Annotated in this window: 212 protein-coding genes and 5 tRNA genes (1 of these 217 cut by a window edge); 107 read left to right on the top strand and 110 right to left on the bottom strand. The window is 54.9% G+C overall.

The genetic code is table 11. The features are described from left to right. Nucleotides 1–71, bottom strand: partial view of an O-antigen ligase family protein gene (locus TMES_RS11245; protein ID WP_143589629.1) — the beginning only. 1,168 nt of this gene lie to the left of the window's left edge; only the first 71 of its 1,239 coding nucleotides appear in the window; the start codon lies at nt 69–71; its stop codon lies off the left edge, out of view. Between the two features lie 558 nt (nt 72–629). Between TMES_RS11245 and TMES_RS11240 the strand changes: the two genes are divergently transcribed. Together TMES_RS11240 and TMES_RS11235 are read left to right on the top strand one after the other, a co-directional pair. Beyond that, on the top strand, nt 630–1,172 hold the full coding sequence (locus tag TMES_RS11240; protein WP_143589628.1) for a hypothetical protein: 543 nt from the start codon (nt 630–632) through the stop codon (nt 1,170–1,172). Between the two features lie 275 nt (nt 1,173–1,447). Continuing rightward, entirely contained in the window at nt 1,448–2,413 is a 966-nt protein-coding gene (locus TMES_RS11235; RefSeq protein WP_085582493.1) for a hypothetical protein, read from the top strand. A 276-nt stretch (nt 2,414–2,689) separates the two neighbouring features. On the opposite strand, the gene TMES_RS11230 is transcribed toward TMES_RS11235, so the two are convergent. From TMES_RS11230 to TMES_RS11220, 3 genes are read right to left on the bottom strand one after another with little or no spacing between them, the layout of a single operon-like run. After that, nucleotides 2,690–2,884: a carboxymuconolactone decarboxylase family protein gene (locus tag TMES_RS11230; RefSeq protein WP_143589627.1), complete on the bottom strand. Its 195-nt coding sequence runs from the start codon at nt 2,882–2,884 to the stop codon at nt 2,690–2,692. Between the two features lie 41 nt (nt 2,885–2,925). Next, entirely contained in the window at nt 2,926–4,023 is a 1,098-nt protein-coding gene (locus TMES_RS11225) for a lipid A deacylase LpxR family protein (protein ID WP_085582489.1), read from the bottom strand. Further along, a complete protein-coding gene (locus tag TMES_RS11220) occupies nt 4,007–4,927 on the bottom strand; it encodes a LysR family transcriptional regulator (protein ID WP_085582487.1) in 921 nt (306 codons plus the stop codon). The genes TMES_RS11225 and TMES_RS11220 overlap by 17 nt, the downstream gene beginning before the upstream one ends. 224 nt (nt 4,928–5,151) lie before the next feature. Between TMES_RS11220 and TMES_RS11215 the strand changes: the two genes are divergently transcribed. Beyond that, nucleotides 5,152–6,048, top strand: coding sequence for a DMT family transporter (locus tag TMES_RS11215; protein ID WP_158091227.1), 897 nt, complete (start codon nt 5,152–5,154; stop codon nt 6,046–6,048). On the opposite strand, the gene TMES_RS11210 is transcribed toward TMES_RS11215, so the two are convergent. From TMES_RS11210 to TMES_RS11200, 3 genes are all read right to left on the bottom strand, one after another. Next, nucleotides 6,028–6,924, bottom strand: coding sequence for an agmatinase (locus tag TMES_RS11210; RefSeq protein WP_211275908.1), 897 nt, complete (start codon nt 6,922–6,924; stop codon nt 6,028–6,030). The two genes, TMES_RS11215 and TMES_RS11210, sit on opposite strands and share 21 nt — an antisense overlap. A gap of 225 nt (nt 6,925–7,149) precedes the next feature. Beyond that, nucleotides 7,150–7,806, bottom strand: a complete 657-nt coding sequence (locus TMES_RS11205; protein ID WP_085582483.1) for an HAD-IA family hydrolase — start codon at nt 7,804–7,806, stop codon at nt 7,150–7,152. A gap of 86 nt (nt 7,807–7,892) precedes the next feature. Then, entirely contained in the window at nt 7,893–8,285 is a 393-nt protein-coding gene (locus TMES_RS11200; protein WP_211275907.1) for a winged helix-turn-helix transcriptional regulator, read from the bottom strand. A 100-nt stretch (nt 8,286–8,385) separates the two neighbouring features. On the opposite strand from TMES_RS11200, the gene TMES_RS11195 reads away from it, so the two are divergent. Both TMES_RS11195 and TMES_RS11190 read left to right on the top strand, forming a co-directional pair. After that, a complete protein-coding gene (locus tag TMES_RS11195) occupies nt 8,386–8,733 on the top strand; it encodes an SDR family NAD(P)-dependent oxidoreductase (RefSeq protein WP_085582479.1) in 348 nt (115 codons plus the stop codon). A gap of 107 nt (nt 8,734–8,840) precedes the next feature. After that, nucleotides 8,841–9,383: an SDR family oxidoreductase gene (locus tag TMES_RS11190; RefSeq protein ID WP_085582477.1), complete on the top strand. Its 543-nt coding sequence runs from the start codon at nt 8,841–8,843 to the stop codon at nt 9,381–9,383. A gap of 435 nt (nt 9,384–9,818) precedes the next feature. Here TMES_RS11190 and TMES_RS11185 read toward each other — a convergent pair whose 3' ends face one another. The 3 genes from TMES_RS11185 to TMES_RS11175 all read right to left on the bottom strand — a co-directional run bounded on the left by TMES_RS11185 (nt 9,819) and on the right by TMES_RS11175 (nt 11,378). Further along, complete coding sequence (locus TMES_RS11185; protein WP_085582474.1) at nt 9,819–10,070, bottom strand: Txe/YoeB family addiction module toxin; 252 nt, start codon at nt 10,068–10,070, stop codon at nt 9,819–9,821. Continuing rightward, complete coding sequence (locus tag TMES_RS11180; protein ID WP_085582473.1) at nt 10,067–10,321, bottom strand: type II toxin-antitoxin system Phd/YefM family antitoxin; 255 nt, start codon at nt 10,319–10,321, stop codon at nt 10,067–10,069. Before TMES_RS11180 ends, TMES_RS11185 begins: the two co-directional genes overlap by 4 nt. Before the next feature lie 169 nt (nt 10,322–10,490). Then, entirely contained in the window at nt 10,491–11,378 is an 888-nt protein-coding gene (locus TMES_RS11175; protein WP_085582471.1) for a DUF2189 domain-containing protein, read from the bottom strand. A gap of 331 nt (nt 11,379–11,709) precedes the next feature. Between TMES_RS11175 and TMES_RS11170 the strand changes: the two genes are divergently transcribed. The 10 genes from TMES_RS11170 (at nt 11,710) to queG (ending at nt 26,561) form a co-directional block, all read left to right on the top strand. Then, a complete protein-coding gene (locus TMES_RS11170; protein ID WP_085582469.1) occupies nt 11,710–15,294 on the top strand; it encodes an AsmA family protein in 3,585 nt (1,194 codons plus the stop codon). A 177-nt stretch (nt 15,295–15,471) separates the two neighbouring features. Continuing rightward, on the top strand, nt 15,472–17,001 hold the full coding sequence (locus TMES_RS11165) for an inorganic phosphate transporter (protein WP_085582467.1): 1,530 nt from the start codon (nt 15,472–15,474) through the stop codon (nt 16,999–17,001). 234 nt (nt 17,002–17,235) lie between these two features. Continuing rightward, nucleotides 17,236–17,796: a queuosine precursor transporter gene (locus tag TMES_RS11160; protein ID WP_085582465.1), complete on the top strand. Its 561-nt coding sequence runs from the start codon at nt 17,236–17,238 to the stop codon at nt 17,794–17,796. 59 nt (nt 17,797–17,855) lie between these two features. Then, complete coding sequence (gene queA, locus TMES_RS11155) at nt 17,856–18,914, top strand: tRNA preQ1(34) S-adenosylmethionine ribosyltransferase-isomerase QueA (protein WP_085582463.1); 1,059 nt, start codon at nt 17,856–17,858, stop codon at nt 18,912–18,914. Then, nucleotides 18,911–20,053, top strand: coding sequence for a tRNA guanosine(34) transglycosylase Tgt (gene tgt / locus TMES_RS11150; protein WP_085582461.1), 1,143 nt, complete (start codon nt 18,911–18,913; stop codon nt 20,051–20,053). The genes queA and tgt overlap by 4 nt, the downstream gene beginning before the upstream one ends. A gap of 17 nt (nt 20,054–20,070) precedes the next feature. Next, the gene (queF, locus tag TMES_RS11145; RefSeq protein ID WP_085582459.1) at nt 20,071–20,538 is read left to right on the top strand and encodes a preQ(1) synthase; all 468 of its coding nucleotides are present in this window, start codon (nt 20,071–20,073) and stop codon (nt 20,536–20,538) included. Between the two features lie 234 nt (nt 20,539–20,772). Beyond that, entirely contained in the window at nt 20,773–21,300 is a 528-nt protein-coding gene (locus TMES_RS11140; RefSeq protein WP_085582457.1) for an RNA polymerase sigma factor, read from the top strand. A 100-nt stretch (nt 21,301–21,400) separates the two neighbouring features. Next, nucleotides 21,401–22,579 (top strand): FecR family protein, encoded by a 1,179-nt coding sequence (locus tag TMES_RS11135; RefSeq protein WP_158091226.1) that lies wholly within the window; start codon nt 21,401–21,403, stop codon nt 22,577–22,579. A gap of 160 nt (nt 22,580–22,739) precedes the next feature. Then, nucleotides 22,740–25,256, top strand: a complete 2,517-nt coding sequence (locus TMES_RS11130) for a TonB-dependent siderophore receptor (RefSeq protein ID WP_143589626.1) — start codon at nt 22,740–22,742, stop codon at nt 25,254–25,256. 144 nt (nt 25,257–25,400) lie between these two features. Then, nucleotides 25,401–26,561, top strand: coding sequence for a tRNA epoxyqueuosine(34) reductase QueG (gene queG, locus TMES_RS11125; RefSeq protein ID WP_085582453.1), 1,161 nt, complete (start codon nt 25,401–25,403; stop codon nt 26,559–26,561). Here the strand turns inward: queG and TMES_RS11120 are convergent. After that, nucleotides 26,558–27,334 carry a phosphodiesterase gene (locus tag TMES_RS11120; protein WP_158091225.1) on the bottom strand — a complete coding sequence of 259 codons (777 nt, stop codon included), beginning with the start codon at nt 27,332–27,334 and terminating at the stop codon, nt 26,558–26,560. The two genes, queG and TMES_RS11120, sit on opposite strands and share 4 nt — an antisense overlap. A gap of 88 nt (nt 27,335–27,422) precedes the next feature. On the opposite strand from TMES_RS11120, the gene TMES_RS11115 reads away from it, so the two are divergent. The 3 genes from TMES_RS11115 to TMES_RS11105 are packed head-to-tail and all read left to right on the top strand — an operon-like array spanning nt 27,423 to nt 30,917. Further along, nucleotides 27,423–27,695, top strand: coding sequence for a ribbon-helix-helix domain-containing protein (locus tag TMES_RS11115; RefSeq protein ID WP_085582854.1), 273 nt, complete (start codon nt 27,423–27,425; stop codon nt 27,693–27,695). Continuing rightward, entirely contained in the window at nt 27,696–28,679 is a 984-nt protein-coding gene (locus TMES_RS11110; RefSeq protein WP_085582449.1) for a UDP-glucose 4-epimerase family protein, read from the top strand. 21 nt (nt 28,680–28,700) lie between these two features. Further along, nucleotides 28,701–30,917, top strand: coding sequence for an asparagine synthetase B family protein (locus TMES_RS11105; RefSeq protein WP_085582447.1), 2,217 nt, complete (start codon nt 28,701–28,703; stop codon nt 30,915–30,917). Nucleotides 30,918–30,970: 53 nt separating this feature from the next. On the opposite strand, the gene TMES_RS11100 is transcribed toward TMES_RS11105, so the two are convergent. After that, nucleotides 30,971–32,056 carry a response regulator gene (locus TMES_RS11100; RefSeq protein ID WP_085582445.1) on the bottom strand — a complete coding sequence of 362 codons (1,086 nt, stop codon included), beginning with the start codon at nt 32,054–32,056 and terminating at the stop codon, nt 30,971–30,973. Nucleotides 32,057–32,526: 470 nt separating this feature from the next. Between TMES_RS11100 and TMES_RS11090 the strand changes: the two genes are divergently transcribed. The 3 genes from TMES_RS11090 (at nt 32,527) to TMES_RS11080 (ending at nt 35,720) form a co-directional block, all read left to right on the top strand. Beyond that, nucleotides 32,527–33,567 carry a TAXI family TRAP transporter solute-binding subunit gene (locus TMES_RS11090; protein ID WP_085582441.1) on the top strand — a complete coding sequence of 347 codons (1,041 nt, stop codon included), beginning with the start codon at nt 32,527–32,529 and terminating at the stop codon, nt 33,565–33,567. 400 nt (nt 33,568–33,967) lie between these two features. Beyond that, entirely contained in the window at nt 33,968–34,855 is an 888-nt protein-coding gene (locus TMES_RS11085) for a formylglycine-generating enzyme family protein (protein WP_245835357.1), read from the top strand. A gap of 133 nt (nt 34,856–34,988) precedes the next feature. After that, nucleotides 34,989–35,720: a DUF6969 family protein gene (locus tag TMES_RS11080; protein WP_085582439.1), complete on the top strand. Its 732-nt coding sequence runs from the start codon at nt 34,989–34,991 to the stop codon at nt 35,718–35,720. 494 nt (nt 35,721–36,214) lie between these two features. Here TMES_RS11080 and TMES_RS11075 read toward each other — a convergent pair whose 3' ends face one another. Next, the gene (locus TMES_RS11075; protein WP_085582437.1) at nt 36,215–36,613 is read right to left on the bottom strand and encodes a c-type cytochrome; all 399 of its coding nucleotides are present in this window, start codon (nt 36,611–36,613) and stop codon (nt 36,215–36,217) included. Between the two features lie 259 nt (nt 36,614–36,872). On the opposite strand from TMES_RS11075, the gene spbR reads away from it, so the two are divergent. Further along, entirely contained in the window at nt 36,873–38,006 is a 1,134-nt protein-coding gene (gene spbR, locus TMES_RS11070; RefSeq protein ID WP_085582435.1) for a SpbR family protein, read from the top strand. Between the two features lie 251 nt (nt 38,007–38,257). Here the strand turns inward: spbR and TMES_RS11060 are convergent. The 3 genes from TMES_RS11060 to TMES_RS11050 all read right to left on the bottom strand — a co-directional run bounded on the left by TMES_RS11060 (nt 38,258) and on the right by TMES_RS11050 (nt 39,728). Next, nucleotides 38,258–38,334 (bottom strand) — tRNA-Pro (locus tag TMES_RS11060). A gap of 212 nt (nt 38,335–38,546) precedes the next feature. After that, nucleotides 38,547–38,623, bottom strand: a tRNA-Pro gene (locus TMES_RS11055). 88 nt (nt 38,624–38,711) lie between these two features. Further along, entirely contained in the window at nt 38,712–39,728 is a 1,017-nt protein-coding gene (locus TMES_RS11050) for a polyprenyl synthetase family protein (protein WP_085582431.1), read from the bottom strand. 196 nt (nt 39,729–39,924) lie between these two features. Here TMES_RS11050 and TMES_RS11045 point away from each other — a divergent pair, with 196 nt between their 5' ends. From TMES_RS11045 to TMES_RS11010, 8 genes are all read left to right on the top strand, one after another. Continuing rightward, nucleotides 39,925–40,206, top strand: coding sequence for a putative signal transducing protein (locus TMES_RS11045; RefSeq protein WP_085582429.1), 282 nt, complete (start codon nt 39,925–39,927; stop codon nt 40,204–40,206). Nucleotides 40,207–40,239: 33 nt separating this feature from the next. After that, on the top strand, nt 40,240–41,055 hold the full coding sequence (locus tag TMES_RS11040; protein ID WP_245835355.1) for a tRNA1(Val) (adenine(37)-N6)-methyltransferase: 816 nt from the start codon (nt 40,240–40,242) through the stop codon (nt 41,053–41,055). Nucleotides 41,056–41,136: 81 nt separating this feature from the next. Continuing rightward, a complete protein-coding gene (locus TMES_RS11035) occupies nt 41,137–41,382 on the top strand; it encodes a hypothetical protein (protein ID WP_085582427.1) in 246 nt (81 codons plus the stop codon). Nucleotides 41,383–41,621: 239 nt separating this feature from the next. Beyond that, nucleotides 41,622–42,512 carry a glycine--tRNA ligase subunit alpha gene (locus TMES_RS11030; RefSeq protein ID WP_085582425.1) on the top strand — a complete coding sequence of 297 codons (891 nt, stop codon included), beginning with the start codon at nt 41,622–41,624 and terminating at the stop codon, nt 42,510–42,512. Between the two features lie 3 nt (nt 42,513–42,515). Next, on the top strand, nt 42,516–44,585 hold the full coding sequence (gene glyS / locus TMES_RS11025; protein ID WP_085582423.1) for a glycine--tRNA ligase subunit beta: 2,070 nt from the start codon (nt 42,516–42,518) through the stop codon (nt 44,583–44,585). Nucleotides 44,586–44,632: 47 nt separating this feature from the next. Next, nucleotides 44,633–47,296, top strand: a complete 2,664-nt coding sequence (gene ppdK / locus TMES_RS11020; protein WP_085582421.1) for a pyruvate, phosphate dikinase — start codon at nt 44,633–44,635, stop codon at nt 47,294–47,296. A 40-nt stretch (nt 47,297–47,336) separates the two neighbouring features. Continuing rightward, entirely contained in the window at nt 47,337–47,720 is a 384-nt protein-coding gene (locus TMES_RS11015) for a hypothetical protein (protein ID WP_143589625.1), read from the top strand. Then, complete coding sequence (locus tag TMES_RS11010) at nt 47,704–48,228, top strand: hypothetical protein (protein WP_085582419.1); 525 nt, start codon at nt 47,704–47,706, stop codon at nt 48,226–48,228. The genes TMES_RS11015 and TMES_RS11010 overlap by 17 nt, the downstream gene beginning before the upstream one ends. Before the next feature lie 75 nt (nt 48,229–48,303). Here TMES_RS11010 and ygfZ read toward each other — a convergent pair whose 3' ends face one another. Next, on the bottom strand, nt 48,304–49,206 hold the full coding sequence (gene ygfZ, locus TMES_RS11005) for a CAF17-like 4Fe-4S cluster assembly/insertion protein YgfZ (RefSeq protein ID WP_085582417.1): 903 nt from the start codon (nt 49,204–49,206) through the stop codon (nt 48,304–48,306). A gap of 204 nt (nt 49,207–49,410) precedes the next feature. On the opposite strand from ygfZ, the gene TMES_RS11000 reads away from it, so the two are divergent. The 8 genes from TMES_RS11000 to TMES_RS10965 all read left to right on the top strand — a co-directional run bounded on the left by TMES_RS11000 (nt 49,411) and on the right by TMES_RS10965 (nt 57,539). Further along, nucleotides 49,411–50,445 carry a glycosyltransferase gene (locus TMES_RS11000; RefSeq protein WP_245835353.1) on the top strand — a complete coding sequence of 345 codons (1,035 nt, stop codon included), beginning with the start codon at nt 49,411–49,413 and terminating at the stop codon, nt 50,443–50,445. A 2-nt stretch (nt 50,446–50,447) separates the two neighbouring features. Then, the gene (locus tag TMES_RS10995; protein ID WP_085582413.1) at nt 50,448–51,398 is read left to right on the top strand and encodes a glycosyltransferase family 9 protein; all 951 of its coding nucleotides are present in this window, start codon (nt 50,448–50,450) and stop codon (nt 51,396–51,398) included. A gap of 4 nt (nt 51,399–51,402) precedes the next feature. Further along, a complete protein-coding gene (locus tag TMES_RS10990; RefSeq protein ID WP_085582411.1) occupies nt 51,403–52,197 on the top strand; it encodes a glycosyltransferase family 2 protein in 795 nt (264 codons plus the stop codon). A 4-nt stretch (nt 52,198–52,201) separates the two neighbouring features. Next, nucleotides 52,202–53,239: a glycosyltransferase family 4 protein gene (locus TMES_RS10985; protein ID WP_085582409.1), complete on the top strand. Its 1,038-nt coding sequence runs from the start codon at nt 52,202–52,204 to the stop codon at nt 53,237–53,239. 225 nt (nt 53,240–53,464) lie between these two features. After that, the gene (locus TMES_RS10980; RefSeq protein ID WP_143589624.1) at nt 53,465–53,743 is read left to right on the top strand and encodes a hypothetical protein; all 279 of its coding nucleotides are present in this window, start codon (nt 53,465–53,467) and stop codon (nt 53,741–53,743) included. 39 nt (nt 53,744–53,782) lie between these two features. Beyond that, nucleotides 53,783–54,028, top strand: a complete 246-nt coding sequence (locus TMES_RS10975) for a YkvA family protein (RefSeq protein ID WP_085582405.1) — start codon at nt 53,783–53,785, stop codon at nt 54,026–54,028. A gap of 143 nt (nt 54,029–54,171) precedes the next feature. Then, nucleotides 54,172–55,179: an acrylyl-CoA reductase (NADPH) gene (gene acuI / locus TMES_RS10970; RefSeq protein WP_085582403.1), complete on the top strand. Its 1,008-nt coding sequence runs from the start codon at nt 54,172–54,174 to the stop codon at nt 55,177–55,179. Between the two features lie 356 nt (nt 55,180–55,535). Further along, nucleotides 55,536–57,539, top strand: coding sequence for a response regulator (locus tag TMES_RS10965; RefSeq protein WP_143589623.1), 2,004 nt, complete (start codon nt 55,536–55,538; stop codon nt 57,537–57,539). 137 nt (nt 57,540–57,676) lie between these two features. Here TMES_RS10965 and TMES_RS10960 read toward each other — a convergent pair whose 3' ends face one another. Beyond that, on the bottom strand, nt 57,677–58,330 hold the full coding sequence (locus TMES_RS10960; RefSeq protein WP_085582846.1) for a response regulator: 654 nt from the start codon (nt 58,328–58,330) through the stop codon (nt 57,677–57,679). A gap of 310 nt (nt 58,331–58,640) precedes the next feature. After that, nucleotides 58,641–59,573 (bottom strand): putative metalloprotease CJM1_0395 family protein, encoded by a 933-nt coding sequence (locus TMES_RS10955; protein WP_085582399.1) that lies wholly within the window; start codon nt 59,571–59,573, stop codon nt 58,641–58,643. A gap of 260 nt (nt 59,574–59,833) precedes the next feature. Here TMES_RS10955 and TMES_RS10950 point away from each other — a divergent pair, with 260 nt between their 5' ends. Continuing rightward, nucleotides 59,834–60,865 carry an NAD-dependent epimerase gene (locus TMES_RS10950; RefSeq protein ID WP_085582397.1) on the top strand — a complete coding sequence of 344 codons (1,032 nt, stop codon included), beginning with the start codon at nt 59,834–59,836 and terminating at the stop codon, nt 60,863–60,865. Between the two features lie 84 nt (nt 60,866–60,949). On the opposite strand, the gene TMES_RS10945 is transcribed toward TMES_RS10950, so the two are convergent. The 3 genes from TMES_RS10945 to TMES_RS10935 all read right to left on the bottom strand — a co-directional run bounded on the left by TMES_RS10945 (nt 60,950) and on the right by TMES_RS10935 (nt 62,204). Then, entirely contained in the window at nt 60,950–61,792 is an 843-nt protein-coding gene (locus tag TMES_RS10945) for a hypothetical protein (protein WP_085582395.1), read from the bottom strand. A 237-nt stretch (nt 61,793–62,029) separates the two neighbouring features. After that, a tRNA-Thr gene (locus TMES_RS10940) sits at nt 62,030–62,104 on the bottom strand. A gap of 25 nt (nt 62,105–62,129) precedes the next feature. After that, nucleotides 62,130–62,204: transfer RNA gene (locus TMES_RS10935), tRNA-Thr, on the bottom strand. Between the two features lie 173 nt (nt 62,205–62,377). On the opposite strand from TMES_RS10935, the gene TMES_RS10930 reads away from it, so the two are divergent. The 7 genes from TMES_RS10930 (at nt 62,378) to TMES_RS10900 (ending at nt 67,725) form a co-directional block, all read left to right on the top strand. After that, entirely contained in the window at nt 62,378–62,596 is a 219-nt protein-coding gene (locus tag TMES_RS10930) for a hypothetical protein (protein WP_085582393.1), read from the top strand. Nucleotides 62,597–62,771: 175 nt separating this feature from the next. Further along, nucleotides 62,772–63,326 (top strand): dCTP deaminase, encoded by a 555-nt coding sequence (gene dcd / locus TMES_RS10925; RefSeq protein WP_085582391.1) that lies wholly within the window; start codon nt 62,772–62,774, stop codon nt 63,324–63,326. Nucleotides 63,327–63,396: 70 nt separating this feature from the next. Further along, on the top strand, nt 63,397–64,683 hold the full coding sequence (gene murA, locus TMES_RS10920) for a UDP-N-acetylglucosamine 1-carboxyvinyltransferase (RefSeq protein WP_085582389.1): 1,287 nt from the start codon (nt 63,397–63,399) through the stop codon (nt 64,681–64,683). Nucleotides 64,684–64,794: 111 nt separating this feature from the next. After that, entirely contained in the window at nt 64,795–65,457 is a 663-nt protein-coding gene (hisG, locus tag TMES_RS10915; RefSeq protein WP_085582387.1) for an ATP phosphoribosyltransferase, read from the top strand. Beyond that, complete coding sequence (gene hisD / locus TMES_RS10910; protein WP_085582385.1) at nt 65,447–66,742, top strand: histidinol dehydrogenase; 1,296 nt, start codon at nt 65,447–65,449, stop codon at nt 66,740–66,742. The genes hisG and hisD overlap by 11 nt, the downstream gene beginning before the upstream one ends. 44 nt (nt 66,743–66,786) lie before the next feature. Then, a complete protein-coding gene (locus TMES_RS10905) occupies nt 66,787–67,272 on the top strand; it encodes a UPF0262 family protein (RefSeq protein ID WP_085582383.1) in 486 nt (161 codons plus the stop codon). A 6-nt stretch (nt 67,273–67,278) separates the two neighbouring features. Further along, on the top strand, nt 67,279–67,725 hold the full coding sequence (locus tag TMES_RS10900; protein ID WP_143589622.1) for an arsenate reductase/protein-tyrosine-phosphatase family protein: 447 nt from the start codon (nt 67,279–67,281) through the stop codon (nt 67,723–67,725). Between the two features lie 30 nt (nt 67,726–67,755). Here the strand turns inward: TMES_RS10900 and TMES_RS10895 are convergent, their stop codons facing one another. After that, entirely contained in the window at nt 67,756–68,283 is a 528-nt protein-coding gene (locus TMES_RS10895; RefSeq protein WP_085582379.1) for a GNAT family N-acetyltransferase, read from the bottom strand. A gap of 202 nt (nt 68,284–68,485) precedes the next feature. On the opposite strand from TMES_RS10895, the gene infA reads away from it, so the two are divergent. The 6 genes from infA (at nt 68,486) to TMES_RS10860 (ending at nt 73,561) form a co-directional block, all read left to right on the top strand. Next, on the top strand, nt 68,486–68,704 hold the full coding sequence (gene infA, locus TMES_RS10890) for a translation initiation factor IF-1 (RefSeq protein ID WP_073955974.1): 219 nt from the start codon (nt 68,486–68,488) through the stop codon (nt 68,702–68,704). Nucleotides 68,705–69,122: 418 nt separating this feature from the next. After that, on the top strand, nt 69,123–69,719 hold the full coding sequence (locus tag TMES_RS10885) for a Maf family protein (RefSeq protein ID WP_085582377.1): 597 nt from the start codon (nt 69,123–69,125) through the stop codon (nt 69,717–69,719). Between the two features lie 2 nt (nt 69,720–69,721). After that, on the top strand, nt 69,722–71,143 hold the full coding sequence (locus TMES_RS10880; RefSeq protein ID WP_085582375.1) for a ribonuclease E/G: 1,422 nt from the start codon (nt 69,722–69,724) through the stop codon (nt 71,141–71,143). A gap of 15 nt (nt 71,144–71,158) precedes the next feature. Further along, nucleotides 71,159–71,365: a DNA gyrase inhibitor YacG gene (locus TMES_RS10875; RefSeq protein WP_085582844.1), complete on the top strand. Its 207-nt coding sequence runs from the start codon at nt 71,159–71,161 to the stop codon at nt 71,363–71,365. A 104-nt stretch (nt 71,366–71,469) separates the two neighbouring features. Further along, nucleotides 71,470–71,545, top strand: a tRNA-Phe gene (locus TMES_RS10870). Nucleotides 71,546–71,995: 450 nt separating this feature from the next. Continuing rightward, nucleotides 71,996–73,561: a CYTH and CHAD domain-containing protein gene (locus TMES_RS10860; RefSeq protein ID WP_085582842.1), complete on the top strand. Its 1,566-nt coding sequence runs from the start codon at nt 71,996–71,998 to the stop codon at nt 73,559–73,561. An 85-nt stretch (nt 73,562–73,646) separates the two neighbouring features. On the opposite strand, the gene TMES_RS10855 is transcribed toward TMES_RS10860, so the two are convergent. Next, on the bottom strand, nt 73,647–75,161 hold the full coding sequence (locus tag TMES_RS10855; RefSeq protein WP_085582371.1) for a cryptochrome/photolyase family protein: 1,515 nt from the start codon (nt 75,159–75,161) through the stop codon (nt 73,647–73,649). 101 nt (nt 75,162–75,262) lie between these two features. After that, nucleotides 75,263–76,831, bottom strand: coding sequence for a MocR-like pyridoxine biosynthesis transcription factor PdxR (pdxR, locus tag TMES_RS10850; RefSeq protein WP_085582369.1), 1,569 nt, complete (start codon nt 76,829–76,831; stop codon nt 75,263–75,265). Between the two features lie 117 nt (nt 76,832–76,948). Between pdxR and TMES_RS10845 the strand changes: the two genes are divergently transcribed. Then, nucleotides 76,949–77,593 carry a pyridoxamine 5'-phosphate oxidase family protein gene (locus tag TMES_RS10845; RefSeq protein WP_245835352.1) on the top strand — a complete coding sequence of 215 codons (645 nt, stop codon included), beginning with the start codon at nt 76,949–76,951 and terminating at the stop codon, nt 77,591–77,593. A gap of 116 nt (nt 77,594–77,709) precedes the next feature. Here the strand turns inward: TMES_RS10845 and TMES_RS10840 are convergent, their stop codons facing one another. From TMES_RS10840 to TMES_RS10805, 7 genes are all read right to left on the bottom strand, one after another. Then, nucleotides 77,710–78,618 carry a pseudouridine-5'-phosphate glycosidase gene (locus TMES_RS10840; RefSeq protein ID WP_085582367.1) on the bottom strand — a complete coding sequence of 303 codons (909 nt, stop codon included), beginning with the start codon at nt 78,616–78,618 and terminating at the stop codon, nt 77,710–77,712. 346 nt (nt 78,619–78,964) lie between these two features. After that, on the bottom strand, nt 78,965–79,984 hold the full coding sequence (ilvC, locus tag TMES_RS10835) for a ketol-acid reductoisomerase (protein WP_085582365.1): 1,020 nt from the start codon (nt 79,982–79,984) through the stop codon (nt 78,965–78,967). 109 nt (nt 79,985–80,093) lie between these two features. After that, entirely contained in the window at nt 80,094–80,642 is a 549-nt protein-coding gene (gene ilvN / locus TMES_RS10830; RefSeq protein WP_085582838.1) for an acetolactate synthase small subunit, read from the bottom strand. A gap of 69 nt (nt 80,643–80,711) precedes the next feature. Continuing rightward, the gene (locus TMES_RS10825) at nt 80,712–82,475 is read right to left on the bottom strand and encodes an acetolactate synthase 3 large subunit (RefSeq protein WP_085582363.1); all 1,764 of its coding nucleotides are present in this window, start codon (nt 82,473–82,475) and stop codon (nt 80,712–80,714) included. Nucleotides 82,476–82,627: 152 nt separating this feature from the next. Next, complete coding sequence (miaA, locus tag TMES_RS10820) at nt 82,628–83,656, bottom strand: tRNA (adenosine(37)-N6)-dimethylallyltransferase MiaA (RefSeq protein WP_085582361.1); 1,029 nt, start codon at nt 83,654–83,656, stop codon at nt 82,628–82,630. A 331-nt stretch (nt 83,657–83,987) separates the two neighbouring features. Further along, a complete protein-coding gene (locus TMES_RS10810; RefSeq protein WP_085582357.1) occupies nt 83,988–84,437 on the bottom strand; it encodes a type II toxin-antitoxin system VapC family toxin in 450 nt (149 codons plus the stop codon). Continuing rightward, nucleotides 84,437–84,691: a type II toxin-antitoxin system Phd/YefM family antitoxin gene (locus tag TMES_RS10805; RefSeq protein ID WP_085582355.1), complete on the bottom strand. Its 255-nt coding sequence runs from the start codon at nt 84,689–84,691 to the stop codon at nt 84,437–84,439. The genes TMES_RS10810 and TMES_RS10805 overlap by 1 nt, the downstream gene beginning before the upstream one ends. 183 nt (nt 84,692–84,874) lie before the next feature. On the opposite strand from TMES_RS10805, the gene serB reads away from it, so the two are divergent. After that, nucleotides 84,875–85,771: a phosphoserine phosphatase SerB gene (serB, locus tag TMES_RS10800; protein ID WP_085582353.1), complete on the top strand. Its 897-nt coding sequence runs from the start codon at nt 84,875–84,877 to the stop codon at nt 85,769–85,771. 106 nt (nt 85,772–85,877) lie between these two features. Here serB and TMES_RS10795 read toward each other — a convergent pair whose 3' ends face one another. From TMES_RS10795 to hflK, 4 genes are all read right to left on the bottom strand, one after another. After that, nucleotides 85,878–87,395, bottom strand: coding sequence for a DegQ family serine endoprotease (locus TMES_RS10795; RefSeq protein ID WP_085582351.1), 1,518 nt, complete (start codon nt 87,393–87,395; stop codon nt 85,878–85,880). A gap of 215 nt (nt 87,396–87,610) precedes the next feature. Next, nucleotides 87,611–87,805, bottom strand: coding sequence for a DUF2065 domain-containing protein (locus TMES_RS10790; RefSeq protein WP_085582349.1), 195 nt, complete (start codon nt 87,803–87,805; stop codon nt 87,611–87,613). Between the two features lie 78 nt (nt 87,806–87,883). After that, the gene (gene hflC, locus TMES_RS10785; RefSeq protein ID WP_085582347.1) at nt 87,884–88,756 is read right to left on the bottom strand and encodes a protease modulator HflC; all 873 of its coding nucleotides are present in this window, start codon (nt 88,754–88,756) and stop codon (nt 87,884–87,886) included. Next, nucleotides 88,756–89,892, bottom strand: coding sequence for an FtsH protease activity modulator HflK (hflK, locus tag TMES_RS10780; RefSeq protein WP_085582345.1), 1,137 nt, complete (start codon nt 89,890–89,892; stop codon nt 88,756–88,758). The genes hflC and hflK overlap by 1 nt, the downstream gene beginning before the upstream one ends. Nucleotides 89,893–90,040: 148 nt before the next feature. On the opposite strand from hflK, the gene TMES_RS10775 reads away from it, so the two are divergent. Next, nucleotides 90,041–91,270, top strand: coding sequence for an Mrp/NBP35 family ATP-binding protein (locus TMES_RS10775; protein WP_085582343.1), 1,230 nt, complete (start codon nt 90,041–90,043; stop codon nt 91,268–91,270). Between the two features lie 144 nt (nt 91,271–91,414). Here the strand turns inward: TMES_RS10775 and TMES_RS10770 are convergent, their stop codons facing one another. The 6 genes from TMES_RS10770 to TMES_RS10745 all read right to left on the bottom strand — a co-directional run bounded on the left by TMES_RS10770 (nt 91,415) and on the right by TMES_RS10745 (nt 97,370). Then, the gene (locus TMES_RS10770; RefSeq protein ID WP_158091224.1) at nt 91,415–92,149 is read right to left on the bottom strand and encodes a substrate-binding periplasmic protein; all 735 of its coding nucleotides are present in this window, start codon (nt 92,147–92,149) and stop codon (nt 91,415–91,417) included. Between the two features lie 224 nt (nt 92,150–92,373). After that, nucleotides 92,374–94,566, bottom strand: a complete 2,193-nt coding sequence (purL, locus tag TMES_RS10765) for a phosphoribosylformylglycinamidine synthase subunit PurL (RefSeq protein WP_085582339.1) — start codon at nt 94,564–94,566, stop codon at nt 92,374–92,376. Further along, entirely contained in the window at nt 94,563–95,252 is a 690-nt protein-coding gene (gene purQ, locus TMES_RS10760) for a phosphoribosylformylglycinamidine synthase subunit PurQ (RefSeq protein WP_085582337.1), read from the bottom strand. Before purQ ends, purL begins: the two co-directional genes overlap by 4 nt. A gap of 63 nt (nt 95,253–95,315) precedes the next feature. Next, a complete protein-coding gene (gene purS, locus TMES_RS10755; protein ID WP_085582335.1) occupies nt 95,316–95,558 on the bottom strand; it encodes a phosphoribosylformylglycinamidine synthase subunit PurS in 243 nt (80 codons plus the stop codon). A 120-nt stretch (nt 95,559–95,678) separates the two neighbouring features. Continuing rightward, nucleotides 95,679–96,443 carry a phosphoribosylaminoimidazolesuccinocarboxamide synthase gene (gene purC / locus TMES_RS10750; protein WP_085582837.1) on the bottom strand — a complete coding sequence of 255 codons (765 nt, stop codon included), beginning with the start codon at nt 96,441–96,443 and terminating at the stop codon, nt 95,679–95,681. Nucleotides 96,444–96,590: 147 nt separating this feature from the next. Beyond that, the gene (locus TMES_RS10745; RefSeq protein WP_085582333.1) at nt 96,591–97,370 is read right to left on the bottom strand and encodes an NRDE family protein; all 780 of its coding nucleotides are present in this window, start codon (nt 97,368–97,370) and stop codon (nt 96,591–96,593) included. Nucleotides 97,371–97,514: 144 nt separating this feature from the next. Between TMES_RS10745 and TMES_RS10740 the strand changes: the two genes are divergently transcribed. The 3 genes from TMES_RS10740 (at nt 97,515) to TMES_RS10730 (ending at nt 99,568) form a co-directional block, all read left to right on the top strand. Continuing rightward, nucleotides 97,515–97,829, top strand: a complete 315-nt coding sequence (locus TMES_RS10740; protein ID WP_085582331.1) for a DUF1476 domain-containing protein — start codon at nt 97,515–97,517, stop codon at nt 97,827–97,829. A gap of 218 nt (nt 97,830–98,047) precedes the next feature. Then, nucleotides 98,048–98,728 carry a response regulator transcription factor gene (locus tag TMES_RS10735; protein ID WP_085582329.1) on the top strand — a complete coding sequence of 227 codons (681 nt, stop codon included), beginning with the start codon at nt 98,048–98,050 and terminating at the stop codon, nt 98,726–98,728. A 129-nt stretch (nt 98,729–98,857) separates the two neighbouring features. Continuing rightward, nucleotides 98,858–99,568: a CTP synthase C-terminal region-related (seleno)protein gene (locus TMES_RS10730; RefSeq protein ID WP_085582327.1), complete on the top strand. Its 711-nt coding sequence runs from the start codon at nt 98,858–98,860 to the stop codon at nt 99,566–99,568. A gap of 116 nt (nt 99,569–99,684) precedes the next feature. Here the strand turns inward: TMES_RS10730 and TMES_RS10725 are convergent, their stop codons facing one another. After that, nucleotides 99,685–100,602: a DMT family transporter gene (locus TMES_RS10725; RefSeq protein ID WP_085582325.1), complete on the bottom strand. Its 918-nt coding sequence runs from the start codon at nt 100,600–100,602 to the stop codon at nt 99,685–99,687. 104 nt (nt 100,603–100,706) lie between these two features. Between TMES_RS10725 and TMES_RS10720 the strand changes: the two genes are divergently transcribed. Further along, complete coding sequence (locus TMES_RS10720) at nt 100,707–101,603, top strand: LysR substrate-binding domain-containing protein (RefSeq protein WP_085582323.1); 897 nt, start codon at nt 100,707–100,709, stop codon at nt 101,601–101,603. A 215-nt stretch (nt 101,604–101,818) separates the two neighbouring features. Here TMES_RS10720 and purB read toward each other — a convergent pair whose 3' ends face one another. Then, a complete protein-coding gene (gene purB / locus TMES_RS10715; RefSeq protein WP_085582321.1) occupies nt 101,819–103,129 on the bottom strand; it encodes an adenylosuccinate lyase in 1,311 nt (436 codons plus the stop codon). Between the two features lie 264 nt (nt 103,130–103,393). Between purB and TMES_RS10710 the strand changes: the two genes are divergently transcribed. Then, nucleotides 103,394–105,148, top strand: coding sequence for an HD domain-containing phosphohydrolase (locus TMES_RS10710; protein WP_085582319.1), 1,755 nt, complete (start codon nt 103,394–103,396; stop codon nt 105,146–105,148). 79 nt (nt 105,149–105,227) lie between these two features. Here TMES_RS10710 and TMES_RS10705 read toward each other — a convergent pair whose 3' ends face one another. From TMES_RS10705 to TMES_RS10595, 23 genes are all read right to left on the bottom strand, one after another. Continuing rightward, entirely contained in the window at nt 105,228–106,220 is a 993-nt protein-coding gene (locus TMES_RS10705; RefSeq protein ID WP_085582317.1) for an ABC transporter ATP-binding protein, read from the bottom strand. Next, nucleotides 106,217–107,227, bottom strand: coding sequence for an ABC transporter ATP-binding protein (locus TMES_RS10700; protein WP_085582315.1), 1,011 nt, complete (start codon nt 107,225–107,227; stop codon nt 106,217–106,219). The genes TMES_RS10705 and TMES_RS10700 overlap by 4 nt, the downstream gene beginning before the upstream one ends. A 14-nt stretch (nt 107,228–107,241) precedes the next feature. Then, nucleotides 107,242–108,159, bottom strand: coding sequence for an ABC transporter permease subunit (locus tag TMES_RS10695; protein ID WP_085582313.1), 918 nt, complete (start codon nt 108,157–108,159; stop codon nt 107,242–107,244). Continuing rightward, a complete protein-coding gene (gene oppB / locus TMES_RS10690; protein WP_085582311.1) occupies nt 108,159–109,079 on the bottom strand; it encodes an oligopeptide ABC transporter permease OppB in 921 nt (306 codons plus the stop codon). The genes TMES_RS10695 and oppB overlap by 1 nt, the downstream gene beginning before the upstream one ends. A gap of 77 nt (nt 109,080–109,156) precedes the next feature. Beyond that, entirely contained in the window at nt 109,157–110,719 is a 1,563-nt protein-coding gene (locus tag TMES_RS10685; protein WP_211275906.1) for a peptide ABC transporter substrate-binding protein, read from the bottom strand. 777 nt (nt 110,720–111,496) lie between these two features. Then, entirely contained in the window at nt 111,497–112,759 is a 1,263-nt protein-coding gene (locus TMES_RS10680; protein WP_085582307.1) for a beta-ketoacyl-ACP synthase, read from the bottom strand. Then, entirely contained in the window at nt 112,756–113,481 is a 726-nt protein-coding gene (gene fabG, locus TMES_RS10675; protein WP_085582305.1) for a 3-oxoacyl-ACP reductase FabG, read from the bottom strand. Before fabG ends, TMES_RS10680 begins: the two co-directional genes overlap by 4 nt. A 53-nt stretch (nt 113,482–113,534) precedes the next feature. Then, nucleotides 113,535–114,002, bottom strand: a complete 468-nt coding sequence (locus tag TMES_RS10670; protein ID WP_085582304.1) for a hotdog family protein — start codon at nt 114,000–114,002, stop codon at nt 113,535–113,537. 27 nt (nt 114,003–114,029) lie between these two features. Next, nucleotides 114,030–115,361 (bottom strand): beta-ketoacyl-[acyl-carrier-protein] synthase family protein, encoded by a 1,332-nt coding sequence (locus TMES_RS10665; RefSeq protein ID WP_085582302.1) that lies wholly within the window; start codon nt 115,359–115,361, stop codon nt 114,030–114,032. After that, nucleotides 115,358–116,089 (bottom strand): DUF3261 domain-containing protein, encoded by a 732-nt coding sequence (locus tag TMES_RS10660; RefSeq protein ID WP_158091223.1) that lies wholly within the window; start codon nt 116,087–116,089, stop codon nt 115,358–115,360. The genes TMES_RS10665 and TMES_RS10660 overlap by 4 nt, the downstream gene beginning before the upstream one ends. Continuing rightward, on the bottom strand, nt 116,086–117,324 hold the full coding sequence (locus TMES_RS10655) for an NAD(P)/FAD-dependent oxidoreductase (protein ID WP_211275905.1): 1,239 nt from the start codon (nt 117,322–117,324) through the stop codon (nt 116,086–116,088). The genes TMES_RS10660 and TMES_RS10655 overlap by 4 nt, the downstream gene beginning before the upstream one ends. Continuing rightward, the gene (locus tag TMES_RS10650) at nt 117,311–119,707 is read right to left on the bottom strand and encodes an MMPL family transporter (protein ID WP_143589621.1); all 2,397 of its coding nucleotides are present in this window, start codon (nt 119,705–119,707) and stop codon (nt 117,311–117,313) included. Before TMES_RS10650 ends, TMES_RS10655 begins: the two co-directional genes overlap by 14 nt. Further along, nucleotides 119,704–120,348 (bottom strand): LolA family protein, encoded by a 645-nt coding sequence (locus TMES_RS10645; protein ID WP_085582294.1) that lies wholly within the window; start codon nt 120,346–120,348, stop codon nt 119,704–119,706. Before TMES_RS10645 ends, TMES_RS10650 begins: the two co-directional genes overlap by 4 nt. After that, nucleotides 120,345–120,752: an acyl-CoA thioesterase gene (locus TMES_RS10640; protein WP_085582292.1), complete on the bottom strand. Its 408-nt coding sequence runs from the start codon at nt 120,750–120,752 to the stop codon at nt 120,345–120,347. Before TMES_RS10640 ends, TMES_RS10645 begins: the two co-directional genes overlap by 4 nt. Continuing rightward, nucleotides 120,749–122,335: an HAL/PAL/TAL family ammonia-lyase gene (locus tag TMES_RS10635; protein ID WP_085582290.1), complete on the bottom strand. Its 1,587-nt coding sequence runs from the start codon at nt 122,333–122,335 to the stop codon at nt 120,749–120,751. The genes TMES_RS10640 and TMES_RS10635 overlap by 4 nt, the downstream gene beginning before the upstream one ends. Further along, complete coding sequence (locus TMES_RS10630; RefSeq protein WP_085582288.1) at nt 122,325–124,058, bottom strand: glycosyltransferase family 2 protein; 1,734 nt, start codon at nt 124,056–124,058, stop codon at nt 122,325–122,327. Before TMES_RS10630 ends, TMES_RS10635 begins: the two co-directional genes overlap by 11 nt. Continuing rightward, the gene (locus tag TMES_RS10625) at nt 124,058–125,818 is read right to left on the bottom strand and encodes an ApeI family dehydratase (RefSeq protein WP_085582286.1); all 1,761 of its coding nucleotides are present in this window, start codon (nt 125,816–125,818) and stop codon (nt 124,058–124,060) included. The genes TMES_RS10630 and TMES_RS10625 overlap by 1 nt, the downstream gene beginning before the upstream one ends. Further along, entirely contained in the window at nt 125,815–126,402 is a 588-nt protein-coding gene (locus TMES_RS10620; protein WP_143589620.1) for a COG4648 family protein, read from the bottom strand. The genes TMES_RS10625 and TMES_RS10620 overlap by 4 nt, the downstream gene beginning before the upstream one ends. Next, a complete protein-coding gene (locus TMES_RS10615) occupies nt 126,383–126,646 on the bottom strand; it encodes an acyl carrier protein (protein ID WP_143589619.1) in 264 nt (87 codons plus the stop codon). The genes TMES_RS10620 and TMES_RS10615 overlap by 20 nt, the downstream gene beginning before the upstream one ends. Next, complete coding sequence (locus TMES_RS10610; protein WP_085582282.1) at nt 126,643–126,906, bottom strand: phosphopantetheine-binding protein; 264 nt, start codon at nt 126,904–126,906, stop codon at nt 126,643–126,645. The genes TMES_RS10615 and TMES_RS10610 overlap by 4 nt, the downstream gene beginning before the upstream one ends. After that, nucleotides 126,893–127,708, bottom strand: a complete 816-nt coding sequence (locus TMES_RS10605; protein WP_158091222.1) for a lysophospholipid acyltransferase family protein — start codon at nt 127,706–127,708, stop codon at nt 126,893–126,895. Before TMES_RS10605 ends, TMES_RS10610 begins: the two co-directional genes overlap by 14 nt. Next, nucleotides 127,701–128,507 (bottom strand): beta-ketoacyl synthase chain length factor, encoded by an 807-nt coding sequence (locus TMES_RS10600; protein ID WP_085582280.1) that lies wholly within the window; start codon nt 128,505–128,507, stop codon nt 127,701–127,703. The genes TMES_RS10605 and TMES_RS10600 overlap by 8 nt, the downstream gene beginning before the upstream one ends. A 15-nt stretch (nt 128,508–128,522) precedes the next feature. Continuing rightward, on the bottom strand, nt 128,523–128,924 hold the full coding sequence (locus TMES_RS10595; RefSeq protein WP_085582278.1) for a hypothetical protein: 402 nt from the start codon (nt 128,922–128,924) through the stop codon (nt 128,523–128,525). A gap of 175 nt (nt 128,925–129,099) precedes the next feature. Between TMES_RS10595 and TMES_RS10590 the strand changes: the two genes are divergently transcribed. Then, a complete protein-coding gene (locus tag TMES_RS10590; protein WP_085582275.1) occupies nt 129,100–129,663 on the top strand; it encodes a 4'-phosphopantetheinyl transferase family protein in 564 nt (187 codons plus the stop codon). Between the two features lie 201 nt (nt 129,664–129,864). Beyond that, nucleotides 129,865–130,845: an aldo/keto reductase gene (locus TMES_RS10585; protein ID WP_085582273.1), complete on the top strand. Its 981-nt coding sequence runs from the start codon at nt 129,865–129,867 to the stop codon at nt 130,843–130,845. A 279-nt stretch (nt 130,846–131,124) separates the two neighbouring features. On the opposite strand, the gene TMES_RS10580 is transcribed toward TMES_RS10585, so the two are convergent. From TMES_RS10580 to TMES_RS10560, 5 genes are read right to left on the bottom strand one after another with little or no spacing between them, the layout of a single operon-like run. Then, nucleotides 131,125–132,213, bottom strand: a complete 1,089-nt coding sequence (locus TMES_RS10580) for an ABC transporter ATP-binding protein (RefSeq protein ID WP_085582271.1) — start codon at nt 132,211–132,213, stop codon at nt 131,125–131,127. A gap of 1 nt (nt 132,214) precedes the next feature. Then, nucleotides 132,215–133,264 carry a carbohydrate kinase family protein gene (locus TMES_RS10575; RefSeq protein WP_158091221.1) on the bottom strand — a complete coding sequence of 350 codons (1,050 nt, stop codon included), beginning with the start codon at nt 133,262–133,264 and terminating at the stop codon, nt 132,215–132,217. Nucleotides 133,265–133,269: 5 nt separating this feature from the next. Beyond that, on the bottom strand, nt 133,270–134,118 hold the full coding sequence (locus TMES_RS10570; protein ID WP_085582267.1) for a carbohydrate ABC transporter permease: 849 nt from the start codon (nt 134,116–134,118) through the stop codon (nt 133,270–133,272). A 2-nt stretch (nt 134,119–134,120) separates the two neighbouring features. Continuing rightward, nucleotides 134,121–135,005, bottom strand: coding sequence for a carbohydrate ABC transporter permease (locus tag TMES_RS10565; RefSeq protein WP_085582265.1), 885 nt, complete (start codon nt 135,003–135,005; stop codon nt 134,121–134,123). A gap of 46 nt (nt 135,006–135,051) precedes the next feature. Continuing rightward, nucleotides 135,052–136,293 (bottom strand): extracellular solute-binding protein, encoded by a 1,242-nt coding sequence (locus tag TMES_RS10560; RefSeq protein ID WP_085582263.1) that lies wholly within the window; start codon nt 136,291–136,293, stop codon nt 135,052–135,054. Nucleotides 136,294–136,410: 117 nt separating this feature from the next. On the opposite strand from TMES_RS10560, the gene TMES_RS10555 reads away from it, so the two are divergent. Continuing rightward, a complete protein-coding gene (locus TMES_RS10555; RefSeq protein WP_085582261.1) occupies nt 136,411–137,631 on the top strand; it encodes an ROK family transcriptional regulator in 1,221 nt (406 codons plus the stop codon). 43 nt (nt 137,632–137,674) lie between these two features. Here TMES_RS10555 and radC read toward each other — a convergent pair whose 3' ends face one another. Further along, entirely contained in the window at nt 137,675–138,676 is a 1,002-nt protein-coding gene (gene radC / locus TMES_RS10550) for a RadC family protein (protein ID WP_342746309.1), read from the bottom strand. Nucleotides 138,677–138,828: 152 nt separating this feature from the next. Here radC and TMES_RS10545 point away from each other — a divergent pair, with 152 nt between their 5' ends. The 5 genes from TMES_RS10545 (at nt 138,829) to TMES_RS10520 (ending at nt 143,379) form a co-directional block, all read left to right on the top strand. Next, nucleotides 138,829–139,263 (top strand): MarR family winged helix-turn-helix transcriptional regulator, encoded by a 435-nt coding sequence (locus TMES_RS10545; RefSeq protein WP_085582259.1) that lies wholly within the window; start codon nt 138,829–138,831, stop codon nt 139,261–139,263. Between the two features lie 37 nt (nt 139,264–139,300). Then, entirely contained in the window at nt 139,301–140,566 is a 1,266-nt protein-coding gene (gene fabF, locus TMES_RS10540) for a beta-ketoacyl-ACP synthase II (protein ID WP_211275904.1), read from the top strand. Nucleotides 140,567–140,789: 223 nt separating this feature from the next. Beyond that, nucleotides 140,790–141,248, top strand: coding sequence for a MarR family winged helix-turn-helix transcriptional regulator (locus TMES_RS10530; RefSeq protein WP_085582255.1), 459 nt, complete (start codon nt 140,790–140,792; stop codon nt 141,246–141,248). A 201-nt stretch (nt 141,249–141,449) separates the two neighbouring features. Then, nucleotides 141,450–142,019, top strand: a complete 570-nt coding sequence (locus TMES_RS10525) for an isochorismatase family protein (protein ID WP_085582253.1) — start codon at nt 141,450–141,452, stop codon at nt 142,017–142,019. Between the two features lie 70 nt (nt 142,020–142,089). Then, a complete protein-coding gene (locus TMES_RS10520) occupies nt 142,090–143,379 on the top strand; it encodes an MFS transporter (RefSeq protein ID WP_245835350.1) in 1,290 nt (429 codons plus the stop codon). Between the two features lie 191 nt (nt 143,380–143,570). Here TMES_RS10520 and map read toward each other — a convergent pair whose 3' ends face one another. The 5 genes from map to TMES_RS10495 form a co-directional block, all read right to left on the bottom strand. Next, nucleotides 143,571–144,377, bottom strand: coding sequence for a type I methionyl aminopeptidase (gene map, locus TMES_RS10515; protein ID WP_085582251.1), 807 nt, complete (start codon nt 144,375–144,377; stop codon nt 143,571–143,573). Nucleotides 144,378–144,634: 257 nt separating this feature from the next. Then, nucleotides 144,635–145,351, bottom strand: a complete 717-nt coding sequence (sfsA, locus tag TMES_RS10510) for a DNA/RNA nuclease SfsA (protein ID WP_085582249.1) — start codon at nt 145,349–145,351, stop codon at nt 144,635–144,637. 20 nt (nt 145,352–145,371) lie between these two features. Further along, on the bottom strand, nt 145,372–146,274 hold the full coding sequence (locus tag TMES_RS10505) for a methyltransferase domain-containing protein (protein WP_085582247.1): 903 nt from the start codon (nt 146,272–146,274) through the stop codon (nt 145,372–145,374). 119 nt (nt 146,275–146,393) lie between these two features. Beyond that, a complete protein-coding gene (locus TMES_RS10500; protein ID WP_085582245.1) occupies nt 146,394–148,523 on the bottom strand; it encodes a 2Fe-2S iron-sulfur cluster-binding protein in 2,130 nt (709 codons plus the stop codon). Nucleotides 148,524–148,580: 57 nt separating this feature from the next. Continuing rightward, the gene (locus TMES_RS10495; protein WP_085582243.1) at nt 148,581–149,198 is read right to left on the bottom strand and encodes a glutathione S-transferase family protein; all 618 of its coding nucleotides are present in this window, start codon (nt 149,196–149,198) and stop codon (nt 148,581–148,583) included. A 152-nt stretch (nt 149,199–149,350) separates the two neighbouring features. On the opposite strand from TMES_RS10495, the gene TMES_RS10490 reads away from it, so the two are divergent. The 4 genes from TMES_RS10490 (at nt 149,351) to TMES_RS10475 (ending at nt 152,650) form a co-directional block, all read left to right on the top strand. Further along, the gene (locus TMES_RS10490; protein WP_085582241.1) at nt 149,351–150,256 is read left to right on the top strand and encodes a LysR family transcriptional regulator; all 906 of its coding nucleotides are present in this window, start codon (nt 149,351–149,353) and stop codon (nt 150,254–150,256) included. Nucleotides 150,257–150,499: 243 nt separating this feature from the next. Beyond that, nucleotides 150,500–151,336 (top strand): ComF family protein, encoded by an 837-nt coding sequence (locus tag TMES_RS10485; protein ID WP_085582239.1) that lies wholly within the window; start codon nt 150,500–150,502, stop codon nt 151,334–151,336. Between the two features lie 81 nt (nt 151,337–151,417). Beyond that, a complete protein-coding gene (gene grxC, locus TMES_RS10480) occupies nt 151,418–151,675 on the top strand; it encodes a glutaredoxin 3 (protein ID WP_085582237.1) in 258 nt (85 codons plus the stop codon). A gap of 150 nt (nt 151,676–151,825) precedes the next feature. Further along, nucleotides 151,826–152,650 (top strand): carbon-nitrogen hydrolase family protein, encoded by an 825-nt coding sequence (locus TMES_RS10475; RefSeq protein ID WP_085582235.1) that lies wholly within the window; start codon nt 151,826–151,828, stop codon nt 152,648–152,650. 76 nt (nt 152,651–152,726) lie between these two features. Here the strand turns inward: TMES_RS10475 and TMES_RS10470 are convergent, their stop codons facing one another. The 4 genes from TMES_RS10470 to TMES_RS10455 all read right to left on the bottom strand — a co-directional run bounded on the left by TMES_RS10470 (nt 152,727) and on the right by TMES_RS10455 (nt 156,803). Beyond that, a complete protein-coding gene (locus TMES_RS10470) occupies nt 152,727–154,076 on the bottom strand; it encodes an ABC transporter permease (RefSeq protein WP_085582233.1) in 1,350 nt (449 codons plus the stop codon). Beyond that, nucleotides 154,073–154,849 carry an ABC transporter ATP-binding protein gene (locus TMES_RS10465; protein ID WP_211275903.1) on the bottom strand — a complete coding sequence of 259 codons (777 nt, stop codon included), beginning with the start codon at nt 154,847–154,849 and terminating at the stop codon, nt 154,073–154,075. Before TMES_RS10465 ends, TMES_RS10470 begins: the two co-directional genes overlap by 4 nt. Further along, complete coding sequence (locus TMES_RS10460) at nt 154,803–155,243, bottom strand: hypothetical protein (protein WP_085582230.1); 441 nt, start codon at nt 155,241–155,243, stop codon at nt 154,803–154,805. The genes TMES_RS10465 and TMES_RS10460 overlap by 47 nt, the downstream gene beginning before the upstream one ends. Before the next feature lie 72 nt (nt 155,244–155,315). Then, nucleotides 155,316–156,803, bottom strand: coding sequence for an alkaline phosphatase family protein (locus TMES_RS10455; protein ID WP_085582228.1), 1,488 nt, complete (start codon nt 156,801–156,803; stop codon nt 155,316–155,318). A gap of 616 nt (nt 156,804–157,419) precedes the next feature. Between TMES_RS10455 and TMES_RS10450 the strand changes: the two genes are divergently transcribed. Beyond that, nucleotides 157,420–157,857, top strand: coding sequence for a DUF1178 family protein (locus TMES_RS10450; protein ID WP_085582226.1), 438 nt, complete (start codon nt 157,420–157,422; stop codon nt 157,855–157,857). A 78-nt stretch (nt 157,858–157,935) separates the two neighbouring features. Here TMES_RS10450 and TMES_RS10445 read toward each other — a convergent pair whose 3' ends face one another. The 4 genes from TMES_RS10445 to TMES_RS10430 all read right to left on the bottom strand — a co-directional run bounded on the left by TMES_RS10445 (nt 157,936) and on the right by TMES_RS10430 (nt 160,754). Continuing rightward, nucleotides 157,936–158,481, bottom strand: coding sequence for a GNAT family N-acetyltransferase (locus TMES_RS10445; protein WP_085582224.1), 546 nt, complete (start codon nt 158,479–158,481; stop codon nt 157,936–157,938). Between the two features lie 61 nt (nt 158,482–158,542). Beyond that, nucleotides 158,543–159,103, bottom strand: a complete 561-nt coding sequence (locus tag TMES_RS10440) for a GNAT family N-acetyltransferase (protein WP_085582222.1) — start codon at nt 159,101–159,103, stop codon at nt 158,543–158,545. Between the two features lie 12 nt (nt 159,104–159,115). Then, nucleotides 159,116–159,871 carry a bifunctional 2-polyprenyl-6-hydroxyphenol methylase/3-demethylubiquinol 3-O-methyltransferase UbiG gene (ubiG, locus tag TMES_RS10435; RefSeq protein ID WP_085582220.1) on the bottom strand — a complete coding sequence of 252 codons (756 nt, stop codon included), beginning with the start codon at nt 159,869–159,871 and terminating at the stop codon, nt 159,116–159,118. A gap of 142 nt (nt 159,872–160,013) precedes the next feature. Continuing rightward, a complete protein-coding gene (locus tag TMES_RS10430) occupies nt 160,014–160,754 on the bottom strand; it encodes an HAD family hydrolase (RefSeq protein ID WP_085582218.1) in 741 nt (246 codons plus the stop codon). A gap of 344 nt (nt 160,755–161,098) precedes the next feature. On the opposite strand from TMES_RS10430, the gene TMES_RS10425 reads away from it, so the two are divergent. The 11 genes from TMES_RS10425 (at nt 161,099) to TMES_RS10375 (ending at nt 177,208) form a co-directional block, all read left to right on the top strand. Continuing rightward, nucleotides 161,099–162,319 (top strand): aspartate kinase, encoded by a 1,221-nt coding sequence (locus tag TMES_RS10425; protein ID WP_085582216.1) that lies wholly within the window; start codon nt 161,099–161,101, stop codon nt 162,317–162,319. 169 nt (nt 162,320–162,488) lie between these two features. Continuing rightward, the gene (locus TMES_RS10420) at nt 162,489–163,517 is read left to right on the top strand and encodes an NAD(P)H-dependent flavin oxidoreductase (RefSeq protein ID WP_085582215.1); all 1,029 of its coding nucleotides are present in this window, start codon (nt 162,489–162,491) and stop codon (nt 163,515–163,517) included. A 5-nt stretch (nt 163,518–163,522) separates the two neighbouring features. Then, nucleotides 163,523–165,802, top strand: coding sequence for a phosphoenolpyruvate--protein phosphotransferase (gene ptsP, locus TMES_RS10415; protein ID WP_085582213.1), 2,280 nt, complete (start codon nt 163,523–163,525; stop codon nt 165,800–165,802). Nucleotides 165,803–165,964: 162 nt separating this feature from the next. After that, on the top strand, nt 165,965–167,263 hold the full coding sequence (locus tag TMES_RS10410; protein ID WP_085582211.1) for a helix-turn-helix domain-containing protein: 1,299 nt from the start codon (nt 165,965–165,967) through the stop codon (nt 167,261–167,263). A gap of 186 nt (nt 167,264–167,449) precedes the next feature. Then, the gene (gene ispG / locus TMES_RS10405) at nt 167,450–168,562 is read left to right on the top strand and encodes a flavodoxin-dependent (E)-4-hydroxy-3-methylbut-2-enyl-diphosphate synthase (RefSeq protein ID WP_085582209.1); all 1,113 of its coding nucleotides are present in this window, start codon (nt 167,450–167,452) and stop codon (nt 168,560–168,562) included. Between the two features lie 107 nt (nt 168,563–168,669). Then, nucleotides 168,670–169,911: a histidine--tRNA ligase gene (hisS, locus tag TMES_RS10400; RefSeq protein WP_085582208.1), complete on the top strand. Its 1,242-nt coding sequence runs from the start codon at nt 168,670–168,672 to the stop codon at nt 169,909–169,911. 7 nt (nt 169,912–169,918) lie between these two features. Further along, nucleotides 169,919–171,262 (top strand): glutamyl-tRNA reductase, encoded by a 1,344-nt coding sequence (gene hemA, locus TMES_RS10395; protein WP_085582206.1) that lies wholly within the window; start codon nt 169,919–169,921, stop codon nt 171,260–171,262. Further along, nucleotides 171,259–172,341 (top strand): peptide chain release factor 1, encoded by a 1,083-nt coding sequence (gene prfA, locus TMES_RS10390; RefSeq protein WP_085582204.1) that lies wholly within the window; start codon nt 171,259–171,261, stop codon nt 172,339–172,341. Before hemA ends, prfA begins: the two co-directional genes overlap by 4 nt. A 7-nt stretch (nt 172,342–172,348) precedes the next feature. Then, nucleotides 172,349–173,227, top strand: coding sequence for a peptide chain release factor N(5)-glutamine methyltransferase (prmC, locus tag TMES_RS10385; RefSeq protein WP_085582202.1), 879 nt, complete (start codon nt 172,349–172,351; stop codon nt 173,225–173,227). A gap of 417 nt (nt 173,228–173,644) precedes the next feature. After that, nucleotides 173,645–174,700 carry a DUF4167 domain-containing protein gene (locus TMES_RS10380; protein ID WP_143589618.1) on the top strand — a complete coding sequence of 352 codons (1,056 nt, stop codon included), beginning with the start codon at nt 173,645–173,647 and terminating at the stop codon, nt 174,698–174,700. Between the two features lie 912 nt (nt 174,701–175,612). Beyond that, a complete protein-coding gene (locus TMES_RS10375) occupies nt 175,613–177,208 on the top strand; it encodes a type IV secretory system conjugative DNA transfer family protein (RefSeq protein WP_085582200.1) in 1,596 nt (531 codons plus the stop codon). 364 nt (nt 177,209–177,572) lie between these two features. Here TMES_RS10375 and TMES_RS10365 read toward each other — a convergent pair whose 3' ends face one another. Beyond that, nucleotides 177,573–178,340: an MOSC domain-containing protein gene (locus TMES_RS10365; RefSeq protein WP_245835342.1), complete on the bottom strand. Its 768-nt coding sequence runs from the start codon at nt 178,338–178,340 to the stop codon at nt 177,573–177,575. Nucleotides 178,341–178,805: 465 nt separating this feature from the next. Between TMES_RS10365 and clpB the strand changes: the two genes are divergently transcribed. Both clpB and TMES_RS10355 read left to right on the top strand, forming a co-directional pair. Further along, the gene (gene clpB / locus TMES_RS10360) at nt 178,806–181,397 is read left to right on the top strand and encodes an ATP-dependent chaperone ClpB (protein ID WP_085582194.1); all 2,592 of its coding nucleotides are present in this window, start codon (nt 178,806–178,808) and stop codon (nt 181,395–181,397) included. Between the two features lie 135 nt (nt 181,398–181,532). Beyond that, complete coding sequence (locus tag TMES_RS10355) at nt 181,533–182,375, top strand: DUF4197 domain-containing protein (protein WP_085582192.1); 843 nt, start codon at nt 181,533–181,535, stop codon at nt 182,373–182,375. Between the two features lie 129 nt (nt 182,376–182,504). Here TMES_RS10355 and TMES_RS10350 read toward each other — a convergent pair whose 3' ends face one another. From TMES_RS10350 to TMES_RS10340, 3 genes are all read right to left on the bottom strand, one after another. After that, a complete protein-coding gene (locus TMES_RS10350) occupies nt 182,505–182,918 on the bottom strand; it encodes an ATP-binding protein (RefSeq protein ID WP_085582190.1) in 414 nt (137 codons plus the stop codon). Nucleotides 182,919–183,056: 138 nt separating this feature from the next. Beyond that, entirely contained in the window at nt 183,057–183,953 is an 897-nt protein-coding gene (locus TMES_RS10345; protein ID WP_085582188.1) for a substrate-binding periplasmic protein, read from the bottom strand. Nucleotides 183,954–184,122: 169 nt separating this feature from the next. After that, entirely contained in the window at nt 184,123–185,940 is a 1,818-nt protein-coding gene (locus TMES_RS10340; protein ID WP_085582186.1) for an AMP-dependent synthetase/ligase, read from the bottom strand. Nucleotides 185,941–186,107: 167 nt separating this feature from the next. On the opposite strand from TMES_RS10340, the gene TMES_RS10335 reads away from it, so the two are divergent. Both TMES_RS10335 and TMES_RS10330 read left to right on the top strand, forming a co-directional pair. Continuing rightward, nucleotides 186,108–187,883, top strand: coding sequence for a M3 family oligoendopeptidase (locus TMES_RS10335; protein ID WP_085582184.1), 1,776 nt, complete (start codon nt 186,108–186,110; stop codon nt 187,881–187,883). 1 nt (nt 187,884) lies between these two features. Beyond that, nucleotides 187,885–189,261: an ABC1 kinase family protein gene (locus tag TMES_RS10330; RefSeq protein ID WP_085582182.1), complete on the top strand. Its 1,377-nt coding sequence runs from the start codon at nt 187,885–187,887 to the stop codon at nt 189,259–189,261. Nucleotides 189,262–189,299: 38 nt separating this feature from the next. On the opposite strand, the gene TMES_RS10325 is transcribed toward TMES_RS10330, so the two are convergent. Then, nucleotides 189,300–189,773: a MarR family winged helix-turn-helix transcriptional regulator gene (locus tag TMES_RS10325; protein ID WP_211275902.1), complete on the bottom strand. Its 474-nt coding sequence runs from the start codon at nt 189,771–189,773 to the stop codon at nt 189,300–189,302. A gap of 112 nt (nt 189,774–189,885) precedes the next feature. Here TMES_RS10325 and TMES_RS10320 point away from each other — a divergent pair, with 112 nt between their 5' ends. The 6 genes from TMES_RS10320 (at nt 189,886) to TMES_RS10290 (ending at nt 196,933) form a co-directional block, all read left to right on the top strand. Then, a complete protein-coding gene (locus TMES_RS10320; RefSeq protein WP_085582178.1) occupies nt 189,886–190,404 on the top strand; it encodes a hypothetical protein in 519 nt (172 codons plus the stop codon). A 919-nt stretch (nt 190,405–191,323) separates the two neighbouring features. Next, nucleotides 191,324–192,499 carry a Re/Si-specific NAD(P)(+) transhydrogenase subunit alpha gene (locus TMES_RS10310; protein ID WP_085582174.1) on the top strand — a complete coding sequence of 392 codons (1,176 nt, stop codon included), beginning with the start codon at nt 191,324–191,326 and terminating at the stop codon, nt 192,497–192,499. Next, the gene (locus TMES_RS10305) at nt 192,492–192,935 is read left to right on the top strand and encodes an NAD(P) transhydrogenase subunit alpha part 2 (RefSeq protein WP_085582172.1); all 444 of its coding nucleotides are present in this window, start codon (nt 192,492–192,494) and stop codon (nt 192,933–192,935) included. Before TMES_RS10310 ends, TMES_RS10305 begins: the two co-directional genes overlap by 8 nt. A gap of 15 nt (nt 192,936–192,950) precedes the next feature. Further along, nucleotides 192,951–194,348, top strand: a complete 1,398-nt coding sequence (locus tag TMES_RS10300; RefSeq protein ID WP_085582170.1) for an NAD(P)(+) transhydrogenase (Re/Si-specific) subunit beta — start codon at nt 192,951–192,953, stop codon at nt 194,346–194,348. Nucleotides 194,349–194,466: 118 nt separating this feature from the next. Further along, nucleotides 194,467–195,663 carry a DUF3644 domain-containing protein gene (locus tag TMES_RS10295; protein ID WP_211275901.1) on the top strand — a complete coding sequence of 399 codons (1,197 nt, stop codon included), beginning with the start codon at nt 194,467–194,469 and terminating at the stop codon, nt 195,661–195,663. 682 nt (nt 195,664–196,345) lie between these two features. Then, nucleotides 196,346–196,933 carry a hypothetical protein gene (locus TMES_RS10290; protein ID WP_245835340.1) on the top strand — a complete coding sequence of 196 codons (588 nt, stop codon included), beginning with the start codon at nt 196,346–196,348 and terminating at the stop codon, nt 196,931–196,933. 23 nt (nt 196,934–196,956) lie between these two features. Here the strand turns inward: TMES_RS10290 and TMES_RS22625 are convergent, their stop codons facing one another. Together TMES_RS22625 and rpsU are read right to left on the bottom strand one after the other, a co-directional pair. Then, nucleotides 196,957–197,709: a hypothetical protein gene (locus TMES_RS22625; protein WP_143589617.1), complete on the bottom strand. Its 753-nt coding sequence runs from the start codon at nt 197,707–197,709 to the stop codon at nt 196,957–196,959. A 216-nt stretch (nt 197,710–197,925) separates the two neighbouring features. Next, nucleotides 197,926–198,129 carry a 30S ribosomal protein S21 gene (gene rpsU / locus TMES_RS10275; protein ID WP_007091098.1) on the bottom strand — a complete coding sequence of 68 codons (204 nt, stop codon included), beginning with the start codon at nt 198,127–198,129 and terminating at the stop codon, nt 197,926–197,928. Between the two features lie 224 nt (nt 198,130–198,353). Here rpsU and def point away from each other — a divergent pair, with 224 nt between their 5' ends. Together def and TMES_RS10265 are read left to right on the top strand one after the other, a co-directional pair. Then, entirely contained in the window at nt 198,354–198,947 is a 594-nt protein-coding gene (def, locus tag TMES_RS10270) for a peptide deformylase (protein ID WP_085582164.1), read from the top strand. 1 nt (nt 198,948) lies between these two features. Beyond that, nucleotides 198,949–199,650 carry a COQ9 family protein gene (locus TMES_RS10265; RefSeq protein ID WP_085582162.1) on the top strand — a complete coding sequence of 234 codons (702 nt, stop codon included), beginning with the start codon at nt 198,949–198,951 and terminating at the stop codon, nt 199,648–199,650. Between the two features lie 111 nt (nt 199,651–199,761). Here TMES_RS10265 and TMES_RS10260 read toward each other — a convergent pair whose 3' ends face one another. The 3 genes from TMES_RS10260 to purE all read right to left on the bottom strand — a co-directional run bounded on the left by TMES_RS10260 (nt 199,762) and on the right by purE (nt 202,512). After that, complete coding sequence (locus TMES_RS10260; protein ID WP_085582160.1) at nt 199,762–200,397, bottom strand: thermonuclease family protein; 636 nt, start codon at nt 200,395–200,397, stop codon at nt 199,762–199,764. Between the two features lie 344 nt (nt 200,398–200,741). Next, nucleotides 200,742–201,842 (bottom strand): 5-(carboxyamino)imidazole ribonucleotide synthase, encoded by a 1,101-nt coding sequence (locus tag TMES_RS10255; RefSeq protein ID WP_085582820.1) that lies wholly within the window; start codon nt 201,840–201,842, stop codon nt 200,742–200,744. Nucleotides 201,843–202,011: 169 nt separating this feature from the next. Beyond that, nucleotides 202,012–202,512 (bottom strand): 5-(carboxyamino)imidazole ribonucleotide mutase, encoded by a 501-nt coding sequence (purE, locus tag TMES_RS10250; protein WP_085582158.1) that lies wholly within the window; start codon nt 202,510–202,512, stop codon nt 202,012–202,014. Nucleotides 202,513–202,810: 298 nt separating this feature from the next. On the opposite strand from purE, the gene TMES_RS10245 reads away from it, so the two are divergent. Continuing rightward, nucleotides 202,811–203,761: a GGDEF domain-containing protein gene (locus TMES_RS10245; RefSeq protein ID WP_158091220.1), complete on the top strand. Its 951-nt coding sequence runs from the start codon at nt 202,811–202,813 to the stop codon at nt 203,759–203,761. Nucleotides 203,762–203,894: 133 nt separating this feature from the next. On the opposite strand, the gene TMES_RS10240 is transcribed toward TMES_RS10245, so the two are convergent. Further along, nucleotides 203,895–204,101, bottom strand: a complete 207-nt coding sequence (locus TMES_RS10240; protein ID WP_085582154.1) for a YdcH family protein — start codon at nt 204,099–204,101, stop codon at nt 203,895–203,897. Between the two features lie 135 nt (nt 204,102–204,236). Between TMES_RS10240 and TMES_RS10235 the strand changes: the two genes are divergently transcribed. From TMES_RS10235 to TMES_RS10220, 4 genes are all read left to right on the top strand, one after another. Next, nucleotides 204,237–205,343 carry an ATP-dependent 6-phosphofructokinase gene (locus tag TMES_RS10235; RefSeq protein ID WP_085582152.1) on the top strand — a complete coding sequence of 369 codons (1,107 nt, stop codon included), beginning with the start codon at nt 204,237–204,239 and terminating at the stop codon, nt 205,341–205,343. Next, the gene (locus TMES_RS10230; RefSeq protein WP_245835338.1) at nt 205,340–205,933 is read left to right on the top strand and encodes a TIGR02444 family protein; all 594 of its coding nucleotides are present in this window, start codon (nt 205,340–205,342) and stop codon (nt 205,931–205,933) included. Before TMES_RS10235 ends, TMES_RS10230 begins: the two co-directional genes overlap by 4 nt. Nucleotides 205,934–206,447: 514 nt before the next feature. Continuing rightward, nucleotides 206,448–206,627 carry a YdcH family protein gene (locus TMES_RS10225; protein WP_342746308.1) on the top strand — a complete coding sequence of 60 codons (180 nt, stop codon included), beginning with the start codon at nt 206,448–206,450 and terminating at the stop codon, nt 206,625–206,627. Between the two features lie 748 nt (nt 206,628–207,375). Continuing rightward, complete coding sequence (locus TMES_RS10220; protein ID WP_085582148.1) at nt 207,376–209,283, top strand: propionyl-CoA synthetase; 1,908 nt, start codon at nt 207,376–207,378, stop codon at nt 209,281–209,283. Nucleotides 209,284–209,417: 134 nt separating this feature from the next. Here the strand turns inward: TMES_RS10220 and TMES_RS10215 are convergent, their stop codons facing one another. After that, on the bottom strand, nt 209,418–210,647 hold the full coding sequence (locus TMES_RS10215) for an MFS transporter (protein ID WP_085582146.1): 1,230 nt from the start codon (nt 210,645–210,647) through the stop codon (nt 209,418–209,420). Next, complete coding sequence (locus TMES_RS10210) at nt 210,644–211,297, bottom strand: GNAT family N-acetyltransferase (protein ID WP_085582145.1); 654 nt, start codon at nt 211,295–211,297, stop codon at nt 210,644–210,646. The genes TMES_RS10215 and TMES_RS10210 overlap by 4 nt, the downstream gene beginning before the upstream one ends. A gap of 133 nt (nt 211,298–211,430) precedes the next feature. Between TMES_RS10210 and TMES_RS10205 the strand changes: the two genes are divergently transcribed. Continuing rightward, on the top strand, nt 211,431–212,369 hold the full coding sequence (locus tag TMES_RS10205) for a LysR family transcriptional regulator (protein ID WP_085582143.1): 939 nt from the start codon (nt 211,431–211,433) through the stop codon (nt 212,367–212,369). A gap of 37 nt (nt 212,370–212,406) precedes the next feature. Here the strand turns inward: TMES_RS10205 and TMES_RS10200 are convergent, their stop codons facing one another. The 3 genes from TMES_RS10200 to TMES_RS10190 form a co-directional block, all read right to left on the bottom strand. Continuing rightward, nucleotides 212,407–213,216 (bottom strand): DeoR/GlpR family DNA-binding transcription regulator, encoded by an 810-nt coding sequence (locus TMES_RS10200; RefSeq protein ID WP_085582141.1) that lies wholly within the window; start codon nt 213,214–213,216, stop codon nt 212,407–212,409. Between the two features lie 154 nt (nt 213,217–213,370). Further along, a complete protein-coding gene (locus TMES_RS10195; protein WP_085582139.1) occupies nt 213,371–214,060 on the bottom strand; it encodes a DUF1013 domain-containing protein in 690 nt (229 codons plus the stop codon). Between the two features lie 278 nt (nt 214,061–214,338). Continuing rightward, entirely contained in the window at nt 214,339–215,346 is a 1,008-nt protein-coding gene (locus TMES_RS10190; RefSeq protein ID WP_085582138.1) for an NAD(P)H-quinone oxidoreductase, read from the bottom strand. A gap of 177 nt (nt 215,347–215,523) precedes the next feature. Here TMES_RS10190 and TMES_RS10185 point away from each other — a divergent pair, with 177 nt between their 5' ends. Both TMES_RS10185 and TMES_RS10180 read left to right on the top strand, forming a co-directional pair. Continuing rightward, a complete protein-coding gene (locus TMES_RS10185; protein WP_085582136.1) occupies nt 215,524–215,718 on the top strand; it encodes a DUF1192 domain-containing protein in 195 nt (64 codons plus the stop codon). A 394-nt stretch (nt 215,719–216,112) separates the two neighbouring features. Continuing rightward, a complete protein-coding gene (locus TMES_RS10180) occupies nt 216,113–216,589 on the top strand; it encodes a DUF1465 family protein (protein ID WP_085582134.1) in 477 nt (158 codons plus the stop codon). 123 nt (nt 216,590–216,712) lie between these two features. Here TMES_RS10180 and TMES_RS10175 read toward each other — a convergent pair whose 3' ends face one another. Together TMES_RS10175 and rpmE are read right to left on the bottom strand one after the other, a co-directional pair. Beyond that, complete coding sequence (locus TMES_RS10175) at nt 216,713–218,554, bottom strand: adenylate/guanylate cyclase domain-containing protein (RefSeq protein WP_085582132.1); 1,842 nt, start codon at nt 218,552–218,554, stop codon at nt 216,713–216,715. A 228-nt stretch (nt 218,555–218,782) separates the two neighbouring features. Further along, nucleotides 218,783–219,010, bottom strand: a complete 228-nt coding sequence (rpmE, locus tag TMES_RS10170; RefSeq protein ID WP_085582130.1) for a 50S ribosomal protein L31 — start codon at nt 219,008–219,010, stop codon at nt 218,783–218,785. Nucleotides 219,011–219,234: 224 nt separating this feature from the next. Between rpmE and cyaY the strand changes: the two genes are divergently transcribed. Continuing rightward, nucleotides 219,235–219,567: an iron donor protein CyaY gene (gene cyaY, locus TMES_RS10165; protein WP_245835336.1), complete on the top strand. Its 333-nt coding sequence runs from the start codon at nt 219,235–219,237 to the stop codon at nt 219,565–219,567. A 50-nt stretch (nt 219,568–219,617) separates the two neighbouring features. Beyond that, the gene (locus TMES_RS10160; protein ID WP_085582126.1) at nt 219,618–221,414 is read left to right on the top strand and encodes an ABC transporter transmembrane domain-containing protein; all 1,797 of its coding nucleotides are present in this window, start codon (nt 219,618–219,620) and stop codon (nt 221,412–221,414) included. A gap of 114 nt (nt 221,415–221,528) precedes the next feature. Here TMES_RS10160 and TMES_RS10155 read toward each other — a convergent pair whose 3' ends face one another. The 5 genes from TMES_RS10155 to TMES_RS10135 form a co-directional block, all read right to left on the bottom strand. After that, complete coding sequence (locus TMES_RS10155) at nt 221,529–222,848, bottom strand: NAD(P)/FAD-dependent oxidoreductase (RefSeq protein ID WP_245835334.1); 1,320 nt, start codon at nt 222,846–222,848, stop codon at nt 221,529–221,531. 67 nt (nt 222,849–222,915) lie between these two features. After that, nucleotides 222,916–223,686 (bottom strand): amino acid ABC transporter ATP-binding protein, encoded by a 771-nt coding sequence (locus TMES_RS10150; RefSeq protein WP_085582124.1) that lies wholly within the window; start codon nt 223,684–223,686, stop codon nt 222,916–222,918. Beyond that, nucleotides 223,683–225,029, bottom strand: coding sequence for an amino acid ABC transporter permease (locus TMES_RS10145; RefSeq protein WP_085582122.1), 1,347 nt, complete (start codon nt 225,027–225,029; stop codon nt 223,683–223,685). The genes TMES_RS10150 and TMES_RS10145 overlap by 4 nt, the downstream gene beginning before the upstream one ends. Continuing rightward, nucleotides 225,030–226,262: an amino acid ABC transporter permease gene (locus TMES_RS10140; RefSeq protein WP_085582120.1), complete on the bottom strand. Its 1,233-nt coding sequence runs from the start codon at nt 226,260–226,262 to the stop codon at nt 225,030–225,032. A 90-nt stretch (nt 226,263–226,352) separates the two neighbouring features. Next, nucleotides 226,353–227,402, bottom strand: coding sequence for an amino acid ABC transporter substrate-binding protein (locus tag TMES_RS10135; protein ID WP_085582118.1), 1,050 nt, complete (start codon nt 227,400–227,402; stop codon nt 226,353–226,355). A 200-nt stretch (nt 227,403–227,602) separates the two neighbouring features. On the opposite strand from TMES_RS10135, the gene TMES_RS10130 reads away from it, so the two are divergent. Then, entirely contained in the window at nt 227,603–228,502 is a 900-nt protein-coding gene (locus TMES_RS10130) for a LysR family transcriptional regulator (protein WP_085582116.1), read from the top strand. Between the two features lie 93 nt (nt 228,503–228,595). Here TMES_RS10130 and TMES_RS10125 read toward each other — a convergent pair whose 3' ends face one another. Further along, nucleotides 228,596–229,960 (bottom strand): M23 family metallopeptidase, encoded by a 1,365-nt coding sequence (locus TMES_RS10125; protein ID WP_245835332.1) that lies wholly within the window; start codon nt 229,958–229,960, stop codon nt 228,596–228,598. Between the last annotated feature and the right edge of the window lie 726 nt (nt 229,961–230,686).

Genomic DNA, 230,686 nt, shown 5'->3' with positions numbered 1-230,686 from the left:
GGGCTTGCCTGAACAAGAATCCAGATAACAACCGGAATAAAAAGAATTGCCGGAATGGCAATGCGGCGCATAAACCGCCTTTCGCCCTGAACCGGGTCCGCAAATGCCACAATGGCATCAAGCAAGACGAGTATGCCCACCCAAAGCGAAAGTATCGACCACGCCCACGGCCGGTTTGAGCCATAAGGCAATGGCGCTAACGCGATCAGAGCCAGCAATCCGAAAAATACAAACCGGCGCACTGTTTTCACGTCCCCACCCTTTTCATAGCCGCGTGCTTACCTTGTGGTATATCCATGGTTACAAAGATCCATCAAGTCGCAATACCGGAAAATGTTAAATTCCCTATGGTCTTATCGGCACTGTGCGCACACAGATGAACGAAAAAAAGCATTCCAGATACGGCGATGATGACTATGGTTATGAGAAAACTCGTTATAATGATTACACTTCATAATGATTACACTTCGGGCAAGTAAGAAATGAAACGTATCATTTTGCGTCGGCTGCCTGCCCTGATCGGGTTTGCAGGCGCGGTTCTTCTGATCTGGCTTGCCGTTCCACGGACTTTCTCCTCGATATTGCTGGCAGTTTCAAAACCCGCTTACGCGCAAATTACAAACCCGGCAATGACAGATGAAGACATTCTGAAGCTAAGGGAAACCTTGCGTCGTGTCGCCAGTTGGGTGGACGAAAGAGAAGTCGAAACCCGTATCGGGAATGTCGAACTGGTTCTCGCTGCACGTTCCGCCGATGAAAGTGAAAAAGAAAACCACCTGTCTGCGGCCGAAAATGCATTTGAGAACGCCATTGCCTACTCGCCGATGGATCCGTTTTCCTGGGTGCGCCTGTGCCAGATCAGGTTAAAAACCAATGGGCAGCAGGACGGGACGGCAGCACAGGCATTGTCGATGTCGCTGATGACGGGGCCGTATGAAAGAGCGCTTGCCATTCAACAAATCGGGTTTGCAGCAATTCTTTGGGACCAACTTTCCGAAGACGACCAACGAACAGTCGCGGAAAAAGTGCGCTGGATCGAAACGCTTGAACGCCGCGACCTGGCCGCGTTGGCAAAGCGCGATCCTCGTGCTGCAACTCTTGTTATCAGGTCACTTGCTGGCGGCGACATGCACCGGTTTACCCGTTTCGTGGCGTTTTTAAATAAAAAATGAGCCGTTCCGGGTGCTTTTTCGTGTGTAATTATTCAAACCATGATGCGGGGCATTAAATATTGTCAGAACCAGAATATGGTATGGCGTTGATCAACAACCCCCGGCGTAAATATGTTATCGGGCGATAAATCTGACGGGGTTTTCGGATTTTGCGTTTTCCTGGACGATTGCATGTTTAATTGATTGCCGTTTTCGTATTTTCCGCTACTATTAAACAAGATTTTTTATCTTCTGTTATCGCGACTTATTTTTATTCTGATATGGGGACCCGACCAATGAAACGGTTGTTGAAATTTGCCGTGATTGCAGCACTTTCCGGAAGCCTTGTTGCCGTAAACACCTCACCTGTGTGGGCGCAGGCCGCTGGTAGTAGTATCGGTGCAGGTTTCGGTTCGACAGGTGGCGCTGCTGCTGCTGGTGCGGGTGCCGCAGGTGGTGCTGCTGCTGGCGGGTTGTCGGTCGGGGCACTTGCTGTCGGCATCGCGGCGGCCGCCGCAATTGGCGTTGCGGTCGCTGTTGCCAGCAATGACAACAATTCCGGTGCGACTGGCAGTGTGCTGACCAGTGACGAAATAGCGATCATTAATAATGCGGCAGACGATCCTGCTGCACTTGCTTTGGCTGTCCAGGAGATTATGCAAGCAAGACAAGGTAGCACAGGTGGTCTTAGCAAAGAAGCCGCTGCAGAAGCGACGTCGCGCGCCATAAAACGCAACCCCGCTGCCGCTGCAACGATCACGACGACAGCTGTTGCCGTTGCGACGGGCGGTAATGTTGTGGTCAATGACCAGACCGGGGAAATTGTGGTTACTGTCGTTGCTGCGGCAACGGCAACGGCTCCTGAGCAGGCGGGAAATATCACATCGGCAGCAGCAACCTCCGCTCCCGATATGCTTGCGGCAATCACGCAGTCTGCCGTAACCGCCGCCCCGACGCGTGCTGCCGATATTACGGCAGCAGCGGTTAGAACCAACCCGTCACAAGCTGCCGCCGTCGCCAAGGCCGCTGCAACGGCCGCTCCGACACAGGCTGCTGCAATTACCACGGCAGCGGTTGCGGCTGCACCGGCGCAAAGTGCGGCGATTGTTGCACAGGTTTCCACCGCAAATAACGTTAATACTGCGGAGGTTCAGACGGCTGCAAACCAGACAACCCAGGCCTCGGTGGACAACACCAATGATGGTCAGGATGAAAACGTCGAAGTTGTGATTAACGAGTCACAGAACGCCAGCCCTAACTAACTGATCTTTCCTTTATATTAGGTCGCTGTCGGTTTCACGTTCGATTATGCCATAATCCCTTCGGGTATCTTCCCGAAGGGATTATTTTTTGACCATGCTGTTTCTGCGTGTGAATCGCGTAGCCAGATGCATAGCACTATATTTAACAACGTCATTTGCCGGGATGGTGCCCGCATTAATGACAATAATGATCGGGCATTCTATGTTTTATCGGGCGCAGCATCGGATGTCGTATGGTGCTGTTCTGATCGGATGTTTTGTTCAAACCTTGTTTGCTTAAAAGTTTTCTTTTCTGGCGGTCATATCATGATCGGCAAAAACATCCTTTGCGGTAAACAGGCCATTCAAGGCGGCGGGAAACCCGGCATAAATCGCCATTTGTATCAGTATTTCAATTATTTCGTCGCGGGTTAGCCCGACATTAAGACCCGCTACGATATGGACCTTTAATTGCGGGGTGGCGGTGCCCATGGCGCTTAGAGCGCGCTTTAGGTCAAGCCGTTTGTTCGCAGTTAAAACCGCATGGAAACCGACAATGCGCCAAACTGATCCGAGCCGTTTTGGCCGTAAAATTCCTTGGTCCGGTACACATGGGTGTAGGTAATGCGGGCCTGACCAACAATCACGGCAAAGCCCACCTGCAAATCACCGACCAGCGGCTTTTTATCGACCGAATTACTATCGGCAAATGTGTTGCCATCCATTGTGATGTCGCGCGCCACGGCCCGACCCACCACACCGGCGAACAAATACCCGCTAAGCGGGATGCCATCGGTATCGGGTTTAAAAAAGTCCGATCCGGGCAGACTGGGGCGAATGCGCGGGGGGCCGTAATCGGCGGGTAAATCAAAGCCGACACGGGCCATTGCCCCAACTTCGGCATTGGTAAAGCCATTGCCGAGCGTAAAACCGGCACTTGGGGTTAAATCGGCTTCTACGCCCAATACTTCCTGTTTGGCCCAGCCGCGATATTTGCGTTCATAGGACAGCCCAATGATCGGTTCGTTCTTGATCTGGTTGTCCCAGCCTTTGGGTTCGGGGCTGTCGATCAGTTTATGGACAAATTTCTGGCTTTGCTCGGTTAAGGATGCCGGGCCAACAACGCCCAGTGTCAGTTCCAGCGTGTCAATCCGGGCGTAATCCTCGTGCCCTTCATAGCCAAGCCCGGTATCGGACAGCAAGCCAAGGCTGCCATATAAATACCCGGCCCAGGGGCGGTCATTGGGCTGGTTTTCGGCAATGGTGATGTCGCTGGGGGTATACATGCTTTGCCCCAGCGCATAGCTGGTGCGAATACGCCCGTTCGAGGCAAAAAACGGAATTTCCTTGGCAACATTTAAAAAATCAGCAGGCGCGCTGTCTTCCGGCGAAATAAAGGCCAGCCGCACGCCATTGGTAAAATGCCGGTCCTGATTGTTTTCGACAAACAGGTCGTTTTCAACCGATAACGAAACCCCCCATTTATCGTCCGGGGTGCGTTGGGACTGGGGGCCTTTGGCGGTGTTTTCCTGGGCCATCGCCGGAAGGGCAGTAACACCGCTAACAATGGCTGTGGCGCAAAAAAGGGTCGCCAGCGCGGATTGGGCACGCAAATTAGTTATTTGGAGCATGATCGCGGTTTTCCATACGAAGTTCATTTGCCAGAAAATCGGTAACGGTGCGAATTTTACGAAGTTTGTGCCGATGCGGCGCACTTAACGCAAAAAGATTAAGGCTGCGCGGCAAATATTCTGCCAGCAGGCAAACCAGATCTCCCCGCGCAATCAGGTCTTCGACCACCAGACGCGGTGTCAGGGTAATGCCACTACCTTCTACCAGCACATCGCGCATGGCAAGGCTGCTGTTGACCCGGTAGCGCCCGGAAACCTCGACGGCCAGCTCATCACCATCAACCGGATTGGTGAAATGCCACAACCCTGTCCGTTGGGCACTGCTAAAGATAATGCAGTCATGGGCCAAAAGGTCATGGGGGGTGGAAACGGGGCCGTTTTTTGCCAGATACGCCGGGCTTGCAACCAGCACCCGCGAATAGCTGCAAATGCGCCGCGCCATTAACGATGAATCGGCCAATGTCTCGCTGACGCGCAAGGCAATATCAAAACCTTCATCGATAATATCGCTAAAGCGGTCATCTAACACCAGATCAACCGACAGGTCGGGGTGGGCGTTTAGCAAACGGCCAATGACCGGGGCCAGTTTTAACACCCCGAAAGATGTGGGGGCGGCAATACGCACACAGCCACGCGGGCCATGGCCCAAATCGCGCACGGTTTCGTTGGCATCATCCATGTCATCTAAAATAGCCGCAATGCGCGAAAGGTAGGTTTCACCGGCCTCGGTCAGGCTCAGGCGCCGGGTGGTACGCGCAATAAGTTGCACGCCCAGCATGTCTTCCAGAGCATTGATTTGTTTGGTAATGGCACCCGGCGACATGTTTAAATCGCGCGCAGCAGCAGCAAAACTGCCACGTTCGGCAATTTTGCGAAAACATTCCAATCCGCGTAATCTGTCCATTTGGTCCCTAAAATCCCCGTTATTATTTCCATATTGGAAATAAATTGGGGCAAAAACACGGCACGATCCGCAAAAATCGCTGTGATAATCTGCCCGTTATCAAAAGGATCCTGACAGGCATTGGTTCCCGCAAAATCGTGCGAACAGTCGGAAAAATGTAAACCGACAGGATGCGCGCCTGTGGCACGGGGCAAAGGGCCAATGCCAGAACCGAAAGGCTGGTTATGAAGGCGTTATTATTGCTGTTGGGCGCAGGTGTTTTGGGTGGAACCTCCATCTTGCTTGCCAAGCTGGCGGTGGGGGCCGGGTTAACGCCTTTATCCTATCTGTTTTGGCAGTGCCTTGGCGCGGGTGGGGTTTTGCTGGGCATTTCGGCGCTGCGGCGCGATCTGCCATCGATGGCACCGCGTTATCTGCGTTATTATTTCGTTGCAGGCCTGGTCAGTCTGGCGGTGCCGATGGGTGTTGGCTATTTCATGGTGCCGCATATTGGTGCGGCATTGGCGGGCATTTTTACCGCAATGCCGCCCTTGATGACGTATTTGCTATCTATGTGTGTGGGGCTGGAACGTGCCCGGTTCGGACGGATGCTGGGCCTGATGGCCGGGTTTGTTGGCGTGCTGTTTCTATATCTGCCGCAACTGTCTGCCCCCGATAACACCCTGTTGGTGTATTTGCTGATTGCGGCAATTATTCCCGTTAGTCTGGCGATGGGCAATGTTTACCGCACGGCGGACTGGCCGGTTGGGGCCAACCCGATACCGCTGGCCGCGGGCATGATGCTGGCAAGTGCGGTTTATTGCCTAGGGTTCGAAATGATGCGCGACCGCCTGATGATACCGTCACCCGATCAGGGCTATATCTGGGGTATTATTGGCGTTCAAATCGTTGTCGCCGCGCTCATGTATATGTGCCATTTCGAACTGCAACGGGTGGCTGGCCCGGTTTATCTAAGCCAGATCGGCTATATTATGGCGCTAACCACCCTGATTGGCGGTGTCGCTCTGTTTAACGAGGCATTACGCCCCGAACTGCTGATCACGCTGGGCTGTGTTGTGCTGGGCACGTTTCTGGTACGACCGGGGCATAAAAAACCTGCATCAGGTGCTGCGGATGCGTGACGGTGTCATCGTGCTATCGGGTTTGATGGTGCCAATCATGTTGACCAGCAGGCGTGCTGCTGTCAGGGCTGAAATGCCGTCAATATCGGCGGGCGGGTACAGCTCGACAATGTCGCATCCCGCAATCTTTGCCCGCGCGCCAACACCCGCAATCAGGTCGATGACCTGTGTATAGCCAAGGCCGCCGGGTGTTCGGGCGGCTACACCTGGCATGATCGCGGGATCAAGGCCGTCACAGTCCAGCGTGATCACAACCTGTGCGCTTTTCGGGATATGGCGCAACGCGGCTTCGACACCTTGGCTATGTATCATTTGGGCGGTGACAAGTTGGCTGCCAAATCGCTGTGCAGCTTCAATTTCAGTTGTTCGTGCACTGCCTACACCGCGCAGGCCAACTTGCACCATCCCGGCAATGTGAGGCATTTCGCTGACCCGGCGCATTGGGCTTGAATAACCATAACGTTCGCCGTGCAATGCGTCGCGCCAGTCAATGTGGGCGTCGATTTGCAAAATCCAGACCGGCCCGTGACCGGCAAAGCCGCCAAGGAACGGAATGGGCAGGGAATCATCGCCACCCAGCAAAATTGGCACAGCCGACATCGCCAGAATTTCACGGGTTTTCGCCTCAATCTGGCGGCGGTTGTCCGCATTGTCATGCAGGGTGGTTGGAACGTTGCCAATATCAATGCAACAGCCCGGCTTGCCGTCAAACAGCGGACCACCCAGATCAAAATCCCAATGCTCGATCAGGGGCGCATCCTCCTGACTTGCCAGCCGGATGGCATCGGCGGCCAGGGCATAACCGCTGCTGTCCTTGCCCGGATAAGTGCTACCGTGACCGGCCCCAAAGATTACGGCACGGGGGGGTGCTGCCATCGCCCAAGCGGTCCGGAAAGCCAAGAAAGGAAAGTGCGGTGGAAATTTCCTGAGGGGCCGGATGTGCAGTCCCTGATTTGGCAGGGACGGTTTTATGATCGGATTTTGGCGGCATTGAAATTTCCTGTATCTGGAATTAGGGCGTTATCGCGATGACATGCGGCTGTGGGCAACCAACCGGAATTTGTTAAGTACAACAAACCGGCAAAAACGCGCCCCGTGTTTTTAGCGCCCGATCTGTTTGAGCATCAACGTCCCGTCGGGGCCGATTTTGCAGGCAAGGTTTTGATAATCAACAATGGTAGCGCCCGCATTGGTGGCAGGGTTGGCATGTGTTGCCGTTACAATCATGACGGTGGCCCCCGCGGCTTTGCCAGCGGCAATGCCTGCCGGGGCATCTTCCCATACCAGACAGTCGGAAATTTCAACCTCCAGCCTGTTTGCCGCCGCGATAAAACAATCGGGTGCCGGTTTGCCCGCAATAACATCCTCGGCGGTAATCAGAACCTTTGGCATTGGCAGACCGGCTGCGGTGATGCGTTGAAGGGCCAAACGGCGCGGCGATGACGTGACAATTGCCCAGCGGTCATGCGGCAGGGCGGTTAAAAACAACCGGGCCCCGGCAATGGCTTTGATTTTGTCAACGGCGGCAAATTCCGCGTCGGTCAGCAGGGCCACTTCATGGTCAATATCGGTTCCCGCCGGGGCAAACCGGGCGATGGTTTCGGCGGCGCGCACACCATGCATCGCCTGTGTGACTTCGTCGGCATCAAGACCATGCCGACAGGCCCATTTGCGCCACGCATCAATCGCGACTTCAATGCTGTTGATGATGGTGCCATCCATGTCAAACAGGAAGGCTGCAAAGCGGCGGTCATGCATGTTGTTACCTCGTGCTGGGGCTTGTTGGGTGTTGGGTGTTGGTATCGGGAACCGGTGCTTCATAGGGCAATGTCACCGGTTTTTCGCTACGCTTTGCTTTCGTCATAGGCGATTTGGGCATTTTTCAGCGTCGGACCATGGGTGAGTGCCCAGTCATAAAGGGCTTCGAACGGTGTTTTGAGCGACAGGCCCAGCGGGGTGATCGAATATTCAACCCCGATCGGCGTGGTTGGCAGAACCTGGCGTTGGACAAGGCCATTACGTTCAAGCCGTTTTAGGGCATCGGCCAATGCCTTGTGGGTAATGCCGTCCAGCCGCCGCATAAGCTGGTTAAATCGGGCTGGCTTGGGGCAAAGCACGGTCAGAATCAGGACCGACCATTTATTGGCAATTTGCTCCAGTACCGGGCGCGTCTGATGAACGTTAATCAGGCTGGTGTCGATGTCGATATCGTCTGCTTTATCTGCATCATCTGGCACGCCGGTATACTCCTCTATATCTACGCTATATCAAGTGCATTATTGACCGTAGATATACAATATATATCTTTCCGTCCATCATCACAAAAGGAGATTTCTGATGGACAGGTTGACCGGAAAAACAGCGTTGATCGTTGGCGGTGCCAGCGGCATTGGTTTAAAGATTGCCGAGCGTTTTGCCGTTGAAGGTGCCTCGGTGATTATCACCGGGCGTCGCCAAAACGAACTGGACGCGGCCGTCGCCAAACTTGGCACGGCGGGGCAAGGGGCGGTTGCCGATGCGGCCAATCCTGCCCAAATTTCAGCATTGGTTGCCAATATTGGAAAACAATTTGGCGTGCTTGATATTCTCGTGATCAATGCGGGAATGTCAGAATGTTCTGAACTTGAGACGATTACGGAAGATCATTTTGATCGTACCTTCGGGCTTAGAGCATGTTTCCTTTAAATAAGACCCATTTTGTTTAATTTTGACGTGCCGTTTGGCAAGGCACAGCGCGTCGCGCGATGCGGCGCATCGGGCAAGCGGTGTAACGCCGTCAAACGCCGTCAAAATTGAACCCTCCGGGCCTGCGCATTTTGCTGCTCGGCTACGTCGAAATCCTTGTCAGTAACCCCGTTACGCCCTGCCGACTTCTCCTTGCCGAGCAGCAAAATGCGCGGGCAGAATGGGTCTTATTAAAGGAAATATGCTCTAATGTTCGCGCGCCGATTTTCGCGGCACAAGCCGCCGTACCGCTGATGCCACAAGGGGGCTCGATTGTGCTGATCGGGTCGATTGCCGGTATGATTGGCACTGTTGGGTATGGCACCTATGGGGCCAGCAAGGCCGCCATACGCGCCTTCGCCCGGACCTGGGCCCATGAACTGGCCCCCAGGGGCATTCGGGTTAACGTCGTCAGCCCCGGGCCAATTGATACGGCGATGTTTGCTGCTGTTTCTAACGATGTTCGTCAGTCCCTGACCCGCCTGATCCCCGCCGGTCGCCTTGGCCGCCCGGAAGAAGTTGCCAGTGCCGCGCTATTCCTCGCAAGCGACGAGGCAAGCTTTATCGTTGGCGCAGAGTTATGTGTTGACGGCGGTATGGCGCAGGTCTGACCGGGGGCTGGCTGGCAATAAAACCCGCGGGGGAATTGCCCCGTCCAGATGAAAGCACGGAAGGCTACCCTTCGCCGGGTGGTCTTCTTTAATAATTTCGATGGATGTGTTTGGCTTAACCCGGTCCGCAGACCTTCGACCCGGTTAAACTGTTTGGTGTTGTTTGTGAGCAATGTAGCCTGCGGCGGCGTGCGTGCCCCGCGATCATAAGGTCATAGGGAGCAGTGACCTTGCTTGTGGCTTCCAGAACACAGCGAATTTCGCCGAAATGGCCAGCGGCGGGATCGCCTTTAGTCCCCTTTTAGCCCCCCTTTTAGTCCCCTGCGGAAATGCGACATCCTTTGGTAAACCTGTTGTCTGGGTTTTGGTGTTTTAAAAGACGGATGCCCGGGGCATTGCCGGAACTCCGAATATATATGCGGCAGAGCAGCGTTATTAATGATACCGCGTCTGGGCAATATAGATGGCGCTCTCTGTGTGTTTATAAACCAGCCTGTCGGTCAGGCTGATCCGGCGAGACCAGTATTCGGTCCAGTTGTGTCGCAAGGGCTCTGGTTTCCCGGTGCCTGTATACGGCGTGCGCTTGATTTCCCAGATCCGATCGTTGATCCGCGTGACCATTTTTTTGTCATTGCTCTGCCAGTACAGATAATCGTCCCAGGCATTTTCGCTCCAGATCAGTTTCATTCTTCAATCAGGGGGCGCTCAATGCCTTTGTCCGCTTCGAGTTCGGCAATTGCGGTGTTAAGGCGCTGTGCATTTTGGGGGCTGGAAAGCAAATGCATGGTTTCCAGCATGGAATCGAAATCGGCCTTGCTGATAATCACAACATCATCGCCAGATTTTTGGGTGATGTGAATCGGTGTGTGATCGGTATTGGCTGTTTTCATTAGATCGGCGAAATTCTGTCGCGCCCGACTGTATGTTAAAACGTGCATGATTTTCGTCCTTGTCTGATTGAAGGATAATGTACGTCATGTTGTACAAATCGTTAACCGGGCACATGACCAATTAACATTGGAACAGACAGGCAGGTTTTAACAAACAAGTAAGGCTGCCTGTTTGAGAGGCGGCCTTACTTGTGCGCGGAACGACGCCATTAACGGGTTATGGCACCACGCGGCGCAGGCGCGGGGCGTCGGCGTTTGTGGTGTCGATCAAACCGCGATAGGCGTGCCAGCTGGCGTGGCCCAAAAGAGGCATAACAACGGCCAGGCCAAGTAAAAACACCACCATGCCACAGGCGGCCAGAACCGCAAGGGCAGCGGCCCAGCCGATAAGGACGCGCCAGTTACGGCGAAAGGCGGTTACGCTAAGGGTAAGGGCGGTGATGACATCAATGTCGCGGTCAACCAGAAGCGGGATCGAAACCAGCGAGATGGCAAAGGCCATAATGGCAAAACCGCCGCCTATGATGGAACCCGTAATTAGAAACCCCATCGCATCGCGGCTGAAAAAGGTTTGCCAGATCAGGGTGTCAAGCGGCGGGACATCGCCATTGTAAAACAGCGCGAACAGCAACATTGCCACCCGTGACCACAACAAAAAAAACAGCATTAAAATAACGCCGATGGCCCCTAACTGGCCGGGATTGCGGCGAAATCCGTTCAAACTGTGCCACAGGGTAACATTTTCGCCCATTTCAAGGCGGCGGCTGGTTTCATAAAGGCCAACCGCCAAAAGCGGCGCAATCAGCATAAAGCCGGCACCTAGCGGCAAGGTCAGATAAGGCTGACCCGCCTGAAACAGGCTGAGCAAAATCACATAACCGGCGACAACACAAAACGCGCCATAGGCAAGGCCAATGGCCGGGGTGCGTTTGAAATCGCGCCAGCCTGCTTCAAGCCATTTGCCAGACTGGTCACTGGTAACATCCCGAATGGTAATGCCGCGCTGGGTGTTGTGGGCTGTTTTGGATGCATCGGGGGTGGCATGCGGGGTCGCGGGGGTCGGTGCATGCGGGGTTGCTGTGTGTGGAGCTGTTGTATCAGTCATTATAAATCCTCCCTGCGCCGAAGCGGTCATCGCAACAGCAGATACAACCCTGACTGTCCTGCCAAATCATCACGGGCGATGATCCGGGGGTGTTTTGTTTTTATTCTGTGCTTATATTAGCACCTATTGATGGTTTTTCCAGCATGGCGTTATAAACCGGTGATAGAGCTGCGCTGGCATCACCGGGGCAGGCTGGAAAATTTAACAACCAAAAGATTGCCATTTTCTGCTGCAATGCAAATCAGGGCCTGTATGATAATGGTTCTATGGGGAAATTTCTGTTGGGAGCTACCCGGCAGATCGCGCGCAAAAAGAAAGCGGAGCTGAAGCTTTGAAAAAGATACTCGCTGTCATTGGCGCCCTTGTGGTGGTGATCATTGTTGCCTTGCTGGTTATTCCGTCGCTGATCGACTGGAACAGCTATAAGTCCGAGGTGACAACAGCCGTAAACGAAGCCACAGGACGCAATCTTGAATTGCGCGGCGATTTGTCGCTTTCATTGCTGCCGTTTCCCGCGCTTTCGGTGGAAGACGCGGTTTTGGGCAATGTTGATGGTGCGACCGATGAAAACATGGTCACGGTCAAGGAAGTGCAGGTTTCCGTTGCCCTGATGCCGCTTCTGACCGGCAATATCCAGGTGACCGAGGTTCGTTTGATTGACCCGGTTGTTTCGATTGAAACCTTTGCCGATGGCAGCAACAACCTTGTTTTTGATCCCAAGGATGCCGAAGGCCACGGCCCGCAAGCCGGCACAATCAATAACCCCGAAGACCAGCCCGTTGCGCGGTCAGGCACCCCGCAGGATGCACCCGCACCCGCAGCCGATAACGGCGAAAGCTCGCTTGCCAGTTCGGTTCGGGTTGACAGCCTGTCGATTGAAAATGCCACGATTATTTACCGCGCCCCGGGCACCGAAGAGCGGATCGAGGGCCTGACCCTGAGCGTTGAAGCCGACAGCCTGAATGGCCCGGCCACCGGGGAAGGCTATGTTTTTTATCGCGGCATCCCGATGACCTTCAAACTTAATCTTGGCGAAATCAGCCAGAGCAAACCGTTCCCGGTTTCGGTTCGTTTGGGTATTGATGAAGTTGATGGCGGCATTGATGTTGGCGGGCAGATTGACCTTTCCGGCGCAGCCCCGGATTTTAACGGTGAAATTAACGGCAAGTTCGACGATTTGCGCAAGGCCGCCCAGCGCATTGCCGGTGACGATGCCGATATCCCCGATATTGCCGCCAAGGAATTTGACCTGTCGGGCAAACTGGCCGCCAATGCCAAGGCCGTAACGGTCAATGATCTGGCGGTGCGGTTTGGTGAAACCCGGGGTTCGGGTGCGCTTTCGGTTGCGACCGAACCCAAAATGAAGGCCGATTTGGCTCTGCGTTTTAACCAGCTTGACCTTGATGCAATTATGGCGCTGGCCAGTGCATCGGGCGGGCACAAGGATGCGGCAACGGGTGCTGCGGGTGAAAAACCGGCGGCTGATACTGCTGCCAATGTGCCCGATGCGGTTAAACCCAACGGGCAATCCATTCCCTCGCAGGGGCGCAAAAATGATGTCGCAAGTGCCAGCACGGCACCGCTTATTCCCGCTGATCTGACCGGATCGATTGATCTGGAAGTGGAAAGCCTGATTTATAATCAGACCCCAATCCACAATGCCCGGATCAATGCCGGTATCGCGAATAGTAAAATCACGCTTAACGAAGTTTCGGCGGGCTTGCCCGGCGGTACCGATTTGCAGGTCTTTGGCTCTATTTCCGGGGCGAAACCGCAGGTCAGTGCCGATTTGCGTTATGAAATTGCGTCGGAAAATATCCGGGCTGTTATGCGCTGGCTGGGTGTGGATGTGGAAGGTGTGCGCGCCGATCGCTTGCGCCGCTTCTCGCTGACCGGCGGGTTAAAAGGCACACCGGACCAGATCAGCATTAATAACGTCGATATGCGCCTGGACGACACCGCCGTTCGCGGGGCGATTGTTGCCAATCTCGATAGCGAAGGTTTGCCAGCCCTTGGTATTGGTTTGAAGCTCGATAAAATCAATCTTGATCAATATATCGGGGCAAGCTCGGCAGCGTCATCGGCGGCAAAACCGGCCGCCGCGGACGGTGCAAACGGAGGCACCGCCGCGGGTGCTTCTGGCGCGGACGTTGCCAGCACCGACAAAACAGCCAGGCAGGATCTGGTTAAAACCATTCACGATGCATTTGCACCGTTAAATGGCCTGGCCGCGAATTACCGTATTGGCGTGGATGAAGTTATTTCATCGGGCGTTGCCATTCGCGGCATTTCGGTTGAAGGCAGCCTGCGCGGTGGCAACATCACCCTTAAAAACCTTGCTGTCGCCGATGCGGCAGGCATGTCGCTTCAGGGTAGCGGGGCATTTCTGGGCGAAAAGGATGTGCCGGAATTTAAAAACCTGAAACTGGGTGTAACGGCAAAAGATTTGCGGCCGCTGGTAAAGCTGACCGGGATTACCTTACCGGCCCCGGCGGCGAATTATAAATCGATGAAGGTTGATGTGGCGCTGAACGGTGCCATTACCGGCCCTGATATTGATGCCAGCCTGTCAAATTCAACCCTGCAGGTGGCCCTGAAAGGCCAGTTGCAAGACCTGCTGGGCGATGCGCCGGGCCTTAAAGGCGATATCAGCGCACAGGCCGGCAGCCTGAACCGCGCCTTGCCGCTGGTGGCGCCAACCTACACGCCATCGGGCGACCTTGGCCGTTTGGCATTGCAGGGCACGGTGGATGGTAATGCCAAAAACGTTGCCATTAATATTGCCAAGCTGGCCGTCGGGTCGTTTCAAACCAGCGGCACGGTTAAAATGGATGCCGCAGGTGCGCGCACCAAACTTGATGTCAGCCTGAAAGGCGGCAAGCTAAAGGTTGATCCGTTTATACCGGCATCCAAACAGGCATCGCTTGATGTGCCGCGCACCGGGATGCGCCGGGCGGCTTTGCCAGCCTTTGATAATGCCTTGCTCACCCGTGTTGATGCCCGCGATGGCACGCCGTGGGATGACAACGTGATTGATGTTTCAGCCCTGCGTTTGATTGACGGCACCATTGCCATTACGCTGGACCAGCTTGATTACGATCATTTCTCGCTGATCAACCCGGACCTGTCGGTAAAGATGGATCAGGGGCTGGTGACGATTGATAAACTGACCGGCAAACTGGGCGATGGTCCGCTGGCGATTTCCGGCACGTTTGATGCCCGCAAGGACACCCCGAAGCTTGATTTGACCGGCACCCTTGATAATGCCGATGTGGCCAAAGTCTTCCCGATCCGCGTTGCCAATGATGATGTGACCGGCCGGGCAGGGACCAAATTTACGGTAACGGCAACCGGGAAATCGTCACGGGCGCTGGTCAAGGCTTTGAACGGCACGGCGAATTTCGCGCTTAAAGACATTCGCTTTAGCAATGCCGATAAACGGTCGGCTGATCCCAAGCTGGATTTGCAGGCATTGCTGCGTCAGGGACCCGCCGCGATGGTGGTCGAAGGTGTTGGCAATAACGACCTTTTGCGCACCCTGGATGCGGATTTGAAAATTACCAACGGGATTGTCAAAACCACGCGGGTTGATGCAACGTCGCGTGTGGGCACCGCCGATGCCGATGCGACGATTGATTTGCCCAAATGGATTATGGATACCGAGGCCGATTTTGATTTTTCCGAAAAAATCGAAGATCTGCCGCCATTCAGTGTTTATGCCAAAGGCAAAATCGATGATCCCGCGATTAGCGGGCGCATGGACAAGGTTGCGGTGAAAACGCTGGAAAACCTGCTGGGCAAGGCGTTGGGTGGTAAAAACTCCGACAGCAGCAGCGAAAGCCAGTCCAGTGGCGACAAGGCCAAGGATGCCGCCAAGGGGGTTCTCAAGGGGTTGTTGAACCAGTTTGGCCGGTAACTTTAACGCCTGAAGATGATTGTAAATGCAAAAACGGCTCCGGTTTCGGGGCCGTTTTTGTGTTTCGGGCAGGGGCGCATTACGGCCATGTTCATAAAACTGCAAAAAAACCTTAACAAATGGTGATTGCTTCGACATGATCCGCTCGTCGATTCCCCCGCAAAGGTTATGGTTGGTATGGTCGCGAAAAAGACGGCGCTCGATAAAGACCTGAAATGGCAACGCAGGATGGATGCCGGTATTGGCGAGACGGCCTCGCTCAGCGCAAAGCTGGGCCTGTCGCTTGTTTTCCTGCTGGCATGCAGCGCATTTGTTGCTTTTCACATGGGCGGGCTGCCGCGAAGTGGCTTTTTGATCGCAGCGGCGGTCATTGGCGGCTATATGGCGCTTAACATTGGTGCCAACGACGTTGCCAACAATGTTGGTCCCGCCGTGGGTTCGCGCGCGTTAACAATGCTGGGTGCGTTGCTGGTCGCCGCTGTGTTTGAGGCGGCCGGGGCCATTCTGGCCGGGGGCGAGGTGGTCAGTACCATTAAAAACGGTATCATCGACCCCGGGCAAATGCCCGATGCCCAAACCTTTATCTGGGTGATGATGGCGGCCCTGCTGGCTGCGGCCCTGTGGTTAAACCTTGCGACCTATCTTGGCGCGCCGGTATCAACCACCCATTCCATCGTTGGCGGGGTGATGGGGGCCGGTATGGCCGCTGTTGGTACCCATGCGGTAAACTGGTCCAATATGGGGGCAATTGCCGCAAGCTGGGTGATATCACCGGTGCTGGGCGGGGTGATTGCGGCCGGGTTCCTGGCCTTTATCAAATTCAAGATTTTATATGCGCCCGACCGGGTGGCCGCAGCACGAAAATGGGTGCCGCTTCTGGTCAGTATCATGGTGTCGGCTTTCACCATGTATCTGATGATGAAGGGCATTAAAAAGGTTTGGAAGGCCGATACCTTTACCATCATTCTGATTGGTATTGCCGCCTTCGTCCTTACATTATGGCCGGTGCGCAAGGCTGTTTTTCGCGCCTCGGCCAATATGACCGGGCGGCGCAAGGAAATTGCCTCGCTGTTTCGTCTGCCGTTAATTGTGTCGGCGGCTTTGCTGTCCTTTGCCCACGGCTCCAACGATGTGGCCAATGCCATTGGCCCGTTGGCCGCGATTGTGTCGGGCGTGGATCAGGGCCAAATCGTCACGTCCGCGCCAATCCCGATCTGGGTGATGGTGATTGGCGCACTGGGTATTTCGGCCGGTTTGATCCTGTTTGGGCCAAAACTGATTAAAACCGTTGGCAGCAAAATTACCAAGCTGGACCCGATCCGGGCCTATACCGTGGCGCTGTCGGCAGCATTAACCGTGATTGTGGCGTCGGCCTTTGGCCTGCCGGTCAGTTCTACCCATATTGCGGTCGGCGCGGTGTTTGGTGTGGGGTTCCTGCGTGAAACCTTAAGCCATCGTCGCCGCCTGCATGATGCGCCGATGCTGATTGGCGAAAACAGCGCGCTGAACGCGCAAAAGCAGGATATCGAAGCCCTGCGCCAGATGGACCCGACCCTGGCCGAACGGGCCGAACGCAAGCTGCAAAAACGCCTGTTGGTGCGCCGTCGATATGCCCTGACCATTGCAACGGCATGGATTGTAACCGTGCCTGCCGGGGCGTTTTTGGGCGCGCTTTTATTCTTTACCATCCGCGGCATGATGCTGTGAGGATGGCACCGGTTCGCAGCGTTTCTCCATAATTCCCGGAGTAATGCGCGATCTGCGGCAAGGGCCGGAACATTCTTTTGAGTGTTCCGGTCTTTGTTTTTTGCTTGACCCTGCACGGTGCGGGGCGTAAACAGCGCGCAATATTTTTGCGACCCATTTTGCGCATCGTCGTTCCGGATACCGGCACCGCGAGATTTGTTATGCCCGGGTTTTACCAAACAAGGTTCTGAAAACATGAAAGCCATCATTGCAGGCATTCTGGCAATGGCCGCCACGGTTGTTGCTTCGAACATTCTGGTCGAATATCCGTTGCCTGGCGTTCTGGCCGATTGGCTGACATTCGGGGCCTTTACCTATCCCGTCGCATTTCTGGTGACCGATTTGACCAACCGGGCACGCGGGGCGCGGGCCGCCCGGTTTGTGGTGTTATCGGGCTTTGCCATTGCCGTTGTGCTATCGCTGATTTTTGCCGATACCCGCATTGCCATTGCATCGGGCACGGCATTTTTAGTGGCGCAATTAATGGACGTTACCGTGTTTGACCGCCTGCGTCAGGCCAGTTGGTGGAAAGCGCCACTGGTATCCTCGACCATCGGGTCGATGCTCGATACCGCCCTGTTTTTTTCAATCGCATTTGTCGGCACCGGCCTTCCGTGGCATACATGGGCGCTGGGCGATTTTTCGGCCAAAATGATCATGGCGATGACGTGTCTGGCCCCGTTCCGCATATTGATGACGGTTATTCGCCCCACCAACCGGAATGATGCACCAGCCGCACAATCGGCCCGTGCCTGAGCTGTCTTTGATCCTGCCTTGTTATCGCGGTGTTGTGACACTGCCAAAATGGAAAAACAATGAAAGTCGATCTGTTCGATTTTGACCTGCCGCGCGAGTGCATTGCCGAACATCCGGCGGACCCGCGCGATTCCGCCCGGATGCTGGATTTGACCGGCGGGCAGATGAGCGACCGTATCGTGCGCGAACTGCCCGATATGTTACGCCCCGGCGATTTGCTGATTTCCAATGATACCCGCGTTATTCCTGCCCGCCTGTTTGGCAAACGCGGGGAAGCCAAAATTGAAGTCACCTTGCACAAGCAGGAAGGGCTGGGGCAGTGGCGTGCCTTTGCCAAACCGGCCAAAAAGCTGCGCATCGGCGAGATTTTCAAGGTCAACGAGGCTTTTGAAGCCGAAGTAATGGACAAAAAAGACGGTGGCGAAGTTTTGCTGCGTTTTAATGTTTCCGGTGCCGATTTGATTGCCGCGCTGGAAAAATACGGTGTGATGCCGTTGCCGCCCTATATCCGGCGCGATGCCGGGGGCGATGATCAGGACCGCCACGATTATCAAACCATTTTTGCCCGTCATGACGGCGCGGTGGCGGCCCCGACAGCGGGCCTGCATTTTACCCCGGAACTTCTGGCAAACCTGGATGCACGCGGCATTGCCCGGCGCACCATTACCCTGCATGTGGGGGCGGGTACGTTTTTGCCGGTTAAGGTCGATGACACCGATGATCATAAAATGCACGCCGAATGGGGCAGCATTTCGCCGGAAATTGCCGCGTTGATCAATGAAACCCGCGCCAGGGGCGGGCGGATTGTGGCGGTGGGCACCACGTCGTTGCGCTTGCTCGAAAGTGCGGCGCGCGAAGATGGCATTGTTGAACCGTTTGAAAACGAAACCAGCATTTTCATTACACCGGGCTATAAATTTCGCGGTGTTGATTTGTTGCTGACCAATTTTCATTTGCCGCGATCAACGTTGTTTATGCTGGTGTCGGCCTTTGCCGGGTATGACCGTATGAAGGCGGCCTATAACCACGCGATTGCGCAAAAATACCGTTTTTATTCCTATGGCGATTGCTCGTTGCTGGAATGCGCCAACCAAGTTGAAGCACTGAAAAAGTCATGACCGAATTTCGTTACGAACTGCTGGCAAAAGATGGCAAGGCACGGCGCGGGCGTATTCATACCGCACACGGCACCATTGAAACCCCGGCTTTCATGCCGGTGGGTACGGCTGCCACGGTAAAGGGCATGATGCCCGAAAGCGTCGCTGCCACCGGTGCCGAGATTTTGCTGGGTAATACCTATCATCTAATGTTGCGCCCCGGTGCCGAACGCATTGCGCGGCTGGGCGGTTTGCACAAATTTATGAACTGGGACAAACCGATCCTGACTGATAGCGGCGGGTATCAGGTGATGTCGTTGTCAAGCTTGCGCAAAATCACCGAAGAAGGTGTGACGTTTAAAAGCCATATCGACGGGCGTAAATTTTCGCTGTCGCCGGAACGCTCAATGGAAATTCAGCATTTGCTGGGTTCCACCATTACGATGGCGTTTGACGAATGCACACCTTTCCCCGCGACCGAGGACGTGGCAGCCGAAAGCATGCGCATGTCGATGCGCTGGGCCAAACGGTCGCGCGATGCGTTTGTAAATCGTGAAGGCTATGCCCTTTATGGCATTCAGCAGGGCAGTGTGTTTGAAAACCTGCGCCGCGAAAGTTCGGACAAACTGGCGGAGCTGGATTTGCCGGGCCATTCGGTGGGTGGCCTTGCCGTGGGCGAAGGCCAGCAGGTGATGTTTGATACGCTGGATTTTTGCGTTGATATGCTGCCCGCCAACAAACCCCGTTACCTGATGGGCGTTGGCAAGCCATCCGACCTGGTGGGTGCCGTTATGCGCGGGATTGACCAGTTTGACTGCGTGTTACCCACCCGGTCGGGCCGCAATGCGCAGGCATTTACCCACCGTGGCACGGTGAACCTTAAAAATGGCCGTCACCGCGATGATGACCGCCCGCTAGATGATCATTGTTCCTGCCCGGCCTGTTCGCAATATTCGCGCGCCTATTTGCACCATCTGATCAAGGCGAACGAAATTTTGGGGGCGATGCTGTTGACCTGGCATAATTTGCAATATTATCAGGACCTGATGAAGGGCATGCGCGACGCCATTGCAAACGGCCAGATGGACGCCTTTGCCAAGCAGTTTTATGCCGATCAGGAAGGCGGGGATATTGATCCTGTGCCGATGATCCAGGATTAAGGCGAAGGGATTTAACCATGTCAGACCAAAGCATTTACCAGAACCTGACCATGCTGGGCGGTGATACCAAACAGCCCGAAAGCCCCGAAGAAGCGGTGCTGGAAAAGGTGAAAAACCCGCAGGAAGGCACGGATTATTGCGTGCGGTTTGTGGCCCCGGAATTTACATCTCTGTGCCCGATTACCGGCCAGCCCGATTTTGCCCATATCGTGATTGATTACATCCCCGATGGCTGGCTGGTTGAAAGCAAGTCGCTGAAACTGTTTTTAACCTCGTTTCGCAATCACGGTGCCTTTCACGAAGATTGCACGGTCAGCATTGGCAAGCGCATTGCCGAAACCCTGAACCCGAAATGGTTGCGGATTGGCGGTTACTGGTATCCGCGCGGCGGGATTCCGATTGATGTGTTTTATCAAACCGGCCCGGCCCCGGAAGGCGTGTGGATCCCCGATCAGGGGGTTGCGCCGTATCGCGGGCGGGGCTGACAAGGCCGTTGCTGGCGCGGGATGAATTTAAAAACGTCCCGGCATGATATGTTTTGAAGCAGTTGCAGGCAGGGCATCCTTTTGGGTGCCCTGTTTTTTATGGCTCGGTTAATAATATTGATAATTATTCTCATTGCGAGGGTGAGGCGTTCTTGTTATGCAAGGGGTGTTGTGCGCTGCTGTTAGAAACGGCGGGTTTGTACGACAGATGTTTGCGCAAGATGGGCCATATAGATGCGTCGCGATACAGCGTCGATTTTAATCAGCAGTTTTCAGGAAAATTACGACCATCTGGTGCGGTTTTTAACCCGTCGTATGGGCGGGGATTCCCAACGGGCTGCCGATATTGCCCAGGACACCTATTTGCGCCTGGCATCGGCGCCGCCCGGCGATGTGCAAATTGATAATCCGCGTGCCTATATTTACCGGGTTGCCGGTAACCTGGCGATTGACTGGCTGCGCCGCGAAAAACGCCATAGCGGCAGTGGAACGGAAACTGCGCAGGATGCCTGCCTTGTTGCGGACCCAAAACCATCGCCCGAGGCAACGGCCATGGGCCGTGAACAGTTGGCCCTGCTGGACCGTGCATTGGACCGGTTGCCGGAAAACCCGCGCCGGGCCTTGTTGATGTTTCGGGTGGATGGCCTGCCCCATGCGGAAATTGCACGGCAATTGGGGGTTTCGGAAAGCATGGTTGCCAAATATATTGCGCGCGCATTGCAACAATGCCGCGATGAGCTTTGGCGGGCGGACCAAAAATAATGACATTTGAATTGCCGGTTTGGCCGTGCCTGAACGTCTATATATCAGGGGATGATTTTTCCCTGTGCGGAATGGATGGCCAAACAACAGGAATGCGCCGGTGAGCAAGCACACAAACGGGCAGGACCGCGACCAAGGCCGGGACAAAAAAGACATCAGCAATACCGCCATTGACTGGCTGGTAAAGCTGTCGTCCGGGCATGTTAGTGCCGATATGCAACAGCAATATCGCAATTGGCTGTCGCAATCGCGCGACCATGCTGTTGCCATGGAGGAAGCCCGGTTGTTGCTGCACGGCATTGGCCAAACCGGTGCGGCACAAAACTGGCAGGCTGATAACGAAGGCGCATATCGCAACATCGTATCGCCTCGCAACGCCGCATCGCCAGAGCCAGAAGCAACACCGCGCCAGAATATGCCAACGGCAACGCCCGGTTTTGGCCGGGATCGTCGTGGATCAGCGCCGTCTGATCACGATGTGCAAAAGCACCGAACCGCGCATCAGCATCCCGGCGCGGATGCGAAAATGCGCAAGCCGATATCGCGGATGGGGCGCGGGGCGGGGGCGTTGCTGGCGTCACTGGTCGTGCTGGTTTGTTTAACTGCCGGGGTGATTGTGCCGGGCATGGTTGGCCCGGTGGCCGGGCTGTTTGCCGATTACGCGACGGGCATTGGTGAACGTCGCACGGTTACATTGCCCGATGGTACAATTGTTCGTTTAAATACCGCGTCGGCTTTGTCGGTTAATTATTCCCCAAATCGCCGCGAAGTGCATTTGGCGGCGGGCGAGGCCCTGTTTGAAGTGGCCAAAAACCCGAACCGGCCCTTTGTTGTGATGGCCGCAAACGGGCAGGCCCGTGCCGTTGGCACCGTTTACGATGTGCAACTGGGTGATGATGGTGTGCATGTCGGGGTTCGCGAAGGCATTGTTGCCGTTTCAACCGGGCAAAGTGCGACCCGGCCGGTAAATGTGACGGCTGGGCAACGGGTTTCCTATGACGGGTCGGGGAAACTCTCGGGCGTTATATCGGACGGGGTGGATGCCCAAACCGCGTGGATGCGCGGCAAGCTGATTTTTAATCGTCAGCCTTTGTCGGCTGTGATTGCCGAAATTCAGCGCTATCGCCAAGGCCGGATCATTTTGGCAAACCCCGATCTGGCGGGGCTTAAAGTGAGTGGTGTTTTTGATTTGAACGATCTGGATGATCTGTTGAAATCGATTGATGACACCACCGACGCACATGTTTTTTCTACCATGGTCGCGACCGTAATCTATTGATTTAAAACCCTGAAATAGAACCCGGCAATAAAACAGCAAAAATTTTTGAAATTTCTGCTGCAAGTTTGCGTTGCGGGTTTCGTCATATGACCAACAGCAAGTGATAACGGTTATCAAAATCATTTGCATTGGGGTGACCAAACTTAAAGGGTTAAACAATATGACGCTGGGTTCCAACCGTGCCAAATGGCAGGCCGCACCCGTTTTTGCCGCTTTTTCACATCATGTTCCCGGTCGCGCTGCCGCGCGCTGGGCGGGTCGGCTGATGATGACGACCATGATCTCCGGCGCAACCGTGGCGGGCGTAATGATATTGGCAACACCATCATGGGCGCAAAGTGGCCCGGTTGCCGAGGACGCGGTGATTAATTTCAGCATTCCCGCCCGGAATATGGATAGCGCGCTAACCCGTTTTGCCGATCAGGCCAATGTGAAACTGTTTTTCCCCAGTGGTGGTGTTGCCAGTGTGAAATCGCCTGCGGTAATGGGCCGTTTTACCCGCGAACAGGCGTTGCAACGGCTGCTGGCCGGGTCGGGTTATAGCTGGCGCATGAGTAATGGCGACACCATTACGATTGAAAAAATCGCAACCACCGGTGCGGCCGAAGGCGATGTGGTGCTGGACCCGCTGCGGGTGGAAGCCGACAAGGAATTTGAACGCGCAGACGGCCCGGTACAGGGATATGTCGCCAAACGGTCGCTATCGGCGACCAAAACCGACACGCCGATTTTGGAAACACCGCAAAGCATTTCGGTGGTGACGTCGGACGAAATCGAAGATCAGGGATCGCAAACCGTGATGCAGGCGATGCGTTATACTCCCGGTGCCTTTACCGGGCAGGTGGGGGCATCAAACCGCTATGATTATGTGATTTTGCGCGGGTTGGTCGATCGCAGCATCGATAATATCTATCTCGATGGCATGAAAACCATGAGCGATGATTCAACCTATAGCTCGATGCAGATTGACCCGTATTTTGTTGACCGTATTGATACCGTTAAAGGCCCGGCATCGGTTTTATATGGCCGGTCGTCGCCGGGCGGGTTGATCGCACTTAGCAGTAAAAAACCCGAATTTGAACAAAAAGGCGAAGTCGAGGTTTCATATGGCACGCGCCAGCAACGCGGCGTTGCCTTTGATGTGACCGGCCCGGTGAGCGAAGGCGGCAAGCTGGCCTATCGGCTGGTCGGCAAGGCCGATGCATCGGACACCCAGTTTGATTACGCCAAGGAAGAACGCTATGTCATCGCACCGTCGTTAACCGCGAATTTTACCGATGACACCCGCCTGACCCTGATGGGATATTTTCAGCGCGACCCCGAAGGCGGCACCCACAACGGTGCCCCGGCCGACGGCACGCTTTATGCGCATAACGGGCGTTATATTTCGCGTAATTTCTTTGATGGCGACCCGTCACTGGAAAAGTTTGATCGCACGCAAAACATGGTTGGTTATCAGTTCGAACATGATTTTAACGACGATCTGACCTTCAAACAAAACTTCCGTTTTCTCGATTCCGATGTCGATATCGACCAGATTTACCAAACCGGCTGGGATGGCAATACCAACAATTTGAAGCGGTCCTATTATGGTGGCTATGAAAGTTTGCGCGCCTTTACGGTCGATAACCAGCTAAAGGGCAATTTTAGCACCGGTGATGTTGACCATACCATGATTGGCGGGCTGGATTACCAGCAACGCCGGTCGCGCACCAATTACTGGTATACGTCGGCGTCAACCATCAACCCGTGGAACCCGTCCTATGGCACTTCCGGTGTTACATTGGGCACGCCCTATGCGCTGGCAACCAAAACACTGGACCAAACCGGGGTGTATGTGCAGGACCAGCTTGCCTATGAAAACTGGCGTTTATCGCTAGGCGCGCGCGAAGACTGGGTTGAAACCGACAGCCTGAACCGCCTGACAGAAAAACGCACCGGCGAAGACCGCAGCAAACTTACGACCCGTGCCGGGGTGCTGTATTTGTTTGATAACGGGATTGCGCCTTATTTTAACTATTCCGAATCGTTTAACGCCAACCTGTATTCCGATGCCAATGGCGACCCGCTGGCCCCGACCGAAGGCACGCAATATGAAGCCGGGGTTAAATATCAGCCCAAAGGACGCGATATTTTGCTAACGGCATCGGTCTTTCATATCAAACAGGAAAATGTCGCCATTGCCGACCCGGTAACCTTTGTTTATGCGCCAGCCGGCACCATTAAATCGCAAGGGATCGAACTGGAAGCGCGGGCAAAACTGACCGATCATTTCAGCATGACAGCAGGTTATGCCTATACCGATGCCAGTTATGATGCGCCGGGCGATGTTAAAGATGGCAAAACACCGATGCAGGTGCCTGAACATACCGCGTCGCTGTGGGGCAAATACAGCTTTGATGCCGGGGTTTTGGCCGGGCTTGATGTGGGGGCCGGGGCGCGTTATGTGGGCGAAACCTGGGCCACGGCAGATAACACGCAGCGTGTGCCCGATTACACCATTGTGGATCTGTCGTTTGATTACGACCTGTCGCGCGTGGGTGTTGAAAATGCCGATATGCGCTTTAACATCAACAACCTGTTCGACAAGGACTATGTTGCGTCGTGTAATACCTTGTCGAATTGTTATTTCGGTGAAGAACGCACCATGCTGGCGACTTTGCGCTATCGTTTCTGATTTTCCCGTTAACCAGCCGTGATTGCGGCCGAAATGATACTATTTGTAAAAGGCCGCAGCCTCAAAAATGCTGCGGCCTTTTACCTTTGGCGGGCAGGGGGTATATAAGGCGCAGGATTGTTTTGCCCGAAGGACTGCCTGTTGATGCCTGGCCCCTGTGCACCTGCCATTCGTTTTGACGCCTTGCAGGCCAAAGCCCGCGAGATCGGTTTTGATGTGTGCGGCGTTGCCAAACCGGAAATTGACAGCCGCAACCAGCAGCGCCTTGATGAGTTTGTTGCGGGCGAGGAGTTTGGCAGCATGGCCTGGATGGCCGACCCTGAACGATTGCCGCGCCGCCGTGACCCCAAGGTTTTGTGGGGAGATGTGCAAAGCGTGATTGTGCTGGGCACCAATTATGGCCCGGCAGAAAACCCGTTGGCATTGCTGGACCATTCCGACCGGGCGATGATTTCGGTTTATGCCCAAAACCGCGATTATCACGACCTGATCAAAAAACGTTTGAAACAACTGGCGCGCTGGCTGGTGGAACAAACCGGCGGGGCCGAACAGGTTAAGGTGTTTGTCGATACAGCCCCGGTGTTGGAAAAGCCGCTGGCACAGGCCGGGGGCATTGGCTGGCAAGGCAAACATACCAATGTGGTGTCGCGCGATTATGGTTCGTGGTTGTTTTTAGGCGAGGTTTTCACCACCCTGCAATTCGATGATGCCCCGCAAAAACCCGAGATCGACCATTGTGGATCGTGCCGTAATTGCCTTGATGCCTGCCCGACCAATGCGTTTCCCGAGCCCTATAAACTTGATGCCAGGCGGTGCATTTCATACCTGACGATCGAGCATGACGGCGTTATTCCGCGTGAATTTCGCCGGGCGATCGGCAATCGCATTTATGGCTGCGATGATTGTTTGTCGGTGTGCCCGTGGAACAAATTTTCCAGCCGCACCGAAGAACTGGCCTTTATCGCGCGCGCCGAACTCACAGCCCCAAGGTTGGCCGATTTTTTGGCGATGGATGACGATGCCTTTCGCGCCTTTTTTGCCGGATCGCCGATCAAGCGCATTGGACGGGCAAAGTTTTTGCGCAACGTGCTGATTGCGATTGGCAATGACAAAAATGGTGGCGATGCCAGCACCATCGCGCAATTGCACAATTTACTGGCTGATCCATCGGCCCTTATTCGGGCCAGTACCGTGTGGGCGATGGCGCAATTAATGGACGACGCAGCGTTTCATGAAGTGCGCCAGCACCAGTTGGCGGCGGAAACCGACGCAACGGTTTTGGCCGAATGGCGAGATGCGGTTTAACGCACCGTTTCAAAATGATAGCGCACGGTTGCGTCATCGTCATGGATCAGGGCAATGCCATAGCCCGGTTCCAGCCACGGTTTATCGGGCAGGCCCATGCCCGGCTGCATGGCAAGCGGTTGCCCGGTAAAGCTGCTGGCACCGCCGGTAAAGGGAATGCCGCGCCACACCCCGTGGCAGGGCCGATGCACATGGCCAAAAAAGATGTGGCGAATGGCAGGGTGCGTTTGCAAAACTTCGCCAAATTCATCGGCATTTTGTAAACTGATGCTGTCCATAAACGGCAAACCCACGGCGACCGGCGGATGATGCATAAACACCAGGCAGGGCAGGTCGCGCGATTGCTGCAGTTCGTTTGCCAGCCATGCCAGACGGCGGGGGCATAAAATGCCGCTATCTTCGCCGTCCGATAAAGTATCCAATAATATGATCTTTATGCCGTTGTGTATAAAGGCATAATTGATGAAACCGTTTTCATCATGCGCGGTTTGGGGCAGGGCCGCCAATAAGGGTTCGCGCAGATCATGGTTGCCGGGAATGAGATGCACCGGCATTGGCAGGGCGGCGATGGTGGCGGCAAACAGGGCATATTGCGTGGGCGTGCCATCGTGGGTTAAATCGCCCGAAACAATGCAAAGCTCGGCATCATGATGCCACTGGCAAATATCGGCAATAATGTTTTGCAGGGTCTTTTGCGGGTGTGGTTTGCTGGCAGATAGTGCATCGGCGGCAGGGTCGGTGAAATGGCAATCGCTCAGGTGGATAAGTTTCATAATCGGCCCTGTTTGTCCCTGACTGTCAGCAGGCTTGCTGTTAAGACTATATCGTGTTGTTTTGTCTGTCTGTTCAATGGAATTTTTGATGACTACCGAAGTTCGCAAACGATCCATCACCATTGCCGGGCATCGCACCAGTTTTTCGCTGGAAGACGCGTTCTGGCAGGAATTACAGCGCATAGCCCTGCGCGAAGGGCACAGCATTGCCGAAATGGTGGTGTTGATTGACGCGGGGCGCGAGGGGAATTTATCCAGCGCGTTGCGACTGTATGTTTTGCACGATTTGCAACAGCGCCTGCATAGCGCGCAACCGCCTGAAACACCCGCCCTTAACCCCGACCAAAGCGAGCCTGCGTAAATGACTGACCAGAAAATAATGGCGATTACCGGCGCAAACGGTTTTGTCGGGCAAGCCGTGTGCAAGGCCGCCCTGGCCGATGGTTATGGGGTGCGCGCGCTGGTGCGCAATGATGCGGCCAAGGCGCAATTACCCGCAGAACTGGCGCAACATGCCCGCGTGGTTGGCGATATTGATGGCAACACCGACTGGGCCGATCATTTGCACGGGGTATATTGTGTGGTGCATCTGGCGGCGCGCGTACATGTGATGCGCGATGCGTCCGCCAACCCGTTGGCGGCCTTTCGCGCTGTGAATGTGGCGGGCAGTTTGCATCTGGCCCATGCGGCAGATGCCCAAAATGTAAAACGCATGGTTTTTGTAAGCTCGGTCAAGGTCAACGGCGAGGAAACACTGTTTTCCGCCTTTAACGAGCATAGCCCGGTGCATCCCCACGATCCCTATGGACAATCCAAGGCCGAGGCCGAAGATGCGCTGCGCCAGTTTTCGCAAGCATCGGGGCTGGGCCTGACGATTTTACGGCCGCCATTGGTATATGGGCCTGGGGTAAAGGCCAACTTTGCTGCTTTGGCAAAACTGGCATTACGCGGCATTCCCTTGCCATTCGGGGCCATTCGCAACCATCGCAGCCTGATCCATGTTGATAATCTGGCCGATGCCTGTGTGGTTGTCGCAAGGCACCCAAGTGCCTGTTACCAGACCTATATGGTGTCAGACGGGGAAGATTTTTCAATTGGTGAAATGATTGCACTTTTGGCGCAAGGCATGGGCAAAAAGGCGTTGTTGATCCCCGTGCCGGTGGCGGTTTTGGAATGGCTGGGCCGTCTGACGGGCAAAACGGCACAGGTCCAGCGCCTGACAAGCTCGCTGCAGGTGGACAGCCGCGCCATTCGGCGTGATCTGGGCTGGTTGCCGCCGGTCAGCGCCCGCGAGGGGCTGCGCGCCGTCGGCGCATGGTTTTCGCGGTCGGGAAAAGCAGGTTAAAAATTAAAGGACCGGCAAATTATGTGCGGGCTGATTGGTGCAACCACGCGGGCGGCGCGGTCATGGGGGCTTAACGCCGCGCGTGATCTGGCGCATCGCGGACCGGACGGCTGGGGGATATGGCCCGCCGGGGATGGTGAAAAAGCATTTTCGGGTCAGCACCCGGATACCGCCACAAACGATAAGGCGGGGCCGGTTTTATTGCATCGTCGCCTTGCCACAACAGATACCAGCCCGCAGGCCCGACAACCCGTTATCAGCCGCGACGGGCGGTTTGTGCTTATTTTTAACGGTTATATTGCCGGTTACAAGCGCATGCGCGCGCAGCTTGACCGTGCCGCGTTGCGCGCAGAGCAAGCAGCACATACAGCCCAGGTTGCCCGGACTGTAACGGGTGGCGCAGCGACAGCAACAGGGGCGGATCCTGTCGCTGTTAAGGATCACGATCAAAGCCGGTCTGATACCGATGTGCTGCTGGCCTTGCTGGGCCGGGTGGTGTCGGGATGTGACGAGAAATATGGCGATCGGGCAGGACCGGCATTGGCACAGATGCTGGCCGGGGTGGCGGGGGCTTATGCCTTTGCCTTGTGGGACAATCACCGGTCTGCCCTGTGGCTGGGGGTGGATGCGATGGGGCAAAAGCCGGTTTATTTTGCCCGGCGGGCCGACGGACACCTGTTTTTTGCATCTGAGCTGGCCCCCTTGTTAAGCGCACCAGGGCTTGATGTTGCCCCCGATGCGGGCGCGCGCGATATGGTGCGCAGGCACTTGTTTGTCCCCGCCCCGCAAACCCCTTGGCACGGTATTTCGCAATTACAGCCCGGCCACATCATGTGTTGGCAGCACGGAAACATTGCGCGTTATGGCCTGCCGACCGTGCGCGCCTGTGCGGGCGGGGTATCGCAGAGCGCACAGGTGCCCGCCGTCCGACAGCCCGGCACAGATAACGCGGCATCCGGGGGAGGTGACAGGCAACGCGAGACTGTGGTGCGTGCCAGTCTGGATGACGAAAATAGTCCGGCTGCGGATCGTGCCGTTTTAAACAGGCCATCGGATGTCGTGGGGCGATTGCGCCGCCATGTTTATCGTGCGGTGGCCGATGCCATGACATGCGACCGGCCTGTTGCCTGCCTGTTATCGGGCGGGATGGACAGCGCCGGGGTTGCCGCGATGGCCGCCCGGGTGGCGCGGCATCGGGCACGCCGGGCGGATATGCCGGTGGCGGCGGTGATGGGCTTTGCCGGGCAGCCAATGGACGAAACCATGCGGGCACGCCAACTGGCCAGCCATTTGCAAATGCCGTTAAAAATAATCCCGGCCCCGCATGACCCCGAAGATTTATTGACCCGGTTACGGGCCGGGCTAAAGGCCTTTGGCGGGCCGTTTGGCAACCCGGCAATGATCTTAACGCATTGTTTAAGCCAGTCGGTGGCCGACATTGCCCCGGTTTGCCTGACTGGCGACGGCGGGGACGAGGTTTTTGGCGGCTATCGGCGCTATCAAATGGCGCAACGGGCCGAAAAATGGCTGCGCGCCCCGGCTTTTATGCGCCGTTATGCCAGTTATGTTGCCAATGGCAGTGTTAGAACCTTGCCTGTGCAACCGGGGCAGCATTTGGCCGGGATTGCCAAGTTTCTGGCGGCCACCACCGGCGATCGCGGCGATGTTTTAAGGGCCTGGAACAATCGGTGCGTGATCACACGGACCCGCCCCGGACATGGGGAACTGGCCGGAATGCCAAGCTTTGACGCCATCCCGGATTTGGCGCGTGCGATGATGCAGTTTGATCTGGATGTAAATTTACCGGGCAATCAACTGGCAATGAGCGACCGCATGGGCATGGCATTTGGTGTGGAATATCGCCCGCCCTTGCTGGACCGCGCGGTGCGAAAGGCGGCGGCATCAATACCGGCGAAAGACCATTTGGCCGGGGCAGGCAAGGCGGTGTGGCGCCAGGCGGTAAGCCCGTTTGTACCGGCGGGGTATCTTGATGTTGCCAAGGCGGGTTTTAACCCCCCGGTCGGGCAATGGATGCACGATATTGCGGTGCTGTTGTGGGGGGATGAAAAAACGGCGCAAAACCGGATGTTTGAAGACATGCCGGTTCATGCGGCCACCCGGCAAAAATTATGGCAGCGCGCCCTTGGCAATGATTTCGATGCCGCGCTGACATTGTGGAATTTGCTGGTTTGGCAGGTATGGCAAATGTACGACGGTTCGTCCGCCCAAACCCCGTAAATCAATCGTTTTGGCAACGGTTAAAAGGGCGCTATTGGCGCAATCAGCCAGCATCAGGTTAGCGCCCACGACCGGCTGCGACGATAAAGGTTAAGGGCGGTAAGGGCGGTTGGGGCCAGTTGAACCACCCGGCGCGACAGTTTGACAAGGTGGTGTTCGTCAATATCGGTGCGATCGAGAAGATTATGGGCCGCATCGCACAAATCGGCCAGTTGGCGCAGCCCAAAGGTGCCCGATGTGCTTTTAAGAACATGGACCTCGTTGCGAACCGCGTGAAAATCAGACCGTGATAATGCTTCATCAATTTGCATCAGCCGCGATTCCGTTTCGCTGATAAACAAATCAATGCCGTTTGCCGCCCCGTCCATGCCGGCTTCGCGGTACAGTTCTTCAAGAATATCGACATCCAGAACCGGGCTTGCCGGAAGGTCGCTGGGCGGATTTTTAAGGGTGTGATTGATTTTTTTCATCCGCGCGGCGGGCGTGGTTGCGGCAAGCGAGCTTGCCGCGGTGCCGGGCAGGCTGTGGGCAAGGTTTTCGCTGATCACGCGTAACAGGCTGGCGCGCTGGATTGGTTTGCTGATGAAATCGTTTACACCTGATTGCCGGGCAATCATGTTCCAGTCGCGTGTGCGGTGCGCGGAAAAGGCAATGATGGGCAGGCGCGAAGACGGCCCGTCCATATGGCGGATGCGCCGGGTGGTGTGCAGCCCGTCCATATCGGGCATTTCAACATCCATCAAAATAATGTCAACGGGGATACCCCGGCGCAAAATATCCAGAACGGTTTGGCCGTCGCCCGCTTCCATCACGCTGAAACCCTCGGCCTGCAACATGCGGCGGGCCACCATGCGGTTTGAGGCGCTGTCATCGGCGACCAGAACCGTGCCGCGTTTTTTGTTTTCAACATCGGTAAGGCTATGGCGCAATTCGCGGGCATGGATATGCGGGCGGACCATGCAAACCGATAGCATGCCGCCATTATCCAGACTGGTTTCATCGAATATCAGATCGTCTTCGGCAATTCCGGTAATCAGTTGATTCCACGCCGGATTTGCAAAAATAAGACGTTCATTGGCGTCAAACAGAGCAATTCCCGCATTGGATTGCGAAATTGCATCTAAAATCTGTTTTTCCATAGGCCACCTTGTTAAACCGGCGCCCTTGTCCCGTAACCATAAGATTTTCTGTTTTTTGATGGTGGTATTTCGTGGTGCAGCTTCAACCATTTTTGCCGGTTTTTTTTAATAAGTCTATGATTTTGTTGTCTTGCGTGCGGGTGACGTCGTGTGGGGCACGGCATTATTCGTGTCAAAGGCACCCATAATGGCGTTTTGCAAATGTGATTTTGTTGCAGATGCACATATTTGGGCAGCATGCAGAAATGCGGTTTGGATTTTGCCCGCCTGATACAAGGTGGTAAAATTACAGCCTGTTCTTTTTAACGGCCCGCCATCGCGGGTTGCGGCGGTATTGATGTTATCGTGGGGGCAATAAAAAATATTATGGGCGAAACGGGGGGCTTCCGGAGCTTTTGCCGGTTGCAAGGGGCGCGCGATAAACAAGCCGCCACGACAAACAGCAAGCAGGGCAGCAAAGGCAAAAACCAATGAGCCGGCACGTTTTGGTGGTATGCGCGACCGTTTTCCTGATGGCGCAGGGGGCATTTTTTCGAACCGCGCAGGCCGATGAACAAAACCGTTTCATTACCATTGGCACGGGTGGCCCCACGGGGGTTTATTATCCGGTCGGTGGGGCAATTTGCCGTTTGATAAACCAGTCGCGCCGCTTGCACGGCATTCGTTGTACCGTCGAGTCGACGGCCGGGTCGCTTTATAATATCAAGGCCTTGCACGGTGGCGACTTTGACTTTGGCATTGCCCAGTCAGATATTCAGGCCGATGCCAGCCACGGAACAGGCCCTTTTGCGCAAACCGGGGCGGTTAAGGATTTGCGCGCGGTGTTTTCCCTGCATGTTGAAGCCTTTACCGTTTTGGCTCGCGCTGATGCCAAAATTATTGATTTTGACGATTTGAAAGGCAAGCGGGTTAATATTGGCAATCCCGGTTCTGGTGCGCGCGACGCGATGGAACGGGTAATGGCGGCCAAGGGCTGGACCCTGAATGATTTTGCCCAGGCATCGGAACTTGGCGCGGGCCAACAGGGCGATGCGCTGTGCCAGAACCAGATCGACGCGACGGTCTATAGTGTGGGGCACCCGGCAACCACAATTTCGGACACGGCAGGCGCCTGCGACACTGTTCTGGTCGATGTGGCCGGGCCGGCGATTGACCGGTTGCTGGCCGAAAATGATTTTTACAGCAAAACCGTGATCCCGGGCGGCCTGTATTATGGCAACCCCGACCCGGTCACGACAGTTTGCGTTGGATCCACCCTGATGGTTTCTGCCGCAACAGACCCCGAAATTGTTTATCAACTGGTGAAAACCGTGTTTGAAAATTTCAATGCTTTCAAACGCGCGCATCCGGCACTGGCGGCATTGAGCAAAGAGGACATGGTCCGTGGCCCCTTTCCGGTGGCCTTGCATGAAGGGGCACAACGCTATTACCGCGCAGCAGGATTGCTGGGGGATGGCGGGGGCCAGGGCCAGATACACAATCAGCGTCGCTCCGGGGAAGAGCGGCGCTGATATTGTGTTTGCGAGAAGGGGGAGACAACCCGCAGAAGAAGACGTTGTCTTTCCGGTGTCTTTCCGGTGTTGTCCGGGTGCTGGCCGGTCCGGCGTGTGTCGGGGGGAACGAACACCTTGCCGTTTAAACAACCCGGCACAGGTTGTTTTTGATCAGCCAACAAAATGATCATGACAAAAAACCGCCTTGCTGTGGTGTCACGTATTTTCACGCTTTCGTGAGGGTAAACCAGTTTGTTTTGCGCAGCCGGGAACTTTTGCATCTTTAAAAAGTTCGATGTGCTGTTGCTTGAAAAAGCAGCGGATCTTTTACAATTATGTCATGATTGTAAAAAGTGCAGCCAGAGGGAGAGGGCTGGCTGCAGAAAGCATATTTTCGATTGGGGATTTTAGTATCGCGATGATGATGTCAAACGGGCGCAATATGTGCCGGACCGCCATAGGGATAGCGACACTGGTGGTTTTCGGGTTTCATGCACCGGTATCGCAGGCCGCCAATATTGATGTCCCGGAGATAACCACGATCCCGGCGGGATGGTTCTGGCAGGGGTCTGACAGTATCGAGCGCGATTATGCCTACCGGATTGATGAACAGATTTATGGCCAGGATGTCGCACATCGTAATCGCTGGTATGATTCAGAAACCACCAAATGGCGTATTTATCTGCCCGAATTTGATATCTCGACAACTCCGGTCACCAACCGGCAATATGCTGCTTTTGTCAAAGACAGCGGTTATCCGGCCCCCGGTGTCACCAAGGAAATCTGGGATACTTACGGGCTTGTGCATGGCTATGAGGCCACCCGTCCTTTTGCCTGGAAAAAAGGCGCCCCGCAGCCGGGCCGTGAAGACCACCCGGTGGTGCTGGTATCGTGGCAGGACGCCGTGGCATATACCCATTGGCTTAGCCAGAAAACCGGTGAAACCTGGCGCCTGCCCAAGGAGGCCGAATGGGAAAAGGCCGTGCGTGGCCCCGACGGAACGTTTTATCCGTGGGGCAATATTTATGACCCGACCCTGTTAAACAGTGCGGATCGCGGGCCTTTTGATACGGTGCCGGTTAAATCCTATCCGCCGGGGCCATATGGTTTGTATGACGGGGCGGGGCAGGTTTTTGAATGGACCCAGACCCAGCGCCAGCCCGGCGCACGGATTGTGAAGGGGGGCTCGTGGGATGACCGGGGATGCGGCGTTTGCCGCCCGGCAGCCCGCCATAGTCGCCCCGAACATTTGCGCCATATCCTGATCGGATTTCGGGTTTTGCACCAGCCTTTGGCCCGTAAATAGGTATTTTCACTTGTAGTTTTCCCCCGCAGGCGTGACTGTGGGGGAACTGGCCTTCTGCCGGTGCGACATTTCCCTTTGGTTTTGCAGGCTAGGTCAGCAGCGGATCGTCGATAAATCAAGTGGTGATACAACCATGACGGAACTGGAAATTAACTGGTCGGAGTTGTCCACCAGCCAACTGAAAACCATGATGGCAGCCGGACGTGATGTGATGGAATGCCATCGCGTTTTGTCGGCAACAGGTGATAATATCGTTGGTGAACTGATCCGGACGACGGGGGCGTTTTACGAATGGACGCATTACCCGCAAGGCGATGTTTATGACCGGACCAGCCACGGCCAGTTTTATTACCATGCCCACCCCAAGGATGAGCAGCGCGACTGGGCCGAGCATGGCCATTTCCACAGTTTTATGCGGCCGCGCGGCATGCCGGAGTCGGCCCGGCCCTTGCCTATTCCCGGCGTTGAATTGCCCAAAGGTCCGAACGAAGCCCTGTCGCATCTGATTGCCATTTCCATGGACCAGTACGGGTTTGCTCAACGGCTGTTTACCACCAATCGCTGGGTAACCGGGGAAGTCTGGTATGATGCCGAAACGGTGATTTCGATGCTGGACAATTTTATTGTCGACCACGCCCAGCCCTCGTGGCCGGTAAATCGCTGGGTATCGGGGATGATTGCGTTTTATCGTCCCCAGATCGAAATACTGGTGCGCCAGCGCGACGAGGTCATTACCCGCTGGGTTCAAGACCACCCCGACGCCGATGTTTACGAAGACCGTGACCTTGAAGTGACATCGCAATGCCCCATCCGGGTGGAAGAGCAAATGCGCCATATTTCCACAGAACTGGCCAATCGCCGCTAACCTGCGACTTTGTTATCCGCCAGAACGTTTTTCCGCCAGCCCGGTAAACAGACTCGAAGGGATGGGCTGACAAGCACCACGCGCAACCAAATTAGAGCATATTTCCTTTAATAAGACCCATTCTGTTTGATTTTGACGTGCCGTTTGGCAAGGCACAGCGTGCCGCGCGATGCGGCGCATCGCGCAAGCGGTGTAACGCCGCCAAATGCCGTCAAAATTAAACCCTACGGGCCCGCCCATTCTTCTGCTCGGCTACGTCGAAATCCTTGTCCGTAACCCCGTTACGCCCTGCGGACTTCTCCTTGTCGAGCAGCAGAATGCGCGGGCAGAATGGGTCTTATTAAAGGAAACATGCTCTAATGCAGCGGCGTGCGGCGGTCGGGTATCAGGGCGGAACATTTCAGGACGAGACAAGGCATCAAAAAAGGCCAACCTTTTCAGGTCGGCCTTTCATGCTGAGCTGTATCAGGGCGCACAAGCACCCTTCATCACAATCAGTTTTGTTTCAGATATTCGGTAACGTCCTGAATGTCGTCTTCTTTTTTAAGTTTGAAGGTCATTTTGGAGCGTTCTTTGGTCTGCGCGATCGAGCTGATTTTGGCAGACGGGTCTTTCAGGTATTCATCGAGAAATGCTTCGTCGATGGTGAAGCCTTTTTCGCAGGCATCCTGATAGCCCTTGCTGTATTTGTAATCGGAAATCGTGCCACATTCGCGACCAATCACACCATGCAGCGACGGGCCAACCTTGTTTTTGCCTTCTTCAATTGAATGGCAGGCGGCACATTTTTTAAAAACTTTCTCGCCTTTTGCAGCATCGCCAGCGGCAAATGCAGCGGTGCTGAACATTGCGGTGGCGGAAATTGCAATAGCAAGCATTTTGATCGAATTCATTTACAAGGCCTCTCTCTTGGCATGTAGCGTGGGGCCCACGCCGAACGCAACGCGGAAACTTTTTGACAGTCCCCGGCGGGTAACGCAATCAAAGTCCGACAAATGGTGGAATCATTATAAGTCGGCGGGCAATGATCACGAACAGGTTATTCTACCCAAAGCGGCAGGTGAATAAATTGCGTTCAATCAATAGCCTCTTGCGTGTATAGTAAGAAGTGTAACGGCTGGTGGATATTCCAGCCGTAGCAGGAGAGGTTACGTGGCCCCGATTACTAAAAATGACGTCGCAAATCTTATCAACGATCCGTCGGGAAAGAACCGTGCTGAAGCTGCCGATAAAATCAGCCAGCAATTCAGTGATGATCAGCTGACCGATACCGAACGGGTTTTGGCCGAGGACATCTTTCGCATCATGATCCGTGATGCCGAAGTCAGGGTGCGCAAGGCGCTGGCGCGCAATTTGAAACAGACGCCGCTATTGCCGCACGATGTTGCACTGACAATGGCGCGCGATGTTGATGATGTTGCCCTGCCGATATTGCAGTTTTCCGAAATTCTCAGTGACAGCGATCTGGTCGATATTATTGGCGATGGTGCTGATAGTGTTGAAAAACAGCGCGCCATTGCCACACGCGGCACCGTGTCCGAGTCGGTCTCTGACGCGCTGGTGCAGGCCGGGCATGAGGATGTTCTGGTCGATCTGATTGGCAATCAGGGGGCTGAAATCAGCGAGCATTCCTTGCAAAAGGTGGTCGATGATTTTGGCCATAATGAACGTATTCAAAAACCGATGATTTCACGCAATCATTTGCCGATCACGATTGCGGAACGCATGGTTACCCTGGTTTCAGACCGGTTGCGCGGCGAGCTGGTATCACGCGGGCATCTGCCCGAGGGCATTGTTAATGCTGTGATGACCCAGTCGCAGGAAAGTGCCACCATTGGCCTTTTGGGCGATGACAGTGAAAGCCGCGATGTCGAAATTCTGGTTGAGCATCTTTACACCAATAACCGTCTGACCAGCGGTGTGATCCTGCGTGCCCTGTGCATGGGGGATATTTCATTTTTTGAAGCCGGGATTGCACGCCGGGCGGCCGTATCGCTGCTAAACAGCCGAATTCTTATTCACGACTCCGGTCTTTATGGCCTGCAGGCAATTTATAACAAGGCCGATATGCCCGCCAGTTTCTTCCCCGGTGTGCGGGCCGCCCTGGAGGTCGCCCATGAAACCGACCTTGATGGCCGCGAAAAAGACCGCGAACGGTATTCGCGCCGCATGATCGAACGCATCCTGACCCAGTATGGTGATCTGGGTGTTGAATTTGATTCCGATGATGTGGATTACCTGATGGGCCGGATGTTGCAACTGCCAAGCGAAAGCAGCCTGCATTAAGATATGGCCGTTTAGTATTGTTTCGCGCGCCAGCCTGCATTTGCCGGTTGGCGCGTTTTTGTTTGCGCAGGTGTCTTTGTTTTGCCGTCGCTACGGGCCGCATTGCACGGGCCTGACAGGGCGCGTTGAGGGCTGGCCGATGGTGGATTGGCGGGCTGGTGTTTTGCGGCCGAGGGCAGGGCGGTGGCGTGTTGATCGCAGATAAAAAGAAACCCTGTCGCCATGTTTCAGGCGCCAGGGTTTCTAACTGATGGTCGGAGCGAGAGGATTCGAACCTCCGACCCCTGCCTCCCGAAGACAGTGCTCTACCAGGCTGAGCTACGCTCCGTCAGTGTGCGCGATTATCTATCCTGTATGGTCGGGCAGTTCAAGCACAATTGCACCCTGTTACGGCATTTTCTGGTGTTTTGGCCATTGGGTTGAGAATGTCGTAAATTGATCGTGTTTTGGGTTTTTGCGATCGGGGCGGCCGTGACGTTTTATCGGGCCTGAAACGCAAAAGACCCCGAAATGCCAAAACATTTCAGGGCCTTTGAATGATGGTCGGAGCGAGAGGATTCGAACCTCCGACCCCTGCCTCCCGAAGACAGTGCTCTACCAGGCTGAGCTACGCTCCGTCATTCTGCGAGCCGGGTATTAATCGGTATTGAACCGGCACGCAAGGAATTTTTTCGCAAATGCCCGGCTTTGGGCCTTGCGGGTTGGTCAATAAGGCCGCGAAATACAAAACTCTACCGCTTCGATCATGGCATCCTTGATCGCGCCATCGGGGAAGGTGGCAAGGTCGTTAATGGCCAGTTCGCCATATTCGCGTGCCCGGTCCATGGTGGCTTCCAGCGTGTTATATTTGCGGATCAGCACTTGCGCCCGATCAAGATCACCATCCTCGAAATTCTGGTCTTCCATGCAGCGCCGCCAGAAGGCTTTTTCGTCCTCGTCACCTTTGGCATAGGCAATAATCACCGGCAGGGTCACCTTGCCATCGCGAAAATCATCGCCAACGGTTTTGCCCAAGGTGGCCTGATGGGCCGAATAATCCAGCACATCGTCAATCAGCTGAAACGCGGTGCCCAGATGCAGGCCGTAATCACGCAGGGCAAATTCATCGGCCTCGGGGCGTGCGGCAATGACTGCGCCAATATGCGATGCCGCGCCAAACAGGGCAGCGGTTTTTGCCATGATGACATCAAGATAGGCTTGCTCGGTGGTTGCCATGTCGTTGGCGGTGGCAAGCTGCATCACTTCGCCCTCGGCAATAACCGCCGATGCGCGTGCCAGAATATCGAGCACCTTAAGCGAACCGTTCTTGACCATCAGGACGAAGGATCGGGCAAACAGGAAATCGCCGACCAGCACGCTGGCCTCGTTGCCAAACATGGCATTGGCCGATTCCTGGCCCCGGCGAAGCAGGCTTTCATCGACCACATCGTCATGAAGCAGGGTGGCTGTGTGAATAAATTCAACACAGGCCGCCATATTGACAGCGGAATCGCCTTCTTCATAACCGCAAAGTCGGGCGGAGGCCAAAGTCAGCATCGGGCGCATGCGTTTGCCGCCCGCCGCAATCAGATGGCTGGCCAGTTGCGGGATCAGCGCAACGTCGCTGTGCATGTTCTCGATGATAACCTGGTTAACCCGCTTCATGTCGGCATCGACAAGGCTGACCAGGGAATCCAGGCTGGGCTGTATAGTGTGCTGCGGTGCAGTGTTGTTCACGCTCATTTCCGAAACAATTTTTGCGTCTTGACCTGTCACATATCGGCAGGTAACGCTGGTTTCATGACTAGGCCTCAACATAGAGACGCCAGGTGTTGACGGTCAAGTGGACAAATCAATACCGCTTTCTGCCGCATTGAACAATAATATGCTATAGTATGGTGTGTATGGCGCATGTGACAGCAAGGGGACGGCATCAGAAATGATTGAACTGATACGCAGCAATGATCCGGTCGAGCTGAGCTGGGTTCAGTCGGTGCTGGCCGACGAGGGGATTGACTGCCTGATATTTGATTTTCATGCATCGATCCTTGATGGCTCCATCGGGGCGTTGCCCCGGCGCTTGATGATAACGCCCGATGATGAAAGCCGGGCGCGTTATATCCTTGAAATTGCACGGCGTGAATTGCCGGGTAATGCCGAACTTGAGGCAGATGCAGACGAAGATGACGACATTGGCGCGTCTGCGCGTGATGATGTTTAGGCTGGTATCGCCCGCCATGTTGCATAACCACAAATGACCCGTACCGCGATGGCCCCAGAGCAAGATGGCGCAGTGTTAGCCGGTTTAACTGTGCCCGATTTTCCGCCAAACCGTATCAGCCATGATTTTTTGCAAGGCGGTGCCGTTACCTTGAAGCAGCCGGTCGATGGTTATCGCGTGGCTGTTGATGCAGTGTTGCTGGCGGCGTCGGTTACAGTGGCGGGAAATCGCGATTGCAAAATACTTGATGTTGGCGCGGCGGTGGGCTCTGCCGGGTTGTGCGTGGCACGGCGGATTGAAAATGCCGTTGTTACCGGGGTCGAATTGCAAGACGATTTATATGCCCTGTTTTGCCGCAATATTGTTGAAAACGGTTTTGTCGGCCGGGTAACGCCGCTTCATGGTGATATCAATAATCGCCAGTTGCCCTTGATCGCCAACAGCTTTGATCAGGTTATTTCCAACCCGCCTTATTATGCGGGCGGGACACGGCCAACGAATGAAAGCCGGGCGACTGCCCATCAGGAAGGCAGTGCCGATTTGGCGGCATGGATTGGCTTTTGCCTTAAAATGCTGCGGCAAAAAGGGCGGATCACGCTGATCCATCGGGCCGATCATTTGGACCGGCTGATTGGCCTGTTATATGGCAAGGCGGGCGATATGACGGTGTATCCGATCTGGAGCAAGGCCAGCGCCGAAGCCCCGCTTCGGGTGATTGTTTCGGCGCGCAAAGGGGTGTCATCGCCCCTTAAAATGCGCCGGGGGCTGGTGCTGCATGACGAGGCGGGGCAGTATTTGCCGCAAACAGACCAATTATTGCGCCAACCGGCATCATTGCCCGGTTTCTAAAATTTCAAATTTTGACTATAACACTGCCTGAAACCGGAACGGGATCGCCCGGACCGGCAATAAAGCATTTCGGGGACGTCCATGCTGAGTTTTTCACAAATCCTGTTTACGGCCCTGGTCATTGTTGTGGTGTGGCAGGCATCGCGGTTTTTGGGGCGCAAGGGTGCCAACCAGAACAATCGCGAAAATGTCCGTGCCCACTGGACAGAACGGATGAAACCGCGCCGCAAGGTTCAGCCGGAGCATCCGGCGGCACAGGATATGGAAAAATGCCCGCATTGCGGCGTTTACCATGCCGAAGGACTGGCCCATCGCTGCCAGGATTAAGCCGCGTGGCATTTGCGGCATCCCCGGCATTTTTACCTTCGTAAAACTGAGAAAAAGCGTCTTTGCCTTAAAACGGGCCGATTGTTGATGTTGCATTGCAATATGAAGCAGGGTAATCGAGACAAACTGTTGCAAACCTGCGATCTCAGGGCTTTTGCCTTCTTGACCGCACAGGGGTGTGACGTTAGCTTGCCGCAGTTTTAAAATTTGTTTCACCATTTGATCAGAGAGTACGCGCAATGGCGCTCGACGGGTCGCAACGTCCTCCTTCCTTTCAGGAAATCATTCTTCGACTGCAAAGCTATTGGGCTGACCAGGGATGTGTCATTCTTCAGCCCTATGACCTTGAAGTTGGCGCCGGTACATTTCATACCGCAACCACACTGCGCGCGCTGGGCCCGGAAAGCTGGAATGCTGCCTATGTGCAGCCTTCGCGCCGCCCGACCGATGGTCGCTATGGTGAAAACCCCAACCGTTTGCAGCATTATTACCAGTTTCAGGTTTTGATGAAGCCATCGCCGCCCAATGCACAGGATTTGTATCTGGGGTCTTTGTTGCATCTGGGCATTGACCCGATGCAACACGATATCCGCTTTGTTGAAGATGACTGGGAAAGCCCTACTTTGGGTGCCTGGGGCCTGGGCTGGGAAGTGTGGCTTGACGGCATGGAAGTCACCCAGTTTACCTATTTTCAGCAGGTTGGCGGGTTTGAATGTGACCCGATCCCGGTTGAGCTGACCTATGGTCTGGAACGGTTGGCGATGTATATTCAGGGTGTCGAAAATGTTTACGACCTTGATTATAACGGCAATGGCGTTTCTTACGGCGATGTGTTCCTGCAAAATGAAAAGGAACAGTCGACCTATAATTTCGAGGTCGCCAATACTGAAATGCTGTTCCGCCATTTCAAGGATGCGCAGGCTGAATGTTCGGTGAATATTGAACGCGGGCTCGCCCTTCCGGCCTATGAACAGGCGATGAAAGCCAGCCATATCTTTAACCTGCTTGATGCGCGCGGTGTTATTTCTGTCACCGAACGGGCTGCCTATATTGGCCGGGTGCGCGAGATGTCCAAATCGTGCTGCGAGGCGTGGCTTCGGTCGCGCGGACATCTGAAAGAGGGGGCATAAGACATGGCCGAATTGCTGCTTGAACTGTTTTCCGAAGAAATTCCGGCCCGGATGCAGGCGCGCGCCAGTGCCGACCTTCAAAAGCTGATCATCGATGGCTTAAAGGCCGCCGATCTTGGCTTTGACAAGGTTGAAAGCCTGGTCACACCGCGCCGCCTGACCCTGATTGTTGACAGCTTGCCGGAAAAACAGCCTGATTTGCGCGAAGAGCGCCGCGGCCCGCGTGCCGATGCCCCGGAAAAAGCAATTAACGGCTTTTTGGCGGGTAATGGCGTGACGCTGGAGCAATGCGAAAAGCGCGAAACGCCCAAGGGTGTTTTCCTGTTTGCTATTGTCGAACAAAAGGGCCGTGCGGCATCGGTGGTGCTTAAAGATATCATCGAAGATGCGATGAACAAGCTGCCCTGGCCGAAATCCATGCGCTGGGCGGATCATAAAGTGCGCTGGGTCCGCCAGCTTGATCGTATTTTATGCCTGTTTAACGGTGACGTGATCCCGGTAGTTTTTGGCGACGGTGTGGTTACGGCGGGTAATGTTACCAGCGGCCATCGCTTTTTGGCCCCGGCTGTGTTTACTGTTAACAATGCCAGCGAATACAAAGCCAAACTGAATTTTGCCAAGGTGATGCTGGACCGCGAAGCGCGCAAACGCGTGATCGCGGAAGGCTGCGAAAAACTGGCAAGTGATGCCGGGCTGAAACTGGTTGATGATCCGGGCTTGCTTGACGAAGTTTGCGGGCTGGTCGAATGGCCGGTGCCGGTCATGGGCAAAATTGACGACCAGTTTATGGATGTCCCGCGTGAGGTTTTGGAAACCTCGATGCGTGAACATCAGAAATATTTTGTTCTTGAAGAAAACAGCGGCAAGCTGGCGGCCCGGTTTATTACCATTTCCAATATGGTGACGATGGACCACAACGCGCAGATTATCGCGGGCAACGAACGCGTTTTGCGCGCCCGCCTGCATGATGCCAAATTTTTCTGGGATCAGGACCGCAAGGTTACGCTGGAATCCCGCCTGCCCAAACTTGAAACCATCGTTTTTCATGCCAAACTGGGCACCATTGCCGAACGCGTTTTGCGCATGCGGGGGCTGGCACGTGAAGTGTCGTCTTCCATCACCGGGTGCGATGTGAAACTGGCGGACCGCGCGGCAGAAATTGCCAAGGCCGATCTGGTGTCAAACATGGTGTTTGAATTTACCGAGCTTCAGGGCCTGATGGGCAAATATTACGCCCATAATGACGGCGAAGCCCCCGAAGTGGCGCAGGCCATTGCCGAGCATTACGCCCCGGCTGGCCCGTCTGACAGTTGCCCGACGGCACCTGTTTCGGTGGCAGTGGCCCTGGCCGAGAAACTCGATACTTTGGCGGGTTTCTTTACCGTCGATGAAAAACCCACCGGGTCGAAAGACCCGTTTGCGCTGCGTCGTGCGGCATTGGGCGTTATTCGCCTGGTGCTGGAAAACGGCCTGCGTTTGCCGCTGCGGCGTTTGTTTGCCTATGCGGTGTCCCAATACCCGGCTTCCATTCGCCGGGACGCGGCAGTTGAAGACCTTCTTGCCTTCTTTGCTGACCGTTTAAAAGTTCATCTGCGTGAACAGGGTGTGCGCCATGATCTGGTGTCTGCCGTGTTTGCACTGGATGGCGAAGACGATCTTGTCCGTCTGTTGGCCCGGGTTGAGGCGCTTGCCGATTTTGTATCGGGCGAAAGCGGCGTTAACCTTATGGCTGGCTATAAACGTGCTTCCAATATTTTGCGGATCGAAGAGAAAAAGGACGATACGTCCTATGACGCGACAGTTGATGTCGCGCTTTTATCGCAAGACGAGGAACGCCGTTTGTATGAGGCGCTCATCGACGTCCGGCATAAAGCTTTGCCCCTGATGCGGGCCGAGAATTATGCCGCGGCGATGGCCGGTTTTGCTGAACTGCGCGGACCGGTCGACGCATTCTTTGAAAAAGTAACGGTCAATAGCGACAATGCCGATGAACGGGCCAACCGTTTGAAGCTGCTTGCGCAGATTCGTGCGGCGATGCATGACATTGCGGATTTTTCAAAGATCGAATCGTGAATAAGGCTGCGGACTGAAATACCAATGCCAGATGAGGAACAGGCAAGATGACCAAATGGGTGTACGGCTTTGGTGGCGGTAGCGCCGAAGGACGTTCGGAAATGCGCGAACTGTTGGGCGGCAAAGGGGCAAACCTTGCCGAAATGTCCAATCTCGGGCTTCCGGTTCCACCAGGATTTACCATCACAACCGAGGTTTGCACGGCGTTTTATGACAATGACCGTAATTATCCGGCAGACCTGAATGATGAAGTTGAAACCGCGCTAAAGGCGGTGGAAAACCTGGTCGGGCGCAAATTTGGTAACGTCGCCGATCCCTTGCTGGTGTCTGTCCGCTCGGGCGCGCGCGCCTCGATGCCGGGCATGATGGATACGGTCCTGAATTTGGGTCTGAATGACGATACAGTTGAAGGTTTGGCGGCGGTCTCTGGGGATCGCCGTTTTGCGTATGACAGCTATCGTCGGTTTATTCAGATGTATGGCGACGTTGTTTTAGGCGTTGAACATTACAATTTCGAAGAAATCCTTGAAATCCACAAGGAAGACAAGGGCTATGTCCTTGATACTGAAATGTCTGCCGATGACTGGCAGGAAATTGTTGAAGGTTTTAAAGCCAAGGTCGCCGAAGAACTGGGTCGCCCGTTTCCGCAAGACCCGCGCGAACAGCTGTGGGGCGCCATTGGGGCGGTTTTTGGCAGCTGGATGAACGCGCGTGCCAATACCTATCGTCGTTTGCACAATATCCCGGCCAGTTGGGGCACGGCGGTAAATGTTCAGGCAATGGTCTTTGGCAATATGGGCAATGAATGTGCCACCGGTGTTTGTTTCTCGCGCAATCCATCGACCGGGGAAAACCGTTTTTACGGCGAATACCTGATCAATGCCCAGGGCGAAGACGTGGTTGCCGGTATTCGCACACCAGCGCCGCTGACCAAAATTGAACGTGAAGAATCGGGTTCAGACCTTTTGTCGATGGAAGAAGCCATGCCTGCGGTGTTTGCCGATCTGGTGGCGGTTCGCGACAAGCTCGAAGCGCATTATCGTGATATGCAGGACATGGAATTTACGGTCGAATCAAACCGTTTATACATGCTGCAAACCCGCTCGGGCAAACGCACCGCCAAGGCCGCTTTGCGCATTGCTGTTGAAATGTGCGATGACGGCGTGATCAGCCGCGACGATGCGCTGATGCGTGTTGACCCCGCCCAGCTGGACCAGATGTTGCACCCGACCCTGGACCCGGATGCCGAAAAACAGGTTATTGGCATGGGGCTTCCGGCATCGCCGGGGGCTGCGTCGGGCCAGATCGTTTTTTCTGCCGAGGTTGCCGAAGACTGGGCCCATAACAAGGGCCGCAAGGTTGTGCTGGTACGTATTGAAACCAGCCCCGAAGACATTGCCGGCATGCACGCCGCCGAAGGCATTTTAACCGCGCGTGGCGGCATGACCAGCCACGCCGCCGTGGTGGCGCGCGGCATGGGCAAGCCCTGTGTGTGTGGTGCCGGTGCCATTAAAATTGACTATCGCGGTGGCACCATGAATGCCGGTGGCGTGATGCTGAAAGAAGGCGACGTCATTACCATTGATGGCGGCACCGGCGAAGTGATGCTGGGCGAGGTTGCCACCCTGAAACCCGATCTGTCGGGCGATTTTTCGCAACTGATGGAATGGGCCGACGGGGTGCGGCGCCTTAAAGTGCGCACCAATGCCGAAACCCCGGAAGATGCCGAAACCGCGCGTGGTTTTGGTGCCGAAGGCATTGGCCTGTGCCGGACCGAACATATGTTCTTTGATCCGGCGCGGATCATTTCAATGCGTGAAATGATTTTGGCCGAAACCGAAGCCGGTCGCCGGGTTGCCCTGGCCAAGCTGCTGCCCTATCAGCGTCAGGACTTTATTGACCTGTTTCGCATCATGAAGGGCCTGCCGGTTACCATTCGGTTGCTGGACCCGCCTTTGCATGAATTTTTGCCGCATGGCGATAATGAAATTGCCGAGGTGGCGAAGGCCGCCGATGTTTCGGAAAGCATTGTCCGTCGTCGGTTGCTTGATCTGGCGGAATCAAACCCGATGCTGGGCCATCGTGGCTGCCGTCTGGGCATCAGCTATCCTGAAATCTATGAAATGCAGGCCCGTGCCATTTTTGAAGCCGCAATCGAGGTTTCAAAGGCGGGCGGGGATCAGGTTATTCCCGAAATCATGATTCCGCTGGTGGTTGGCAAAAAAGAACTCGAAATCCTGAAAGCCGCGATTGTCAAAGTGGCAAGTGAAGTTGAAGCCGAACAATCGGCCAAGCTGACCTATCTTGTCGGCACCATGATCGAACTGCCGCGTGCCGCCCTGCGTGCCGGTGACATCGCCGAAGAAGCCGAATTTTTCAGCTTTGGCACCAACGATCTGACCCAGACCACCTTTGGCCTGTCACGCGATGATGCCTCGCATTTCCTTGATACCTACATCGCCAAGGATATTTTCGCTGGCGACCCGTTTGTATCGCTTGATCAGGAAGGTGTGGGCGAATTAATCGCCCTTGCCGCCGAACGTGGCCGCAAAACCCGCCCGGATATCAAACTGGGCATTTGCGGCGAACATGGTGGTGATCCGTCATCAATCGCGTTCTGCGAAGCACAGGGCCTCGATTATGTTTCCTGCTCGCCTTACCGGGTGCCGATTGCCCGATTGGCCGCGGCTCAGGCGGCTTTGAAGAAATAACGACACGCTGCCTGGTTCGCCTTGAAGACGGTATTGATTGATGCCCGCCTTGATCCTTATAAGGGATCAGGGCGGGCATTTTTCGATTTCAGGTTTTATATTGATGTGGTTGTCGTTTGACAACTTGGTCAGCGGGGAGTATGAGTGTGAGCAGAAAACGACACCCCAAAAAGATGTTGAAAAGGTTCTGTCACATCTGGAATCCCTTGGTTGGGTTGTCGAGGTTCGCCATAGCAGTGGACATGCGTGGGGCCTTTTGCGATGCCCCAATAATGACCGAGACTGCCGGTGTGGTGAGTTTTGTCAGATGTCGATTTCTTCCACGCCGCAAAACCCTGCAAGCCATGCAGCGAAACTTGAAAACAAGGCGTTAAGCTGCATTTACCTGCGAGATGAAAAGGAAAAAGATGATGGAATTATTTGAATTTGATCTTGTTTTTTCCCTTCCCGAAGGCAGCACGCATGATGTTTTTGCCCTTGCTGATTGCATCTATGCCGCGGGCTTTGACGACGCCGTGATTGGAACAGGGCAGCCGGGACTTTTGGCGGCTTCGCTGGAATGCGAGGGCGAAGACGCCGAAACTGTCATTCGCCAGGCTGCGCGTGCGATATTGCCGCAACTGCCAGCAGGTTCATGGTTACGTGAAGTTCGCCCTGATCTGGTAAGCTTGGCCGATGTGGCCGGGCGGCTGCAAATTAAACGCCAGTCTTTACAAAAACGTCCTATGCCTCAGCCGGTAACGCACGGGCTTTATCGCGTCACGGAAATATTTGGTGTTCTTACCCAACAGCTAACGGAAAAACCCAGTGTGCGCTTCGATATCGATCATGCAAAGCCATGGTTCGCGGCGGGAAAAGGGGCGCAACGATTAAATGCCCGATTGGCACTTGGGGATTTGGATGCGGCCTCTCTTGATATCGCAGCGGCGTAAATTGTCGTTTTAAACGCAAAATCCCCCGAACATGTCATCCGGGGGATTAATCGTGCTTATGTATGTAAATAGTGGTTACTCAGTTGCAGGCAGTTGTACCCAATCGGGCACATTAACGGTGATGGTGGCATCACCGGCCTGTAATGCGCCCCCATCGGCAATGCGTTCGAGGCGGATCATCGCCAGCCCGGCCGTACCGTGGATGCTTTTGATGGTGCCAGCTTCGCGGTCCTCATTCATGATCACGCTGCCAATTTCGGGTGTCGGTCCGTCGATTTCGATGGGCAGCAGGCGTTTGCGCACCAGCCCGCGATATTTGGTGCGCGCGGTCAGCTCCTGGCCCATATAGCAGCCCTTTTTGAAATCAACGCCGTTCAGTTCCTCGAACCCGTTTTCCAGCAAGATCGCTTTGTCGACCTCAAGTTCCTCGCTGCCATTGGGCAGGCCAAGGCGGACGCGCAGCGCGTGATAGGCATCGGGCGTGCTTTGGCTTGCGCCAATGCCTGCCAGGGCAGGTTCTTCGCCGTGCGGGACCAATACCCGTGCGCCCATTGCGGCCAGACGCGGATCAACGGTTTTGATGCCATTGCCAAAGGGGGCCGTCGCGCCGGCCTGTTGCGGCAGGGCAAGCGAGGCTACCGCGTTATCGCCGAAAACGGCAAATACGTCGTATTCGGCGCTAATGTTTGTCAATTCGACCTTGGCGCGCAATTTATACATGCGCAGCTTTTTAAACAGGTTTTCAGCCCGTTCCCCGCCTTCGCAGTCGATCAGCAGGCTGTTGTCATCCTGCTGATACATGAAAAAATCAAACAGGAATTTGCCCTGCGGGGTTAGCAAGGCCCCGTAACCGGAATGCTCGGCGCTGATTTTTTCGACGTTGTTTGAGACAAGCCCTTGTAAAAAATCGATGCGGTCTGCGCCACTAACGCGAATAACAGCGCGGTTGGGCAGGGGGGTGTATAACGTTTCGCTCATTTCCAGGGTGGCTCCGTAATGTCGGAATTCATTGCCGAAATGTGGGGCAAGTGCGATGGTTTGGCAAGGTCCGAGGCGTGGTGCAGGCGTGGTATTCTGGCGGGGCTGCGACCCGGTTATGACATATCACCTTAAACCCTGCTTCTATAGAAAACCCTTCATTAACCCGAAACAACGCGATAAAACCCAGCTATGAAAATATTGATGCTTGATCGTTCTATCGGGTTTGAGCCCGACGATGTCACCGCCCGCCCGCTTGGCGCGCGCCAAAGGGGCTTTATTGCCCTGGCAGAAGCCTTTGTGGCGCGGGGCCATGATGTGGTTGCCCGGCGCAGCAGCGGCGCATATGTAACGCATAATGGTGTGCGCTGGGGCCTGCTTGATGATGGCGCGCCCGCCTTTGGCGATGCCTTGCCCGACCGGATTTTGGCATGGCGCGACCCGTTATTGCTCGATAACCGGCCCGTGGCCGAGGATGGGCTGCGCTGGTTGTGGTATGATGGCGATGTGTTGCGGTTAGACCAGAATGATGCGCGCATGGCGTTGCTCAGCAGCCTTGCACGGCTGGTTTTTACCGATCCGCGCCAGCGTGAGCATTATCATAATGATCTGGGTTTTATCCCGCGTATGATCGCGCCGGGTGCGTGCCCGGCCTTTGTTGCCGCAGGGAATAATCATATCGCGGTTGATACGCGTGAACCGGTGGCGATCAGTGTGGCGGGCTGGAAAGACGGCATCGATGCGTTGATCCGGGTGTGGTGCGACGAAATGCCTGTTAAACCGGCCAATGCGCGGTTTGAAATATATTCAGCCGCCCTGTCTAATGCGCTGGCTGGCCTTGATAGCCCGGTGCCCGATGTGCTGGTGAATCTGGTGCGCGATGCGATGTCTGACGGGGTGCGGATCTGCATGCCGCTGGCTGAAAATGAAATGGCCGAAAAAATCGCCACGGCGCGGGTATTTATGCATCACGGCACAACAAAAACCACGCGGGACCATGCAGGTACCTGGTTGTGCGATGCCTTGGCGGCGGGGACGCCGGTTGTGTCCTTTGGCGGGGTTGCCGAAGCGCGGGTTGATAATGGCCGCAATGGCTATATCGTGCCCGATGATGCGGCATATGGCAATTTAGTGGCGCAAATGCTGGGCGATGATGCCTTTTTCGCCGGTCAATCGGAAGCGGCGCGAAACGGGCGGCGCGAATGGTTAAATGTTGCCGCCGATCTGGAGAAGATCTAATCGTGCGTCTGCTGTTTATCACGTCAAACCGGCTGGGCGATGCGGTGTTATCAACATCGGTTTTGCGCCATTTTATCGAAACCCGCCCCGAATTGCGCATTACCGTGGCCTGCGGCCCGGTTGCCGCCCCGATATTTGAAGCCGTGCCCAACCTTGAACGCATTATCACAATGCCAAAGCAAAAACGCGGCGGGCACTGGTGGCATTTATGGAAATCGGTGGTGAGCACCTGGTGGGACGTGATTATAGATTTGCGGGGCAGTGCCACGGCATTTGTTCTGCCCGGCCGCAAACGCATAGTGCTTTCGGGGAATGACGACAGCCTTCATCGGGTTGAACAGTTAGGCCGCCTGATTGGGGTTTTGCCGCCGTTAATGCCGCATATCTGGGTGGGGCCGGACAATGTTGCCGAGGCAAACACCTTGTTACCAGCCGCACCCCGCCCGGTTCTTGCCATTGGGCCGACGGCGAATTGGCCGGGCAAGATGTGGCCGGTCGAGCGGTTTGTTGACCTGGTGAAACAATTGCGCGCCCCCGATGGGGTGTTGCCCAACGCACATGTGCTGATTGCCGGGGCGCCCAACGAACGCGATGCAGCCATGCCGGTGATTGAGTGCGTGGCGGAAACGGAAAGAACGGTTTTGTTTGGCGAACATTCGTTGTTAACCGTACAGGCCTGTTTGGCGCGCGCCAGTTTGTATGTTGGCAATGATTCCGGTTTGATGCATATGTCCGCCGCTGCAGCCGTCCCCACACTGGGTCTTTTTGGGCCGTCGCGGGTGGAAAATTATGGGCCGTTTGGCGAAATGACCGCTTATGTACGGACAGATCGCAATTACGACGAAATATGGTCAACGGCGAATTATCGGGCCCAGGATAGCGAAATGTACGACCTGGCTGTTGAAAAGGTTATTTCGGCGGCGTCCGAATTGCTGCGCCGGGAAGGGAATTGAGTTCATGGCACCGACCGAAGCTGTTAAAACCGGTATTTCCGCCCCAACGGTAAAATTATCCGCCGTTATTGTCGCCCATAACGAGGAAGACCGGCTGGCATCGTGTTTGGCACATGTGGCCTTTGTCGATGAAATTATTGTTGTCTGCGATAAATGCAATGACCAAACCGAACAGATTGCCATTGAAGCCGGGGCAAAAACATTTGCCGGAAGCTGGGATATCGAAGGCGAACGGCGCAATTTTGCCCTGGCCCAGGCCAGTGGCGACTGGATTTTGGAAGTGGATGCCGATGAACATGTCTCGGCTGAGCTGGCCGACGAAATTCGTCAGGTAATTGCCACCACCGACTATGATTATCATCAGTTGCTGGTGGATAATTATATCGGGGATCGTTTGGTGCGTTATGGCTGGGGCGCGTCTTTTGGCAAGCCGGGCTATGCCGGGTTGTTTCGCCGTGGTGCCAAACATTGGGGCCCGCAACGTGTTCACCCGGCCGTCAAATTTGTCGGTCGCAAAGGGTTCGAGCTTAAACACCGGGTGCGTCATTACGTTGATCGCAATATTTCCGATATGATCCGGCGGTTGGACAGCTATAGCACTGCCCGTGCTGCCGATTTGCGTGACAGTGGAAAAATTGGCAGTTTTTCAAACAATTTGCGCCGTATGTTTTCGCGGTTTTTCAAATGTTATGTCCGACGCAAAGGATACCGGGAAGGGGGAATGGGCTTTATGGTGGCGATTTGCGCCGCGCTGTTTCCCATGATTTCCTATCTTAAGGCCAGGTACGAGGACAAATAACAGCATGGCGAAAATTGTACTGGCCGATGACGGCATAAAATTCGACGCCTATACGCTGGATCAAAAGGCACTTGGCGGGGCAGAAACAGCGGTTATTTCGCTGGCCGAAAGCATGGCAGCCCTGGGCCATGATGTGACAATATGTAACCGGTGCGATGCGCCGCATCGTCGCAATGGCGTAAACTGGCAACCGCTGGACCATGATTTTCCGGCCGCGGCTGATTTGTATATCGCCAATCGTGGCGACAAGTTGATTACAAAAATGCCGCAGGCGCGTCGAACCATTTTCTGGATTCATAACCCGGCGGGTTTTTTGAAAAAATGGCGCTTTTTTCGTCGTCTTCTGGTTAAGCGCCCGGCAATTGTTTTTTCAGGCCAGCATCATTTGGCAACAATGCCCCGGTGGGTGCCGTCTGGCGAAAAAGTGATCATTCCCTGCGGCATAGAAAACCGGTTTCTAAATGCCGACGTAAATGACGATATACGCCCCAAACGGGCAATTTTTACTTCCAATCCGTTACGGTCGCTGGACTGGCTGGTCGATCTTTGGGCCGAAAAAATTCATCCATTGGCGCCCGATGCCCAACTGCACATATTTGCCGGTCCGCAAACATATGGTACGGCGGGGGATCGCAAGGCGCTGGTAATGAAAGGTATTCTTGATCATGCGGCACATCTGGCGGATCGGGGGGTTGTGTTGCGGGGGCCCGTTCCCAAGGCGCAGTTGCTTGACGAAATGCAGATGGCCCGGGTGATGCCCTATCGCGGGGATGTTGGCGAAACCTTCTGTCTTGCGCTGGGCGAAGCACAGGCAATGGGCATTCCCTGTGTTATTCAGGATGTTGGCTGCGTTGCCGAACGTATTGTCGATGGCAAAACCGGTTTCGTTGCCAATAGCGACGACGAATTTGCGGCGCGCACCGCAGAAATTTTAAATAATGATGATCTGTGGTTAACCCAGCACAAGGAAGCCGTGAGGTCGCAGCGCAATTGGGGCTGGCATGATGCCGCACAGGCCTTTGTAAACCTGATCCCGCAATAATCCCGGTTTTCAGCCAAGACATTCAAGGCCGGGTTTGGGTATAGGTTTTGCTATCCAAATCAGAAAAACCATCCATTAAGGTATAGTTACCTGGACAATGGTATCGTGATCCAAGGCGTTGTTTTTAAAATAAAACGTATATCGCATCTGTTTGGGAACCTTTGCAGGCCCTGAATGTTTAGAAAGGTAATGTTTTGTTAAAGAACGTGTCCGGAGGATACAATAATGTCGTGGATAGAGCACTTCGCCTTGGGCGGCATTCTGGTTTTTGCCGCAACGGTTTCCCTTCTGGCGGCGGGAAATATGTCACATGATCCGCAACACGGGCCGGTGATGGCGCGTGCCAGCGGGGTCAGCATGTATAACTTTGACAAATTGCACAGAACATCGACCCAGGCCTGTCTGTCGGGCTGCGAGATGATCGTTGTGCGGCGCGCGCAAAACGAGGGCGCGCAAACAGTTATGTCCGCAGATCTGGTAAAAGCGGATTTTCAGATTAAATAACGTCGGTGACTGATGGTCTGGCAATAACAGGTGACGGTTTTGGCGCGAAGCGGGCTGGCGATTGTTCCTAATCTGATCAAAGGGCTGGTGCGCCGGGATGTTCCGATGCGCAGCAAGGCCTTGTTGCTGGCGGGTTTGGTTTATCTGGTCAGCCCGGTCGACTTGATCCCCGATTTTATTATCGGTGCCGGTTGGGTGGATGATCTGGTGATTGTGCCCTTGCTGGGCTGGTTTTCGTGGCGGGTGTTGCCACCTGTTGTGCAACAAGACATGAAAAAAGACTGAATGGCAGCTTGCGTATTTGCGGCGCTGTGCCGTCTGCGCCGTTACGATATTGGCAACAAGTCGAATTGACGGTGTTGGCATTTGACAAAGTTTGGCCTTGCTCCCTACCTTGGAGAAACGAATAATTTTTCCGGGAGGTAAAAATGAGCGACGGTTTTCGGGCCTTGGTGCTAAACGCATCGGACGACGGTAAAAAAATCACCCCGGAATTTAAAACACTCACACCCGATGACCTGCCCGCAGGGGATGTTTTGGTACGCGTGTCGCACAGCACGTTAAATTACAAGGATGGCATGATTCTGAACGGGTTAGGTCGGCTTGTGCGGCATTATCCCCATGTGCCCGGCGTTGATTTTACCGGCGAAGTTGTATCTTCGTCAGATGATCGATACCGCGCGGGCGACCGGGTGATCCTGACCGGCTGGCGGGTCGGCGAAAGCCATTGGGGCGGTTATGCGCAAATGGCGCGGGTTAAGGCGGACTGGCTGGTGCCCTTGCCCGATGGCTTAACCCCCGCCCAGGCAATGGCGATTGGCACAGCGGGCTTCACATCGATGCTGGCGGTGATGGCACTGGAAGAACAAGGCGTTTCGCCGCAAGCAGACGGCGAAGTTCTGGTAACCGGGGCTGCGGGCGGCGTTGGGTCGGTGGCCGTTTCGATATTGTCGCATTTGGGATACCAGGTTGTGGCCTCTACCGGGCGGCCGGAAAACAGCGACTATTTAAAACATTTGGGCGCAAGCGGCATTGTTGATCGGGCCGAACTGGCCGCGGCCAGCACCCGCCCCTTGCTAAGCGAGCGCTGGCTGGGGGCGATTGACAGTGTTGGCAGCACCACCTTGGCCCATGTTCTAGCGGAAATGAAATATCACGGCGTGGTCGCGGCCTGCGGTTTGGCCGGTGGACCCGATTTGCCTGCAACGGTGCTGCCGTTTTTGTTGCGCGGGGTACGGTTGATCGGGATTGATTCGGTGATGTGCCCGTATGACTACCGGGTTAAGGCGTGGCAGCGGCTGGTGACAGATTTGCCCAAAACCCGTTTGGATGAGGCGATGGAGATTGTTGCCCTGCGTGATATTTTACCGTATGGCGAGAAAATCCTTAAGGGTGAGGTGCGCGGGCGGCTGGTGATTGATGTCGAAGCCTGCTAGAATTGCCACTGTGCTGTTATCGATCGACTGGCGGGGGCATTCCGGATTTTACGCAGATAGAACTTTTCGCAGATAGCCTTGATTTCAACCCTGAATTCAGATGTTTGGCATAAAGTTCTATCGCGAAATTCTGAAATGTCGCACCGGACGGGTGCTTGCATTTGACCACGGTTTGTTTTGCATTTTGGCAACCGATCGTTTGCCGGGGCGTTACCCGGTTTGGTTGAGTGTGCGGGCGTAATAAACAGTGCAAAATGATGACACCTGACCCTGAATAGCACGGCAGGTGGTTTTTATGTTTTGCGACAAAGGGACGATGCCGGGTTTGCAAAAGCGTTGATTGGATGCCAGGACAGATGAACGAAAACCGTTTTCGCATATTGCTGGTTGAAGATAACCCAGGCGATGCTTTTCTGGTTCAAACCCTGCTCGAAGAAGCCGGCGAAACCTTTGACATTGAACACCGCATAAATCTGGCGGGTGCGCTTGAACTGCTGTCACATCAAGGGGCGGATCAGCGCTTTGACGTGGTATTGCTGGATTTGACATTACCCGATTCATCGGGGGTTCAAACCATCAGCCGTATCCGCGATGCCGATGGCCGCGTGCCAATTGTGGTGTTAACGGGCCACAAGGACGAGGAACTGGCCTTTGATGCCTTGCAGCACGGGGCCGAAGATTACCTGACCAAGGAATTTCCCGATGGCCGCATGATCCGTCGTTCCATTCGTTATGCGATTGAACGTTCGCGTTCGGAGCAGGCGCTAAAGGAAAGCGAAGAACGCTATCGCAAGCTGGTCGAACTGGCCCCCGAACTGATCGCAGTTTTGACCGGAGATCGCATTTCCTATGTTAATCAGCAAGGGCTGAGCATTTTAGGGTTTGAAGATGCTGATACGGTAACCGGGATCAGCCTGTTTGATTTGTTGTTGCCTGACAGCCGCGAAATTGCCGAAGAGCATATTGCGCGGTATGCGCGGGGCTATAATGGCCGGGCCGATTTTGTGATTTTGTGCCGTCGCAGTGACGGGGTGAGCGTGGAGCTGGAAGTATCGGCCATGGCCTTCACCCATGAAGGCGACCCGGCGATGCTGATTGTGGCCGAAGATGTTACCGAAAAACGTAAAATCGAACGCCAACTGGTGCAGACATCGAAGCTGGCGACACTGGGTGAAATGGCGGCATCGGTCGCCCATGAAATGAACCAGCCGTTAAATGTTATTCGCATGGCGGCCGATACCTGCGCGTTGCAATATGACATGGACGGGGTTTCACCGGCCTTTCAGCGCGAAAAGCTGGACCTGATCAGTGGCCAGACCGAACGCATGGCGGAAATTATTCGCCATTTGCGGGTTTATAGCCGCCCCGACGAAGATGATTTTGAACTGTTTGAACCGATGCAGGCGGTTGAGCGGGCCGTGAATATGGTCGAGCATGATTGCCATTTGGCGGGAATTGCCGTCGATGTGGTGATATCGCCCATGCCCTGCCAGGTTTCGGGCCGGTTGGTGCAGCTTGAACAGGTTCTGGTCAATATGCTGACCAATTCACGCGATGCCATTGTTGAAAGCCACGAGGATTTTGGCAATGTCGGCGGTTTGATCCGGGTTACAGCCACGGTTGATGCCGAAAACCAGTTATTGCGTATTGCTGTGAATGATAATGGCGGGGGCATCCCCCAGGATGCCATTGACCTGATTTTCCATCCGTTTTTCACCACCAAGGATGTCGGCAAGGGCACCGGGCTTGGCCTGTCGGTTAGCTATGGCATTGTCGAAGGCATGGGCGGTGAAATTGAGGCCCGCAACGAAGGTGACGGGGCCTGTTTTGAAATTATCCTGCCTGCGGTTAATATCGGGATGAAAATCGAGGCACCCGCCCCGCCCGCCAGCGGCATGACCCCGCGGGAAAAATATCATAACGATGCCGCACAGGTTTTACGGCGCAGCAATATCCGCATTATGGTGGTCGATGACGAAATTGACGCCATGGAAATTATTTCGGCCTATCTTGAGGGGCAGGGATATGCGGTAAGTGCAGCGAATGACGGCGAAGATGCCCTGGCCATGGCCGGTGTGATGGCGCCTGATATCCTTATTACCGATATCCGCATGCCGCAAATGGACGGTAATCAGTTGATCCGGGCCATTCGGGAACGAAAACCCATGATACCGGTCATTGTGATGACCGGCCATCCCGGGGACGCGGAAATGCCGCTTGATACCGGCGAGGATGCACCGGTGATGGTGATGGCAAAGCCGCTTGATTTAAAAGAGCTTCTTGCCGTTATCGAGGAACTGGTAATTGCGCTTGATATCGGAGCCAGCGGTGACGGGGGGGACGCGCCGTTATTGGCGTAACGCCGGTCTGCACCTGCAGCGCGCCTGTAGGCACAAACAAACAGGCGCACTAAGGCGCCTGTCTAATCTGTAACAGCTTAACGCAGTTGGGCAACAAGGGGCGGGGCAGGAAGATATTGCAACGCTGCCCCGGTTTATCAGGCTTCCCAGCCCAGTTGCATGGCGATTTTCACGGCCTGGGTCCGGTTGGCGGCCCCCAGTTTTTTGAAAATACCGGTCAAATGCACCTTGACGGTGATTTCCCGCACGCTGAGCTGTTTCGCGATTTCCTTGTTCGACAAGCCTTTGGTCAGCAATGCCAGAACTTCGCGTTCGCGATTGGTCAGTTGACGCAGGGGGTTGTCCGGCTCCAGCCCGTCAAGATCGATCTCGCCGGGGCGGATGGTGCCGCCGTCATCTTCAAGCAAAGCGGACGGAATGTATTTTTCGCCCGACATAACCAGTCGCAACGCATTGATCAGGGATTTACCCGACAATGTTTTGGGCAGATAGCCCGATGCGCCATGTTCCAGTGCGTTCAAGACATCGCTGCGTTTAACCGACCCTGAAAGAATGACCACCGGAACATCGGGGTATTTCTGACGCATGACCGTCAGACCCGAAAGGCCGTTCATGCCGGGCATGTTCAAGTCAAGGATGGTCAAATCGATTGATCGTTCACCATTCACAATTGCCAGTGCTTCGGCGAAGTCTTTCGCCTGCGCAATTGTAACATCTGGTGCCGCAGTTTGCAGAAATGACGTAATGCCATCCCTGACAAGATCGTGGTCGTCTGCAAGCAGGATGTTCATGTTATTTGCCATATTCTTTCTTTGGCGTGCGAACATACATCACATTCACAAGCCTGGCACTGCCGCACCGGGAAAAGTGCATTGCAGTGCTATATTGTACATTTTCCCAAACCGCACTTTCATCAAGTGCAGCCGCAGAATTAAATAAAACTGAACCGCTGTCAAACGCATGCAGAACGCGGTGCAAGAATGATTATACCGACGGGTGACATGCAAACCTAAACAAAATGAAGTTCTTCAACATCAGCATAATGTATTGGTATAGGGGAGTCGCAGTTTGGAAACCTAAAATGCACCTTTATGGGGTATTTCACGCGCCGAGGTTGAAGAAGCTGCCGCGTTGATTCTCTGTTCCCATAAAAGGACTTGCATTTGAAGCTGACGGGGATTCGTTTTCATTCGCAGTAAGGTAGCGGTTTGCTGTTGCATAGGCATCCGCTGCATTTCGGGTTTGGTCGGTTGCGGGTATGTTTGCATCTGCTGTTGATGCGCTGCCCGAAAACTGCAAATCATGGTTGTCCTGTTTATTTGCAGACGTATTTTTGGCTGAATTTTCGGCCAGATCTGCGACCGGGCTGGCCTGTGTGTGTTTCTGGTTCGCAATTCCCATAAGCATGCTGGCCTGGCGAAAGGCGGCCATATCGGCACCGGACGGGGCATTGGGTGACAAGGCCGCACTTTGCAATGCCGATAGCGCCTGTTTGGTATCGCTGGCAGACCCGCCATGGGTTGATATCGCGACATCAACATGCCCGCCAACGGCATAAGCCTTGCCATCCGGGCCAATGGCATATTGATATTGCGGGGCCGAGGCATATTGCCCTGCCGCCGCCGCATGCCCTTTTTCTTCCTGTTTGACGGCCGAATCGCGGGCCTGCAGGCGGGAAACTTCGGCCCGTTCGGCATCATTCATTTCGGCCGGGCTTTTGGCGCTGTCATTAACACCGCCCGCGGAGTTTTGCGTCGCGGCGTCGCGGGCTTCCTGATATTGGGCTGTTGAAATACCCCCGTCACGCGCCTGTGCTGCCGTCAGGTTGCTGGCATCGACCAGCCGGGTTCGTTTGCCCTCGATCCCGCCATATGCGCCGGTTCCGCTACCGTTTCCACCCCGAGGCTGGATTTCGGTTGCTTCAAATTCGGTTAAAATGTCGCCATTGGCCGTGCGCGCGATCTCGCGGGCGTTAAGGACAATGCCCAAACTGCCTTTCGCTGCATTGGTAATGACACCACCAGGACCGGTCATGGCCGAGAAATAACCTTTATTTGCACCAGAATATATTGCGAGCACAAATCATAGCGCATTTTTGACCAAAAGTATTGTGACGGTGAACACAATGGCCAAAGACTTGCAACCGGGCGGGGCCGCTGCTAGATCATGGGCACATCTTGCCCGTTAAAAAGGCGGGATCGCAGGTTTGGATGCTGCGCAAAAGGGTGCGGCAGCGTATTTTGCAAGGTCGCGGCTGTGGGCGGCGATGGAACATTTAAAACAGGGCAACCCATATGACGTCGTTTGTTATTCCGGCCAATGAAAAGGTGCTGGTCACCGGGGCTGCGGGCTTTATCGGCTCGCACCTTAGCCAGAAATTGCTGGATCAGGGTGCGCAGGTTATTGGCCTGGACAATGTAAACGATTATTACGACGTCACGCTGAAAGAAGCCCGGCTGGCGCGGCTTGAGGGGCGCGACGGTTTCAAATTTGTGCGAATGAATTTGGAAGACCGCGACGGCATTGCCGATTTGTTTGCCACCGAAAAGCCGACCTATGTGGTCAACCTGGCCGCACAGGCCGGGGTGCGCTATTCGATAACCAACCCGCATGCCTATATTGATGCCAATCTGGTTGGTTTTACCAATATTCTTGAAGGCTGCCGTCATAATGGTGTGAAGCATCTGGTGTATGCGTCCAGCAGTTCGGTCTATGGCATGAATACCGAAATGCCGTTTTCGGTGCATCACAATGTTGATCACCCGATCAGCCTGTATGCCGCATCGAAAAAAGCCAACGAATTGATGGCACATACCTATAGCCATCTTTACCGGATGCCGACCACCGGGTTGCGGTTTTTTACCGTTTATGGCCCGTGGGGCCGCCCGGACATGGCGCTGTTTTTGTTTACCAAGGCCATTTTGGAAGGTCGGCCCATTGATGTCTTTAACGAAGGCAAAATGCGCCGCGACTTCACCTATATCGACGATATCGTCGAAGGCGTTTATCGCTGTATTTCCAGTGTGGCGCAGCCCAACCCCGACTGGAACCCGGCCCAGCCGGACCCGGCCAGCAGTTCGGCCCCGTACCGCGTGTTTAACATCGGCAATAACAACCCGGTCGAGCTGATGCACATGATTGAAACGCTGGAAGACAAACTGGGCCAGAAAGCGCAGAAAAACATGCTGCCAATGCAGCCCGGCGACGTTCCGGCAACCTATGCCGATGTCGATGCACTGATCGATGCGGTTGGTTTCAAACCTGAAACCTCGATCGAAACCGGCATTGGCAATTTTGTCGACTGGTATCGCGAATTTTACGGCTAGGGCCGTTACCCGCAATCATGGGGTAAATATCAAGGGCGCGGCAGGATGGTTTTCCGCCGCGCCCTTTTGGTGTCGCAATATGTGTCAGGCCGGGGATTGTTCCATCAAACCCAGCAGATAGCTTTCCATATCGCGCATATTGGACTGTACGCGGTCATGCGTTGCCTGTTGTTGTGATAAATGGTTGCGCGCTTCTGACAGGGCGGTGGCATAGTCCTGATCAATATCGTGGCCAGGATACCATGTTTGCGAAACTTCGCGCCGGGTCGGGGCGGTTTGGTTGGTATATTGGCTGACCTCAAGGTTGGGATATTGCCGTGACAGGGCCTTGCTGCCTTCGCGAAGGATGTAATCTGCGCGCGCCTGGCCTGTTAATCCCAGTTCATTGGCTTTGTTTGAAACGGCATGCAGGGCGCTTGCGCCACTATGGCTGGCGACACCGCCGTTTTTGTCGATATATCCTAAAATCTGGTTGCCGTTCGAAAAAACAACCCGGATATCGGATGGTGAATCGGGCGCGCGATTTTCAAGGGTTTCAACCGACTGTTTGGCATGTTCAAGCATTTGTGCGGACTGATCGTTAAAATCATATGCGGAAAGCTGTTGCTGCATTTCCAGCCATTTATCAAAGCTCGGGATCATTTTTTCATATTGATCGGGGCTTAATTCCTGCGCGGCAGTGCCATCTTTTGTTGTAATGGTTGCAGGCGGTTGTTCGCGCATTGCGGCGATACGGTCGCGCATCGGGGCATAGGATTTGTTGTAATATTGCTCCAGATACGGGCGCATCGCCGGGTCGGAATATATTTCTTCGCCAAATTCGAAATTCTTCGCCGTCATCGCAACGTTTGCGGACGCCGATGCGATCGCGCTTGACGAGGATGCGGTGGGTGTTGCGGCGATGGTGTTTGTGTTGATTGCGGACATCTGTGTGCCTCATCAGAACAAAATGAACTGACAGGGTGCAAGCAAGCAGTGTGCCGGGTTTTGATGTGGCATCGGGGCGTTGGGGCGCGGATGATATGCAAAAGGGGGAGGGGATATTTCCGCCTTTTCCAAAGGGATAGGAAAAAGCTGCCCGATGGCGGGCGCAGACGCGTTAATTTTGTGTGCGCCTTAAATAGCGTACATAATTGAACGTTTATTTTGTCGATATCTGGAAAATGGTGCTGCCGGAGAGATTTGAACTCTCGACCTCTCCCTTACCAAGGGAGTGCTCTACCCCTGAGCTACGGCAGCCTGTAACAGGCCGATTTCGGGCAAATGGTGCTGCCGGAGAGATTTGAACTCTCGACCTCTCCCTTACCAAGGGAGTGCTCTACCCCTGAGCTACGGCAGCAAGAACCCTTGCGGTGCGGGCGGGTTATAGGCTACTGCCTAGCGTCTGGTCAAGCCCGAAATATGCACCTTTTTAAACCGCGCGCCGATAGCCGTGATTTTGACACCTTCAAGTGTATGTTCCACGCGGATTGACCTGCTTGTTTCAGATGACGTCAAACACCAGAAGTGATCATGAGTGAAAAGAAAAAACAGGCCAAGCCGATTATATCGCCGCAGCGTTTGAAACGCGAGGCAGAAGCCCTGCGCGCCAATTTGGCCCGGCGCAAACAACAGCAACGCGGACGCCAGGATGATGAACCCGGCAATGAGCCCAACAATGAACCCGGGGATGCAACTGACATCGCTGGCGCTGACGAGACGATGGAAAACGGCGATAACGATGCGAAATGACGCGCAATGGTGCTGTCAAAACGCCTGATTAACGGGTTGCGTGGTATATGTCGGGCGTGATCGGCATAAAAATGCAGGCAAAGCCCGCTTTGTTGGCATCGTCTGGTTGATCTTGGATGGCCGGGGCGGGTAAAACCTTGGTAGTGACGTTAATGTTTTTGGCAAAGGTGGCGATATGTCGGTAAGGCCGGATCACTGGATACGCCATATGGCGCAAGAAAACGGCATGATTGAGCCATTTGTCGATGGTATCAAGCGTGATGGCGTCATTTCCTATGGTGTCAGCTCCTATGGCTATGATGCCCGTGTTGCCGATGAATTCAAGATTTTCACCAATGTCGATTCGGTAATTGTCGATCCCAAGGAATTTTCCGATCAGGGTTTTGTTAATCGCAAAACCGATGTTTGTGTGATTCCACCCAACAGTTTTGCCCTGGCGCGCACCGTGGAATATTTCCGCATTCCGCGCGACACGCTGGTGATTTGTCTGGGAAAATCGACCTATGCCCGGTGCGGCATCATCGTCAATGTCACACCGCTTGAACCCGAATGGGAAGGGCATGTGACGCTGGAATTTTCAAATACCACACCGCTTCCGGCACGAATTTATGCCAATGAAGGGGCGTGTCAGTTTATTTTTCTAAAAGCCGAGGCGGAATGTGACACGTCATATGCCGATCGCGCCGGGAAATATATGGGCCAAAAAGGTGTGACCCTGCCGCGTCTGTAAAGCCGGGCCGGAACGGGACATAACCCTGAAATATATATGCCGCGCCAAAGCGCGGTTTAACGAGGATTGAATGGACAAGATCAAGATTTCCGGCGGCCGTCGTTTGCAGGGCAAAATCGCCATTGGCGGGGCCAAAAATGCGGCCCTTCCGCTAATGGCGGCGGCCCTGTTAACCGATGAAACCCTGACCCTGAGCAATTTGCCCCATCTTGATGACATTACATCGATGACAAAATTGCTGAGCCAGCACGGGGTTGCCCTGCATTTGAACGGCAATGCCCCCAATGGCGGGCATACGGGCCGGGTGCTTGATATGCGGGCCAAAGAAATCGCTTCGACCACCGCACCTTATGATCTGGTGCGTAAAATGCGCGCATCGGTTCTGGTGCTGGGGCCGCTGGTGGCACGGTGCGGTATTGCCCGTGTGTCGTTGCCTGGTGGCTGTGCCATTGGCAACCGGCCTGTTGATTTGCACTTAAAGGCACTGGAAGCCATGGGGGCCGAAATTCACCTGACCGAAGGTTATATTGAGGCGCGTGCGCCCGATGGCCTTAAGGGCGGGCATATTTTGTTTCCCCAGGTTTCGGTTGGTGCGACCGAAAATGCCATTATGGCCGCGTCGCTTGCCGATGGGGTAACCACCATTGCCAATGCCGCGCGCGAGCCCGAAGTTGCCGATCTGGCCCATTGCCTGGTGGCGATGGGGGCCGAAATTGAAGGCATTGGCACCGATACCCTGAAAATCACCGGCAAACCGCGCCTGCACGGGGCGGAATATTCGGTGGTGCCTGATCGCATTGAAACCGGCACCTATGCCATTGCCGCCGCCATTACCGGTGGCGAAATTGAACTGGTGGGCACGCGGATTGCGCTGGTTAGCTCGCTGGTCGATGCGATGCGCGATGCCGGTATTGAAATTACCGAAACCGACGACGGCATGATCGTGCGCGGCAATCGCGCCACCCTGCGCGGGGTTGATGTGATGACCGAACCCTATCCCGGTTTTCCGACCGATATGCAGGCCCAGTTTATGGCGTTAATGGCGGTGGCCAATGGTGCGTCCATGATTACGGAAACCATTTTTGAAAACCGTTTCATGCATGTGCCCGAGCTAAGCCGTATGGGGGCTGATATTAACGTGCATGGCCGTTCGGCGATTGTGCGCGGCAGTGCCAAACTTTCGGGTGCCGAAGTGATGGCGACCGATCTTCGGGCGTCGGTTTCCATGGTGCTGGCTGGCTTGGCCGCCGAGGGCGAAACCGTGATCAATCGTGTTTATCACCTTGATCGCGGCTATGAACGGCTCGAAGAAAAACTGGCAGCCTGTGGTGCCCAAATTGAACGGGTAAGCGAATAATTCGCCCGTAAATGCAAACCCCGCCCTGCAAACCGGGGCGGGGAGAAAATGCGATTTCGCCCGGCCTGGCTCGGGATATGACAAGATAACAAAGCGCAAGGCGACTGATTGATGACTGACGACGCAAAGCTGGTGCTGGCCCTGCCCAAGGGACGCATTCTTGAAGAGGTAATGCCGCTGGTGCGGGCTGCAGGCATCGAGCCTGAAGCTGCCTTTGATGATCCCAAATCCCGTGCGTTGCGCTTTACCACCAACCATCCCAATATCGATATTATCCGGGTGCGCAGCTTTGACGTGGCAACCTTTGTTGCCTTTGGTGCTGCCCATATCGGCGTGTGTGGCAATGATGTGTTGATGGAATTTGATTATTCCGAAATCTATGCCCCGCTGGACCTTGGCATTGGCTATTGCCGCCTTGCCGTGGCCGAACCCGAAGAAATGATCGAGGGAGACGATCCTTCGCGCTGGTCGCATGTGCGGGTGGCCACCAAATACCCCAATGTCACGCGCAACCATTTTGCCGCGCGCGGGGTGCAGGCCGAATGCATTAAATTAAACGGCGCAATGGAACTGGCCCCGACACTGGGCCTGTGCCGCCGCATTGTGGATCTGGTGTCGACCGGCAACACGCTGGTGGCCAATGGCCTGCGCGAAATTGAACATATCGCCGATATTTCATCGCGCCTGATTGTCAATCGGGCTGCGCTTAAAACCCGCCCGACCGAAATTCAGCCCCTGATCGACCGTTTCTCCGAGGTGCGCAATGCCAATTAAACTGTCGATTACCGATGCCGGGTTTGAGGACGCATTCGTTAAACTTCTGGGGATGAAGCGCGAATCGGACGCCGATGTTGATGCCGTTGTCGCCGATATTATCGCCGATGTGCGGGCGCGTGGCGACGATGCGGTGGTGGAATACACCAACCGTTTTGACCGGTTGTCGATTGATGTGCAGGGCATGGCGGTAACGCCGGAAGAAGTTGATCTGGCATTGTCCGACATTGAGCCGGCATTGCTGGAGTCGTTAAAAACAGCGGCAGCGCGTATTCGCGCCTATCATGACCGGCAAATGCCCGCTGATGAACGCTATGTCGACGAAACCGGGGTTGAACTGGGCTGGCGCTGGCGTCCGGTCAGTGCCGCGGGGCTTTATGTGCCCGGCGGGTTGGCGTCTTACCCGTCGTCGGTATTGATGAACGCTATTCCGGCCAAGGTTGCCGGGGTTGAACGGCTGGTGATGGTGGTCCCCACACCGGACAATAAAATGAATCCGCTGGTTCTGGCGGCCGCCCGCATTGCCGGGGTCGATGAAATTTACCGCATTGGTGGCGCACAGGCCGTGGCAGCACTGGCCTATGGCACGCAAACCATTCGTCCGGTTGATAAAATTGTCGGGCCGGGCAATGCGTTTGTGGCGGCGGCAAAACGCCGGGTTTTTGGCCAGGTTGGCATTGATATGATTGCCGGACCGTCGGAAATTCTGGTGGTTGCCGATGGCAGCAATGACCCGTCGTGGGTGGCGGCTGATTTGCTGTCACAGGCCGAACATGACCCGGTGGCGCAGTCTATATTAATTACCGACGATGCTGGTTTTGCCGATGCGGTGCAAAAAGCCATAGATGTGCATCTGGAAACCCTGCCGCGTGCGGCAATTGCCGGGGCCAGCTGGCGCGATTTCGGGGCGATTATTGTGGTTGAAAACCTTGATCAGGCACCAGCCCTGGTCGACCGTTTGGCACCCGAGCATCTTGAGCTTGCGGTGGATGACCCGGACGCGCTGGCTGATAAAATTCATCATGCCGGGGCAATTTTCCTTGGCCGTTATACCCCCGAAGCCATTGGTGACTATGTTGCCGGGCCAAACCATGTGTTGCCAACGGCACGTTCGGCGCGGTTTTCATCGGGTTTGGGGGTGCTGGATTTTGTGAAACGGTCATCGCTGATTAAATGCACACCCGAAAGCCTGGCTAAAATTGGCCCGGCAGCAATTGCCTTGGCTAAAAGCGAAGGTTTGCACGCACACGGACTTTCAGTAGCGATCCGCTCCAACCGCATGTAAGGTTGTTGCACGACAGCATTACATCGGGGATAGGGGAAAAGATAATGGCAAACACCAAGAACAACCAGTGTATCGCCGGGATATATCTTGACCAGAAAACTACGATTCGTCGCCGCCCCGAGGTAGAGCACGAGCAGGCGGTGGCGATTTATGATTTGCTTGAAGAAAACCATTTTGCCCCGGCTGGCGATTTTACCGGCCCCTATTCGGTGCATATGCGCACCGAGGATAACCGCATCTATATGGATGTGCGGGGCGACAATGATGAAGAAAACCTGACAACCATTATTTTGCCGCTGACCCCGTTTCGCCGCATCGTGAAGGATTACTTCATGATTTGCGAAAGCTATTACGATGCGATCAAAAAGGCATCAGCAGCCCAGATCGAAACCATCGATATGGCGCGGCGGGGCCTGCATAATGAAGGGTCGGAACAATTGCGTGAAGTGCTGTCTGAAAAAGTTGTGATGGACGAAAACACAGCCCGGCGGCTGTTTACCCTGATTTGCGTTTTGCATATTCGGGGGTAAGGACAGGTGGCGCAGGATATGCCCGGTGCCGTGCTGTTTTCGTGTAGTTACAATGCCGTCCGCTCGATCATGGCGGCAACATTGATGCGGCATTTTCACGGCAGCCGGGTTTATGTTGAATGTTGCGGGCTGCGCGCGGGCGACCTTGACGGGTTTGCCGTGGCTGTCATGGATGAAATCGGCCTTGATATTTCGGCCTATAAACCCAAAACCTTTGACGAACTGGAAGACGGCTTTTTCGACTTGATCGTCACCCTGTCGCCCGAGGCCCAGCACCGGGCCATGGAAATGACGCGCACCATGGCCTGCGATGTCGAGTTCTGGAATACCTTTGATGCCACCATGGTCGAAGGGTCGCGCGAAACAAAGCTTGAAGCCTATCGCCAGGTGCGCGACCAGCTTCAAAAACGCATCCTTGAACGTTTTCCGCTGGCGCCGGCGCCCCGGTTTTAGCGCCTGCTTTGGCTTAATCAGCACCGGTTTTTACGGCTGGGTTAATAATTCTGCCTCGGCGGCCAGATTGCCCAGCGCATCGCCGTCAAGCACGTAAATCCGTTCATCAACCGCACCTTTCATACCGATTTTGCGGTAAAACTTTTGCCCGGTCATGTTTTCGGCATCCACCGACAGGCGAATGTAATGGCGGTTATTTTGCCGGGCATAGGCGGCAACATGGGCAAACAGGTAACGGGCAAAACCGCCGCCGCGCAGCGACGAATCCACATATAAATCCTGAATATAAATGCCAGCCTTGCCGCGAAAGGTGGAATAACTGTCGAAATACAGGCACATTGCCAGCGGCATTCCGGCGTCGGTTTCGCCGATCAGGGCGTGAAAGGCGGGGGTGCTGCCAAACCCGTCGCGAATTATATCATCGACGGTGCTGGTGAATTTATCCAGGCTGCCCGTCACCCGGGCAATTTCCTTTAGCATGGCGTGCATATGACCGGCATCTTTGGCCGTGGCGGGGCGAATTTTGGGGAATTGATCGGGGGTTAGAACCGTTTTCATCAAACATCCATCTGCTGGCAGGGGAAATAACGCATTGGGGGTGGCCCTGTTGGGGTATGCTACCTATATTGAATGAAACATGCACGTACCGCATTGCCGGGGCGCATTGTGCGACATGCGAAAGGGCTTGACCTTTTCGCGTGAACAGCGCAGTTTGCGCCAACCGGTCATTGTTGTTGCAGCACGAAAGTTTAGGAGTCTCATGGCTAAAGAAGACGTTATCGAGTTTCAGGGCACAGTCACAGAACTTTTGCCCAACGCGATGTTCCGCGTGAAGCTGGACAATGATCACGAAATTCTCGCCCATACTTCGGGTAAGATGCGGAAAAACCGTATTCGCGTTCTTGCTGGCGACCGAGTCAGCGTTGAAATGACGCCATATGATTTGACCAAAGGTCGGATCACTTTCCGCTTTAAATAATCCGCTGCAGATGTTCCGGTTTATCGCCGCCTTGCATACAAGGCGGATTGAGGTATGTGATATATCCCGTTAAACCCGGAACGGCCTTTATTCTGCGCGAACCGACGCAATGCCGCATGATCTTTGATCTGGCGGCATTTGTCTGTTTTAGGACCAGATATTTATGAGAATGACTCATGGAGATCTGTTTAGGCGCGACCGCGCCGCGCGGGCAGTGCTGCAAAAGGCTAGGGCTCAATAAGCCCGCCCGCCGATTGAGGGGCCCGTTGATCGGTTTTGATTAACGAGCTTTCGTATAAGTCCCTTTTTTCACAAACCGCATTTTGTTTGCGTTGGGGTCAACAGGGCCGGTTTTGTCAGGGCGGTTGTCCTGCTATGGTTCGGGTTGTGCCGTATTTTGCAAACCGGGAGCCATCATTTGTCCTCGCACGTTTCATCCAAACTTGTTCTGGCCTCGGCATCGCCAAGGCGTGTTGAATTGCTGGCCCAGATCGGCATTACGCCCGATGCGATTTCGCCCGCCGATATCGATGAAACGCCACGGCGTGATGAAAGCCCGCGTCGCCTGGCCCTGCGCCTGGCCGAAGAAAAGGCCCGTGCCGTGGCCCAGGCACACGAAGGGGCGTTTGTTTTGGCCGCCGACACCGTGGTGGCCTGCGGCCAGCGCGCCCTTGGCAAACCCGAAGACGCCGCCGAAGCGCGCAAGTTTTTGCACATGCTTTCGGGCCGACGTCACCGGGTGCATGGCGGCATTTGTGTGATTGCCCCGGATGGCACCTTGCGGTCGCGTGTGGTGGAAACCCAGGTTATTTTTCGTGGCCTGAATGAAGGCGACATCAACCGGTACCTTGCCAGTGACGAATGGCAGGGCAAAGCCGGTGCCTATGCCATTCAGGGGCAGGCCGCTGTTTTTATCCGTCATCTTTCCGGGTCCTATAGCAACGTGGTTGGCCTGTCGCTTTATGATGCCGACGCGCTGTTGCGCGGGCTGGGATATTACCCGGAGGCTGCATAACCATGCCCGATCAGGGGGATGCGCGCGACAGGCTGTTACTGATTGATGCGGTGGCCGACGAACGCCGGGTCGCCCTGATTGTGAATGATCGCGTACGGCGCATTTGGCTGGATCGCGGCGGACCGCGCCGGTTTGACATTCACATTGGCCGGATCTCTCGTGTTCTGCCCGAAATGGCCGCCGCGATGGTGGTGCTGGACGGCTGTGCTGATGGCTTATTGCCGCTGGACCGCATCGATGGCCCGTTGCACGAAGGGCAATGGGTGATAGTGCAGGTATCGCGGCTGGGGTTTGACGACAAAGGCCCCAAACTGACCGGGCGCATTGCCATTGAAGGTGGCGGTATGATTTTTCGCCCCGGCGGCAAAGTAATCGACATTCCACGCAAGGTAAATGACCCGGCCCGGCGTGCGCATTTGGCGGGTTTTCTAAAGTCTTTGGCACAGCAGGGCGAAAGCCTGACCTTGCGCAGCACGGCTGCCGACTGGGCCGATGATGTTTTAAAGGGTGAATTTTCCCGGCTTAAATCTGTTTGGCAACAAGCCGTTGCGGCGCAAAAAAATGCCGACCGCCCGTGTCTGGTTTTTCGTGCTTTGTCCGATGTTGACCAGGTGATTGAACGTCATATCATGGCCGGGAGTCCGTGCATTGTTGATGGCATGGCGGAATATATTCGTTTGCGGGGGCTTATGCGCGCGCAAGGGGCCGATGAAACGGCGCTAAGCGTGCATAAGGGCAATTCATTGCTGTTTGCCCATGAAGGCGTTGAAACGGCTTTGGACGAAGCCTTGCAGGTGCGGGTCGAATTGCCCGGTGGCGGCTGGATTGCGATTGAACAAACCACCGCTCTTTGTGCCATTGATGTGAATGCCGGTGGCGCGCAGGCATTAACCGGCCAAAATGCCGATCGGCGTAATCTTGATGTTAATCTGGCGGCGGCCTTTGAAATTGTGCATCAGATGATATTGCGCAATATCGGTGGTTTGGTGGTGATTGACCCGATCCGAATGCCGGGACGTGCGGCACGCGATGCGTTTGAAGCCGCCCTGCGCAAGGGATTTGGCACCGAGATGGACGGGGCCGTGCAAATTGGCGGTTTTACCCGCCTGGGGCTGTATGAATTAACGCGTCAGCGCAGCGGGTTGGAATTGGCATCGATGATGTTTGATAAAGGCGAATCGTGGGCGCAAACGGGCCTGTTGGGGCGCGAGGCGGCGAAAAATGCCGTATTGCGTGCCATTGCAGGCGCGCTTCGCCATCAGCCGGTGGGGCAGTGCCGTTTGCATTTGCATCCGGTTATGGCGCAGATGTTTGATGAACAGGAAAATTGTCAGCGTATTTTAACCGGCCTGTTTGGCGGTTTGCCCCAACGGGTGGCAGACGCGACATTAAGGCTGGATCAGTATGTGATTGAAAGGGCTTAGGAGATGGCGGGTAAAATGACAGCATCGGGGACCAGCAAGGCGCAATCGACCATCACGCAATGCACGATGTGTGGCGCGCCGGTGGTGGAAAAATACAAACCGTTCTGCTCCAAACGCTGTGCAGATCTCGATTTGGGCAAATGGCTGAATGCCAGCTATGCCGTGCCTGCGAGCGAACCGCCAGAGTATCTTGAAGACCTTGAAGATGAAGACGAATTTTAAGTTCAAAAAAAATGCGAAAACGGGCTGGACAAGGTGCAAACCAGCTTGTATAACCCCGCTCGTTCCGCAGGGAACGCTTCCGGAAACGGAAACGCTTCAAGGTTGCCCGGATAGCTCAGTTGGTAGAGCAGTGGACTGAAAATCCGCGTGTCGGTGGTTCGAATCCGCCTCCGGGCACCACTTGAAGACCAAAATGAACCCGGCTTTGGCCGGGTTTTTTTGTGCCTTTTTTCAAGATGGTCGCTTTGGTATATCTTCGCTGCGGACCGGCATTTTCCGCAAGGGCAAGAATCCGGCCGGCCCCGGCCAAACATCACGCTTCCGTCATCTGAAACGCTGTGTCATGTGGTGCAAAATGCGCGAAACCGGGCAGAGTCGTGACTGTATGAACATATCTTTGCGCGCCAGAACATTCAGATGAACATCTGTTTTCCCATTGTGCCGCTTTCCCCCAAAAACGCTTGCTTTTCCACGCTTTAATCTGATTTTTACAAGAATATGACGATGAAATGACACGCTTTTGCGCGATATCATTTCAAATTGCTGCAATATGTTTCACGATAGAACTATCCTTTCAGGAAATGCGTGTTGCGCCTGATGGGTACAAAGATTGGCATAGAAGGAACCGGGATGGCGGAGAAACAGATCGAGATCGAACTGAAGATGCGGATCGATCCGAAGCATGTGAATCGGCTGAAACAGGCCCCGGTTTTGCGTGAGGTCAAAGAAGGGCGGCGCTTGTCGACCACCCAGCTGGTGTCGATTTATTATGATACGCCCAAGCTGTCGTTATCGCGCAAGGGGCTGGCGATCCGGGTGCGCAAAAAAGGGGCTACGGGCTGGGAGCAGACCGTAAAGGCCTCAAATGGGTTGCGGGCGGCCTTGCCTGAACGTCAGGAATGGACGGTCGAGCTGGAAGACGGTGAACTGGATTTGGCGAAATTCACCGATACCGATGTTTTGGCGCTGCTCGACAAACTGACGAAAAACAAGAAAATCGACCGGATTTTTGAAACCGATCTGGCGCGCACCAGTGTTGATCTGGGCTATCGTGACGCGGTGATGGAACTGGCGATTGATCAGGGTGTGGTGCGGGCCGGAACCCGCGAAGCCCCGATTTCCGAAGTGGAGCTGGAATTAAAAGAAGGCCACCCGGCGACCCTGTTTGATCTGGCACTGGAATTACAGCGCACCGTGCCGCTATATTTAAGTTTGCGGTCCAAGGCGTCGCGCGGGCGCTCGCTTTATTTTGACGAACCGCCCACGTTCTATCGTGCCGATCCGGTCGGCCTGCAAGCCGATATGAGCGCGGAAGAAGCCTTTCGCGCCGTGATCGCCCAGGGCCTGTCGATGATTTTGGGCAATGAAGTTTGTGTGCGCCAGGATTTGCATCTTGAAGGCTGCCATCAGATGCGGGTTGGCATGCGCCGCCTGCGTGTTGCGTTCAGCCTGTTTCGCCACAACCTGCCAGCGGGCGAAGCGGTTTTGATCCGCCGGTTGCTGAAATCCTGCACCAAGGGGCTTGATGCCCTGCGCGACTGGGATGTGTTTTTGGGCGAAACCCTGCCTGCCATCGAACAACGTTTTCCCGATAAGGCGGAAACCGGCGAGCATGGGCCGAATGCCGAATTGCGCAAATCCGCCGAGGGGCAACGTGCCTTGGCGTTTAAGGCTGCAATTGCAATGCTGGAATCCTCTGATTATCAGCAATTGTGTTTGCTGCTGGGCGCCTGGTCGAGCTATTCGCGCTGGGCATCGGGGGCCAGTGCGGCGCAAATGCGCGCCATGTCGGCCCCGATTGGCGAATTGGCCGAACCGCTTTTGGAGCGGGCGCGCAAGCGCATGGCCAAGCGCGGCAACAAGGTTGGCGAACTGGGCATTGCCGGGTTGCATGCGTGGCGTTTGGATGTGAAGCAAATGCGCTATGCCTGCGATTTTTTCTATGAAATCTATGGCGGTAAAGCGGTTAAAAAATTCCGCAGCAGCTTGGCCGAATTACAAGACATTCTCGGCCAGTTAAATGATGCGGCCGTTGCCGAAACCCGGTTGTCGATTTTGCAATCGGCATTAAGCAAACAAGGGCTGATCGGGGTTGGGCGCATTGCCGGGTGGTATGGCGCACGGGCGGATTATCGTTTGCAGGGCATCGCAAGTGCATGGAAAGAATTTGATAAACAAAAGCCGTTCTGGCGTTAAGGCAAAAGCGCAAAGCCATCCTGCCCTGTAATGTTTTTCAGGGCAGGATGTATGGCGTTTTGGTGTAATCAGGATACCGCCCCGATTAACCGGGATTATCGCCGGTGCTGGCGGCCTTCATTTCGCGATAGGCGTTCATCGCCCGGTCGCGCCCACCTTTTAAATCCACAATCGGTTTGGGGTAGGTTTGCCCCAGTTTAACCCCGGCTCCTTGCAAGATCAGGGGCGGGGCCTCCCACGGTTTATGGATGTGCGCGGTGGGAAGGTCGCGCAGCTCGGGCACCCATTGGCGCACATAATCGCCGTTGGAATCAAACTTCTCACCCTGTAAAACCGGGTTGAAAATGCGAAAATACGGGGCGGCATCGGCCCCGCTGCCGCCAATCCATTGCCATGAAAACGGGTCGGCCGCCGGGCAGGCATCGACCAGGGTATCGTCAAACCATTCAAGGCCATGTTGCCAATGTTGCAACAAATGTTTGACCAGCAACGAGCCCACAATCATGCGGACCCGGTTATGCATATAGCCGGTGTGCCAAAGCTCGCGCATTCCGGCATCCACAATCGGGTATCCGGTTTGCCCGCGCTGCCATGCCTGCAGGTCAGTTTTGCTTTCGCGCCACGGGAACTGCGCAAATTGTGCTTGCAGGGGTTTGCGCCGTAAATCATCGGCGTGAAACAGCACATGATGGGCAAATTCGCGCCAGCCCAGTTCGGATAAAAACTTGGATGCGGTTTTGCCATGGCCCGGTTCGGCCTCGGCGTGGTGGGACAGGGCGTGCCAAATTTCACGCGGGCTGATTTCACCAAACCGCAAATGCGGCGATAGTTCCGATGTCACCCGATGGTCGGGTCGGTCGCGCAAATCGGCGTAATCAACAAGGCGGTCATCGATAAAATCATGTAACTGGTCGCGGGCTGCTTGCTCGCCGGGGGTAAACCGTTCGGCCAGCCCTTCGGCCCAGTCTACCGGCGTTGGCGACAGGGCAAGCTTGGCCAACGTAACCGCATTTTCCGGGGCGATAGCCGATAATGGCATGGTTTTGGGGGCGGGTTGGGGCCGGGCAGGCGGCGGCATTTTAAGGCAGGCACGCCAGAACGGCGAAAACACTTTGAACGAAGTTCCAGCCCCGGTTTTGACCTGCCACGGTTCAAACAGCAAATGGCTGTTAAAACTTTCACACGGCAGGTTCCAAACATCGCGGCACCGGTTTTTCAGGGCGCTATCGCGTTGGACCGATTGCGGGTCGTAACTGCGGTTCCAGAATATCGCCGCAATGTCGTGATCATCGCGCAGGCGGGAAATTACCTGTTGGGCATTATCGCGAAACAGATGCAGGGGGGTGGCAGACGGCTGGTTTTCCGTGGTGCTGTCTTTTGCCGCAATGGCCGTTGCAAGCGCACTCAGGCTTTGTTCCAGCCACCAGCGTGTGGCACCGCCTAATTGTTTTTCCATCACGTCATCAAGGATATAAATCGGCAGAACCGTGCCGTTATTGTCGCTGGCCCAGTTAAGGGCGGCGTGCAGGGCCGGGTTGTCGGTTAATCGCAAATCGTTGCGAAACCACATAACGGCGATGGGCGGGCGGGGTGTTTGCATCCGGGCCTCATGTTCAGCGATTTTTAAAGGCAGGCAGAGCGCGCCATTTTATAAATACCGGGGGAAGCATCTGGCGCGCTCTGTCTTTGGCTCGGGGTACATTAAGGTTTACGGCGTAAAATTGCGATCAGATCACTGAAACTTTGACCAAGCTGCTTTTTTTCCCAACCGGCAAATCCCAGAATAAGGCCCTGACGGGCCGGGTCGTTATCGCGGGGGCTTTTATTGTGAAAATAGGACGATAAAAACCGGCAATCAACCTGCTTGGCAATCAGGGCGTGCTCATAGGTGCGGTCAGCCTGCCCGTTGATCAGCCGGGCACAAACATGCAAACCGCCATCGGTGGGCACAACATCAAGCAAATCGGCGGTATGCTCGGCAATTTGCGATAAAAGATAGGTGCGCCGTTCGCCATAGAGCAGGCGCATCCGGCGGACATGGCTGCCAAAATGACCATCGGTAAAAAAAGCCGATAATGCCGCCTGTGCCGTAGGGGCCGGGACCCCGTCGGCAAAGCCGCGCAAGCCGCGAAAAACCGGCACCAGATCGGGCGGCAATACCAGATAGCCAAGGCGAATGCCGGGAAATAACACGCGCGAAAATGTGCCGACATAAATCACCCGGTTGTCGCGATCGAACCCTTGCAGGGATGATAAAGGCGGGCCGTCATAGCGATATTCGCTGTCGTAATCGTCTTCAATAATCCAGCCATCAACATCGCGCGCCCATTGCAACAGCGATAACCGCCGTGCCAGCGACAATGTGGTGCCCATCGGGTAGTTACGCGATGGCGTGGTCACAACCATGCGGGCCGGGGGCGATGTTTCGGCGGCAAGCACGCTGACCTGCAAGCCTTCGTGATCCACGGGGATGGGGCGAATAACCGCACCATTGGCGGCCAGAACCCCGCGAATACCTTCATATCCGGGGTCTTCAAGCGCGACCACATCGCCCGGGTCAATCAGGGCGCGGCCAATAAAATCAAGCGCCTGTTGCGCGCCTGAAACAATCATGATGCGGCTGGCATCGCAATTGACCCCGCGGGACTGGCGCAACCACGCGGCAATTTCACTGCGCAAACCGGGCAGGCCCATGCTGTCGGTCGGGGTGGTCAGGGCCAGTTTGGGCACGCGCCACGCCCGGCGCAATAACCGCGCCCATATTTCAAACGGAAATGCCGATAAATCCGGGGTGGCGGGGTTAAATGGCCGTGATGTGGGAAAATGCGGGTGGGGGCGGTTATAGGCAAGGCTGCGCGTGGCACTTTTGCTGATGCGAAGCGGGCGGGACGGGGGGCTGTTACTGTTCTGCCCGGCTTTTGGTTCTGCCGTGGTTTTACCGGCGCGCAACGGGGTGGCGTGGGGTGCCGACACGCCGATTGCCTCGCTTGTGTTAAACAAACGGTCAGGCAGGCTGGCGGCAACAAAGCTGCCTGCGCCCACGCGCCCCTCCAGATAGCCCTCAGACATCAGCAAATCGAACGCATTAACCACCGTATTGCGCGACATACGTAATTGTTGCGCCAGCTCGCGGGTGGCGGGCAGTTTTTCCCCCGGCTTTAACCGCCCGTCAAGAATGGCAGCACGAATGCCCAGATACAGCCGTCGATAGGCCGGTTGCCGGGCATCATCGGGGCTGCTGGCGAATATCCACGAAAAAATGGTGCTCATGCCGGGCTGCTTTGTAAAATTGGTTCTATCAATTTTCTTATATCGGTTCTTATGAAAAGTCCAATTTTGGCGATGATGCGGGCAAACACCCACGCACCGCCCGCCAAGGAGAGACCAGTGAGCGAGACCGATTACGACATTCAGCCTCAAACCAAAATGGTTCGTGGCCCCAAGCGTGCCAGCTATGACCGCGAAACGGTCCATCGCATTATTGATGAAGCGATCATTTGCCATGTCAGCACGGTTCTGGACGGTCGCCCGGTGATGATTCCGACAGCGCACTGGCGGGTAGGCGAGCAGTTTTATATTCACGGATCGTCAAAAAATCGCGTGCTGGGCGCAATTGCTGATGGGGCGGAAGCCTGCATTTGCATCACCCATCTGGACGGGTTGGTGATGGCGCGCTCTGCCTTTCATCATTCGGCCAATTACCGTTCTGTGGTGATTTATGGCAAAGCCCGTGTGATGGAAGATGACACCGCGAAAATGGAACAATCGGCCGTTTTTGTTGAAAAACTGGCTAAAGGGCGCTGGGACACCATCCGTCATCCCAACAAGCAGGAACTAAAGGCCACCATGTTTCTGGAATTCGATATGGAAGCGGTCTCGGCGAAAATTCGCACCGGCGACCCGGTTGATGATGAAGAAGATTACGCCTTGCCGGTTTGGGCCGGTGTTTTGCCCTGCCGCACCGTTTGGGATGCGCCGATAGACGACAGCCGACTGGACCGCAGCCTTCTGGCAGATGCCACCTCTGCCTAAGGGCTGCGAACTGGCGCAGGGTTGCTCTCAACCGGTTGGCCCTGCGCCAATTCCACATAAAAAATGCGGATCCGTGTGGCCCGCATTTTTTGTATCTGTGGTTTGGGGCTGTGGCGTTATTTCGCCATTGCCACGGCAATTTGTGCGCCCAGCCGGGCATTGTTGCGCACCAGCGCAATGTTGGCTTCCAGGCTTTTGCCTTTGGTATGCTGCGTTACACGTTGCAGCAAAAACGGGGTCACGTCGCGCCCGTGAATGTTCAAACCTTTGGCTTCGACCAGGGCCGAGTCAATTGCATGTTCAATTGCGTCAAGCGCCAGGGCCTTGTCAGCCGGCGGCGGGTTGCCAATCACGACACCGCCTTCGAGGCCAAATTCCCATTTCGATGCTAAAAATGCGGCAATTTCCTCGGGCGTATCAAGGCGCAGGGGGGCTTTTTGCCCGCTTTTTACCGTATAAAAAGCCGGGAATTCGTCGGTGCCATAGGCAATAACCGGCACGCCGAGTGTTTCAAGATGTTCCAGCGTCATTGGAATATCCAAAATCGCCTTGGCCCCGGCGCACACAACGGCAACGCTGGTTTTACCCAGTTCGGTTAAGTCGGCTGAAATATCAAAGCTGATGGCAAGTTCGCGGTGAACGCCGCCAATGCCGCCGGTGGCAAAAACCTTGATCCCGGCTTTTTCCGCCAAAATCATGGTGGCGGAAACCGTGGTCGCGCCATCGCATTTTTTGGCAATGGCATAGGGAATATCGCGGCGCGACAATTTTAAAATGTTGCTGCCCTTGGCAAAATATTCCAGCTCTGCCGGGGAAAGGCCGATTTTGCAGCGCCCGCCAATAACGGCGATGGTGGCGGGAACGGCCCCGTTATCGCGCACATCCTGTTCAACGGCCTGCGCGGTTTCCAGATTTTGCGGATAGGGCATGCCATGCGAAATGATGGTCGATTCCAGGGCAACAACCGGGGCGCCACTGGCAAAGGCTTCGGCAACTTCCGGGGCAAGGTCGATAAATTCGGACATTCATCTGCTCATGGTTGGGTTAAAGTTTTAAAGGTCAGGATTAAACACAATAGCCTCATATATCCAGCCTAAACCGGCAATATCGCCATTCTGTTTTGCAAGGCAGACCTGATTGCGGAAGATGCATTGATTTACCGGCTAATCGTCAATTTGGTTCCGAACCCGAAACGTCCAGAAAGTGACGAATGTGGGGCAATGGAACCCATTGGTTTTCAAGCCATTCAGTCCTGGACAGAATCAAAGTAATCAGCAAAAATGTGAGTGCGCAGGGGGGCCGTCAAATAAAAATGGCCGCCTTGCGAACAAGGCGACCATCGTTATTTTTAGCGACAGATCGAAAAGAAACTTAGTTCTTTTCTTTGTCGACCAGCTGGTTGGCAGCGATCCACGGCATCATGGCGCGCAGTTTGGTGCCAACTTCTTCGATTTCGTGTTCGGCGTTCAGGCGGCGGGTTGCCTTGAACATCGGCTGGCCGCAATGCATTTCCTGAACGAAGTCGCGCACGAACTTGCCTTCCTGAATGTCAGCGAGAACTGCTTTCATGCGTTCTTTAACCGATGCATCGATTACGCGCGGGCCGGTAACATAGTCACCATATTCCGCGGTGTTCGAGATCGAGTAACGCATGTTGGCCATGCCGCCTTCATACATCAGATCGACAATCAGCTTTACTTCGTGCAGGCATTCGAAATAGGCCATTTCCGGCGCATAGCCAGCTTCGGTCAGGGTTTCAAAGCCGTATTTGATCAGCTGGGTCAGACCGCCACACAAAACAGCCTGTTCGCCGAACAGGTCGGTTTCGCATTCTTCGCGGAAGCTGGTTTCGATAACGCCGGAACGACCGCCACCAATGGCCGATGCATAGGACAGGGCCAGTTCAAGGGCGTTGCCAGATGCGTTCTGTTCAACAGCAACCAGGCAAGGAACCCCGCCGCCACGGGCATATTCAGAACGAACCGTGTGGCCCGGGCCCTTCGGTGCAACCATCATCACGTCAAGGTCGGCACGCGGCTCGATCAGGCCGAAATGCACATTCAGGCCGTGGGCAAACATCAACGCGGCACCTTCTTTAAGGTTGTCGCGCAGTTCGTTGGCATAAATGGCAGCCTGGTTTTCGTCCGGCGTCAGGATCATGACGACATCGGCCCATGCAGCGGCTTCGGCCGGGGTCATGGTTTTCAGGCCGGCTTTTTCGGCTTTCTTGCGGGTTGCTGACCCTTCGCGCAGGCCAACAGCAACTTCGGCAACGCCGGAATCATGCAGGTTAAGCGCATGGGCGTGGCCCTGTGATCCGTAACCAATGATGGCAACTTTTTTGGTTTTGATCAGGTTAACATCTGCATCGCGGTCGTAATAAACACGCATCTTTCGATACCTCTGGACGTTGGGCCCCGCTTTTTTGTTATCTTGCGGGGGCGCTGGATTAAAAGGATTGAAATGTATTTGCCCCCGACCGGTGCCGGGACAGGCAAATTCACATCATCAGGGTGCCGCGCGAAATGGCGGCAACACCGGTACGGGAAATTTCCGCAAGACCAAGCGGCTCCATCAATTTATTGAAGGCATCAATCTTTTCAGGGCTGCCGATGATTTCGAAAATAAAGGAAGTGTTGGTTGCATCGACCGCGCGCGCCTTGAAAATATCGGCAATGCGCAGGGATTCAACACGTTTTTCACCGGTCGCAATGACCTTGACCAATGCCAGCTCGCGTTCGACGCTGGGACCGGCCAATGTCAGATCGCTGACCTTGTGGATCGGAACCAGACGCCCGAGCTGGGCCTTGATTTGTTCGATCACCATCGGCGTGCCCGAGGTAACAACGGTAATGCGCGACAGGCGCGAACCGGCGTCAACTTCGGCCACGGTCAGGCTTTCGATGTTATAGCCACGGCCCGAAAACAGGCCGATCACACGGGCCAGAACGCCCGCTTCGTTGTCCACCAGAACAGAAATGGTGTGTTTTGAAATTTCGGTTTCTTTCACGGTCTTGCTCCGCTGCGGTCGGGGCGGGCGATGAACCATCGCAACCAGCCCCACCTGTCAAAATGAAAATATCGGTTTTCCGGCGATGCTTTTGGGAAAGCAGGCCGGTCAGACCAGAACCATCCCTTCATCGGAATCAATGGCCTGGTCGCCACTTGTTTCATGGCCTAGCAACATTTCATTGTGCGGCTTGCCAGACGGGATCATCGGGAAGCAGTTTTCCTTGTCATCCACCGCGACATCAACAATGACCGGGCCGTCAATATCAAGCATCTTTTGCAAGGTGGCATCGAGATCGGCCGGGTCCTTGCAGGTCAGGCCGGTAAAGCCAAAGGCATCGGCAAGTTTGACAAAGTCGGGCAGGGTTTCGCTATAACTTTCGGAATAGCGCGATCCGTGCAGCAATTGCTGCCACTGGCGGACCATGCCCATATAGCGGTTATTAAGGATGATGGTTTTCACCGGCAGGCGATACTGGGTCAGCGTCGCGCATTCCTGAATGTTCATCATGATCGAGGCATCGCCGCTAAAACAAATGACCGTCGCATCAGGATGGGCAACCTGAACGCCCATGGCGGCCGGAAGGCCATAACCCATGGTACCAAGGCCCCCCGATGTCATCCATTCATTGGGATGTTCGAACCCGAAATGCTGGGCGGCCCACATCTGGTGCTGGCCAACATCGGTGGTGATGAATGTTTTACGATCCCGCGTTAATGCATGCATCCGGCGGATAACATGCTGCGGTTTGATCACGTCAGCGGGCTGAACATAGGACAGGCAGCGCTTTTCACGCCAGCCTTCAATTTCACCCCACCAGGCGTCAAGGGCGGCCTGATTAACGCTGTATTGTTTGGCTTTCCAGATTTTCATCATGTCTTCGATGACATGGCCAACATCACCAACAATACCAACATCAACAGCAACGTTTTTGTTGATCGAGCTTGGATCAATATCGATCTGGATTTTGGTTGATCCAGGCGAGAAGAAATCGACATTGCCCGTTACCCGGTCGTCAAACCGCGCGCCAATCGCAACCATAACATCGCAATCATGCATCGCCAGGTTGGCTTCATAGGTGCCGTGCATGCCCAGCATGCCCAGATATTGACGATCCGATGCCGGATAAGCGCCCAGCCCCATCAGGGTCAGGGTAATCGGTGCGCCGGTCAGGCGGGTAAATTCAGCCAGCAATTTGCAGGCCTGTGTGCCGGAATTGATAACCCCGCCGCCGCAATACAAAACCGGCTTTTTCGCGGAAGCCAGAATTTCAACCGCCTTTTCGATCTGGGAGCGATCCCCCTTCACGGGCGGGTTATAGGTGCGATGCTGAACCTGTGACGGGTCAATATAGGGGGCCGGTGCGACCAGAATATCCTTGGGCAGGTCAATTACGACCGGGCCGGGGCGACCATGGGTGGCAACGTGAAAGGCCTCGTGCATGGTGCGGGCCAGCTTGCTGCTTTCCTTGACCAGATAGTTATGCTTGGTGCAAGGGCGCGTGATGCCGGTGGTGTCGGCCTCCTGAAAGGCATCGTTGCCGATCAGGTGGGTGGGCACCTGGCCGGTCAGGCAGATGATCGGGATTGAATCAAGTAACGCGTCGGTCAGGCCGGTAACAGCATTGGTTGCCCCCGGGCCGCTGGTAACCAGTACGCAGCCAACCTTGCCGGTGGAGCGCGCATAGCCTTCAGCAGCGTGGACGGCAGCCTGTTCATGGCGGACAAGAACGTGACGAATGTGATTCTGTTTGAATATTTCGTCATATAGCGGAAGGACGGCGCCGCCGGGATAGCCAAATATGACTTCCACACCCTGATCTGTCAGGGCCTGCAACACTACTTCCGAACCATTCATAATACGTTCTGCCATGATTTTCCGAGCCTCTTGTTTAGCGACAACAACGTGTCGCGTGATAACCGCGTGATTGAAACATGATCGATCTACCCTGTGATTGGGGTTGAAAAAGCCGCCGAAACGGCGGTTTTCCGCCATTTCACTGGCGGAATGGCCAACCTATCGCCTCACTTTGGCGCGGTCAACAGAAATTGGTGAACAAGATTACGCAATTTGCCTTCCAGACTTTCCGAATATTGCGTGTCGATGGTCTCGCGGTCGGTCATTTGATGGCGAAACCATGTTAACTGGCGCTTGGCATAACGGCGGGTTTCGCGTTGTGCCAGCGCCTTTGCCTCGGCCAGCGACAGCTCACCTGCCAGATATGATGCAAGCTCGCGCACGCCAACCGCCTTCATTACCGGGGATTCGGGCGGAAGGGTTTGTGACAGCAGAAATTTAACCTCGTCAATCGCGCCCTGTTTAATCATCAGGTCAAAACGCTTGTTGCAGCGGTCATATAAAATGTCGCGCGGGGGCATGTAACAGAACTTTAGGAAAGCCATGCCATTTGGGGGGGGCAGCATTGCAGCACCGTGCCAATGGGCCAAACCGTGGCCGGTGGCCCGCAAAACCTCGGCGGCGCGAATCAGCCGCTGTGTATTGGCAGAATCCAGCGTGGCAGCCGTGGCGGGGTCGTCTTTTTGCAAGCGGGCAAAAAACGCGTCATGGCCAAGTGCTGCCAGTTCGGCGGTGATGATCTCACGGATTGATTTATCAATATCGGGGATCGGGGCAATGCCGTTGGTCAGGGCATTTAAATACATGCCGGTCCCCCCGGTAACGATGGGCAACTGTCCGGCCGCATGGCAGGCGGCAATTTCGGCCAAAGCCATCTCGCGCCATTTCCCGGCTGAGCAGGCCTGACGGCCCGATAGCACGCCATAGAGGCGGTGAGGGGCGCGCGATAGCTCGGCATCATCGGGGCGCGCACTAAGCACGCGAAGCTCGCGATATACCTGCATGCTGTCGGCATTGATGATGACGCCGTTAAATTCCCGGGCCAGATCCAGCGCCAATGCCGATTTGCCGCTGGCCGTTGGCCCGGCAACAATAATGACCGGCAAAAACGGCGCATCGGTGAGGGGGGGCGCTGCCGGGGTTGGGCGCGCATCAGCGGCAGGGGGATTTTTGCTGTCGGGTTCGCGATCGCTCATCAATGCAGTTCCGTTGTTGCCGGTCTCGGTTTGTGGCGGGGGATGCCGGTAATTTAAACCTGCATCACGCCGCGTTTGCCGGCTGGGATATAACAGGTGCAAGGCACCGTTATCCATAAACTGTTTGCATCGATATTGTAAGGCAGGTGGCGGTTCCGGGCAGTTGAAAACAAGATTGCCGGTTTTGGCATATGCCCGTGTGCCAGAACGTAACTGCGGAACGGCCGAAAAGGGGGCGTCAGCGCAGGCATGACAGGCGCGAGATTGTCCGGGGCCATGAGAGATGGCCCGGCAATATCACCGGAGGGATGTGGCGTCGGTTCTACCGGCTTTATCCTTCGGGGTTACACGGGGCATCTTCAGGGGCATCCCAGGGGTTGCACAAGGTAACACCGGTTGGTTTGAATTCATCGGTGTTGCGGGTGACCACGGTCAGGCCATGCACAAGGGCGGTCGCGGCCAGCAGAGTTGCACCTTCGGAATGCGAGCCACGGCTGTGAAACTGCGCGCATTTACGGGCAACCTTTTCATTGATTGGCAACACGCGCCCGTCAAATGCCGGGATCACATGTTCGTCCAGCCATTTGCGCATCAAGGGTCCACGTTCTTCGTCCTGCCATTCAAATTCCAGAACGGCGATCTCAAGTTCGAGAACCGTAATGGCGGATAAAAACGTTCCTGCCGTTGGCACAGAATTTGCCCATTTTACGACATTTTCGTTGGCTTTTTCGCTGCCTGCTTTGCGCAGTTCAACGACGACGTCACTATCAAGAAGATACATTATGGAAAATCCGTCAGGTCGGACATATTTTCTATGCGTTGGGGTTTCAGTTCAACATCGACAGTTTCCGGCATTGCCAGCAGGTCGACGATCGACGGCGCAAGGCCCAGAATTTTCTGGTATTGTTCAATCGACAATAAAACATGGGCCGGTTTCCCGCGGTCTGTGATGAAGACCGGGCCCTTGTGGCTCGCTTTTTTAGCTTTGCTGGTATCTTGATTAAACTCGCGGGCGGTAAATGTGCTGATCTCCATGACGGGCTTTCTTTTTGGGGATTATGGCAAAAATTATCGTCCAAGATAGCAGAGCTCCCTATTGTATCAATGTTTCTACTCCGGTGATGTTCCGCTTTTACCGAAACTTTTCTTGTCTTTGGTCCGCGCAGTCAGGATAAAGGCGGCGAACCCGCAAGCACAGCCAGCAAGGAGCCTGTATAAATGGATCTGGTGTTGACCCTGATCACCGCGCCAAATTCCGGTGCCCTGACCCCCGACATGATTGACAAGGCAACCACCACCTTAAAGGCGGCCGGGGCACACCTTGGTGATGTTGTCTGGCTGGCGCAAGATGAAGCCTGCGATATTGCCTTTAAGGGCATAACGCTTGGCCAGGCCGATCAGGCATTGGAAAAGTGTAATATTGATGCCGACAAGGTGGTGCAGGCGGCCACCGGGCGCGCCAAAAAACTGCTGATTGCCGATATGGACAGCACGATTGTAACCGGCGAAACCCTTGATGAACTTGCCGATTTTGCCGGTGTCAAAGACCGCGTCGCCGCGATCACCGCGCGCGCCATGAACGGTGAACTTGATTTTGAAGCCGCCATCGATGAACGCGTCGGATTGCTGGCCGGTATGGCAAGCGCGATGCTGAATGAAGCCTGGAAACGGGTTGAATATACCAGCGGCGCGCGCGAACTGGTCGCCACCATGCGGGCCAACGGGGCCTTTGCAGCACTGGTCTCGGGCGGGTTTGATTTTTTTACATCGGCCGTGCGTCGCGAACTTGGTTTTGACTTTGATCAGGCCAATGTCTTGCTGACTCATGCGGACAATACTCTGACCGGCAAGGTGCAAAAACCGGTACTGGATCGCCAGGCGAAGGTTGATGCGCTGGAAATGCTGGCCGCCCAAAACGGCATTACAGCCCAGGATGCCATTGCCGTTGGCGACGGGGCCAATGATTTGCAGATGATTTCGATTGCGGGAACCGGTGTGGCCTTTCATGCCAAGCCATCGGTACAAAAACAAGCCCGCATCCGCATTAATCATGGCGATCTGACGGCGTTGTTATATTTGCAAGGTTATGGGCGCGATCAGTTTGTGGGCGGTTGAACCCCAGCAGCGTTCGCCGTTCCGGTTTTATATATACCACAATGCAACAAGGGGCGGCCTGAACAGGCCGCCCCTTGTCGTTCAAGTTCGTTAATTTCCGAACGGCTTATTTGTCTTTTTTGTCTTGCTTGTCCAGGGTCAGACCAAAGTAACGCGGCCCGGCCGAGGTTTCGATCAACATCAGGATGGTACGTTTACCGTCATCCTGTGCCGATTTGACTGCTTTTTGTACTTCATCAACCGTGCTGACCGACTGGTGCGATGCTTCAAGAATGATATCGCCCGGACGAACACCTTTTTCAGCCGAGAAGCTGGCAGTGTCGACATCGGTGACAACAACGCCTTCGGTATCGGCCGTCAGGTTGAAGCGCTGCCGCAGGTCATCATCAACATTGGCAACCTTGAGGCCAAGGGCGTCAATGGTGGCTTCGCTGGATGTTTGTACCGGTGCCTGTTCTTGCTGGTCATCGGTGCTGTTATCTGCGGCGGCTTCTTCTTTCAGCTCGCCCAGATCGACGGTGATGTCTTTTTTCTCGCCATCACGCCACAGTTCAACATCAACCGATTTGCCAATTTTGGTTTCGGCAACGATACGCGGCAGACGACGCATGCTTTCGACTTTTTTACCGTCGAATTTCAAAATTACGTCACCCTGTTTGATGCCGGCCTTTTCAGCCGGACCATCTTTGGTAACACCTGCAACCATGGCGCCATAAGATTCTTTCAGGCCAACGGAATCGGCAATGTCGTCGGTGACGGTCTGGATGTGAACACCCAGCCAGCCGCGACGCGGACGGCCATATTCCTTGATCTGATCAACAACGGATTCGGCAATAGCCGACGGAATGGCAAAGCCAATGCCGACCGACCCGCCAGAAGGCGAATAAATGGCGCTGTTAATGCCGATAACGTCGCCGTCCATGTTGAACAGCGGGCCGCCGGAATTGCCCCGGTTGATCGAGGCATCGGTCTGAATGAAGTCATCATACGGACCCTGGTTGATGTCGCGGTTGCGCGCCGAAATAATACCGGCGGTAACCGTGCCACCCAGGCCGAACGGGTTGCCAATGGCCATGGCCCATTCACCGACGCGGGCTTTGTCCGAGTCGCCCCATTTGACAAAGGGCAGGTCTTTTTTCGTATCCACTTTGAGCAGAGCAACGTCGGTTTTTGCGTCCCGGCCAATCAGTTTTGCTGGCAGGGTTTCGTTGTCGTGCAGGGTGACCGAAATTTCGTCGGCACCGTCAATCACGTGGTTGTTGGTGACGATGTAACCATCCGCCGAAATGATAAAGCCTGAACCCAGAGCCGTTGCGCGGTGTTTTTTCGGCGCATTCTGCCCTTGTTCCTGGCCTTTACCCTGACCATTGCGTTCCATGAAATCACGGAAAAGGTCTTCAAAGGGGGATCCGGGAGGGAACTGGAAATCCGGGCCCTGGCGATCAGCGACAAGCTGGCTTGTGGAAATGTTGACAACCGTTGGCAGCAGTCGCTCTGCCATATCAGCAAAACTGTCGGGTGCGCCGCGGGCATACGCGCTTTGCGCGATGCTCGTCACACCGAATAACACAATCACGAGCGCCGCAGAGAGCTTGCGGGCCGGATTGTAAAATGCTTTTCGCATGGTTTCTGATCCTGTTTGTTGCCGCGTTCACGGAGATTTTTATGATTTATGCAGCAGGCGATGCAAGGGACTGCATCGCACCTCTCCCAAATTAGGGGCGAGTTTGGCGAAAAAAGGGCAAGTGTAAGGTGGAAGTCTGTTTTCTGTGGGGGATATTGTGTCAACCGGTCTGTCTGTGACCACGGGGCAGGTAATGACAGGTGGTTGAGGAGGGATTATTGCCAGAACTGGCGCATTGCCCAAATTGCAGCAACACATAAAACCGCTGCAACCAGACCGCCGATGCGCAACTGGGCTTCGGAAATTTCCTGCATCAGTTCCATGACCCGTTTCGCCCCGCGCGGAAACAGCGAATAAAACATTCCCTCCAGCGCGATTGCCAGAAGAATGGCTGTGGCGAGTTCTTTCATCGGCGCGGACGTTCCCGTTTATTATTTATGAATTAAAAAAGCGACCGGCAGAGTATGCCGGTCGCCTTATCAATTTGTCTAGCGGCTTGCGTCGGGTTCTGACTGATTAAAATATTTGAAGAATTCAGAACTCGGCGACAGGACCATGGTTGAACCGTTCGCAAACGCTTCACGGTAAGCCTGCAAGGAGCGATAAAATTCGAAGAATTTCGCATCCTTGTTATAGGCCGCCCCCAGGATCTTGTTGCGTTCCGCGTCGCCCTCACCGCGCAAGGTTTCGGACTGGCGGCGTGCTTCGGCCAAAAGAATGACCTTTTCACGTTCGGCATCGGCCTGGGTCTTGGACTTGATTTCCTCGCCTTCTGCACGAAGCTGGGAGGCCTCGGCAATACGGGCCGACTGCATACGGTTATAAACCGCCTGCGAGGTTTCCTTGGGAAGATCAGTTCGGCCGATACGGACATCGATCAGCTGAACACCAAAATCCTTGGCCGGTTCAATCAGGGCCGCCTGGATTTTCTCCATGATGCGGGCCCGGTTGTCGGTCAGAAGGGCGATTAGCGGTGATTGTGCCAATTCACCCCGGATAACCGAGTTCAGGCGCTGGCCGAAAATCTGGACAAACTGGTCCACATTCAGCGCACGTTTGCGGAACTGAAGCGGATCAACGATTTTCCAGCGGGCGAAGCTGTCAATATTGACGCGCTTCTGATCAGACAGCAAAACCTGCTGTACCGGCGGATCAAGGTCAAGAATACGGCGTTCGTAATACTCGACATTCTGGATCGGCAGTTTGAAATGCAGGCCCGGTTCGGAAATTGCATGAACCGGGTTACCAAACTGCAGCACCAGTGCCTGTTTGTCCTGGCGGACGGTGAACACGCACATCGAGCCAACAATCGCAACAACGACCAGGACGACGGCGGCGATAATAAGTTTTGGACTTGCCATTATTTGTCGCCTCCCGAATTCTGGCTGGCGGTGTTCTTCTGGATTTCAGGTAGCGGCAGGTAAGGCACGACGCCGTTGCCGCCGTCTTTCTGGTCCAGAATAACCTTGGTCGAGCTTTGCAGCACTTCCTGCATGGTTTCAAGATACAGGCGGCGCTTGGTCACGTCTTTGGCGGTCAGATAGGAATTGTAGACCGAGTCAAAACGCGATGCTTCACCTTGCGCATCCTTCACAACCCGATCCTTGTAGGCACGGGCTTCCATGATCATGCGCTCGGCATTACCCTTGGCGCGCGGGATGATGTCGTTACGATAGGCAAGGGCCTCGTTGCGCGAACGGTCACGGTCCTGACGGGCCCGCTGAACGTCGTTAAACGAGTCGATAACTTCTTTGGGCGGGTCTACCTTCTGCATTTTCACTTCGGAAATGAAAATCCCGGATTTGTAGCCATCCATAATGCTTTGCAGCAATGTCCGTGTCTGCTCTTCAACTTCAACACGGCCAACGGTTAATGCGGCTTCCAGATCGGTTTTACCAACCACTTCGCGAATGGCACTTTCAGATGCCAGCTTGATGGTGGTTTCCGGGTCACGAATATTGAAAAGATAAGCACCAGCGTCGCGGATGCGCCACTGAACCACATAATCAATATCAATAATGTTCTGGTCACCGGTCAGCATCAGGCTTTCTTCGGGAACGTCACGGGTGGAACTTTCCCCCATGCCGGATCCGCGATAGCCAACTTCGATCTGATTGGTGCGTTCTACGTTCGGAGTGATGACCTCGCCAATTGGCGCTGGCAGAAAATAATTCAAACCCGGTCCCGTTGTGCCGACCCATTTGCCAAACAACAGGGTAACACCCTGTTCACCTGGCTGAACGCGGTAAAACCCTGTCAGCAACCAAATGCCGACAATGGCCAGACCGATAAGGACAATGCCCTTAAAGCCGCCACCACCACCAGGAAACAGCCGTTTAAGGCGTTCCTGGCCCTTGCGAATCATTTCATCTAGATCGGGGGGCGTTCCGCCGCCGCCGTTCCCGCCTGAAGGACGTTTTCCCCATGGGTTCTGGCCGCCATTATTGCCGCCGCCATTACCCCAGGGGCCACCGCCCCCTTGCGAATTCCATGGCATCGAGTGTCTTCCCCTCCTTGCCGTTCGGTGTTTGTCTTTGATTACCTGGCTCTTCCGCCTTATATGACAGCTAGCCGCGCAAAACAACGATAGGCACCCATATGCCCTAACTGTTCAAGGACATAAGCCAAAAATCGGAGACCGCAACATGACTTCCCCCACTCGCGAAACAATACTTGCTGCCTTAAACGGTGTTACCGACCCGATCGATGGCAAAAGTATTGTTGATAAAAATATGATACAAGGCATTGATATAAATGGTGAAAATGTCACTGTTATGATTGGTGTCGATCCCGAACGCGGCCCGTCACTGGAAGATTTGCGCCAAACGGCCGAGCGCGCAGTAAATAGTGTGAACGGGGTCACAACAGCCCGTGTCGCCCTGACTGCCGAGCGCAGTGGCGGTGCAAAAGCACCACAGCAGCCCGCGTCGCAACCCGATAGCGGACATTCACATGGCCACTCACACGGCCATGACCATGCCCATAAGCCCGCATCCGCGGGTGTCGGCACGCGACCGGCAGCCACACCGGGGAGCGGGCAACGCCCGCTCGATCTGGGGGCGATCCGCTCCGTCATTACGGTGGCATCGGGCAAGGGCGGCGTTGGCAAATCGACAACCGCTGTTAACCTGGCCTTGTCGCTGGCCCGTCAGGGGCTGTCGGTCGGGTTGTTAGATGCCGATATTTATGGCCCGTCCCTGCCGCGCATGATGGGGCTTCGCACCGCCAAGCCGACCCATTCCAATAAGGAAGGCAAAATCACGCCGCCTTCGGCCTTTGGGGTGAAAATCATGTCGATCGGTTTCATGATTGACGAAGAACAGCCGGTAATCTGGCGCGGCCCAATGGCGATGGGCGCGCTTGAACAACTGCTGCGCGATACCGACTGGGGCGAGCTTGACGTTCTGGTGGTCGATATGCCGCCGGGCACCGGGGACATTCAGCTTTCCATGGCGCAACGTGTGCCCGTGACCGGGGCGGTGATTGTATCCACCCCGCAAGACATTGCCTTGCTTGATGCGCGCAAGGGCCTGAACATGTTTCGCAAGGTCAATGTGCCAATTTTCGGCCTGATCGAAAATATGAGCTATTATCAGTGCCCCAATTGCGGGCATGTCGACCATGTGTTTGACCATGGCGGCGCGCACAAGGCAGCCGATGAACTGGGCGTGCCATTTTTGGGTGAAATCCCGCTCGACCTTAAAATTCGCCTGGGGGCGGATGAAGGCAAGCCGATTATCGAAACCGACCCGGACGGGGCACATTCGCAAGCCTATGCCAATATTGCCCGCCAGATTGCGGCAGCCATTGATGAACGGGTTGGCCCGAAAGCCAAACCGAAAAAAAGCCTGTTTCCGAAAATCTCGTTTCGTTGAGATTTCGCGTCGTTTGACGCCGGGTACGCTATGTATAAGTGTCGGGCGAATACAAGGGCGATATTGCGATATGATGAAAAACAGAGCCGGTCAGTCACCCTGACCGGCTCTGTTTTGTCTGCTTCTGTCCCCGATCCGCATTTTTTAATCGGATTGAAGGACAGGGTGGTTCAGGGCTTCATTTACGATCCGTGTCCATGTGCCATCCTTGCGCATGTCGAGAATGGCCTGATTTAAAACCGGGATCAGGGTTGCTGTCGTGGCTTTGCGATTGACGGCAATAAAGGTGGGATAGGAAAACAGCGGCTGTTGTGATGCCTTGATCACGTCGTCAAGCCCAAGCCTGCGCAGGGTTTCATTGCCTGCTTCGCGAATGGCAATCACCATGTCGACCCGGCCCATTGCCAGCATTTGCATGTTTTGCCGGTCGCTTGCGGCCTCTGAAATGGCAAAACGGCCCTGTTTGCGATGCTGGTTAAACAACTGGCCATAATTCCAGCCGCGCACCGTGCCGATGGTATGGCCGTTTAAATCATCAATCGAGTTCAGGGAAACAGGATGGTCGAGCTTTTGATAGACCATCAGGTCTTCAACATAAATCAGATGGGTGAAGGCAAATGTGTCGCGCCGTGCCGGTGTTTGATACACCCCGGCAATGCTGTTCATGCCGTTGGCGGCATCATCCAGGGCGCGTTTCCAGGGAACGGCACTTACCGTGACCGGCAAATTGGCACGATGATATATTTCGCGCACCAGATCGGGATAAATCCCCAGTGCCCGCCCATGTTTGCCATACATGAAAGGCGGGTTGGCATCATCGACATAAACGGTTTCCGCCCCGGCGCGATCGGGCACCAGGCACAAAAAAAACGCAGCCATCAGCAAACACAACACGCTAGCTGGCCATGTGACACGCCTGGTACATGCACGCATAAACACAATTCCCCCACGCTTGTTTGTCATGTTGTGCGGGTCTTCATGCCCAGGACAAAAACAAGCAGCCGGAAATCATCATAAGCCATGAACGATAATTGGTCTCAATGAAAAACCCGCCGGGCGGTCATAAAACAACCCGGCGGGTTTTAGTTTGGTGTGTGCCGACCCTAGTTAAGCGGGGCCGCCATATAGTTGGGCATCCAGCCTTCGTGGGCTTTACGCAACTCGTCTAACTCCAGCGGGTCTTCGCCTTCGATGGTGATGGCGGTGCCCCCGGCATTGCCGATAATCACAGCGTGAACATTGGCATTGGCGGCTGCGTTGGTCACGCTGTCGGGGTCGCGGGTGGCGACAATGTAGCGGCCCTGGTCTTCGCCAAACAGCCACGCAATTTCACTGCCGCTTTCGGGCATGTGCAAATCGGCACCGATATTGCCCGCCAGGCACATTTCAGCAACGGCAACCAACAGGCCACCATCGGAAATATCGTGGCAGGTCCGCACAACATTGGCATTGATCAGGCCACGAACCAGCGTCCCAACCCGTTTTTCCGAATTCAGATCAACGGGGGGCGGTGCGCCTTCTTCGCGGCATTCGATGTTTTTAAGATATACCGACTGGCCCAGTTCACCCGTGGGCGAACCCAGCATGACCAGTACCGAATCCTTGCGTTTCAGCGCGATGGTGGCCATGCGGCCAACATCGGGAAGCATACCTACGCCGCCAATGGCAGGCGTTGGCAAAATGCCTTCGCCGTTGGTTTCGTTATAAAGCGACACATTGCCCGAAACCACCGGGAAATCCAGTGCGATGCAGGCTTCGGCAATGCCCTTACAGGCCCCGACAAACTGCCCCATAATGCGCGGGCGTTCCGGGTTGCCAAAGTTCATATTGTCGGTAATGGCAAGCGGGGTTGCGCCAACGGCGGTCAGGTTACGGTAGGCTTCGGCAACGGCCTGCATACCACCCTGAACCGGGTCTGCTTTAACATAGCGCGGGGTGCAGTCGGTGGTCACGGCCAGGCCCTTGCGGGTGTCGTGAACACGGACAACAGCGGCATCACCACCGGGGCGCACAACCGTATCGGCCATCACCATGTGGTCATACTGTTCCCAGATCCAGCGCCGCGACGACAAATCGGCCGACCCCATCAGGGTTTTCAGGGCTTCGCTGTGCGGCATCTTTTGTTCGATGCTGTCGGCTGAAATACGGTCCTGCTTGGGGGTTTCTTCCCACGGGCGGTCATATTCCGGCGAGGCTTCGGCCAGCGGATCAATCGGCAGGTCACCGGCAACATCGCCATGCCACATCAGGGTCATGCGTTTGCTGTCGGTCAGTTTGCCAATCACGGCAAAGTCGAGTTCCCACTTGTCGAAAATGGCCTTGGCGGCTTCTTCGCAACCGGGTTTAAGCACCATCAGCATGCGTTCCTGCGATTCTGACAACATCAGTTCGTAGGGGGTCATGCCTTCTTCGCGCATCGGGACTTTATCAAGCCACAGCTCGACACCAACACCGCCCTTGGACGCCATTTCAAACGAAGACGAGGTCAGACCAGCGGCCCCCATGTCCTGAATGGCGACGATCATGTCGGTTGCCATCAGTTCAAGGCAGGCTTCAAGCAACAGTTTTTCGGTAAACGGGTCGCCAACCTGAACGGTCGGGCGTTTATCGGCCGAGGCATCGTCAAATTCAGCCGAGGCCATGGTGGCCCCGTGAATGCCGTCGCGCCCGGTTTTCGAGCCGACATAAACCACCGGGTTGCCAATGCCCGCGGCAGCCGAATAGAAAATATTGTTGGTATCGGCCAGACCAACGGTCATGGCATTGACCAGAATATTGCCGTTATAGGACGGATGGAAGTTGGTTTCACCGCCCACGGTCGGCACACCCATGCAGTTGCCATAACCGCCAATGCCTTCGACCACGCCAGACAGAAGATGGCGGGTTTTGGGATGTTCGGGCGCACCAAAACGCAAGGCATTAAGGTTGGCAATCGGGCGGGCGCCCATGGTGAACACATCACGCATGATACCGCCAACACCGGTGGCTGCACCCTGGTAGGGTTCGATAAAGGACGGGTGGTTGTGGCTTTCCATTTTAAAAATGGCTGCCTGGCCGTCGCCAATGTCAATCACACCGGCATTTTCGCCGGGGCCCTGAATAACCCAGGGGGCCTTGGTCGGCAGGGTTTTAAGCCATTTTTTCGATGATTTGTACGAGCAATGCTCGGACCACATGACCGAGAATATGCCAAGTTCCGTCAGGTTCGGCTCGCGCCCCATGATGTCGAGAACAAGTTTGTATTCGTCATCGGTCAGACCGTGGCTTTTGATAACGTCCGGGGTGATCTCGCTCATGCCAGCGCCTCCATCAGCGAATCAAATATCATCGCACCATGCGTGCCGCGATGCAGCGGTTCAATGACACGTTCGGGGTGCGGCATCAGACCAAAAATACGGCGTTCTTCATTAATGATCCCGGCGATATTCGATGCCGACCCGTTGATATTGGCAACATCGGTGGTCTCGCCTTCGTTATCGCAATAGCGCAGGACAATCTGCCCTTCGCCTTTCAGGCGTTTAACGGTTTCATCATCGGCAAAATAATTGCCATCGTGATGGGCGACCGGAATTTTGATAATTTCACCGTTATTAAAGCGGTTGGTAAAGATGCTGTCGGTGGTTTCAACCCGCAAATGAACATCCTTGCAGATGAATTTCAGATTGCGATTGCGCATCAAGGCACCGGGCAGAAGCCCGGCCTCGATCAAAATCTGAAAGCCGTTGCAAATGCCTAAAACCGGGGTGCCTGCCTGTGCGGCGGCAATAACGGCGCGCATGATCGGGCTGTTGGCCGCCATGGCACCACAACGCAAATAGTCGCCATAGGAAAAACCGCCCGGCAGGACGATCAGATCGGTTTTGGGAAGGGTGGTTTCCCGATGCCACACCATATGCGGTGCGGTGCCCATCCGGTTTTGAAGGGCGACCTGGACATCCCGGTCACAATTCGAACCGGGGAATACGATAACTGCAGCTTTCACTGGCCAATCTCCCGTTTAGGCGGGCGGGCTTTGGGGCGTTTCACCGCCGGGCCCGCGTCCGGATCAAGCGACGATGTCGATGTCGTAGTTTTCGATCACCGTATTGGCGAGCAGCTTTTCGCACATTTCGGTAACGTCGTTGCGGGCTTTTTCCACATCGGTACCGTCAAGTTCAAGTTCAATGAATTTGCCCTGGCGGACATCTTCGACACCAGCAAATCCCAGACCTTGCAAGGCGTGATGAACTGCCTTGCCCTGCGGGTCGAGGACACCGTTCTTCAGGGTGACATGAACGCGTGCTTTCACGAGAAGCTCCTTGGTTGGTTCACAGTCGCCAGAGGCGATCGTCAATTAAAGCAGACAATGCCGGTCGTACCACCGAGCCGGCGCCAATATAAAAGGGCCGCGCAAGCGCGGCCCTGATTCTTAGGTCGTCGCGTCTTTGTTCAGCGACTCTATTTCGGCCGATTCAGGCAGGACACCAAGGCGGCGCGCCACTTCCTGATAGGCTTCCTCGACACCACCGAGATCGCGGCGGAAGCGATCCTTGTCCATCTTTTCGTTGGTGATGGCATCCCACAGGCGGCAATTGTCGGGGCTGAATTCGTCAGCCAGAACCAGCTGTGAAAACTCGTTGTCGAAAATCCGGCCAAATTCCAGTTTGAAATCAACCAGTTTAATGCCGATGCCGCGCATCAGACCACACAGATAGTCATTGATTCGCAGCGAATAACCGACAATTTCTTCGAGTTCTTCAGGGGTTGCCCAGCCCAGGGCAAGCACATGTTCGTCCGACACCATCGGGTCGCCGAGATCGTCGTCTTTATAATAAAATTCGACAATCGGACGGGGCAGTTTCATGCCTTCTTCAAGGCCCAGACGTTTGGCCATCGAACCGGCACAAATGTTGCGGACCACAACTTCAATCGGCACGATCTCGACTTTACGAACCAGCTGTTCGCGCATGTTAAGACGGCGCATGAAGTGCGTCGGAATCCCGATTTCGGCCAGACGAAGCATCACGAATTCGGTAATCATGTTGTTCAGAACGCCCTTGCCGGCAATGGTGCCGCGCTTCTGGGCATTGAACGCGGTGGCATCATCCTTGAAATACTGGATGATCGTGCCCGGTTCTGTGCCTTCGTACAAAACCTTGGCTTTACCTTCGTAAATCGGTCGTTTTCTCGACATCTGGCGGGATCTTTCACATTTTGGCAGTTGGGGCTGGCCCATGCACCCTGGAAACGCCCTTCCTATAGCAGTGCTGGCCCGGAAACTCAATTGTCGCGTAAGGTCTATTTACGCAGGTTTGATAATCGAATTCTGCAATGATCGCTTCTAGATTTCAACCGGCTGGAACGGCGTCTTGTCCGGCTGTCCATTGGCAAACAACCAGACCGGGCGCCGGGGCAGTTCATTTTCGCTTGTTGGAATGCCCGGCAAGCCGATCAGGGACGAACAAACTGTCTCGAAGCCGATATTACTGCGAACCAGCATGGCATCGCTACGAATATCGTGATGGTCGGGGTCGCGGGGCAAAATTCCGGTGTCGGCCATCAGGGCTTGCCATGCAAACCAGTCATCGGCTTCGGGGTTGGGCACGGGCGCGCTGATAAAACGTGGCAGGTTGCGCGCCACACGTTCGCTGTTTTTTTTATCATTAATGTCATGGGCGGTCAGTATGGAAAACCCTTCGGGGATTTCCTGAATATCGATTTTGCCATTGCCGCGGTTGGCCAGCCAATAGGCATCGCGGTTATCGGCAATCACCATGTTAAACGGGCGATAGGCATCACCATCAAGGGCGGCCAGCGACTGGGCGGCGATAATGGCATCGGCATGGTCGAGCGCTTCAAGCGGCAGCTCCCCGCGTGACCGTTTATCCTCGGCCGGGCCAAGGGTGCCGTATCGGTTTAAAACGGCGGCAACCACCCCGTCCTCGTTAATGCCAAGCCACGTGCCACCACCAAGTTCGTCCAGCCCGGCGGTCACATCGGGGCGGTCATCCCAGTGGCGGGCAGGGGGCAGCCAGGGCCTGCTTTTCATTTCATCGCGATTGGCGCCGATCAAAACCGGCCATTCATGGTCGGGACGGCGTAAAATAATGACTGTACACATGTTCCAGATCAAAGCCGTTCAGTGTGGTTTTTGTCAAATTGAAAAGAAAAAAAGACGTTCGGCGCGTGACAATGACTGTTACCGGACACAGATATATAGGCAAGGCAAAATATCTCGCCAGGCACAATGGAAAGGGAGGCTACCATGGGCAGGATGACAGACCGCGAACGCGGATTTGAAGCCAAATACAGCTTTGATCTGGAGCAGAATTTTCGGGTGGAAGCACATTTGTATAAATTGCTTGCGCAATGGGCCGCCCATGAAATGGGCATGGATGAGGCCAAATGTGCGCAATATGCAGACAAAATTGTGACCGCGGTGGTCACCAACCCGCGTGACAATGGTGTGGCCGCCCTGGTGCTGGCCGACTTCGCCCGCCACAATATAGATATCACGCTATCGCAATTAACCGCCCGACTGGAGGAACTGCGACCACAAGCACGGGCGGAAGTCTTGTGAAACGGGGTGCCAATATGATTTTGATGATGCGTTTTATTCATCTGATTGAATAAAACGCATCTGGTGAACCAGTTGGGATTTGCAAACTATTAGGGGCTCGCCTATTCTATTGGTCTGATCAACTTTGGTTGGAATTGTCATCGTATAACTGGCAATATATAAACATGTATACGGTTTGGGGCAAAATGCCTTGCATCCGCTAGAGAAAGGCGAGAGTTTTGCGTATCCTTCTTGCAGATGATCACGATCTGGTTCGTGAGGCGTTATCTCTTTTATTCCAGCAATATTTTGATGGTTGTGAAGTTATCGAAGCCGGTTCTCTTGAACCTGCGCTGGAAAAGATTGACCCGGAGAACCCTTTTGACCTGATCTTGCTTGATCTGCGCATGCCTGGAATGAACGGGCTGGACGGGTTGAAGCTGACACTTGAAAAAGTAGGGGAGGGGGTTCCTGTTGTGCTGCTTTCCGGCGCGTATAATGGCGAAGATGTTCGCCACGCGATCGAAAATGGCGCATATGGCTTTATTCCCAAAACCTTGCGCGGCGAAGCGCTGGCAAATGCGATCCGGCTGGTTCTGGCCGGGGAAAAATATTTGCCGTCCAGCATTCTCAGCAACTTCGTTGATGGTTTTGGCAATAAAAACGAATATAGCAGCAACCGGCATGCCGGGCAGTTTGGCCGCGAAGGCGACTTTGCCCGTTTGACCCCGCGTGAACGCGAAGTGCTGGCTTTGCTGTCAGAAGGGCGACCGAACAAGGATATCGCCCGTCACCTCGATTTGCGCGAAATCACGGTTAAATATCATCTTAAAAATGTCTATCGCAAACTGCATGTGTCCAACCGGGCGCAGGCGGTAAAAATTGCGCTGGAAGATATGGCGCGTTCGGGCACTTTGTAGTATTTCTGACAAAGGCAGCGGTGAAAACGCTTTGCATTCCGGCCCGTTTCGCGGGCCGGTTTTCTTTTGTGCGGGTCGCTGTATCCCTCGGTTTTTTAAGGGGGTCTTCCCCGATGAACGAGGTTAAACATGACAAATATTCGTATTGCCCTGATTGGCGATTTTAACGCCGCCGTCACCGCCCATCAGGCCATTCCTGTTGCGATCGGGCTTGCCGCTACGGCCAACGGTGTTGATGCCAGCATTGAATGGATACATACATCAACGCTTGTCACTGCCGTGCCGCAAACTGTGCTGGGCGGTTTTGATGCCATCTGGTGTGTCCCGGCCAGCCCTTATGCAAGTATGAGCGGCGCGCTTGGTGCCATTGGTTATGCGCGCGAAAACGGCATCCCATTTTTGGGCACCTGCGGCGGGTATCAGCATGCGGTGCTGGAATTTGCCCGTAATGTGCTGGGGCTGGCCGATGCCGATAATGCCGAGGTCAATCCAGGTGCGGCTTTGCCTTTGATCGCGCCGCTGGTGTGTGCCCTGATTGATCAGGGCGGCGATATTGAATTTGGCGACCAAAGCCGGATTGCCCAATATTATGGTCGGACGTCGGCCACCGAAACCTATCGGTGCAGTTACGGTTTTGCCCGGCAATATGTGCCGTTATTTGCCGATAGCGACATGGTTGTCAGTGCCTGGGATGGCGATGGCGACCCACGTGCGGTTGAACTGCGCAATCATCCGTTTTTTATCGGCACGGCGTTTCAGCCCGAACGTTCGGCGTTAAAAGGCGACACCCACCCGCTGATTTCGGCGTTTGTTACGGCGGCTGCCCAGCCGGAAAAATAACCATCGACTGCCCGATTGACCACAAAAAGAGCCCCCCGTTTGATGAGAAACGGGGGGCTTTGACGTTCCTGTGACATTGCCGCAGGAACCAGCCCCGCTGGTTGAGAGCGGGGCAATCAGACCGGGCATTTTTGCGGACTGGGCGTTTTGATATGGCGCTGGCGACCGGCCTGCATGGTGAAAACCCCGGCCAGAATGGCAATGGTCGCCGCCAGATCAAGAAGGTGCAGGGGCTCGCCTGCCAATGCACAGCCAATAAACAGGGCTACGACTGGCGGGATATAAGTCACGCTGGCGGCCGTAACGGCCCCCAGTTTTTGCACAATCAGATAATACAAAATATAGGCAACACCGGTGCCAACAGCACCCAGACCCAGAATCAGGCCGATGGCGGCTTTGGTATCATTAAAAATCGCGCTGGCACCACCAAGGTCGACCGTTAAGAGCAAGGCAATCGCCCCCAGCCCCATTTGATAGGTGCAAAGGGCCGCCGGGGCAATGCCGAGCGGGCTGATAAATTTGCGCGCATACACAAACGACGCCCCAAGGCTTAGCGATCCCAGCACAATATACAGCACCCCCATCGGGTCAACCGTGCCCAGCCCGGTTTCCCACGGGCGCGCAATCACCAGCACCCCGGCAAAACCCATCAGCATGCCGCCAATGGACTGTCGGCCCAGGGGTTCGCTTCGCAAAAACACCAATGCGCACAGGCAGGAAAATAGCGGAATCGCCCCGCTGAGCATTCCGGCAACGCTGGTCAGCAGCAAGATGGTGCCCTTGGCAAATGCCAGATAATAAAGCGCCGTTGCCAGGGCCGCCATGGCGAGAAAATGGTGGGCATGGCGCAAATGCCGCCATTTTAGCGCGCGGGTGGCGATGGCAAACAGCAAAACCGGAATGAAACCCGATATCACGCGCACCAGAACGATTTGCGCCGGAGTAATATAAACCGCCGCCCAATGGGTGAAAATAAACGGCGTGCCCCAAATCAGGCCAAGGATAACATAGGCGATATATCCGGAATTTTTCATGGCACATCCATTGCGCGAAAGGCTGTATTTGAGCGCGATTGTAGAAGGCCGCTATATCAGCTACAAATCATGTTATCTGATATATGGAATAGAAAATCTGTATTATGCCTGATGTTCCGCCGCTAAAAGCATTGCACGCGTTTGATTCTGCTATCCGGTTGAATAGTTTTTCTCTGGCAGCGGAAGAGCTGAACGTGACGCCCGGCGCCATCGGCCAGCAAATTCGCAAGCTGGAAGACTGGCTGGGCGTGTTGCTGTTTACCCGTCATGTGCGCCGCGTTGAACCAACCGCAGACGGATTGGCCTATGCGGCGCGCATTCGCCCGGCACTGGCGCAAATTACCGATGCCAGTTTGGCCTTGCGTCACCAATATGCGCAATCGGTTCGGGTGGTGATGCCACCCAGCTTTGCCGCCAAATGGTTTTCCAAACGGATGTCGCGGTTTTTAATCGCCCATCCCGGCACCGAACTGCATGTTGGTTCCTCGTCCGAGGTTGCCGATTTTGGCCGTGACCCGGTCGATATTGCCATTCGTTATTTCGGTGGTGATGCAGAAAACCTGCAATCAATATTGTTGCATCGCGGGCAGGCCGCCCTGTTTTGCGCGCCGGAATATCGCGATCGCATCGGCTTGAGCCAGCCCGCCGATATCGTGCGCGCCACCCTGTTGAACGATACATTGCATGCGTGGTGGCCGGAATGGCTTGGCACGTTTGCCGGGCTTGATAACAACCAGATCAAGGCCATTCGCAAGATTGATGTCGATTTAACATCTGTGGCCATTGAATCGGCGATTTACGGCCAGGGAATATTGATGGCGGTGCCATTACTGGCGCAAGAAGATGTGTTGCAAGGCAAGCTGGTGCCGCTTTTCCCGGACTGTGTTTTGGCCGTGCCGTTTGGCTATTATCTGGTGCATCCCAAAAATGCCGAATTGCGCGGGCAGGTAAAACTGTTTCGCGACTGGATTTTAAACGAAGCACAGGACATTTCGATTTAAAAATGCGGTCGCGGTCAAAGCAAAACACCCCCGCTTTCAAAGCAGGGGTGTCGGGCAATTTCGGGTGTCAGCGAACAGGATGATACCAGATTTTCATGAAATTGACTTATGGGGATCTGGTTAGGCGCGGCCAGTACCGCGAAAGGCAATGGTTCAATGAGCCCGCCCGCCGATTGAGGGGCTCGTTGATCGGTTTTGATCAACGAGCTTTAGGATCAGTCCGCAAAAACGCGGGCAAAAATCGTATCAACATGCTTGGTGTGATAACCCAGATCAAACAGAGCTTCGAGTTTGTCATTGGGGATACGGGCCGTCACGTCGGCATCGGTTTTCAAAAGCGACAGCAAATCGCCTTCGCGGTTCCAGACCTTCATCGCGTTGCGCTGAACGATGCGGTACGAATCTTCGCGTGAAACGCCATACTGGGTCAGGGTCAGCAACACGCGCTGCGAAAACACAAGGCCGCCCATCTGGTTAAGGATTTCGTCCATCCGTTCCGGATAAATCACCAGATTTTCAACAACATTGGTCAAACGCATCAGGGCGAAGTCCAGCGTTACCGTTGCATCGGGGCCGATATTACGTTCAACCGAGGAATGCGAAATATCGCGTTCATGCCACAGGGCAACGTTTTCCATTGCCGGAATTGCCATGGAGCGCACCATGCGGGCCAGCCCGGTCAGGTTTTCGGTCAGGACGGGGTTGCGTTTGTGCGGCATTGCCGACGAACCCTTTTGTCCCTTGGAGAAAAACTCTTCCACTTCGCGGACTTCGGTGCGCTGCAAATGGCGAATTTCGGTGGCCAGATGTTCGACCGAGGACGCAATAACGCCAAGGGCGGTGAAATAGGCGGCGTGGCGGTCACGCGGGATGACCTGGGTTGAAACCGGTTCGACGGCAAGGCCCAGTTTGACGGCAACATGTTCTTCAACGCTGGGGTCGATATTGGCAAATGTGCCAACCGCACCCGAAATGGCGCAGGTCGCAATTTCTTCGCGTGCGGCCAAAAGGCGTTTTTTGTTGCGGGCAAATTCGGCATAAAAAGTTGCCAGTTTCAGGCCAAAGGTTACCGGCTCGGCATGGATACCATGCGAACGGCCCATGCAGGCAACGTCCTTGGTTTCATAAGCGCGCTTTTTAAGGGCGGCCAGCAATTTGTCCATGTCTTCAAGCAGAATATCGGTTGCTTGCGCCAATTGAACGTTAAAGCAGGTATCAAGCACGTCGGAACTGGTCATGCCCTGATGAACGAAACGGGCTTCTTCGCCAACCTGTTCGGAAAGCTCGGTCAGGAACGCGATAACGTCGTGTTTGACTTCGGCTTCAATGCCGTCGATGCGGTCAATCCGGTCCTGGGTGTAGGGCTTGTTGCCCTTTTCCCAAACCAGTTTGGCGGCTTCTGCGGGGATCACACCGAGTTCCGCCAGTTTGTCTGCGGCGTGGGCCTCGATTTCAAACCAGATGCGAAACTTGTTCGCCGGTTCCCAGATGGCGGTCATCTGTTGGCGGGAATAACGGGGGATCATGCAGGGTCTCCGGGCAAGGGGGTTGTGCGGTGCGGGGCCCTCGCGGCACGTGATCCGCACGCTGTGTCGCTGCGATAGAGGATTTTGGCGATTTTATCAAGTCTGACGACATTGTGAGGACGGTTTTTTACCCGCCCCTACTGGAATCACGGGCTTGTTATTGCATATACTTAAGAACGGGTAGTAAACCTTATAGGTGGAATTACGTAAAACCGGATATGGCGGCAAAAACGACCGTCGTTTCGGGACAGGAATCAGTTTGATATGCAATTTGCGGAACACATCATACCCCGGCAGACCGTGTCGTCGCGGCCCAGGCAAAATATCGCAGCCGATCAGTTGTCAAAACTGGTCGATCTGGGGATTGCCCTGTCAGCCGAGCATGACCGCAGTGCCTTGCATCAGAAAATTCTGCAAGCCGCGCGCGATTTTACCAATGCCGATGGCGGATCGCTGTATCTGATTAATGAAAACGAGCGCGAACTGCATTTTCGCATCATGGTCAACGACACGTTGAACCGTTTTGTCGTTGCGGGCGATCAGCAGCAATATCCGTTTCCGCCCTTGCCGCTTTATTTGCCCGATGGCACGCCAAACCACCAGAACATTGCCAGTTACGTCGCATTAACCGGCGAGCCGATTAATATTGTCGATGCCTATGCCGCCGAAGGGTTTGATTTTTCCGGTACCCGGCGGTTTGACGCGGCTGCAGGATATCGCTCGCAATCATTTTTGACGGTGCCGCTTAAAAGTGCGCGCGGTCGGGTGATTGGCGTTTTGCAACTGATCAATGCCCGGCGCGATGATGGCAGCGTGATTGCGTTTGACCCCATGATCGAACCTTTGGTCATGGCGCTTGCCAGCCAGTCGGCGGTGGCCCTTGAAAACCGGCGCCTGTTACAGTCCCAGCGCGATTTGATTGACAGTTTTGTCCGTATTCTTGCCCAGGGCATCGATGCCAAATCGCCCCATACCGGCGCGCATTGCGAACGTGTGCCGGTGTTGGCCAAAATGCTGGCGCAGGCCGCCGTGGACCAGAAAAGCGGCCCGTTTGGCAGTTTCAGTTTAAGCGATCAGGAATGGTATGAGCTTGATCTGGCGGCATGGCTGCATGATATTGGCAAAATTGTTACGCCCGAACATGTGGTGGAAAAAGCCACCAAACTGGAAACCATCCATAACCGCATTCACGAAATTCGCACCCGGTTCGAAGTGATGTTGCGCGATGCCGAAATAGACATGCTGCGCCGACAGTTGGCGGGCGAGGACAAGGCGCGCTGTGAGGCCGATTTTGAAACCTGCCGCGCCGATTTACAACGCCAGTTCGGGCTGGTGGCGCAAAGCAATATTGGCACTGAAAACATCGATCTGACCACGGTGACAGTTATTCGCGAAATTGCCGGGCAAAGCTGGCAGCGTAATTTTGACCGCACTGCCGGCCTTTCCTGGGCCGAAAGCAGCCGCATCAGCCCCGAGGAAGCCGTGATATTGGCGCAGCCCGGCATTGAGCCCCTGTTATCAGACCGTCAGGATCAGGTTTATAACCATGCCAATAATGGCGAAATTTATAACCTGTCGATCCCGCGCGGCACGCTGACCCCGGAAGAACGCGCCATCATTAATGACCATGTGGTAATTACCCAGGACATGCTTGCCCAGTTGCCGTTTCCGGTGGGGTTGCACAATGTGCCTGCCATTGCGGGCAACCATCATGAAAAAATGGATGGGTCGGGCTATCCACGCGGTTTAACCGGCGACCAGATGGGGACGCTGGAAAAAATCATGGTAATTGCCGATATTTTCGAAGCCCTGACAGCGGTTGACCGACCCTATAAAAAGCCGAAAATGCTGTCGGAATGTATCGAAATTCTGGGCGCCATGCGTGATCAGGGTAAAATTGACAGCAACCTGTTTGAACTGTTTTTAACCAGTGGGGCCTATCGCGATTACGGCGATACCTATTTAAAGCCCGGCCAGTGTGATGCAGTGGATGTGAACCGCTATTTGCGGGCGGCATAAACCGGCGATTACACCGTTTTAAATGCCAACAGGGCAGCTTTTAAAACTGCCCTGTTGGCATTTCGGTTTGCGGCAAAAGCTACATTTCACGGTGAAAATGGCAGGCAACCTGATGTTTGGGGCCTAATACCTCGATCTTTGGCACATCGGTGGCGCATTTTTCGCGTGCATAGGGGCAACGTGTGCGAAACACGCAGCCCGAAGGCGGGTTGATCGGGCTGGGAAGCTCCCCGGTTAGCACAATGCGTTCCTTGTTGCGTTCCAGGATCGGGTCAGGAATGGGAACGGCCGAAATCAGCGCCTTGGTATAAGGGTGCTTGGGTGCGTTATAAATGGTGTCGCGGTCCGCAATCTCCATCACATTGCCCAGATACAGCACCAAAATACGGTGGCTGATATGGCGCACGACTGAAAGATCGTGGCTGATAAACAGCAAGGCCAGGCCAAATTCGCGCTGCAATTCCTGCAACAAATTAACGATTTGGGCCTGAATGGAAACATCAAGTGCCGAAACCGCCTCGTCACAGACAATCAGTTTCGGGCGCAAGATCATCGCCCGGGCAATGCCGATGCGCTGGCACTGCCCGCCGGAAAATTCATGGGCATAGCGGTTGATCATATCGGGCAAAAGCCCGACACGTTCCATGATTTCGCGCACTTCTTCGCGGACCTGTGCCTTGGTCAGTTCGGGCCGGTGCGTGATCAGCGGTTCGGAAATGATCTGGCCAATGGTCATGCGCGGGTCAAGGGAGGCCAGCGGGTCCTGAAATATGATCTGAAGATCAGCGCGCAGGGCCTGCATCTGTTTGTGATTGATCGACGCCAGATCGCGCCCCAGCCAGACGGCTTCGCCTGCTGTGGGTTCGATCAGGCGTAAAATGGCCCGCCCCAGCGTGGATTTACCACACCCGGACTCGCCCACCACACCCAGTGTTTCGCCAGATTTAATTTGAAAGCTGACGCCATCAACGGCTTTTAACGGCACCGTTTTTTTGAACAAAATACCGCCCGCAGGTACATCGAAATGCACCTTCAGGTCTTTGACATCGAGAAGAACAGGTTCAACAGTCATGCGGCGAGTCCCTTATGGTCTTCCAGATGGCAGGCTTTGACGTGGATGTCGTCTGGCGAATGATCCGGGCTGCGGGTTTCTGTTGGCCGGGGCATGGGCAGCTCTGCGATACAGCGATCAAACGCATGCGGGCAGCGCGGGGCAAAGCTGCACCCGGTGGGCAGGCGTTGCAGGTTGGGCGGCTGGCCGGGGATGGTGGTCAGCTTTTCCTCGCTATTGACAATATCAAGGCGCGGGGAGGATGCCAGTAACCCGGCGGTATAGGGATGTTGCGGGTTGGCAAACAGTTCGTTGACGGGAGCACTTTCAATAATGCGCCCGGCATACATTACTTGCACATGGTCGCAAATACCGGCGACAACGCCCAGATCATGGGTGATCATGACAATGGCGGTGTTAAAGTCGCGTTTCAAATCGCCCAGCAAATCCAGAATTTGTGCCTGTACTGTTACATCAAGTGCCGTTGTCGGTTCGTCGGCAATCAGAAGTTCCGGTTCACACAATAGCGCCATCGCGATCATGACACGCTGGCGCATCCCGCCCGAAAATTCGTGCGGATACATGTCAAACCGTTTGCGGGCCTCGGGGATGCGCACCCGGTCCAGCATTTCCAGCGCACTGGCACGGGCGTCTTTTTCGCTCATGCCCTTGTGATGCACCAGCACTTCGGAAAGCTGCTTGGAAATGCGCATATAGGGGTTAAGCGATGTCATCGGGTCTTGAAAAATCATCGACATGCGCAAGCCGCGCACCTTGTTAAGGTCGCGCGTGGGCAGGCCGATCAGTTCCTGTCCGGTCAGTTTGGCCGAACCGGTGGAATAGCCGTTGGTTGCCAACAGGCCCATGATCGATAGAAACGTCTGGCTTTTGCCCGATCCGCTTTCACCGACAATCCCCAGTGCTTCGCCTGCCTTGATGGAAAAGCTGACATCATTGACGGCTTTGACATCGCCATCATGGGTTTTAAAGACCGTTGTCAGGCCCTGAACGTCAAGAATATTGCTCATGGCGTCATGCTCCTTTAGCGGTCGCGCGGGTCAAGCGCATCACGCAGCCCATCACCAATGAAGTTAAAGCAAAACAGAATGGCAGCCAGGATTGTTGCCGGGAACAGCAGCGTCCAGGGCGCACTTTCCATTTGCTGCGCACCTTCGGAAATCAGCACGCCAAGGCTGGTCATTGGTTCCTGAACCCCCAGCCCCAAAAAGGACAGGAAGCTTTCGATCAGAATCACCTGTGGGATGGTCAGGGTGACATAAACAATCACCGGGCCCAGCGCATTGGGCACAATGTGGCGACGGATGATGTTGAAGTTTGAAACGCCCGATGCCCGTGCAGCCTCGACAAATTCCCGATTTTTGATCGACAGAGCCTGCCCGCGGACAATGCGCGCCATGGTTAGCCATTCGACCGCGCCCAGGGCGGCAAAAATCAGGAAAATATGGCGGCCAAACACCACCATCAGCATGATGACGAAAAACATGAACGGCATCGAATACATGATATCGACAATGCGCATCATGATGTTATCGGTACGCCCGCCCATATAGCCCGAAATCGCACCATAGGTTACACCAATCAGCAGCGAAACCGACGTGGCGACAATGCCCACCATCAGCGAAACCCGCACGCCATACATGGAACGGACAAAAAGGTCGCGGCCATTGGTGTCGGTGCCAAACAGGAAACCGGCCTGTATATCGGGCGGGGCCTGAATGTAATCCCAGTAAATTTCATCATAGGGATGGGGGTGCAACATCGGCACCAGAATGGCCGCCAGGGTAATGATAATCAGCAGGCTGACGCTAATGACGGCGGCCTTGTTGGCGCGCAGGCGACGAAAGGCATCCTCCCACAGCGAACGGCCTTTGACGTTTCCGCCAGCCAAAGCCAGATCAACGGCCTCGGTTGCGGAACCGGGGGTGGTTTTTGCAAACATTACTGCATCCTCACCTTCGGATCGAGCAGGCCATACACAAGGTCGACCAACAGATTGAACAGAATAATCAGCGAGCCATAAAAAATGACCACACCCATGACCAATGTGTAATCGCGGTTAAGCGCGCCCTGGACGAAATAACGCCCGATGCCGGGAATAGAGAAAATCTGTTCGATCACCACCGAGCCGGTAATAACCGCCGCACTTGCCGGGCCAAGATATGAAACCACTGGCAAAATACCGGCTTTAAGGGCGTGGCGGGTAATCATCACCCGTTCGGGCAGGCCCTTGGCGCGCGCGGTACGAACAAAGTTCGATCGCAAAACCTCGATCATGGAGCCACGGGTAAGACGCGCGATATAGGCGATTTGCGGCAGGGCAAGGGCAATAATTGGCAAAATAACCTGATCAAACCCCTGTTCCCAGCCACCGACCGGCAGCCAGCGCAAATACACCCCGAAAACAAGGGTTAGCAATGGCGCCATGACAAAGTTTGGAATGGTAATGCCGGTCATGGCGGTGGCCATGATGGCGTAATCCAGTTTGGAATTTTGTTTTAACGCGGCCAGCGTTCCCAGTGTTGTGCCGATCAGAAAAGCCAGAAAAATGGCCGATCCGCCCAATGTCAGCGACACGGGAAAACCGCGAAAGATCAGCTCTGTCACAGTAAAGTCGCGATACTGGAAAGACGGGCCAAAATCGCCCTGCACCACATCGCCCAGATAGCGGCCATATTGCATCCATAACGGCTCATCAAGGTGATAAACCGCGTTCAGGTTGGCAGCAACTTCGGGCGGAACAGAACGTTCCCTGTCAAACGGTCCGCCCGGTGCGGTCCGGATCAGAAAGAAAGACAGGGTGACAATGATAAAAAGCGTCGGGATCGCCCCGAGCAGTCGTTTCAATGTAAAGCCAAGCATATGGTTATCCCCAAAGCCTGTCCGCCGCGCAAGGTGGATGCGCGGCGGACAGCGAGTTCAGACCGTTAATCGAACGATTATTTGTCGATATACAGATACTGCGAACGAACATGGTCCATCACGTTGACATGACCTTTGCCATCGGCATCCCAGCCTTTGACATAGGATTTGATCATGTGTTTGGTCACATAGTGATAGATCGGGGCAACAGCGTTGGCTTTGAGGAAGATTTCCTCGGCATTGCGCAGCAGTTCCATCCGTTTTTCGGAGTTCTGCTCATTCGAGGCTTCTTTCATCAGCTTGTCAAATTCCGGGTCGGCAAAGCCGGTGTCATTCAGGCCGGAATCAGATTTCCACAGTTCAAGGAAGGTGTTCGGGTCGTTATAATCGCCGATCCAGCCTGCACGGAAAACCTGGGTTTTCTCTTTGGCTTTACGGGTTTCAAGGAAGACCTTGAATTCTTCGTTGACCAGGTTGACCTTGGCCCCAAAGACGCTTTTCCACATCGAGGCAATCGCAATGGCTATTTTCTTGTGGTTATCGTTGGTGTTGTAACGAATTTCGAGGGTAACAGGGTTATCCTTGGAATACCCGGCTTCCTGATACAGCTTGTAAGCTTTTTCGTTACGTTCCTTCTGGGTCATGTCCTTGAAATCGGCATAAACCGGGGTGTAACCGGTCATGCCCGGCACCACATAGGCATAAGCCGGGACTTCACCAGCGGTGACGATTTTGTCCATCAGGATGTCGCGGTTGATGGCCAGCGAGAAGGCTTCGCGCAGCTTGGCATTGTCAAACGGCGGCTTGGTCATGTTAAAGCCGTAGTAATAAACGCCGAGATAGTTCGAAACGACGAATTCGTCGTTCATATTATCGCGGATCCATTTGATCTGGTCGTTCGGGACTTCATAGGTCCAGTCCAGTTCACCAGCGCGGAAACGCTTCAACTCGGCGGTGGTGCTTTCGGTTGGGTAGTAAATGACCTTGTCAAGCTTGACGCTGTCGGCATTCCAGTAGCTGTCGTTTTTGCTTAGAACAATGCGCGATTGCGGGTTCCATTCTTCCAGTTTGAAGGCCCCGTTGGTGACCGAATTGCCCGGACGGGTCCACTGGTCGCCAAATTTCTCAACAGTGGCCTTGTTTACCGGATAGCTGATGGAATGGGTCAGCAGGCCAAGGAAATAGGGGGTTGGGCCAGCAAGGTCCACTTCAAGGGTTTTGTCGTCAATTGCCTTAACACCCAGTTCTTTCGGCTCCATTTTGCCCGATGTAATGTCATCGGCATTTTTGATCGGGGCCAGCAGGAACGAATATTCAGAACCGGTTTTCGGGTCAACTGCGCGCTGCCAGGCAAAAACAAAGTCACTGGCGGTCACAGGGTCGCCGTTGGTCCACTTGGCATCATCGCGGATTTTAAAGGTGTAGGTCAGGCCGTCTTCGCTGATTTTCCAGCTTTCGGCTTCGCCGGGTACAATTTTACCGCTGGCTTCTTCACCAACCAGACCTTCATACAGGTCGCGCAGAATGTGCGAGGAAGGAACATCTTCGGCAATTTGCGGATCAAGGCTGCCCGGCTCGGAGCCATTGCCACGGTTCAGCACCATTTCGGCCTGTGCTGCAACCGGCGCGAGTGCAGCCATGCTGCTTGCAAGAAGGCCAGTGCCAATAAGAAAAGCTCGTGACGAATTAAAGAAGCCGTGCACGAGACCCCCTTTGGTCTTCGTGATGAATGACATTCAGTATGTCTCCCTTGTTTTTGTTTGGTCGCCCTGTTGCGGGAAGCATCCCCACTAATGCGTACGCGAAAATACTGATGACAAACATTGTTTCCCGCAAGCGGCAATTCCATAAAACAGAAACAATTGAAAATTTTTTGTGCAAAGATGATTTAATTTTATGGGTTGTTGCGTTGAATCGGAAATGTAAGTTGTTTAATTGCGTTGCGGGCGGGCTGGCATATCACGGCCTGAATCCCTCAAACCGGTGCAGCATGAGAGCGGGTAAAGCAGGGCAGGGAACATGCCCTAAACCGCGCAGATGCTTGAGGAAGCTATGTATTTTATGACTATCTGGGTTGCGCCAATATCGGCAGGGCTTATCCGCCGCGTAGCGTTTTAGCGGAGGCTGACCCGGTTTGAACTGGAATAATTCTGACTAAGTAATTGAAAATATGTGATTAATTATGTTCTTTGCTCAAGGGGCGGTCGCCGGTGAGATTAGTCGATTTTCCCGGTTCGGAGTCTTGCGACTCGATGATTTCAAACAGCATTTTTAAATGCAGTGATTTTGTTCACATCACCAGAAAATACTGCCTTAAAAACAGGCAAATTGCCAAAATTTAAGGCGTAAATGACCCGCCAACTTGTTAGAAAATGGTCCGAAATGTGGTGCAACACGCCCCCGACGTTGAGGCAGGTTCAAAGCATTGCGTCAGCTGCGCGGAATATCAGCGATGTGTTGATGCCGCCAAAGGCGAAGTTATTGGACATGATGTGGTCGGTTTCAAGCAACCTTGCCGTGCCCATCACGTAATCGAGCTCGGCACAGTGCGGATCAACCTGTTCAAGGTTGGCGGTGGCGATAAACCTTCCTTCGCGCATCATTTCAATGCCCAGCCAGGCTTCGATGGCGCCACATGCCCCCAGGGAATGGCCAAAATGCCCCTTCAATGTGTGAATGGGCACGGCACGGTCAAACACCGCCCGGGTGGCGATGCTCTCGGCAAGGTCGCCGTGGCTGGTGGCGGTGCCATGGCCGTTGACAAGGCCTACATCTCTGGCCGACAGGCCCGCATCCGTCAGGGCATTTTGCAGGGCAATTTGCATTTTGTCAGCCGCAGGCTGGGTAATGTGCGCGCCGTCGGAATTGGTGGCAAAACCGACAATTTCGGCATAAATCGTTGCCCCCCGTGCCGTGGCGTGGCTGTATTCTTCTAAAATAAGCGTACCAGCCCCTTCGCCAATCACCAGCCCGTCGCGGCGTGCATCATAGGGGCGGGGGCTGTGGGCGGCATCGTCATTGGTGGTGCTGGTGGCAAATAATGTGTCAAACACGGCGACCATGGTGGGGCAAAGTTCCTCGGCCCCGCCTGCTATCATAACATCCTGCATGCCATATTTAATCGCTTCATAGGCATAGCCAATGCCCATGCTGCCCGATGTGCAGGCGGTGGATGTGGGGATGATGCGGCCACAAATACCATATAAAACGCCAATATTAACCGCGGCGGTATGGCTCATCATCTGGATATAGCTGGTTGCGGTAATGCCGTTGGATGACCCGGTTTCAAATAGCCGGGTAAAGCCCAGAACCGGCGGCGTGCTGCCAAAGGATGACCCATAGGCAATGCCTAGCCGCCCGCCGCGTAAAATGGCGGTTTCATCGCGCAAACCGGCATTTTCCAGCGCGCGGTCCGTGGCGGCCAGCGCCATTTGTGCCACCCGGCCCATGCTGCGCAATTGTTTGCGGTTAAACTGGCCTTTTAACGAAAAACCGTTAACCGGCCCGGCCAGCCGTGTGTGCAAATCATATTTATTGTCCCAGTCATCCATCCGGCAAATGCCGGTGTCGCCTGCATCCATGCGGGCGCGGATGGTAGGCCAGTCATTGCCAAGGGCGGTGACGCCCGACATGCCGGTCACAACCACCCGGCGTGGAAACGTATGTGAGGACTGGCTCATAACATGCCGCCATTCACGCTGATGACCTGGCGGGTGATATAGGCGGCATCGGGGCCACATAAAAACGAAATGGCCCCGGCAATTTCATCGGTTTTGCCAAAGCGGCGCAGCGGGATCATGGCGCGCAAATCGGCCTCGGGCAGATCGGCGGTCATTCGGGTTTCGATAATTCCCGGTGCCACGGCATTTACGGTGATATTGCGTTTCGCCAGTTCCAGTGCCAGCGATTTGACAGCCCCGATAATACCGGCCTTTGAGGCGGCATAATTAACCTGGCCGCGGTTGCCCGCCAGCCCGGCAATGGAAGTAAGGGCCACAATCCGCCCCGGTTTGCGCCGTTGCACCATCGGCATCACCAGTGGTTTGACCACATTATAAAAACCACCCAGATTGGTGTTGATCACAATGTCCCAATCGTCATCTTCCAGCGCGGGAAAGGCCCCGTCACGGGTCAGCCCGGCATTAAGAACCACACCATAAGGCGCGCCATATTGGGCAATATCCTGTTCGAGGGCGGTGCGGGTTTGGTCGCGATTGGCGATATCAAACTGTATCAAGCGGGCCTGTTGGCCACAGGCGGCAATATCATTACATATGGCCTGTGCGCCTGCTTGGTCAGAATGGTAATGAACAAGGATATCAAAGCCATCACGGGCAAGGCGGCGGGCCGTTGCCGCCCCTATTCCCTTGCTTGCGCCTGTTACCAGAATGGTTTCTGTCATGGGTTCTTACGATTTGTGGTCGGAATATACATGGAAGGACGGTTTATTAACTTTTACGTGTCTGGCTGATACACGTTTACACGCGCACTGACAATCACGCGTTGGTGGCAACGAATTGTGCCCTCGAACACACCCATTTCGCCGTCTTCAAAGATGTTTTCAACTAAAATTTCCAGCCGGTCGCCGGGTTTGAAAGCATCGACCGTCATTGTCATTTTGCGCGTTCCCAACAAATAGCCGATTTTGGGCTTTGCCTCGCGGTCTTCTGTCTTTGCTTTTTGTGCGCGCCAGCCGCTATAGGCCGAAACAGTTTGTGCAATATATTCGATACCAACATAGCCCGGCACACCATGGTTCTGGTCGCAAAACAGGCTGCCGGGCTGAATGGTAACCTCGGCTGTCATGTTGTTATCATCGGCATCAAGGATGCGGTCAATCAGCAACATCGGGGCGGCGTGGGGCACCAGGGATGCCACGGGCGGAAATGCCGGGTTTGTTGGTGTTGCGGGCGAAAAAGACATGGTTTTGGGCCTTGTGCAAGGCGGCGATCAAGTGCCGGTTTTGTTATATGGCTCAGGGTCTGTCGCATGATGCCAGCCGGTTGCCAGAATAACGGCGGCATTGCTGCCACCAAAGGCAAACGAATTGCTAAGCATCGCGCATTTTGCGGTGGGGGCAAGGTGGTTGTTATGATCCGTCACCAGATTAATGTCTGGCAGGCTGTCGTCACGGCCACCATCCCAGATATGGCGGGGCAGGCGGGGACCGTTATTTTGGGCATCATCAAGGGATAAATATAAAATGGCGGCTTCAATCGCCCCTGCCGCCCCCAAGGTGTGGCCGGTCATGGGTTTGGTGGAACTGACCGGCACATTGTCGCCAAACAGGTCGTGAATGGCCTTGGCTTCCATGCTGTCGTTAAGCGGGGTTGCGGTGCCGTGCATGTTTAAATATGCAATGTCAGATGGCATTAAACCGGCCTGATCAAGGGCCTGTTGCATGGCCGCGCGCGCGCCAATACCATCGGGATGAGGCGCGTTGGGGTGATGGGCATCCGATGTTTCACCAACGCCAAGCAGGGCAATATCGGCCTGATCGCGGCGCATCATGAAAACAGCGGCCCCTTCGCCAATATTAATGCCATCGCGGTTGATGCTCATGGGGTTGCAAAGCCCCGATGCAACCGATTGCAAGGCGGCAAAACCGGCAATGGTCAGGCTGCATAAACTGTCCACCCCGCCAATCAGCACGGCATCGCATATGCCCGCCCGGATCAATCGTTGCCCGGCGGAAAACACCTTGGCACTTGATGAACAGGCGGTGGAAATAACATAGGCCGGGCCGCCTAACCCCAGGGCTTCGCGCAAGAAATCCGCCGGGGCACCAATTTCCTGGCCCGCATAGCTGAAATTTTCCGGCAACGTGCCCTGTTGCAAATAGTGCCGGTAAGATTGTGTGCCTTCATCAATGCCCGATGTGCTGGTGCCCAAAATAATGCCGATCCTTCCGGCACCATAGCGGGCAATGGTTGCCGCAATGCAGTCGCTGATCTGGCAGGTGGCCGCCCAAAGCAGGCGATTGTTGCGGGTATCGTGATGGCGTAAATTTTCGGGCAGGGCAGGTGGTTCACTGGGCACCATGCCAACGGTGACGGTCCGGTCGGGCAAAAAATTATTGCTTGTTACCATGTTGGCGCGCCGGTCGCCAAACAGGGTATCGCGGGTTTCCTCGCCATTCATGCCAAGGGCGGAAACAATGCCCAAGGCATGAAGAAAACTGACCGGGTGGTGCTGACGGGTGCTTTGCCCGCCTGCGTTACCCGGTTTTGTGCCGGTATTTTCAGGCGTGGCGCTATCCCCCGAAAAGCGCCGCGCCGTCATTGCGTGCCGATCCGCGATGAACGGATGTGCAAGGCATAGCCATCGCGAATGTTGGAAAGGCTGGCATCGCCCTGCCAGCGATCCTGCGCGGGATAGGTGATGTCGGTATAAGCCGTGCTGTCGCCGTCTTCATCAAGTGCTGCGATCTGGCGGGTGTCGGGGTTGGAAACCAGCGTCATATGCGACGGCAGGGCATCGCGCAAAATTTCGGTCGGCCAATATACCATCATCAGATCCGCCAGCATCCGGGCCGGATCAAAGGCGGCAGGCATCCAGTCTGCGCGCTGAAAATCAAGATCGGTGCGGCTCCAGTTGATTTGCATGGCGCGGCGGCCCATCGGGTCGAGCATCACCATGCGCACATGGCCCGGTGCCAGGCTCAGGCGGGCTTCAAAATCGGCGGTTTGGCCGTTTTGCCAGGTTGCATGCACCTTTTGGGTGACATCAACTTTGTCGGCATCCAACGGCCACGGAATTTCGGGCAGGACAAACAGGGCGTTATTGTCACCATTGAGGGCAACGATGTGGTCTGGCTCGGCGGCGTTTAACGCGGCCTCATGTCGTTTTACATGCTGGGCCTGCATCGAATCTGACAGTGAGTCGGGTAGTAAACCTGTCAGGGAGTCTGGCATTTTGACCGTGCCAAGATCAAACGGCAGTTCCATTGGTTTTGCACAGGCTGTTGTTAGCAGCGCTGTGGCGATTATCAGGGCATGACCAATTTTCACAGGCATAACTCGTGTAACAGGTTCAAATAACGGTCTGTCTTGGCGACCAGCGGGTTATCCATATTCCAGGCGTATCCGGCCAAAATCGAAACCACCATGCGTTTTAACTGCAAGTCCCGTTCGGGCTGGTTAAAAATAATCTGTTGCAGGCGGCCATCATACCACGCCTCGACATAGGATTTGAACGTGGCGATGCCCGCCCCCAGCGGGGCGGCAAAGCTGTTTTCCCAGTCGGGATCATGGCCGTGATGACGGTTGATCAATGTTTTGGCAGCAAGTTCGGCAGAATACATTGCAATGGTAACGCCTGAGGAAAAGACAGGATCCAGAAAACCTGCCGAATTCCCCAATAAAACGTATCCATCGCCATAAAGCTGGTCGCTAGAGACGCTGTATCCGCCAATCGTGCCCATGGGCCGGGTTTTTTCGGCCCGGTTTAAAAGCGGCCCTAACCCGGTTTCACCGATCAGTCGGTCAAACAGGGCGGTGTCATCGGTTTGTTGATCGGTGGCGAGGGCATCTTGCGGATAAACCACACCAAGCGAGGATGTGCCATCGGCAAACGGGATCAGCCAATACCAAACGTCGTGGCGGGTCGGGTGAACCGTGATCAGGATTTTTTCGCGGTCGTATGTGGTATCGGTAATATTGTCGCGCACATGGGTATATAACGCCCGGCGTGGCAGCAGGGTGGCGGCGTTTGCCTGCCCCAGCAATTTGGGAATGACCCGGCCATATCCACTGGCATCTATCACAAAACCGGCATGGATTGTGCCGTGTTCGCCGGTGTCGTTTTCAAATTCAAGCTGGCAGTCGCCATCGGCAAGGCGGGCATTTATCACCCGGTGGCCAAACCGCACATCAACGCCAGCTTTTGCCACGGCATCGATCAGGATTTTGTCAAAGGCATCACGTTTGACCTGAAAGGTCGTGCCCCAGCCATCATTTTCAAAGCGGTCGCGAAAATCAATGCTGCAATGCTGATCCCCCCGGGCAAAGGCGGCACCATTTTTAAACTGGAATGCCGCCGATGGTGCATGATCGACCACGGTTTGCGCCAGCCCGCATTTTTCCAGCACATTCATACAAAAGGGCAGCAGGCTTTCGCCTATAACAAATCGCGGGAAATGCGTGGCCTCTAACACAATAACCGACAATCCGGCATCATGCAGGAATTTGGCGGCAACCGCCCCGGCCGGCCCGGCACCAATAATGGCAATATCAAATTTGGCCATTGTTTTCGCCATCCTTGCTTATCGGGGCGCTGTTGGCCGTATGGGGGGATTGTTTGGTGCTTTGGGGCAGGCTGTTTTCCATGCCAACCGGGTTGGCACTGCGCCGCCCGGCCATCACCGGGGCCAGCACCCATGCCGCAATCAGGCCAATAGCAATGACAATGCCAATTTCGCTGACCAGCGGCACCGAACTGGTTGCGAGCAGGCCAAAGGCCAGAACGCTGCTGATCAGCGATAATAACACCGCAAGGCTGGTATCCTGATCGTGGCTGCTATGGCGGCTTTCAGCCAGAAACAATACGTAATCGGCGCCAATGGCAAACACCAGAAACAGTGCCATGGTCGTGAAAAAATTATGCGGCACGCCCAGCGCAAAACTGCCGACAAGCGCACATAAAACCGCCCCGGCAGGGGCACCAAAAACGCAAATGCCATCGCGCAGGCCATAGCGGAAAATCGCTAGCAACAGGGCGGCAAACATGGCCACCCCTAATGCCAGATAGGCCCATTGCCGATATTGCCCGAACAGATGGGAAATAGCACTGGCCGGGTCAATTAACTGGGTGTTGTCCATGCCGTTAAGCGCGGTTTTTAACGCGGCCACATCCTGCACACCGCGCAGACGCACAAGGTCGCTTTTGCCGGATTGTAAATTGGCCAGTTCGGGCAAAACATGCAGGCTGGCGTCATCGGGCAGCAACAACGGTGTTGTGGCGGGTGACGGGGGCGTGACATTGATCGGTACAAGTGCCGCCAGTTTTTGCCCATAGGGGGCGTAAAGCCCGGTTTTGACCAGATCAATATTTTCCGTCTGGCGTTTTTGCGATGGAATAATATCGGCCAGCGTCACCATGCCATCGAGCGCGCCGTTTGCCAGCAAGGGGGTTAAACGCTTGCGCAGGGCTTCCTCGGTTTGCAAGCGGTCTTCGGCGGTGGGGCCATCAATGCGCAAAAACATCGGGCTGGCCCCCATACCCAGAATTTGGCGGATGGTGTTGGTTTGCGCAATCAGGGCGGTATTGCCACGGCCAAGATTGCGAATATTATCGTCGCCTTTAATGAAAAAGGTGCTGGCACCAAAGCCCGCCAGAATAACCACCACCAGCGATAACCGGCCCCAGGTGGGCGGGGTGATGCGGTATTGCGCATATTGTAAAATCGCAACACTGCGGCGGATCGGCAGGTAATTTCGCACCGGTTGTACGGGCAAAAACGGCAATAGAAAAATCACCGTCAGATAGGCACCAATCAGCCCGGCCACCGAATAAATCGCGATCTGGGTTAACAGGATCGTCGGGCTGATCGACAGGGCGGCAAACCCGACCACTGATGTCAGCAAGCCCAGTGTCAGCCCCGGTAAAATAAGGCGCAACCGTTGTTGCGCGCTGCCCCGTGCCGGGTCGATGCTGACATAGTGCAAGGCATAATCAACCGCGATGCCGATCAGGCTGGAGCCAAAAACCATCGCAATCGCATGGACGGTGCCAAAAATAATGGTAATGGCGGTAATGCCCGCCAAAATGCCACTTGCCAGCGTGATCAGGGCGGCCAAAAGCGGGCCCCACGAAAAAAACACCAGCCCGACCATAAAGACAATGCCAGTGGTTGCCAGAAGGGCAATGCGTTGTACATCGGCCTTGGCGTGGCTGGCTTCGGCGGCGGCAAAAAACACCTGCCCGGTGCGGGTAACGTTAATGTCGGTATTGCGGTTCAGGGTCGCCACGACTTCATTGGCATCGCTTACCCATTGGGCATCGCGGTCTGACCCGGCCAAACGTGGATCAAGGGAGGTCACCACCGGCACGTAATAGCGGCCATTTTGCGATACCACGCCGCCACCTTCGCCCATATAACCGGCCAGTGCGCCCAGATATTGCGGCAACAGCGAAAACGGGTCCTGTTGCAGGGACCGGGCATTGACCGTGCTGGCGGGCGAATACAGGTTTTGCACCGTGCGCTGGTAAATTTGTTCGCCGTTGCCTGCCATCAGGGTTTTGCGGTCCTGCGGCGATAAAAGGACGGGCGCATAGGGTTGCAAAAACGCCATTAATTCGGGCAGCCGCCCGGCGCGGTCATCCGGGGTGGTGACTTTTTCTGTGCCGTTAATCCACGATAAACGCCCGGCAAGGTCGGCAGCGGCATTGGTGGCGCGGTCGCGGTTGGGGGCGGAGACCATAAATATCGCCCGGCGGGAATCTTGTGCCAGAATATGGCGTACGGCGTTAATGTCGTTAAATTCGTCGGTGTCGCCGGGGTTTTCCTGCCCGATCAGCGAGATAAAATCGGCATCAATGCGGGTGTGCCCGCCACCAATTTGCCAGGCGCACCAGGCGGCGGCCATTACCAGACACAGGATCCAGATTGTAGCGTGGCGACCTGTCATTTAGGGTCTGCCTTTGGCAAAAGATCGGCCTTATCCTTGGGAAGGGGCAGGTTTGCGGTTTGTTGGGCGCTTAGGGTGATGTCGTCAAAATCGCCACCGGGTTTGTTGAGGCGCACCTGTTGAACAAAATCATCGCCGATGGCCACAATATCGGTGATTTGCCCGCCAATTGCACTTTCACCAAACGGGGTCAGTTTGACCTGCCAAATGTCAGTGTTATCGCCGGGCGGTGAAAATTCCACATGAAACCGGTTTTCAAGGGCGCTCCAGTTACCAGCCAGCACCGATGAAATCAGATCGACAAAAATGCCAAATTGCGCCGCCCCGGTACCCAGTTGGCTACGTTCACCATTGGCATCAATATTAACAATGCCGCCCGGCCCTAAAACCGTGGTGCCGGGGAAGGGGGTCTTGGTTTGCCAGATCAACCCGGTGGCGGGCACCAGCACAAATTCGCCTTGTGATTTTAAGCCGTCGCTAAATCCGTTTAGATGGCGGTTTAAGGTGAAATCACCATGCAAATACTGGTTCTTTTCCAGTGCCACAATACCGGGGCGGGCAAGGGCCGTTTCAGGTGCGCCCAGCGCACAGATAACCGACCCGGCCAACAGCAGGGAACGCACAAAACGGGCAAGGGTCAATTCATCGCCTCCAGCTTGTCGATCAGGAAATCGGGGCTGCGAAACAGCATTTCGCCGCTGGCCTTTTCAACCGCGACCTGAATGGTAAAACCCTTGGTCAGCTTTTCGCCGGTTTGGGCATCGGTGATCAGGTAACTGATTTTCATCCTGTTTTCATATTCGATCAATGTGGCGGTGGTTTGTATTTTTTGCCCAAATCGACACGGGCGCACATATTTTACCCGCATATCAACCACCGGCCAGACATAGCCCGACGCATCCATTTGCGGATAGTTGTAATCGATCAGATCCAGAAGCGCACAGCGCGCCTGTTCAAAGAACTGCACATAATTGCCATGCCAGACCACATTCATCGGATCAAGATGATAAAACTGAATGGTCTCGATGACGCTGGCGCTGATCATGATGCGGTACCATCGGTTGTGTTCGTTACATAAAGCGGCCAATGGCGGGCTTGTATGCGGTCAATCAAGGTGCGCAGGGTGCCTTCAAGGGGTCGGTCTTCGTCGATAAAGGCAATATCGTCGCCAAGGGCAGCCAGAAAGCCGGTGACGTCCTCGCCAAGCTGATCAGGCGAAATGCTGCCTTGGTGCAGGCGCAAAACTATGGCCTGTCGCACCGCAATCAGCAAGGCCGATGCCACCTGTTCGGTTAATTGCAAAACCCGCAAACAGTCGCGCGCGGCTATGGTGCCCATGCTGACCTTGTCCTGGTTGTGGCATTCGGTCGAACGCGAAAAAACGCTGGCGGGCATGGTGTTTTTAAGGGCCTCGGCCGTCCATGCGGACGCCCCGATTTGCACGGCCTTCAAGCCATGATTGATCGATGCGCGTTCTGGCGTTGAGCCCGACAGGTTGGATGGCAAACCATGATTGAATTTGGTATCAACCAGCAGGGCCAGTTGCCGGTCCATCAGATCGGCGAGATTGGCGATCAGGGTTTTCATGCCATCGGCAACAAAGGCTACATGCCCGCCGTAAAAATGCCCGCCATGCAAAATGGTTTCTTCGTCGATATCAATCAACGGGTTGTCATTCGCACTGTTAAGCTCGGTTTCCAGTGTGGTGCGAAAGGTTGGCATCATGTCGGCCAAAACGCCAATCACATGCGGTGCACAACGAATGGAATAGCGGTCCTGCAAACGGGCAGGTTGGTATGTTGCACCCAGATCGGCAAGGTCGCGCGCGATATTTGCCGCGACTTGCGCCTGTCCGGGGTGGGGTTTGGCGGCAAACAGGCGGGCATCAAAATGGGCCGGGTTGCCATGCAGGGCAAGGGTGGCAAGTGATGTGATGCGCGCGGTTAATTTGCATAAATAATCGGCACGGGCAAAAGCCTGGCACATCAGGGCGGTCATCACCGATGTGCCGTTCATAATCGCCAGGGCTTCTTTGGGGCGCAGGGTTAACGGTTTTAACCCTGCTTTTTCAAGGGCGATGGCCGATGACAGGCGTTCGCCGCGCATCATTACGTCGCGCTCGCCAACCAGGGCGGCGGCAATATAGGAAAGCGGGGTTAAATCGCCACTGGCCCCTACCGATCCTTCTTCGGGAATGATCGGGGTAATGTCATGATCAAAAAAGGCGGTTAACAGTTCCAGCAATTCGGGGCTAACCCCGGAATAGCCGCTGCACAGCGATGCCAGACGCACCGCCAAAACCGCCCGGCTGGCAGGTTGTGATAATTCATCGCCAAGGCCGCAACCGTGAAAACGGCTAAGGTGCAAGGGCAGTTCACCCACCAGTTCGGGCGGAACCCGGCGCAAAACGGAATCGCCATAACCCGTGGTCACCCCGTAAATATGGCCATGTTCGCGCAATTCCCGATCCAGAAAATCCACCCCTTTTTGAATGCGGGCACGAAAATCGGGGTCGGTGGAAAGAATGGCTTTTGCGCGCCCTTCGGCCAGATTGACAACATCTTCGATGGTCAGTTTCTGGCGGCCAAATTCCACATCAAGGATGCTATTATTGTTCTTATTGGTCATCTTTATCCTTTGGGCGGGCCCAGAAATCGAAAAAATTGTACCATTGCATCGGGTGAGCGCGCACGCGTGGTTCCAGCCACGCCATATATTGGCTGGCGTATTTTGTGATGGCTTCGACGCGTTTGCCGCGCGGTAAAACCATGCGGTCGGTCAGTTTTTCCCACGCCACTTCAAACTGATTATTATTGCGCCAGGCCGCCGCCATATAAACCGGGCAGCCTAGCAAATGGGCCAGAATGAACGGTCCTTGTGGCAGGGGGGCCGGGTCGCCCAGAAATGGCACCATCACGGTTTTATCGCGCGCACCAATGGCAACGCGGTCCGCCGCAATCACCACCCATTCGCCCTGTTCTACCTTCTGGCGCAGCATGATGGCGGTATCGGGGCCAATATCGCTGACCTCGATCAGGTTAACTTGCGATTCCGGGGCCAGTTTTTGCAAAACCTTGCCAAAGCGGGCGGCGTTTTTTTGGTGTAGCAACACATTGACGCGAAAGTTGCGTTCGCGACTGGCCAAGGCACGGATCATTTCGATATTGCCAAAATGCGACACCAGCAAAACAATCGCCTGGTCCTTTGGCAAATAGGAAAATACACCCTGTTGCCCGTCGGGAAAAAGGACATCGTCCATTTTTATTTCGCCCGACCATCCGGCAACTTTGTCCAGCGCTGCTTCGCCAAAACGCCAGAAATGGCGAAAGCTGTCGCGCCAACGCGGCGGGGCGGTGCCGTTCACCCGCGCCATTTTGCGCAAATATTTCCGCGATGCCTTGCGTGCGGTGTCGCCGGTAAGAAAGAAATAAACAATCACCGGCAACATCACACCCAGGCACAAATAACGGCCACCGGTTTTATAAACCCAGCCTAAAAACCGCATGCCCCAATACATGCCGCGTTCGTCAATATCGGCCCAATGCTGGCTGCGGCGGGTGTGGCTGATGTTGTCGGCTTCGGTGCCGTTGCGGGCCCCGGTGTTGGCCGTGTCGGGTTGCCATTTGCCCCCATGCAAAACAAAGCCGGGCAGGCGGACCAGCATGCCAAAAACCAGCCGGAAATGCATCAGCGTTATCAGAACATTATCGTCCCACAGCCGGAAATTGGAAATATTGCCGTCGGGGTAAATTACCCGGACCGGAATGCTGATCACGTCCGCCCCGCGCCAGAACATCCGCACCATGATTTCGGTGTCGAAATCCATTTTCGCGCCAATGCCTTCGCGTTTCCATACATCAAGCGAGGCCGCAACCGGATAAACGCGAAAGCCGCACATGCTGTCGCGAATGTTCAGCGACAGGGTTTCAACCCAAACCCAAACATGCGTTGCCCAGCGGCCCATTTTGCGCGCCGTTGGTACACTGTCATCGTAAACCGGTTTGCCGGTAATAATGGCGTTCGGGTGCTGGCGGGCGGCAGTTAACAGATCGGGAATACGGTCAAGGTCGTGCTGGCCATCGGCATCAACCTGAACAGCATGGGTAAACCCCCGGCGCCGGGCAATGGCAAAGCCGGTCATGACAGCAATACCCTTGCCGCCATTTTCATCAAGCCGATGAACGACGACATCGTTTTGCGGGGCATGAAGCGTGGCAATGGCATCGCGTGCCAGCGCATCGGAGCCATCATCAATGATAATGACCGGCAACCCGCAGGCGCGAACCGCTGCCACCACATTGGCCAGCGCCGTATGGTGGTTATGGGTCGGGATAACCGCGCAAATCTGCATCAGTCCGCCTTTGAATATTTGATGATACCACTGGAATAATCGGTGTCAGTGCCAGCATAGGTGAATTTAACCTGGCCTCGAATGCGGTCGCATTGCAACAAAAGGTGGATCTGGTCGGTCGGCGTAATGACCTTGCGGTATTTTAGCTGGGTTATCTCGTGCAGTGTGATCACAATGTCGAAAGCACCACGGGCATAATGAACAGCCCAATGTAATTGTACAACGCCGGGCAAGACCGGCGATCCGTCAAAGTGGCCTTTAAAATAAAGCAGGCCCGGTTCCATACGCATCTCAATCCGGGCCAGATCATTTTCCACCGACCGGGCAAGGATGGTCGGAAACAGGGCGGGCTCGGTTGGTGCGGCAGGTATTCTTGACGGAACTGGCATCGCGGCGGCTATTGTTTCCGGGGTTGCAGATTTGTCAAACAAGGCGCGAAGGTCATGAAGCGGCTTTTTACCCTGACTATCTGTCGGAATGGAGGCAACAAATCGCCAGCGACGCGGCAAGGCGGCATCATCTTCGTGACGGGTAATATGGGACCGCAACATTTGCCCGGTGCGAAAGGTGCCCAATTCGTTCAGCCGGGTTTGTCCTTGCGGGGTTAAAACCACAATGGCGGCCAACCTTTTGTCGGTTTCATCGGGCAGCAGGGCCACGGCATCATCAACCCAGTCGTGATTTTTTAAATGCGCTTCCACCCGGCTTAGCGATATGCGCTTGCCTTCAATTTTCACCACCCGGTCGGTACGCCCGCGCAGGCGAAACCGGTGGGAATTTTCTGTTGCGTCAAACACGGCACGGTCTTCGGTGTGGTGCCAGTTTGCGCCATCAATATGGCGGGCAGCCACCATCAGGCAGCCCAGGTCATTCAGGGCGGTTTTAACCTCGGGAAATGGCGCCCAGGGGGCATCGGTTGTGGTTTGCTGACGCCAGGCAATGCCGCCGGTTTCGGTGCTGCCCAGTATTTCTGTTGGCCAAATGCCAAAGGCAGCCTGGCTTTGCGCGGCCGAAGGCTGGTCAAGCGGCCCGCCAGAGCAAAAAAGGCGGGCCGGGCGCGGGGCGGTGGCCAAATCGGGATGCAGGCGTTGCAAATGGGCCGGGCTGGCAATGATGATGTCGCCGGTTTTAAGATCGGCGATGATGTCTTCCCAGAACCGGGCTTGTGTGGCGACAAAAACCCGCCCGGTCATGACCGGCCAGATCACGCGAAATAGTAACCCGTATATATGTTGATGCGATACCAGCCCCAAAATGCGGGCATCATCCTTCAGGCCGGTTTGCCATAACGGGGTTTGCATCGCCATTTCGGCTTCAAGCTGGCTCAGGGTTTTGGTAATCGCCTTTGGCGCCCCGGTGGAGCCTGATGTGTAAAACGTGGCATGGCAATTTTCCGATGCCGGTAAAACCGCGTTATCCCCCGATGATGCGGGGGTGTTGCATGCCAAAGTGTGATTAATTTTGCCATCATCAAGAAACAGGTCAAACTGGCTGGCAATTTCATCAAGATACCCTGCCTTGTCGCTGGCAGGTAAAACCGCATGGCAACCCGCCTGCCATATGGCGGCCAGACCGGTTAAAAACAGCCGGGCTGAATGACAATGCAGGGCAATGTAGGTTGCCCCGCTTTGGTTGATATAATGGGCAAGACGGTGAATATCAGCGCGAACCTGATCACGGCGAAAGCAGGTTTCGCCTTCGATGCAAAGGGGTGCATCCGGGATATTTTGCGTCATCAGGGCTGTTAAAAAGGCGGTCATTCACCCTGTTTCCTGTTGTCGTATCGCTGGCGCAGCCAGTGGCGCACCGGCCATTCGCCGATAAACAAAATGCCGATCAGCACATAGGAAACAATGCCGTTATAAATCGTCCATTGTTTTAACGTGCCCCACACAACTGTTGTGGTGGCAATGGCGGCATTGCAAACAAAAAATGCCACCCAAACCTTGGTCAAGGCGCGGGTATAGGCAACCCCGTAGGCATCAAGATCGGGGTGGCGCAGGCGGGCAAACCGTTCGATCATGGCGGGGGGATATTTAAGGGTCGCGGCAAATATTGCGGCCAGAGCCAGACTGATCAATACCGGGTAAAGCCGCAGGGCCGACAGTTGCGCGTAATAGCCGATAACGCCGATGATTGCGGCAATGACCAGCGCAATTATTGCCGGGCCGATCCGGGCGGAGGCCCAAAACAACGCCGCGCGGGCCAAAATTAATGCCAATAAAACCCACAGCAAATAACGGGCAGAAAAATGGGTCAGCCCGTAATAGGCCAGCACCGGATAGGCAATGCCAATCAGGGCCAGCACAATGGCAATAACCCGTTTAGGTATTGACCAGGGCATGGATTTTTTCGACCACGTCATCAACAGTGCGCACCGATTTAAATTCCATCGCCGGAATTTTCTTGCCGACCTTTTCCTGAAATTTGACGATCAGATCAACAGCATCAATGCTGTCAAGATCAAGGTCTTCCATTAAGCGGGCGTCGGGTGAAATGGCCTCGCTGGGCACTTCAAACAGGTCGACCAGATAATTGTGCAGTTGCTGGTAAACATCCTGACGCGATTGCAAGGTTGTCACTGTCATGGCTTGCCCCGCGACATTTCAATGAATTTCGCCAGGTTATGCACCGATGCAAAATGGTTTTTGACATCGTCACTTTTGGCATCGATCCGCACGTCATATTTCTTTTGCAAGGCAACGCCCAGTTCCAGGGCATCGATGGAATCAAGGCCCAACCCCTCTACAAACAGGGCCTCGTTGCTGTCGATATCCTCGATATTCAGATCCTCAAGGTTGAGAGTCTCGATAATGAAAGCTTTCAGTTCGGTCTCAAGCGTGGTCATGGCGTAGCCTGTCGCAGAAATAGTGTTTTATGACCGCCGTTAGTGCCCGGGCCCTTCGGGCGCGCACATCCGACGAATCAATCCCCCCCGTAGCGGATATGGTCGATCCGACACGAACATTATATCGTATTTTTGATGGTGGTATGCGGTACCACGGTGTCCCCTTTTTCAGGGTATCGTGATTACAATGCACAATCACAGGAATCAAGTCGGCAGGTGCAGTAATCGCAATATTTGCAACACCGCGTTGTAAAGGCCCAAGCTTTTCGCCGCTTGCTGTGCGCGTCCCTTCGGGGAAAATCATCACGCAATCGCCCTCGCGCAAATGTCGGGCGGCGTCGGCAACCAGTTTTTCGGGGTTATCATCATTGCGGATGAACCCGGCAGCACGCACCACCCCGGCCATAAACGGGTTGCGAAATAACTGATGTTTGACCACGCACTGGCAACGATCCATCTGGGCCAGAATAATCACGACATCTAGCAAGGTCGGGTGATTGGCGATAATCAGCTTGCCCTTTGCGGCCAGCAGTTTTTCGCGGCCTTCAATCTGAACCGATGCCACACCGGTAATATCAAGGATAAAACAAAACAGCCGAAACCCGCGGCAGATCACAAACTGGGCCGCATTGCGCCGTTTGGCCCGGTTTTGCAGCACCACCATCAGTAATGGAAACAACGTTAGGGCCAGTAAAACCGCCCCAATGCCAAAAATGCAAAAAGCCATGCCCGTGGCAAACAGCCGCCAAAGCTGGCGGACCTTGTAGGCCAGGCACGCGGGCGGGCGGTGCGCCTTATTCATTGCGGCCCACATGCCAGGCAAAACTGCGCCCGGCCAAAAGGCAAGATGACGGCGTATTTTTCGGCGCACTGCCCTTTAAAAAATCGGCCATCATCCATGCATGGGTCAGGGCAAATGTTTCGGGGCGGCTTGCCGCCTCGGCGGGTGATACCGCCAGCGGTTCAAATGAAAAGCGGGTTGTGTTGCCGGGGCTGTCAATGCCGTTCGGTGGCGCATCGGGCGATTGTATCAGCATGGCAAAGGCCGTGCCGGTCATGCCTGCAGGGTCGTTTTGGGCATAAACGCCGGGCAGGGTCAAATCGATATAAACAAGGGCCACCGGGCTTTGCGGGTCGTCGGCCAGTTGGGACAGGGCCTCGGTCAGGGCTGCGACAAGGCTGTCATTTCCAGCCGAAATAGCACTGTGCGATTGCGTGATTGCCCAGTTGATCGATGCTACCCCGACCAGCGCATTATGCACCGACATGCTGAAATCTGCTGGTGAGGGGATTTCTTCGCGGGCAATTTGGCCCAGCAGTTTTAAGGTGCGTTCGATATTGCCGTGGCGCGAGGCGAAAATCACCCGGGTCTGGCGGATTTGTTCTTGTGAAAGATCGGCCAGAATGCGGCCTAGAACCTCGGCACTGGCACGGCCAAACAGGTCCAGCCGTCGCCGCCATGCCGGGGCAATAAAACGGGCCAGGTCTTTATGGTCTATCCCGGTTGCGGTTCCACCACACTGTTGCGTTATCAGGGTGGGTTGGGCCGCATGATCGCACCACAGCGCCCATTTGGGGATAAAAACCGGGATAGACTGCATCTTGGAACGCTTTCCTTACGAAGACAGTGCCACCTTGGCGGCAACTTCGCGCTGGATATCAACTTTCAGATTGTTGACCCAGCGATTGTAATTTTTATGAATGGTGCCGCCATTATATTTCAGGTTGGTGCTATCGACATACAGAATTGAAAAATCGTGCTGGGTAAAATCAATTTCGACTTTGGCAACATGGTCGCGCGGGGCATATGTCGCGGTTAGTTTGCCGGTTGCCAGTTTGCTAACCGTCCATTCGCGCGCGGTTGCGGCCTTGATGATGGCGTCTTCAATCTGGTCCATGGTCAGGTTTTGGGCATCATCCGGGAACGGTTGACGTTCGACCTGGGCAATCGGGGCGGTGCAGGCAACCACCAGCATCGTTAACATCCCGAACAGAACAATTTTGATTGAACGCATCATGAAGTATGGCTCCTTGTTTGGAAACGGTTGAGCATTGGGTTAGAAGATATGCCTTTGTGCGGGTATGCCCGCATGTTTTCGATCATTTGATAGCTTGTTGTAGGGCATTGAAACAGAACAAGTAAACAGGGCAGTGGTGTGGTCTGTTAGACAATTTGACGTATGGGACGAAAAAATGCAGATCAAAACAGCCTTTAACGATAACGTCTTTTGGGCGTGGGAAAGGCTGGAAAATTTGCCGCAAGACCGACGTTTGCGCCGCAAGGTGACCTCTGATCAGGCGCGGGCGGCCTTGTGTGCGCTGGCGCAAACAGTCACCGGGGAGGCCGGTTTAACCTATATACGCGACGAAAACGGCAAACCAGCGCTTCACCGTGCCAGCGGGGCCGGGCATTATGGCGCAACCATCAGCCATAGCCGCGATTTGTTTGGTGTGGCTTTTTGTCTGGCGGGCCAGGTCGGCATTGATATTGAATATCGCGACCCGGACCGGAACATTGCCCGGCTGGAAAAATGGCTGTTTGGCAACCGGCGGGCTGACCCCAATCAGGCCGATGAAACCCGGATGCGCCACCTGAAAAATGATCCCCGACAGGCCGATTTTTATCAGCAATGGTGCGTTTACGAGGCCATTTTCAAATGCACTGCGATTAATGACCCGGCCTTAAGGCTGCCATCCGATACGGTTTATCTTGATCACTGGCGCGATTATGCCGGGGCATTGGTGTGGCAAAAATAACCGGTTCATTCAGCTTGATAATCACTGCATGTTAGCAAAAATAGTGACAACTGTTTTGATTTGCGATGATTTTGGCTATGATGGGCCATCTCATCAATTCGGCTGCGCTCCCTGTTTGTTCTTTCCCGCGATGCAATCGATATCATCATATCGGTCCCGCCAGATACGGGGTGCGCTGCCTTTCCTGACAGGAGACGGCAAATGGACTATGTTAAATTTGGTTCCACCGGTTTGGAAGTATCGCGCCTGTGTCTGGGCTGCATGACCTATGGCGAGCCCGATCGCGGCCCGCACCCCTGGACCCTGCCCGAAGAAGAAAGCCGCCCGATCATTCGCAAGGCGCTGGAAGCGGGAATTAATTTTCTGGATACCGCCAATATGTATTCGGCCGGGTCGTCGGAAGAAATTATTGGCCGGGCGATCAAGGATTTTACCCGTCGCGAAGATGTGGTTTTAGCAACCAAGGTGTTTAACCGCATGCGTCCCGGTCCCAACGGGGCGGGCTTGTCGCGCAAGGCGATTTTTGATGAAATTGATGGCAGCCTGAAACGGCTGGGTACCGATTATGTCGATATCTATCAAATTCACCGCTGGGATTATGGCACCCCGATTGAAGAAACGCTTGAGGCCCTTCATGACGTGGTCAAGGCTGGCAAGGCCCGTTACATTGGCGCATCGTCGATGCATTCATGGCAATTTGCCAAGGCCCTTTATGTGTCACGGGCCAATGGCTGGACCCGGTTTTCCAGCATGCAAAACCATTTGAATTTGCTGTACCGGGAAGAAGAACGCGAAATGCTGCCGTTATGTGCCGATCAGAAAATTGCCGTGATCCCGTGGAGCCCGATGGCACGCGGCAAACTGACCCGCGACTGGGATGAAAAAACCAACCGCGACGAAAAAGACGAAGTCAGCAAGCGGTTATATGAACATACCCGGGATGCCGACCACAAAGTGATTGATGCGGTGGGCGAGGTTGCCAAAAAACGCGGCGTTCCGCGCGCGCAGGTGGCTTTGGCGTGGCTTTTACAAAAAGACGGCGTTACCGCGCCCATTGTCGGTGCATCCAAACCACACCATCTTGATGATGCCATTGCGGCGATGTCGCTGGGGTTAAGTGACGACGAAATCGCCCGGCTTGAGGCACCCTATGTGCCGCATGCCGTGGCCGGTTTTAAATAAGCTTTACGGGTTTTATTGCACAAAAACGCCCGGTCATCATGGCCGGGCGTTTTTTATGGGTCGATGCGGGCTGCCATAAATCCCGTTTGGTGCCGGGCAAATCTTTGAGTACGGCAAGGCGGCGTTATATAAGCCCTGGTATCGTGAACGCATTATAATCGCCCGGCTGGCAATGATGTGATCATGCACATGGCCTGCCATGCTTGTTTCGTGTTTCAGATTTTGCGCCCCTCACGAAAACCAAGGCCACGAAAGGGCGACGTCTCGATAAAAACGATGTTATTTTTCGGTTTTAACCCGAAGACCTTCTTCATCGAAAACATGCCAGTTATCCATTGTTGCGACTGCCAGGCTAAGGTTGTCGCCGATGCGCACCGGAACGATCCCGGCAAGGCGGACATTGATTTCTGTTTGTACGCGGGTCGCAAAGCCACAATGGAGCTGGACAAAGGTATCTGATCCCAAATGTTCGACCGACAAAACCGTGCCGGTCAGTGCTGCCGCCCCATCATCGGGGGCAAGAACCAGATGTTCGGGGCGCACGCCAAGCGTAACGGCTTGTTGCGCGCCAAGCGGGCAGGGCAATGATAACGCCATGCCCGATGGCAGCGCCAGACGGCCGTTGTCATCGGTCTTTGCGGACCAGAAATTCATCCTTGGGGACCCGATGAAACCGGCAACAAACTGATTAACCGGTTTCAAGTAAAGTTCTAACGGCGATCCGATTTGTTCGACGGCCCCGTCGCGCAGCACCACAATGCGGTCGGCCATGGTCATGGCTTCAACCTGATCGTGGGTGACGTAAATCATTGTTGCTTTTAATTCGCGGTGCAGGCGGGCCAGTTCCATTCGCATATCAACGCGCAGGGCGGCATCAAGGTTCGATAACGGTTCGTCGAGCAGGATAATTTGCGGATCACGCGCCAGGGCACGGCCAATCGCCACGCGCTGGCGCTGCCCGCCCGACAATTGTTTTGGTGTTCTGTCAAACAGGTCCAGCAATTGCAGGGTCGTGCCGATTTCCCGGGTTTTTGCCGCGATGTCCACTTTTGATTTACCAGCCATTTTCAGCGGAAAACCAATGTTTTCGGCCACCGTCATATGGGGATAAAGGGCATAGGACTGAAACACCATCGCGATATCGCGGTTTGATGCCGATACCTGATCAACCCGCTTTTCCCCAAGATGGATTTGCCCGCCAGATATTTCCTCAAGCCCGGAAATCAGGCGCAATAACGTCGATTTTCCACATCCTGACGGCCCGACAAAAACAACAAGTTCGCCATCTTCGATCGACAGATTAACGCCTTTGATGATGTTTGTGTCGCCAAAAGCCTTGGTGACATTTGATAATGATATCGATGACATCTTAGCCGTTCTCCACTTGATCGAAGGTCTTGTGATTGGTTGTTGGTTGGGGGGCCGGTTGTAGCAATGCGCGAATGCGGGCATTCAAATCGGCAAGGGCAGGATAACGGCGCGGATGACTGGCAATGGCTTTGCCCGCTACTTCTATCCCGGCATGAAGACAATTAACCAGAGGTGCGCCATGCTGAAATGCCAGCAGGAAGCCTGCGTTAAAACAGTCGCCCGCGCCAACGGTATCAACCACATTTACCGGGCCATCGGGGGCCGCATGAAGGACATGGGTGCCTGTGCAGGCCGATGCGCCCAGGCTTCCACGTTTGACGACAACAATTGCACCCGGTGCCAGTTTCCGGCTGATGTCCGTTATGTGCAGATCAACATTGGCGGTGAAACTATCATTGTCGATGCCAAGAAAACCGGCGGCTTCGGCCTCGTTGATCAAAAGGATATCAACCAGCGGCAACCAGTTTTGCACATGGTCCTGAACGGCATTGGTCCAGCCCCCGGTTGGCCATGCGGTATCGAGCGCAACAATCGAACCTGCGTCGCGAAGTTCAGATAACAGGCTGGTGCATTCGGGGACCAGTCGAGGCATCAGGAAATTGCCGACCAGAAGGGTTGTTGATCCTTTTAGTTCGGCATGTTTCAGCATTTTTCGCGCCATATCGGCATTGAAAAGCGCGCTGTGCCCCTGATTGGACAAAAATGTCCGTTCCTTGTCGGAATGGGTCAGGCCGATGGTTACCGATGTGACGGCCTCGCTTTGGTGCCAGTGATCGGCAAGGGGGCCAAATTGGGCTTTAAGCCACTGTCCCATTTCGTCGTTGCCGATATTAACCACCATGCGCTGATTGGCACCAAGGGCCAGCAGGGCCGCGCCAAATATGCCGCCACCCCCGCCAACCCGCATTTCGTAATCGGGGTAAACGGTTTCGGTGCCGCGATTAGGCCAGTGATCAATCGGGCCTAGCAATTGGTCGATATTGATCGTCCCGATTGAAATGATGTCGCGGGCCGGATCGGGGTGGATGCCGTTTGGTGTTTTACGCATCACATTCATCCCTTGACGCTGCCGCTTGCCAGCCCTGAAACCAGGGTTTTCTGCATGAAAAAGGCCAAAATAACAGGCGGTACTGCCGCCAGTATTCCGGCGGCCGAAACCAGGCCATAATCGGCAACACGCCCGGCGGCCAGATCGGCAATGGCGACCGTGACGGTTTTGGCGCGAATGTCGTTTGTGAAAAGCAGGCCATAGAAAAACTCGTCCCATGCCAGCAATACCGACATCATGACAGCGGCCCCCAAAGCCGGGCGCGCAATTGGCAGGATCACATACCAGATAGCTTGCAACCGGTTGGCCCCGTCAATGATCGGGGCTTCGTCCAGGTCGCTTGGGATCGTGTCAAAATTGCTTTTTAAAAGCCATGTCGTAAACGGCAACAGGATCGAGCAATAAACAATGATCAGCGCGAAATGCGTATTGAGAAGCCCCAGCGCGCTCATCACCGTATAAAGCGGCAAAACGAGTGCGACCGGCGGCAACATAAAGATCGCGATTACGGCATAAAGCAGGTTTTTGCGGCGTGGGCCGGGCATGCGCGAAAAGCTGTATGCGGCGGGAATGGCTGCTGCAACCGATAACCCGGTTGCCGCAAGGGCAATAAAAATGCTGTTGCGGATAGCATACAGAAAACTTTGCGACGGGGTGTTTTCGGCATAGATCAGCAAGCTGCGGTAGTTTTCCAGGGTTGGGCTGTCAGGCCACCATTGCAGGGGCAGGGTCGTCAGGTGGGTTGACGAACTGATGCTCATGATAAACAGCCACAACACGGGCAGGGCAATGACCAGTGCCAGCAAGGCCGCGCCGAGATAGATGCATATTTTTTTGGCCAGCGATGTTTGCATGATCAGGCCTCTCCGTGCTTGCGGATCAGATACATGTAACCGGCAATCAGGCAGGCGCTGATCAGCACCACGATCAGGGCATAAGACGCCCCCGACCCGACCCGCATATAGGCGAATGCTTCCTGATAGACATAAAAACTGACGGTTTTCGTGCTGCTGGCCGGGCCACCCCGGGTCATGACATAGATAATGTCAAAAACCTTGAACGCCTCGATCGTGCGCAGTACCAGGGCCACGCTAAGCGGGCCGAGAATGGCAGGCAGCGTAATCCGCCAGAACCGGTTCCACATCCCTGCACCGTCAAGGGTTGCAGCCTCGTATAAATCCTTGGGGACGGTTTGCAGGGCGGCCAAAGCAATCAGGGCGACCAGTGGAAAGTTTTTCCAGACATCGGCGACAATCACCATGTCAAGCGCCGTTGCCGGGTCGCCCAGCCACGATCGATAGGCATCGAGCATGCCTAACTGCACCAGCAACGCATTAAGGGCACCGAAATCCGGGTTATAGATCAGCCGCCACATCATCGCATTGACCACAGTTGGCAATGCAAGGGGCAGGATCAGCATGGCGCGCAACAGGGTGCGGCCGACAAAGACTTCGTTTAGCAAGAGCGCGACCATCACGCCGATAATCATTTCCACGCCAACGGAAATTACAGCGAAATAGGTTGTGTGCCAGATGGCTTCGCGGAAATTAGATGAGGATAATGCCCGAATGTAATTGCCAAACCCTATCCAGGCATCGGTCAGGTCAGGCGCGATCAGTTTTGCCCCGGTCAGGCTGTAATAAACTGTTTTGATCAACGGGTATCCGCTGACCCCAAGGATGATGACAATCATCGGGGTCAGCAGTAGCCACGCCGTCACCGTTTTACGATAGGAAATCATAGCGGTGTTTCGGCTCCGGTTTGAGCAGGGATAATAACAGAAGCGATTACTGCAAATCGGCGATGGTTTTGGCCGCATTGTTTAAGGCATCGGTCGGCGTCGCCGTGCCGAGCATTGCGTTTTGAAGGGCTTCTTGCAAAACAGCGGATGCTTCCTGATAGGATGCCATGGTGGGGCGCGGTGCCATCACGGCAAAGCTGGTTTTGGCCGCATTGACAAACGGTTCCTGGCCCTTGATCACGTCGGGATTGCTATAGGATGCTTCCCAGACCGGCAGGCTAAGTTTGGCGTATTTGTTCTGCACTTTTTGCGAGGTCAGGAACTGGATGTATTTCCAGGCTTCTTCCTTGTGCGTGCTTTTGGTGGGAATACCAAGGCCCATTGACCCGTTGACGGCCGATGCCTTTGAAACGCCGGCTTCGCCGGGTGCCGGAACAATGCCAACATTGCCCGCAACCTGGCTTTCGGCCGGATCATTGGCAAGATTGTACATGTAGCCCCAATTAAGGGCAAAAGCGGCCTGTCCGCTTGAAAAGACGCGCCGGACATCTTCCTCGGCATATTCGCGCGAATTGGGGTTGGTCACACCATCATTGATGGTTCCGACCATGTATTGTAACGCCTTGAGGCCGCCGCCGGTATTGAAGGCCGGTTTGCCATCCGCATCCAGAAACTGGCCGCCCATACCCGAGAGGATAGTGGTGTAATCGCAAATTGCGGCTTCGGATTGTGACCACGACCAGACCAGCGGATAATCAACAATCCCCTTGTCCTTGATGGCCTTGGCCTGGGTTTCAAGTTCTTCCCATGTTGCCGGCGGATGATCAAACCCGGCCTTTTTCAACATGTCCTTGTTGTAAAAAAGGAACTTTGTATCGGCAATCCAGGGCATGCCATAATACTTGCCGTCATATTCCACCGTGGTCCAGGCACCGCTGAGAACCGCCTTGCGGGTTTTGTCATCAATGCGGTCTGTTACGTCGTCAAGCAGTTTGTATTGGGCAAATTCGGCAGGCCAGATCACGTCATAAAGAACAACGTCATAGCCATTGGCGCTTTGCGACAGGACGATTTTGTCGTGCAGGGCTTCGTAAGGAACCAGTTCGACATTTACATCGACGCCGGGATTGGCCGCCTTGAAGTCAGCGGTCATGTTGCGGATGTCATCTTCGCTATAGGCGGCTTGTGCCATGAACAGCGCATTGAGCGTCACATCTGCGGCGTGGGCGGCACCGGAAACGGCGAAGACACCGAAAACAGCCCCTTTTAGGATATTCTTGATCTTCATATTCTTATCTCCCTGATAAATGAGACAGGCAATGATCGAAACGTGATCTTTTTGATCACAGGCTTTATTATTAATTCAATTTGATGTAATTAATAATGGATAAAATTAGGGAGGGCAATGGTGATGATAAAAAAACAGTCTGAAAATGTAACCGGCACCAACCTTCTGCATGCCAAAAGCCATAACCGCCGCGCCATTCTCGATGCGGTTCGCCGCCGTGACGGCCTGTCGCGCGCCGATATTACCCGCATCACCAATTTGTCTGCCCAAGCGGTTTCAAACCTTGTAGCCGAGCTGGAAGACGCCGGGCTTTTGCTTGCCGGTGAACCGGTTCGTCAAAAACGGGGGCAGCCCGCCCGGCCCTATCGGCTTAATCCCGAGGGCGGTTTTGCCATTGGCTTTCAGTTAAATGGCACCGAAATTGATGCCGTCCTTGTGGATCTTCTGGGCGAGGAACGCTGTCGTTTTAGCCAGCAAATCAAACATCCCGATCCCCATCAGGCGGTTGACCTTCTGGTTGCCGCCAGTCACGCCATAATCTCGAAGTCCGGTCTGGACCCGGAGCGTAATATCGGGATCGGCATTGCCATGCCTGGCCCTGTCGGTATTGCCGGGCCAACCGGCATTGCGCCGGGATGGGAAAGTTTTGATCTGGCCAGTGCCATGCGGAAAAAGGCGGGCTGCCCGGTTTTTGTTGAAAATGATGCCGATGCTGCGGCCATTTCGGAAAAGCTTTACGGGACCGGGCGTGAGCTTGATAATTTTGTTTATATCTTCATCGGTGTCGGTCTGGGGGCGGGGCTGTTTCTTGATGGCCGGATCATTCGTGGTGCCAATGGGGCGGCTGGCGAAATTGGTCATATTCCGGTCCAGGTTAATGGTCGCCAATGCGGATGCGGGCGCAAGGGGTGCCTGGAACGGTATGTCTCGCTGTTGGCCTTGTACGAAGAATTTGATGCGGGCCATCGCGATGATCTGGTTCATGACCCCGCCTTGACCCGGCTTTCCGCCATGTCGCCTGACGACATTCCGGTCAGAAACTGGATTGATCAGGCCGCATTATATTTGACAACGACATTTCAGATTATCTCAAGCATGTTGAACCCACAGGCAATTATATTGGGCGGGTTACTGCCTGAGGCGATCCTGCACGCGCTTTGGCAGGAAGTCATACGTCTGCAAGAGGTCGATGGTCCGACACCAACCGGCGATCATTTGCCGGTTCTGATTGGCGATGCCAGCACTTATTCGGCGGCGCGCGGTGCGGCGGCTTTGCCGATTTATCAGGAAATGATCCCGGATTTTCAAAACATGCTGAAAGTCAGAGGGGATGCGTAGGTTTGCAGATCCTGATTTGGACTAACCACAATCGAAAACGACCCTACATGAGCCCCAGCGTTTTAAACGAATTATAACCCGCCCGGCTGACAATGATGTGGTCATGCACGTTGATTTCCATCGCCTTGGCAGCGTCGACAATTTTGCGGGTCATATCAATATCGCCGCGTGACGGGGTGGCATCGCCACTGGGGTGGTTATGGACCAAAATAAGGGCAGATGCGTGCAGTTCTAATGCCCGTTTAATCACTTCACGCGGGTAAACCGGGGTGTGGTCAACGGTGCCGGTCTGGTGGCATTCATCGGCGATCAGGCGGTTTTTACGATCTAAAAACAGCAAATGCAGTTCTTCGGTGTTGCGGTGGCCCAGCCGCACCCGGCAATAATCAATCAATTGTTCCCACGAGGCAATAACCGGCAATTCCATTGCCCGTTCGCGCGATAAAACCTGCGCGCTGGCTTCGGCAATTTTAATCGCGGCAATCGCGGCCTCGCCAATGCCCTTGCAACTTGCCAGGTCGGCTTGGCTGGCGGCCAATACCCCGGCAAGGTGGCCAAACCGGTCAATCAATGATTTTGCCAATGGCTTAACATCGCCGCGCGGGATCGCCATACACAGTAACAGTTCCAGCAATTCATATTCGGCCAGCGCGGTGCTGCCGCCCTTTAAAAACCGTTCGCGCAGGCGTTGGCGATGGCCAAAATAATGCGGTTTGGGTGCTTTCGCGGCAGGCTGCGACGGTGTGGTTTTTGCATCGGGGGCAGCAGGGGCATCCGCGATATCTGCCGCTGCGGTATTGGTGTTGCGGACCGTTTCATCGGTCGGCGGCGTTGGCGATGAGGCGGCCTTGCCTGCTTGTCGTGTTGGCGGTGTCGTTGTTGTCGCTGCAAGTGGCGGGGGTGCGGGCGGGGGTTGGGTGCTGCGCGCGCCGTGTGCCACGCCATGTGTCGCGTTATCGGCCATTTCCCCGGCAGGATCAAAATAGATCCGGCTGCCGTCATCAATTGTCGCATGGGCGGGTTTGCGGGGTTTTTCGGCTCTCACGGCGGGCTCCTGCGTTGATGCAATTTCGCGTTGCATCTGCAGTTTGCGTTGCCCTGTCTTCGCTGTCCAGTGGGCAGCGCAATCAGAGTGGATTTGGCGGGGGATTTATAAATTCAGTTGACTTGTGCATATACACAAGATAATCAACCGAAATGACAATACCATTGCCCGATGCCCTGATTGATGAATGTTTGGTGTTAAAAAGCCGCAAGGCGGCGCGTGCGATCACGCGACGTTATAACCTTGCGCTCAAACCCTATGACTTGCAATGCACACAGGCATCCTTGCTGTTTTGCATTGCCCGGGGCGGTTTTCAGTCAATCAGTAATCTTGCCCGTCAGATGGATCTGGAACGCAGTGCCTTGACCCGTAACCTTGCCGTATTGCAACGTGGGGGTATGATTGCGCCGGATCAAACAGGGCAGGGCAAAACGCAGATTTTTTCCCTCACCGCGCAAGGCGAGGAAAAGGTAAGGCAAATCGCACCGGTTTGGCAGGAAATACAGTCTCGCATCCATCGCGAGATCGGGACGGATAACTGGCATGCCACCCAGCAGGCATTGGCGTTAATCGCCGGGATCGGTTGAGAATTTTGATCAACATTTTTTATATGAAGACGAGGGTATGATGACACAGCGGATCGTGGTCACAGGAATGGGCCTTGTAACGCCACTGGGATGTGGACTTGATGCTGTGTGGCAACGGCTGATTTCCGGTCAGTCGGGCATTGTGACCCACGACCGGTTTGACACCAGCGATTTGCCGACCAAATTTGCCGGTCTGGTCCCCGATCATAACCACGACGCGGCGGGCCTGAACGAGGCCGAGGTGATTTCGAAAAAAGACCGTAAAAAAGTCGACCTGTTTACGATTTATGCCCTTTCCGCAGCAAAGCAAGCCCTGGCGCAGGCTGGATGGTCTGACCTTGATCAGGATGCCAAAGACCGTACCGCCACCGTGATTGGCACCGGAATTGGCGGCTTGCCGGTGATTACCCATGCCGAGGAAGTTTTGCTGGATCGCGGGCCATCGCGGATTTCGCCATTTGTTGTGCCGTCCTTTCTGGCCAATATGGCGGCGGGTAATGTGTCAATCCAGTATGGTTTTCGCGGGCCGATTGGCGCGCCGGTTACCGCCTGTGCCGCCGGGTTGCAAGCGATTGGCGATGGTGTGCGCATGATCAAATCGGGTGAAGCCGATGTTGTGCTGGCGGGTGGCACCGAAGGCTGTGTTGATCGCCTGTCGATTGGCGGTTTTTCGGCCGTGCGGGCCCTTTCCACCCGTAACGATGCCCCGACCGAGGCTTCGCGCCCGTTTGACCGCGACCGCGACGGATTTGTGATGGGCGAGGGGGCCGGTTTGATGGTGATTGAAACGCTGGAACATGCGCTGGCGCGCCGGGCAACGCCGCTGGTGGAAATTACCGGTTATGGCACCAGTGCCGATGCCTATCATTTAACAGCAGGCCCCGAAGACGGATCAGGCTGTGCCCTGGCAATTCAGGCGGCGTTGCGCATGGCGGGGCTGGCGGCGGCCGATATTGGCTATGTTAATGCCCATGCTACCTCAACCCCGGTGGGCGATCGCGCCGAAATTGCGGCGTTACGCCGGGTTTTTGGCGATCATCTGGCAAATATTCCGGTGTCTTCGACCAAATCGGCCATCGGGCATTTGTTGGGGGCCGCTGGCGGGGTCGAGGCGATTTTCACCGCCCTTGCCCTGCGCGAAGGCATGCTGCCACCGACCCTTAATTTGCATCAGGTGGATGAAGGCATGGAAGATCTGGATTTTGTGCCCAACCTTGCCCGCAAGGCCGATTTGAAACATGCGTTATGTAACGGCTTTGGCTTTGGCGGTGTTAACGCATCGCTTTTGTTAAGTGCGATCTGAATTTAACCGTTCCACCCGGTTTTTACTGTAACGGCCAGCTTTGCAGAAATGCAGGGCTGGCCGTTTTACGTGGCCAACCGGGCGATTGCGCCGCTGGGTGGCTTCCGGGTTTGGCGATTTAAAATTGTTTTCAGGTGCGCTTGACAATATTGGCACTTCGGCTATTTTCATCGATATAGAAAGGTAAACTTGGTAGATTGCCTTTGTATGTGAAAGCAACCAGATGACAGATCCAACCGAAATCCCGGTATCAGATTCCCCGTCGGCCCTTGCTCTGGCAACAGAATTGCACGCCATTCTTGGCCGGTTGCGGCGTAAATTGCGCGCGCAGGCGCATATGGGTGATTTGAAATGGACGCAAAAATCGGTTTTGCGCTATCTCGAAAAAGATGGCCCGGCGACGGTGACGGTTCTGGCCCGCGCCGAAGGAGTACGCCCGCAATCGATGGGCGCGCATATTACGGCATTGGTCAAGGCTGGTCTGGTTGAAGGCCACCCCGACCCAAGCGACGGACGGCAAACCCTGTTATCGTTAACGCAATCGTGCCGGGACTGGATGCAGGCCAGCCGTGCGGTGCGCGAAGACTGGCTTTATCACATGATTTTGGAAAACTTTTCAAACAAGGAGCAACAAACACTGTCCGATGCCACCGATCTTTTGCGCCGGATTGTCGACAGCTAGCGCCACTGGCTGCTGCGATGCGGACCGCGATATTGATGTGACTTCGCCTGAGTTCCGCCCCCAAAAGATCAACTTTTCCGGAAAATCCCCTTCTTTCGCACGCTCCCATTCCGTCTGGTGTGCCTTGTGTTCCTTACGCCGCACGTCACGGTCCCTATGCGCCCCGCCCCGCCCGCTTCGCCCCATAAAGGATTGCGCCCCATGCCTGTTACTGTGCTTGACCCCAAAACCGCCCTGATCGTGATTGATTTGCAAAAAGGTATTATGGCTTACCCGACAATCCATCCGATAGAGGATGTGCTGGCAAAATCGGTAAAGCTGGCGGACGCATTTCGGGCGCGCAATTTGCCGGTGGTGCTGGTTAATGTGGTGGGCATGGCACCGGGCCGCAACGAACAACCACCCCGAACCGCAACATTCCCGCCCGACTGGGCCGATCTGGCGCCTGAACTGGGTGCAAGTGCCAATGACCATGTGGTGACCAAACACACATGGGGCGCGTTTAGCAAAACCGGACTGGCCGATTATCTGGCACAGCAAGGTGTGACACAGGTTGTTATGTGTGGGGTTGCCACCAGCATTGGTGTTGAATCAACCGCGCGTCAGGCCCATGAACTGGGGTTGAATGTGACACTGGCGGTTGATGCCATGACCGACATGAACCAAGACGCCCATGTTAACAGCGTGACCCGCATTTTCCCGCGTTTGGGCGAAACCGGCACGGCGGACGATATTATTGCCTGCCTTGATCGCGAAAGCAGCGGGAAATGACAGCGCAAAAAAAATGGTCCCGAAAGTTTCGGGCCAATCACTATTCCGCCCGATTATGGGGGCGTATGTGATGAAAAACCCGATGAAAGGCACGTTTCGTTCGCTGGCGATTTATAATTACCGGGTCTGGGCCAGCGGGGCGATTATTTCCAATATTGGCACATGGATGCAGCGCACGGCCCAGGACTGGATTGTTCTAACCGAACTGACCGACCATAATTCAACCGCTGTTGGTGTTGTCATGGGCCTGCAATTTGGCCCGCAGTTATTATTGTTGCCCTTTACCGGTTTTGCCGCCGATTATTTCGACCGCCGCAAATTGCTGATGGTCACCCAGTCCCTGATGAGCCTGTTGGGGCTGGGATTGGGGATTTTAACGGTTAGCGGGCTGGTCACGTTATGGCACGTTTATATTTTCGCGTTTTTGCTGGGTTGTGTCGCGGCGTTTGATGCCCCGGCAAGGCAAACCTTTGTCTCCGACCTTGTCCCGGAAAAGGATTTGTCCAACGCTATTGCGCTTAATTCCACATCCTTTAATGCCGCGCGCATGATTGGCCCGGCGGTTGCGGGCCTTTTGATCGCGTTTGTTGGCACCGGATGGGTGTTTTTGATCAATTCGGGGTCGTTTATCGGCGTTTTATGGTCGCTTATGGCGCTGCGGGTGGCGGATTTGAATGTTTCGCGCCGTCCTTTGCGCGGGCAGGGGAATCTGGTTAGCGGTTTTCGCTATGTTCGTGCCCGGCCCGATTTGATGGCGATTTTGCTGATGCTGTTGCTGATCGGCACTTTTGGCCTGAACTTTCCCATTTTCATTTCCACCATGGCGGTAACGGTTTTTCATTCCGGGGCCGGGGAATACGGCATGCTGTCATCGCTAATGGCGGTGGGCACGGTGATGGGCGCATTGTTTGCCGCCCAGCGGGCAACGCCGCAAATTGGCCTGCTGTTTTATGGCGCGCTGTTTTTTGGCCTGGGCTGCATGGTGGCCGCCCTGATGCCCAGCTTCTGGCTGTTTGGGGCGTCGCTGGTGTTAATCGGCATTGCCGCCTTAACGTTTATGAGTTCAAGCAATGGCCTGATCCAGCTTTCAACCGACCCGATGATGCGGGGCCGGGTGATGGCGATCCGCATGGCGATTGCCATGGGCGGCACCCCGATTGGCGCACCGATTGTCGGTTGGATCGCCGATCAATACGGGCCGCGCTGGGCGATGGGGGCCGCGGCCCTGTCCGGCATTGCTGCCGCCATTGTCGGCTTGGTTTATCTGGTCAAATATCGCGAATTGCGCATTCGCCGGGTAGATGGCCGGTTGCGCATTCTGGTCAACGAGGTGCCAAAGGTGACAATGGCGGCGGAATAATATCAACGCTTGTTGATCAAAACCGATCAACAAGGCCCTCAATCGGCGGGCGGGCGTCGCAAAAGCCCCTGCCTTTCACGGCATAGGCCGCGCGGCGCCGTCGCGCCTAACTCGGTAAGTCGACTAAAAAAGGCAGGCCGGTTCAAAACCGGGCCTGCCTTTTGCGCATTTTATATCAACGGGTCGCCCGGTTATTCGGCGGCGTTGCTGATTTCGTAGGGTGGTTTTTCCAGCCCGGCGGGCGAGCGGGTAAATATTTCATAGCCGTCTTCGGTCACACCCAGCGAATGTTCAAACTGTGCGGTAAGCTTGCGGTCGCGGGTAACGGCTGTCCAGCCATCGGACAGGACCTTGCATTCGTAGGTACCCTGATTGATCATGGGTTCGATGGTGAAAATCATGCCCGGTTCCAAAACCAGCCCTTCGCCCGGCTTGCCATAATGCAAGATATTGGGCGCGTCGTGGAAGACCTGGCCCAGACCATGCCCGCAAAAATCACGCACGACTGAAAACCGTTCGGATTCGGCATAGGACTGAATCGCATGACCAATATCGCCCAGTGTCGCGCCGGGTTTTACCGCCCGAATACCGCGCCACAGCGATTCATACGTCACATCAACCAAACGCTGCGCCATTACCTTGGGGGTGCCGGCAATATACATGCGGCTGGTGTCGCCATACCAGCCATCAAGAATGACGGTGATGTCAATATTCAGGATGTCGCCATTTTGCAGCTTTTTCTCGCCGGGGATACCGTGGCAGACAACATGATTGATCGATATGCAGGTTGATTTGGGAAAACCGCGATAGCCAAGGCAGGCCGAAATGGCCCCGTGATCGCGAATAAACTGGTCGCACAAATCATCAAGCTTGCCCGTGGTCACGCCGGGCACGACATAGGGGGTAATGAAGTCCAGCACTTCCGCTGCCAGCCGTCCGGCGGCGCGCATGCCTTCAAATGCTTCGGGGCCGTGAATCTTTACTTTTCCGTTTGCCAACCGAATTCTCCTTGTGTTGGCGATTCTTATGGGGCGGACCCCATTCTCACCGATATTGCTTTGCAGCCTAATGAAATAATCGTTGTGCGCCCAAGAAGCAAGGACCGGGCGGCCAATAACGCGACGACAAAGGCGTAATATGCCCCGATCATTGTAAATCGTGCCTTGTTTTGGATCATATCGACCAAAATAAGGGCCGGTTGCGGTTGTTATGGCCTGTTTTGATTGCGCCAAGGGGTTGGTTTAACCAACCATCTTTATGGTGCCAGTATTATGGGCCGTTTTTGCCGCACCGTGACCGATGATGTATTGATCGCGCAATCATAGGCGATGGCTTCAACTCCGCTTGCGGTGGCGGCGCAAAAACGGGCGGCATAATGCGGGTCAATGTCATGGGCCAGGGTGAAGCTGTCGCAATCGGTGCGCTGGATCAGGTAAAACATTACCGCGCGGTGGCCTTGTGCGACCATGTCGGTCATTTCATCAAGGTGCTTTGCCCCGCGTTTTGTTACCGCATCGGGAAATTCGGCAAGGCCGGGGATGGCATCATCGCGTTTTAAATGCACGTTTTTGATTTCGACGTAACATAGCCCCTTGTCCGGGTCGGATAGCAAAATATCGATCCGCGAATTTTGCCCGTATTTCACTTCGCGTTTCAGGGTTTCATAGCCTGCAATTTCCGGGATTTCTCCCGCCCGAATGGCTTCTTCGACAATGGCGTTGGGGTGGGATGTGTTAATTCCCACCATCGCGTCCCCCACCTGGCACAATTCCCAGCTATGTTTCAGCTTGCGTTTGGGGTTATCCGATGTTGAAACCCACACCAAAAGCCCGGCGTCTTTTAACCCGGTCATCGCACCGGGATTGGCGCAATGCGCGGTGATAACATCGCCGTTTTCCAGTTCAATATCGGCCAGAAAACGCTTGTAACGCAGGATCAGGCGGCCACGCAAAAGCGGGTGGGGAAGGTCCATGAAGTTAACCCTGTTTTTGGTTATTGCTTTGGGGCGTCATCGCCCAAAAAATCCACCAGACTAACCTGGCCGCTGCCCCGGCGCAGCGGTTTTTGCTGGCTTTCATCAGGTGCCCAGGCGGTAAGGTAGACCACCTGAAAACAGGCATTTACCCTGCCATCGGGCCGGGCGTGGCGTTCGTGATAAATCGCGGCGGCGCGGGCAAGGGTGCCACGTTTGGTAAACTTCTTGCTGCGTTTTAAAATCAGGTTGCTTTCGCCCATCCCGGCAAGGTCGCGCATCAGTTTTAGGGCATCGGGGTAATCCACCGTGATTTCGTCAATATCAACCACCGGCAGGGCAAAGCCACTGCGTTGCAAAAGCGCGCCGGCATCGCGGACATCAATAAATGGCGAGATGCGCGGCGAGACCCCGCCTTCTTCTTCGGCCTCGGCGGTCATCAGGGCATCGCGCAAATCTTTTAGCGTTTCCCCGCCCAGCATCGATGCCAGAAAAAATCCGTCGGGTTTTAACGCCTGACGCGCCTGAAGCAACATGCCGGGCAAATCATTAACCCAGTGCAGCGACAGGTTCGACAGGATCAAATCCAGCGCGCCATGGGCAAAAGGCAAAAATTCCTCGTCCGCGACAAGGGTTGGGTGTTTAACCGCGCCATTTTGCGCATTACGGGCGTAGCCCTGCGAAATGTCAGATTGAAACAGGGTTTCAATGCCGCCGCGTTTGCCAATGATCTGGCCCAACTCGCCACTGTGACAACCCAGATCAAGGGCGGTGGGAAAGCTGCGCGTGGTGTCGTCCAGCCGGTCGGCCAGCCGTTCGGCGGTTTCGGCAAACAGGAAATTATAGTCCTGCGACCGGGCTGCTGCGCGGTCACGGCGCATTTTCAGGATACGGCGATCAAACACCGTAATCGGATCGCTCATCAGGGGCTCCACTGTGCGGGAATGGGCGCGGAAATTGCTATGTTGGCCCTTTAAATAGCCCGCACCGGGCGGGGGTGCAATGGATCATCGGTTTTGCGCGTCCTGATCGGGCAATGTCTTTAGATATCAAGCACCAGTTTGGTGTCGGGGCCTGTGGCAGGCATGGCGCAGCATAAAAGGGCACTATCGGCATCGCAACTTGCTGAGGGTTGGCTGGCATAGGCAACTTCGCCCTGCACGATCCTGACTGCGCAGCTTCCGCAATTTCCACTGCGACAGCCATATTGCGGGCGCAGGCCCGCTGCCTCGGCCAGGTCCAGCACGGTCTGATTTTTGTCGGGCTGCCAGTGGGCGGTTTTATCGCTTTGGGCGAAAGTGACCTCGACGGGCACATCCGAAATAGTCGCAGGGGGAGTATCGTCGGAAACAGCGTTTTGCGGGCTGGAATCAAGCATGCGGGTTAAGCTGGCGGGTCCGAAGGCCTCGGCATGGATGCGGGCATCGGCGATGTTTTTGCCCCGTAAGCCGTCATACATCGCCTGCATAAAGCCGCTAGGGCCGCACAGGTAAAAGTCGTAATCATCAAACGGCAGGCGGGATTGCAAAAGATCCATATCGATATGGCCGCTGGCATCGTAGTCCTGCTTTGGCAGGGCATTATCGGTGTCGCTTAAAACCCGGATAATTTTAAACATGCCCTGCGATGCCGTTTCCAGATCAGCCAGTTCGCGGTCAAAGGCGCGGTCTTCCTTGCTGCGGGCAGCATAAAACAACCAGCAGGGTTGAAACCGCCGGGCGCGACGGGCTTCGTAAAGCATGTGGTGCATCATCGCGATCATGGGGGTAATGCCAATGCCGCCCGCCATCATAACGACGGGCCGGTTTGACAGGGCATCAAGCCCGAAATTGCCCTGTGGTGCGCGGGTTTCGACGATGTCGCCAATTGCCATCGTATCGTGCAAATGGCGTGATACGCCGTTTTGGCGGGCGACACTGATGCGGTAATATGTGTCAGTCGGTGCGGATGACAGGGTATAGGTGCGAACAGGTGTACTGCCATCGGCCATCGTGATGCGGATGGGCAGAAACTGCCCTGCGTGTGGCGGAACAAGCCCGGCGGTATTGCTGGCGGTGGTTTTTTGCGGGGCAAGGTAAAATGACCGCACGGTACGGCTTTCATCGGCAAGGCGTACCACTTCAAGCGGTCGCCATTGATTGACCATCTGTGCCGCGCGCGCGCGCTGTGCTGCATCGTCCCAACTGCCGGTTAACAGGCTGTTGGGTGATTGGCCTGCATCGCGCGGGTGCCAGCGCAGGGATAGGGCATTTTCGCGGATGATGATTTTGGTGGGCATAAATCGCCACAGGCGTTCGGCCCCCTGAAAATGGGTCGTTTCGGGGCTGTTTAGCAGGATTTCGGCCCGGCCTGTCATTTGCACAACGGTGCCGGTTTCAAAATCGGCAAAAAGCAGCCCGGCCTGGCCGGTTTGCACAATATTGCCCAGCGTGTTGAAAAACAGGTTTCCGGCAAAGTCGGGAATGGTCAGCCCGCCATCATTATCAATCCGAACAAAGCCGGGGTTGCCGCCCCGATGTGAGACATCAACTTCGCGCCGCGTGTTCGGGGTGGATTGGGCTGTTGCAGGGCGCGCATCAACGGCGCGCTCAACATAGCTGGCGACAAAAAATGTGTCGGCGTTTTTAATCAGGGTTTGGCAAAACGCATCGATATGGTCCGTATGCCGGATGTTTTCATCACCCGGGTTTTCGGCAACGAAATAATGGTCGCGCAAGCGGATATATTGCGGGCAATTGCCAAAGCTGTGCTGGACAGAAACATTAAATCCGGCATCGCCAAAACTGGTGATGGTGCCGTTCATGCGGTTGCGACGCCGGGTTTCAAGTTCGATCCCCAAAAGACCGACGGGTTTGCCATTGGCAATGCCGTTTTGCGCCGGATCATTGCTGTTGAGCGGCAGGCTGATTTGTAAGGTGGTATCATTTTTGGCCCGCATAAAACCGGGGTGTCCGGTGCGAATTGTGGCCCAGACATCATCGTGATCATCGACTGCGCCCAAAACCACAAGCGGCAGTTGGGCAAAGAAGGTGCGGTGTTGTTCGATCATGTGGTCGCGAATGGCACGGTGGCCAATATCGGCCATTTTTTTGGTAATTCCCATGTGCTGATGAAGGGCAAGCTCCCCTTCATGCCATGTTGCAGATACGGGCGGCGAATAGGACATCGACATGGGAATTACCTTTGCTGAGATAAGGCAGGTATGTGCGGGGGATATGCCGGGGGCGGATTAGCTGGTTGCGCGTAAACCGGCTTTAGTCGTCGGGAAGGGGACAAAACCCGGCAAAGCCTCGATCTGGCGCAGCCATTTGCCGACGTTGTGATAGGGGCTGATATCGACATTGCCTTCGGGGGCCTGCACGATATAGCTGTAAAGTGCGATATCGGCGATGGTGGCGTGGCTGGTCACCAGCCAGTCACGATTGGCAAGTTCGGCATCGATCAGCGTTAAAATGCTGTGGGCGCGGGCAATGACTTCGGCGGTGTTAAATTTGGCCCCAAACACGGTGACAAGGCGCGCGGCACAGGGGCCATAGGCGATTTGCCCGGCAGCAACCGATAACCAGCGCTGGATTTGGGCCGTCTGTTGCGGGTCTTCGGGCAACCAGTCGATTTTGCCGTATTTTTTGGCGACATAAACCATGATGGCGATGGAATCGGGGATGATTACGCCGTCATCCTCAAGCACCGGCACCTGACCAAACGGGTTTAACGCCAAAAAGGGCGGATTTTTGTGTTCACCCTTGGCAAGGTCAACGGCGACCAGGTCATAATCGGCACCGACCAGTGATAAAAACAGATGGGCACGGTGGGAATGGCCGGAAAGCGGAAAATCATAAAGTTTCATAGCATTTTCCTTTGAAGGAGAGGCGGGAACGGCTGATGAAATGATTATGATTGTTTCGGTATGATTGATTAAGATAGAGTATTTGGAATTTACTGTTCCGTATTAAGGAATAATAAGGTGGTGCTTTCAGGCGCAAAATAGAAAGGCAAATAATGGACCGCTGGCAGGCAATGAAGGTTTTTATCCGCGTGGCCGATTGTGGCAGTTTTGCCCAGGCCGGGCGGGATTTGCGCATGAGCCCGCCCGCCGTTACCCGTGCCATTGCCTTTTTGGAAGAAATTACCGGTGCGCGGCTGTTAACCCGCACCACGCGCAGCGTAAAGCTGACCGAGGCCGGGGATCGCTACATGCGCGATTGCCGCCGTATTCTGGATGATCTGGCCGAGGCAGATGCCGCCGCCGGGGGCGCCTATGCCACGCCAACCGGCACCCTGACCATCACGGCCCCGGTGTTGTTTGGCAAAATGTTTGTCATGCCGATTTTAATGGCGTTTCTTGATGAAAACCCCGGCATGCGCGGGCAGGTGTTGTTGTTAGACCGGGTGGTAAATGTGATTGAGGAAGGCATGGACCTTGCCGTGCGCATTGGCCATTTGGCCGATTCCGGGTTAAGTGCGGTGCGGGTGGGGGCAGTTAAACAGCTGGTTTGTGCGGCACCATCCTATTTTGCCACGCATGGCAGGCCCGAAAAACCGACTGATTTGTCGGCCCATCGCATTATTGGCACCACCAACCCGCCAACCACCCATGAATGGCGGTTTGGCCTGACCGAAAAAATCGCCGTAGCAGTCTCGCCGAGTTTGTTAACCAATGCGACCGATGCGGCCTTGCAGGCAGCCCTTGATGGTTGGGGCCTTGCGCGGTTGTTGTCCTATCAGATCAGCCCGGCTTTGGCCGCGGGCCAGCTTGAAACGGTGCTCGATGATTATGCCAAAAACCCGGTGCCAATCCATCTGGTCCATCCCGAAGGGCGGCGCGCATCGGCCAAAGTGCGCGCCTTTATTGATTTTGCGGCCGAGCGTTTGCGGGCCAATCCTGCTGTTCGTAAGTACGAATAATACCAGTTCTCTATGAGGAAGACTCATGAGGGGCTGGTTAGGCGCGACGGTGCTGCGCGGCTTGTGAAGCGATTGGCAAGAGCTTCAAAGAAGCCCGCCCGCCGACTGAGGGCCTCATTGATCGGTTTCGATCAATGAGTTTGCTATAAGGGTGGAGCGTTATGCGGGTAGTTTAATACCGCGATTGCCAGACACGCATGAAAAGGCGATGGTTCGGGGCGGATAGGGGGGCCGCCGGGGTGAATGGATAATCTGGAACAACAAGTGGATGTGCCACGCAATCGCCCGTCCCTGAAGCGGGCGGGAACTGCTGTTTGGCGGGCAGTGTTGCGCGGGCTGTTGCCTGCGCGGTGCAGCGGTTGCGGCATGATCAGCGATGTGCCCCATGCCCTGTGTGCCGATTGCTGGTCGGCCTTGCGGTTTGTGTCGCCGCCTTTTTGTGCCTGTTGTGGCTACCCGTTTGAATTAATGCCGGTGGAAATGCTGGCCCCGGCAGAGGACGTGGCGGCACAGGGACGCAATTTTGCCGAGGGCGTTTTGTGCGGGCCGTGTTTGCGCCATATCCCGCCCTATGACCGCGCCCGGGCCGCCCTGATTTATGATGATGGCAGCCGGGATTATGTATTGCGCTACAAACATGGCGACCGGACCGATCTAACCCCGCTGTTAACCCGCTGGATGATGCAGGCCGGGCAGGATTTTTGGCCCGATGCCGCATTGCTGGTGCCAGTGCCTTTGCATCGCAGCCGGTTATTGATGCGTCGTTATAACCAGTCGGGCCTGTTGGCGGCGGCACTGGCGAAACAAACCGGCATTTTGTTCGCGCCCGATTTAATCACCCGCAAACGCAAAACCCGCAGCCTTGCCGGGTTGGGGCGATCCTCGCGCCTGCGCGAGGTGCAAGGGGCCTTTGCCATATCGGCCAAAATGGCGGCGAAATATGATGTGGCCGGGCGCAAAATTGTGCTGGTGGATGATGTTTTAACAACAGGGGCCACGGCGGCAGCCTGTGCACATGTGTTGAAAAAAGCCGGAGCTATGCAGGTAGACCTGATCACAATTGCGCGGGTGGTACGCTGACGAACGGGAAATTATCTGCTATATAACCCTTAACAAACGGATATTGCGGGTCAGGAGCCCGAAATAAAAGGAATTGAATTGATGGCGAAAATTGAAGTGTACGCAACTGACTGGTGCCCCTATTGCAAGCGGGCGCGCAAGTTGCTTGATGAAAAAAACGCTGATTACGACGTGATCGACGTGATGATGGAACCGCGCCGCAAGCGCGAAATGATGGACCGTGCCGGTGGCAAAACCAGTGTGCCGCAGATCTTTATCAATGATCAGCATATTGGCGGCTGCGACGAGCTGATGGCGTTAAACGCCAAGGGCGGTCTGGATAAAATGCTGTCGGCTTAATCGATACGAACTTTGCCACGAACGTTAAAAGGGCGGCTGCGCACAATGCGGGCCGTCCTTTTTTGTTTTTGGGCTTTCTCCTGCCGCTTTCACTGCCTATTGTTGAATAAAGCGATAATGACCGGCCCCGCCGGATAAGGAGAATGCACCATGACCCGTTTTACCGCAGCCTGTGTTCAGGTAAACAGCCGCGATGACATGCATGACAATCTGGCGCGCGCGGCGGTTTATGCGCGCGATGCCCATGCGGCCGGGGCGCGGTTCATTACCTTTCCCGAAAATGTATCGATGATGTCGTTTGGTGGCGACAAGGTGCGTGCGGCTGCCTTTGGCGAACAGGATCATCCGGCACTGGCGTTTTTCAGTGATCTGGCGCGCGAGCTTGAAAGCACACTGATTGTCGGCTCCTTGCACGTTAGCGTGCCGGGTGAAGACCGTGTTGCCAACCGCTGTTATGCGATTGGCCCGGATGGCACGGTTCTGACATCGTATGATAAAATCCACATGTTTGATGTGGACCTCGCCAATGGCGAGTCTTACCGCGAAAGCAAAACCTTTCGCCCCGGCGATGCCGCCCGGCTGGTTAAAACCGATCAGGCCAATATCGGTTTGGCGATTTGTTATGATGTGCGGTTTCCGCATTTGTTTCGCGGTTATGCCAAGGCGGGCGCAACGGTGTTAACCATACCCGCCGCCTTTACCCGCACTACCGGGCAGGCGCACTGGCACACATTGCTGCGCGCCCGCGCCATTGAAACCGGCTGTTTTGTCATTGCCGCCGCCCAGTGCGGCGACCACCCCGGCGACCGGCAAACATTTGGCCATTCATTGATTATCGACCCGTGGGGTGTTGTTTTGGCCGATGGCGGCACAGAACCGGGCTTTATCACCGCCGAAATTGATCTGGAACGGGTGAATGAAGTTCGCGCCATGGTGCCATCCTTGCGCAATGATCACGATTACAGCCCGGCCTGAGCGTGCTTTTAACAAAATAAAGGACCGGCTTTCGGGGCCGGTCCTTTGTGTTTTGCGCCGGATTAATGGTGTGCGGTTATGACCCGCGCAAGGCTTCGACCACCGGTTTGCGATAGAGCATAAAGGCCGGGACCAGGGCCAGGGCAAAGCCGATAATCACAAAACCAGCGGCAAGGCCTAGTTCCGGCCGGCCAATGGTGGCGGTCATCGCCATGCCGGTTTCGGCGGTGAAAACCTGTGATACGGCCTGCGCCATAGCCCAGCCCAGCGCCAGCCCGATGGCGGCACCAAAGACCACCAATATCGCCACATAAAGCCAGATCGAGCCGAAAATATAGCTGCGCGGCGCACCAAGAGCGCGCAAGACGGCAAACTGTTTGCGGTAAATTTGCATGAGGGCCAGCACCGCAGCCAAAATGGCGGCCACCACCAATGCCTGCGTGCCCAGCGCCATCCAGCGCATGACGGTGCCCGCATTGCCCAGCATCTGATACATCTCAATCAGGACTTCGGCGGGAAAAAACGCTGTGCTGTGGTCGGTGCGATAGCTTGACCTGATGCCATAGGCCCCGGCGATGGATTTGGGATGTACCACCATTGCCGGAACACCGGGCAGGTCAACCCCGTCAAAGGGCGGGCCAAGTTTTACGGTTTCATGGCCATGATCATGATCATGATCATGATCGTGATCGTCTTCATGTTCATGTGCGGTATCGCCATCATGGTCGTCATGAACGTCATGATCCGCATGGTCTTCGCTGCCAGTGGCCGCATGGTCATGGTCTTCATCATGATCGCTTTCTGCATGCCCGGCGGAAAGCGAATGAACCTCCCACACCTGTTCGACCGGCACAATAATGGCGCTGTCCCACGGGGTGCCCGTGGCGTGCATGCGCCCAACAACGGTGATGTTAACGCCGTGATGATGATGTTCTTCGGCTTCAAAACCGTGTCCGTGGGCGGGCTCAAACGTGTCGCCAATCTCAAGCGGGATGGCAGCGCCGATCACGGCTTCTTCGTGGTCGGCAAACATGGCACCATCGCGCAAGCCACCGGAAAGATAGTCGATAAATTGTGCGGTAGAGCCAATGATGCTGTGGTCCTGCCACGAATCGCCAAAGGCCAGCGGGGCGGCAAAATCGACCCGGTCGTCATTTAGCAGTTTTGACCATATCGGCCCTTCCAGCAGGTTCACCGCCGAGGGGCGCAGGAAAATGGTGTTCATGACAATGTCGGTATGGCTGCCCGGGGCAGCCACCAGAATGTCGAATTTGTCGGCGGCATGGGCGCTGCCCTGTCGCAGGGCGCGTTCCTGCGCGGTAATGCCCACACCAATGGCCACGGCCACGGCAATAAGGGCGATAAACAGGATATTCATCACCCAATGGCGGCGCAGGCTGGCGAAAACGATGGGAAACGGGTTCATGCGGCCTCTGTTTTGGTTAAAAGCCGGCCTTTGTCAAAATGAAGAACGCGCGCACAACGGTCGATCACGGTGTGATCGTGGCTGACAACAATCAGCGTGCGGTTATTTTCACGGGCATTGGCAAACAGGATGTCGGCGCAATTATCGGCGGCAACGGCATCAAGGCTGGCGGTGGGTTCGTCGGCCAGTAAAATGGGTGGATCGAACAAAAGCGCACGGGCAATGGCAACCCGTTGCTGTTCCCCGCGCGATAAATCGGCGACCGAGCCGCGATTGGTGGGCACCCCGACCAGATCAAGCAGGGTGGTTGCGCGCTTGCGTAAATCGGCAGGAATGCGCCAGCCGTGAAAACCGGCAGGCAGCAACACATTTTCCAGCGGGGCCAGTTCGCCGATCAGGTGGAAATCCTGAAAAATAAAACCGACATGCCGACGTCGCCAGCCATCACAGGCCCCTTCGGACAGCGAGGTTAAATCGGTATCGCCCCAATGAACCGAGCCTTTGGTGGGCCGCAAAAGACCGCTTAACAAATAAAGCAGCGATGATTTACCCGACCCCGACGGCCCGGCAACGCCCAACAACGTGCCCGGCGCAATTGCCAGATGGGGCAGCGACAGGATTGGCGCGGCCTGTTTGCCAAAGCCAAGCGACAAATCGATTATTTCAAGGGCCGGGCTTTTGCTTGTGCCCTTGCTTGTACCCTCGCCGGTCGATCCGGCGGCGGGCTCAGACGATTTCGAAACTGGCGTCGACAAGTCGGACGAGGCTGACAAATCCGGTCTCCTGATCTTTGGCAACGCCCAGTTCCAAAACACCCTTTGTGATGATGGGGCGGTTGAAGCGAACGGCATCGAGTTTTTCGCGCATGCGGACAAACACAATATCAATCGGCCAGTCGGCACTGGTTTCGCAAAACGGGCACACCGACATCGGGCGTTTGGTCAGGACAAAAAAATTGGCATCGGCCTTAAGCGGCGGGGCCATAAAGCCGGGAATTTCGATGCGTTTTCCGACAAGTTTTTTGGCGGTGGCGGAAAATTCGTCCTGGGTTTTGTAAATGTCGCGGATTTTAAGGCTTTCGGCGGCGCGGGCCATCGGAATGGACGCCATCAGGCCCAACAGGGCGGCACTGCCACCGGCCAAAAATGAACGACGATCACAAGTCATTTCCCAAACCTCCAAATGAGGAAACCGGCCGCACTGGTTGCGGCCGGTTTTGCAAGATCAAAATCGCCGGGCTTACTTTGCCAGTTGGCTTTCAACCTGGGCGGCGTAATCCATGACGTGATAGATGAAGTTCTGTTCAACAACACCGTGGAACAGATAGGCCGACGGGCCGGTTGCAAAAATGGCAACGTCGTCACCGGCGTGGGTTTCGCTGCTCATCGGCACCAGGGCCTGTTGCAGGAAGTCCGGGTCCTGGGTGTCAACATTGCTCAGATCGGCGCGCAACTCGTCTTTCAGCGCACCCGGGCCGTTCATGTAGCCAAGGGTGGTGTAGGGTTTGCCGTCGTCGCCTTTTTCTTCCGAAAGACCAAGGATCGGGTTGCCGCGCGATGCATAACCCGAAATGGTCATGGTGTGGCTGTGATCGGCAGTAACAATGATAAGGGTGTCGTCGGTTTTCACTTTCGACAGGGCCATTTTAACAGCATCGTTTAACGCCACGGTATCTTCGAGGGCGCGGAAAGCATTGCCTTCGTGATGGGCATGGTCGATACGACCGGCTTCAACCATCAGGAAGAAACCCTTGTCGTTTTGCGACAGCATGTCGATGGCTTTTTCGGTCATTTCGGCCAGGCTGGGTTCGCCACCGGCATCTTTGGCGCGGTCGGCTTCATATTCCATGTGCGAGCGGTCAAACAGGGCCAGAACGTGTTTGGTCTTGGCCGGGTCAATCGCCTTGAACTGTTCTTCGTTCCAGACAAATGCGCCGTCATTGCCATAACGTTTTACCCATTCGGCGGTCAAATCGCGGCCATCGGTACGCTGGCCGGTTTTGCCCTTGTCTTCCGGGTCTTCCATGGTTTTATCGAGGAACATGCGGCGACCGCCACCAAAGGCAACTTCAAAACCGTCACCCGGTGCCCATGCCACAAGCTGCGATGCGATATCGGGGCAGCCGTTCTTTTTGGCATCTTCCGACAGGTCAGCATCGCTTTCCCAGTCACGGTCTGCGGTGTGAACATAGGTGGCAGCCGGGGTGGCGTGGGTCAGCCGCGCGGTGGAAACCACACCGGTTGACATGCCCAGAAGTTCGGCGCGTTCTGCCAGAGAGACGGTCGGCATTTTAAGCTGTGCGGCACAGTCGCCCCGTTTGACATCGCCCGAAACACCGATGGTGCCGTTGTTTGATTTAACACCGCTCATCATGGCCGATGCGGTCGGTGCCGAGTCAGCGATCTGGGCATCATTGGTGTAGGTTTTTGACAGGGCCACATTGGGGAACTGACCAAATATCAGGCTGTTGGTTTCGCCTTCGACACCGCGCTGCTGGCCTTCAAAGATGCGCGCTGCGGTGACCGTCGGGATGCTCATGCCATCGCCAACAAACAGAATGATGTTTTTGGCTTTGTTGGTGTTCGGCTTGTCAGCAAGTTTCAACTGCAATTCCTGCTGAGCAGCCGTGTAATACGGATTTTCAGCCTGCGGCAATTTGTCGGCAGCGAAAGCTGCGGTAGAACACATGCTGCTTGCAAGTGCGGTAGCCCAAAGAACGCGTTTCATCAATTTTACCCCCTTGTGAAACAATAAAGGGGGAAATACCCCCTCGGTTCGCGACGGGATTATAGGAAGTCTGTGCAACAGTTCCGTGACAAAAAAGTTATCGCATGGTGACAATGGATTTCGGAATTATTCAAATGTTTAATATATTTAAAATGCTTAATTAATTTCGGATTTCGCGTTGATATGTGAACTGGTTCACACTCGTGCTGTTAAAAGGAATTATTCCATCTTTGGTTGTTTGTTGTAATCGACAATTCATCCAATAGATTGGAGCTAAAATGTGGATAATCGCGCGAAATTTCATATTGGCGTCGCGACGCCCGTGGCGCGAATATTCCGGCATCTGTTGTTGTGTATTTTTGCCGGTTTAACGCAGGGTTGCGGGCTGTGTTGGAGATGTTTGGCAGGGCAGCCCGCCGGACCAGTCTATTTTTCGGGTGAACTTGACGGACAATTCTGACCTGCAGGGGCCTGTATGCGGGCTATCGTTATGGACCGGTTGCGAAATCACGGGTCGTTTGCATGGTAGTGCTGGTCTTTTTCGATAAAATCGCCATATATCGGCAATGACCCTTTTTATTCACAGACCTTTAACACGACTTGACCAGACGCAATCATGATTCTGTTTCAATTAAAATGTAACCATGACCACGAATTTGAAGGCTGGTTTCGCGACAGTGCGACCTACGAGGTGCAATCGACAAGTGGCGAGCTTTCCTGCCCGATATGCGGGTCTGATCAGGTAAGCAAGGCCCTGATGGCACCGCGCCTGCGGACCTCGCGGCAAAAGGAAACAGCGGCGGAAAATCGCAAAAAAGTTGCCCTTGCCGAGGCGACCCACAAGGTTTTAACCGAACTGCGCCAGCAAGTTGAAAGCAACTGCGAAAATGTTGGCACCGGCTTTGCCGAGGAAGCCCGCAAGATCCATTACGGTGAAACCGAAAAACGCGGCATTTACGGCGAAGCCACCGTTAAGGAAGCCGTGGAACTGGTCGATGAAGGCATTGATGTGCATGCCTTGCCGTGGGCGGACGACAAAGCCAAAAAGAACTGACAGCTTGCTGTGCGATCAGTCCGTTCCGCAGACCCACGCCTTTAACACCAAAATGCTCCGCCGCAGGTCAAGGTGGTATCAGGTGGCTGGTGCCAGATTGGCGGTTTCGCCGGGCCAGTTTTCAATGTTCAGGCGGACCAACGGGGTGCCGGTGGCGTGATAGGCGGTTGTAGTGCCATCGTCGCGCAAGCCGCATTTGGTCAGAACATGGCGCGATGCGTCATTTTCGGCATCAAATGTTGCCACAATGCCGGGCAGTTTCAGGGTGCCAAACCCGTAATCGATCAGGCATCTGGCGATTTCGGTGGCATAACCTTTGCCCCAATGGGGCACCAACAGGCGATAACCGACCTCGACATCGCTGTCATCGGGCAGCGGGCGCAAAATGCCCAGACCGATGATCTGGCTGGTGTCGCGCAAACGGACCCCCCATACGCCTTGTTGGCCATCATCGCGGATCAGGATTTCGCGAATGCGGGCTTTGGCGGCTTCGTAATCGGGGCTGGGTGCGCGAATATAGCGCATTACCCGTGCATCCATATCGGCGCGCGCCAGGGCGGGCACATGGGCTTCGCCAAACGGTTCTAGCAGCAAGCGTTTGGTGGTCAAGGTTGGTTGGGTCATTTTCGGTTTTTCCTGATCCGTGTTGATTGTATCAGGCAAACGTTTTTGTTGGCCCGTTCTTTCAGTCGGTCGCGGTTATTCTCATAACCGGTTTGGCAGATCCGCCGTGGGTGTTTGTGGTGCCAGCATCGACCATGCCGCATTTTTCCAGAACCCTGCGCGAGGCCAGATTGGCCGGGTGATATACCCCGCAAATCGCGGGCAGTCTCAATGTTTCAAAACCATGCACAACAATTCTTTGCGCCAGTTCCGATGCATATCCCTTACCCCAGCATATCTTGTTTAACCGATAGCCAATTTCAACGCTGCTATCATCCGCCAGCCAGCGTAACAGGGCACGGCCAACAATGATGTTGCTTTCTTTTTCGCGCACACCCCAATTGCCGACAATGGCCGGGGTGCCGCCATCGGCCTGTGCCAGCCGGGCACGCGCATTGGCCATATCGGGGCTGGGCGGGCGAATGTGGCGCATGATATCGGCATCCATGTCCATTTCGCACCATGCCTTTATATGTTCTGGTAAACCAAACGGTTCAAGAACAAGGCGCGGCGTTTCAAGCCGGGCCGAGGGTGAGGGTGTGGGTGTGGATATGAGCGTGGTCATGGTAGTTGACGTTGTCATTCGTGCTTCAAATTAATCAAGCGGCGGTTTGGTGGCCATCGCCAGATAATTGATGTCGAGATCCTTGGGCGCGGGCAGCCATTTATCCTGAATTGGATTATAGGAAATGCCGGTAATGTCGGTCAGTTGCAGGCCGCAATCGCGAATATAGCGCGACAGTTCCGCCGGTTTGACAAATTTGCGCCAGTCGTGTGTGCCAGCCGGAACCCAGCGCAGCACATATTCCGCGCCAATTTTGGCCAGCGCCAGCGATTTAAGGGTGCGGTTCAAGGTGGCAATAAACATGATGCCGCCCGGCTTTAACAACGCTGCACAGGCCTGCATGAAAAAGGCCGGGTCATCAACATGTTCGATGACTTCCATGTTTAACACCACATCAAACTGGCGGCCTTCATCGACCAACGCCTCGGGCGTGCCAAGGCGATAATCAATCGTTAATCCGGCTTGCTCGGCATGAACGCGGGCGACATTGATGTTGTTTTCAGCCGCATCAAGGGCGGTCATGTTGGCACCTAACCGTGCCATCGGTTCAGACAGCAAACCCGCCCCGCACCCGACATCAATAATATCAAGCCCGGCAAACAGGTTGATATCGGTGGTGTCGCGGCCAAAATGGGCGGCGATGTGATCGCGCAGCAACTGCAACCGCACCGGGTTGAATTTATGCAGCGGTTTCATCACCCCTTCCGGGTTCCACCATTCATCCGCCATGGCGGAAAAACGTGAAATTTCGTCAGGATTGGCAGTGCGATTGGCTTGGGCTGACATTGCAGGGCTCCGGCGCAGCGTAACAGGGTGACGTTTTATGTCCTTTGCCCTGTTTACGCGGGCCGCCGCTTTGGCGCAACCATATGCTTGGCGTTGGCATGCAGTTTTGATTTGTGCCGGGCGCGATAAGGCGCTCAGCTGATCAGCCGGCGGGGATAGTGGTGTTGGCTAAAACGCCCGGCAATTCACAAAGCGAGCGAATGGCGCGAATGCCATCGGGAACGCCGTTTTCCTGCCACTGGGCAAAGGACCACGGTCCGCGCAACAGCCAGATGGCTTCCAACCCATGGTGCAGGGCCGGGTAAATGTCGTTATCCAGTCGGTCGCCAATATATATAATGTGGGCGGGGTCATGGCCGGTTTGATCAATGATGGCCTTGAAAAACGCCGGGTCCGGCTTTTTGCATTTCAACCGAGCCGAGCTTGATATCCAGTCAATATCGCAGGGTAAATCGTGCAACACCTGTTCGGACGATGCAGGTTGATTGCCGCAAATGCCGATTTTATGGCCGTTTTGGCGCAGGCCTTTCAGGGCAGGTAAAACGTCGTCATATAAATCATCGGCGGTGAAGGACAGCAAATCGGGGCGACGCCACGGTTCGCCCGCGATGGCCGAAAAATCGCCCAGCTGTTTTAAAATTGCCTCGAACCCGGTATTGCGGGCCAGCGCAATGCCCGCGGCGGCCGACACGGTAAAAGGCGGCAGGTCAAGATGGCGGGCAATGCGATGCCAGATTGCGGTTTCGCTGACCAGTGTTTCACCCACGTCAAACACCACCAGTTTTTGCCCCGGGCTAACATTGCTGCCCGTGGTTTGCCCGTGCCGTTTTTCGGGGGCTTGTTGCATCGCGGAGGGGGCGGGTGGAACGGGCGTGTCGGGCATCGGAGGGCTCCGGTTTGGGGCGGTGTGGGGCAATATGGCACCGAATGGGGGCGGGGTGGGGTGTTTTGCGGGTTAATACGCAGGTTAATTTGGCAATTGCGCCAGATTTATGCACAGATTATGCGGTATTTTAAGTTTTGCGAAAGATGAATGGTCAAAAATAGCGCCAAGGTGGTTTAACCGTGCCTTGGCGCTTGTTTCGTCGTCATTATGGCAGTATTGATATCGCCGCCCTGATCAGGGGGCTTGCAACCTCGCAGGTCCGTGACCCGGAAACTGGCGGAAACACAAGACCTGGCATTTCGGTTGGCGAGATGTACAGGCAAGCATAACGGGGATTTTTCATGGCCCGTATTGTCATGAAGTTCGGCGGCACATCTGTCGCCGATGTTGAAAAGATCAAGAACGTTGCCCGTCGCGTTAAACGCGAAGTGGATGCAGGTAACCAGGTTGCTGTTGTTGTTTCGGCCATGTCGGGCAAAACCAACGAGCTGGTTGGCTGGGCCGATACCATTTCGCCGCTTTATGATGCGCGCGAATATGACGTGATTGTCTCGTCGGGCGAGCAGGTAACCGTTGGTTTGATGGCGATGGCGCTGCAAAGCATGGATGTGCCTGCACGGTCGTGGCTGGGCTGGCAAATTCCGATCAAGACCGATGGCGCACACGCCAAGGCCCGGATCCAGTCGATTGACACAACCGAGCTTGACAAGCGCCTTGATGCTGGCGAAGTGGTTTGTGTGGCCGGTTTTCAGGGAATTGCACCTGATAACCGCATTACCACGCTGGGGCGTGGCGGGTCCGATACCTCGGCGGTGGCGCTGGCGGCAGCGCTGAAAGCGGACCGGTGCGATATTTATACCGATGTCGAGGGTGTTTACACCACCGACCCGCGGATCGTGCCCAAAGCGCGCAAGATTGAAAAAATTACCTACGAAGAAATGCTGGAACTGGCATCGCTTGGGGCCAAGGTTCTGCAAACCCGTTCTGTCGAGATGGCCATGAACCATCGCGTCCGGGTGCAGGTCCGGTCAACCTTTAGTGATGCAGAAGGTACACTTGTTGTAGACGAGGACGAAATCGTGGAACAGGAAGTCGTTAGCGGAATTGCCTATAGCCGGGACGAAGCCAAGATCACGCTGGTCAAGGTTGCCGACAAGCCGGGCACAGCGGCAACCATTTTTGGCCCGCTGGCCGAAGCCAACATCAATGTCGATATGATTGTTCAGAACATATCGGAAAACGGCAACAGCACGGACATGACCTTTACCGTGCCGCGCGGCGAGTTCAAGCGTGCTTTGCAGGTGATTGAGGGTAATCGTGAAAAGATTGCCTATCAGGAACTGCTGAGCACATCGGATGTGACCAAGGTTTCGATCATTGGGGTCGGCATGCGATCGCACGTTGGGGTGGCGCGCAAAATGTTTGAAACCCTTGCTGAAAAGGGCATCAACATTCAGGTCATTTCGACATCGGAAATCAAGGTAAGCGTCCTGATTTCTGAAGAATATACCGAGCTTGCCGTTCGTGCCCTGCATACGGCCTACGGGCTGGATGCCGACTAGGTCGCACGGGTAAGGTTCTGTGCACTGCCGGGTTGTTTTGTACAATTAAGGTGGTGTTAAAGGGCCGTTATTTAATACATATCTGGGCTGGAACATTTTGTTCCGACCATTATGATGAAATAGCAGGGACCATGCGGTACCCTGCATTTCTGCATTGGGGTACAACTATATGAACGATCCGAAATTTGCGGCAGCGCGCAACCGTCTGGAAAAATTGTGGGCGCCCGGCAAGGAATTCCTGGGCACTGAATACGCCATTTTGGCCGGTGCGATGTCGTGGGTTTCCGAACGTCACCTTGTTGCTGCTGTGTCAAATGCCGGGGGCTTTGGTGTCATTGCCTGCGGGTCGATGGGGCCGGAACTTTTGGCTGCCGAAATCGCCGCAACCAAAGAAATGACGCAAAAGCCGTTTGGCGTTAACCTGATCACCATGCACCCGCAGCTTGGAGAGCTGATTGCGGTGTGCCGCGACCAGAATGTCGGCCATGTTGTGCTGGCTGGCGGCCTTCCGTCATCCAATTCGATCAAGGCGGTCAAGGAATTTGCCAAGGTTATCTGTTTTGCCCCGGCACTGGTGCTGGCAAAAAAGCTGACCCGGTCGGGTGCTGATGCGCTGGTGATTGAAGGCAGCGAAGCCGGTGGCCATGTCGGCCCGGTATCGCTGACGGTGTTGGCACAGGAAATTTTGCCTGAAATTCGCAATGTCCCCATTTTCTGCGCCGGTGGCATTGGCCGCGGCGAAGCGATTTCATCGTTTCTTGAAATGGGCGCTGCGGGCGTTCAGGTTGGAACCCGGCTGGTTTGTGCCAGCGAATGTATTGCCCACCCGTCCTTTAAAAAGGCATTTATCCGCGCCAGCGCACGCGAAGCCGTCACCACCGTGCAGATTGACGACCGCTTTCCGGTTATTCCGGTTCGGGCGTTAAATAACAAGGGCACAGAAGCATTTATGAATGTTCAGCGCGAAGTTATTGAAAAGTTCCGCTCTGGTAAGTTAGAACAGGGTGCAGCGCAACTTGAAATCGAACATTTCTGGGCTGGTGCCTTGCGCCGCGCCGTGGTTGATGGCGACGTTGAAAACGGATCAGTCATGGCGGGGCAGTCGGTTGGTATGGTAAAGAAAGAACAGCCTGCTTCTGAAATTCTGGCCGAACTGGTCGATCAGGCCGTTCAGTCCCTCGTACAAAGAGACCTTTAAACCTGATGAGCATATCGCCCGCCGCAGTCACTGGTCCGCGTCGCCTGTTAAAACGGGTGCGCGACGTTATGGCCGGACCAGGGACCGCTGAAGAACGCCTGGGCAAGATTGTAACCATTATTGCAGCCGACATGGTTGCAGAAGTGTGTTCGGTCTATGTCATGCGGGCGGGCGAGGTGCTTGAACTTTTTGCCACATGCGGCCTGGCTGCCGAGGCGGTGCATCGCACGCGCCTGCGGACGGGCGAAGGCATTGTCGGCTATGTTGCCGCCCATGCGCGGCCCCTTAATTTGCGCGATGCACAATCGCACCCCAATTTCGCCTATCGCCCGGAAACCGGCGAAGAAATCTATCATTCCATGATCGGTGTGCCGGTTTTGCGTGGCGGCCGGATTATTGGCGTGCTTGCGGTTCAGAACCGCACCGAACGCCAATATACCGAGGACGAACAGGAAGCCCTTGAAAATGTTGCCATGGTGCTGGCCGAAATGGTCGCCGGTGGCGAGCTGGTTAACCGCGACGAATTAATCCTGGCCGATGGCATTGCCCTGTTGCCGTTGCGCCTGACCGGGGCACGCCTGGCACCGGGGATTGGCAAGGGGATTGCAGTTTTGCATGAACCGCGCATCGTGATTGACCGCATGGTGGCCGAAGACCCGGAAGAAGAATTAACCCGCCTGCGCGAAGCCATGCGGGTGTTGCAAAAACACCTGGACCGCATGGTCGAGGCGGTGGGCGAGTTTGATGTTGGCGGCGGCGATGACCCTGGCGACATCATTGATGCCTATCGCATGATTGCCAAGGATACCGGCTGGTTAAATCGCATTACCGAGGCTGTTAATACCGGCCTTACCGCCGAAGCCGCGGTGCAAAAGGTGCATGATGATACCCGTGCGCGCATGGCACAGGTAACCGACCCTTATTTGCGCGAACGCCTGCACGACCTTGAAGACCTTGCCAACCGGTTGTTGCAGCATTTGTCCGGCCAGTTTCAATCACCAGCCTTTGGCAATTTGCCAGACCATATTATTTTGGTGGCGCGCAATATTGGCCCGGCCGAACTGCTTGATTATGACCATACCCGCCTGCGCGGGCTGGCGTTGGAAGAAGGGTCGCATACATCGCATGTGGCGATTGTGGCGCGTGCCCTTGATATCCCGGTGCTGGGCGGCGTAAAGGGCGTTCTTGACAAGGTTGAGGGCGGCGACCCGCTTATTGTTGATGCCGATAATGCGCAGTTATTTGTGCGTCCCAGCGAGGATGTGCGCGCCGTTATTGACGGGGCGTTAAAGGCGCGGGCGGAACGCAAGGCGCTTTATGCGCAAATGCGCGATTTACCCGCCCACACCCGGGACGATATTAACATTTCGCTGAACATCAATGCCGGTTTGTTAATTGATGTGCCCCACGTCATTGAAAGCGGGGCCGATGGCATTGGCCTGTACCGGACGGAAATACCGTTCATGGTGCGATCCGCCATGCCCGACATCGAAGACCAGACCCGGCTTTACAACCGCATCTTCGAGCAGGCTGAAGGAAGACCGGTGGTTTTTCGCACCCTTGATGTTGGCGGTGACAAATTATTGCCCTATTGGCAGGATATGACAGAAGAGAATCCGGCGATGGGGTGGCGGTCGATCCGGATAACGCTGGATCGCCCGGCGGTTTTGGTGCACCAGTTGCGTGCCCTTATCCGCGCAGCCCATGACCGGGATTTGCATGTCATGTTTCCGATGATCGCAGAGGTGGCCGAATTCAAGGCGGCCAAAGAGCTGCTTGACCGGCAACTGGAGCGTGAAGCCTTGCGCGGGTTTGTGCCCCGCACGGTCAAGGTTGGGGCAATGCTGGAAGTTCCCGCGTTGATCTGGCAGGCCAACAGCCTGTTGGGTCTGGTGGATTTTCTTTCGGTCGGGACCAATGATTTGCTTCAGTTCATGTTTGCCGCAGATCGCGGGAATCCGCGCCTGGAAGGTCGGTATGATACCTTGTCGCCCAGTGTCTTTACCTTTTTAAGGCACCTGGTGAATTTGTGTGATGACCGGAATGTACGTTTGACCGTTTGTGGCGAAATGGCCGGGCGTCCGTTAGAGGCAATGGCTTTGATCGGGTTGGGGATCCGGCGTCTGTCAATGGCACCGGCATCGGTCGGGCCGGTCAAGGAAATGGTCCGAAGCGTGAATGCAAAAAGTGTTGAACAATATGTGCTGTCGCTCCTGGATAGCCCCGGGAAAAGTCTTAGGTCTCGTCTTAAGGCTTTCGCAATAGATCACGGTGTAAAACTTTAAAAAAAATCGCTTTTGGCTGGGGTATTTGCTAGTTTGTTGCTGGATCGTAACGTGGGGGTGCGGGAGTTGGCGATCGGAAAGCGAAAGGAAGATCATTTGGGAGTGCCACCGAAAGGGCGTCTGCGGTTCACACCGCTGCCCGGAAGTGAGCCGTCAAATGATATGAGTATGGAACCACAGGTTAATTTTAACGCTGAAGCGGTGAATGTCGGGCGGTTGTTACGCCATACCCGAACCACTCATGGTCAAACCATCGAGGGGGTTTCCCAGCTTTTGCGCATTCGGAAAGTTTATCTCGAAGCCATTGAAAATGGCCATTATGACGCGCTTCCGGGCGGGCCGTATGGCTTGGGCTTTGTTAAGGGCTATGCCGAACATCTGGGGTTGGACGGCAAGGAAATTGTCCGTCGTTTCAAGGAAGAAAGTAACGCGCCGGTTGTGCGCACGCAATTGACCTTCCCACGGCCCGTGCAGGAAAGCAGGGTGCCGGGCGGGGCGATGATGCTGATTGCTGCCGTGTTGGGTATTGTTGCCTATGGCGGCTGGTATTACATGTCGAGTCAGGGCAAAACCATTGCAGATCTGGTCGAGCCGTTGCCCGACCGTATGAAAGGCAATTTTGCGGGTAGCAATGACGGTGCTGGCAAGGCCACATCCGAGCGCACCCTGGAAAATGCCGCCGAAGCCCATGCGGCCGAAGTTGGGCCGAACGGGCAGCAGATGGGGGGGGCCCCCTCGGAGCAGGCATCGCAAAGCATGACCAGTGCGCCTGCCGGAACGGTGGAGGGGATGTTCGCCGAACCCGGTATTGATGCGGCATCGCAAGACAAGCAAGATACGGTTGCGGCCACCGGCAATGCCAACACAAATGCCAATGCAACTGCAACTGCAACTGCGGGTGCAGCGGCACCGGCTCCGAATGCGGCCAATGGTCGTGCCGCAACGGCAATGCCACCGGCCCCGAACGCAACGACGGCAAGCAGCTATGGCGCGACCGCGGCCAATGAAGCGGTAACAGGTGGTCAGTCTGTGGGGGTTATGCCCAGTCAGGGTAATATCCCGTTGCCGCCGCGTGCGCCTAATACCCCGCAAACCGCTGCCACACCGGAAGTGGCCGCAATTCCGGCAGCCCCGGAAGTTGGTGATGCGGGCGGCGGGCGTGTTTTTGGCGCGGTTAACGCCGACAGCCGTGTCACGATTTCCGCTAACGAAACCAGCTGGGTACGCATCCGCGAGGATGACGGCAATATTTTGCTGACCCGGATGTTAAGTGCCGGTGATGTGTATCGGGTGCCCAATCGTGACGGGTTGAAGCTTGAAGTGGGTAACGCCGGGGCATTGTCCATCAGTGTTGATGACAGCAAAAATGTTTCGGTTGGTTCTTATGGTCAGGTGATTTCGGATTATTCGCTTAATCCTGACGATATTCTGGCAAGTGCTACTGATAAAAAAACGCAATAACAGGACGTTAGGCTGTTATATATTTTTCAGGCGGCCTGACCCCGGGCCGCCTTTTTTGTGGCTGTTTTTTCCGCTGTCACAAAAACGCCGCGAAAAACCTGTGTGCGACGGTTTCTTCTGGGCCACTGATAAGCTATATACAGCGCTACAGTTCACTGTGTTGCAACAAAGGCTACGGATCCGCAAATGAGTGTCCGCCCCTATCGTGATATCGAGCGCCGCAAAAGCCGTAAAATTCGTGTAGGTTCCGTCGAGGTTGGCGGGGATGCACCTATTTCGGTGCAATCCATGACCAATACGCTGACCACGGATGTGGCCGGTACGGTCGCACAAATTCATCGCCTTGAAGAAGCCGGTGCCGATATTGTGCGTGTATCGTGCCCTGATCAGGAATCATCCCTGGCCCTGAAAGACATCATCAAACAGGTCAGTGTGCCAATCGTCGCCGATATCCATTTCCATTATAAACGCGCGATTGAAGCCGCGGAAAGCGGTGCCGCCTGCCTGCGGATTAACCCCGGCAATATCGGCTCGACCGAACGGGTGCGAGAAGTGGTCAAGGCGGCCAAGGACCATGGCTGTTCAATGCGCATTGGCGTTAATGCCGGGTCGCTGGAACGCGAATTGCTTGAAAAATACGGCGAACCTTGCCCCGAAGCGATGGTCGAAAGTGCCATGAACCATGCGCGGATCCTTGAAGATCAGGATTTCCGCGAGTTCAAAATATCGGTCAAGGCATCGGATGTGTTTTTGGCCGTGGCGGCCTATTATGGCCTTGCCGAGGCCTGCGATTATCCGCTGCATCTGGGCATTACCGAGGCTGGTGGCCTGCGCGGCGGGACGGTGAAATCGTCGATCGGGATGGGTAATTTGCTGTGGGCCGGTATTGGCGATACCGTGCGGGTGTCGCTGTCGGCGGATCCGGTCGAAGAAATCCATGTCGGTTATGACATGTTGAAATCACTGGGCCTTAGAACGCGCGGCGTGCAGATTATTTCCTGCCCGTCCTGTGCGCGTCAGGGCTTTAACGTGGTTGATACTGTGGCCGAACTGGAAAAACGGCTGGCCCATATTGCAACGCCGATTTCCCTGTCGATCATTGGCTGCATTGTCAATGGCCCCGGCGAAGCGCGCGAAACCGATATCGGCCTGACCGGTGGGGGCGGTGGCAACCACAAAATGTATATTTCGGGCAAGCCGGACCATAATATCAGCAGCGAAAAAATGGTCGATCATATCGTTGATCTGGTCGAAGAACGGGCTGCAAAAATCGAAGCCGCCAAGGCAGCGGCGCAATAGCGCGACATTTGCCGAATTAAGGCTTTCCGCCACCCCGGCGGAAGGCTATTTTCGTGCGTATATGACGATCCCTTTATCGAAAACAGCAAGAATATCGGAGACCAAACGTGGCATCGCTTCAACCCGTCCGTGGCACACATGACCTTTTGCCCGAAGAAAACCGGGTACAGGACCATATCGCGGAAACCGCCCGCGCCATTGGCGAGCTGTATGGTTATCATCGCATGACCACGCCGATCTTTGAATTCACCGACGTTTTTGCCCGCACCCTTGGCGATACATCCGATGTGGTGACCAAGGAAATGTATACGTTTGAGGATCGCGGGGGCGAAAAAATTACGCTGCGCCCCGAAAACACCGCCGGTATTGCACGCGCCTATATTTCCAACGGCATGCAGCAAATGTCGCCGGTGAAGGTGTGTTATTACGGCCCGATGTTTCGTTATGAACGCCCGCAAAAAGGCCGTCAGCGCCAGTTCCACCAGATCGGTGTTGAATTGTTGGGTGTTGAGCAGGTGGCAGGCGACATCGAAGTGATTGCCTATGGCGCGCATATCCTGAAATCATTGGGCTTGTGGGATAATATCACGCTGGAACTTAATACCCTTGGCGATCCAGAGAGCCGGGCAGCATACCGCAATGTACTGGTCGATTATTTCAAAGGCCATTTTGACAAATTGTCGGAAGACAGCCGCAACCGTCTGGATAAAAACCCGCTGCGCATTCTGGATTCCAAGGATGAAGGCGACCGCGAACTGGTGGCCAATGCGCCATTATTTGCCGAATATTTAAACGAACATTCACAGACGTTTTTTAAGCAACTGACCGACGGTTTGGGCGATATTGGTATTAATTATCAGCTGAACCCGCGTCTGGTGCGCGGGCTGGATTATTATTGCCATACCTGCTTTGAATTTGTGACCAGCACGCTGGGTGCACAGGGCACGGTCATGGCCGGTGGCCGCTATGACGGGCTGGTGTCAACAATGGGTGGCCCGCAAACCGCAGGTGTGGGCTGGGCTGCCGGTGTTGAACGTTTGGCGATGATGGTGGGCACAGGCCCCGCCGCCGTGCGCCCGGTTGCGTTGATTCCGATGGGCGATGCCGCCGAAAGCCGCTGCCGGTCACTGGCCCAGCAATTGCGCGAAGCTGGCATTGCGGTGGAGCTGGGCTATGCCGGTAATATGAAAAAACGCATGAAACGGGCGGACAAAGCCAATGCCAAAATGGCCGTCATCATTGGTGATGACGAACTGGCCAAGGGTGTGGCCATGGTGCGCGACCTTGATGCAGGCGAGCAGCGCGAAGTTGCCATCGACAGCCTGATCGGTGTGATTGGCGAAAGGTAATAACCGGGTGAGTGAGGCGGCGGGACGCGACGAAGCCGGAGACTGGCCGCTGGACCGATTGATGGTGGTTGGAACCAACCACCGGCGATCCAGTGACGAAACGCGCGACCGCCTTTTCATTGACGAAACCCGTTTGCCCCAGTTTTTGGGCGTGATTGATCAGGCCCGGCTGGGGCAGGCGGTGGTTGTTTCAACCTGCAACCGAACCGAAATTCATTTATTGGCGTTTGAGGCCGAGCGGGGCCGCGAACGTGTGATTGACCTGATGGCCCTGTGGGCTGATCTGGACCGCGACCAACTGGCGAGCGAGCTTTACATTCGTTCGGGCCGCGCAGCCTTGCGCCATGTTTTTGCTGTTGCCGCCTCGCTGGACAGCCTTGTGATTGGCGAGCCCGAGGTTTTTGGCCAGATCAAGGAAGCCCACAAAATTGCCCGGGCGCACGGGCTGGTGGGGCGCGAGCTTGAACAGGTTTATCAAACCGCCTATGCCATTTCCAAACGGGTGCGCAGCCAGACCGGGATTGGGCAGGGGGCGGTTTCCATTGCCGCGGCGGCACAATCGGTGGCGCGTGACCTGCATGGGGATATTGCCAATTGCACCCTACTTTTGGCCGGTGCGGGCGACATGGGCGAGTTAATTGCCGCATCGCTGGCCGAGCGCGGCATGGGCCGCATTATGGTGGTGGACCGTTTGGCGGCGCGCGCACGCCTGGTGGCCAAGCGGCTGGAATGCCATTGGTCCGATATGGGCGATCTTGACCGGGTGCTGGCCGAAGCCGACATTGTGCTGACAGCGGGCGGATCGCGGCGGTATCTGATCAATCATGAAATCGCCCTGGCCGCCGTTAAACGTCGCCGCTATCGCCCGGTTCTTATGATTGATACCGCCGTTCCCGGCGATATTGACCCGCAGGTTGACGAGATTTCCGAGGTGTTTTTTTATCGCCTGGAAGATTTGGAAAACATTGCCGCACAAGGGCGCGGTGGCCGCGAAGAAAAAGCCGACGAAGCCTGGGCGATGGTCGAGGCCGAAGTTGACCATTTTGTGCGCGTGCGTGCCGAACGCGCTGCCGTGCCAGCCTTGGCCGAATTGCGCCAGCATTTTGATGCGGTGCGCGCCGCGGCACTGGCCGAAAGCCACGGTGACGCCGAAAAGGCGACCCGGCTTTTGGTTAATCGCCTGTTGCATGCACCTACACAAGCCCTTAAAGACCTAGCAGCCACCACGGGTGGGGCCGGGACCATGGAATGGGTCAAGGCACAGAAATTGTTGGGGCGGTTGTTTCCGCTTCATCCCGGTGATGACAATAATTCAGAACCGACAGATACAGATCAGGAGAATAAAGAGTGAGTTTGGACCCAGGTAAACTGCATGGTGTTGTTCGCCGGTTTGACGAGCTTAAATCCCTGTTGTCGGGGGGGGCGGGTGACAATGACAGCTTTGTCAAACTGTCGCGCGAATATGCCGAATTATTGCCGCTTGTGGAAAAAGTTGAAGCCTTTCAACAGTTGCATGACGATATGGCCGGGGTGAAGGAGCTGCTGGCCGACCCTGAATCTGATCGTGAAATGCGCGAAATGGCCGAGGCAGAACGCCAGGAACTGGTCGAACAATTGGCCGAGGCCGAACACGCCGTAAAGCTGATGCTGTTGCCCAAGGATTCGGCGGATGAAAAGAACGCCATTTTGGAAATTCGCGCCGGGACCGGCGGCGAGGAAGCGGCCCTGTTTGCCGCTGATCTGTATCGGATGTATCAGCGCTATGCCGAAAACAAGGGCTGGCGGTTTGAGCTGATGGACGCCAACGAAAACGACCTTGGCGGGTTTAAGGAAGTTGTCGCCAGTGTTTCGGGTGCCGGGGTGTTTGCGCGGCTGAAATATGAAAGCGGCGTTCACCGCGTGCAGCGTGTGCCGGTTACCGAAACCGGCGGGCGTATTCATACATCTGCCGCCACCGTTGCCGTTTTGCCCGAGGCCGAGGAGGTTGATGTGCATATTGACCCCAAGGATTTGCGCATTGATACCTATCGATCCCAGGGGGCGGGGGGCCAGCACGTGAACACCACCGACAGTGCCGTGCGGGTGACCCATATTCCGTCCGGGGTGGTTGCCGCCTGTCAGGAAGAAAAGTCGCAGCATAAAAACAAGGCCAAGGCCATGAAGATGCTGATGACGCGTTTGTATGATCACGAACGCGAAACCAAGGATGCCGCCCGTGCGGCCGATCGCAAATCGCAGGTCGGGTCTGGCGACCGGTCCGAGCGCATTCGCACCTATAACTTCCCGCAAGGCCGGATATCGGATCATCGCATTAACCTGACCCTGTATCGGCTAGATGATTTTTTAACCGGCGGGCCTTCGGTGGATGAAATGATTGATGCGCTGATTTCGGAAGATCAGGCGCAAAAACTGGCTGAAATCGAAAGTTGAGCCGGGCATGACCCCGCAGGATCATCCCACGCTTGGTTCGTTAATGCTTGAGGCGACGGCACAGTTAAAACAGGCCGGGTGCGATACCGCCCGGCTTGATGCCCGTATTTTACTGTCATCGGCATGTGACGTTGACGCCAGCAAGATTATGGCATGGCCCGAAAACCCGGTTGAACCCGTCAGGGCCGCAGCCTTTCGCGAGATGATACGCCGCCGCGCCACGCGCGAACCGGTATCGCGTATTTTGGGACAGCGCGATTTTTGGCGCCATTCGTTCAAAATAACCCCCGCTACGCTGGACCCGCGCCCCGATAGTGAAACGCTGGTTGAATGGGCGATTGAGCGGGCCGGGGACTTTTCGCAGCCCCGGTTGATTGATTTTGGCACCGGAACCGGGTGTTTGTTGCTATCGGTTCTGGGCGACGTGGCTGACAGTTTTGGCATAGGTGTGGATATTAGCGCCGGTGCCGTGCAATGCGCGACCGGGAATGCGGTGGCACTTGGCCTTGATCAACGCAGCAGGTTTGTGGTTTCGGATTGGGATTGCGATCTTGATGCGCAGACAAAGGCCGCGCAATTTGATATCATGATTTCGAACCCGCCTTATATCGCACTGGGCGAAATGCCGGGACTGACCCCCGAAGTGCGCGACTTTGACCCGTTTTGCGCCCTCAGCGACGGGGCCGACGGGCTGGATGCTTATCGGATATTAACCGCGATTGCAGCGCGGCTTGTCCGTCCGTCCGGTTGGGTTCTTTTTGAAATTGGTCAGGGCCAGCAAGAAGCCGTTTCGGCTTTATTGGCACAACATGAATTTGGAATGATTCAAGAACGCTGTGACCTTGGCGGAATTGTCCGGTGTGTGGGCGGGCAAAAACGTTCGTAATTTGTATGATTGCGCCGAATTAATAAATATTTAGCCCGTTAATGCCCCGAAAAGCAGCAAAGTAAAGTGGCCGCGCAGCCAGTAAGCAGTTGTGTTTACTGGTAAAGGCATCTTATTGGCCTTTACCGGTAAAACAGATGTAAAAAAAACGAAAGAACGCAAAAAAACAGTTGGAATAAGCTGGCAAGCCATATAGTTTGTCCTGAGCAGGCCGGGTGCCTGACGCGCTTTCTTATTGCGCCGTGTTCCCCTGTAAACAGTAAAAAATCTCCGTTCCTTAAAATTGGTTATCGGTTGATTTCTGACGGTACCGTTTGACCGGTGCTGTTTTTCGGGAAATGTGTTTTTTCAGACGGATTGGTTCCGGGTCACGATCACGATGACCCCGGGTGTCCTCAACGCCAACAGTATGTTGATATGAGAAATAACAATAAACGTCCCCGTGGGCGGCCACAGCCTAATAAACGTCCTGTAAATCCGAAATTTCAAAATTTTGACAGTAACGGTCCGGACGGGCGCGTGCGCGGTAACGCCCAACAAGTTTACGAAAAATACGTTTCGCTTGCCAAAGACTGCACCGATGATCCTGTTCTGGCTGAAAATTATTATCAGTATGCCGAACATTATTACCGTATTTTGCAGTCTGCAGTCGAATGGGAAAACCAGCGCCGTGAAGCGCAGCCCCGGAACGACCGCAACGAGCAGCGCAATGATCGTAATAACAACGATCGCAACAACAATGATCGCACCAGTAACGATCAGCGTGGCAACCGTAACAATGGTAATGGCCGCGATGAGCGAAGCGATGATGCTTCGTCAAACGACGGTGTAAATTCCAGTAACGGTTCCCGTGACGATGTGGCGGCTTCGGCACAGCCTGTATCTGCGAATGCAGATAACGGTGATGGCGAACAGCGTTCTGATAGCGCATCAAACATGTCGACCCGACAGGATGATGTAAAACCGGCACGTGCCCCGCGCACACCCCGACCACGTACACCGCGCGCACCAAAGGCAGAAATGACTTCTGGCGATGATGTTGCTCCGGTGTCGGCAACCCGCAGTGATGATGCGCCGGTTCCTTCTGCTGCTGCTGCTGCGCCGGTGAATGCCAGCGCAGATGACAGTGAAGAAGCCGCGCCGAAACGTGCGCCACGGGCCCGTCGGACAACGACACCCCGTGCGCCCCGTAAAACGGCGGCCAGTGCCAAAAACGACGATGCGACCTCGGCTGATGACGCGGCACCTGTTGCCCGCCCTGAAGCTGTGGCCAGCGACGTTCCTGCGAACGCGGCTCCCGATGGCGATGAAGATGCAAGCGGGGATGATACAAAACTGCGCAAACGTGCATCTTCAACCACACGGACCCGGGGCCGTCATCCGACAGCCCGTCGTGGTCGTAGCCGGGTTGGCGCGCGCGAAGATGGCGAAGATGGCGGTAACGATGGTGAAACCGAAAAGGTTTCGGCCTGATTTTTTCGCCGGTTTGTCAGCTTGTCGCCTGATGATCCCGATATTTTAAGAAATCCCCGGTCGGGCAACTGACCGGGGATTTTTTGTGCCCGTTTTGCCCCGGATGATGCCGATTGATGCGGCCTTTCCCCTGTTTGGTCTGCTTTGTGCCTTGTGCCCGTTGGTGTCGTGCTGCCGGGGTTTGCGAAGTGCGTCCTGCCGTCGGCGCCAACCTTGGGCGGCTGGGGATGAGGGACCGGGGCGGGCGCAATCGCGCCGGTGTTGGGCGAATGTAAACATTGTTTGCATCGAGTTGTTTATAAAGGTTATGAAGTGTATTAGAGCATGTTTCCTTTAATAAGACCCATTTTGTTTAATTTTGACGTGCCGTTTGGCAAGGCACAGCGCGCCGCGCGATGCGGCGCATCGGGCAAGCGGTGTAACGCCGTCAAACGCCGTCAAAATTGAACCCTCCGGGCCCGCGCATTTTGCTGCTCGGCTACGTCGAAATCCTTGTCCGTAACCCCGTTACGCCCTGCGGACTTCTCCTTGCCGAGCAGCAAAATGCGCGGGCAGAATGGGTCTTATTAAAGGAAATATGCTCTAATACGAATGTATGGTGCGTGATGCCCGGACTGGTTGCGTATATTGTGCTTTCATAGATGGTTAGCGCAATCTGGTCGCAACGTGATCGCTGTAAAACGCGGTATGTTCCATCTTGTGCGGGGGCACGGGCGGGGCGTTTTTCGGCGGTGTGGGGCGGCTGTCGCACGGGATAAATCCGGGGAAATCGCGGACGCATCGGGGACGCATCCGGGCTGTGTCGGGGTTAATAACGAACAAAAGCATATGCCCCGTGGGGGTATGCGGTGACACAGGGCGTTAAGGCTTGCGACATAAGGCTCTGAAAACGGGGCCGCACGGGAGGTATCAATGGGGCCATCGGGCTTTCGGGTGATGTTGGTGTTAATGCTGGCACTGGGCGCGCTTGTCGTGACCATTGGCGTGATTGCGCGTGATGATGCCCTTATTCTTGTCGGCCTGGTCTGCGGTGTTATTCCGATGGTTGTGCGGTTGCTGATCGCAATTTTAGGGCCGGTTCTGGCCGGAGGGCGGCAAAATCCGGCACCGTTGCCCGTAGCCGAGACTGAAACCTACCCCGATCATAACGGTCCCGATACCCATTGGGCAGAAGAAGACGGCCTGGAACAGGCCAAAATGTTTGAGGATGACCAGCAGATTTATCTGGCCCGCTGGGGGCGCGAACATAAACTGACCGGTGTTTCTGCGGTGCGCCGGTTAATGACATTTTCCAATGCTTCGGATGATTTTTATCGCAGCAGCGCCATCCCCAATGCCCTGACAACGCGCGATAATGTATTGGTATTTGAAACCGCCGGGCTGGTGTGCAAGGCTGTGCGCGACCGGCGGAACCAACTGGGGCAAAAGGTTATTGTTCTAGACCCGTTCGGGCGTTCTGGCAGCGCGTCAGATTGTTTTAACCCGCTTGATTTCCTGCGTCCTGAAGGCGAAGGGTTGATAACCGATGCAGGCATGATGGCCGAACTGGTGCTGGTGCCACATTTGGCGAGCGATCTGGGCCCGCAAGATGCGCGGGTGGCGCGGGTTTTGCTGCAAGGGTTGATCATTCATACCTACCGCAATGGCCGCGAACGCGACCGTAACCTTGCCGGTGTTCATCGCAATATAACGCTTCCGGCGCACCGGTTTTATCCGTTATTGGGTGAGCTTGGCGATATTGATGCGACGGAGGGGCGCATTTCCGATATTGCCCTGTCGCTGCTGGATATGTCGGACGAGCGCAGCAGTGCAATTTTGGCGGTTTGTCGCAAGGCAACGGCGGTTTTTAATGTGTCAGAAATCGAAGATATTAGCGGCAGCACCAGTTTCGAGCTCGAAGATATTACCACGGCACGGGCATCGGTTTTTGTGATTGGTGACCCGCCTGACGGATATGACCAGCCCCTGACGGCATGGTGCCGGGTGGTTTTGGGATGTTTGCTGTCGTTAATTACCAACCGCGATTCCACGCGGCCAACGCCGCCTTGGCTGGTGATGCTGGACCGGATCGAAGCCCTGGGGCGGCTGGTGCAGCTGGAAAGGTTGCTGGGCGGTGGAACAGCAAGTGGTGGTTTGACCCTTTGGCCGTGTTTTAGCGGTGTAAGTGCCGTTATGGAAGTGTGCCATAACTGGGAAAATGTGGTTGGGCGCAGCGATGTTATTCAGATTTTCGGGCAGGATGGCGCCTTTGATCTTGATTGGTCGGCAGGACTGACAGCCATGTCGCGGTTTGTCGATACCGGGAGCCGCACTGGCAGCAATGATGCGCCGGTGCATTTGCGCGGCGGCGATAAACCCCCCATGTTAAAATCGGTGGAGGTCGCCCGGATGCCCGAAACCGAACAATTATTGTTTTACAAAGGTGTGCCGCCCCTGCGCGCAACCCGGTTACAATGGGAAGACGACGACGCCTTCAGGCTTTTAGCCACCCGCCCTCCGACATTTTAGGGCGTATGCCGGTCGACTGCCGCCGCGCCGGTTAGCACGGGCCAGAACGACCGATTTTTCGCATAAACCGGTCGCTTGCGTGATTTTGCCGGTTTCAGGTTAGAGCATGTTTCCTTTAATAAGACCCATTCTGCCCGCGCATTTTGCTGCTCGGCTACGTCGAAATCCTTGTCCGTAACCCCGTTACGCCCTGCGGACTTCTCCTTGCCGAGCAGCAAAATGCACGGGCCCGGAGGGTTCAATTTTGACGGCGTTTGGCGGCGTTACACCGCTTGCCCGATGCGCCGCATCGCGCGGCGCGCTGTGCCTTGCCAAACGGCACGTTAAAATTAAACAAAAAGGGTCTTATTAAAGGAAACATGCTCTAGCCAACTGTAATCTTGTCGCCTGCCTTTAATGTCCCCGTGCCGGTTGCTTCAAGGTAAACCCCCATAAACAGATGGTTCATGCCCTTGCGCAGCAATACTGGCACATTGATGTCGGATTGTGCGGTATCGGGGTTAATGGTGGTGGCTTTGCAGCGGGTAATGGGGTGGATCATGCGAAAAGGAACATCGCCTATGGTGATGGTCTGGTTTTCAGCCCATTCCAGTTCCGACCATGCAGGCAGGCCATCGACCAGAAAATTACCACGAAAACGCATCGGGTCGACATACTGGCTGGCAATGCGGTCGCCGAAATCCTTGATCGAATCACGATTAAGCAGCGAAATATAAGGTGGTTCTGAATCGCCAAAATGGGTGCCGGGCACCGACATGATTTTCGGGCTGCCCGCGACATCGTTTTTCAAAAAGGCGGTCAGGAAATCTTCGATCACGGTCCGGCCCATAGCGTCTTCAAGGTTGCCTTTGCAAATGGCGCGACCGTTGCGTGCAATGGTAAGGGTGGTGGTGGCATCGTCATAATCAATGCCCAGCTCAGCCAGCTTGGGCGTGTTGACCAGTTGCAGGAAATTACGTTTGCGTGCCCAGCCCGCCAGCCCGCCCTGGCCAAGCGATGCACTGGTTGCCAGAACATAGCGGCGGTCGTCAGACAGCATATTTTGGGCATCAACCGTGGCCGATGCCATTTCAACGCCACGAAGTCCCTTGACCGGATAGCGCATGATTGCGCCAAGTTCACCGTTAGCCATCGTCATTTGCCTGCTTTTTCTGTGATGTGCGCCCTCGTTCGGAACCTGCACATTCATCTTGTTTGAAGATCAGACGTTACTGATTGTGCCAACGAACGGCAAGTGCGCAATTGTCCTGATTTCGGGGGCCAGTTCACAGGTGCTGTGGGGGACAATTTTAGAATGCGAAGCTACAGACTGCCGAAATATCACCAGAAACAGCGGCGTTTGTGCTACGGTAAGTGGTTGTTTCAGGCAAATATGCAGGGCATTTGATGACCTTGTTCGCCCGCATGTCAAAGGAGGCTAAAAAATTTGCCGGGATTTTTTCCGGGCGACTTGCGGCCCGCAAAGCTTGAGACATATCAAGGATGTTCCCCTGCTGTTCCGCTATAGGTAAAGTAGGATGGATGCCCATCTATGGCGATGGATGCTTCAAAGAAGGTCCATCATGATTGACCCTGTTAGCTCAAGGAGTGACAGTTAATGGAATTTGAAAAATTTACCGATCGGTCCAAAGGTTTTTTGCAATCGGCCCAGTCGTTGGCCCTGCGTGAAAATCATCAGCAATTTGTGCCGATCCACCTGCTTAAAGTGCTGCTTGATGACGAGGAGGGCCTTGCGGCCAACCTGATCAAGGTGCAGGGCGGGGACCCTAAACTTGCCCTGCAGCGCACCGAACAGGAACTGGCAAAACTGCCAAAGGTTTCGGGTAGCAATAGCCAGGTTTACCTTTCCAGCGAATTTGCCCGTCTGGTGGACGAAGCGCAGAAAATTGCCAAAAAAGCCGGTGACAGCTATGTCACAGCAGAGCGGCTGTTGCTGGCTTTAACCCTTGATACCAAGGCGGTTGCGGGCAAGGTTTTGGCGGATGCCGGTGTCACGGCGCAAAACCTGAATGCCGCGATTAATGATTTGCGCAAAGGCCGCACGGCCGACAGTTCCGGTGCCGAAAGCCAGTATGATGCCCTTAAAAAATACGCCCGCGACCTGACAGAAGCGGCGCGTGATGGCAAACTTGACCCGGTAATTGGCCGTGACGAAGAAATTCGCCGCGCCATTCAGGTGCTGTCACGCCGGACCAAAAACAATCCGGTTCTGATCGGCGAACCCGGCGTTGGTAAAACCGCCATCGCCGAAGGCCTTGCCTTGCGCATTGTGAAGGGCGACGTTCCTGAAACCCTGAAAACCAAAAAGCTGTTGTCGCTTGATCTGGGCGCGCTGATTGCCGGTGCCAAGTTTCGCGGTGAATTTGAAGAACGCTTAAAAGCCGTTTTATCCGAAATTGAATCCGAAGCCGGACAGGTGATTTTGTTCATCGACGAATTGCATACCCTTGTCGGGGCGGGCAAATCGGAAGGGTCGATGGATGCATCGAACCTGTTAAAACCGATGCTGGCACGCGGTGAATTGCATTGCGTGGGGGCGACCACGCTGGATGAATATCGCAAATATATTGAAAAGGACGCGGCCCTTGCCCGGCGTTTTCAGCCGGTATTTGTCAGCGAGCCAACGGTGGAAGACACGGTTTCGATCCTGCGGGGCATTAAGGATAAATACGAACTTCATCATGGCGTGCGGATTGCCGATGCGGCTTTGGTTGCGGCGGCAACCCTGTCGAACCGGTATATTACCGATCGGTTTTTGCCTGACAAAGCCATCGATCTGATGGACGAGTCTGCATCGCGCCTGCGGATGGAGCTTGATTCCAAGCCCGAAGAAATCGACGAGCTTGATCGCCGGATCATTCAGCTGAAAATCGAACGCGAGGCCCTGAAAAAAGAGGAAGATCCCGCCTCGAAGGATCGGCTGGGTCGATTGGAAAAGGAATTGTCCGATCTGGAGGACAAGTCCGCCGAGCTGACGGCAAAATGGGAATCGCAGAAAAACGAACTCGCCGCCACGACCCATATCAAGGAACAGCTTGATCAGGCGCGCGGGGAACTTGAACGTGCCATGCGGGATGGTCTTCTAGAGCGGGCCGGGCAACTGCAATATCAGGAAATTCCGGCCCTTGAACGGTTGTTGGCCAAGGCCGAGGATGATCCTGCCCATGGTATGAAAGACGAGGCCGTCACCGAAAAGCATATCGCATCGGTGGTATCGCGCTGGACCGGTATTCCGGTTGATAAAATGCTGGAAGGCGAGCGCGAGAAGCTTTTGGATATGGAAAATGTTTTGCGCAAACGTGTGGTGGGGCAAGATGATGCCGTGCGCTCGATTGCCAATGCGGTGCGCCGTGCCCGTGCCGGGTTGCAAGACCCCGGCCGCCCGATTGGGTCGTTCCTGTTTTTAGGCCCGACGGGGGTGGGTAAAACCGAATTGACCAAGGCCCTGGCCCAATTCCTGTTTGATGATGAACAGGCAATGGTGCGTATTGATATGTCTGAATTCATGGAAAAACATGCGGTGGCCCGCCTGATTGGTGCGCCTCCGGGATATGTTGGCTATGAAGAAGGCGGGTCTTTGACCGAAGCTGTGCGGCGTCGCCCCTATCAGGTGGTGCTGTTTGACGAGGTCGAAAAAGCCCATCCCGATGTGTTTAACGTGCTGCTTCAGGTGCTTGACGAAGGGCGCTTAACCGACGGGCAGGGCCGCACGGTCGATTTCCGCAATACGCTGATTATTCTGACATCCAATCTTGGTTCCGACATTCTGGCCAATCAAAGCGAAGGTCATGATAGCGGCGAAGTGCGCAGCCAGGTGATGGAAGTGGTGCGGGCATCGTTCCGGCCTGAATTCCTTAACCGGCTGGATGAAGTTTTGTTGTTCCACCGTCTGGAACGCGCCCAGATGGACCATATTGTTGATATTCAGCTGGGCCGTTTGGACAAGCTGCTGGTTGATCGCAAGATCACGCTGGAGCTCGACGAGTTCGCCAAAAGCTGGCTGGCCGACAAGGGCTATGACCCGGTTTACGGGGCGCGGCCGCTAAAACGTGTGATCCAGCGGTATTTGCAAAACCCGCTGGCGATGCAAATTTTGGAAGGTGCCATTGCCGATGGCGCCACTGTGCCGGTCAGCGCAGAAGGCGGCATTCTGGTGCTGAATGGCAAAAAGATCGACATGGTCGATTAAGCTGTTTTGCCAATAGAAAAACGTTCTCATCCCCGGTGTCGCTTGATGCCGGGGATTTGTTTTACAAACATATTTTGGCCGTGATGGTTTATCATTTAAGATGGTTTTTTAATCGCACTGGCCCGGGAGCCCCCAATGACCCTGTCATCACGTAAGTTTATTTTCGCAGCCGTCGCTGCGACCGTCACGTTTGTGACCGGGAGTGTTGTTTTGACAGCTGTTCCCGCCCATGCGGAAAACTCGTTTTTCAGTTCCGCCAAAAAGGCGCTGGGCGATGCCATGAGCGGGTCATCCTCAAACGGGTCGTCATCATCAACAACCTCGTCCTCGTCGGCCACAAATGGCGGGCAGAGTTCGGCGTTGTCGTCATTGTCACAGGGCATGGCGGATGACGGGTTGCGTCAGGCCCTTGATAAAGGGATTGGTACGGTTACCGCCATGCTCGGCGCGACCGACGGGTTCAACGCCGACCCGGTGGCGCATATTCCGTTGCCAGATTCGGTTAAGCGGGCGCAAAGCCTGCTAAGCAAGGCCGGAATGGGCAGCTATGGCGATGAAATTGAACTGCGCATGAACCGGGCGGCCGAAAGTGCCATGACGAATGCCGGTGGTATTCTGGCCGATGCCGTCAGCAAAATGACCGTGACCGATGCCAAGGGTATTTTGCAGGGGCCTGACGATGCGGCGACCACCTATTTGCAAACCGTTTCGGGCAGCAAAATTGCCGACGAAATGCGCCCGGTGATGAATGATGCACTTTCCGATACCGGGGCGTTGCAGCTTTATGACCAGATGCTCGGTCAATATGACAGCTTGCCAATGATGCCCGATGTTAAAACATCACTAACGGACTATGCCACCGATGCCGCGATGAAGGGCCTGTTTCATTATCTGGCGGCACAGGAAGCCGAGATTCGCAATAATCCCGGCCAATGGACCACCGATGTTTTGAAAAAAGTGTTTTCAGCCGCACAATAACTTTCGCCTGTGTGCCTGACGACGGAACGTGAAACCAGCGAAGTCTCTTCGCTGGTTTTTTTCGTCTGGTCGGGGCAGGCGATGCTGCCATCGGTTTTGTCGAACAGGGGCTGGGGTGATAGGTCGATGCTATCGTTGCGGCAGATTTTCCCAGCGATTGCGCATGTTTTCGATGCTGCGCGCCGGCACATCATGGATGGATTTGAATTGCCCCTGGCATTCAATGATTTGCACGGGAATATCCGCCTCGCGCGCCATATCAAGATAAGGCTGCATTTCCCATATCTGACTGAATGTGTTTGAGACAATCACGCTGTTCCCGGCATCCAGATGTGTGCGGGTTTCCTGTTCGCAGCGGGCATGAATAGCGGGCAGTTTTTTAGGGTTAAACTGATAGCGCCCTTTGCTGTCGGTCATGAACATATCGGTTTCAAGGTGAATAGCCGCGTCTTTCTGACACAGCTTTTTTGCCAAAGTGGATTTTCCCGACCCCGGTAAACCGCGGATCAGCAACAGGCTTTGTGTCGGCACAGCGTCGTTCATGGCTATCCAGGTTACGTTTGGTTTGAAAAACACCCTGCCAATTTGTCAAATTGCCACCTGTTTCACCAGCAATATCATGGGGCAACGCTGTTGACGGTCTCCGTTTGGCACCACCATGCCAGGGGAAATGCCGTTTTATCAGTTGGCAAGATTATGCCTTGGGCCATTGCTGGCGGTATTGACCACAAGGGGCGATCCAACTGATTGCAGATATTGCACCAGAACGGTTGGCAATAAATGCTCGCTGTTTAGCTGGCGAAGGGTGCGATTAAATTCCTCCACCAGTCTGGAACAGGGGCTTCGCCGCGAAAACAGGGCATAAAGGCCTTCGCCGTTAACATCAAGCCGATCATAGGACAATTCAGGGTATTGGCGTTCGCGCAATACGTTGCGTGCAACGGCATCACTTGACAGCAAATAATCCGCGCGCCCGGCACTGACCATGCGCAACCCGGCTTCTATTTCCGGTACCGTTTCGATATTGATGGACTTGTTGGCAATGGCGCGGTCCACCGTGGGGCCGTGGCTGTCTCCGCGCCGCAACAAACCCTTGCGATAGCGCAGATCACGCAGGCTGGCGACATCGGCCTGAACGGTGCGGTCATGAATTACAACAACGCGTTCATACCCAATCGGGATGTCGGCATAGACCGCCCATGACCGGCGGGCATCGGTGCGATACGCCGCGGTTATCATGTCGACGGTGCCGCGCTCGGCTTCGGAAAGCAGGCGTGCCCATGGCATTTGCACGGTTGATACTTCAATATGCATTTTACGAAAGGCACGCTGCGCCACCTCGATCGAGGCCCCTGTTACGCCGCCATCATCGGTTTGATAGGAAAAAGGCGGATAGTTGCTATAGCCAACGGTGATTTTGTTGCAGGCCCCTTGCGCCGCAGCAAGGCGGGGCAGGGTTAAAGCAGCAATGCAAAGCAAGGAAACAGTAAGGGTTTTGGCAAAAACAGGCCCAAACCAAGTTGGAATGACGGCCTGAATTCGTAACCGAAAACCGGGGAAACTCCGTTTGTTTTTCATGCGTTCAGTATGGCCGATCTAAGGGGTTGGTGCAATCCCGGCGGTGGTTTGCCGGGGCCTGATGCCTTTCATATGAGTTAGATGGTACGTTAAATTGAATACTTCCAGATCATATCTGGCCGATATCGATGAAATTATGTCAAACAGGGATATCGGCCAGACATGGCAGTCAGCTTTGACGTTTGCGCTGATACAGCGAGATCAGGCGTTGTTCGTAAGCCGCGCGAATTTTGTGGCGGCGAATTTTCATCGACGGGGTCAGCATTTCGTTTTCGATGCTAAAGGCGCTATCGGCAAAGGTGAAACTGCGAACCTTTTCAATCGACGACAGGCGGGTATTGACCCGGTCCACCGCCTTGCGGATCAGTTTGCGGAAATCATCGTTTTCCGAGAGGATTTCGATATTGTTTTCCAGGTTATGGGCGCGGGCAAAATCGCGCATCACGTCATCTTCGGGCGATAAAATGGCAACCAGATAGGGCTGGTTATCGCCATAAATCATGGCCTGGGCAATTTCGGTTTCCAGGGTCAACAACCCTTCAATGCGCTGGGGCGAAATATTATCACCGCCGGAATTAACAATAATGTCCTTCTTGCGATCCGTGATCATCAGGCTGCCTTCATCGTCAAGCTGGCCGATATCGCCGGTATGCAGCCAGCCATCGATAATGGTTTGCGCGGTCGTTTCGGGCAGGTTCCAATAACCTTTCATGATGCTTTCCCCGCGCAGCAAAATTTCGCCGTCATCGGCAATTTTACATTCAACACCGACCATGGGCGGGCCAACCGTGCGCAGTTTGTTGTTTTCGGCCCGGTTGCACGACACAACGGGGCTAAATTCGGTTTGACCGTACCCCTGCAAAATCCGCAATCCGCACGATACAAACAAAACACCCAGTTCGTAATTTAACGGCCCGCCGCCCGATACCATGGCTTTCAGGCGACCGCCAAACCGCTGGCGCAATTTGCGGCGTAACAACAGCTCGCAAATCAGGTCCTGCACCCATTCAATCGGGTTCAGGCGCGTGCCTTCGTATTTTTTACGACCCAAACGCAATGTCAGTTGAAACAGCTTTAATTTAAAGCCGCCTTCCTTTTCCAGTGTGCGGCTCAGGCGTTGATACAGCATTTCATAAAGGCGCGGCACGGCTGTCATGATGGTCGGGCGGACTTCGGTCATGTTGGCGGCCAGTTTATCAAGGCTTTCGGCATAGTAAATTTGCGCGCCAAGGCTGATGGGGAAATACAGCCCGGCGGTGTGTTCGTACGAATGCGACAGCGGTAAAAACGACAGGAAAATTTCATCGGTAATGCCCAGCGCCTCGATAATGTCGAATGCACCGGCGCAATTGTTCAAAATTGCCCCGTGGCTAAGCATAACGCCCTTGGGGGCGCCCCCGGTGCCTGATGTGTAAATCAGGCAGGCGGTGTCGTCGCGTTTGATATTGGCAACCCAGGCGTCCACATCGTCTTCAAGGGCGCTGCCCTCGGCGATCATGTCATGCCAGCGCGAAATGGTAATGCCGCCAACAAAGCTTTGGCCCCAATCCTCTATCGTGATGGCGTGGCGGCACCGGCCGGAATCCAGTGCGCCATGCAAAAACGGCTGGGCCAGTTTTTTGGTCGATATAATCGCCAGGCTGGCACCGGAATCCTCGATAATATGCAAATGGTCGCGTTCGGTATTGGTCGAATAGGCCGGAGCAGTTAACGCGCCGACACACATGATCGCCAGGTCGGCGATGCCCCATTCGGTGCGGTTTTCCGACAGCAAAATAACCCGGTCGCCGGGGCGCACTCCCGATTTATACAGCGCCCGCGCCAGTGCGCGCACCTGATGGGCGGCCTCGCGCCAGCTGGTTGATACAAATTCACCCGTTTTTGACGATTTTGTCCACCAAAGCGGTGTGTCACCATGATGTTTTGCCAGATCAAAAAACATCATCGGCAAGTTCTGCCAATTGGCATAATCCTGCAATTTTGTCATGGCGTTTCCCTGTAATCGTTTTCTTATATATATGTTGTACGAAGCCCGCCGAAACGGTGATCAGATAAACTGTTTTTGATCTTTTTGCCGCGTTGTGCTGGCGATTAAAATATCTGTGTCTTATATCGCAGCAAAGCCTTTTATGTTCCGAATTATCTGGAGGACCAATGAACGCGATCAACAAGAACCTGCCGACGTGGGATCTAAGCGATCTTTATGCGGATGCCAAAGACCCCGCCATTCGCAAAGATCTTGACGATGCCAAACAGCGTTCGGAGGCGTTCCAGAAGGATTATCAAGGCAAACTGGCCGGTCTTTCCGGCGATGCCCTTGCGGCGGCCATTGTCGAATATGAAGGCATTTCCGAAATTTGCGGCAAGATCGGCTCGTTTGCCGGCCTTCTCCATGCGGGCGACGGCAGCGACCCGGCGATTGGCCAGTTTTACCAGGGGGTGCGCGAGCAACTGACCACCATTTCCAGCTTCACCCTGTTTTTCGGGCTGGAATTAAACCGCATCGAAGAAACCGCCCTTCAAGCCAAATACGACGAAAGCGACGCCCTGGCGCGCTATCGCCCGTGGCTTGATGAAAACCGGTCCTTCCGCCCGCATCAGCTTTCCGACGAAGTCGAACAGGTTTTGCATGAACGCGAAGTGGCCGGTTCGGGCGCATGGATCCGTTTGTTTGATCAAACCATGGCCGAACTGCGCTTTCCGATTAACGGCCAGGACCTGACCATGTCGGATGCGGCCAATATGCTGTCGTCAACCAAGGTTGAGGACCGCAAGGTTGCAGCAAAGTCGATTGGCGATGTGCTGGGCCAAAACATTAAATTGCTGGCCCACATCACCAATACCTTGGCCAAAGACAAGGAAATTGACGACCGTTTGCGCAGCTTCCCCACCCCGGTTAGTGCGCGCAACCTGTCAAATCAGGTTGAAGACGATGTTGTCGAAGCACTTAGCGAAGCGGTGACGTCTTCCTATGGTGATTTGTCGCACCGCTATTACAAGCTGAAAGCCAAATGGTTTGGCGTTGATCAGCTTGATTACTGGGATCGTAATGCGCCGCTGCCCGAAGATGACGACCGCCAGATTGACTGGGATTCAGCCCGCGAAACCGTGCTGAAGGCATATGGCGAGTTTTCGCCAAACCTGGCCGATATCGGCAAACGGTTTTTTGATAACCCGTGGATCGATGTGCCGCCGCGTGCGGGTAAATCATCGGGTGCATTTGCCCATCCGACCGTGCCGTCAGCACACCCGTATTTGCTGTTGAATTATCATGGTAAAACCCGCGATGTGATGACCCTTGCCCACGAACTGGGCCACGGTGTGCATCAGATTTTGGCGGGCGAGCAGGGCTATTTCCTGTCTGATACCCCGCTGACGCTGGCGGAAACGGCGTCTGTTTTTGGCGAAATGCTGACCTTCCAGTCAATGTTGCGGGCCGAAACCAACCCGAAAATGCGCCGCATTATGCTGGCAGGCAAGGTTGAGGATATGCTCAACACTGTGGTGCGCCAGATTGCGTTTTTTGAATTTGAAAAACGCGTGCATTCCAAACGTCGCGAAGCCGAACTGACGGTCGAGGAGATCTGCCAGATCTGGATAGACGTACAGAAGGAAAGTCTGGGCGATGCGGTGCGCTATGACGAGGAATACAAATATTACTGGTCCTATATTCCGCATTTCATCCATTCACCGTTTTATGTTTATGCCTATGCCTTTGGCGATTGCCTGGTGAATTCGCTCTATGATGTTTATCAAAATGCCGAAGACGGCTTTGCCGATAAATATTTCGACATGCTGAAAGCCGGTGGCACCAAACGCCATCAGGAATTGCTGGCCCCGTTCGGGCTTGATGCCTCCGACCCGGCATTTTGGCAGCGCGGCCTGAACATGATCAAACGCCTGATCGACGAGCTGGAGGAACTTTCCTGATATGAGCGATGATAACGACGACGATTTTCGCCAATCCGAAGATAATCGTTTTGGCGGGCGGGTGCGTCGTTATGCCCGCGTCGGCGCGTCTGCCGGGAAACTGGCGACGCGTCTGGCGGTGGGCAAGGTGTTTGGCACCGAAATTGATCATGGGCGCTATGCGGCTGATTTAACCGCCGCGCTTGGCGGGCTTAAAGGCCCGCTGATGAAGGTGGCGCAAATATTATCCACCATCCCCGATGCCCTGCCGCGTGACTATGCTGATGCGCTGGCAGGGTTGCAGGCCGATGCCCCGCCGATGGGCTGGCTGTTTGTCAAACGCCGGATGCGTACCGAACTGGGGGCGGGCTGGCAGGATAAATTTGCCGATTTTGGTAAGGACGCGGCAGCGGCAGCATCGCTGGGGCAGGTGCATAAGGCCACCTTGCCCGATGGCCGGGCTGTGGCCTGTAAGCTGCAATATCCTGATATGTCGGCAACCGTAGAGGCCGATTTAAAACAGCTGCGCGCTGCCTTTGCCATTTACCGGCGTTACGACAGCGCAATTGATGCCGAAAACATCCAGCTTGAACTGGCCGCCCGCCTGCGCGAAGAACTGGATTACGAACGCGAAGCCAAACAGATGGCGTTATACGGCCATATGTTGCGGGGCGAACCCCATGTGCATGTGCCCGAACCGGTACATGATCTTACCACCCGGCGTTTGCTGACCATGACCTGGCTTCAGGGCGGGAAATTGCAGGCATTTGTCGACAGTAACCCGTCGGAAGAAGAACGCAATCAGGTTGCGTTGAACATGTTTCGCGCCTGGTATGTGCCATTTTACAAATACGGCGTTATTCACGGCGACCCGCATTTGGGCAATTATTCCCTGCGCGACGATCTTAGCGTTAACTTGCTCGATTTTGGCTGTATCCGCGTGTTTCAGCCAAGCTTTGTCGGGGCGGTGATTTCGCTTTATCAGGCGCTGCGCGATGGTGACCGGGCAAAGGCGGTGGCAGCTTACGAAAGCTGGGGCTTTACCAACCTGTCAAACGAGATGATTGATGTTTTAAACATCTGGGCCGGGTTTGTGTATGGCCCGCTGCTTGATGACCGTGAACGCAAAATGGAAGAAAGCAATTCGGTTGCCTATGGCGCCGAAGTGGCGGGCAAGGTCCATGCCGAATTGCGCCGTTTGGGCGGAGTAAAGCCGCCCCGCGAATTTGTGCTGGTGGACCGTGCCGCTGTCGGGCTGGGATCGGTGTTTTTAAGGCTGGACGCCAAGGTCAACTGGTATCGTATTTTCCACGATCTGGTCGGCGACTTTAACGAAGCTGAGCTGACCCGCAATCAGGAGGCATCCTTGCAACAGGTGGGCCTGGTCCGGCCCGAATAATTCTGATCCCGGTGTGCTTATTACCTCTCTATCTGCGTTTATTGCGGGTCTTTGATGGCATCGGCGAATTTGCGGGTCAGGCGGACAAGTTCGCTAAGGTCGTGTTCATCCCATTGATCAAAAATGGCCTGTCCGATCCGTTCGCGGGCGCGGTCGATGGCGTCGGTCATTTTTTTGCCTGCCGGGGCAATCACGGCGTGATGAACGCGCTTGTCGGTGGGGGCAGGTTGGCGTGTGATCAGGCTCAGGTTTTCCAGTTTTGCGATTTGACGGCTGACGGTTGTATGATCGCGGCCAACCCGCTCTGCCAGGTCAACAATGCCAATCGGACCAATTTTTTCCACCAGCACCAGTAACGGAAACAGTGCGCGATCAAGGGTGATGCCAGCCTCGCGGATCATGGCGTCATCGCGTTGCGGGCGGTTCATCACGCTGATAATTTCGATCAGCGCACCGTGCAGGTTGCGCATTTGCGTGTTTATATGTGCATTTTGCACGCTTTTTGTTGACATCAATCCGGCCTCTGTTTATGTGCATATTACACATTGATACAGAATGGTTGCCGATATTGCCACGCTAAATTGAACAGATTTGCAAGTGGCCCGGCCAGAACAGGATTGATACATGACCAAAACCGCTTTCTTACGCAGCTGGGCGACCCAATTAACCATCGGTGCCTTTTTGCTGATGGCGGGGACCGGCCTGATGCTGTTTTTTGAATTTGAAGACGGGTTAACCGCGGTGGTGCATCAGTGGCTATCGTGGTTTTTCCTGATCGGGGCCGGGGCGCATATTTTTGTGAATTTCAAACCGTTTAAAAGCCGGTTGAAATCGCGCTGGGGTGTGGCCTTTACCACCATATTTGCAGCGGTTTTTGTTTTGTCGTGTTTTTCGTGGGGGATGATTACCGGCCCGCAACTCGAACGCCCGATTGAAGAAGCGCTGGTTTTTGCCCCGTTATCGGCCCTGGCGGCGGTTACCAAAAACCAGCCAGACGTGATTATCGCAAAACTGGCGGGGCAAGGCATTGTCGCGACGCCAGAACAATCGATTTATGATGTGGTCAAGAAAACCGGCATAGATGAAAACATCCTGTTGGGTATCATCTTTTTGCCCGGCGGCGAGACACTGGCGGCAAAGTAACCCTGAGCCAGCCAATATCTTCGCGTGTCGACGTGACCTTGCGACAGCCATAAAGTACAGAAAAAAGCCGGATTGCGAATTTATGCGGTCCGGCTTTTTGTCGTGCATGGTTAATGCACTATCGGTCGGGTTGTGGAAATTGCGATCATGAAGTCATCGCAGCTGGAGACTCGGGTTTGCGCAATTGCGCGATATTTAGGGGGTTTCGACCGCACAGCGGATAAATTTCTGTATTTGAAAGTAAAAATCTGCCGGGGATGATGCCGACGGCGATAAATTTTTTTGCTATCCCTGCTTGCGTTATGGCGGCTTTAGTGAAAACCTCCGGGTGTATTTATATGGGTGATTTAACCTTCCGCGCGGGTGAAAAATGGCAAAAACTGCCAAAAATCAAGGGATTGATTGCACTTCCCCCGAAATGGTACCTGTTCCATATCGATAAAGATATGTGTGGATTAACGCACATATACCATATGAGTATTTGTGAACCAAAAATAAGTTAAGTGTGATTTTTATGCCGGTTTGCTGTTGAGGTCTTGAGAAGAAAATCGCATCTTTCGGTCAACGCAGACAAAGCGGGGCGCTGGTGAATGTTTGTCCTGAGCATCATCGGCGGGTGGGACCCGGTTTGTCACCAAGGCTTTGCGGCCTTGGAACGCGTGGTGGGAAAGCGGGCGGTTTCTTCTGTTAATTCAGAAGAACCGCCTTTTTTCGTCCTGAACCGGATTTTCCGTCTTGCGGGAAACGGGGAAGGGGCCTTTGCTGCCAGGGGTGTAATGCCCTTACCCACAGAACGACCGGCACGCCGGACAAGGGTTTAACAAAACAATACCGAAGCCCCGCAAACAGGGGCGCTACAATAAACGAATGACCGACATACCAGACAGGATTGTTCAATTAGGGAAGGAGGTACGACGCGATGAAGCTGGCCGTTCCAAAAGAAATATGGCCCGGTGAAAAACGCGTTGCCATCACCCCTGATACCGTCAAGAAATTTACGGGATTGGGGTTCGAGGTGGTGATCGAAACCGGTGCAGGCGAAAATGCGTCGATAGCCGATGATCGTTACATCGACGCCGGTGCAACCATTGCCAAAACCGCCAGGGTCGCGACCGATAATGCCGATGTGGTGTTGAAGGTCCGCCCGCCCATGGTGGAAGGCAAAATCAACGAACTTGCGACCTATAAAAAAGGGGCCGCCGTTATCGGGTTGTTTGACCCCTATGACCGCGCCGAGCTGATCGGCAAAATGGCCGAGGCTGGCGTTACCAGCTTTGCCATGGAGCTGGTGCCGCGTATTTCGCGTGCGCAGTCGATGGATGTTTTATCCTCGCAATCAAACCTTGCCGGCTATCGTTCTGTGATTGACGCGGCCTATGAATTTGGCCGTATTTTTCCCATGATGATGACAGCGGCCGGCACCCTTGCCCCGACCCGTGTTGTTATTGTCGGTGCCGGTGTGGCCGGGTTGCAGGCAATTGCCACGGCCAAGCGCATGGGGGCTGTTGTGTCGGCATTTGACGTGCGCCCGGCGGTAAAGGAACAGGTCCAGTCACTGGGCGGTACCTTTATCGAGGTGGAGGATGACGAAGCCGAAACGGCGGAAACCGCAGGCGGCTATGCCCGGGAAATGTCGGATGACTATAAGAAAAAGCAGGCGGATAAGCTAAAAGACGTTTTGGCAAAAACCGATATCGTCATTACAACCGCCCTAATTCCCGGCCGTCCGGCCCCTGAAATTGTCACAGCCGATATGGTGGCAGGCATGAAGGATGGCTCGATCATTATTGATCTGGCGGCCGAACGCGGCGGCAATGTGGCCGGGGTCAAGCTTGGCGAAACCACGATCACGGCTAACGGGGTTAAAATTATCGGTCCGGCCAATATTGTAAGCTCGGTTCCGACCGATGCTACTGCGATGTATGCCAGAAACCTTTTGAATTTCGTTACCCTGATGGTGGATGGCGAAAAGAAGGAACTGGCCTTTAACCGCGAAGACCAGATCATTGCCGATACCATGTTGACCCATGACGGCAAGATCGTTCATCCGAAATTTGGTGGTGAAGCAATGTCGGAGGAAGCTTCCAATGGCTGATCAATCTCTCACCCAGTCTGCCAATGACATGCGCGATGCAGCCCTTGGTCTGGCCGAAAAGGCCGCCAAGCTTGCCGATCAGGTGGCGGCAGGGGCGCATGATATGGCAAATGGTGCGACCAATGCGGCATCCCACGTCGCGTCATCGGGCGGGGTTAGCCCCACTGTGATCGGCCTGACGGTTTTTGTGCTGGCCTGCTTTGTTGGCTATTACGTGGTGTGGAAAGTAACACCTGCCCTGCATTCGCCATTGATGGCGGTGACCAATGCCATTTCATCGGTAATTATTGTCGGCGCGCTTGTGGCGGCTGGCCCGGTGGACATGAACATCTCCAAGATTATGGGGTTTGTTGCTGTGGTGCTGGCGTCGATCAATATCTTTGGCGGTTTCATCGTCGCGCAGCGCATGCTGCAGATGTTCAAGAAAAAGAAGTAGGGAAGGGGAAACATCATGTCGGAAAACCTGTCGGCTTTCCTGTATCTGGTCGCCTCGGTCTGCTTTATTTTGTCCTTGCGCGGCCTGTCATCACCTGATTCCGCCCGTACCGGCAATATGCTGGGCATGGTCGGCATGGCGATTGCGATCTTCACCACCCTGGCATCGCCGGGGGTTTTGTCTTACACCGCCATCATTGTCGGCATTTTAATCGGCGGGGCGATTGGCACCATCATCGCCCTTAAAATTAAAATGACGGCCCTGCCGCAGCTTGTGGCGGCGTTTCACTCGCTTGTCGGGTTGGCCGCCGTGTTTGTCGCCGGGGCCGCACTTTATTCGCCCGGTGCCTATGGCATTGGTGCGGTGGGCGATATTCACCCCGCCAGCCTGATCGAAATGGGGCTTGGCGTTGTCATCGGTGCCATCACCTTTACCGGCTCGCTGGTGGCGTTTGGCAAGCTGCAAGGCTTTGTCTCGGGCACCCCGGTGCAGTTTAGCGGCCAGCATTTGCTTAATCTTGGCTTTGCAATCGCCATTGTTGTGGTCGGTATTGTTTTTGTCACCACCGAAAGCCACGTGGCGTTCTGGCTGGCGGTTATTCTGGCACTGGTATTGGGGATCACGCTGATCATTCCGATTGGCGGGGCCGATATGCCGGTTGTGGTTTCCATGCTCAATTCCTATTCGGGCTGGGCGGCGTGCGGCATTGGTTTTACCCTGCAAAACAACGCGCTGATCATTACCGGCGCGCTGGTTGGCGCCTCGGGTGCGATCCTGTCCTACATCATGTGCAAGGGTATGAACCGCTCGATCTTTAATGTTATTCTCGGCGGTTTCGGGGTCGACGCAAGTGGTGGCTCTGCCGCTGGCGGTGATGCCGACCGGGCTGTGAAATCGGGCTCGTCCGATGATGCGTCTTTCATCATGAAAAACGCCTCCAGCGTCATCATCGTGCCGGGCTATGGCATGGCGGTGGCACAGGCGCAGCATGCCTTGCGTGAAATGGCCGACCTTCTCAAAGCCGAAGGCGTTAAAGTACGCTATGCCATTCACCCGGTTGCCGGGCGGATGCCGGGCCACATGAACGTTTTGCTGGCCGAGGCTGGTGTGCCTTACGAAGACGTTGTCGAAATGGACGAAATCAACCGCGATTTTGGCACCGCCGACGTGGCCTTCGTGATCGGGGCGAACGACATTACCAACCCCGCCGCCAAAACCGACCCGTCATCGCCGATCTTTGGCATGCCGATACTCGATGTGGAAAAAGCCAAAACGGTGCTGTTTGTGAAACGCAGCATGTCGGCAGGCTATGCCGGTATCCAGAACGAACTGTTCTTCCGCGATAACACCATGATGCTGTTTGGCGATGCCAAAAAGATGTGCGAGGAAATCGTCGATCAGCTTGATGGGTGATTCGTTATTCTGACATTAGAGCGAAAGAGGCAGCCATTTGGGTTGCCTCTTTTTTTATGTATTTTTAATTGATTTTAGTTTTATCTGAATTTGAATTTATTTCATTTCGGAGAAGGTTATGGTTCGCCGCAATATGGGTAATCGCCTTACGAATTACGAAGTTTCTATGGTCAAAGCCATGGTCGAAGATACAGGACTGCAAGATCAGGATATACAGTCTTATTTCACTCGTCCTGCGAGAACGATAAATCATGCGAGAATTTCCGATATAAGGCATGGCAGAGCAAGAAACTCTGTTAATCGAGCCAGTCCGGAAGAATTACAGGGATTTTTCGACCAGTGGCCGGGATATGATCTTGAAACTGGCTTGTCAACAGATGGAGACGACTTGGTCGTAAAGGCGCGAGAGGCAATGATTGCGGCAGTGTATGTCTTTAACAGCGCTGGTTTGTATTTTAAGACTGAGCTGTTTATTGTAACTGCCATAATATCTTGGACTTATGCAATGCATGCTTGGTTTCGGAAGCATAGGATTGATTATAGGTATTCCGTTCGCGGCGAGGTCCAGCTAACAGCAAATGGAGCTGAGAAATATATAGAGCTTGGTGCTTGTTTGCGGCATGAGAGAAATCCGTTGTCCAACGGTGTGCGAAAAAATCTTGAATTCTTACTGGAAATTCGGCATGAAATCGAACACAGGTCGACGCAAAAAATAGATGAGGCCGTAGGTGCTAAATTGCAGGCATGCTGTTTGAATTTTAACAGTTTTATCAAAAGAGAGTTTGGACCGCAGTGTGGCTTGGATCGACGTCTTTCCCTAGCGTTGCAATTTTCGACGTTTGGAACAGATCAAAGAAATTACCTTAAAAAGGAATCGAATTTACCGAGACATATAGAAATGACGATTGATCATTTTGAGAATAATTTAACAGAAGATGAAATTTCTGATCCTGCTTATAGGTATAATGTTGTTTTTGTTCCAGTTATAAAACAGCGACGGTCAGCCGCTGACTCTGCTGTGGAATTCATTAAAGCAGAAACGCAGGAGGAGCGAGCGCGGGTAAGTCAGATTTTTCTTCGAGAAGTTGATCGCAAGCGATATACGGCGACCCAGGTTGTAGGTCTTATGAAGACTGCAGGATATCCGAACTTTTCTATCCGCAACCATACTGAGCTATGGCAAAAATTAGATGCCAAACGATCTGAGGCTGGATTGGGAAATCGTGGGGACTATCAAGGCTCTTGGGTCTGGTTCGAGTCTTGGGTACGCAGAGTACGGGCGCATTGTGAAGAGAACGCTGAAAAATATGCCTGATTTAATTGGTTGGATCGCAGAAACCCGGCAGTCAAAACTCCGGCGTGTGCGGATGGGCGGTGCCGAGGTGGTTTAGGCCTTAACTGTGCCAGAAATTTCACGATAGCCTAGCATCGTGGTCGCCTCCATTTAGGCCTTTGCGCGTATTGTATGCGAGCACGAGGTCGCTCAGGCAGCTCAAATGTTGCCTATGGCCACCGAGGAGCATGGGTGGCGACCGTGTTTGCTGGGTGTGTTAGTATTTTTCGCGATCCGTATGACCCCAAAAAGGCAGAGGGTTACTGTTGGGGGCGGACGCGCATGGCAAGGGATACTTGCGCGAAATTGGGTCGGTTGTTCTTGGAGCAGGCGCTGATTTGCTGGCTGTTAAGGTGATCAAGGCTGGCGCGCAGTTTGAAAACGTGGCGTCGTTTGGTGCTGGGGCATGTTACAGGCGGATGACCGTTGGCATTATGCATTGGCACGCGTACGGGACGCGTTCTGTCGTTACTTCCAGATCACCCGTGTCGACTTTGTAGGTTTAGCGATTAAACACGAGGATTGAGCCGAGGGATTTCAGGCCAGTTTGAAAATAACTCGTTTCCCCGCCATCAGGTCTTTCCGACTTGCCTGAAAAGCAGTGCCAGGTGACACTGCCACAGGTTTTTATCGCTGATATGGTGGATGTGTGGTGAAGCTTCGCGTGGTCAGAATTTCCCTCTTTGCCATCGTGCTGTTGTCGCTCGCACTGGCGTTATCGATTGCCGGAATTGTGCTGACGTATACGCGCCTGAGCGCCGAGACGCCGGTGGCGGAGGTAACCTTTGAACCGGTTGGAGCGGAGGAATTTAACGCCTATTTGCGACTGCCCGGCGAGGATATTCAGCGCAAATACACGATTTATGGCGATCAATGGCGCGTGGATGCGCAATTTGTGAAGTTAAAGCCGTGGGCCAATATTATTGGCATGGATGCGCGCTATCGCCTGGACCGGTTAGAAGGGCGTTATGCCGATATAGAGCAGCAAAATACCGGGCCGCACCGGGCTTATGATCTGGCGTCCCGGTATAGCGGCTCGGTTGGGGCATGGCTGTTGCCGTGGAATTTTCTGATTGATGCGCAATATGGCAGTTCGACCTATACCGACATTTCCACCAGCACCACTTTTACTGTTTATCGCGCGCAATCTGGTCTGTTGGTGCGTGAGCAACCCGTTAGGGCAATTCACAGCAATGCGGGCGGCATTGGTCGCCTGTTTCACTGGTTGCTGGGCGATCAGGTGCCGAAATAACCGGGTTTTGCGGCTTGAACCGGCTATTTCCCCGGTAGTGGGGCCGGGGTTTGGGCTGAGCCAGCGGGGTTTGTGCCGGGGGTGGCGGGTTTGCGGGCACCGGCGGCGGCAATATGTTCGACCTTGGCGATTTTGGGCGGTTTGGCCTGTTTATAGGCACGCGCATCATCGGCAAGGGTGGTTTTGGCCCAGCTTTCCATATCGTCGGACAAGGTTTTGTCGTCTGGCCCCATAATGGTCAGGGTGTAGTCATCCGCGCAGGTGTCGCCGCAGGAAAAATGCAGGATGGCGGCGGCTTTGATCGTGCCGTCATTGCCCAGCACGATCGCCCCTTTTTCCGGGCAGCTATGGGCGCGACACGCGCCGTAAAGCCACAAGTCATTCCCGATTTTCTGGCGCACTTGCGGTGGGCCGCCCAGCACGGCAATCACCTGATCGATCTTGCTGCCGTTTTTATAAAGCCAGTCGGCATTGCCCGCGCCAACAAAAGCGCCAACCGCATCGGCAAAGCCTTCGGACCAGATTAACTGGTTGGTGTCTTCGCACAAGGCAAGGTCGCGGGTGTTGCAACGTGGTGCAGGTGCAGGGGGCTGTGTGTCTTTGGGGGCGGGGGATGTTTGTGTTGTTTGGCCGGGAGGCGTGGCAGTGGAAGCCGGGGCGGATGTTTGGGCGCGGGCAGGCGACGCGGCCAGCGCTGCAATGGTTGTGCCGAGGACGATACAAACAGTTTTGATCGAAAAGCGGGGGCGGGGTTGGGCGTGCTGGGGATCGGTCAAACGGGATGCTCCTGCAACGGATGGACTATGGGAAATAGATAGTTATTTTGTGGTCCAAAACAACAGGGCGGTGGTGCGGGTTTGTTTTAAAAACACAAAACCCGCCAGGCTTGCGCCACGGCGGGTTTCGGCACGGGTCCGATTTTGAAAAATCAAAACTGATAAAGCAAAATCGACCGTACAGTCACGTTCGAGGAACCCCGAAAGTGAAAAAGACTAGAAGCCTTCGCGCTCGATGCGCTTGCGCTCCAGCTTGCGAGAACGACGGACTGCTTCCGCCCCTTCGCGAGCTTTCTTCTCCGACGGCTTTTCAAAGTGACGACGAAGCTTCATCTCACGAAAAATGCCCTCGCGCTGCATCTTTTTCTTAAGCGCCTTCAGAGCCTGATCGACATTGTTGTCGCGAACGATTACCTGCACGGAAACCACGCTCCTTTCAATAAAATACAATAAGCCGGAAGGCAGATATGCCAACCGGATGCTAAAGCGGCCAACATGGCCGTGGCGGTTATATAGTCCAAAGCGGATGAAAAGGGAAGAGGGCAGCGTCACAGATCGCGCTGAACGTTTGTCGCAAATTGTTCCGCCACATTTATATAAGATAGTTCTTGGCAGCAAACAGGGTTTGGTCGGATAATATAACCATGTCGATATTAAAAATTGCCCGGATGGGCCACCCGGTTTTGCGCAAGGTCGCGAAACGGGTTGAAAACCCGAACGACCCTGAAATCATTCGCTTAATTGCCGATATGATTGAAACGTTGAAGGATGCAGGCGGCGTTGGTCTGGCCGCCCCGCAGGTGTTTCAGTCTGTGGCGGTGATGATATTTTTTGTGCCGCCCAGCCGCACGACGGAGGATGACGCGGAGAGCGAAGTTCCGTTAACGGTGCTGATCAATCCCGAGATTGAACCGCTTGAGGACGACGAAAAGGTCGGTGGCTGGGAAGGGTGCCTGTCGATTCCCGGTTTTCAGGGCTTTGTGCCGCGCTGGGGAAAAATCCGCTATCGCGGCATTGATCAAAATGGCGACCGGGTGGAAAAAACCGCCAGCGGCTTTCACGCCCGCGTGGTCCAGCATGAATATGACCATCTGATCGGCGTTATGTATCCCGAACGTATGGAAGACATGACCCTGATGGGATTTACCGAAGAATTGCGCCGCGACCCGCCTGATGTTTCGTCTGATACATCAGATGCAGACCGGCGAGATGATGGCGACGCGCAACAGGAGGAATAACATGTCGGTTGAGGAAAGTTTTGCCCGTATCGCCCAACAGCGCGACGATTTGGTGCGCGCAGCCCTGGAACATGTGGCCTTTGACGGCTGGAGCAAGCTGACCTTGCGCACCGCAGCCGAGGATCTGGGCTGGTCACCGATGGAGGTGGACCGCCTGTTTCCCGGCGGTATTGGCCAGGTGATAGAGCATTATGTGGCATTGACCGACCGCGACATGATGGACCGGCTGGCCGCGATGGACATCAAATCGATGAAAATTCGCGCGCGTATTGGTGCGGCCATCCGGGTGCGGCTGGATTTGGCAGAAGCGCACAAGGATGCAGTTCGGGCCGCTGTGGCACATTTGTCGTTGCCGCAAAACCTGCCCAAAAGCCTGCGCATGACGGCCAAAACGGTTGATCTGATGTGGCAGGCGGCGGGTGATACCTCGACCGATCATAACTGGTACACAAAACGCGGCCTTTTGGCCGGGGTTTATGGATCAACCCTGATGTATTGGCTTGACGATACGTCAGACGGGCATCAGGCCACCTGGGAATTTATGGACCGTCGGATTGGCAATGTGATGATGATCCCCAAGGTCACGGCAAGCCTTGGCAAGGTCGGTAAGGTTGCAGGCACCGGGCTGCGCATGGGCCGCAAGGTGGCATCGTGCCTTCCAACACCGGGGCGGGTTGCCCGGCAATTTGGCAATATGCGTTAGGTCCCTCTGGTAGCTTGATTGAATAACAAAACCGTTGCCGTGCAACATGCAGGCAACGGTTTTTGTTTTTAAGCGCAGGGCAACGGCAACAGCAACAGGCAACCGGAATGATCAGGGCATTAAAAAGCTGACAAGGGTCCGGTCCGGTTCGCGCTGCGCTTTCATTTCGGCAGCAAGGTCGATATTGAAAATCGCATTGCGCATTGCGGCATTGGCACCGGGTCGGGTTTTGGTATCGGGTTTGCGGGTGGCGGCAAGCAGGGTTGCAGGCGGGGAACCCATCCACAGGCCTTTGTGATTGTCGCGGGCAAAATTCTGATCGGCGATATAGGTTTTGCAGCGCGGATAACCGTCGCACACATTCATATCTACCATCGCCCAGCCCGCACGCAAGATCAGCCGGTTAAGGTCGCTTTGGCCGATATGGCATTCGGTCAGCATCGGGAACAGCTGGCTGTCGGATACTTTTTCGCACGAAACAGCGTAATCCTGCACAATCCGGCGCACAGCCTGGGCTGCGGCATCGCCACATTGAAACGGAATGTCATCGACCCGGCAAACAGTGCCCGGTTGGGGCGCGCGAATACCAAACAGGTCCACCGCCATCGCGCCAAACAATAACTGGTCGCCCTTGATCACTTGGGGGAAACCCGCCGCGCCGGGGTTGTTAGGGCTGGCCTGTGTCGGGGCTATCTGTAAAAAAACAGTTGCCGTAAAAAGTGCCAGAATGCCGAAAAATTTTTGCATCGTCCGTTGCCTTCGTAATGACCTGCCGGGATATCAGCAAAAGCAATGCCAGTTTTGGCAGGCAGATTATGCCGCCCTGCCGTGCAACGGCGTGCAGCCCGCTATTTTTGCCAATATCGCCCAGTATGGCAGCGCCAGACGCGGCGAAATACCGGACAGACGGGGTATTGAAGGGCAAAAACGGGGGAGGAGGGCGGCAAGCGCAACGCTTCTATTTGCCCTGCCCTATAAGGGTTGCTGGCACAATGCGGGCAAAAAAATACCCCGCCAGCGTGATGCTGCGGGGTATTGGCGTGGTTGTTTATCTGGCGGCGGTAAGGGTTTATTTGCGCAAAGCCAGCGGGTTAGCGTTTGGTTTTGGTGGGGCGTAACCACGTCACATGGCCCATTTTGCGACCTTCCTTGGCTTCGGCCTTGCCATAAAGGTGCAGTTTGGCATCCGGGTCGGACAAAATTGCCTGCCAGGCATCAATATCGTCGCCCAGAAGGTTTTTCATTTCCGCATCCGAATGGTTGGCCGGATCGCCCAGTGGCAGGCCGCATACCGCGCGAATAAACTGTTCAAATTGGCTGGTAACACAGGCATCAATCGTCCAGTGGCCGGAATTGTGCGGGCGCGGCGCGACCTCGTTGACCAGCAATTTACCATCGCGGGTGACAAACAGTTCAACGGCCAAAAGCCCGATAAATTCCATTTTTTCGGCCAGGGTCTTGGCAATTTTTTCGGCTTCGGTGCGCAAGGTCTGGCGGATTTGGGCCGGGGCGATGGTGACATCAAGAATATGGTTGGCGTGGCGGTTTTCCACTGGGCAAAAACAGGCCATTTTGCCATCAATGCCCCGGGCCACTATCACCGAAAGCTCGCGTTCAAAATCAACAAAACCTTCGAGAATGGCTTCGTTTCCGCCCATATCAACCCAGGCCGATGCCAGGTTGGTGTCCTCGGTGATTTTAACCTGGCCTTTGCCGTCATAGCCCATTTCGGTGGTTTTCAAAACCGCAGGGCGGCCCAGTTTTTCAACGCTGGCTTCCAGATCGGCCAAAGACCGCACGGCGGCAAACGGGGCAGTGCCGATGCCATGCTCGTTGCAAAAGGTTTTTTCGCGCAAACGGTTTTGCGAAATATGCAGGCATTGCCAGCCCGGACGCACAGGCACCATGCCAGAGAGCAGCTTGACCGCGTCATAAGGGACGTTTTCAAATTCAAACGTCACCACATCCACGCTGGCCCCAAATTCCTTAAGGGCGGCAAAATCGGTATAATCGGCGACAGTGGCCTTGTGGCAAACCTGCTCGGTCGGGCTGTCTGCGCCGGGGCCAAAGACATGCACACGATAGCCCAGTTCAGCCGCCGACAGGGCGGCCATGCGGCCCAGCTGACCATTGCCCATGATGCCAATGGTGCCGCCAGGGGCGATAATGCGTTTGTCAAAATCAGGGGTCATCTGGGTCCTCGGATCGGAAGGGCGGGCACGAAGCGAAACAAAATTATCTTTAACCATCGCCAAAGCGGTTTATGCACATGATACCGCTTCACGCGCAATGGCAACATCTCTGGCACGATATAATGTCAGATGCCTGCAAGCGCATGGCCAAAATGGCGTATTATTCGGTTTATTCGGTCGGATCAACCGGGGCTTGGGCAACGGCGTCGGTCTGGCTTTGGCGCCAGGAATCAAGCCTTCCTGCCAAAGCATCGTCCATCAATGCCATGATGCCTGCTGCCAGCAATCCGGCATTTTTGGCACCCGCCGCCCCAATGGCCAATGTGCCAACCGGCACACCACCGGGCATTTGCACGATGGATAGCAAGCTGTCCATCCCCTTAAGCGCGCGGCTTTGCACCGGCACCCCAAGCACGGGAAGCGGCGTCATGGCAGCGGCCATGCCAGGCAAATGGGCCGCCCCGCCAGCACCGGCGATAATCACCTTCAACCCGCGGGATTTGGCAGTTTTGGCATAGTCAACCAGACGGTCCGGGGTGCGGTGGGCCGAAACGATTTTCGTTTCATAGGCGACGCCCAGCGTATCAAGAATATCGGCGGCATTTTTCATGGTTTCCCAGTCGGACTGGCTGCCCATGATAATGCCGATTGCCGGGCGGGGGTCGCTCATGATGAGGCTCCGTTTTGGTCGTATGCGTTGCGAAGGCCCGCATTATAGGGAGGTCGCATCGTCATGCAAGCGCAAGACCGGCCTCAGGCAGGTCCAAACCGGTAAAAATCGCCCTTTGCACGCCGAACCCGGCGAAATTGCCATAATTTTGCCGAACTACCCCTTAAGGGTGCTACAAGTTGAAAATCATTTGCTGCATTATGTCTTTAATGGATTTAGTTTTGATAATGTTCTAAGATAGAAAATGGAACCATGCCATGCAGGCTGTTCCAAAACGCAGGTAGCGCGAGAAGCCGACATGAAAGTCACAGAGGCGCGGATGGCATCGTCATCCTTTGGTGCCGGTTCTGAAGGACGGAACCCTGGCACCAACCACGCAGCACAGGCCACACAGGCATATGGTCGCGCCGCCCCTGGCGGGCGCGACGGTGGATATTTGCCCGAAGACGGCCACGGTCAGGGCCATCGCGATGCCAGGGATGGCAGTGCGGGGGGCAGGGGATCGTCATCGGGCCGGGGCGGGGCATCGGGCAAGGACACGGCGATTGACCCGGCCGATCTTTTGGGAATCCCTTCTGAACAAATTACGCCTGCGGTTGAACGTGCGCTGTCACGGCTGATGTCGCGGGTAGATACCCTTGTGACGCAGTTGGAAACGGTTCAGAAACACCAGCAGGAACTGGCCCGTCGCGCGTCGCATGACCCGTTTACCGGGTTATTGTCGCGCCCGGCTTTTATGCAAATTCTGGAAAACGAAATTTCGGCCAAGTCGGCGTCGGGAACCCCGCGTTGCCTGTTATTGTGCGAAATTGCCGATCTCGAAAGCCTGTCAAACACCTATGGACAGGCCTGCAAGGACGCCATGATTGCCCAGCTTGCCGAATTTCTGGCGGTTTACATTCAGCGGCCCAATCAGTTGGGCTATCTTGGTTGCAATGATTTTGCCGCATTGCTTTATAATGTCGATGCTGCCGAAGGCTGGCGTCGCTCGCAGGCCATAAGCCAGCAATTACAACGTGCGTCTTATTACTGGGACGGGCAAAAGGTGGATTACCGGCTGGTTTTTGGCATTTATCAGATCGGACCGGCCGAAACCCTGACCAGTGTTATGGGCGGGGTTGACCGTGAATTGCGGTCCTCGATTGCCCGGTTTCATCATCTTAACCACACCGATAGCGTAATGCCGCAAAACATGCCCCCCGCCGGACGGAAAAATCCGCCAGACGGTATGGGCGGCGCATCGTTATAACCCGATGGTCTGCACGCGATTGCCAAACGCGCGAATGCGTCGTTGGGCGGGCAAAAACGGCTGTGGGAAAAAGGTCTGCGGGGCGGCTTATGCCCCGTCTGGGCGCAATGTGGGGTTGATATCAGGCCATGATTTACGCAATGATATCGGGCAGTATTTGCGACTCGGCATAACGAATTTCGTCTTTAAGCGCCAGTTTCCGCTTTTTCAGTCTGACAAGGCGCAATTGGTCATGACGCGGGTTATGCGCCATTTCCGCGATGGCTATGTCCAGATCGCGGTGTTCCTCGCGCAGGGTGGCCAATTTTTTTTCAATCTCGATCTGATTGATATCGTCCATTTTTGATCCAGCTTATTTATCAACGCGAAGAGCCTGTCATACTATCAGAAACAGGGCACGTAACCCACATCAATAATCCGCAAGCGCGGATCATGTGCCCGGGAATGATGATGGCGTATAAAACGGGAGATGTTCATGCGGATCGGAATTTTGACCAGTGGTGGCGATTGTGCCGGGTTAAATGCAGTTATTCTGGCTGTGGTGCGCCGCGCGGTACTGGGATATGGCTGGGATGTGGTGGGGATCCGTCAGGGAACGCATGGCTTGTTGCAACGCCCGCCATCTGTAATGCCCCTGAATGATCAGGTTAATAATGACGGTATGTTACGCCTGGGCGGCACCATTTTAGGCACCATTAACAAAGGCAATCCGTTTAACTACCCAATGCCCGATGGCAGCTTTGCTGATCGCTCCGACGAGGTGATTGCAGGATATAAATCGCTGGGGCTTGATGCGCTTATTGGTATTGGCGGCGATGGCAGCATGGCCATTTTGCGCCAGTTGGCCCAGCAGGGCGACATTAACCTGGTGGGGATTCCCAAAACCATCGACAATGATCTGGCCCATACTGAATATTCGGTCGGCTTTACCACGGCGGTGAATGTTGCGGTTGAAGCCATGGACCGGCTGCAACCCACCGCCGCCTCGCATGACCGCATCATGATTTTGGAAGTCATGGGCCGCGATGCCGGGCATATCGCCCTTTTTGCCGGTATTGCCGGGGGGGCCGATGTTATTTTGATCCCGGAAATGGATTATGACCTTGAGGATTTAACCCGGCATTGCCTGAATATTCGCAAGCGGGGCCGCAACCATGCGCTGGTAATTGTGGCTGAGGCGGTGAAAACCGACAAGGGCGATAGTGTTACGGTTGGCAGTGACGGGCAAAAAGCCCGCTATGGCGGCATTGGCCATTGGCTGGCCGAGGAACTGGGCGAACGTACCGGCTGGGAAACCCGCGTGACCGTGCTGGGCCATGTGCAGCGCGGAGGAACACCTTCGCCGCGCGACCGCCTGGTGGCATCAACATTCGGGGTGCATGCGGTCGATTTAATCGCCCAAAACAAATTTGATCGCGTGGTGGCGTGGCAAAAACGCCGGGTGGTCGATGTGCCAATGGCCGATGTAATTAAAGGCCCCAGTCTGGTGGATACCGGCGACACCATGGTTTCAACAGCAATTGGCCTTGGCGCTTATATGGGAACCCCGCCCGAGCATAAAAGAACGGCAAAAATCGTTTGAAATACAACAATATCCGGGCCAATACAGGGGCAGGATATGCAGGTAAAAACACCAGGGCAGGCGTGCCGGTTTGGGCCGGTCAGGACCTGCCCGGTCATCAGACAGGGTTGCGCAAGATGGACGCCAAAGCGTTATGGAAATTTACGGTTGCCTTTTACGGGCGGCCCGGGGTTGCCCCTGTGTGTTTGGACCTGCAGGAAAAATGCGGGCTGGATGTGAATTTGCTGTTGTTTCTGGCGTGGCTGGGCCTGCAGGAAAAGGCCCCCCACAGCATTTCCGCCCTTGAAGCCGCGGTGCGCGACTGGCGCGAGAATGTTATTTTGCCGTTGCGCACTCTGCGCCGCCATATGCGCGAAAACCCGCGCGATACGGTTCAGTCCCTGCGCGACCAAATTAAAAAAGACGAACTTGCCGCCGAGCGGATCGAGCAGGAATTGCTGTGCGAAGCGGTTGAAACCATTCCCGCCGGGCACGATAAAACAGCCCCCTTGCGGGCCTATCTTTCGCCGACCCGGTTTAATCTGGATCAGGATGAATGCAACGACGCCCTTAAAACCTTGATCGGGCATCTGGCCCGGGTCGAGATTTAGGCAGGGGCTTGGCCCCGCTATCTGGCTGATCGGGGCAGAGTGTGAGCGTTTGAGCGCGTGGGCATGTGAATGCGGGCCGTGAAAGCGACTCGGCCATGGGCGTTGAGGTGGCGCGGAACCGGGTATTTTTGGGGTGTCATGCGAATTTACCACGAGCGATGCCATAACGAACCATGTCAAAGCCTGATACGAAATAGCCAGACTTTAACCTGCTGATATCACCATGATTATTGCGGTGTCATCTGGCGATGGCGGCTGTGTGCCATTAATTTGTTATCGTCGGGTTTGCGTTTTGGCATTATCGTTGCCAGGGTGCAGGCGGGTTTTTACGGGCGATACTGTGAAACAGGTCACCCCGCGAAAATGGCGACGAACCCCCTGAAACATCACTGAAAACTGCCGGTTTGACGATCTATTGTTAGGCTGTCTTGCGAAAAATTGAACGATTTATGCGCGGAAAGACTGGCAATTAGGTTACAGAATTACTACCATTTTGCTGTGGGCAATATCAGGAATGAGGAGTAGGCGAATGAGCGTTCAATCCCATATCGAAGCTCTTACTGCCAAACATGCCACGCTCGAGTACGAGCTCCATTCGGAGCAATGTCGACCGTCCCCTGATTTATCGCGAATCTCAAGTATCAAACGGCGCAAACTGGAAATCAAAGACGAGATTAACCGGATCACACACTGAAAAAGGATGCTGATGTTCCCGGTAAAGCGACCAATGGTTTGAACCAGCCAAAGTGTCATTTGCCGATGTAAAGAACGACCCCTTTTATTTTAGCCGCCTCCGGTTTGTGCCCACACCGTGAGGCGGCAAATATGTTATCTCCCCGTATATCTCCGACGTCGCAACACCTTGAAAATCATAGCCGATACAGGGCGATGACAGTTTCATACAGGCCGTTTTGCCCGTGGCATAAGGTTAATTGTGGTGTTTGCGAACGGCCCCTTTTTGTTATTCCCGCCCAAGGTGCGTGCGCGCACTAGAGCATGTTTCCTTTAATAAGACCCATTTTGTTTAATTTTGACGTGCCGTTTGGCAAGGCACAGCGCGCCGCGCGATGCGGCGCATCGGGCAAGCGGTGTAACGCCGTCAAACGCCGTCAAAATTGAACCCTCCGGGCCCGCGCATTTTGCTGCTCGGCTACGTCGAAATCCTTGTCCGTAACCCCGTTACGCCCTGCGGACTTCTCCTTGCCGAGCAGCAAAATGCGCCGGCAGAATGGGTCTTATTAAACGAAATATGCTCTAATATCATTCCAGACAAGGCTTTCGGGAATCGACCAATGTCTAAGGGGTGTTTTATCCATAAATCGGTATTATAATGCGGAATTAACGAAGCGCCACCAAACCGGCATTGCCCCGGCGTTATCGGGGCACAATACCGGAACCTGAATAATGGTCAAAATGACCGCCACGCGGGAGGAACTACACGAATGCCGGGCTGCTATCAGGATATTTACGACCATTCGATCACAGAGCGCGATGCCTTTTGGGCCGAGGCCGCCAACGCCCTGGTCTGGGATAAAAAGTGGGACCAGGTGATTGACCTGTCGACCCAACCCTCCGCACAGTGGTTTGGCGGGGGCATGGTCAATACGTGTTTTAACGCGCTGGACCGCCATGTTGATGCCGGACGCGGCGATCAGAATGCCCTGATTTATGATAGCCCGGTGACCGATACCGTTGCCCACTATACCTATCGTGAACTGCGCGACGAGGTCGCCCATTTGGCCGGGGCGATGCAGCAACGGGGTGTGGGCAAGGGCGACCTTGTGATTATTTATATGCCCATGATCCCGCAGGCAGCGATGGCGATGCTGGCCTGTGCGCGGATCGGGGCAATTCATTCGGTGGTTTTTGGCGGGTTTGCGGCGCACGAACTGGCCACCCGGATTAACGATGCCAAACCGAAATTGATGCTATCGGCGAGTTGCGGCATCGAAGGCAGCCGGGTTATTGCCTATAAACCGTTGCTGGACCGCGCGATTGACCAGGCCACCCACAAACCCGATGCTGTGTTTGTGTGGCAACGGCCCCAGGCCAAGGCCGATTTAACCCCCGGGCGTGATTTTGACTGGCACGACATATGCGCCAAAGCCAGCCCGGCTGATTGTGTTTCGGTCGCCGCGACCGACCCGCTTTATGTTTTATATACATCGGGCACCACCGGGCAGCCCAAGGGCGTTGTCCGCGATAATGGCGGCCATATGGTGGCGCTGAACTGGTCGATGAAAAACATTTACGGTGTTTCGGCGGGCGATGTTTTTTGGGCCGCGTCCGATGTTGGCTGGGTTGTGGGCCATTCCTATATTGTTTATGGGCCGCTTTTGGCGGGCTGCACCACGGTGTTGTATGAAGGCAAACCGGTCGGCACCCCCGATGCCGGGGCCTATTGGCGGGTAATTTCCCAACACGGGGTCAAGGCGCTGTTTACCGCGCCAACAGCGTTTCGCGCCATCAAACGCGACGATCCCAATGCCGAACTTTTGAAGGATTACGATCTTTCGTGTTTTGAAGCGCTTTATCTGGCGGGCGAACGGTCCGACCCCGATACATTGCAATGGGCCGAACGGCATTTGGGTGTACCGGTGATTGACCATTGGTGGCAAACCGAAACCGGCTGGCCGATGTGCGCAAACCCGCGTGGCATTGAATTATTGCCCATAAAATATGGCTCGCCGACGGTGGCGGTTTGTGGCTGGGAAGTCCATGCTGTCGATGAAAGCGGCCACGAATTACCGCGCGGCAAAATCGGGGCGCTGGTGGCAAAGCTGCCACTGCCACCGGGAACGTTGCCAACCCTTTGGCATAATGACGCGCGCTTTGTTTCATCTTATCTGGCGGAATATCCGGGTTATTATGCCACAGGTGATGCCGGGTTTATCGATGAAGATGGCTATATTTATGTCATGTCACGCACCGACGACATTATCAATGTAGCCGGGCATCGCCTGTCGACCGGGGCGATGGAAGAAGTGCTTTCCGGGCATCAGGATGTGGCCGAATGTGCCGTTATTGGCGTGCATGATGATTTGAAAGGCCAGGTTCCGCTGGGCTTTATGGTGTTAAAGGCCGGGGTCAACCGCCCTGATAGCGAAATTATCGCCGAAGTCATCGCCATGGTTCGCGACCAGATTGGCCCGGTGGCAGCGTTTAAGCAGGCCACCATTGTGGAACGGTTGCCCAAAACCCGGTCTGGCAAAATTCTGCGCCGGACCATGCGGTCTATTGCTGATGGCGAAACCTATAAAACCCCGGCCACCATCGACGACCCCGGCATTTTGCCCGAAATTACCGACGCCCTGCGCGATATCGGCTATGCCCGTGACGTTGCAGGCTAGGGCGGTGTCACTGGTTTTGGTGTTCCTGTTGTTATAACGGGTTTCTCATTGTCGTTTTAAATGCATATCCCGTTCGGGCCAGTCCCACCGACCCACCCTCGTTTGGCCCGAATTTCCAGAGCCGTCCGCTGCCGTTATGGTGCGGACGGTTTTTTTTGCGCGTTATCCAGTTTGGCGCGCAACAAAAGGGCACATAACAAGGCAGCAAACGATAACCCCGCCAAAATGCCAAAAACAGCCGGTGCCCCCCGGCTTTTCAAGGCCATTGCAAACAGTGACGGGGCCAGGGCGGACAGGATAAATCCGGGTAGCAATAATACGCCGACCTTTTTGCCATAATGGCCGGGTGCAAATATCATCAGCGGCAAGGTGCCACGCGTGATGGTTAAAACGCCGTTTGCCGCCCCGAAAGCCACGGCAAAAACCCCGGCCATGGTGATGGATATTGTGCCTGCCAACCCGGGAACAAAGGCAAGGCCCAGCACCAGTGTCGCCCCGATGGTGACGGTTGCCGGGTTAAAATTACGGCCAAAGATGGTGTCGGCCAGTCGCGACGCTGTTTGCCCGATGCCGCGTAGGCTGGCGATATTGATGGCCGCGGCCCCCGCCAGCCCCAACCCGGCCAGCAGTGAAATCATGTGGGCCGACATTGCAGCGTTGATAATATTGATCAGCGACATGATCAGCGCATAAAGCAGGCCGCATACCATTTGATGGCGCGGGGACAGGGGGGCCGCGGAAATTGTCGATGATGCCAGCTTTTGTGCCGGTGCCGTCTTTACCGGCGCATTAATATCTGTTTGGTCCCCGTGGTGCCTGCCCGGCAGGGCAAGATGCAACGGCAGGGTCAGGGCGGCAAACCCGGCATAGCATAACAAAGCCGCCGTCAGGCCAAACCGGCTGTCGAGATAATGGCCCAGCGGCCAGAAAACTGTTGATGCCAGCCCGCCAAACAGCGTGATCTGGCCCATGGCGCGCCGGGCGTTTTGCCCGCCAATGCGCGCAAGGGCGGCAAAGGCGGCGTCATACAATGTCAGGCGCATGGCAATTCCCAGCACCAGCCACGCGGCGAAATAGCCGGTTACGGTGTTGCAGGTGGCCAGTGTGAGGCAACCCGCGACATTAAACAGCGATCCCGCCGCCATGACCATGCGGCCACCGTGCCGGTCGATCAGCTTTCCACACAGGGGCGAGACAATGCCCATCACCAGCAAGGCCAGCGAAAAGCCACCGTAAATGACGGTTTCGCTCCAGCCATGATACTGGCTAAGGCGTGGGCCAAAATTGCCAATCAGGTAATAGGCGGTCCCCCAACTGATCATTTGCGCCAGCCCCAGCCGGATGGTCAGGCCGGGCGTTATCATTTTTCGACCCGTGCCGGGCGTGCGGGAATGTCGCCGTTTGTCGAGGCCAAAGTGGGATTGGTGGAAAGTGGACCGGGCAGCATATCGGCATTTGAGTGCAGCGGGCGCTGCATTAATACCGAGTCCAGCCATTGGCCAAATTTATAGCCCACCTTGTAAAAGGTGCCGGTGGTTTGAAAACCATGTTTGCGATGCAGGGCGATCGAACCGGCATTGTTGCTATCGCCAATCGCGGCGACCATTTGCCGCCATGGGCCTGCTTCACAGCGGGTAATCAGGGCGGCGAGCAGGGCATTGCCAACACCTTTGCCATGATGTGTCGGGGCGACATAAATCGAATTTTCGACTGTATGGCGATAAGCTGTGCGCACCCGATAGGGTCCGGCATAGGCATATCCGCACACGATGCCGGTTTGGGCGTCAATCGCGACTAAATAGGGAAAGCCGCCCGCGAGCAGGGCCTTTTGGCGTTTGCCAAGTTCTTCGGCGCCGGGCGGAATTTCCTCGAACGAGGCGGTGCCATGTAAAACGGCGTGGGTGTAAATTTCACTAATTGCCGCGATGTCTGCCGGGGTGGCGTCGCGGAGGGCGACGGCAGCTTTGCCTGCAATATTGGGGGCGCATGGCGAGGAAGGGGGTGTGTTCGGCATTTTTATAAAAACTCTGGCTTGTCGGGGCGCATGGCATCATTGGGCGCCGGTTGCGTTGGTTGGCAAAATATAGATTGTTCGATCTTATAAGTATGTGTTTGATTATTTATGCAAACCATAAGGAAAATCTATAATGCGGGGTTTCAGCCTTGATCAGTTGCAGGCCTTTGCCGATGTGGTCGAACTTGGCAGTTTTTCGGCCGCAGCCGAGCGCCGCAATTTAAGCCAGCCCGCGATTAGCCAGCAGATAAAGCTTTTGGAGCAACGGCTGGGCGTGCGCCTGATTGAACGGATTGGCAAACGCGCCATGCCCACCGCCGCCGGGCAGGCCTTGCAGGCCCATGTCGGCCCAATCGACCAGTCGGTTCGCAATGCGCTCGATGCGGTGGTGCCGTTTGGCACCGGTATGCGCGGGCGGGTGCGTATCGGGTGCGGGGCCACGGCGTGCATTTATTTCCTGCCAGCGGTATTGGCCGATATTCAGCACCGGTTTCCGGAACTCGAAATTTCGGTCAAAACCGGCAATACCGCCGATATGGCCCGGATGGTCGAAGACAATGACCTTGATATCGGCTTTGTGACATTGCCGGTTGCCAGCCGGGCGCTCGATATTACCCCGGTGATGAAAGACCCGTTCGTGGCGATTTTTTCCGCCGATAGCGACGTTTCCGATGTGGTTACACCGCAACAGCTGGTTGGTTATCCGCTGGTGTTTTTTGAACAGGGGTCAAATACCCGTGTTCTGGCCGATACGTGGCTGCGCATCCAGGGCAAGGCATATCGCCCGGTCATGGAACTGGGCAGTGTTGAAGCGGTCAAGGAACTGGTGGGGGCCGGGTTGGGCGCATCGGTGTTGCCATCAATGGCGGTCATTCATGGACGCACCCGGTTGCCGGTTATTTCCCGGCCCTTGTCACCGTCATTGGGGCGGGATCTGGCAATGATCATCCGGCGGGACAAAACCCTGACACAAGGGTTGCGCGCGGTGCAAAACGGCATTTTTGCCGCAGGTCGCATCGGTGATAACGGCGATAACGGCGATATCAACAGCGATGACGCGGTTACAGATTAAACGTAGCATGCGGCTGGAATGTTAAGCCGTGGGTGGTCTAGTGTTCGTCGGGCACGTAAAAGGTCGGAAATTCGGCACCCGGTTCGGGCACATGCAGTTCGACCCCGGTTTTCTTGATCATGTTGATGATGGTATCGGGCGGGGTGGTGTCGGTGAAAAAGGCCGATACCTGGGCAATGTTGCCCCCGCGCACCACGGCGTTGCGGCCAAATTTGGTATGGTCAGCCACCAGATAGTTTTGCCGGGAATTTGCCAGAATAGCCGAGCGCGCGCGCACTTCCTGTTCGTCAAAATCCAGCAAGCTGCCGTCGGGGTCGATCCCGCCGACGCCGAAAATGCCGTAATCGACCTTGTAGCTGTTAAAAAAGGCCTCAACCTCGGGCCCCAGAACGTCGCGATCGCGATTGCGCAACCGGCCGCCAATCAACGTCACATCAAAGCTGTCATTGGTTGCGGCGACATAGGCGACATTCAGGTTGTTGGTGAAAATCCGTAACGACCGGTGCTGCAGCAGCGCACTGGCAACCAGTTCCGGCGTGGTGCCAATGGAAAAAAACAGCGAGGCGCCATCGGGAATATGGCGGGCCACCAATGCCGCAATTTTTCGTTTTTCGTTTACATGCAAAACCTTGCGCGCCCGGTAGGCGATGTTTTCATGTTCGAGTGCCGGTTCAACACCACCGTGGCGGCGGCGCAGTAACCCTTCTTCGCATAACGCGTTAACGTCGCGACGAATGGTTTGGGCGGTGACCTGAAAACGATCAGCAAGGTCTTCGATGGTGCGAAATCCGTCAGCACGCACTGTTTCAACAATGCTGGCCTGACGTTCGGTTGGGCGTTTTTGCATAAAATTGTTTTTCTATCGGCCTGTTTCAGTGTGCGAATGAATGCTAATGCAGGCGCGTTTCAATAATATGACGGTTCGGCTGCATTCATATGAAACCAACAAACGGGCCAAAAAGAAAGGCCGCCTTGCGGCGGCCTTATCTGATCGGATGGGGTTAGCTGCGGAAAAGGTTTTCGGCAGCTTCCTTGTAATTGTGAGGAGACTTGTTGCGGTCATCCCTTTTGTTCTTGTCAGAACCGGCACCGGGCAAATCGGGTTCCGGTTTGATCTGCAATTCTTCGGGCAGCGGATCAGGCTCGACATCGCGAACAATCTTTTCCGGGTTCTTGTTGCGCGCGATCACAACCTGTTTTTCAAGGTCAAGTTCGGTGCAAAGACCCATGGTAACCGGGTTGCGCGGGACAAGGTTGGCCGAATTCCAATGGCTGCGATCGCGAATTTTGCCAATCGTATCCTTGGTCGTGCCAATCAGCTTGCAAACTTGTGAGTCTGCAAGTTCCGGGTGATGCTTTAACAGCCACGCAATGGCGTTCGGGCGATCCTGGCGTTTTGAAACCGGGGTATAGCGCGCGCCCTTGCTTTGCGAGCGCGGACGCGGCAGGTCTGATTTTGCCAGTTTCAGAATTTCACGCGGGTCTGCTTCGCAGCGGGTGATTTCTGCCTGGGTCAATTGACCATTTGTCACCGGGTCGCGACCGACAATGCCCTGACTGACATCACCATCGGCGATGGCCTGAATTTCAAGCTCATGCAAACCCGTGAAGGCGGCAATCTGCCGGAATGACAAGCCGGTATTGTCGATAAGCCATACAGCGGTTGCTTTCGGCATGAGGGGCTGAGCCATAATTCCTCCTGTTATCATTTAACTTCTGGAGACCGGCGATGGGTAAACACCCCAAAAACGCGGCTATATCTGCCCCAGAATATAATCCTTTTCGGTGGTTCGGCAATGCAGCGGGCCAACCAGCAGCCAGCCGCGCGCGAATGCCCAACGCACCACAGCGTTCTTTTCGGTCAATGCGCACCTAAAAGCAACATTCTGTTGCGTCCAAAGGGCAAGAATATTTTTCCCGACCCGATTTGGGGCGTTAAAAGCCAAAAACCGGGTCGAGATTACAGCATTTACATCATTTTTATCACGACTTTGCCGATATGAGCACCTTCTTTGAGAATATTGTGTCCTTGCTGGGCATCGTCAAATGCCACTTCGCGGTAAATAACCGGTTTGATCTTGCCCGCATCAATCAGCGGCCAAATGGTTTTGCGCAGTTTGGCGGCAATGGCCCCTTTGGCGGCCACCGGCTGGGCGCGCAGGGTGGAGCCGGTCAGGGTCAGGCGTTTGCGCAGCAGCGGCAAAAAGTTGGTATCGGCCTTGGGGCCGCCCAAAAAGGCAATCACGGCAATGCGGCCATCCTGGGCGGCACATTTGAAATCGCGGCCAATATAATCGCCTGCCACCATATCAAGAATAACATTGGCGCCTTTGCCATCGGTCAGGTCCATAACCGCGGTGTCAAAATCCTGCTCGCGGTAATTAATGGCGTGGTCTGCCCCCAGATCAAGGCAGGCTTGGCATTTATCGGCACTGCCCGCCGTGGCAAAAACCGTGGCCCCCATGGCCTTGGCCATTTGAATGGCGGTGGTGCCAATGCCCGATGTGCCCCCATGGACCAAAAAGACTTCGCCAGCCTGTAACTGTGCCTTGTCGAACACATTGTGCCAGACGGTAAAAAACGTTTCGGGCAGGCAGGCGGCCTCGGTCATGCTCAGGCCCTTGGGGACTGGCAGGCACTGTTGCGCGGGCACAACGGCATACTGGGCATAGGCCCCGCCGGTAACCAGTGCGCACACATCCATCCCGGCTTGCCATTCACCGCAATCCGCGCCGCAGGCCACAATTTGCCCGGCCAGTTCCAGACCGGGAATGTCCGATGCGCCGGGGGGCGGCGGGTACATGCCTGCAACCTGCATTAAATCGGGGCGGTTAATACCGGCGGCGGCAACCTTGACAAGTACCTCGCCGGGGCCCGGTTGGGGGCAGGGGGCGCTTTGTGTCACCAGTTGGCCGTTTTCACCGCTATTTTCAATGGCGATGACCTTGATGGTCTCGGGAATTTTTTGCGCGCTCATGGCTCGTCCTTTATGGCGAAAGTGATCATTGCTTATTATCTAGTTTTCAGAGCGATAGATGAAAGGCTTTTGTCGCCATGTTGGTGTGGTCCGTGTGGTTTTGGTGGGATGGCGTCTTGCAAGACCGGGCTGATTTTTGTGACAGAGCCTTTGAAACAACAAGAGTGGAGGGCGAAGATGACGGATGATGATCTTTTGAAAATCGCTGCGGCAGGCATGCCGGTGGGCATTCCGCGCGACCTTGAAGACATGTCAGTCGAAAACCTGGCAGCCTATAAATCTGTATTGTTGTCTGAAATTGAACGGGTGGAACAGGCATTGATCCGGCGTGACGGGGTGCGCAAGGGAGCAGAGGCTCTGTTTAGAACCTGAATATTTCAAATAAAATTCATAGGGTTGTCATTTAAACGATAAAATAAACCCTGGGTTCATTGAATGTTAATTCTGCTGTTCTATATGTAAGATTAAGGGTTCAGTCTTGATCCCTTGTCGAACGTGATGTTTCGATGCCTCCCTGTTAAACTGGGCCGCCCTTTTATAGGGCGGTTCTTTTTCGTGCTGATCATACGTACTAATACCGATAGTCACATTTCTGACACTTATGTACTTGACCCGGCCAGAGCCGAGCGTATAGGTTTTCAAAAAATAAAACAGTCCGGCAAGTTTAGCAGGTTGAGGCAGAGGTCGCTCTTATCAGGAGCGGCCTCTTCGTTTTTGGGCTGACGCGATGCTTGAACTGTCTTGAAAACGGTCCAATATACGGGGGATGACACATGATCCACCGTCCTTCAGGCAAAAGCGCAGCCCTGACAGCAACTTTGTCATTGTGCCTTTTTCAAAAACCTATGACGAGGCCCTGACCTTGCTGGTCGAGGCACGGGATTATCTGTCTGCCCATCGCCATCAAAACCGGCTTAACTTGCGCGAAAACGGTGCCCTGGCGCAGTTTCGGGAAGAAATGCGCATGACCACCCGGCTGATCAGGACAATGGCATGGCTGCTATCGGTCCGCGCGGTGGAAGCCGGTGAAATCGACTGGGCCGATGCGGTGGACAGCGACGACCTGATGGCGGACATCAGGGTTTGTATCAAGGATGAACAGGAAAACTGCATTATGGCGTCGTCCGCCCTGTTGGAGCTAATGGCGCGCGCGCAAGCCCTGTATATGCGGGCCGCCCGCATGGAGCTGCAGGTTGCCGCCCGGTATCGCACCTGTAATGACCCCCCGGAACCGCAAAAATAACAACCTGCCAAACAGCAGGATATGTTCTGGCCGTTGTTGCCGGTTCGCCAGTTCGCCAGTTCAAAGGGCCGTAGCCGTATGGATTTTTCGGTAAAATGGGGGCGGCATGTGCCCCCAATGTTTCTATTGGCGGCTGGTAACGGCGAACACTTCTACCGGGGCGTCAAAGCCCTTCATGTCGCGCACCCCGCGCGATGTAAAAGCAGCACGCTTCCCGGCATAGGTTTCTTTTACCGCCATTGATACCAGCGTCTCATCGCCACTTGCGGCGGCACAAACCCGTGCTGCCAGTTGAACAACAGTCCCAAACAGGTCATTTTCTTCGGAAATGGCTTCGCCGGCATTGATGCCGATGCGGACATGAAATTCCAGATCGTCGCGCGCATTGTAGGCGGCCATTTGTTTTTGAATTTCTATCGCCCCCTCCACCGCCGAGTTTGAAGACGGAAACACGGCCATAATGCCGTCGCCCATATGTTTTACTTCTTTGCCGTAATTGTTCAAAAGGGCGGTTCGGACAATTTTGTTATGGGCATGAACGATTTGCTGCGCGCCAATATCGCCCAGTTCCTGCGTCAGGCGGGTTGAACTGACGATATCGGTAAACATCAGCGCATGCACGTTTTTGCCTGCTTGCGCGCGCGTCGCCGACACCGGCTTTTCCGACCAGATATGAAGAGCCCGGGCCACCGAACCCGTGATGCTGCTTTCATCTTTCACGAAATCCATCATCGAATCGCGTCCTGACCCGTACATATCGTTATATTTTGGTTCCAGCAGGTATTGATCAAGGCTGGCGCAAAACGTGTCCGACATGGTGCCGTTGGCTCCCAGTGCCGAAATACAGTCGCGCAAAACAGATCGGCCATTTTCGCCGGGCAGGGCATTATATTCGCTGCAGGCATCACAGGCACCTGCGACATAAAGGTTCATGCCAAATTTGTGATAGGCGTCAAGCTGCGGTAATGCGTCGTGAATGGCCCTCACCGACCCGGCCATGAAGTCTTTCATCATTTGCCGGGTTGCTTGCAGGGCGGGGGTTTTGTCTTGCCCGGCTTCGATATGGCTGTCATCAGGTGCGGTAAGGTCGGTGGGGCCTGATGCATCGTCTAGCATATTGGCGTCACGGGAATCGGGACCGGGACTGGTGCCGGGACTGGTGCCGGGACTGGGACCGGAGGCGGAAACAGGGTCGCCGCTTTCCTGATCTGTCAGAAACGCACGATTTTCTTCCAGGCTGCGCCGCAGGGCCGCCGCACGGGCTGTTCGCATTTGCTCGTCGGTGGGGCCATTGGGCAGGGCAGGGGCTAATGGCGATGCAGGGTCGTCGGTATTTCGTTTGCTGCCAAATTGGCTGAAACGTTGGCTCAGGGCCATCATCATTGGCGCAATAGACAGGATGAACCCCAGAATAAAGGCAATGAAATTGGATTTCTCGAACGCACCCTGGCTCATTTGATAGCCGCTTTCGGCGAGAAACTCCAACAAGCGGGCCGCGCCCAGCATCGTTGCCAGACCAATGGCAATGGCCCCGCAAAATGCCAGCATCATTTTCAGGATCAGCCCGAACATCCCCGTATCTTTTTTGCGGAGGGTTTTTGCATTTTTGGGGTGTGCCGAAGGGGATGCTGTTGGTGAGCCAGCATTGGCCGAGGGATCGGTCGTGGAGGTTTCGCTCCCCTGTCCTGGCGCAGTGGGCGCACGGGTTGCAGCAATTTTGGGCCGGGCTTCGGCATCGCGGGTCTGATAAACGATATATTCGTCAGCACTGTTGGTCGCACTGCTGTAAACCTCGCGGATCAGCTTGACGGCCATCACATGGGCTTCACGTTCAAGCTGATAGGTTTCGTCTTCAGCGACCTTTTTTTGCGCACCGGTATAGTGGGCATGGATAATCCATTTGCCCGTACGGTCTTTTATATAGACCTCATAGCTGACCTGCTTGCGCGCGATCACCTGGCTCATACCTCGCGCTCCCGCGAAAACGGCATGATAAACATGCTTCTCGCCCCGATCATTCTGTCCCGGTGCCAAGTATGGCAAGAAAAGGCGATTTATACCATAGTCAGGTAGGGCATATGAGGGCTGCCAAGGGGCAAATAAAGGTGTCGGCGCAAAGAAAAACGCCCGCCACATCTTTTCGATGTAGCGGGCGATAATCCCATAAACCGCAAAAAAATGCGATTTGTGTTCTTAGTTATTACCGATATTGAAACCAGCGAAACGCTTCTTGAACTTGGCAAGCTGTCCACCGCTGTCGAGAAGACGATGAACACCCGTCCAAGCCGGATGGCTCTTCGGATCAATGTCCAGCTTCATGACGTCGCCCGGTTTACCCCAGGTCGACTTCGTGGTGTAGGTGCTGCCGTCCGTCATCTGAACGGTGATTTCATGATACTCGGGATGGATGTCTTGTTTCATCGCCTATCACTCCGGAATTTGAAGCGCGGTGTATAGGCGAAAAAAACCAACTGCGCAACCCCTGTGACGGTAAATATCTCAGTTGAAGCCAAACGCAGCATTTCCTGGCCGTCATTGATGATGGCTACTTGCGTGCTTCACCTTATATAGTATGGTGCGCCAGCACACTAAAACGATCATGGGTATGGCAAGACGCCCTCCCGCCTGACAGACGGAGTTTGATTGTGGCCCTTGAAGAAACCTATTTCCATCGCCTTGCGGACGAGACCATCGAAACCATCTCTGATGTGATCGACGATGCCATTGGCGACAAGATTGACGTTGATCTGGAAGCCGGTATTCTGTCGATCGAACTCGACTCGGGCGAGCAGTTTGTTATAAACAAACACGCCCTTAACCGTCAGATCTGGATGTCTTCACCCGTAAGCGGTGCAAGCCATTATGATTATGACGAAGACACTGAAAGCTGGCGCTCCACCCGGGGGGCCACAACCTTGCACGAACAGCTTGCTGCCGATCTTGCCGTCAAGACCGGGCACAAGATCGCGCTGGACTAAATCCTTGGTCCGGCGTTTTCCTGTCGATATTACAGAACTGGAATGTTGCCGTGGCGCCCTCTCCGCGAAGCTCTGCCCGTCTCGAAGATCGTGATCGAAGCCGGGACCTCTCCTCTTTAAGGGCAATTCTGCCCTTCATCAAACCCTACAAATTGCAAATTGCCGGTGCCTCCCTTGCCCTGATCGTGGCATCGGGGACCGTTCTGGCATTGGGCAACGGGTTGCGTTTTCTGGTCGACAAGGGCTTCGCCGATGGCGATGGCGGCCTGCTTGACCAGGCGCTATTTGTTCTTTTTGGCTTCACCATTTTAATGGCGCTTGCCAGTTATTCCCGATTCTATCTGGTTTCCTGGATCGGGGAACGGGTTGTGGCCGACATTCGCCGTGCCCTTTATGCCCATATCATTCGCCTTGATCCCGGCTTCTTTGAAGTCACCCGTACCGGCGAGGTGTTGTCACGCCTGACAACCGACACTTCCCTGTTGCAGGTGGTTATCGGCTCCAGCGTTTCTATCGCCCTTCGCAACATCCTGATGTTTGTTGGCGGCCTGGCGATGCTGGCAATTACCAGCCCCAAACTAACCGCTCTTGTGTTGCTGGTGGTGCCGCTGGTGGTGGTGCCGATCATATTTTACGGACGCAAGGTGCGCCGGTTATCGCGGGATTCGCAAGACCGCATCGCCGATGTCAGTGCCTTTTCCGAAGAATCGATCAATGCGCTGCGCACAGTTCAGGCCTATACCCATGAAGAAATCGAAAGCAACCGCTTTAACGGCTACGTTGAAGGGGCCTTTAAAACCTCGATCTCGCGCATTTCGGCCCGTGCCCTTCTGACTGCCGTGGTCATTATCATGGTGTTTGGCGCCGTCGGGGTTATTTTGTGGATCGGCGGGCATGATGTGCTAAATGGCACCATTTCGGCCGGTGAACTGTCGGCCTTTGTGTTTTACGCAGTCGTGGTTGCAGGGTCTGTCGGCGCGATTAGCGAAGTAATTGGCGATTTGCAGCGCGCAGCCGGTGCCGCCGAACGCCTGATTGCCTTGCTGCAAACCCAACCCGCCATTGCCGCCCCGGTCAATACCGTCGCCATGCCCGATCATCATCAGGGCAATGTCCGGTTTGAAAATGTCACCTTCCATTATCCGGCCCGGCCAGACCGTTCAGCGCTGACCGGCTTTTCGCTTGATGTGCGGGCGGGTGAAACTGTGGCGCTGGTGGGGCCGTCCGGTGCCGGGAAAACCACTGTGTTTCAGTTGTTGCTGCGGTTTTATGACCCGGCGGCAGGGACAATTTCGCTTGATGGTGTTGAAATTCGCCAGGCCGACCCGATTGCCGTGCGTGAACGGTTGGGACTGGTGGCCCAGGACCCGGTAATTTTCGCTGCCAATGCGTGGGAAAACATCCGTTACGGTCGCCCCGACGCATCAGATATTGATGTGCGCGCCGCCGCCGATGCCGCCTATGCCAGCGAGTTCCTTGATCGCTTGCCCGATGGCTTTAATACCTTCCTTGGTGAAAAAGGTGTGCGTCTGTCTGGCGGGCAGCGTCAGCGTATTGCCATTGCCCGTGCCATTTTGCGTAATCCGTCGGTGTTGCTGCTTGATGAAGCCACCAGCGCGCTCGATGCCGAAAGCGAACAGGTGGTGCAAAAGGCGCTTGAAACCATCATGAAATCGCGGACAACACTGGTGATCGCTCATCGGCTGTCAACCGTGCTGCATGCAGACCGCATCGCCGTGATTGATGATGGCCAGCTTATCGCCATTGGCTCGCACCACGAATTGCTTGAAACCAGCCCGCTTTATGCCCGCTTGGCCAAATTGCAGTTTGAACGCGACGCGGCCTGATCAGCCCGGCGGTTTTTAAACAGTCAGGATACGACAAAACGCCGGAGGGGCATCGATCCCTCCGGCGTTTTGTTTTGGCATTTCGTGATATTGGCAGGTATTTGGTGGGCGTATCTACCACCCCATGCGGTCGGCCAGCTCATGCCATTTCATGATCGCGGGTAAAAACCAAGGGTTGCCGCTATATAAAGGCCGTCCCTTGAACGGGTAATCTTCAAATGTGGTGCGGCCCTCGGCCAGCCCCAAAACCTTTTGGGCAATCTTGCGCCCGAAATAGTTGGATCGCCCAACGCCGGACCCACAATACCCCATGGCATAATGCAGCCCGTCGAGTTCGCCAATATGGGGGACATGGTCAAAGGTATAGGCAATCATCCCCGACCACGCATAATCGATTTTCACCGCTGCAAGCTGGGGAAACAACCGGACCATAAAATTGCGCAGATATTGTGAATAAAGGTCTGGTCGATCGCCGCGGCCAAAGGCGCGCCCGCCAAACAAAATACGCTTTCCATCCGGCGAGGGCCGGTAATAAACCGACAATCGTTCTGTACTGCCGTGGCAACGTAGTTTGGGCGAAACCGAACGGATAACCTGATCTGGCAGTTCCTCTGTCGCGATCATGGCGGAGCGAATGGGGATTAGCCGCCGTTTGAATTGCGAAAATGCCCCGTTGGTATAGCCATTGGTGGCAATAATCACATGCCCGGCGGTGATTTGTCCGTTGTCAAAGTGAACGGTAAATTGCCCGTTTTGCTTTTCAACATTCCGCACCGGTGTTTGTTCAACCAGCATCGCTCCTTCGTTTTGCGCAATCTGGCACAAGCCGCGAAACAGCTTTGCCGGGTGGACTGCGCCGTCGGTCGGATAGACGATCCCGCCATAATAGCGATTACTGCCGACTTCCCCGTGCTGTTGGCCGGGGCTAACCTCGATTGCCGGGAAATCGACAATTTTTGCCAGCGCGGTGGCCTGTTCAACCAGCCCTGCATAATGTTTGGGGTGACTGGCCCCGCGAAACCGCCCGCAGATTTGCAGGTCGCAATCGATGTTTTCGTCGCGAATAAACGTCACCAGCCAGTCAAAGGCCGCAAGGCTTTCCTTGATCGAGGCATGCACCTGGTCGCGCCCGTATTGGCGTTCCAGCCCGCTTGCGCCCAGCTTGCTAAAACTTGGCCCCAACATGCCACCGGTGCGCGTGCTGGCCCCGTTGCCCAATTGCCCCGCCTCAAGCACGGCAACCTTCAATCCGGCGCGGACCAATGTAATGGCGGCCGACAAACCGGTATAGCCGCCACCGACAATAACCACATCGGCGAAAGCGGGTAGGGCATGGCGCCGAAATGTTGCCGGTGCGGCGGCGATCGACGTGTCTTCAAGCCAATAGGGCGCATGGGTGTAAGTCGATGAATGTTTTGCCAACATTTCGATCATTTTCCGTTCTTGTGACGCGGTTGGTTTCGTGTGGTTTGGCGGGGGCAAGCCCCGATGCTGCCAGCAGCTATAGAATATGGTCGAGGAATTCCCTGGTGCGGTCCCATTGCGGGTTCAGTAAAACCTGCTCTGGCGGACCAACTTCAACAATTTCGCCGTCTTGCATAAAAACAACCCGGTCGGCGACCTGGCGCGCGAACTGCATTTCATGGGTAACGCACACCATCGTCATCCCGGTTTTGGCAAGGTTGACCATCACATCAAGCACTTCCTTGACCATTTCAGGGTCCAGTGCCGATGTGGGTTCGTCAAACAGCATGATTTTCGGGTCCATCGCCAGGGATCGCGAAATCGCCACGCGCTGTTGCTGCCCGCCCGAAATTTGCCCGGGAAACCGGTGCGCCAAATCGGCAATGCCAACCCGGTCCAGCAAGGACATGGCAATGTCGCGGGCTTCGCGTTCGGATTTTTTGCGAAGCCAGGTCAGCCCCAATGTGCAGTTTTGCAAAACGCTTAAATGGGGAAACAGGTTAAAGTTTTGAAACACCATGCCCATGGTTTGGTGAATAAACCGCTCGCTTTGGCTGTCGCGCTGCAACGCGTTGCCAAACACCGAAATATGGCCTTCCTGATATTCTTCCAGGTGGTTCAGGCATCGGATCAGCGTTGATTTGCCAGACCCGGACGGCCCACACACCACCATAATTTCGGTTTCAGCGACATTTAGCGATATGTCGCGCAACACATGATGGGCACCATACCATTTGTTAAGTCCGCTTATTTCGATTGCGCGGGCAGGTGGCACAGGGGCGGTTGCCAGATGATTTTGCAAGGTCATGAGCGATCTGCCTTCAGGCGTTTTTCAAGGTTAAGGCTGTATTGGGACATGCTGTAGCAAATGATAAAAAACAGGATCGAGATCATGGCGATGGGTTCGGTATGCAGACCGATCCAGTCCTTGTCATTTGCGATGTTGCGCGCCATCAGCATGATGTCGAACAGGCCAATAATCGACACCAGCGTGGTATCTTTCAAAATGCTGATAAAGGATGTCATGATATTGGGGATCATCAGGCGTAGCGCCTGGGGCAGCACGATCAACAGCATGGTCATCGAATATCCCAGACCCAGCGATTGCGCGGCTTCATATTGTCCCCGCGGGATCGCCTGCAAACCGCCGCGAATGTTTTCGGCCATATAGGCGCCAGAAAAAATGCAGACGGCAAAAAGAACCTGCGACAGTTTGTCGAGTTCCATGTCGCTGGGCAGGAAAATCGGCAACAGCGTCACGGCCATGAACAGAACCGTAATTAACGGTACGGCCCGCACAAGCTCGATTGTCAGAAGCGACATCCAGTGAATGACCGGTAATTTGGACTGCCGCCCCAAGGCCAGCACAACACCAATCGGGATCGACATGGTAATGGCGAAGGTTGCAATGATCAGGGTCAGGAACAATCCGCCCCAGCGTTCAATGGCGACGGGTTCCAACGCCATCTGCGACAATATAAGTGCAACCGGAAGGCTGAGGGCGCCCCAAACCACCAGCAAACATATGACCTGTATACCACGTGGAAACAGCCACGCGACCAGCGGGCGCACCCGCTCGCAAAGGTCGGGCTGGTTTAAGGCCGCCAAAAGCCAGTTTGCATACAACAATATGAAAAAACCGGCAGCAAGGCTGGTGAACAGGGCGTGAATAATGCCGACTTCGGCACCAAATTCCCCGCCCAGAAACAGATAAGCCCCGAAAAACGGATATAACCCTATCCATGACACCAGAATAAAATTGCGATAAGCGATTTTCTTGCTCATCAGCGGGAACAGCCACATCACGGCAAGGATAAAACCAAGATCAACCCGCCATTGCTGATCGGCCGGGTAACGACCATAAATCAGGCCGTTAAACCAGCTGATCACCCCGGCCCAGCAGGCCCCGTTCGGGCTGATATTTAAACATTCGCGCCTTGTATCTGCATTCCACATCGCATCAAATACCGCCCAGTCCAGCGCCGAACGGATAATATACCAGGCCAGAATAATCACCGCGATTGTCAGCACGCTGTTGCCAGGCGTGTTAAAACAACGGCTGTGAATACGGCGCACAAGGCTTTGGTCATTGTGGGGCGGCACACGTGCAGGTTTTGCAACGAACTGCTTTAGCCCGGCATCATTGTTCATTTATCTGACCTTGTACTGCACATGGGCGTTATATCTGTTGAGCAGATAGGAAATGATCAGGCTGACCACGATGTAAAAGCCCATCACCATCGATATGATCTCGATCGCGCGACCGGTCTGATTGATCGATGTCTGCATGAAAACCGATACAACCTCGGGAAAGCCGATTGCCACGGCCAGCGACGAATCCTTGACTGCTACCAGCCAGGAATTTGCCAGCGGTGGAATAATCGCCCGCACAGCCTGGGGGATCAGCACAAGGCGTAAGGTCTGATAACGCGAAAAGCCGATGGTCGCGGCAGCTTCGTGCTGGCCCTTGTCGATGGATTGCATTCCCGCACGCACCGTTTCGGCAATGGCGGCAGAGCGATAAACCGTCATGGCAACAAAGGCCGCCCCGAATGCGGCGGGAATATATTGCCCGCCTTCAAGGTTAAAGCCATCAAGGGCGGGCACTGACCAGCTTAAAAACCGGCTGGCAACACCACCGCAGGCCACCAGCAAGACACCCCAGCCCCCCAAACCGAGCAAAATGGAAAGGGGCATTTTCGCCTGCGTAATTTTAACTGCGCGCAAGATGCGGAGCAAATACCAGCCGCCAAGCGCAAAGGCACATAACGCGCCGATGAACCATATCGGCGAGATGTCCGTGCCAGGTGCGGGAAAGTAAAATCCGCGATTGTTCAGAAAGAACAAACCGCCAAATTCATATCCCCGGCGCGGCGGTGGCAGGGCCGAAAAAACGGCTGTAAACCAGAAAATGATCTGGATCAGCAGCGGCACATTGCGCACCACTTCGACATAACAACGTGCCAGCTGTGCGACCAGCGGATTGTGCGACAGGCGCAAAATGCCAACAATGGTCCCGATCACGGTGCCAAAAAAAATCACGACAAACGACAGGACAAGCGTGTTGGTGATGCCAACAAAAAACACCCGCCAATAGCTCATGCCGGGGTTATAGGGAATGATACTCCAGCTAATATCAAACCCGGCGGTCGAGTTCAGGAAATCAAACCCGAACATCATCCCCAATCGGTCAAGATTGTGGGCTGCATTTGAAAACAGATAAAGAAACAGACACAACACAAGCAGCAGCGCCACACCCTGGATAATGTTGGCGCGGGTCGAATCCTTGTTCAAAAATGAAAACAGGTTGCGGCTTTGCACCATTTTTGGCCTGAAACGGGCAGGGGAGACGTCAGGCTGCTTGCGCGGGGACGAAGGGATCATGCCGATGAACCGAACCTTGCAAATGCGTCGAAAGTTTTGCGAAAACGCAGTCTCAGGCAGGTTCGAAAACCTGCCTGAAGTGCAAAGATGCTAGCGGAAAGATTTCGCGTACATCAGGCCACCATCCTGCCACAGGGCATTAAGCGTGCCTTTGCGTTCAAGGCCAAGAACACTATTGGTGCCCACATTGCGTTCGTAAATTTCGCCGTAATTGCCAACCGCTTTGACCACTTGATACGCCCAGTCTGGCGACAGGCCCAAACCGGTGTTTAAATCGCCTTCAACGCCAAGAATACGGCGAATAACCGGGTTTTCCGAGTTCGCACGCAGGTCATCAACATTTTTCGATGTAATGCCATATTCTTCGGCCGCCACCATGGTTTCGAAGGTCCATTTGACAATGTTTGCCCATTCGCTGTCATTTTGGGTTACGGCAAACGACAAGGCTTCTTTGGAAATGGTTTCGGGCAGCACGATGTAATCATCGGGGTTTGGTGCGGCGGAGCGCTGTGCCGCAAGGCCCGATTTGTCGTTGGTCAGGGCATCGCAGTTTTCATTGAAAAAGGCGGTATTGCGCACGGCAGAATCATCAAACACCACGGTTTTAAGGTCGAGCCCGTGGGTGCGGCTGTAATCGGCAAGGTTCAATTCGCTTGAGGTGCCGGTTAAAACGCAAACCGTGGCCCCCTTCAAATCCTTGACCGAGTTCACGCCCAGATCCTTGCGCACCATGAAACCCTGGCCGTCGTAAAAATAGGTTTCCAGAAAGTCCAGGCCCTGGCTGGTATCGCGTGACAGCGTCCAGGTCATGCCTTTTGACAGCATGTCGCCTTCACCGCTTTTGATGGTGGTAAAACTTTGCGCCCACTGAACCGGCATGAATTTTACTTTTGTCGGGTCGCCAAACACGGCGGCGGCAACACCCCGGCACATGTCGATATCCATGCCCTGCCATTCGCCATCTTTATCAAGGCTGTAGAAACCGGGGAAGGAATTGCCAATAACGCAGCTCAGATAGCCGCGATCTTTAACCTGCTGCAAGGTCGAGGCCTTGTCCTGTGCCATGGCGGCGGTACTTGTGGCAGCCTGCATCAAAAAAACTGCGGTACCAGCGGCCACAATGGAGGTCACTTTATTCATGTTGATTCCCTGTTTTTAAACGTTTTTTTTGTGGGCATACGCCCCAAAAACATATTCCCAGACAGAAACGGCACAGTTCGGTACCGTGCTTTTTGTTGTTTTATCTGCGCTCTGACCCGGCGCATCTTGCGATGCTAGAACAAGTATTTTAATAATGGTATTGAATGTTTTTGATATGGTTATAACGTTAGGTTATGAAGATGAATGTCAAACGCCTGCGGATTTTTCATGAAGTCTTTGTAACTGGCAGCATCACCCGGGCGGCAGAGCGAAGTTTTGTCAGCCAGCCCGCAGCCAGCAAAATGCTGACCAATCTTGAAAGCGATATTGGTTATAAACTGTTTGCACGCAGCAACGGCAAACTGATCCCGACCGACGAAGCCCATTTCCTTCATGACGAGGTTTATGCGTTGCTTCAGGGGCTTAACCATCTTGATGACAGCCTGAAAGCGGCAAAAAACAACAAGGCAGGGCGCTTGCGCATTTGCAGTATCTTTGGGCCGTCTTACCGGTTCCTGCCCGAACTGATTGCGCGCTATCTGGAAAAACATCCCGGTGTGCAGGTCAGCCTGCATCAGGCGGGCTGTTCCGTGATCCGCCAGGGCATTTCAACCGGCCAATATCAGATTGGTCTGGTCGATAAATCCCAAAGTTCTTTCAGCCATGAATCGGTTGCGATGGATCTACTATGCCATTGTGCCATCCACAAAGACCATCCGGCAGCAAACCTGACTGAACTGACGCCGGAAATCATCGCCGATTCTCCGTGGATCACCCTTGATTCCGAAAATGCCACGACCAAGGCATTAAAGGCGATTTATGCCGAACGCGGGCTGAGCGTTAACCGGGCGGTGGAAGTTCACACAACAGTTCATGCCCTGTCTTTTGTTAATCTTGGCGTCGGGGTGGCGCTGGTCGATGCGCTTAATTGCCGTTTCTTTGACGATTCGTTTAATCTCTCCAACGTCCGGCTGCTGCCCTTTCGCCCGCAAATTCTCGAACCCCTCGAAGTTATTACCTCAAATGTTCATCCGCTTTCGGGTGTGGCCCGGGAATTTTATGACGTGATGCTGGGGGAACTTCAGGCATTTGTTCAATGATCTTACATGCCACATCACTGACAAGCCCGATAAAAGAAAACCCCGCCAGAGGGAACTGGCAGGGTTTGGGGAGTTTACAAATCGTATGGTCAGTTAGTCGGCACTGGCAACTTTCGCCCCTTCGATCGACAATTCGGCATATTGTTTTTGCAACAGCTCTGAATTGTTGCGGAAACGATCAAGTTCCTTCCCGGTCAGGGTCCGTCCGCTCGGCATTTTTACGCTGATCGGGTTGACCTGATGGGCGGCTTTCAAAATTTCAAAATGCAGGTGCGGGCCGGTGGCTGTGCCAGACATGCCGACATACCCAATCACATCACCCTGTTTAACCCGCGATCCGGTATGAAGCCCTTTGGCAAAACGCGACATATGGCCATAAGCGGTTTCATAGGTGCTGTTGTGGCGCAGGCGAATATAATTGCCATACCCGCCAGCCTTGCCAATCCGTTCGATGGTGCCGTTACCGGCGGCAAAAATCGGGGTGCCGGTCGGGGCGGCAAAGTCGACCCCCTGATGCATGCGGCTATATCCCAAAATCGGATGTTTGCGCATGCCAAACCCCGATGACAGGCGCGAACCGTTAATCGGTGTGCGCATCAGGGCACGGCGAAATGATTCGCCTTTTTCGTTGTAAAAATCCTGATTGCCATCGCTGTCGGTATAGGAATACAGCCGATAATCGGTGCCGCGAATATTCATGCTGGCATAAACAATGTCACCATGGCGCACCAGGTCACCCTTGGTGTTTTTCATGTCGTCATACATGACTTCAAAGCTGTCGCCGGGCTGAATGTCGCGCTGAAAGTCAACGTCATAGCTGTAAAGCTTGATCATTTCCATAAGCACAGATAACGGCATGCCGTTCTTTTCCGCCGCCATAAACAGGCTCTGGTCAATGGTGCCGCTTGTCGCATTGGGCGAATTTACCAACTCTACCTTGTCGGTCGAGGCGCTAAATCCGTCATCGGTCCGCGATACCGAAACAATGGTTTCCGCATCGGGCTGAAAACGCAAGGTATCAAGAAGGTCGCCGGTATCACCGCTGATTTCGCTGGCATAAACCAGATCAAATTCCTGCCCGGCGCGTAATTTGCGCGGGTTATAAACGTCGCGCAGCGCCTCAATGGCTTCAAACGCAACAGACCGTTCCAGGCCCGCTCCGGTCAGAACCGCCATCAGGTTCGAGCCTTTCTCCAAAACGACAGTGTCCTGCCGTGATGAATTATCGAGATTTTTTTGGGAACCTTCGATCACCTGAGCCGTTGAAGCTACAGAAGCAATCTCTTTGACGAGGTGATGCTTTGGTGACAGTGCAGGTTTTGGCATGGTCGTGACTTCTGCCGCATAGGCAGAAAGCGGACTATGGTGCCCCTGCTGTGTGTCAGAAAGAATATAGCCGGTTGTCCCGCCAATGATGGCCGCAAGTGCAGCAAACGATACGATTTGTCTTCCGGCCATCGCCGTAGATCTCCCCTGTCGTCAAAAATGCAGTGTACCCAACGAGTTGCTCTTTTTGGCAACATCGGCGGAATTGTTATACAAAATGACGGGCAATTGTGAAACCCCAATTACCGCACCCTGTATGCTAAATTGCCAAAAGCAGTGTGCCAGTATGAAGGTTTAAGAAGTGTTGAGGTCTTCTGAAATTCCTCATCCCCGGTGGGCGCCATCTGCCTGCGGACAGTGGCAGGAAAATGGCAATCCTTTAACAAGCTGAATTATTCCCCTTTTTGTTCCCCGATTTGCCCGGTGCCTGACCCGATGCTGCACTGCATCGAAGCGGGTTGTCACCGTGTTTATGGTGCTCTTTATATATAATGTGAAAATCGGGGGGGGCTTTTGTGCCATCCGGCACGGTCGATTGTGGCGTGCAATACAACGCGCGGGCGGGCCGTAATGTCCATCTGTCCTCCCATGGTGTGGCATCATGCGGGGCTCCGATCATCGCGACCTTGTACTTGGTGCGATAGACCGGCTTTCGTGAGCACCTTCGCAGCCGCATTTCGCCCGTTAATTCCGGGCCGGGCATGCGCTTCTTGTTTGTTTTTGGCCGTATTTACCGCTATTTTCGCCTGTGGCGGGAACGCTGCCGCGGGCAGTTCCCCTTTGAGTTTTCACCAGGTGCCGGAATTACGAAATTTTCTAAAAAACGTCATTTTTCTACAAAAAGGTGTTTACAGGTTG

This window comes from Thalassospira mesophila, from assembly GCF_002115755.1.
Classification (GTDB): Bacteria; Pseudomonadota; Alphaproteobacteria; order Rhodospirillales; family Thalassospiraceae; genus Thalassospira; species Thalassospira mesophila.
This window is presented reverse-complemented; position numbering and strand designations above follow the sequence as displayed.

Excerpts from the sequence above, each read along its gene's own strand:
- TMES_RS10190 (WP_085582138.1), bottom strand. The coding sequence starts at position 215,346 with ATGAGCGCGCAAAAAATTCCCGAGACCATCAAGGTCATCGCCATTGAA.
- TMES_RS10215 (WP_085582146.1), bottom strand. The coding sequence starts at position 210,647 with ATGATAACGCCCGGCCTGACCATCCGGCTGGGGCTGGCGCAAATGATC.
- TMES_RS10665 (WP_085582302.1), bottom strand. The coding sequence starts at position 115,361 with ATGACGGCGCGGCGCTTTTCGGGGGATAGCGCCACGCCTGAAAATACC.
- TMES_RS10955 (WP_085582399.1), bottom strand. The coding sequence starts at position 59,573 with ATGACCGGTCCTGGTGGTGTCATTACCAATGCAGCGAAAGGCAGTTTG.
- TMES_RS10620 (WP_143589620.1), bottom strand. The coding sequence starts at position 126,402 with ATGCCCTGGTCAATACCTAAACGGGTTATTGCCATTGTGCTGGCCCTG.
- sfsA (WP_085582249.1), bottom strand. The coding sequence starts at position 145,351 with ATGGACCTTCCCCACCCGCTTTTGCGTGGCCGCCTGATCCTGCGTTAC.
- TMES_RS10305 (WP_085582172.1), top strand. The coding sequence starts at position 192,492 with ATGGCTGATCAATCTCTCACCCAGTCTGCCAATGACATGCGCGATGCA.
- TMES_RS10420 (WP_085582215.1), top strand. The coding sequence starts at position 162,489 with ATGAACGATCCGAAATTTGCGGCAGCGCGCAACCGTCTGGAAAAATTG.
- hisD (WP_085582385.1), top strand. The coding sequence starts at position 65,447 with ATGCCAATTAAACTGTCGATTACCGATGCCGGGTTTGAGGACGCATTC.
- TMES_RS10345 (WP_085582188.1), bottom strand. The coding sequence starts at position 183,953 with ATGAAAAACAAACGGAGTTTCCCCGGTTTTCGGTTACGAATTCAGGCC.
- TMES_RS11160 (WP_085582465.1), top strand. The coding sequence starts at position 17,236 with ATGAAAGCCATCATTGCAGGCATTCTGGCAATGGCCGCCACGGTTGTT.
- TMES_RS10180 (WP_085582134.1), top strand. The coding sequence starts at position 216,113 with ATGACACATGATCCACCGTCCTTCAGGCAAAAGCGCAGCCCTGACAGC.
- TMES_RS10265 (WP_085582162.1), top strand. The coding sequence starts at position 198,949 with ATGTCGGTTGAGGAAAGTTTTGCCCGTATCGCCCAACAGCGCGACGAT.
- TMES_RS10985 (WP_085582409.1), top strand. The coding sequence starts at position 52,202 with ATGGCGAAAATTGTACTGGCCGATGACGGCATAAAATTCGACGCCTAT.
- TMES_RS11010 (WP_085582419.1), top strand. The coding sequence starts at position 47,704 with ATGATGGAATTATTTGAATTTGATCTTGTTTTTTCCCTTCCCGAAGGC.
- TMES_RS10340 (WP_085582186.1), bottom strand. The coding sequence starts at position 185,940 with ATGACAAAATTGCAGGATTATGCCAATTGGCAGAACTTGCCGATGATG.
- TMES_RS11050 (WP_085582431.1), bottom strand. The coding sequence starts at position 39,728 with ATGAGCGTGAACAACACTGCACCGCAGCACACTATACAGCCCAGCCTG.
- hisG (WP_085582387.1), top strand. The coding sequence starts at position 64,795 with ATGACTGACGACGCAAAGCTGGTGCTGGCCCTGCCCAAGGGACGCATT.
- TMES_RS11000 (WP_245835353.1), top strand. The coding sequence starts at position 49,411 with ATGCTTGATCGTTCTATCGGGTTTGAGCCCGACGATGTCACCGCCCGC.
- TMES_RS10595 (WP_085582278.1), bottom strand. The coding sequence starts at position 128,924 with ATGATGCGTTCAATCAAAATTGTTCTGTTCGGGATGTTAACGATGCTG.
- TMES_RS10980 (WP_143589624.1), top strand. The coding sequence starts at position 53,465 with ATGTCGTGGATAGAGCACTTCGCCTTGGGCGGCATTCTGGTTTTTGCC.
- TMES_RS10775 (WP_085582343.1), top strand. The coding sequence starts at position 90,041 with ATGACTTCCCCCACTCGCGAAACAATACTTGCTGCCTTAAACGGTGTT.
- queG (WP_085582453.1), top strand. The coding sequence starts at position 25,401 with ATGCCTGGCCCCTGTGCACCTGCCATTCGTTTTGACGCCTTGCAGGCC.
- TMES_RS11035 (WP_085582427.1), top strand. The coding sequence starts at position 41,137 with ATGCTGAGTTTTTCACAAATCCTGTTTACGGCCCTGGTCATTGTTGTG.
- ilvC (WP_085582365.1), bottom strand. The coding sequence starts at position 79,984 with ATGCGTGTTTATTACGACCGCGATGCAGATGTTAACCTGATCAAAACC.
- tgt (WP_085582461.1), top strand. The coding sequence starts at position 18,911 with ATGACCGAATTTCGTTACGAACTGCTGGCAAAAGATGGCAAGGCACGG.
- TMES_RS10325 (WP_211275902.1), bottom strand. The coding sequence starts at position 189,773 with ATGTCAACAAAAAGCGTGCAAAATGCACATATAAACACGCAAATGCGC.
- TMES_RS10155 (WP_245835334.1), bottom strand. The coding sequence starts at position 222,848 with ATGATCGAAATGTTGGCAAAACATTCATCGACTTACACCCATGCGCCC.
- fabG (WP_085582305.1), bottom strand. The coding sequence starts at position 113,481 with ATGACAGAAACCATTCTGGTAACAGGCGCAAGCAAGGGAATAGGGGCG.
- purB (WP_085582321.1), bottom strand. The coding sequence starts at position 103,129 with ATGATCCCCCGTTATTCCCGCCAACAGATGACCGCCATCTGGGAACCG.
- TMES_RS10495 (WP_085582243.1), bottom strand. The coding sequence starts at position 149,198 with ATGAAACTTTATGATTTTCCGCTTTCCGGCCATTCCCACCGTGCCCAT.
- TMES_RS10140 (WP_085582120.1), bottom strand. The coding sequence starts at position 226,262 with ATGATCCCTTCGTCCCCGCGCAAGCAGCCTGACGTCTCCCCTGCCCGT.
- ppdK (WP_085582421.1), top strand. The coding sequence starts at position 44,633 with ATGACCAAATGGGTGTACGGCTTTGGTGGCGGTAGCGCCGAAGGACGT.
- TMES_RS10185 (WP_085582136.1), top strand. The coding sequence starts at position 215,524 with ATGACGGATGATGATCTTTTGAAAATCGCTGCGGCAGGCATGCCGGTG.
- TMES_RS10640 (WP_085582292.1), bottom strand. The coding sequence starts at position 120,752 with ATGATCAGCGCCAGCGTCATCGAGACCATTCAGTTTTATCATCTTGAT.
- TMES_RS10245 (WP_158091220.1), top strand. The coding sequence starts at position 202,811 with ATGAAAGTCACAGAGGCGCGGATGGCATCGTCATCCTTTGGTGCCGGT.
- TMES_RS10330 (WP_085582182.1), top strand. The coding sequence starts at position 187,885 with ATGAGCGATGATAACGACGACGATTTTCGCCAATCCGAAGATAATCGT.
- TMES_RS10635 (WP_085582290.1), bottom strand. The coding sequence starts at position 122,335 with ATGACCAATAAGAACAATAATAGCATCCTTGATGTGGAATTTGGCCGC.
- TMES_RS11240 (WP_143589628.1), top strand. The coding sequence starts at position 630 with ATGACAGATGAAGACATTCTGAAGCTAAGGGAAACCTTGCGTCGTGTC.
- ilvN (WP_085582838.1), bottom strand. The coding sequence starts at position 80,642 with ATGGTTCATCGCCCGCCCCGACCGCAGCGGAGCAAGACCGTGAAAGAA.
- miaA (WP_085582361.1), bottom strand. The coding sequence starts at position 83,656 with ATGAGCGATCGCGAACCCGACAGCAAAAATCCCCCTGCCGCTGATGCG.
- dcd (WP_085582391.1), top strand. The coding sequence starts at position 62,772 with ATGTCGGTAAGGCCGGATCACTGGATACGCCATATGGCGCAAGAAAAC.
- TMES_RS11215 (WP_158091227.1), top strand. The coding sequence starts at position 5,152 with ATGAAGGCGTTATTATTGCTGTTGGGCGCAGGTGTTTTGGGTGGAACC.
- TMES_RS10805 (WP_085582355.1), bottom strand. The coding sequence starts at position 84,691 with ATGGAGATCAGCACATTTACCGCCCGCGAGTTTAATCAAGATACCAGC.
- fabF (WP_211275904.1), top strand. The coding sequence starts at position 139,301 with ATGATGACACAGCGGATCGTGGTCACAGGAATGGGCCTTGTAACGCCA.
- TMES_RS10235 (WP_085582152.1), top strand. The coding sequence starts at position 204,237 with ATGCGGATCGGAATTTTGACCAGTGGTGGCGATTGTGCCGGGTTAAAT.
- TMES_RS11195 (WP_085582479.1), top strand. The coding sequence starts at position 8,386 with ATGGACAGGTTGACCGGAAAAACAGCGTTGATCGTTGGCGGTGCCAGC.
- TMES_RS10220 (WP_085582148.1), top strand. The coding sequence starts at position 207,376 with ATGCCGGGCTGCTATCAGGATATTTACGACCATTCGATCACAGAGCGC.
- TMES_RS10680 (WP_085582307.1), bottom strand. The coding sequence starts at position 112,759 with ATGAGCCAGTCCTCACATACGTTTCCACGCCGGGTGGTTGTGACCGGC.
- TMES_RS10790 (WP_085582349.1), bottom strand. The coding sequence starts at position 87,805 with ATGAAAGAACTCGCCACAGCCATTCTTCTGGCAATCGCGCTGGAGGGA.
- TMES_RS10565 (WP_085582265.1), bottom strand. The coding sequence starts at position 135,005 with ATGATTTCCTATCGTAAAACGGTGACGGCGTGGCTACTGCTGACCCCG.
- TMES_RS10590 (WP_085582275.1), top strand. The coding sequence starts at position 129,100 with ATGCAGATCAAAACAGCCTTTAACGATAACGTCTTTTGGGCGTGGGAA.
- hflK (WP_085582345.1), bottom strand. The coding sequence starts at position 89,892 with ATGCCATGGAATTCGCAAGGGGGCGGTGGCCCCTGGGGTAATGGCGGC.
- TMES_RS10825 (WP_085582363.1), bottom strand. The coding sequence starts at position 82,475 with ATGGCAGAACGTATTATGAATGGTTCGGAAGTAGTGTTGCAGGCCCTG.
- TMES_RS11015 (WP_143589625.1), top strand. The coding sequence starts at position 47,337 with ATGCCCGCCTTGATCCTTATAAGGGATCAGGGCGGGCATTTTTCGATT.
- TMES_RS10600 (WP_085582280.1), bottom strand. The coding sequence starts at position 128,507 with ATGCAGTCTATCCCGGTTTTTATCCCCAAATGGGCGCTGTGGTGCGAT.
- TMES_RS10895 (WP_085582379.1), bottom strand. The coding sequence starts at position 68,283 with ATGAAAACGGTTCTAACCCCCGATCAATTCCCCAAAATTCGCCCCGCC.
- TMES_RS10150 (WP_085582124.1), bottom strand. The coding sequence starts at position 223,686 with ATGACCTTGCAAAATCATCTGGCAACCGCCCCTGTGCCACCTGCCCGC.
- TMES_RS11230 (WP_143589627.1), bottom strand. The coding sequence starts at position 2,884 with ATGGGCACCGCCACCCCGCAATTAAAGGTCCATATCGTAGCGGGTCTT.
- TMES_RS10485 (WP_085582239.1), top strand. The coding sequence starts at position 150,500 with ATGGATAATCTGGAACAACAAGTGGATGTGCCACGCAATCGCCCGTCC.
- TMES_RS10880 (WP_085582375.1), top strand. The coding sequence starts at position 69,722 with ATGCCCGATCAGGGGGATGCGCGCGACAGGCTGTTACTGATTGATGCG.
- TMES_RS10930 (WP_085582393.1), top strand. The coding sequence starts at position 62,378 with ATGAGTGAAAAGAAAAAACAGGCCAAGCCGATTATATCGCCGCAGCGT.
- purC (WP_085582837.1), bottom strand. The coding sequence starts at position 96,443 with ATGTCGAGAAAACGACCGATTTACGAAGGTAAAGCCAAGGTTTTGTAC.
- TMES_RS11090 (WP_085582441.1), top strand. The coding sequence starts at position 32,527 with ATGAGCCGGCACGTTTTGGTGGTATGCGCGACCGTTTTCCTGATGGCG.
- TMES_RS10575 (WP_158091221.1), bottom strand. The coding sequence starts at position 133,264 with ATGCGTAAAACACCAAACGGCATCCACCCCGATCCGGCCCGCGACATC.
- TMES_RS10960 (WP_085582846.1), bottom strand. The coding sequence starts at position 58,330 with ATGAACATCCTGCTTGCAGACGACCACGATCTTGTCAGGGATGGCATT.
- TMES_RS11040 (WP_245835355.1), top strand. The coding sequence starts at position 40,240 with ATGACCCGTACCGCGATGGCCCCAGAGCAAGATGGCGCAGTGTTAGCC.
- murA (WP_085582389.1), top strand. The coding sequence starts at position 63,397 with ATGGACAAGATCAAGATTTCCGGCGGCCGTCGTTTGCAGGGCAAAATC.
- TMES_RS11220 (WP_085582487.1), bottom strand. The coding sequence starts at position 4,927 with ATGGACAGATTACGCGGATTGGAATGTTTTCGCAAAATTGCCGAACGT.
- TMES_RS11205 (WP_085582483.1), bottom strand. The coding sequence starts at position 7,806 with ATGCATGACCGCCGCTTTGCAGCCTTCCTGTTTGACATGGATGGCACC.
- TMES_RS11175 (WP_085582471.1), bottom strand. The coding sequence starts at position 11,378 with ATGACTGATACAACAGCTCCACACACAGCAACCCCGCATGCACCGACC.
- TMES_RS10770 (WP_158091224.1), bottom strand. The coding sequence starts at position 92,149 with ATGGCTGCGTTTTTTTTGTGCCTGGTGCCCGATCGCGCCGGGGCGGAA.
- TMES_RS10195 (WP_085582139.1), bottom strand. The coding sequence starts at position 214,060 with ATGGCTCAGCCCCTCATGCCGAAAGCAACCGCTGTATGGCTTATCGAC.
- TMES_RS11210 (WP_211275908.1), bottom strand. The coding sequence starts at position 6,924 with ATGGCAGCACCCCCCCGTGCCGTAATCTTTGGGGCCGGTCACGGTAGC.
- TMES_RS11130 (WP_143589626.1), top strand. The coding sequence starts at position 22,740 with ATGACGCTGGGTTCCAACCGTGCCAAATGGCAGGCCGCACCCGTTTTT.
- TMES_RS10440 (WP_085582222.1), bottom strand. The coding sequence starts at position 159,103 with ATGACAACGTCAACTACCATGACCACGCTCATATCCACACCCACACCC.
- ispG (WP_085582209.1), top strand. The coding sequence starts at position 167,450 with ATGAGTGTCCGCCCCTATCGTGATATCGAGCGCCGCAAAAGCCGTAAA.
- TMES_RS11045 (WP_085582429.1), top strand. The coding sequence starts at position 39,925 with ATGATTGAACTGATACGCAGCAATGATCCGGTCGAGCTGAGCTGGGTT.
- queF (WP_085582459.1), top strand. The coding sequence starts at position 20,071 with ATGTCAGACCAAAGCATTTACCAGAACCTGACCATGCTGGGCGGTGAT.
- TMES_RS10725 (WP_085582325.1), bottom strand. The coding sequence starts at position 100,602 with ATGAAAAATTCCGGATATATCGCCTATGTTATCCTTGGCCTGATTTGG.
- TMES_RS11080 (WP_085582439.1), top strand. The coding sequence starts at position 34,989 with ATGACGGAACTGGAAATTAACTGGTCGGAGTTGTCCACCAGCCAACTG.
- pdxR (WP_085582369.1), bottom strand. The coding sequence starts at position 76,831 with ATGAGCACCATTTTTTCGTGGATATTCGCCAGCAGCCCCGATGATGCC.
- TMES_RS10240 (WP_085582154.1), bottom strand. The coding sequence starts at position 204,101 with ATGGACGATATCAATCAGATCGAGATTGAAAAAAAATTGGCCACCCTG.
- TMES_RS10450 (WP_085582226.1), top strand. The coding sequence starts at position 157,420 with ATGATTCTGTTTCAATTAAAATGTAACCATGACCACGAATTTGAAGGC.
- TMES_RS10685 (WP_211275906.1), bottom strand. The coding sequence starts at position 110,719 with ATGGCTGCACTCGCGCCGGTTGCAGCACAGGCCGAAATGGTGCTGAAC.
- TMES_RS11075 (WP_085582437.1), bottom strand. The coding sequence starts at position 36,613 with ATGAATTCGATCAAAATGCTTGCTATTGCAATTTCCGCCACCGCAATG.
- TMES_RS11115 (WP_085582854.1), top strand. The coding sequence starts at position 27,423 with ATGACTACCGAAGTTCGCAAACGATCCATCACCATTGCCGGGCATCGC.
- TMES_RS10410 (WP_085582211.1), top strand. The coding sequence starts at position 165,965 with ATGAGTATGGAACCACAGGTTAATTTTAACGCTGAAGCGGTGAATGTC.
- def (WP_085582164.1), top strand. The coding sequence starts at position 198,354 with ATGTCGATATTAAAAATTGCCCGGATGGGCCACCCGGTTTTGCGCAAG.
- queA (WP_085582463.1), top strand. The coding sequence starts at position 17,856 with ATGAAAGTCGATCTGTTCGATTTTGACCTGCCGCGCGAGTGCATTGCC.
- ubiG (WP_085582220.1), bottom strand. The coding sequence starts at position 159,871 with ATGTCAGCCCAAGCCAATCGCACTGCCAATCCTGACGAAATTTCACGT.
- TMES_RS10295 (WP_211275901.1), top strand. The coding sequence starts at position 194,467 with ATGGTTCGCCGCAATATGGGTAATCGCCTTACGAATTACGAAGTTTCT.
- TMES_RS10615 (WP_143589619.1), bottom strand. The coding sequence starts at position 126,646 with ATGACAGTGACAACCTTGCAATCGCGTCAGGATGTTTACCAGCAACTG.
- TMES_RS10525 (WP_085582253.1), top strand. The coding sequence starts at position 141,450 with ATGCCTGTTACTGTGCTTGACCCCAAAACCGCCCTGATCGTGATTGAT.
- TMES_RS10130 (WP_085582116.1), top strand. The coding sequence starts at position 227,603 with ATGAATGTCAAACGCCTGCGGATTTTTCATGAAGTCTTTGTAACTGGC.
- TMES_RS10570 (WP_085582267.1), bottom strand. The coding sequence starts at position 134,118 with ATGCAAACATCGCTGGCCAAAAAAATATGCATCTATCTCGGCGCGGCC.
- ygfZ (WP_085582417.1), bottom strand. The coding sequence starts at position 49,206 with ATGAGCGAAACGTTATACACCCCCCTGCCCAACCGCGCTGTTATTCGC.
- TMES_RS10860 (WP_085582842.1), top strand. The coding sequence starts at position 71,996 with ATGGCGGAGAAACAGATCGAGATCGAACTGAAGATGCGGATCGATCCG.
- TMES_RS10210 (WP_085582145.1), bottom strand. The coding sequence starts at position 211,297 with ATGCCGAACACACCCCCTTCCTCGCCATGCGCCCCCAATATTGCAGGC.
- TMES_RS10175 (WP_085582132.1), bottom strand. The coding sequence starts at position 218,554 with ATGAGCCAGGTGATCGCGCGCAAGCAGGTCAGCTATGAGGTCTATATA.
- TMES_RS11225 (WP_085582489.1), bottom strand. The coding sequence starts at position 4,023 with ATGCTCCAAATAACTAATTTGCGTGCCCAATCCGCGCTGGCGACCCTT.
- TMES_RS11105 (WP_085582447.1), top strand. The coding sequence starts at position 28,701 with ATGTGCGGGCTGATTGGTGCAACCACGCGGGCGGCGCGGTCATGGGGG.
- infA (WP_073955974.1), top strand. The coding sequence starts at position 68,486 with ATGGCTAAAGAAGACGTTATCGAGTTTCAGGGCACAGTCACAGAACTT.
- TMES_RS10710 (WP_085582319.1), top strand. The coding sequence starts at position 103,394 with ATGCAATTTGCGGAACACATCATACCCCGGCAGACCGTGTCGTCGCGG.
- TMES_RS10355 (WP_085582192.1), top strand. The coding sequence starts at position 181,533 with ATGACCCTGTCATCACGTAAGTTTATTTTCGCAGCCGTCGCTGCGACC.
- TMES_RS10445 (WP_085582224.1), bottom strand. The coding sequence starts at position 158,481 with ATGACCCAACCAACCTTGACCACCAAACGCTTGCTGCTAGAACCGTTT.
- TMES_RS11100 (WP_085582445.1), bottom strand. The coding sequence starts at position 32,056 with ATGGAAAAACAGATTTTAGATGCAATTTCGCAATCCAATGCGGGAATT.
- TMES_RS10530 (WP_085582255.1), top strand. The coding sequence starts at position 140,790 with ATGACAGATCCAACCGAAATCCCGGTATCAGATTCCCCGTCGGCCCTT.
- TMES_RS10455 (WP_085582228.1), bottom strand. The coding sequence starts at position 156,803 with ATGAAACGCGTTCTTTGGGCTACCGCACTTGCAAGCAGCATGTGTTCT.
- purE (WP_085582158.1), bottom strand. The coding sequence starts at position 202,512 with ATGAGCGACCCCCGCCCGGCAATCGGCATTATCATGGGCAGCCAGTCC.
- TMES_RS11165 (WP_085582467.1), top strand. The coding sequence starts at position 15,472 with ATGGTCGCGAAAAAGACGGCGCTCGATAAAGACCTGAAATGGCAACGC.
- TMES_RS10255 (WP_085582820.1), bottom strand. The coding sequence starts at position 201,842 with ATGACCCCTGATTTTGACAAACGCATTATCGCCCCTGGCGGCACCATT.
- TMES_RS10350 (WP_085582190.1), bottom strand. The coding sequence starts at position 182,918 with ATGAACGACGCTGTGCCGACACAAAGCCTGTTGCTGATCCGCGGTTTA.
- acuI (WP_085582403.1), top strand. The coding sequence starts at position 54,172 with ATGAGCGACGGTTTTCGGGCCTTGGTGCTAAACGCATCGGACGACGGT.
- TMES_RS10475 (WP_085582235.1), top strand. The coding sequence starts at position 151,826 with ATGACCCGTTTTACCGCAGCCTGTGTTCAGGTAAACAGCCGCGATGAC.
- grxC (WP_085582237.1), top strand. The coding sequence starts at position 151,418 with ATGGCGAAAATTGAAGTGTACGCAACTGACTGGTGCCCCTATTGCAAG.
- TMES_RS10630 (WP_085582288.1), bottom strand. The coding sequence starts at position 124,058 with ATGCAGATTTGCGCGGTTATCCCGACCCATAACCACCATACGGCGCTG.
- TMES_RS11180 (WP_085582473.1), bottom strand. The coding sequence starts at position 10,321 with ATGCACGTTTTAACATACAGTCGGGCGCGACAGAATTTCGCCGATCTA.
- TMES_RS10460 (WP_085582230.1), bottom strand. The coding sequence starts at position 155,243 with ATGACTTGTGATCGTCGTTCATTTTTGGCCGGTGGCAGTGCCGCCCTG.
- TMES_RS10555 (WP_085582261.1), top strand. The coding sequence starts at position 136,411 with ATGGTGATGATAAAAAAACAGTCTGAAAATGTAACCGGCACCAACCTT.
- TMES_RS10740 (WP_085582331.1), top strand. The coding sequence starts at position 97,515 with ATGGGCAGGATGACAGACCGCGAACGCGGATTTGAAGCCAAATACAGC.
- hflC (WP_085582347.1), bottom strand. The coding sequence starts at position 88,756 with ATGGCAAGTCCAAAACTTATTATCGCCGCCGTCGTCCTGGTCGTTGTT.
- TMES_RS10610 (WP_085582282.1), bottom strand. The coding sequence starts at position 126,906 with ATGACCACGCTTGAGACCGAACTGAAAGCTTTCATTATCGAGACTCTC.
- serB (WP_085582353.1), top strand. The coding sequence starts at position 84,875 with ATGGATCTGGTGTTGACCCTGATCACCGCGCCAAATTCCGGTGCCCTG.
- TMES_RS10430 (WP_085582218.1), bottom strand. The coding sequence starts at position 160,754 with ATGCCCGACACGCCCGTTCCACCCGCCCCCTCCGCGATGCAACAAGCC.
- TMES_RS11030 (WP_085582425.1), top strand. The coding sequence starts at position 41,622 with ATGGCGCTCGACGGGTCGCAACGTCCTCCTTCCTTTCAGGAAATCATT.
- clpB (WP_085582194.1), top strand. The coding sequence starts at position 178,806 with ATGGAATTTGAAAAATTTACCGATCGGTCCAAAGGTTTTTTGCAATCG.
- ptsP (WP_085582213.1), top strand. The coding sequence starts at position 163,523 with ATGAGCATATCGCCCGCCGCAGTCACTGGTCCGCGTCGCCTGTTAAAA.
- TMES_RS10310 (WP_085582174.1), top strand. The coding sequence starts at position 191,324 with ATGAAGCTGGCCGTTCCAAAAGAAATATGGCCCGGTGAAAAACGCGTT.
- TMES_RS10125 (WP_245835332.1), bottom strand. The coding sequence starts at position 229,960 with ATGGCCGGAAGACAAATCGTATCGTTTGCTGCACTTGCGGCCATCATT.
- TMES_RS10700 (WP_085582315.1), bottom strand. The coding sequence starts at position 107,227 with ATGAGCAATATTCTTGACGTTCAGGGCCTGACAACGGTCTTTAAAACC.
- purL (WP_085582339.1), bottom strand. The coding sequence starts at position 94,566 with ATGAGCGAGATCACCCCGGACGTTATCAAAAGCCACGGTCTGACCGAT.
- TMES_RS11085 (WP_245835357.1), top strand. The coding sequence starts at position 33,968 with ATGATGATGTCAAACGGGCGCAATATGTGCCGGACCGCCATAGGGATA.
- TMES_RS10855 (WP_085582371.1), bottom strand. The coding sequence starts at position 75,161 with ATGCAAACACCCCGCCCGCCCATCGCCGTTATGTGGTTTCGCAACGAT.
- TMES_RS10945 (WP_085582395.1), bottom strand. The coding sequence starts at position 61,792 with ATGTCCGCAATCAACACAAACACCATCGCCGCAACACCCACCGCATCC.
- TMES_RS11185 (WP_085582474.1), bottom strand. The coding sequence starts at position 10,070 with ATGAAACTGATCTGGAGCGAAAATGCCTGGGACGATTATCTGTACTGG.
- TMES_RS10655 (WP_211275905.1), bottom strand. The coding sequence starts at position 117,324 with ATGGCCAAATTTGATATTGCCATTATTGGTGCCGGGCCGGCCGGGGCG.
- TMES_RS11120 (WP_158091225.1), bottom strand. The coding sequence starts at position 27,334 with ATGAAACTTATCCACCTGAGCGATTGCCATTTCACCGACCCTGCCGCC.
- TMES_RS10560 (WP_085582263.1), bottom strand. The coding sequence starts at position 136,293 with ATGAAGATCAAGAATATCCTAAAAGGGGCTGTTTTCGGTGTCTTCGCC.
- TMES_RS10605 (WP_158091222.1), bottom strand. The coding sequence starts at position 127,708 with ATGAATAAGGCGCACCGCCCGCCCGCGTGCCTGGCCTACAAGGTCCGC.
- prmC (WP_085582202.1), top strand. The coding sequence starts at position 172,349 with ATGACCCCGCAGGATCATCCCACGCTTGGTTCGTTAATGCTTGAGGCG.
- TMES_RS10695 (WP_085582313.1), bottom strand. The coding sequence starts at position 108,159 with ATGTTTGCAAAAACCACCCCCGGTTCCGCAACCGAGGCCGTTGATCTG.
- TMES_RS10705 (WP_085582317.1), bottom strand. The coding sequence starts at position 106,220 with ATGACTGTTGAACCTGTTCTTCTCGATGTCAAAGACCTGAAGGTGCAT.
- TMES_RS10875 (WP_085582844.1), top strand. The coding sequence starts at position 71,159 with ATGACAGCATCGGGGACCAGCAAGGCGCAATCGACCATCACGCAATGC.
- TMES_RS10145 (WP_085582122.1), bottom strand. The coding sequence starts at position 225,029 with ATGAACAATGATGCCGGGCTAAAGCAGTTCGTTGCAAAACCTGCACGT.
- TMES_RS10365 (WP_245835342.1), bottom strand. The coding sequence starts at position 178,340 with ATGGCTAACGGTGAACTTGGCGCAATCATGCGCTATCCGGTCAAGGGA.
- TMES_RS10585 (WP_085582273.1), top strand. The coding sequence starts at position 129,865 with ATGGACTATGTTAAATTTGGTTCCACCGGTTTGGAAGTATCGCGCCTG.
- oppB (WP_085582311.1), bottom strand. The coding sequence starts at position 109,079 with ATGCTTGGCTTTACATTGAAACGACTGCTCGGGGCGATCCCGACGCTT.
- TMES_RS10490 (WP_085582241.1), top strand. The coding sequence starts at position 149,351 with ATGGACCGCTGGCAGGCAATGAAGGTTTTTATCCGCGTGGCCGATTGT.
- TMES_RS10990 (WP_085582411.1), top strand. The coding sequence starts at position 51,403 with ATGGCACCGACCGAAGCTGTTAAAACCGGTATTTCCGCCCCAACGGTA.
- TMES_RS10795 (WP_085582351.1), bottom strand. The coding sequence starts at position 87,395 with ATGCGAAAAGCATTTTACAATCCGGCCCGCAAGCTCTCTGCGGCGCTC.
- TMES_RS10260 (WP_085582160.1), bottom strand. The coding sequence starts at position 200,397 with ATGCAAAAATTTTTCGGCATTCTGGCACTTTTTACGGCAACTGTTTTT.
- TMES_RS10670 (WP_085582304.1), bottom strand. The coding sequence starts at position 114,002 with ATGTCTTTTTCGCCCGCAACACCAACAAACCCGGCATTTCCGCCCGTG.
- TMES_RS10375 (WP_085582200.1), top strand. The coding sequence starts at position 175,613 with ATGGGGCCATCGGGCTTTCGGGTGATGTTGGTGTTAATGCTGGCACTG.
- TMES_RS10335 (WP_085582184.1), top strand. The coding sequence starts at position 186,108 with ATGAACGCGATCAACAAGAACCTGCCGACGTGGGATCTAAGCGATCTT.
- TMES_RS10225 (WP_342746308.1), top strand. The coding sequence starts at position 206,448 with ATGAGGAGTAGGCGAATGAGCGTTCAATCCCATATCGAAGCTCTTACT.
- TMES_RS10320 (WP_085582178.1), top strand. The coding sequence starts at position 189,886 with ATGACCAAAACCGCTTTCTTACGCAGCTGGGCGACCCAATTAACCATC.
- TMES_RS10205 (WP_085582143.1), top strand. The coding sequence starts at position 211,431 with ATGCGGGGTTTCAGCCTTGATCAGTTGCAGGCCTTTGCCGATGTGGTC.
- glyS (WP_085582423.1), top strand. The coding sequence starts at position 42,516 with ATGGCCGAATTGCTGCTTGAACTGTTTTCCGAAGAAATTCCGGCCCGG.
- TMES_RS10965 (WP_143589623.1), top strand. The coding sequence starts at position 55,536 with ATGAACGAAAACCGTTTTCGCATATTGCTGGTTGAAGATAACCCAGGC.
- TMES_RS10520 (WP_245835350.1), top strand. The coding sequence starts at position 142,090 with ATGAAAAACCCGATGAAAGGCACGTTTCGTTCGCTGGCGATTTATAAT.
- TMES_RS10135 (WP_085582118.1), bottom strand. The coding sequence starts at position 227,402 with ATGAATAAAGTGACCTCCATTGTGGCCGCTGGTACCGCAGTTTTTTTG.
- TMES_RS10545 (WP_085582259.1), top strand. The coding sequence starts at position 138,829 with ATGACAATACCATTGCCCGATGCCCTGATTGATGAATGTTTGGTGTTA.
- TMES_RS10425 (WP_085582216.1), top strand. The coding sequence starts at position 161,099 with ATGGCCCGTATTGTCATGAAGTTCGGCGGCACATCTGTCGCCGATGTT.
- TMES_RS11110 (WP_085582449.1), top strand. The coding sequence starts at position 27,696 with ATGACTGACCAGAAAATAATGGCGATTACCGGCGCAAACGGTTTTGTC.
- TMES_RS10505 (WP_085582247.1), bottom strand. The coding sequence starts at position 146,274 with ATGAGCGATCCGATTACGGTGTTTGATCGCCGTATCCTGAAAATGCGC.
- TMES_RS10650 (WP_143589621.1), bottom strand. The coding sequence starts at position 119,707 with ATGACAGGTCGCCACGCTACAATCTGGATCCTGTGTCTGGTAATGGCC.
- TMES_RS10905 (WP_085582383.1), top strand. The coding sequence starts at position 66,787 with ATGGCAAACACCAAGAACAACCAGTGTATCGCCGGGATATATCTTGAC.
- TMES_RS10500 (WP_085582245.1), bottom strand. The coding sequence starts at position 148,523 with ATGTCGATGTCCTATTCGCCGCCCGTATCTGCAACATGGCATGAAGGG.
- TMES_RS10625 (WP_085582286.1), bottom strand. The coding sequence starts at position 125,818 with ATGACCGCCTTTTTAACAGCCCTGATGACGCAAAATATCCCGGATGCA.
- TMES_RS11140 (WP_085582457.1), top strand. The coding sequence starts at position 20,773 with ATGCGTCGCGATACAGCGTCGATTTTAATCAGCAGTTTTCAGGAAAAT.
- TMES_RS10380 (WP_143589618.1), top strand. The coding sequence starts at position 173,645 with ATGAGAAATAACAATAAACGTCCCCGTGGGCGGCCACAGCCTAATAAA.
- TMES_RS10950 (WP_085582397.1), top strand. The coding sequence starts at position 59,834 with ATGACGTCGTTTGTTATTCCGGCCAATGAAAAGGTGCTGGTCACCGGG.
- TMES_RS10840 (WP_085582367.1), bottom strand. The coding sequence starts at position 78,618 with ATGTCCGAATTTATCGACCTTGCCCCGGAAGTTGCCGAAGCCTTTGCC.
- TMES_RS10200 (WP_085582141.1), bottom strand. The coding sequence starts at position 213,216 with ATGCAAAAACGCCCAACCGAACGTCAGGCCAGCATTGTTGAAACAGTG.
- TMES_RS10745 (WP_085582333.1), bottom strand. The coding sequence starts at position 97,370 with ATGTGTACAGTCATTATTTTACGCCGTCCCGACCATGAATGGCCGGTT.
- TMES_RS11235 (WP_085582493.1), top strand. The coding sequence starts at position 1,448 with ATGAAACGGTTGTTGAAATTTGCCGTGATTGCAGCACTTTCCGGAAGC.
- TMES_RS10300 (WP_085582170.1), top strand. The coding sequence starts at position 192,951 with ATGTCGGAAAACCTGTCGGCTTTCCTGTATCTGGTCGCCTCGGTCTGC.
- TMES_RS10580 (WP_085582271.1), bottom strand. The coding sequence starts at position 132,213 with ATGTCATCGATATCATTATCAAATGTCACCAAGGCTTTTGGCGACACA.
- rpmE (WP_085582130.1), bottom strand. The coding sequence starts at position 219,010 with ATGAAACAAGACATCCATCCCGAGTATCATGAAATCACCGTTCAGATG.
- TMES_RS10810 (WP_085582357.1), bottom strand. The coding sequence starts at position 84,437 with ATGTATCTTCTTGATAGTGACGTCGTCGTTGAACTGCGCAAAGCAGGC.
- TMES_RS10720 (WP_085582323.1), top strand. The coding sequence starts at position 100,707 with ATGCCTGATGTTCCGCCGCTAAAAGCATTGCACGCGTTTGATTCTGCT.
- TMES_RS10470 (WP_085582233.1), bottom strand. The coding sequence starts at position 154,076 with ATGAACCCGTTTCCCATCGTTTTCGCCAGCCTGCGCCGCCATTGGGTG.
- TMES_RS10730 (WP_085582327.1), top strand. The coding sequence starts at position 98,858 with ATGACAAATATTCGTATTGCCCTGATTGGCGATTTTAACGCCGCCGTC.